Source organism: Streptomyces sp. NPDC051913 (assembly GCF_044593635.1).
Taxonomy (GTDB): Bacteria; Actinomycetota; Actinomycetes; order Streptomycetales; family Streptomycetaceae; genus Streptomyces.
On sequence record NZ_JBIUCI010000004.1, the window covers coordinates 228,598 to 424,877 of the forward strand.

169 protein-coding genes, 1 pseudogene and 1 riboswitch (1 of these 171 running past the window's edge) are annotated in these 196,280 nt (G+C 71.3%); of the genes and pseudogenes, 87 read left to right on the forward strand and 83 right to left on the reverse strand.

What is annotated here, in order from left to right:
- Positions 1–836, forward strand: partial view of a ketose-bisphosphate aldolase gene (locus tag ACIHIX_RS13650; protein ID WP_399954321.1) — the 3' portion only. The gene continues 43 nt to the left of window position 1, outside the view; only the last 836 of its 879 coding nucleotides appear in the window; the start codon falls outside the window, past its left edge; its stop codon occupies positions 834–836.
- Here the strand turns inward: ACIHIX_RS13650 and ACIHIX_RS13655 are convergent.
- Entirely contained in the window at positions 826–1,965 is a 1,140-nt protein-coding gene (locus ACIHIX_RS13655; protein WP_399954324.1) for a methyltransferase, read from the reverse strand. The genes ACIHIX_RS13650 and ACIHIX_RS13655 overlap by 11 nt on opposite strands.
- 55 nt (positions 1,966–2,020) lie before the next feature.
- On the opposite strand from ACIHIX_RS13655, the gene ACIHIX_RS13660 reads away from it, so the two are divergent.
- On the forward strand, positions 2,021–2,662 hold the full coding sequence (locus ACIHIX_RS13660; protein ID WP_399954327.1) for an alpha-ketoglutarate-dependent dioxygenase AlkB family protein: 642 nt from the start codon (positions 2,021–2,023) through the stop codon (positions 2,660–2,662).
- Positions 2,663–2,737: 75 nt separating this feature from the next.
- On the forward strand, positions 2,738–3,982 hold the full coding sequence (locus ACIHIX_RS13665; protein ID WP_399954330.1) for an ROK family protein: 1,245 nt from the start codon (positions 2,738–2,740) through the stop codon (positions 3,980–3,982).
- Here the strand turns inward: ACIHIX_RS13665 and ACIHIX_RS13670 are convergent.
- Entirely contained in the window at positions 3,968–4,807 is an 840-nt protein-coding gene (locus ACIHIX_RS13670; protein ID WP_399954333.1) for a helix-turn-helix transcriptional regulator, read from the reverse strand. The genes ACIHIX_RS13665 and ACIHIX_RS13670 overlap by 15 nt on opposite strands.
- A gap of 101 nt (positions 4,808–4,908) precedes the next feature.
- On the opposite strand from ACIHIX_RS13670, the gene ACIHIX_RS13675 reads away from it, so the two are divergent.
- Both ACIHIX_RS13675 and ACIHIX_RS13680 read left to right on the forward strand, forming a co-directional pair.
- Positions 4,909–5,616, forward strand: a complete 708-nt coding sequence (locus tag ACIHIX_RS13675; RefSeq protein WP_399954336.1) for an SDR family NAD(P)-dependent oxidoreductase — start codon at positions 4,909–4,911, stop codon at positions 5,614–5,616.
- A gap of 40 nt (positions 5,617–5,656) precedes the next feature.
- The gene (locus ACIHIX_RS13680; RefSeq protein WP_399954339.1) at positions 5,657–6,106 is read left to right on the forward strand and encodes an RpiB/LacA/LacB family sugar-phosphate isomerase; all 450 of its coding nucleotides are present in this window, start codon (positions 5,657–5,659) and stop codon (positions 6,104–6,106) included.
- 3 nt (positions 6,107–6,109) lie between these two features.
- Here the strand turns inward: ACIHIX_RS13680 and ilvY are convergent, their stop codons facing one another.
- Entirely contained in the window at positions 6,110–6,961 is an 852-nt protein-coding gene (ilvY, locus tag ACIHIX_RS13685) for an HTH-type transcriptional activator IlvY (protein WP_399954341.1), read from the reverse strand.
- A gap of 88 nt (positions 6,962–7,049) precedes the next feature.
- Between ilvY and ACIHIX_RS13690 the strand changes: the two genes are divergently transcribed.
- Positions 7,050–8,531, forward strand: coding sequence for a ketol-acid reductoisomerase (locus tag ACIHIX_RS13690; RefSeq protein ID WP_399954344.1), 1,482 nt, complete (start codon positions 7,050–7,052; stop codon positions 8,529–8,531).
- Here ACIHIX_RS13690 and ACIHIX_RS13695 read toward each other — a convergent pair whose 3' ends face one another.
- From ACIHIX_RS13695 to ACIHIX_RS13710, 4 genes are read right to left on the reverse strand one after another with little or no spacing between them, the layout of a single operon-like run.
- A complete protein-coding gene (locus ACIHIX_RS13695; protein ID WP_399954347.1) occupies positions 8,532–8,720 on the reverse strand; it encodes a DUF1272 domain-containing protein in 189 nt (62 codons plus the stop codon).
- Positions 8,721–8,778: 58 nt separating this feature from the next.
- Complete coding sequence (locus ACIHIX_RS13700; RefSeq protein WP_399954350.1) at positions 8,779–9,690, reverse strand: phosphotriesterase; 912 nt, start codon at positions 9,688–9,690, stop codon at positions 8,779–8,781.
- Positions 9,687–10,271, reverse strand: coding sequence for a DUF4865 family protein (locus ACIHIX_RS13705; RefSeq protein ID WP_399954353.1), 585 nt, complete (start codon positions 10,269–10,271; stop codon positions 9,687–9,689). Before ACIHIX_RS13705 ends, ACIHIX_RS13700 begins: the two co-directional genes overlap by 4 nt.
- Positions 10,272–10,287: 16 nt before the next feature.
- The gene (locus ACIHIX_RS13710; protein ID WP_399954356.1) at positions 10,288–10,860 is read right to left on the reverse strand and encodes a TetR/AcrR family transcriptional regulator; all 573 of its coding nucleotides are present in this window, start codon (positions 10,858–10,860) and stop codon (positions 10,288–10,290) included.
- Between the two features lie 174 nt (positions 10,861–11,034).
- Between ACIHIX_RS13710 and ACIHIX_RS13715 the strand changes: the two genes are divergently transcribed.
- Genes ACIHIX_RS13715 through ACIHIX_RS13725 form a run of 3 tightly spaced genes read left to right on the forward strand, consistent with a single transcriptional unit; the run spans position 11,035 to position 14,647 of the window.
- The gene (locus ACIHIX_RS13715; RefSeq protein WP_387779452.1) at positions 11,035–11,316 is read left to right on the forward strand and encodes an SHOCT domain-containing protein; all 282 of its coding nucleotides are present in this window, start codon (positions 11,035–11,037) and stop codon (positions 11,314–11,316) included.
- Positions 11,313–12,089: an ABC transporter ATP-binding protein gene (locus tag ACIHIX_RS13720; RefSeq protein ID WP_399954360.1), complete on the forward strand. Its 777-nt coding sequence runs from the start codon at positions 11,313–11,315 to the stop codon at positions 12,087–12,089. The genes ACIHIX_RS13715 and ACIHIX_RS13720 overlap by 4 nt, the downstream gene beginning before the upstream one ends.
- The gene (locus ACIHIX_RS13725) at positions 12,086–14,647 is read left to right on the forward strand and encodes an ABC transporter permease (protein ID WP_399954363.1); all 2,562 of its coding nucleotides are present in this window, start codon (positions 12,086–12,088) and stop codon (positions 14,645–14,647) included. The genes ACIHIX_RS13720 and ACIHIX_RS13725 overlap by 4 nt, the downstream gene beginning before the upstream one ends.
- 99 nt (positions 14,648–14,746) lie before the next feature.
- Here ACIHIX_RS13725 and ACIHIX_RS13730 read toward each other — a convergent pair whose 3' ends face one another.
- Together ACIHIX_RS13730 and ACIHIX_RS13735 are read right to left on the reverse strand one after the other, a co-directional pair.
- A complete protein-coding gene (locus ACIHIX_RS13730; protein ID WP_399954366.1) occupies positions 14,747–15,289 on the reverse strand; it encodes an ATP-binding protein in 543 nt (180 codons plus the stop codon).
- 188 nt (positions 15,290–15,477) lie between these two features.
- Positions 15,478–15,801: a hypothetical protein gene (locus tag ACIHIX_RS13735; RefSeq protein ID WP_399954368.1), complete on the reverse strand. Its 324-nt coding sequence runs from the start codon at positions 15,799–15,801 to the stop codon at positions 15,478–15,480.
- 348 nt (positions 15,802–16,149) lie between these two features.
- Here ACIHIX_RS13735 and ACIHIX_RS13740 point away from each other — a divergent pair, with 348 nt between their 5' ends.
- Positions 16,150–17,283: a PLP-dependent cysteine synthase family protein gene (locus ACIHIX_RS13740; protein WP_399954370.1), complete on the forward strand. Its 1,134-nt coding sequence runs from the start codon at positions 16,150–16,152 to the stop codon at positions 17,281–17,283.
- A gap of 13 nt (positions 17,284–17,296) precedes the next feature.
- Here the strand turns inward: ACIHIX_RS13740 and ACIHIX_RS13745 are convergent, their stop codons facing one another.
- Positions 17,297–17,767 (reverse strand): SRPBCC family protein, encoded by a 471-nt coding sequence (locus tag ACIHIX_RS13745; protein WP_399954372.1) that lies wholly within the window; start codon positions 17,765–17,767, stop codon positions 17,297–17,299.
- Between the two features lie 84 nt (positions 17,768–17,851).
- Positions 17,852–18,664 carry a DeoR/GlpR family DNA-binding transcription regulator gene (locus ACIHIX_RS13750; protein ID WP_399954374.1) on the reverse strand — a complete coding sequence of 271 codons (813 nt, stop codon included), beginning with the start codon at positions 18,662–18,664 and terminating at the stop codon, positions 17,852–17,854.
- Between the two features lie 268 nt (positions 18,665–18,932).
- On the opposite strand from ACIHIX_RS13750, the gene ACIHIX_RS13755 reads away from it, so the two are divergent.
- The gene (locus tag ACIHIX_RS13755; protein WP_399954377.1) at positions 18,933–21,218 is read left to right on the forward strand and encodes a hypothetical protein; all 2,286 of its coding nucleotides are present in this window, start codon (positions 18,933–18,935) and stop codon (positions 21,216–21,218) included.
- A 7-nt stretch (positions 21,219–21,225) separates the two neighbouring features.
- On the opposite strand, the gene ACIHIX_RS13760 is transcribed toward ACIHIX_RS13755, so the two are convergent.
- The 4 genes from ACIHIX_RS13760 to ACIHIX_RS13775 all read right to left on the reverse strand — a co-directional run bounded on the left by ACIHIX_RS13760 (position 21,226) and on the right by ACIHIX_RS13775 (position 25,854).
- Entirely contained in the window at positions 21,226–23,664 is a 2,439-nt protein-coding gene (locus ACIHIX_RS13760; RefSeq protein WP_399954380.1) for a right-handed parallel beta-helix repeat-containing protein, read from the reverse strand.
- A gap of 108 nt (positions 23,665–23,772) precedes the next feature.
- The gene (locus ACIHIX_RS13765; protein WP_399954383.1) at positions 23,773–24,378 is read right to left on the reverse strand and encodes a hypothetical protein; all 606 of its coding nucleotides are present in this window, start codon (positions 24,376–24,378) and stop codon (positions 23,773–23,775) included.
- Positions 24,379–24,552: 174 nt separating this feature from the next.
- Positions 24,553–25,380: an MOSC domain-containing protein gene (locus tag ACIHIX_RS13770; RefSeq protein ID WP_399954386.1), complete on the reverse strand. Its 828-nt coding sequence runs from the start codon at positions 25,378–25,380 to the stop codon at positions 24,553–24,555.
- A gap of 42 nt (positions 25,381–25,422) precedes the next feature.
- Complete coding sequence (locus tag ACIHIX_RS13775; protein WP_329332307.1) at positions 25,423–25,854, reverse strand: DUF6643 family protein; 432 nt, start codon at positions 25,852–25,854, stop codon at positions 25,423–25,425.
- A 296-nt stretch (positions 25,855–26,150) separates the two neighbouring features.
- Here ACIHIX_RS13775 and ACIHIX_RS13780 point away from each other — a divergent pair, with 296 nt between their 5' ends.
- Positions 26,151–27,449 carry a TerD family protein gene (locus tag ACIHIX_RS13780; protein ID WP_399954389.1) on the forward strand — a complete coding sequence of 433 codons (1,299 nt, stop codon included), beginning with the start codon at positions 26,151–26,153 and terminating at the stop codon, positions 27,447–27,449.
- A gap of 12 nt (positions 27,450–27,461) precedes the next feature.
- Here ACIHIX_RS13780 and ACIHIX_RS13785 read toward each other — a convergent pair whose 3' ends face one another.
- A complete protein-coding gene (locus ACIHIX_RS13785; protein ID WP_399954392.1) occupies positions 27,462–28,637 on the reverse strand; it encodes a glycosyltransferase in 1,176 nt (391 codons plus the stop codon).
- A gap of 57 nt (positions 28,638–28,694) precedes the next feature.
- Between ACIHIX_RS13785 and ACIHIX_RS13790 the strand changes: the two genes are divergently transcribed.
- Both ACIHIX_RS13790 and ACIHIX_RS13795 read left to right on the forward strand, forming a co-directional pair.
- Entirely contained in the window at positions 28,695–29,480 is a 786-nt protein-coding gene (locus ACIHIX_RS13790; RefSeq protein WP_399954395.1) for a glutamate racemase, read from the forward strand.
- Between the two features lie 402 nt (positions 29,481–29,882).
- On the forward strand, positions 29,883–30,425 hold the full coding sequence (locus ACIHIX_RS13795; RefSeq protein WP_399954398.1) for a hypothetical protein: 543 nt from the start codon (positions 29,883–29,885) through the stop codon (positions 30,423–30,425).
- Positions 30,426–30,432: 7 nt separating this feature from the next.
- On the opposite strand, the gene ACIHIX_RS13800 is transcribed toward ACIHIX_RS13795, so the two are convergent.
- Entirely contained in the window at positions 30,433–31,503 is a 1,071-nt protein-coding gene (locus ACIHIX_RS13800) for an O-antigen ligase family protein (protein ID WP_399954400.1), read from the reverse strand.
- Positions 31,504–31,754: 251 nt separating this feature from the next.
- On the opposite strand from ACIHIX_RS13800, the gene lnt reads away from it, so the two are divergent.
- The 4 genes from lnt (at position 31,755) to ACIHIX_RS13820 (ending at position 36,704) form a co-directional block, all read left to right on the forward strand.
- The gene (gene lnt, locus ACIHIX_RS13805; protein ID WP_399954403.1) at positions 31,755–33,365 is read left to right on the forward strand and encodes an apolipoprotein N-acyltransferase; all 1,611 of its coding nucleotides are present in this window, start codon (positions 31,755–31,757) and stop codon (positions 33,363–33,365) included.
- Between the two features lie 10 nt (positions 33,366–33,375).
- Complete coding sequence (locus ACIHIX_RS13810; protein WP_399954406.1) at positions 33,376–33,855, forward strand: NUDIX hydrolase; 480 nt, start codon at positions 33,376–33,378, stop codon at positions 33,853–33,855.
- Positions 33,856–33,909: 54 nt separating this feature from the next.
- Entirely contained in the window at positions 33,910–34,710 is an 801-nt protein-coding gene (locus ACIHIX_RS13815; RefSeq protein ID WP_399954409.1) for a 3-hydroxybutyrate dehydrogenase, read from the forward strand.
- Positions 34,711–34,778: 68 nt separating this feature from the next.
- Entirely contained in the window at positions 34,779–36,704 is a 1,926-nt protein-coding gene (locus ACIHIX_RS13820; protein WP_399954412.1) for a helix-turn-helix domain-containing protein, read from the forward strand.
- A gap of 45 nt (positions 36,705–36,749) precedes the next feature.
- On the opposite strand, the gene ACIHIX_RS13825 is transcribed toward ACIHIX_RS13820, so the two are convergent.
- From ACIHIX_RS13825 to ACIHIX_RS13840, 4 genes are all read right to left on the reverse strand, one after another.
- A complete protein-coding gene (locus ACIHIX_RS13825) occupies positions 36,750–38,144 on the reverse strand; it encodes an MFS transporter (RefSeq protein WP_399954414.1) in 1,395 nt (464 codons plus the stop codon).
- Between the two features lie 146 nt (positions 38,145–38,290).
- Entirely contained in the window at positions 38,291–39,313 is a 1,023-nt protein-coding gene (locus ACIHIX_RS13830) for a TolB-like translocation protein (RefSeq protein WP_399954416.1), read from the reverse strand.
- A gap of 53 nt (positions 39,314–39,366) precedes the next feature.
- Positions 39,367–40,632, reverse strand: a complete 1,266-nt coding sequence (locus ACIHIX_RS13835) for an MFS transporter (protein ID WP_399954419.1) — start codon at positions 40,630–40,632, stop codon at positions 39,367–39,369.
- A 34-nt stretch (positions 40,633–40,666) separates the two neighbouring features.
- The gene (locus tag ACIHIX_RS13840) at positions 40,667–41,515 is read right to left on the reverse strand and encodes a glycosyltransferase (RefSeq protein ID WP_399954422.1); all 849 of its coding nucleotides are present in this window, start codon (positions 41,513–41,515) and stop codon (positions 40,667–40,669) included.
- 366 nt (positions 41,516–41,881) lie between these two features.
- Between ACIHIX_RS13840 and ACIHIX_RS13845 the strand changes: the two genes are divergently transcribed.
- The 8 genes from ACIHIX_RS13845 (at position 41,882) to ACIHIX_RS13880 (ending at position 53,172) form a co-directional block, all read left to right on the forward strand.
- Complete coding sequence (locus tag ACIHIX_RS13845; RefSeq protein WP_399954425.1) at positions 41,882–43,321, forward strand: sugar transferase; 1,440 nt, start codon at positions 41,882–41,884, stop codon at positions 43,319–43,321.
- 77 nt (positions 43,322–43,398) lie between these two features.
- A complete protein-coding gene (locus ACIHIX_RS13850; RefSeq protein WP_399954427.1) occupies positions 43,399–44,448 on the forward strand; it encodes a Gfo/Idh/MocA family protein in 1,050 nt (349 codons plus the stop codon).
- 32 nt (positions 44,449–44,480) lie between these two features.
- Positions 44,481–45,455, forward strand: coding sequence for an SDR family NAD(P)-dependent oxidoreductase (locus tag ACIHIX_RS13855; RefSeq protein WP_399954430.1), 975 nt, complete (start codon positions 44,481–44,483; stop codon positions 45,453–45,455).
- Positions 45,452–46,591 (forward strand): DegT/DnrJ/EryC1/StrS family aminotransferase, encoded by a 1,140-nt coding sequence (locus ACIHIX_RS13860; RefSeq protein ID WP_399954432.1) that lies wholly within the window; start codon positions 45,452–45,454, stop codon positions 46,589–46,591. Before ACIHIX_RS13855 ends, ACIHIX_RS13860 begins: the two co-directional genes overlap by 4 nt.
- Positions 46,588–47,271 carry an acetyltransferase gene (locus ACIHIX_RS13865; RefSeq protein ID WP_399954435.1) on the forward strand — a complete coding sequence of 228 codons (684 nt, stop codon included), beginning with the start codon at positions 46,588–46,590 and terminating at the stop codon, positions 47,269–47,271. The genes ACIHIX_RS13860 and ACIHIX_RS13865 overlap by 4 nt, the downstream gene beginning before the upstream one ends.
- Complete coding sequence (locus ACIHIX_RS13870) at positions 47,268–48,389, forward strand: DegT/DnrJ/EryC1/StrS family aminotransferase (protein ID WP_399954438.1); 1,122 nt, start codon at positions 47,268–47,270, stop codon at positions 48,387–48,389. The genes ACIHIX_RS13865 and ACIHIX_RS13870 overlap by 4 nt, the downstream gene beginning before the upstream one ends.
- Before the next feature lie 128 nt (positions 48,390–48,517).
- Positions 48,518–52,051, forward strand: a complete 3,534-nt coding sequence (locus ACIHIX_RS13875) for a DUF4082 domain-containing protein (protein WP_399954441.1) — start codon at positions 48,518–48,520, stop codon at positions 52,049–52,051.
- 74 nt (positions 52,052–52,125) lie between these two features.
- On the forward strand, positions 52,126–53,172 hold the full coding sequence (locus tag ACIHIX_RS13880; RefSeq protein WP_399954444.1) for a glycosyltransferase family 2 protein: 1,047 nt from the start codon (positions 52,126–52,128) through the stop codon (positions 53,170–53,172).
- A 17-nt stretch (positions 53,173–53,189) separates the two neighbouring features.
- Here the strand turns inward: ACIHIX_RS13880 and ACIHIX_RS13885 are convergent, their stop codons facing one another.
- Complete coding sequence (locus ACIHIX_RS13885; RefSeq protein ID WP_399954447.1) at positions 53,190–53,846, reverse strand: hypothetical protein; 657 nt, start codon at positions 53,844–53,846, stop codon at positions 53,190–53,192.
- Positions 53,847–53,947: 101 nt separating this feature from the next.
- Between ACIHIX_RS13885 and ACIHIX_RS13890 the strand changes: the two genes are divergently transcribed.
- Both ACIHIX_RS13890 and ACIHIX_RS13895 read left to right on the forward strand, forming a co-directional pair.
- Positions 53,948–55,978, forward strand: coding sequence for an O-antigen ligase family protein (locus tag ACIHIX_RS13890; protein ID WP_399954450.1), 2,031 nt, complete (start codon positions 53,948–53,950; stop codon positions 55,976–55,978).
- Entirely contained in the window at positions 55,975–56,874 is a 900-nt protein-coding gene (locus ACIHIX_RS13895) for a glycosyltransferase family 2 protein (protein WP_399954453.1), read from the forward strand. The genes ACIHIX_RS13890 and ACIHIX_RS13895 overlap by 4 nt, the downstream gene beginning before the upstream one ends.
- Positions 56,875–56,929: 55 nt before the next feature.
- Here ACIHIX_RS13895 and ACIHIX_RS13900 read toward each other — a convergent pair whose 3' ends face one another.
- The 14 genes from ACIHIX_RS13900 to ACIHIX_RS13965 form a co-directional block, all read right to left on the reverse strand.
- The gene (locus ACIHIX_RS13900) at positions 56,930–57,907 is read right to left on the reverse strand and encodes a class I SAM-dependent methyltransferase (RefSeq protein ID WP_399954456.1); all 978 of its coding nucleotides are present in this window, start codon (positions 57,905–57,907) and stop codon (positions 56,930–56,932) included.
- Positions 57,901–58,578: a class I SAM-dependent methyltransferase gene (locus ACIHIX_RS13905; RefSeq protein WP_399954459.1), complete on the reverse strand. Its 678-nt coding sequence runs from the start codon at positions 58,576–58,578 to the stop codon at positions 57,901–57,903. The genes ACIHIX_RS13900 and ACIHIX_RS13905 overlap by 7 nt, the downstream gene beginning before the upstream one ends.
- Positions 58,579–58,633: 55 nt before the next feature.
- Complete coding sequence (locus ACIHIX_RS13910) at positions 58,634–59,419, reverse strand: glycosyltransferase family 2 protein (RefSeq protein WP_399954462.1); 786 nt, start codon at positions 59,417–59,419, stop codon at positions 58,634–58,636.
- Positions 59,416–60,537 carry a hypothetical protein gene (locus tag ACIHIX_RS13915; RefSeq protein WP_399954465.1) on the reverse strand — a complete coding sequence of 374 codons (1,122 nt, stop codon included), beginning with the start codon at positions 60,535–60,537 and terminating at the stop codon, positions 59,416–59,418. Before ACIHIX_RS13915 ends, ACIHIX_RS13910 begins: the two co-directional genes overlap by 4 nt.
- A gap of 5 nt (positions 60,538–60,542) precedes the next feature.
- Positions 60,543–62,267, reverse strand: coding sequence for a lipopolysaccharide biosynthesis protein (locus ACIHIX_RS13920; RefSeq protein WP_399954467.1), 1,725 nt, complete (start codon positions 62,265–62,267; stop codon positions 60,543–60,545).
- A complete protein-coding gene (locus ACIHIX_RS13925; protein WP_399954470.1) occupies positions 62,230–63,099 on the reverse strand; it encodes a chain length determinant protein in 870 nt (289 codons plus the stop codon). The genes ACIHIX_RS13920 and ACIHIX_RS13925 overlap by 38 nt, the downstream gene beginning before the upstream one ends.
- 48 nt (positions 63,100–63,147) lie before the next feature.
- Positions 63,148–64,281, reverse strand: a complete 1,134-nt coding sequence (gene wecB / locus ACIHIX_RS13930) for a non-hydrolyzing UDP-N-acetylglucosamine 2-epimerase (protein WP_399954472.1) — start codon at positions 64,279–64,281, stop codon at positions 63,148–63,150.
- Positions 64,282–64,284: 3 nt separating this feature from the next.
- Entirely contained in the window at positions 64,285–65,544 is a 1,260-nt protein-coding gene (locus ACIHIX_RS13935) for a nucleotide sugar dehydrogenase (protein ID WP_399954474.1), read from the reverse strand.
- Positions 65,544–66,314, reverse strand: a complete 771-nt coding sequence (locus ACIHIX_RS13940) for a WecB/TagA/CpsF family glycosyltransferase (protein ID WP_399954477.1) — start codon at positions 66,312–66,314, stop codon at positions 65,544–65,546. The genes ACIHIX_RS13935 and ACIHIX_RS13940 overlap by 1 nt, the downstream gene beginning before the upstream one ends.
- Positions 66,311–67,477 carry a hypothetical protein gene (locus tag ACIHIX_RS13945; RefSeq protein WP_399954480.1) on the reverse strand — a complete coding sequence of 389 codons (1,167 nt, stop codon included), beginning with the start codon at positions 67,475–67,477 and terminating at the stop codon, positions 66,311–66,313. Before ACIHIX_RS13945 ends, ACIHIX_RS13940 begins: the two co-directional genes overlap by 4 nt.
- Before the next feature lie 281 nt (positions 67,478–67,758).
- Entirely contained in the window at positions 67,759–68,352 is a 594-nt protein-coding gene (locus ACIHIX_RS13950; RefSeq protein WP_399954483.1) for an acyltransferase, read from the reverse strand.
- 127 nt (positions 68,353–68,479) lie between these two features.
- Positions 68,480–69,970: a family 43 glycosylhydrolase gene (locus ACIHIX_RS13955; RefSeq protein ID WP_399954486.1), complete on the reverse strand. Its 1,491-nt coding sequence runs from the start codon at positions 69,968–69,970 to the stop codon at positions 68,480–68,482.
- Positions 69,967–73,245, reverse strand: a complete 3,279-nt coding sequence (locus ACIHIX_RS13960; RefSeq protein WP_399954488.1) for a discoidin domain-containing protein — start codon at positions 73,243–73,245, stop codon at positions 69,967–69,969. Before ACIHIX_RS13960 ends, ACIHIX_RS13955 begins: the two co-directional genes overlap by 4 nt.
- A gap of 120 nt (positions 73,246–73,365) precedes the next feature.
- Entirely contained in the window at positions 73,366–74,394 is a 1,029-nt protein-coding gene (locus ACIHIX_RS13965; protein WP_399954491.1) for a LacI family DNA-binding transcriptional regulator, read from the reverse strand.
- Positions 74,395–74,603: 209 nt separating this feature from the next.
- On the opposite strand from ACIHIX_RS13965, the gene ACIHIX_RS13970 reads away from it, so the two are divergent.
- From ACIHIX_RS13970 to ACIHIX_RS13985, 4 genes are read left to right on the forward strand one after another with little or no spacing between them, the layout of a single operon-like run.
- Entirely contained in the window at positions 74,604–75,926 is a 1,323-nt protein-coding gene (locus tag ACIHIX_RS13970; protein WP_399954494.1) for an ABC transporter substrate-binding protein, read from the forward strand.
- Between the two features lie 40 nt (positions 75,927–75,966).
- Entirely contained in the window at positions 75,967–76,935 is a 969-nt protein-coding gene (locus ACIHIX_RS13975) for a carbohydrate ABC transporter permease (protein ID WP_399954497.1), read from the forward strand.
- 38 nt (positions 76,936–76,973) lie between these two features.
- A complete protein-coding gene (locus ACIHIX_RS13980; protein WP_399954500.1) occupies positions 76,974–77,792 on the forward strand; it encodes a carbohydrate ABC transporter permease in 819 nt (272 codons plus the stop codon).
- 4 nt (positions 77,793–77,796) lie between these two features.
- Complete coding sequence (locus ACIHIX_RS13985) at positions 77,797–79,683, forward strand: glycoside hydrolase family 127 protein (RefSeq protein ID WP_399954503.1); 1,887 nt, start codon at positions 77,797–77,799, stop codon at positions 79,681–79,683.
- On the opposite strand, the gene ACIHIX_RS13990 is transcribed toward ACIHIX_RS13985, so the two are convergent.
- The 4 genes from ACIHIX_RS13990 to ACIHIX_RS14005 all read right to left on the reverse strand — a co-directional run bounded on the left by ACIHIX_RS13990 (position 79,680) and on the right by ACIHIX_RS14005 (position 90,041).
- On the reverse strand, positions 79,680–82,877 hold the full coding sequence (locus ACIHIX_RS13990; protein WP_399954506.1) for an RICIN domain-containing protein: 3,198 nt from the start codon (positions 82,875–82,877) through the stop codon (positions 79,680–79,682). The genes ACIHIX_RS13985 and ACIHIX_RS13990 overlap by 4 nt on opposite strands.
- A gap of 116 nt (positions 82,878–82,993) precedes the next feature.
- Positions 82,994–87,196 carry an FxSxx-COOH system tetratricopeptide repeat protein gene (fxsT, locus tag ACIHIX_RS13995; protein ID WP_399954509.1) on the reverse strand — a complete coding sequence of 1,401 codons (4,203 nt, stop codon included), beginning with the start codon at positions 87,194–87,196 and terminating at the stop codon, positions 82,994–82,996.
- Positions 87,193–88,296, reverse strand: a complete 1,104-nt coding sequence (locus tag ACIHIX_RS14000) for an AAA family ATPase (protein WP_399954512.1) — start codon at positions 88,294–88,296, stop codon at positions 87,193–87,195. Before ACIHIX_RS14000 ends, fxsT begins: the two co-directional genes overlap by 4 nt.
- A gap of 26 nt (positions 88,297–88,322) precedes the next feature.
- Positions 88,323–90,041, reverse strand: a complete 1,719-nt coding sequence (locus ACIHIX_RS14005) for a DUF4062 domain-containing protein (protein ID WP_399954515.1) — start codon at positions 90,039–90,041, stop codon at positions 88,323–88,325.
- 213 nt (positions 90,042–90,254) lie between these two features.
- Between ACIHIX_RS14005 and ACIHIX_RS14010 the strand changes: the two genes are divergently transcribed.
- Entirely contained in the window at positions 90,255–92,315 is a 2,061-nt protein-coding gene (locus tag ACIHIX_RS14010; RefSeq protein ID WP_399954518.1) for a discoidin domain-containing protein, read from the forward strand.
- 22 nt (positions 92,316–92,337) lie between these two features.
- Complete coding sequence (locus ACIHIX_RS14015) at positions 92,338–92,931, forward strand: TetR/AcrR family transcriptional regulator (RefSeq protein WP_399954521.1); 594 nt, start codon at positions 92,338–92,340, stop codon at positions 92,929–92,931.
- Here ACIHIX_RS14015 and ACIHIX_RS14020 read toward each other — a convergent pair.
- Positions 92,928–94,298 (reverse strand): Tat pathway signal sequence domain protein, encoded by a 1,371-nt coding sequence (locus ACIHIX_RS14020; protein ID WP_399954524.1) that lies wholly within the window; start codon positions 94,296–94,298, stop codon positions 92,928–92,930. The two genes, ACIHIX_RS14015 and ACIHIX_RS14020, sit on opposite strands and share 4 nt — an antisense overlap.
- 180 nt (positions 94,299–94,478) lie before the next feature.
- Positions 94,479–95,930 carry a glyceraldehyde-3-phosphate dehydrogenase gene (locus ACIHIX_RS14025; protein WP_399955588.1) on the reverse strand — a complete coding sequence of 484 codons (1,452 nt, stop codon included), beginning with the start codon at positions 95,928–95,930 and terminating at the stop codon, positions 94,479–94,481.
- Positions 95,931–96,174: 244 nt separating this feature from the next.
- On the opposite strand from ACIHIX_RS14025, the gene gndA reads away from it, so the two are divergent.
- On the forward strand, positions 96,175–97,617 hold the full coding sequence (gene gndA, locus ACIHIX_RS14030) for an NADP-dependent phosphogluconate dehydrogenase (RefSeq protein ID WP_399954527.1): 1,443 nt from the start codon (positions 96,175–96,177) through the stop codon (positions 97,615–97,617).
- 171 nt (positions 97,618–97,788) lie between these two features.
- On the opposite strand, the gene ACIHIX_RS14035 is transcribed toward gndA, so the two are convergent.
- Positions 97,789–99,444: an acyltransferase gene (locus ACIHIX_RS14035; protein ID WP_399954530.1), complete on the reverse strand. Its 1,656-nt coding sequence runs from the start codon at positions 99,442–99,444 to the stop codon at positions 97,789–97,791.
- A 170-nt stretch (positions 99,445–99,614) separates the two neighbouring features.
- Here ACIHIX_RS14035 and ACIHIX_RS14040 point away from each other — a divergent pair, with 170 nt between their 5' ends.
- The 7 genes from ACIHIX_RS14040 to ACIHIX_RS14070 all read left to right on the forward strand — a co-directional run bounded on the left by ACIHIX_RS14040 (position 99,615) and on the right by ACIHIX_RS14070 (position 108,577).
- Entirely contained in the window at positions 99,615–101,681 is a 2,067-nt protein-coding gene (locus ACIHIX_RS14040; RefSeq protein WP_399955590.1) for a molybdopterin cofactor-binding domain-containing protein, read from the forward strand.
- A gap of 17 nt (positions 101,682–101,698) precedes the next feature.
- Positions 101,699–102,157, forward strand: a complete 459-nt coding sequence (locus ACIHIX_RS14045) for a (2Fe-2S)-binding protein (RefSeq protein ID WP_399954533.1) — start codon at positions 101,699–101,701, stop codon at positions 102,155–102,157.
- 49 nt (positions 102,158–102,206) lie between these two features.
- Positions 102,207–103,691 carry a purine-cytosine permease family protein gene (locus tag ACIHIX_RS14050; protein WP_399954536.1) on the forward strand — a complete coding sequence of 495 codons (1,485 nt, stop codon included), beginning with the start codon at positions 102,207–102,209 and terminating at the stop codon, positions 103,689–103,691.
- Positions 103,688–104,239 (forward strand): cysteine hydrolase family protein, encoded by a 552-nt coding sequence (locus ACIHIX_RS14055; protein ID WP_399954539.1) that lies wholly within the window; start codon positions 103,688–103,690, stop codon positions 104,237–104,239. The genes ACIHIX_RS14050 and ACIHIX_RS14055 overlap by 4 nt, the downstream gene beginning before the upstream one ends.
- Before the next feature lie 10 nt (positions 104,240–104,249).
- Positions 104,250–104,909, forward strand: a complete 660-nt coding sequence (locus tag ACIHIX_RS14060; protein ID WP_399954542.1) for a hypothetical protein — start codon at positions 104,250–104,252, stop codon at positions 104,907–104,909.
- 137 nt (positions 104,910–105,046) lie between these two features.
- Positions 105,047–108,028 (forward strand): carbohydrate binding domain-containing protein, encoded by a 2,982-nt coding sequence (locus tag ACIHIX_RS14065; RefSeq protein ID WP_399954545.1) that lies wholly within the window; start codon positions 105,047–105,049, stop codon positions 108,026–108,028.
- A 141-nt stretch (positions 108,029–108,169) separates the two neighbouring features.
- Positions 108,170–108,577, forward strand: coding sequence for an SseB family protein (locus tag ACIHIX_RS14070; RefSeq protein ID WP_399954548.1), 408 nt, complete (start codon positions 108,170–108,172; stop codon positions 108,575–108,577).
- Between the two features lie 220 nt (positions 108,578–108,797).
- On the opposite strand, the gene ACIHIX_RS14075 is transcribed toward ACIHIX_RS14070, so the two are convergent.
- The 7 genes from ACIHIX_RS14075 to ACIHIX_RS14105 all read right to left on the reverse strand — a co-directional run bounded on the left by ACIHIX_RS14075 (position 108,798) and on the right by ACIHIX_RS14105 (position 115,089).
- Positions 108,798–109,787 carry an AraC family transcriptional regulator gene (locus ACIHIX_RS14075; protein WP_399954551.1) on the reverse strand — a complete coding sequence of 330 codons (990 nt, stop codon included), beginning with the start codon at positions 109,785–109,787 and terminating at the stop codon, positions 108,798–108,800.
- A gap of 168 nt (positions 109,788–109,955) precedes the next feature.
- Positions 109,956–110,345: a MarR family winged helix-turn-helix transcriptional regulator gene (locus tag ACIHIX_RS14080; protein ID WP_399954554.1), complete on the reverse strand. Its 390-nt coding sequence runs from the start codon at positions 110,343–110,345 to the stop codon at positions 109,956–109,958.
- A gap of 43 nt (positions 110,346–110,388) precedes the next feature.
- The gene (locus ACIHIX_RS14085) at positions 110,389–110,733 is read right to left on the reverse strand and encodes a VOC family protein (RefSeq protein ID WP_399954556.1); all 345 of its coding nucleotides are present in this window, start codon (positions 110,731–110,733) and stop codon (positions 110,389–110,391) included.
- Between the two features lie 186 nt (positions 110,734–110,919).
- Positions 110,920–111,951 carry a LacI family DNA-binding transcriptional regulator gene (locus tag ACIHIX_RS14090; protein ID WP_399954559.1) on the reverse strand — a complete coding sequence of 344 codons (1,032 nt, stop codon included), beginning with the start codon at positions 111,949–111,951 and terminating at the stop codon, positions 110,920–110,922.
- Positions 111,948–112,853, reverse strand: coding sequence for a carbohydrate ABC transporter permease (locus ACIHIX_RS14095; RefSeq protein ID WP_399954562.1), 906 nt, complete (start codon positions 112,851–112,853; stop codon positions 111,948–111,950). Before ACIHIX_RS14095 ends, ACIHIX_RS14090 begins: the two co-directional genes overlap by 4 nt.
- Positions 112,850–113,773, reverse strand: a complete 924-nt coding sequence (locus ACIHIX_RS14100) for a carbohydrate ABC transporter permease (protein WP_399954563.1) — start codon at positions 113,771–113,773, stop codon at positions 112,850–112,852. Before ACIHIX_RS14100 ends, ACIHIX_RS14095 begins: the two co-directional genes overlap by 4 nt.
- Positions 113,770–115,089 (reverse strand): ABC transporter substrate-binding protein, encoded by a 1,320-nt coding sequence (locus ACIHIX_RS14105; RefSeq protein WP_399954566.1) that lies wholly within the window; start codon positions 115,087–115,089, stop codon positions 113,770–113,772. The genes ACIHIX_RS14100 and ACIHIX_RS14105 overlap by 4 nt, the downstream gene beginning before the upstream one ends.
- 185 nt (positions 115,090–115,274) lie before the next feature.
- Between ACIHIX_RS14105 and ACIHIX_RS14110 the strand changes: the two genes are divergently transcribed.
- The 15 genes from ACIHIX_RS14110 to ACIHIX_RS14180 all read left to right on the forward strand — a co-directional run bounded on the left by ACIHIX_RS14110 (position 115,275) and on the right by ACIHIX_RS14180 (position 131,421).
- Positions 115,275–117,296, forward strand: a complete 2,022-nt coding sequence (locus ACIHIX_RS14110) for a beta-galactosidase (protein WP_399954569.1) — start codon at positions 115,275–115,277, stop codon at positions 117,294–117,296.
- A gap of 131 nt (positions 117,297–117,427) precedes the next feature.
- Positions 117,428–118,987 carry a glycosyl hydrolase 53 family protein gene (locus tag ACIHIX_RS14115; protein ID WP_399954572.1) on the forward strand — a complete coding sequence of 520 codons (1,560 nt, stop codon included), beginning with the start codon at positions 117,428–117,430 and terminating at the stop codon, positions 118,985–118,987.
- A 190-nt stretch (positions 118,988–119,177) separates the two neighbouring features.
- Positions 119,178–119,465 (forward strand): ArsR family transcriptional regulator, encoded by a 288-nt coding sequence (locus ACIHIX_RS14120; protein WP_399954574.1) that lies wholly within the window; start codon positions 119,178–119,180, stop codon positions 119,463–119,465.
- A gap of 29 nt (positions 119,466–119,494) precedes the next feature.
- Positions 119,495–120,457 (forward strand): SMP-30/gluconolactonase/LRE family protein, encoded by a 963-nt coding sequence (locus ACIHIX_RS14125; protein ID WP_399954575.1) that lies wholly within the window; start codon positions 119,495–119,497, stop codon positions 120,455–120,457.
- Between the two features lie 61 nt (positions 120,458–120,518).
- Positions 120,519–120,977 (forward strand): fluoride efflux transporter CrcB, encoded by a 459-nt coding sequence (gene crcB, locus ACIHIX_RS14130; protein WP_399954577.1) that lies wholly within the window; start codon positions 120,519–120,521, stop codon positions 120,975–120,977.
- On the forward strand, positions 120,974–121,360 hold the full coding sequence (locus tag ACIHIX_RS14135) for a DUF190 domain-containing protein (RefSeq protein ID WP_399954579.1): 387 nt from the start codon (positions 120,974–120,976) through the stop codon (positions 121,358–121,360). The genes crcB (ACIHIX_RS14130) and ACIHIX_RS14135 overlap by 4 nt, the downstream gene beginning before the upstream one ends.
- Positions 121,357–121,710 carry a fluoride efflux transporter CrcB gene (gene crcB / locus ACIHIX_RS14140; RefSeq protein WP_399954581.1) on the forward strand — a complete coding sequence of 118 codons (354 nt, stop codon included), beginning with the start codon at positions 121,357–121,359 and terminating at the stop codon, positions 121,708–121,710. Before ACIHIX_RS14135 ends, crcB (ACIHIX_RS14140) begins: the two co-directional genes overlap by 4 nt.
- A 48-nt stretch (positions 121,711–121,758) precedes the next feature.
- Positions 121,759–122,595, forward strand: coding sequence for an undecaprenyl-diphosphate phosphatase (locus ACIHIX_RS14145; protein ID WP_399954582.1), 837 nt, complete (start codon positions 121,759–121,761; stop codon positions 122,593–122,595).
- A gap of 158 nt (positions 122,596–122,753) precedes the next feature.
- Positions 122,754–123,437 (forward strand): FadR/GntR family transcriptional regulator, encoded by a 684-nt coding sequence (locus ACIHIX_RS14150; RefSeq protein WP_329343924.1) that lies wholly within the window; start codon positions 122,754–122,756, stop codon positions 123,435–123,437.
- Positions 123,434–124,888 (forward strand): amino acid permease, encoded by a 1,455-nt coding sequence (locus ACIHIX_RS14155; RefSeq protein WP_399954584.1) that lies wholly within the window; start codon positions 123,434–123,436, stop codon positions 124,886–124,888. The genes ACIHIX_RS14150 and ACIHIX_RS14155 overlap by 4 nt, the downstream gene beginning before the upstream one ends.
- A gap of 168 nt (positions 124,889–125,056) precedes the next feature.
- A complete protein-coding gene (locus ACIHIX_RS14160; protein WP_399954586.1) occupies positions 125,057–126,073 on the forward strand; it encodes an asparaginase in 1,017 nt (338 codons plus the stop codon).
- Between the two features lie 108 nt (positions 126,074–126,181).
- Positions 126,182–127,594, forward strand: a complete 1,413-nt coding sequence (gene aspA / locus ACIHIX_RS14165; protein WP_399954589.1) for an aspartate ammonia-lyase — start codon at positions 126,182–126,184, stop codon at positions 127,592–127,594.
- 49 nt (positions 127,595–127,643) lie between these two features.
- Positions 127,644–128,576, forward strand: a complete 933-nt coding sequence (locus ACIHIX_RS14170) for a glutaminase (RefSeq protein ID WP_399954591.1) — start codon at positions 127,644–127,646, stop codon at positions 128,574–128,576.
- 71 nt (positions 128,577–128,647) lie between these two features.
- A complete protein-coding gene (gene mptB / locus ACIHIX_RS14175) occupies positions 128,648–130,033 on the forward strand; it encodes a polyprenol phosphomannose-dependent alpha 1,6 mannosyltransferase MptB (RefSeq protein ID WP_399954593.1) in 1,386 nt (461 codons plus the stop codon).
- An 11-nt stretch (positions 130,034–130,044) separates the two neighbouring features.
- Positions 130,045–131,421 (forward strand): glycosyltransferase 87 family protein, encoded by a 1,377-nt coding sequence (locus tag ACIHIX_RS14180; protein WP_399955594.1) that lies wholly within the window; start codon positions 130,045–130,047, stop codon positions 131,419–131,421.
- Positions 131,422–131,432: 11 nt separating this feature from the next.
- On the opposite strand, the pseudogene ACIHIX_RS14185 reads toward ACIHIX_RS14180, so the two are convergent.
- The 3 genes and pseudogenes from ACIHIX_RS14185 to ACIHIX_RS14195 all read right to left on the reverse strand — a co-directional run.
- A pseudogene (locus ACIHIX_RS14185) lies at positions 131,433–132,422 on the reverse strand (D-alanyl-D-alanine carboxypeptidase family protein); the annotation flags it as partial.
- A 32-nt stretch (positions 132,423–132,454) separates the two neighbouring features.
- A complete protein-coding gene (rho, locus tag ACIHIX_RS14190; protein WP_399954596.1) occupies positions 132,455–133,585 on the reverse strand; it encodes a transcription termination factor Rho in 1,131 nt (376 codons plus the stop codon).
- Between the two features lie 238 nt (positions 133,586–133,823).
- Positions 133,824–134,651, reverse strand: a complete 828-nt coding sequence (locus tag ACIHIX_RS14195; RefSeq protein WP_399954598.1) for a class I SAM-dependent methyltransferase — start codon at positions 134,649–134,651, stop codon at positions 133,824–133,826.
- A 117-nt stretch (positions 134,652–134,768) separates the two neighbouring features.
- Here ACIHIX_RS14195 and ACIHIX_RS14200 point away from each other — a divergent pair, with 117 nt between their 5' ends.
- A complete protein-coding gene (locus tag ACIHIX_RS14200) occupies positions 134,769–135,689 on the forward strand; it encodes a zinc-binding dehydrogenase (protein ID WP_399954601.1) in 921 nt (306 codons plus the stop codon).
- Positions 135,690–135,699: 10 nt separating this feature from the next.
- Here the strand turns inward: ACIHIX_RS14200 and ACIHIX_RS14205 are convergent, their stop codons facing one another.
- Positions 135,700–136,152 (reverse strand): MarR family winged helix-turn-helix transcriptional regulator, encoded by a 453-nt coding sequence (locus ACIHIX_RS14205; RefSeq protein WP_399954604.1) that lies wholly within the window; start codon positions 136,150–136,152, stop codon positions 135,700–135,702.
- Between the two features lie 106 nt (positions 136,153–136,258).
- Between ACIHIX_RS14205 and ACIHIX_RS14210 the strand changes: the two genes are divergently transcribed.
- The 4 genes from ACIHIX_RS14210 (at position 136,259) to ACIHIX_RS14225 (ending at position 139,914) form a co-directional block, all read left to right on the forward strand.
- Positions 136,259–137,086 carry an alpha/beta fold hydrolase gene (locus ACIHIX_RS14210; protein ID WP_399954607.1) on the forward strand — a complete coding sequence of 276 codons (828 nt, stop codon included), beginning with the start codon at positions 136,259–136,261 and terminating at the stop codon, positions 137,084–137,086.
- A 125-nt stretch (positions 137,087–137,211) separates the two neighbouring features.
- The gene (locus ACIHIX_RS14215; protein WP_399954609.1) at positions 137,212–137,982 is read left to right on the forward strand and encodes an SDR family NAD(P)-dependent oxidoreductase; all 771 of its coding nucleotides are present in this window, start codon (positions 137,212–137,214) and stop codon (positions 137,980–137,982) included.
- A 1-nt stretch (position 137,983) separates the two neighbouring features.
- Positions 137,984–138,400 carry a VOC family protein gene (locus tag ACIHIX_RS14220; protein ID WP_399954611.1) on the forward strand — a complete coding sequence of 139 codons (417 nt, stop codon included), beginning with the start codon at positions 137,984–137,986 and terminating at the stop codon, positions 138,398–138,400.
- Entirely contained in the window at positions 138,397–139,914 is a 1,518-nt protein-coding gene (locus tag ACIHIX_RS14225) for an MFS transporter (RefSeq protein ID WP_399954613.1), read from the forward strand. Before ACIHIX_RS14220 ends, ACIHIX_RS14225 begins: the two co-directional genes overlap by 4 nt.
- A 52-nt stretch (positions 139,915–139,966) precedes the next feature.
- On the opposite strand, the gene ACIHIX_RS14230 is transcribed toward ACIHIX_RS14225, so the two are convergent.
- From ACIHIX_RS14230 to ACIHIX_RS14265, 8 genes are all read right to left on the reverse strand, one after another.
- On the reverse strand, positions 139,967–140,743 hold the full coding sequence (locus ACIHIX_RS14230) for an SDR family NAD(P)-dependent oxidoreductase (protein ID WP_399954615.1): 777 nt from the start codon (positions 140,741–140,743) through the stop codon (positions 139,967–139,969).
- 39 nt (positions 140,744–140,782) lie between these two features.
- The gene (locus tag ACIHIX_RS14235; RefSeq protein WP_399954617.1) at positions 140,783–141,751 is read right to left on the reverse strand and encodes a LysR family transcriptional regulator; all 969 of its coding nucleotides are present in this window, start codon (positions 141,749–141,751) and stop codon (positions 140,783–140,785) included.
- Positions 141,752–141,882: 131 nt separating this feature from the next.
- Entirely contained in the window at positions 141,883–142,845 is a 963-nt protein-coding gene (locus ACIHIX_RS14240; RefSeq protein ID WP_399954619.1) for a fumarylacetoacetate hydrolase family protein, read from the reverse strand.
- 3 nt (positions 142,846–142,848) lie between these two features.
- Positions 142,849–144,207, reverse strand: a complete 1,359-nt coding sequence (locus ACIHIX_RS14245; protein ID WP_399954621.1) for an FAD-binding oxidoreductase — start codon at positions 144,205–144,207, stop codon at positions 142,849–142,851.
- Between the two features lie 8 nt (positions 144,208–144,215).
- Positions 144,216–145,184 (reverse strand): cyclase family protein, encoded by a 969-nt coding sequence (locus ACIHIX_RS14250; RefSeq protein ID WP_399954623.1) that lies wholly within the window; start codon positions 145,182–145,184, stop codon positions 144,216–144,218.
- Positions 145,181–146,185 carry an amidohydrolase family protein gene (locus tag ACIHIX_RS14255; protein WP_399954625.1) on the reverse strand — a complete coding sequence of 335 codons (1,005 nt, stop codon included), beginning with the start codon at positions 146,183–146,185 and terminating at the stop codon, positions 145,181–145,183. The genes ACIHIX_RS14250 and ACIHIX_RS14255 overlap by 4 nt, the downstream gene beginning before the upstream one ends.
- Complete coding sequence (locus ACIHIX_RS14260; protein ID WP_399954627.1) at positions 146,182–147,306, reverse strand: FAD-dependent monooxygenase; 1,125 nt, start codon at positions 147,304–147,306, stop codon at positions 146,182–146,184. The genes ACIHIX_RS14255 and ACIHIX_RS14260 overlap by 4 nt, the downstream gene beginning before the upstream one ends.
- A gap of 33 nt (positions 147,307–147,339) precedes the next feature.
- Positions 147,340–147,636: an antibiotic biosynthesis monooxygenase family protein gene (locus tag ACIHIX_RS14265; RefSeq protein WP_399954629.1), complete on the reverse strand. Its 297-nt coding sequence runs from the start codon at positions 147,634–147,636 to the stop codon at positions 147,340–147,342.
- 246 nt (positions 147,637–147,882) lie between these two features.
- Here ACIHIX_RS14265 and ACIHIX_RS14270 point away from each other — a divergent pair, with 246 nt between their 5' ends.
- From ACIHIX_RS14270 to ACIHIX_RS14290, 5 genes are all read left to right on the forward strand, one after another.
- Positions 147,883–148,839 carry a fumarylacetoacetate hydrolase family protein gene (locus tag ACIHIX_RS14270; RefSeq protein ID WP_399954631.1) on the forward strand — a complete coding sequence of 319 codons (957 nt, stop codon included), beginning with the start codon at positions 147,883–147,885 and terminating at the stop codon, positions 148,837–148,839.
- Positions 148,836–149,771 (forward strand): VOC family protein, encoded by a 936-nt coding sequence (locus ACIHIX_RS14275; RefSeq protein WP_399954634.1) that lies wholly within the window; start codon positions 148,836–148,838, stop codon positions 149,769–149,771. Before ACIHIX_RS14270 ends, ACIHIX_RS14275 begins: the two co-directional genes overlap by 4 nt.
- A 27-nt stretch (positions 149,772–149,798) precedes the next feature.
- Entirely contained in the window at positions 149,799–151,100 is a 1,302-nt protein-coding gene (gene hisD, locus ACIHIX_RS14280; RefSeq protein ID WP_399954637.1) for a histidinol dehydrogenase, read from the forward strand.
- Complete coding sequence (locus ACIHIX_RS14285; RefSeq protein ID WP_399954640.1) at positions 151,097–151,861, forward strand: SDR family NAD(P)-dependent oxidoreductase; 765 nt, start codon at positions 151,097–151,099, stop codon at positions 151,859–151,861. The genes hisD and ACIHIX_RS14285 overlap by 4 nt, the downstream gene beginning before the upstream one ends.
- A gap of 224 nt (positions 151,862–152,085) precedes the next feature.
- Positions 152,086–153,990 (forward strand): hypothetical protein, encoded by a 1,905-nt coding sequence (locus ACIHIX_RS14290; RefSeq protein WP_399954644.1) that lies wholly within the window; start codon positions 152,086–152,088, stop codon positions 153,988–153,990.
- 22 nt (positions 153,991–154,012) lie between these two features.
- Here the strand turns inward: ACIHIX_RS14290 and ACIHIX_RS14295 are convergent, their stop codons facing one another.
- Complete coding sequence (locus tag ACIHIX_RS14295; protein ID WP_399954647.1) at positions 154,013–154,411, reverse strand: nuclear transport factor 2 family protein; 399 nt, start codon at positions 154,409–154,411, stop codon at positions 154,013–154,015.
- Between the two features lie 105 nt (positions 154,412–154,516).
- Here ACIHIX_RS14295 and ACIHIX_RS14300 point away from each other — a divergent pair, with 105 nt between their 5' ends.
- Positions 154,517–155,248 (forward strand): class I SAM-dependent methyltransferase, encoded by a 732-nt coding sequence (locus tag ACIHIX_RS14300; RefSeq protein ID WP_399954650.1) that lies wholly within the window; start codon positions 154,517–154,519, stop codon positions 155,246–155,248.
- A 60-nt stretch (positions 155,249–155,308) separates the two neighbouring features.
- On the opposite strand, the gene ACIHIX_RS14305 is transcribed toward ACIHIX_RS14300, so the two are convergent.
- From ACIHIX_RS14305 to ACIHIX_RS14315, 3 genes are all read right to left on the reverse strand, one after another.
- Positions 155,309–156,067, reverse strand: coding sequence for a GntR family transcriptional regulator (locus ACIHIX_RS14305; RefSeq protein WP_399954653.1), 759 nt, complete (start codon positions 156,065–156,067; stop codon positions 155,309–155,311).
- A gap of 120 nt (positions 156,068–156,187) precedes the next feature.
- Positions 156,188–157,354, reverse strand: a complete 1,167-nt coding sequence (locus ACIHIX_RS14310) for a serine hydrolase domain-containing protein (RefSeq protein WP_399954656.1) — start codon at positions 157,352–157,354, stop codon at positions 156,188–156,190.
- 106 nt (positions 157,355–157,460) lie between these two features.
- Positions 157,461–158,429, reverse strand: coding sequence for an acetylxylan esterase (locus tag ACIHIX_RS14315; protein ID WP_399954659.1), 969 nt, complete (start codon positions 158,427–158,429; stop codon positions 157,461–157,463).
- 154 nt (positions 158,430–158,583) lie between these two features.
- Here ACIHIX_RS14315 and ACIHIX_RS14320 point away from each other — a divergent pair, with 154 nt between their 5' ends.
- Positions 158,584–159,963: an 8-oxoguanine deaminase gene (locus ACIHIX_RS14320; RefSeq protein ID WP_399954661.1), complete on the forward strand. Its 1,380-nt coding sequence runs from the start codon at positions 158,584–158,586 to the stop codon at positions 159,961–159,963.
- A 751-nt stretch (positions 159,964–160,714) separates the two neighbouring features.
- Here ACIHIX_RS14320 and ACIHIX_RS14325 read toward each other — a convergent pair.
- The 3 genes from ACIHIX_RS14325 to ACIHIX_RS14335 all read right to left on the reverse strand — a co-directional run bounded on the left by ACIHIX_RS14325 (position 160,715) and on the right by ACIHIX_RS14335 (position 162,785).
- Positions 160,715–161,302 carry a hypothetical protein gene (locus tag ACIHIX_RS14325; RefSeq protein WP_399954664.1) on the reverse strand — a complete coding sequence of 196 codons (588 nt, stop codon included), beginning with the start codon at positions 161,300–161,302 and terminating at the stop codon, positions 160,715–160,717.
- Positions 161,303–161,410: 108 nt separating this feature from the next.
- Positions 161,411–162,187, reverse strand: a complete 777-nt coding sequence (locus tag ACIHIX_RS14330; RefSeq protein ID WP_399954667.1) for a ferredoxin reductase — start codon at positions 162,185–162,187, stop codon at positions 161,411–161,413.
- Positions 162,180–162,785, reverse strand: a complete 606-nt coding sequence (locus ACIHIX_RS14335; protein ID WP_399954670.1) for a sulfite oxidase-like oxidoreductase — start codon at positions 162,783–162,785, stop codon at positions 162,180–162,182. Before ACIHIX_RS14335 ends, ACIHIX_RS14330 begins: the two co-directional genes overlap by 8 nt.
- A gap of 182 nt (positions 162,786–162,967) precedes the next feature.
- Between ACIHIX_RS14335 and ACIHIX_RS14340 the strand changes: the two genes are divergently transcribed.
- Together ACIHIX_RS14340 and ACIHIX_RS14345 are read left to right on the forward strand one after the other, a co-directional pair.
- Positions 162,968–163,894: an NADP-dependent oxidoreductase gene (locus ACIHIX_RS14340; protein ID WP_399954673.1), complete on the forward strand. Its 927-nt coding sequence runs from the start codon at positions 162,968–162,970 to the stop codon at positions 163,892–163,894.
- Positions 163,891–164,616: a GNAT family N-acetyltransferase gene (locus ACIHIX_RS14345; RefSeq protein ID WP_399954676.1), complete on the forward strand. Its 726-nt coding sequence runs from the start codon at positions 163,891–163,893 to the stop codon at positions 164,614–164,616. Before ACIHIX_RS14340 ends, ACIHIX_RS14345 begins: the two co-directional genes overlap by 4 nt.
- Here ACIHIX_RS14345 and ACIHIX_RS14350 read toward each other — a convergent pair.
- Positions 164,613–164,999 carry a MarR family winged helix-turn-helix transcriptional regulator gene (locus ACIHIX_RS14350; protein ID WP_399955597.1) on the reverse strand — a complete coding sequence of 129 codons (387 nt, stop codon included), beginning with the start codon at positions 164,997–164,999 and terminating at the stop codon, positions 164,613–164,615. The two genes, ACIHIX_RS14345 and ACIHIX_RS14350, sit on opposite strands and share 4 nt — an antisense overlap.
- A 307-nt stretch (positions 165,000–165,306) precedes the next feature.
- On the opposite strand from ACIHIX_RS14350, the gene ACIHIX_RS14355 reads away from it, so the two are divergent.
- The gene (locus ACIHIX_RS14355) at positions 165,307–166,104 is read left to right on the forward strand and encodes a putative protein N(5)-glutamine methyltransferase (protein WP_399954678.1); all 798 of its coding nucleotides are present in this window, start codon (positions 165,307–165,309) and stop codon (positions 166,102–166,104) included.
- Between the two features lie 21 nt (positions 166,105–166,125).
- Here ACIHIX_RS14355 and ACIHIX_RS14360 read toward each other — a convergent pair whose 3' ends face one another.
- Positions 166,126–166,833: a DUF5666 domain-containing protein gene (locus ACIHIX_RS14360; RefSeq protein ID WP_399954681.1), complete on the reverse strand. Its 708-nt coding sequence runs from the start codon at positions 166,831–166,833 to the stop codon at positions 166,126–166,128.
- Positions 166,834–166,942: 109 nt separating this feature from the next.
- On the reverse strand, positions 166,943–169,024 hold the full coding sequence (locus ACIHIX_RS14365; RefSeq protein ID WP_399954684.1) for a SpoIIE family protein phosphatase: 2,082 nt from the start codon (positions 169,022–169,024) through the stop codon (positions 166,943–166,945).
- A gap of 246 nt (positions 169,025–169,270) precedes the next feature.
- Between ACIHIX_RS14365 and ACIHIX_RS14370 the strand changes: the two genes are divergently transcribed.
- The 4 genes from ACIHIX_RS14370 (at position 169,271) to ACIHIX_RS14385 (ending at position 173,305) form a co-directional block, all read left to right on the forward strand.
- Positions 169,271–170,143 (forward strand): hypothetical protein, encoded by an 873-nt coding sequence (locus ACIHIX_RS14370; RefSeq protein ID WP_399954687.1) that lies wholly within the window; start codon positions 169,271–169,273, stop codon positions 170,141–170,143.
- 106 nt (positions 170,144–170,249) lie between these two features.
- Positions 170,250–170,618 (forward strand): hypothetical protein, encoded by a 369-nt coding sequence (locus ACIHIX_RS14375; RefSeq protein WP_399954690.1) that lies wholly within the window; start codon positions 170,250–170,252, stop codon positions 170,616–170,618.
- A 100-nt stretch (positions 170,619–170,718) separates the two neighbouring features.
- Complete coding sequence (locus ACIHIX_RS14380) at positions 170,719–172,734, forward strand: FAD-dependent oxidoreductase (RefSeq protein ID WP_399954692.1); 2,016 nt, start codon at positions 170,719–170,721, stop codon at positions 172,732–172,734.
- A 22-nt stretch (positions 172,735–172,756) separates the two neighbouring features.
- A complete protein-coding gene (locus tag ACIHIX_RS14385) occupies positions 172,757–173,305 on the forward strand; it encodes a PadR family transcriptional regulator (RefSeq protein ID WP_399954695.1) in 549 nt (182 codons plus the stop codon).
- Here ACIHIX_RS14385 and ACIHIX_RS14390 read toward each other — a convergent pair.
- Together ACIHIX_RS14390 and ACIHIX_RS14395 are read right to left on the reverse strand one after the other, a co-directional pair.
- Positions 173,302–173,826 carry a hypothetical protein gene (locus ACIHIX_RS14390; protein WP_399954698.1) on the reverse strand — a complete coding sequence of 175 codons (525 nt, stop codon included), beginning with the start codon at positions 173,824–173,826 and terminating at the stop codon, positions 173,302–173,304. The genes ACIHIX_RS14385 and ACIHIX_RS14390 overlap by 4 nt on opposite strands.
- 167 nt (positions 173,827–173,993) lie before the next feature.
- A complete protein-coding gene (locus ACIHIX_RS14395; protein WP_399954701.1) occupies positions 173,994–174,965 on the reverse strand; it encodes a fibronectin type III domain-containing protein in 972 nt (323 codons plus the stop codon).
- Between the two features lie 390 nt (positions 174,966–175,355).
- Here ACIHIX_RS14395 and ACIHIX_RS14400 point away from each other — a divergent pair, with 390 nt between their 5' ends.
- Positions 175,356–176,051, forward strand: a complete 696-nt coding sequence (locus tag ACIHIX_RS14400; RefSeq protein WP_399954704.1) for a glycoside hydrolase family 75 protein — start codon at positions 175,356–175,358, stop codon at positions 176,049–176,051.
- A gap of 870 nt (positions 176,052–176,921) precedes the next feature.
- On the opposite strand, the gene ACIHIX_RS14405 is transcribed toward ACIHIX_RS14400, so the two are convergent.
- Positions 176,922–177,683, reverse strand: a complete 762-nt coding sequence (locus ACIHIX_RS14405; protein WP_399954707.1) for an SDR family NAD(P)-dependent oxidoreductase — start codon at positions 177,681–177,683, stop codon at positions 176,922–176,924.
- 145 nt (positions 177,684–177,828) lie between these two features.
- Here ACIHIX_RS14405 and ACIHIX_RS14410 point away from each other — a divergent pair, with 145 nt between their 5' ends.
- Positions 177,829–178,467, forward strand: coding sequence for a TetR/AcrR family transcriptional regulator (locus ACIHIX_RS14410; RefSeq protein ID WP_399954710.1), 639 nt, complete (start codon positions 177,829–177,831; stop codon positions 178,465–178,467).
- A gap of 3 nt (positions 178,468–178,470) precedes the next feature.
- Here ACIHIX_RS14410 and ACIHIX_RS14415 read toward each other — a convergent pair whose 3' ends face one another.
- The 5 genes from ACIHIX_RS14415 to ACIHIX_RS14435 all read right to left on the reverse strand — a co-directional run bounded on the left by ACIHIX_RS14415 (position 178,471) and on the right by ACIHIX_RS14435 (position 182,189).
- Positions 178,471–178,881, reverse strand: a complete 411-nt coding sequence (locus ACIHIX_RS14415) for a PTS-dependent dihydroxyacetone kinase phosphotransferase subunit DhaM (protein ID WP_399954713.1) — start codon at positions 178,879–178,881, stop codon at positions 178,471–178,473.
- Complete coding sequence (dhaL, locus tag ACIHIX_RS14420; protein ID WP_399954716.1) at positions 178,874–179,473, reverse strand: dihydroxyacetone kinase subunit DhaL; 600 nt, start codon at positions 179,471–179,473, stop codon at positions 178,874–178,876. Before dhaL ends, ACIHIX_RS14415 begins: the two co-directional genes overlap by 8 nt.
- Positions 179,474–179,511: 38 nt before the next feature.
- Entirely contained in the window at positions 179,512–180,504 is a 993-nt protein-coding gene (dhaK, locus tag ACIHIX_RS14425; protein ID WP_399954717.1) for a dihydroxyacetone kinase subunit DhaK, read from the reverse strand.
- Between the two features lie 69 nt (positions 180,505–180,573).
- Positions 180,574–181,560, reverse strand: a complete 987-nt coding sequence (locus ACIHIX_RS14430) for a sugar kinase (RefSeq protein WP_399954720.1) — start codon at positions 181,558–181,560, stop codon at positions 180,574–180,576.
- On the reverse strand, positions 181,557–182,189 hold the full coding sequence (locus tag ACIHIX_RS14435) for a bifunctional 4-hydroxy-2-oxoglutarate aldolase/2-dehydro-3-deoxy-phosphogluconate aldolase (RefSeq protein ID WP_399954723.1): 633 nt from the start codon (positions 182,187–182,189) through the stop codon (positions 181,557–181,559). Before ACIHIX_RS14435 ends, ACIHIX_RS14430 begins: the two co-directional genes overlap by 4 nt.
- A gap of 196 nt (positions 182,190–182,385) precedes the next feature.
- On the opposite strand from ACIHIX_RS14435, the gene ACIHIX_RS14440 reads away from it, so the two are divergent.
- Positions 182,386–184,572: an RICIN domain-containing protein gene (locus ACIHIX_RS14440; RefSeq protein ID WP_399954726.1), complete on the forward strand. Its 2,187-nt coding sequence runs from the start codon at positions 182,386–182,388 to the stop codon at positions 184,570–184,572.
- A gap of 115 nt (positions 184,573–184,687) precedes the next feature.
- Positions 184,688–186,217, forward strand: a complete 1,530-nt coding sequence (locus ACIHIX_RS14445; protein ID WP_399954729.1) for a carboxylesterase/lipase family protein — start codon at positions 184,688–184,690, stop codon at positions 186,215–186,217.
- Positions 186,218–186,259: 42 nt separating this feature from the next.
- On the opposite strand, the gene ACIHIX_RS14450 is transcribed toward ACIHIX_RS14445, so the two are convergent.
- Positions 186,260–186,625: a DUF6479 family protein gene (locus ACIHIX_RS14450; protein WP_399954731.1), complete on the reverse strand. Its 366-nt coding sequence runs from the start codon at positions 186,623–186,625 to the stop codon at positions 186,260–186,262.
- A 103-nt stretch (positions 186,626–186,728) separates the two neighbouring features.
- Between ACIHIX_RS14450 and ACIHIX_RS14455 the strand changes: the two genes are divergently transcribed.
- The gene (locus tag ACIHIX_RS14455; protein ID WP_399954732.1) at positions 186,729–187,103 is read left to right on the forward strand and encodes a ferredoxin; all 375 of its coding nucleotides are present in this window, start codon (positions 186,729–186,731) and stop codon (positions 187,101–187,103) included.
- A 15-nt stretch (positions 187,104–187,118) separates the two neighbouring features.
- Here ACIHIX_RS14455 and ACIHIX_RS14460 read toward each other — a convergent pair whose 3' ends face one another.
- Positions 187,119–187,682 carry a histidine phosphatase family protein gene (locus ACIHIX_RS14460; RefSeq protein WP_399954734.1) on the reverse strand — a complete coding sequence of 188 codons (564 nt, stop codon included), beginning with the start codon at positions 187,680–187,682 and terminating at the stop codon, positions 187,119–187,121.
- A 94-nt stretch (positions 187,683–187,776) separates the two neighbouring features.
- Positions 187,777–187,929: riboswitch (cobalamin riboswitch) on the forward strand.
- Positions 187,930–187,966: 37 nt separating this feature from the next.
- Here ACIHIX_RS14460 and ACIHIX_RS14465 point away from each other — a divergent pair.
- The 6 genes from ACIHIX_RS14465 to ACIHIX_RS14490 all read left to right on the forward strand — a co-directional run bounded on the left by ACIHIX_RS14465 (position 187,967) and on the right by ACIHIX_RS14490 (position 195,190).
- Entirely contained in the window at positions 187,967–188,188 is a 222-nt protein-coding gene (locus ACIHIX_RS14465) for a CbtB-domain containing protein (RefSeq protein WP_109493873.1), read from the forward strand.
- Between the two features lie 25 nt (positions 188,189–188,213).
- Positions 188,214–188,978, forward strand: a complete 765-nt coding sequence (locus ACIHIX_RS14470) for a CbtA family protein (protein ID WP_399954737.1) — start codon at positions 188,214–188,216, stop codon at positions 188,976–188,978.
- Positions 188,979–189,115: 137 nt separating this feature from the next.
- A complete protein-coding gene (locus ACIHIX_RS14475; RefSeq protein ID WP_399954740.1) occupies positions 189,116–190,294 on the forward strand; it encodes an acyl-CoA dehydrogenase family protein in 1,179 nt (392 codons plus the stop codon).
- 9 nt (positions 190,295–190,303) lie between these two features.
- On the forward strand, positions 190,304–191,146 hold the full coding sequence (locus ACIHIX_RS14480; protein ID WP_399954743.1) for an oxygenase MpaB family protein: 843 nt from the start codon (positions 190,304–190,306) through the stop codon (positions 191,144–191,146).
- A 56-nt stretch (positions 191,147–191,202) separates the two neighbouring features.
- On the forward strand, positions 191,203–193,500 hold the full coding sequence (locus ACIHIX_RS14485) for a tetratricopeptide repeat protein (protein ID WP_399954745.1): 2,298 nt from the start codon (positions 191,203–191,205) through the stop codon (positions 193,498–193,500).
- A 124-nt stretch (positions 193,501–193,624) separates the two neighbouring features.
- Positions 193,625–195,190 carry a phytoene desaturase family protein gene (locus ACIHIX_RS14490; protein WP_399954748.1) on the forward strand — a complete coding sequence of 522 codons (1,566 nt, stop codon included), beginning with the start codon at positions 193,625–193,627 and terminating at the stop codon, positions 195,188–195,190.
- 21 nt (positions 195,191–195,211) lie between these two features.
- On the opposite strand, the gene ACIHIX_RS14495 is transcribed toward ACIHIX_RS14490, so the two are convergent.
- A partial coding sequence (locus ACIHIX_RS14495) for a HEAT repeat domain-containing protein (RefSeq protein WP_399954751.1) occupies positions 195,212–196,280 on the reverse strand: 1,069 nt, incomplete at its 5' end.

Genomic DNA, 196,280 nt, shown 5'->3' on the forward strand with positions numbered 1-196,280 from the left:
CCGCGCGCTCCGCCGTCGCCGCCTTCAACGTCGTCACCCTCGAACACGTCGAGGCGGTGATCGCCGGCGCCGAGTCGGCGGACACCCCCGTCGTCCTCCAAGTCAGCGAGAACGCCGTCAAGTTCCGGCTGGGGCGGCTGCAACCCCTCGCCCGTGCCACCGTGGCCGCCGCCGAACGCGCCGCCGTACCCGTCGCGTTGCACCTCGACCACGTCCATAGCGACGCCCTGCTGCGACAGGCGGCGGACGCCGGGTTCAGCTCCGTGATGTACGACGCCGCCCGGCTGCCCTACGCCGAGAACCTCGCCGCCACCCGCGCGGCGGCCGACTGGGCCCATGCCCAAGGCCTGTGGATCGAGGCCGAGTTGGGGCAGGTCGGTGGCAAGAACGGTGAGCCGCCGCTGGACGCCCACGACCCCGGCGCCCGCACCGACCCCGCCGAGGCCCGCGCCTTCGTGGCGGACTCCGGCGTGGACGCCCTGGCCGTCGCCGTCGGCAGCGCGCACGCCATGACCACCCGCACCGCCACCCTCGACCACGACCTCCTCAAACGTCTGGCCGCCGCCCTCGACACACCCCTCGTCCTGCACGGCTCGTCCGGCGTGCCCGACGACGAACTCGCCGCGGCCGTCACCGGCGGCATCGCCAAGGTCAACGTCGGCACCGCCCTCAACGTCGCCCTGACCGGCGCCGTACGGGAGTTCCTCACCGCCCACCCCGAGGCCGTCGACTCACGCAAGTACCTGGCCGTGGGACGGGACGCGATGGCGCGGGAGGTGACCCGGATCATCCGCGTGGTGAGCGGCGGACACCGGCCGCCCGCGCCTACCGCTTGACGGCCTTCAGCACCACGAACTTCGGGTCGCTCGCGACAAGCCGGCTGTTGCCGAACAACCGCCGCAGCGTCACGTGGTACCCCAGATGACGGTTCCCCACCACCCACAGCTCCCCGCCCGGCCGCAACGCGCGCCGGGCGTCGGCGAACATACGCTGCGCGGTCGCGTCGGTCGTCGCCTGATGGGAATGGAACGGCGGGTTGTTGAGGACTAGGTCCACACTGCCCTCCGGCACTCCGGTCAGCCCGTCGCCGACCCGGAACTCGGCGTGCCCCGGCACACCGTTCGCCTTGTACGTCGCCTCGGCCGAGGCCACCGCCTGGAACGACTCGTCGACGAACAGCACCTCGGCCCCGGGGTCGGCCAGCGCCACCGCCGTCCCCACGACCCCGTTGCCGCACCCCAGGTCGACCACGCGCGCCGCCCCCCGCGTGTCCGGCAGATGTGTGAGGAAGAACCGCGTGCCGATGTCGAGGCGGTCGGCGCAGAAGACCCCCGCGTGGTTGACGACGGTCCGCCCCGAGACCGGCCCGATGTCCTCGGGCAGCGCATACCGGTACGGCCAAGGGGTGGCGACGACCTTGCCGGGCGCCTGCGGGGTGCTGAAGATCAGCCGCGCCTTCTTCTCGGCGAGCGAGGTGCGGGTCGGCCCGATGATCCGTTCGAAGAGCCGGAGCGTGGAGGTGTGGATCTCCTTCACCATGCCGGTGCCGACGACGACCGTGCCCTCGTGTACCCCGGGCGCCAGGCGCAGCAGCTGGTCCTCCAGCAGGGCCAGGCTCTTCGGCACCCGGACCAGCAGCACGTCGATCCGTCCCGGCGGCGGGTCCTGCGTGGTCAGCAGCCGCACCGTGCCGGTCCCGACAGCGTTGCGGGCGAGATTGGCCCGGGTCGCCTCCTGGCTCAGATACGAGTCCGTGATCTGCGTCGGCCCGTGCACCGCCAGCGCCGTGACCAGCGCACCCCAGCGGTCGCCCAGCACCACCACGGTGCCGGACAGGTCGACCCCCTGGAGATGCCGCAGCAGATACTCGTCCGAGGCGTCCCAGGCACGCAGCCGGTCACGCGGGTCCTCGGGGAAACGGGCCAGCGCGAGCTCGCCCCAGGGCGTCGTCATACGGTCGTTCATGGTGGGTCCAGGCTAGCGGAGCCGCAGCTCACGGCCGCTTGGCAGGATGGTGTCCATGGAGGCCGAGCTGTTTCCCAGGGATCGCGCAGAGGTGGCGCCGGGCGCGGTGCACATGCCGGACTGGCTGGGCGCCGGGCGGCAGCGCGAGCTGCTGGAGGCCTGCCGGGACTGGGCCCGTCCGCCCGCCGGGCTGCGGACGGTGCGCACACCCGGGGGCGGCACGATGACCGCACGGCAGGTGTGTCTGGGCCGGCACTGGTACCCGTACGGCTATGCCCGCACGGTCGTGGACGGCGACGGTTCCCCGGTGAAGCCGTTCCCGGCGTGGCTGGGGGAGCTGGGCGCGCGTGCGGTGCGGGAGGCACTCGGGGTGTCACCCCCGTCGTACGACATCGCACTGATCAACTTCTACGACGGTGACGCCCGCATGGGCATGCACCGCGACAGCGACGAGAAGTCGGACGCGCCGGTCGTGTCCTTCAGCCTCGGCGACAGCTGTCTGTTCCGCTTCGGCAACCCCGACACCCGGACCCGGCCCTACACGGACGTGGAACTGCGCAGCGGGGACCTTTTCGTGTTCGGGGGGCCCTCGCGGCTCGCGTACCACGGTGTGCCCAAGGTGTACCCGGGCACGGCGCCGCCGGAGTTGGGGCTGACCGGGCGGCTGAACATCACGCTCAGGGTCAGTGGGCTGTAGGGGGCCTGTACGCGTGGGCGTCAGGCACCGCGCCCGTAGGAGACCGGCACTGCGGATCATGGGAGACTCGCCCTCATGAGCGGCAACGCGGACCCCCGGCCGGCGGGGGAAGGGACCACCTCAAGGACGCGGTTGGACCGGGGGCGCGGTGCGCTCGGGCCCGCACTGGAACTCGTGCACACCGGCCGCGCCCCGACCCGGGCCGTGCTCACCGCCGAACTCGGCGTGACGCGCGCCACCGCCGGAGCGGTCGCCGCCGAGCTGGAGGCGCTCGGGCTGATCAGGGTCGACGCCCGGCCCGGCGCCGCCGCGGGCTCCCAGGGCCGGCCCTCGCACCGGCTCGCGGTCGCCGAGGACGGCCCCGTCGTCCTCGCCGCCCAGGTGCACGCCGACGGATTCCGGGCGGCACTGGTCGGTCTCGGCGGCCGGATCGCCGCCACCGCGCCCGCCCGCGAGACCGTCGACGCCGACCCGGCGAAGATCATCGGCTCGGTCGTCGAGGCCGGCGCCGAACTGCTGCGCACCACCGGCCTGCGCTGCGTCGGCGCCGGTCTCGCCGTGCCCTCCGCGGTCGCCGAACCCGACGGCACCGCGCTGAACCCGCTCCACCTGGCCTGGCCCGTCGGCGCCCCCGTCCGGCGGATCTTCGCGGAGTGCGTGCGTGCGGCCGGCATCACCGGACCGGCGTTCGCGGGCAACGACGTCAACCTCGCCGCCCTCGCCGAGCACCGGCACGGCGCGGGCCGCGGCGCCCGCGACCTGCTCTGCGTGGCCACCGGGCACCGGGGCGTCGGTGGCGCGCTCGTCCTCGACGGCCGTCTGCACACGGGCAGTTCTGGCCTGGCGTTGGAGGTCGGCCACCTCACCGTCAACCCCGAGGGCCGCCCCTGCCACTGCGGCAGCCGCGGCTGCCTCGACGTCGAGGCCGACCCGCTGGCCCTCCTCACGGCCGCGGGTCGCGAGCCCGGCCCGGTGGTGTCGCTGCTCCAGCAGGCCAACGAACTGATCCGCGACCACTACGACGACCCGGCCGTCCGCACCGCCGCCGAAACCCTCGTCGACCGCCTCGGCCTGGGCCTCGCGGGACTGGTGAACATCCTCAACCCCGACCGGATCATCCTCGGCGGCCTGCACCGCACGCTGCTCGCCGCCGACCCCGACCGGCTGCGCGCCGTCGTCGCCGACCGCAGCCTGTGGGGCCAGAGCGGCGGCGTCCCGATCCTCGCGTGCACGCTGGACCACAACAGCCTGGTCGGAGCGGCCGAGTTGGCATGGCAGCCGGTACTGGACGACCCGCTGCGGGCCCTACCCCACGAGTGACTGCGTACCGAGGACAGCGAGCAGCGCCAGCTTCTCGGCCTCCTCGGTACCGGGCTCCGCCGAATACACCAGGATGTGCAGGTCGTTGCCCTCCACCCGGAGCAGATCGCAGTCCAGTGTCAGCAGCCCCACGTGGGGGTGCTCGATCGTCTTGCGTGAACTCTCCAGCCGGCCCACGACCCCTGCGTCCCACAGCTCGGCGAACCGCTCGCTGCCCACCCGCAACTCCGCGACCAGCCGCCGCAGTTGCCGGTCGGCGGGATAGCGGCCGACCGTGGCCCGCAGCTCCGCCACCATGCCCGCCTCGAACGCGCTCCGCTCCTCGGGAGTGTGCCGCACCCGGGTCGGCGCACCGAGGAAGTTGCGCCACACCCCGTTGCGCTCGAAGCCCCGCAGGCCCGACGCATCACCCATCAGCGCCGCGTACATCGGATTGGCGACCAGCAGTGTCATCGCCGCGTCGGACACCCCGACCGGCGTGTCCACCAGCCGGTCCAGCAGCCGCTGCACGCTCGGCGTGAGATACCCGGGCACCGTCTCCGGCCCCGGCGGCACCAGCCCCGCCAGCCGGAAGAGATACGCCCGCTCGTCCCCCGACAGCCTGAGCGCCCGCGCCAACGCCTCCACGACCTGCCCCGACGGATTGGCCGCCCGGCCCTGTTCGAGCCGGGTCACGTAGTCGACCGAGATCCCGGCCAGCAGCGCCAGCTCCTCGCGCCGCAGCCCCGCCGCACGCCGCTGCCCCCCTACGGGCAGCCCCGCGGTCTGCGGCGCGACCCGGTCCCGCCAGCGGCGCAGCGCCTGACCCAGATCCGTCGTCGTCATGCCTCCAGTCAACCGCGTCGGCCGGGCGGGTGCCTGGTACTGCCAGTCCCAGGAAGAAGAGTCGTCTGGCTGTCCGCCCGGCTCGGCGGGAGGTTGGAGCCATGACCACCACACTGATCACCGGAGCGAACAAGGGACTGGGCTTCGAGACCGCCCGCCGGCTCGTCGCAGCAGGTCACACCGTCTACGTCGGCGCCCGCGACGAGGAGCGCGGACGCCGTGCCGCCGAGCGGCTGGGCGCCCGGTTCGTCCGCGTCGACGTCACCGACGAAGCGTCCGTCGACGCGGCCGCCAGGACCGTCGAGGCCGAGGGCGGTCTCGACGTCCTGATCAACAACGCGGGCATCGAGGTGCGGGGCGCGGACAACAGCATCCCCGGCGCCGCCGACACCACCGCCGACGCGATGCGGACGGTGTTCGAGACGAACGTGTTCGGTGTCGTCCGCGTCCTGCACGCCTTCCTGCCCCTGCTCCAGAAGTCCGCCGCGCCCGTCGTCGTGAACGTCAGCAGCGGCCTCGCCTCCCTGACCCGGCTGTCCGACCCGGACTCCCCGGCGCACTTCTACCCGGCCGTCGCCTACCCGTCGTCCAAGACCACGGTCAACATGATCACCGTGCAGTACGCGAAGGCGTTCCCGGCGATGCGCGTCAACGCCGTCGAGCCCGGCTTCACCCGGACCGACCTCAACGGCCGCACCGGCACCCAGACGGTCGGGGAGGGCGCCGAGATCATCGTCCGCATGGCGCAGACGCCCCCGGACGGGCCGACCGGCGGCTACTTCGACGTCAACGGCCCGATTCCCTGGTAGGCGGCACCCCGGCCGACGGCCGGCGCGTAGGCTCGCGGGCATGCGGATCTCCGTCTCCTCCGACATGGACGAACCCGTCGCCCGCGCCCTCGTCGCCGAGCTGCGCACCCGCGGTCACCAGGTGACCGCCCACGGGGCCCTCGAACCCGGCGCGGACCCCCAGTGGGCCGTCTGCTCGGAGGCGGCGGCCCGGGACGTCGCCACCGGGTCGGCCGAGCAGGCGGTCGTGTGCTGCTGGACCGGTACGGGCGCCTCCATCGCCGCGAACAAGGTCCCCGGCGTCCGGGCCGCCCTGTGCACCGACGCCTACACCGCGGACGGCGCCCGCCGCTGGAACGACGCCAACGTCCTCGCCCTCAGCCTGCGCCTGACCTCCGAGCCCCTGATGAAGGAGATCCTCGACGCCTGGTTCGCCGCCGAGGCCGGCGAGGACGCGGAGGACCGGCAGAACGTGGAGCGCGTCGGGCGGCTGGACACCGAGGGCCGGTGACCTTCAGGGAGCCGTGAGACTCCACAGCGCGGCCACCAACGGCCTGCGCAGGTCGGCCCGGCGGACGCACAACCCGATCGGGAACGGCTCCGGCGGCGGATCCGCCGGGACCACCGCCAAGCGGTCGCGCACCGCACTGTGCTCCAGCACCAGCCGTGGCACCACCCCCGTACCGCAGCCGAGGGCGACCAGCGTCAACAGCCCTTCGTGGCCGTCCGGTTCACAGACCACCTCGGGCGTGGCGCCGCGGGCGCGGAACCAGCGGTCGGCGGCGTCCCGCACGAGACCACGGTGGGGGAGGACGAAAGGGCCTTCCAGGCCGGGGTCGGGGCGGTCCCGGGCCGTGACCGGGACCAGCTCGGTCACCGCGACGGTCCGCCCCACCAACGCCTCCGGCAGCCGCGCCGGGATGCCCGCCACCGCCACGTCGACCTCGCCCTCGTCCAGCCGGGCCAGCGCCGCCGCCGCGTCGCCGGTCCGCAGATCGAGGCGGACCTGGGGGTGGGCGGCGCGGAACGGGGCCAACAGGTCGGGCAGCAGCGCCTGGCAGGCGGTCACCGTGGCGAACAGGGCGAGCCGACCGGTGAGTTCGGCCGGATCGGGATGCTCCTCGCGGTAGGAACGCCACAACTCCCATGCCTGGACGGCGTATTCACGGAACCGATGTCCCTCGGCCGTCAGCGACACCCCGCGCGGCCCCCGGTCGAACAGCCGGTGCCCCAGGTCCGCCTCCAGCCGCTGCACGGTCCGCGTCAGCGTCGCCGGACTGACATGGCAGTCGAGGCTGGTCCGCCCGAAGTTCAACGACTGCGCCAGGTGCAGAAAAAGACGCAGCTCCCGATGATCGTCCCGCACCCGCCCACCTGCTCTTTTCATTTTCCGCAACAGTGCGCTGCGCAAGTTGCGCTTGCCGCAACGCTCGCGGCGAGCCTACAACTCACCCATGACCTCGACCACGTACACCTCCACCCCTGCCTCCCGTGTCTTCGCCCTGGAGACGATGGACGTGCCCGGCGGCACGGAGACCATCCTGCGCGGCGGCCGGCACCTCTTCCCGCTGCTGCCGCGGGCGTTCGCCGGGGTGCGCCGCATCGGCGTCCTCGGCTGGGGTCCGCAGGGCCGCGCCCAGGCCCTCAACCTGCGCGACTCCCTCGCCGGCGCCGACATCACGGTGGCCGTCGGACTGCGTCCCGGATCGGCCTCGGCCGCCGACGCCCGCGCCCACGGCTTCACCGAGGAGGACGGCACCCTCGGCGACTGGCTCGCCGTCGCCGCCGACAGCGACCTGGTGATCCTGCTGATCGCGGACGCGGCCCTGGCCGCCCACCACACCGAGATCTTCGCCGCCCTGAAGCAGGGCGCCGCCATCGGCCTCTCGCACGGCTTCCTGCTCGGCCACCTCCGCGAGAACGGCGGCGACTTCCCGCCCGGGCACCCGGTGATCGCCGTCTGCCCCAAGGGCATGGGTGACTCCGTGCGCCGGCTGTACCAGCAGGGCGCGGAGATCAACGGCGCCGGGATCAACAGCAGTTACGCCGTCCACGCCGACCCGGACGGCCGGGCCACCGACCTCGCGCTCGGCTGGTCGGTCGCGCTCGGCTCGCCGTACACCTTCCGCACCACCCTCGACAGCGAGTACCGCTCGGACATCGTCGGCGAGCGCGCCATCCTCCTCGGTGCCGTCCACGGCATCGTCGAGAGCCTGTGCACGCGCTACCGCCTGGCCGGGGACGACGAGGTCACGGCGTACGAACGCTCCTGCGAGAACGTGACCGGCCCGATCGCCCGCACCATCTCCCGGGCCGGCCTGAGGGCGGTCCGCGAGGGCCTCGACGGGCCCGCCCGGGACGTCTTCGACCGCGCCTACACGGCGACGTACGGCCCCGCCCGCGAGATCGTCGCGGAGATCTACGACGAGGTCGCCGACGGCACCGAACTGCGCAGCGTCATCCTCGCCGAACGACGCCTCGGCACCCGCCCGATGAGCGAGATCGGCGGCTCACCGATGTGGCGGTCCGCCGACGCGGCGCACGCCCGGCGCGGTGCTCGCGACCTCCCCGTGGACCCGTTCACGGCCGGGGTGTTCGTCGCCACGATGACGGCCCAGATCGACGAGTTCGTCGACCGCGGTCACCCCTGGTCCGAGATCGTCAACGAGTCCGTCATCGAGGCGGTCGACTCGCTGTTGCCCTACATGCACGCCCGCGACGTGGCCCACATGGTCGACAACTGCTCCCGCACGGCACGCCTCGGCGCCCGCCGCTGGGGCCCCCGCTTCCACGCCGCGTACGAGCAGATCGCCTACCCGGCCGCCGAACACCCCGCGGACACCACCCTGTTGAGGGCCTTCGACACCCACCCCGCCCACGAGGCCCTGGCCGCGGCGGCGAAACTGAGGCCCTCGGTGGACATCGCCGTCGCCTAGCTAGGCCTCCGCTCGGGCGCGGCGGGGCCTCGGGACGAGTTCGCCGCCGCAGTTCGGGCAGATGCCGTGCATGGCCTCACTGCACGCCACGCAGAAGGTGCACTCGTAGGTGCAGATGCGCGCGGCGGCATCGGTCGGCAGCTCGGCCGTCTCGCAGCGCTCGCAGCGGTCGCGCATCTCCAGCGCCATGGTCGTCTCCTCGCGGATCGTCGACGGTCGTGATCATTTCCTCGACCGTCATGATCGCTCACCGCCAGTCGACGGCGAAGGCGCGGGCCGGATTCACCGTGAGCATGCGCTGCACCACCTCCGCACCCACCGCGGCCGCCAGCCGGGGCCCCACCCGCCGCAGCAGATACGGCATCCCCGGGCCGCCGTTCACCGAGCGTGCCGCGGCCGTCGTGGTGTCGCCGCCCAGCAGGAGCCGGTCGGCGTGACCCGCCTCCGCCAGGGCCCGTACCGCGTCCGGCATCCGCCAGTCCGTGGCGTGATGGGCGCGGGACGGCCCGTCGAAGGCGAGGTGACAACCCGAGGCCGCCGCCTGGAGATGGGCCACGGAGTCGGGGGAGCGGTTGAGATGCCCGAGGATCACACGGTGCGGCGGCACGCCCAACTCGCCGCACAGCAGCTCCAGTACGTCCAGCGCGCCGGTACCCAGCTCCAGGTGCACCGCGATCGGCGCGCCCGTCGCGTGGTGCGCCTCGGCCGCCGCCGTCATCGTCCAGCGCGCGTGCGCGTCGAGGGCGTGGAAACCACCCGCGACCTTGATCAGCCCGGCCCGCACCCCCGACGTGCCGATGCCGTCGGTCAGTTCGGCGACGAAGACCTGCGCGAGGCGGGCACCGCGCAACTCCGCGAGGACGCGGTCGTCGTAGTGGACGGCCTGATGGAGCCCGGTCGCGGCGACGACGACCACCCCCGTCTCCCGCGCCAGCGGCGGCAGGTCGGCGGCCCGCCGCCCCAGACCGTACGGCGTCCACTGCACCACGGCGCCACCCCCCTGGGCGCGGAAGGCGACCAGCTCCGCGCGGGCCGCGGCCACGTCCCGCAGTTCCTGGCCCGGGAGTCGAGGACTGCCGAAGAACAGGTGGTCGTGCGCGTCGCACACCCCGAGCGCCCCGGGGTCCACATCACCGAGCACCGTACGGACCGTGCTCACCACTGCCGCCCCCGGGGCAGCAGACCCAGACCCGGCGCCGACAGATGCAGCACCTGGAAGACCTCGCCTTCGGCCTTAGGGGTGTCGTGCGCCCACAGCGAGAAGTGGACGAGCTCCCAACGGGACGTGTCGACGACGGCCGCCGCGAGCAGCGCCCCGTCCCCGTCCGCCAGCCGCTTCGCCTCGTCCACCGCGGCCACGGCGACCTCCGCCGACGCGACGCCGTCCGGCACGGGTCGACGCCGCCGCACGGCGACCCGCGCGGGCGAGCCGACGGCGCCGCCCTCCTCGTACGCCAGACCGGTCCACTGCCGCACCGACGGCCGCCCGAAGTCATCGCTCACCCCCTGGAAACCGCCGCCCCAGAGGAAGGAGTTCATGCCTTCGACGGTGTTCCAGAGGTAGAACGGCGCGTACTGGTTCACCGGGGACGCGTCCACGCCGCGCTCCCGCATCAGATAGGCCTTCAGGCCGAGACCGTCCCAGTGGTCGAGCAGATGTCCCTTGGCGGCGACCCGAGCCCGGACGACGTCCATGTCGTAGGCGGCGGGCAGGGTGAGTTCGTACTGCATGGCGTGCATGCGGAATGCCTCCCGGCTATCGAGGTGCGAGGAGCGAGAGCAGCCCTCTGACGCCCGCGTTGAACGCGGCCGGCGATCCGGACGCGCGAGCCAGCACGTAACCGCCCTGGACGGTGGCGACGACCGTCGCCGCGATGGCCTCGCCGTCCAGGGAGGGCCCGAACTGCCCCTGTTCCCTGCCCTCTTCGACGATCCCGGCGATCCGTTCCCGTAGCCAGTCGAGGGTCTCGTCGACCGGCGCGCGCAGCTCGTCGCTCGCGATGACGTCCGGATCCATGGTCAGCCCGCCGATCGGGCAGCCGCGCAGCACATCGCGCTCGCGCAGCAGATACGCCTCGATGCGCTCGTACGGCGTCCCCGGCCCGCCCAGTGCTTCCTCCGCGGTGGCCCGCATCTCCTCGGCGGTCCGCCGGATCGCGGCCAGCGCGAGATCGGGCTTGCCCTTGAAGTGGTGGTACATGCTGCCCTGTCCGGCGCCCGAGCGCTCCAGGATGGCCTTGGGGCTCGTCCCGACGTAACCGCGCTCCCACAGCAGCTCGCGGGTGGACTCGATCAGTCGCTCCGGGGTGCTCATGAGAGCACTGTACATACTAGTAGTTACAGAAGGCCAGAGGCGTCCGGGAGCGGGGGGAAGCAGTCCCGCGCGCCTCGCGTACTCCCGGGGAGGTACCCGCACTGCCGCTGGCTGTACGACGACTCGGACCCCCGGCCGAAGCCACTCTCGAGACATCACCGGAACACCTCACTAGGGAGATGACCCGAGATGCAGACCCTGGCGCACTGGGACGGCGGGCCCGGCCCGTGGATCCTTCTCTTCCCGCTGATCTGGGCCGCCGTCGTCGTCGGCGCGGTCACCGTCCTGCGCCGCACGGTGTGGCGCGGCCGTGGCGGTCCCCGCCGGTTCGCCGTCGACGACCATTCGCCCCTCACCGTGCTCGGCCACCGCTTCGCCTCCGGCGAGATCGACGAGGACGAGTACTGGCGCCGGCTCTCCGTCCTGGACGAGCAGTTCGGCCGCCGGACGGGAAAGGGCGGTGCGGCATGACCGTCTCGACCGAGGTGCGCACCGCCGCACGCGTCGTCGACGCGGTCAAGGTGTACGGCGGTGGCGACACCGCCGTACGCGCCCTCGACGGCGTCAGCCTCGCCTTCCCGGCCGGCCGCTTCACCGCGATCATGGGACCGTCCGGCTCCGGCAAGTCCACCCTCATGCACTGCGCGGCCGGTCTCGACACGCTCAGCGCGGGCGCCGCGTACATCGGCGACACCGCAGTGGGCTCCCTGGACGACCGCCGGCTCACCCTGCTGCGCCGCGACCGGGTCGGCTTCGTCTTCCAGGCGTTCAACCTGGTGCCGACGCTGACCGTCCGGGAGAACATCACGCTTCCCCTCGACCTGGCCGGCGGCACCGGCGACCAGGAGTGGATCGAGGCCCTGATCGACGTCGTCGGTCTCCGCGACCGGCTCCACCACCGCCCCTCCGAGCTCTCCGGCGGCCAGCAGCAACGTGTCGCCGTGGCAAGGGCGTTCGCCGGGCGGCCGGACGTCGTGTTCGCCGACGAGCCCACCGGCAACCTCGACTCGCGCTCCGGCGGCGAGGTCCTCGGCCTTCTCGGCCGCACGGTGCGCCACACGGCCCGCACGGTCGTCATGGTGACCCACGACCCCATGGCCGCCGCCCACGCGGACGAGGTCGTGTTCCTCGCGGACGGGCGCCTGGTGGACCGGATGACCGCACCGACCGCGGAACGGGTCCTGGACCGCATGAAGGCCTTCGACACGGGAACCGGATCCCCGGTCTCGGAGGTGCCGTCATGAACGCCGCCGTACGCCTGAGCGTGTCGTCCCTGCGTGCCCACAAGCGGCGCTTCGCCGGAACCTTCCTGGCCGTCTTCCTCGGCGTCGCCTTCCTGGCGGGCACCCTGGTCATGGGGGACACCCTGCGCGCCGGCTTCGACACGATGTTCGGGCGCGCCGCGAGCGGAACGGACGCCGTGATCCGCAGCGCCGACGCCATCACCACCCCCGGTGAGAGCCAGGGCGTCCGGCAGCCGGTCCCCGTGGACCTGCTGAACGCCGTCGAGCAGGTCCCCGGCGTGGCCGCGGTGGCCCCCAACATCCAGGGCGCCGGACAGCTCGTCGGCGCCGACGGCGACCCCATCGGTGGCAAGGGCCCGCCCACCCTCGCCGGCAACTGGATCCCCGACCCCGAACTCAACGCCTACCAACTCGCCGAGGGCCGCGCCCCGGCCCGGTCCGGCGAGGTCGTCATCGACCGGGGCACGGCCAAGCGCGGCGGCCTGCGCATCGGCGACACGACCGTCCTGCGCACGCCCGACCCCGTGAAGGTGACCGTCGTCGGCCTCGCGACCTTCGGCGGCGAGGACGGCATGGCCCAGGTGACCTTCACCGGCATGACCCAGGCGGACGCCGAGAAGTACCTGACGGCCCGCCCGGGCGAGGCGTCGACCCTCCAGGTCCGGGCCGCGCCCGGCGTCGGTCAGGAGCAGCTCGTCGAACGGCTGACCTCCGTACTCCCCAAGGGAGTCGAGGCCATCACCGGACAGGAGTCGGCCGAGGAGAACACCGAGATGATCTCCAGCCAGTTCCTGACCGTCTTCACCCTCTTCCTCCTCGTCTTCTCCGGCGTGGCCCTCCTGGTCGCCACGTTCTCCATCCACAACACCTTCGCCATCGTCGTCGCCCAACGCACCCGCGAGAACGCCCTGTTGCGTGCCCTGGGCGCGTCCCGCCGCCAGCTCACCGCGTCGACCCTGGTGGAGGCCACGGCCGTCGCGGTCACCGCGTCCTTGGCGGGCCTGGTCGGCGGGGTGGGCGTCGCCGCGGGCCTTCAGACGCTGTTCCCGGCGATCGGATTCCCCTTCCCCGAGGGCGACTTGGTGGTGAGCGGGCTGTCGATGCTGCTGCCGCTCGCCGTGGGTGTCGTGGTCTGCCTCGGCTCCGCGCTCATGCCCGCCGTACGGGCGGGCCGCACCGCCCCGATGGCGGCCCTGCGCGAAACGGCCGTCGACACCTCCGGCGCCTCCCGCACCCGGGCGGTCACCGGCCTGGGCCTGGCCGCCCTGGCCCTGGGAACGACGGTCAGCGGCGTCCTGCTCACCCCCTCGCTCTGGCTCGCGGGCACCGGTGCCGTGCTCGCCCTCGCCGCGTTCGTGGTCCTCGGCCCGACCGCCGCCACGACAGCTGTCCGTGTCCTGGGGAGCCCCCTCGACCGGCTGCGCGGAGTCACGGGCGGCCTGGCGCGCCGCAACGCCCTGCGCAGCCCCAGGCGCACGGCGGCCACGGCCGGTGCGCTGATGATCGGCGTGGCCGTCGTCTCCCTCTTCACCGTCTTCGCGGCCTCCCTCAAGGCGACGATGGACCAGACCGTCTCCCGTTCCTTCGCCGGTGACGTGGCCATCAGCACCCCCGGTTTCGGCGCGGGCGGCAGCGGCCTCAGCCCCCGCCTCGCGGGCGCCGTGGCCCGGCTGCCCGAGGTGGACACCGCGGTCGGCCTCGGCCGCGGTGTCGCCGAGGTCGACGGCAGGGGAAGGGCCTTGACCGTCACCGACCCCCTCGCCCTGCAACGCACCTTCGACCTGGGCAGGATCAACGGCACCCTGAGCGACCTGGGCACCGACGGCCTCGCCGTCACCGCGGGGGAGGCCGCGAAGCAGGGCCTCACGACCGGCGACACGACACGTCTCACCTTCACGGACGGCACGTCGAAGACCTTCACGGTCCGCGCCGTCTACGGCCGGTCCGAACTGGCGGGCGACTACGTCATCACCCGGGCCGCCTGGCAACCGCATCGCACCCAGGACGCCGACACGCTGGTGGCGGTCGCCTTCAAGGACGGCGTGAGCACCTCCGACGGCAAGGCGGCGGTGGCGAAGGTGGCCGCGCGGTACGGCGACCCGAGCGTCCAGACCCGCGACGAGTACGCCCAGTCATCGGCGGGAGGCATCGACATGATGCTCACCCTCGTCTACGCCCTGCTGGCCCTGGCGGTGCTGATCGCACTCCTCGGCATCGCCAACACCCTCACCCTCGCGATCCACGAGCGCACCCGCGAACTGGGCCTGCTGAGGGCGGTGGGCCAGACCCGCGCCCAACTCCGGGCGATGGTCCGCTGGGAGTCGGTCCTGGTGGCGGCCTTCGGCACGGTGGGCGGCCTGGCCCTGGGCGCCTTCCTGGGCTGGGTCCTGGTCAAGGCGTCCGACGGCGCGAGCGACACCGCGTTCGCCTTCGCCGTCCCCCCGGTCCAACTGACCGTGGTCGCCCTGGTGGGCCTCGCCGCGGGCGCCCTGGCCGGCTGGCGGCCGGCGAGGCGGGCGGCCCGCCTGAACGTCCTGCGGGCCATCGCCACCGACTGAGGGCGCGGCCCCGGCGTATCACCACGCATCGCAAGAGAGGCGACCCGCAAGAGAGGCACCCACAAGAAAGGCACCCACAAGAAAGGCGTCACCGCCCGGTCAGCCGACAACGGCCGACCGGGCGGGAGCATGTGCGGCCCTGCGGCCATCGACCGAGTGTTCAAGTTCAGCGAACACCCGCTCGGTCTTCTCCCCACCGGTCCGCCGAAGCGGCTGCGACGTACCGGCGCCCACGGCGCCGGGCGCGGACAGCGCGAACCAGACGACCTTGCCCTCGTCCCCCTCCGCCCGCACCCCCCAGCTCTCACTGACGGCGGCCACCATCGCCAGCCCACGTCCACACGTGGCGAGCGAGTCGTCGTCCGTGATGGTGTCCACGGCCGGCAGACGCGGGTCGTGGTCGTGCACCGAGACCGTGAGCCGGTCGAGCAGCAGCTCGATCTCCACGGTGCACATCTTGTCGGGCTGCGCATGGCGGTGGACGTTGGTCAAAAGCTCTGTCACACCGAGCGCCGCCCGGTCTATGAGCGGGTCCAGATGCCAGTAGCGCAACTGCGCCGATACGATTCTGCGGACCTGGCCGATCCGCGACGGCAGGGCCTGAAGCTCTACCGTGCAATGCCTGTTTGGGTTACTGATCACGGCTGCGACTCCCCGACTGAGAGGTCCGGAAGAACACGGAGTTCGGATCGATCCAACAGGGGCCCTGCATGAAAACGGCCGCCTGCCGTCGTGCCCGGCGGGCTGGTTCGCAGCGTTATCGCCGGTAAACCCAGAGTGACGTGTGAACAGCGTGACTCAGGGGGTGAGGTACCGCAACTCGCGGTGACTCACCTCGTGCGTCCGGCAGCCTTCCGTACCGCCTCGATGAACCGGCGTGCCGCCGGCGGTCCCGGCTCGCCCGGAGCGGGGTCGTGGTCGCCGAGGGTCAGCAGGTACCGCTTGCCGTTGAGGTCCGCGAGGGCCCTGTCGGCGGCGGCGAACCAGGGCTTGGAGGCACGCACCGCCTGCACCGGCGCGCTGTCGATCTCGCTGCCGTAGCTGGTGAGCAGTTCCAGTCTGCCGCCGCTGATCCGCACCTGACCGGCCCGGGTGAGGGAGCGCAGCCGCTTCCCGATCCGCACGCCCGTGGCCGTGAACTCCGGTTCCGCCATGCCTCCCCGCCCCCTAGTGCGCCTTCGTCGGGCCGGCTCGCGATCCTGCGTGGGTCCTGAACCGGCTGCCTGTCTGATCCAGTGTGCGCCCCCGTCGGGACCCGCGTCCCGTCCGGTGAAGTCTGCCCGCACCCGGCGTCGAGCACCAGTACGCATGACGGGCTCGGTCCGAACGTCCGGAGCACTCGTCCGAATGCGCCCCCATGCCCCCGGGAAGCACGTCCCCAAGGGGGGTCTTTGGGGTGCTCAAAGGTGTGTTTATGCAGGTGAGAAGCGTGCGGAAGGTGCATATGATCGATGCGTCGGCAGCGCGACCCGCCGTCGGCGCCACCTCTTAGGAGACCCGCTGTGAGCACTCCCCAGCAGACCCGGACGGGCGAGACCCTCGACACCCTCGACGTCGACCGCAGCGACGCCGCGTACCGCGGCTGGCTGAAAGAGGCCGTTCGCAAGGTCCAGGCCGACGCCAACCGCTCGGCCGACACGCATCTCCTGCGCTTCCCGCTGCCGGAGCGGTGGGGCATCGACCTGTACCTGAAGGACGAGTCGACCCACCCCACCGGCAGCCTCAAGCACCGACTGGCCCGCTCCCTCTTCCTCTACGGCCTGTGCAATGGCTGGATCCGGCCGGACCGCCCGGTGATCGAGGCGTCCAGTGGCTCGACGGCGGTCTCCGAGGCCTACTTCGCCGGGCTGATCGGCGTCCCCTTCATCGCCGTCATGCCGCGCACGACGAGCGCCGAGAAGATCCGACTGATCGAGTTCCACGGCGGGCAGTGCCACTTCGTGGACGACCCACGCAAGATGTACGAGGAGTCGGCCCGCCTCGCGGTCGACACCGGCGGCCACTACATGGACCAGTTCACCTACGCGGAACGGGCCACGGACTGGCGCGGCAACAACAACATCGCCGAATCCGTCTTCCGCCAGCTGGAGTTGGAGCGGTTCCCGGAGCCCGCGTGGATCGTCGCCACGGCCGGCACCGGCGGCACCTCGGCGACCATCGCCCGCTACGTCCACTACACCCAGCGGGACACCCGCATCTGTGTCGCCGACCCGGAGAACTCCTGTTTCTTCGAGGGCTGGACCACCGGCGATCCGGACGTCACCTGCGACTGCGGCTCGCGCATCGAGGGCATCGGCCGGCCGCGCATGGAACCGAGCTTCGTGCCCGGTGCCGTCGACCGGATGATGAAGGTCCCGGACGCGGCCAGCGTCGCCGCCGTCCGTGCCCTGGAACGGGCCATCGGCCGCAAGGCGGGCGGTTCGACCGGGACCGGGCTGTGGAGCGCACTGAAGATCGTCGCCGAGATGGTGGCGGAAGGACGGCAGGGGAGCGTCGTGACGCTGCTGTGCGACCCGGGCGACCGCTATCTCGACAAGTACTACTCGGACACGTGGCTGGCCGAACAGGGCCTGGACATCACGCCGTACAGCACGGCGATCAACTCACTGCTGGAGACGGGCGTCTGGCCCTGCTGAGAACCACCGGTCCCTATGGGGCGAGCCGCCGGTCCAGTGCGGCGGCCGCGTCCCGGAACGCGCGACCCAGGCCGGGGGCCGCGAGCCTCGCGGCCAGGCGGTAGGCGGCCGTGCCGTCCGTGGCGAACGTCCAGCGCACATGGGTGCCCGGGCCCGAGGGGGCGAGCCGCCACTCCTCGACGAGGGACCGCACCCCAGCCACATTGGCGACGTCGACGCGATAGGCGTACACCTCCGGCTCCTTGGCCGCGATGATCGTCTCCTGGAAACGCCCACCGCCCTTGAGGCGTATCTCCCGGGTGGTGCCGTCACCGGTCGGCCGGGCCAGCGTCACCGCGGCGAACCACTCGGTCCACCCCGGCACATCATCGGCGAGCGCCCGGAAGACCTGCTCCGGCGAGGCGGACATCTCCCGTGCGAAGACCAGCCGTACGGGTGCCGACTCGACGAAGTCGAGCCCCACCTCGCGCAGTTGGTGCGCCATGGACCACACCCTCCTCGTGTCGGACAGCGTGACGACCGGAGGCTGTTCACCGTAGCTGACGCACCATCAACTGTCTGTAGGGCCTCAGTCCTCGCCCGCGACCACCAGCCGCCGCAGCTGCTCGGCGACCTCCTCGCGCGCCGCGGCCGGCAGCCCCGCGTCCGTCACCAGCGTGTCGACCTGATCCAGCGCCGCGAACGAACTCAGTCCCACCGTGCCCCACTTGGTGTGGTCGGCGACCACCACGACCCGGCGCGCCGACTGCACCAGCCGGCGATTGGTCTCGGCCTCCGCGAGGTTCGGCGTGGACAGGCCGGCCTCGACCGATATGCCGTGGACACCGAGGAAGAGCACGTCGAAGTGGAGCGCCGCGATGGCCTGGTCGGCGACCGGGCCCACCAACGAGTCGGACGGCGTACGCACACCGCCGGTCAGCACGACCGTCGCCGCTCCCTGGCGCGGACCCGAGGTGCGCTGCGCCGCGTGGAACACGTCGGCCACCCGCACCGAGTTGGTGACGACCGTGAGATCCGCGACGTCCAGCAGATGATGGGCCAGCGCGTACGTCGTCGTACCGCCCGACAGGGCGATCGCGCTGCCCGGCGCGACCAGTTCGGCCGCCGCGCGCGCGATGTCCTCCTTGGCCGTCAGCTCCAGGCCCGACTTCGCCTCGAAACCCGGCTCGTGCGTGCTCGCCTCGACCACCGGCACCGCGCCGCCGTGCACCTTCTCCAGGACACCCTGGCGGGCCAGCGCGTCGAGGTCGCGGCGCACCGTCATGTCCGACACGCCGAGCTTGCGCGTCAGCTCGTTGACCCGGACGCCGCCGCGCCGCCGCACCTCGTCCAGGATGAGGGCGCGCCGCTGCTCCGCGAGGAGGTTCTGATTCTCACTCACGTACGCTCCGGTCCTTTCGCCGCAATCCGTTCGACACGCCCGGCGACCTGCTCCCACCAGCCCGCGGACGTTCCATCCTCGCACGTCACGGTACGGGTCGCGGCACCGACTGTCACGACGCGCGCATGTCACCTTCACCCCATCGTTCCCCCGCCCGTCACACGGATCGGGGAGATTCCGTGACGAGGGGTGTACGAGGCCGCCCCAGCGGAGATCCTTGAGCCCGCACGACACATGCCGACGGCGCGTCACGGGGGAAGTGCGAACAGTGGAACGTGCGCAGGAACGTGCCTCGACGACCGGCTCCGCCCTGGAGCTGCTGGTCCACGGGGTGGGCGGTACGACGCCCGAGAAGATGCTCGACGACCCGCGGACCGTGCGGATCACCGGCGACGACACCGCGGCCGTGTTCCGGCGCGCCGAGGACGTCGACGCCGACACCGGACGACCGAAGGACCCACACCAGGAGCCGGTGCCCGAGGCCTACGTCTGGTGCAATCTGACCTCCGGCAACTCCTCCCGCGCGCTGTGGCTGTTGCTGCTGCCCTTCATGGTCGTCAACCTCGCCCACTGGATGCGCCCCGCCGCCCGCGGGCGCACCCGCACGGTCCGCCTGTACGGGCTGCTGGTGCGGCTCGCCGCCCTCACCCTGACCGTGCTCCTGGTCGCGGCCGTCTGCGAGGTCGCGCTCGACCTCACCGCCTGGCAGTGCGCGGGCACGCGCGCGTGCGCCGACCGGCACTCCTGGCTCGGCTTTCTCTCACCGACGGTCTCCGACGGCGGCTGGTGGAGCGGCCCCGGCCGTCGCCTCGCACTCGCCGCCCTGCTGCCCGCCGCGCTGACCACCCTGCTCTGGTACCTGTCCCACCGCACCTGGAACGCGTACGAGTCCCAGCAGCCCCTCACCCGTCCCGCCGAGCACGACGAGGACACCGCCCGCACCGCGCTCGGCCGCCCCGGCTTCTGGTACGGCCGTCGGCTGGTCGCCCGGCTGCGCGCCGCCCACACCGCCGCGGCCCTGCTCACGATCGCCGCGGCGGTCGCCTCCGCGGCGGCCCGCTTCGACCGGCGCGCGGGCGGACCCGCCCCGCTCGACACCCTCGGCCTGCTCCTGCTCGGGGCGATCGCCGCCGGCGCGGCCGTCGTGGTGGGGGTGGTCTGCCGCCGCGGCCGCAGTGAGAACCGTCTCGACCGCGAGCTCGACGAACGTCTCGTACGACGTCTGCCGCTCGCCGCGCTCGTGCTGCTCCTGCTCAGCCTGGTGTACGCCGGCTGGGACCGGCCGGGATGGGAGTCGCGGGGGCGGCTGCCGGGGGACGCGACCTTCGGCGGCATCGCCCTCGCCCAGGGCCTGATCGTGATCGTGATGGCCGTCGTCGCCCAGGTCCTGCACCGCACGCATCCCGACCCGCGCGCCGCGATGCGCGGCCTCGGCGGTCCCGCGGTCGCCATGCTGGCCTGTGCGCTCGGCGGGGTGATGTCCGGCGGCGTCTCCCAGCGGGTCGCCGACTGGCTGGACGGCACCGGTGCCTCGATCCCGGGCCCGCCGGTCCTGCTGACCTGGCAGGCGTCCGTGATCCCGCCGCTGCTCGTGGTGCTGCTGGTGCTGGGCGGCCGGCTGGGCCGGCGCGCCTGGCTGCTGCGCCGGGCCGAGCTGGCCGCCATCGACGTCGACTACCCGGACGAACCCAAGGACCGGGCCCGCACCCGGAGCATCGCCAACGCCCGCGCCCTGGCCACGCTCACCGACCGGGCCCCGCGCATCCTCGCCGTCACCTCCGCCACCACGCTGCTGCTGGGTGCCGGCGCCCTGGTCGGCGCCATGACGACGGAGGAGGTACCGGCCGAGGCGGCGGGAGACTCGTACGCCGTCCTCCAGGGCGCCGCCGACACCGCGCAGGCGCTCGGCTCCTGGCTGATCGGGTTCGGCTTCATACTCTTCGTCACCTGGGGCAGACGCGCCTACAAGGACCCCTCCGCGCGCCGCACCATCGGCATCCTCTGGGACGTCGGCACCTTCTGGCCGCGCGCCGCCCACCCTTTCGCTCCGCCCTGTTACGCCGAGCGCGCGGTGCCCGACCTCACCTGGCGGATGGCCACCTGGACGCGGGCCACCGGTGGCCGCCTGGTGATCTCCGGACACTCCCAGGGCAGTGTCCTCGCCGCCGCGGCGGCCTGGCAGCTGACCCCCGCCGACCGCAGACGAGTCGCCCTGCTCACCTACGGCTCACCGCTGGAGCGCCTGTACGGCCGCTGGTTCCCGGCCCACTTCGGACCGGCGGCCCTGAGCGCCCTGCACCACGACGTCGCCTGCTGGCGCAATCTGTACCGGCCCACCGACCCGATCGGCGGCCCCATGCGCCTGTCCGGCGCGTGCGGCCCCGAGGTCGACCACGAACCCCTCCGGGACCCGCTGGCCTACGGCCGCACCGAGCGGCATCCGCTGCCCGCACCGATCCTGGGCCACTCCGACTACCAGGCGGACCCGGCGTTCGCGCAGGAACGGGCGAAGCTCCTGGCGAGGCTGCGACCGGACGTACCGGCGCAGCGGTAGCTCCGGGTCAGGGGAGCTCCGGCAGGTCCTCCGGGAACAGCAGGGTCAGGTCGTCCGTGCTGGGCTCCTCGACCTGGGCGACCCGGCTGGCGTGCCGCTCCACCATGGCCTCGAAGGTCTGGCGGGCGGTGCGGCCGTTGCCGAAGGCGGGGCCCTTGGGGATCGCCGTGAAGTACTTGAGCAGGGCCTCCGGCGCGCCCTTCGCCAGCCGGTACTCGTGCTCGTCGGCCTGCTGCTCGACGATCCTCAGCAGCTCGTCGGGCGCGTAGTCGCCGAAGGTGATGGTCCGTGAGAAGCGGGACGCCACACCGGGGTTGACCGACAGGAAGCGCTCCATCTCGGCCGTGTAGCCCGCGACGATCACCACGACCGCGTCCCGGTGGTCCTCCATCAGCTTCACCAGCGTGTCGATGGCCTCCTTGCCGAAGTCACGGCCCGAGTCCTCCGGCGACAGCGCGTACGCCTCGTCGATGAACAGCACCCCGCCCCGCGCCCGGTCGAAGGCCTCCTGGGTGCGGATGGCCGTCGAGCCGATGTGCTCGCCGACCAGGTCGACGCGGGACACCTCGACGAGATGGCCCTTCTCCAGCACGCCGAGGGAGGCGAGGATCTCGCCGTAGAGGCGGGCCACCGTCGTCTTGCCGGTGCCAGGGGAGCCGGTGAAGACCAGGTGACGCTTGACGGACGCCGCCTTCAGGCCGGCCTCCCGGCGGCGGCGGCCGACCTCGATCATGTCGGTGAGGGCGCGCACCTCGCGCTTGACGCTGTCGAGGCCGACCAGGGCGTCGAGTTCACCGAGCACGGCCTTGGAGGTCCGCGAGGGCTGCTCCGGCTCGGCGGGGGTGACCAGTGGTTCCTGTTCGGTGGTGCGCTGACCGGGGATGGCGCCGAGCAGCCCGGGGGACTGGCTCGCCGTCTGCACGGCGGTCGCCGGCGCGGCGGGCGGGGTCAGGCCCGCGCTCTCGTCGCTCGTGCAGTCCTCGACGACCGGGCCGGTGCCGGAGCCGCCGTCGGGGCCGGCGTCGGCGAACTCGTACCCGCCGCGCGCACACCGCTCCGTGCGGCACTTGCGCAGCGTCGTACGGCAGCCGTCTATGACATGGAAGCCGTACCCGGAACTGCCGGTGACCCGGCAGTTGAGGAAGCTGCCGCGGCCGCCGGCGGAGACGTAGAAACCGGCCTCCGCGGGGGAGTCGACCGTGCAGCGCTCGATGGTGGGATCGGCGCCCTTGGTGACGATCACACCGGTCTGGGTGCCGTCCACGGTGCAGTTGTTGAGCGTGCCGCCGCTGCCGTGGTCGCGGAACCAGGCGCCGGTCGCCGCGTCGCGGATGCGGCAGTCGTCGAGCTGGGCGGTGGCGCCGTCGCTCACCGACACAGCGGTGTTGCGCACCTGGGAGAGATCGCTGTCGACGACGTCCGCGCGGGAGCCGCGGTCGAGGACGAACAGCGCGTCCGGCACGTCGTGCACCCGGCAGGAGTCCAGCACCGCCGTCGCGCCGTCGCTGACCCACACCGCGGGATAGTCGCCGGTGCTGTCGAAGATCTCGCACTGGTTGGCGTCCACGCGCGTGCCCGGGTCCCACACCGACAGTCCGTTGCGCCCGAACTGACGCACCGTCGTGCGGGTCAGCGTCAGGACGGAGCGGGAACGCAGGTCCACCGCGTTCTCGGGGATGTCGTGGATCCGGCAGTCGGCCAGCGTCAGCACGGCGTCCGTGTCGAGCGTGACCCCGTCGGCGGTGGTGCGGTGCACATCGCAGTCGGTGAGGTGCGCGCTGGCCCGGCCGGTGATCTGGACGCCGCTGCCGCGGACCTCGTAGATCTCGCAACCGACCGCTTCCAGCGCGGAGTTCTCCCCGGTCGCCGTCAGGCCCGTGCCCGAGGTGTGGTGCACCCGGCAGCGCTCCAGGCGGGGGTGGGCGCCGCCGCGGACCGCGACACCGGCCTGCCCGGCCGCCACGACCTCGCACTCCTCGAACACACCGCCCCCGCCGTCGACCACGGCGATGCCGATGCCGGCCGGATTGTCGACCGTGCACCGCCGCACGGTCGGGCGGGCGCCGCCGCGCACCTCGATGCCGGCCGCGGACCGGGTGACGATCCGGATGTCCGACAGTTCCGGGGTGCCCTCCTCGACCAGCAGCGCTGGGGCCGCCGCGTCCTGGCCCTCCACATGCAGGTCCTGCACCACCGCCGAGGCCCGCACCGTGAGCGGTACCCCGTCCACGGGCGCGATGCGCACCGAACCGGGCGAGCCCTCGGGGCCGCGCAGGGTCACCGCCCGCTGGACGACGAGGTTCTCGCGGTAGGTGCCGGGGGCGACGGTGAGGACGTCGCCGTCGGCCGCGGCCTCCAGGGCGGCGGCGAGCGACGCGTACTCACCCGTGCGGCGCCGCCACCTCGAAGTGCCGGTGTGCGTCACCTGGACCGTGCCCTGTGCCATGGCGCTGCTGTGCCCCCACCTCGTGGTACGCGGGTTGGATGCCGAATGCCTCGGCCGGTCCACCGTAGCGTGCGCGCACGCGGTGGGTTGACCAGAGTGGGAAGGCCGTCAGCTGCCGGTCCCGGTCCTGCCCCAGTCCGGGCCCGCCTTGTCCCAGGCCTGGTCCCAACGGGCGTACCGGCGGCGGACCATGCGCCAGACGATCAACCGCCGGCCGCCCTCGACGAGACCGATGCCGAGCAGGGCCGCGCCGACCCCGGCGAGGACGGCGTGGGTGGTCGCGGTCGCGGAGTCCAGTGGGCGGGCCACTATGCGGCCGTGGGCGTCCGTCCACAGCGTGAAGTGGTCGCCGCTGTGCGGGTGTTTGAGGTTCGCCATGGCCGGGCCGTGCTGCGCGGTGCCGTCCGGCGCGGTCCAGTCGGCGACGACGCGGCTGCGCAGGTCCCGGCCGGTGGTCGTCTCGGGGTCGGCGTCCAGTGGCGAGCGGTCCAGGGCGCGGGCCACGGTGGCGGTGACCAGGTGACGGGACTTCTGCTGCTGGCGTACGGACTCCTGGAGCGCGTCCTGGGCGACACCGCCGACGACCGCGCCGGCCAGGGGTGTGACGACCAGGAGGAGCATCAGGGCCGCGAGGGCGACCCAGGCCTCGGCGAGGTCGGTCGCACGGCGCAGCGGATTGTGCCGCCAGCGCCAGAGTCCGCTGATCGCTCGCACCGTCCGCACCCCCTTCCCGCTCCGTGATAACCCTCGCTACGGCGTTTCACCCGCGGGACCGGTCAAAGAGAGAGCGAAATCACCTGCGCCGGGTCGTCCCACGAACGTCTCCAACATGCCAACGCCAGGCCCCTGGGAGCGAGTTCCCGCGAGCCGTCCTCGAACGGATCTCGGCTAGCCCAGGACCGTGACAGGATCGCCGACCCGGATCACACCGGGGGAGAGGGGCACGAGGTTCTGGCCGAAGACCAGCTTGCCCTCCAGTCTGCGGTGGCGCCCCAACGTGTGCAGCGGCTCCCGGCCGCGCACGGCACTGTCCTGGTCCGTGGTGGTCACCACGCACCGGCCGCAGCTCTTGGCGACGCGGAACCCGACCTCGCCGATCGTGATCCTCGACCAGTCGTCCTCGGCCCAGGGGCCGGTCCCGGACACGACCACGTTGGGCCGGAACCGGTTCATGGGCAGCGGGCCCTCCGCCGGGTGATCACCCTGAGCGACGAGGGAGTTGAGGGCGTCGAGCGAGGCGGTCGTGGTGACCAGCAGGGGATAGCCGTCGGCGAAGGAGACCGTCTCGCCCTCGCGCGCGTACTCGGGATCCACCGGGCGGCGCGTGGCGGGCTCGTCCATGTGCACGAGACGGACGTCGGCGCCCAGATACGCGCTGCACCAGGCGTGCACGGCCGGGTCCTCCGCCGGAACCGCCTCCACCTTGTCGCGGAAGATCTGCATCGGCACGGTCCCGACCGGCCGCGGCACGGGCACCGTCAGCGGCTGCGCACCGGGCGCGGACAGGCGAACGCCGCCGCCGGGCAGAAGCTCGGCGGCGGCGAGCGCGATGCGCGGTTGCTGCCGTTGCGTGACGACCTTTCCCCCGTCGTCGATCAGCGCCCAGCGCCGATCACCGGCCAGCCCCCAGGGCTCCACGACAGCCTCCAGGGGCGCCTGGCCCCGGAACGCCTTGACCGGATGTACGTGAATCGACTGCAGTTGCGCGTTGCCCATGGATCCATCGTGCCAGCAGGCACGGACGGTCCGCGGGTCGGCTCAGTAGCCGCGGTACTGCTGGTTGTTGTACGGGTCCTGATACGGCGCCGGAGCGGGGCGGGGAGCCGCGGGGCGCATCGCCTCGTAGCCCATGCCCTGGTTCATCGGACGGGGCTGCTGCTGCGGCCCGGGATAACCGCGCGGCGCGGAGGCCTGCTGCGGGATGTACGCGGCGGGCGCCTGTTGCAGCGGCGAGGGCTGCTGCGCCTGCGGATAGCCGTAGGAGGGCTGGGACGGTCCCGCCGGGAGGGCGGGCAGCGCGGACGGCAGCGCGGGCAGGTTGCTGCTGCTCGGCATGGCGTACTCCGCCGGGACCCGGATCGGGGCGATCTGCGGGGTGCCCCGCTCGGCCACGAGCGAGTCGTAGATCGGAGTGTCCGGGAAAGAGGCGGAGTAGTAGCCGCCGCCATAAGTGGAGCGGGGGGAGGTCATGGCACATAAGTTAAGCCCACGATGTGCTGGTTGGGGAGACCGATAAGAGGGTTGTTTTCCGTGTCGGCAGTGACCTGGGATCCCCAATGCGAGCGAACTCGGCAAAAAGGGACCTCGACCTGCGTTCGGATCCTGTAAAGCCCGAGTTCCGAGCGGGTTACCGGGGGTTGGACAGTGATCTTCCCGCGCACCCCGTGGGAGTTCGCTGTCGCGGGGAATAGGTTGACCCTGTAGAGAAGCAATGGGCTGCCGGGACATGCCTGGCGCGGTGCCACGTGATGGGGGCGGACATGTCAATGTCGAAAGGATCCAATACTCCGGTGCCGGCCACGGCGCTGAGGGTCGAATTGGGTTGGAACACCGGACCGGGGGTGCCCGACGCCGACGCGTCGGCGCTGCTCCTGGTCGGCGGGAAGGTCCGTTCCGACGCCGACTTCGTCTTCTACAACCAGCCGGCGCACTCCTCCGGCGCGGTCCGGCACGAGGGCAAGCGCAACCTCGGTGGCCAGGTGGTCGACAGTCTGCTCGTCGACCTCGCGCGCGTGGAGCCCACGATCGAGACGATCGTCCTGGCCGCCTCCGCCGACGGCGGCGCGTTCGGACAGGTGCCGGGCCTCCACATCGAGGTCAAGGACGCCACTCAGGGGACCTCGGTCGCCCGTTTCGACAGCACCGGCGCCACCGTCGAAACGGCTTTCGTGCTCGGTGAGTTCTACCGCCGCCAGGGTTCCTGGAAGTTCCGTGCCGTCGGCCAGGGCTACAGCAGCGGACTCGAAGGCCTGGCCACCGACTTCGGCATCACGGTCGACGAACCCCAGCAGGCCGCCGCCCCGGCGCCGACCGCGCCGCGCGCTCCCGTGGCGCCCCCCGTGACCGCACCCGCGCCCATGCCCCCGGTGACCATGCCACCGCCTCCCGCCGCACCGCCGACGGCACCTCCGCCACCCGCCCAGCCGGTCCGCCTCACCAAGGTCACGCTCACCAAGGCGTCCCCCTCGGTGTCGCTCACCAAGCAGGGCGGCACCTCCGGCGCCATGCGGGTCAACCTCAACTGGGAGGTGCGCAAGCAGTTCTCGGGGTGGGCCAGCAAGCTGGGCCGCCCGGTCGCCATGCACAACGACCTCGACCTCGACCTGTGCGCCCTGTACGAACTCACCGACGGCAGCAAGGGCGTCGTCCAGGCCCTCGGCAACGCCTTCGGCTCCCTGCACCAGCCGCCCTTCATCCACCTCGACGGCGACGACCGCACCGGCGCCGTCGCGAGCGGCGAGAACCTCACGATCAACCTCGACCACAAGCAGTTCTTCCGCCGCGTCCTGGTCTTCGTCACGATCTACGAGGGCGCGCGCTCCTTCGCCGACCTGCACGCCACCGTGACGCTCCAGCCGCAGTTCGGCGCCCCGATCGACTTCTCCCTCGACGAGTGCACCGTCCCCTCGACGGTGTGCGCGCTCGCCCTCATCACCAACACCGGCTCCGACCTCGTCGTCCAGCGCGAGGCCCGCTACCTGGTGCCCGAGCGCGGCGTGAGCCCGCAGCGGACCGTCGACTACGCCTACGGATGGGGCATGAACTGGACCCCCGGCCGCAAGTAGGGGGCCACTCGCTCACCCCTCCTCGGACACCGTGCCCGGACGGGCGTAGGTGCGGCCCTTCCAGGCCGCACCGCGCCCCCGGTAGTGCTGCACCGCGGAGTCGACCGTCATCAGCAGATAGAGGAACGCCGTGACCGGCAGCAGCGCAGCGAGCCCCAGCGGCTGCCGGTAGTAGCGCAGCATCGGGACGTACGTCCCCGTCATCACCAGCCACGCCGCGCCACCGAGGACCGATGCCGTGGCGTCTCCCGCCACGAGCCCCACGAGCAGCGCCACGGGCGGCACCAGATAGACCAGCGCGAGCCCCGCCACCGTGCCGGTCAGCAGCAGGAGACTGTGCCGCAGCTGCGCGTACGCGCTGCGCGAGACCATGCGCCACAGGTCGTGCAGCCGCGGATAGGGACGCACACTGTCCACCCGCTCCGCCAGCCCCAGCCAGATGTGCCCGCCGCCGCCCTTGACCGCCCGCGCGAGGGCGACGTCGTCAATGACGGCGTGCCGGATCGCGTCCGGGATCCGCGCCCGCGTGGCTGCATCGGTGCGCAGCAGCACACAGCCGCCCGCCGCGGCCGCCGTACGCGACCCCCTCTTCCCGATCCGGCGGAACGGATACAACTGCGCGAAGAAGTAGACGAAGGCCGGTACCACCAGGCGTTCCCACCGGCTCTCCACCCGCAGCCGGGCCATCTGGGAGACGACGTCGAAGCCGCCGGTGCGCGCCGCCGCGACCAGCTCGCGCAGGCTGTCGGGTGCGTGGGCGATGTCGGCGTCCGTCAGGAGCAGGTACTCGGGGTCACGCGCGCGTGCCAGGCCGATGCCGTGGCGCACCGCCCAGAGCTTGCCGGTCCAGCCCGCGGGCGGCTCACCCGGCGAGTCGACGGTGAGCGGCAGGCCGCCGTGGCGCCGGGCCAGGTCCCGGGCCAGCTCTCCCGTGCCGTCCGTGCTGGCGTCGTCGACGAGGAAGACCTCGGCCCGTCCCGGATAGTCCTGGGCGAGCAGCGAGGGCAGGCTCGCGGGCAGCACCTCGGCCTCGTCGCGCGCGGGGACGACGACACCGACCGACGGCCAGTCGTCCGGCTCGCGCCGCTCGGGGAGTCTGACGTCCGTGCGCCAGAAGAAGCCCTGGCACAGCAACAGCCACAGCCAGGCGGTGAGGGATACGGCGGCGGTCCACGCGATGGCGCTCACGGGCGCAGTCTGCCCCACGGGACCGGCCGGAAAGGGCTCATCGTCTATCGTGGCCGGGTGAAGATCGCGCTCATGGACTCCGGACTCGGCCTCCTCCCCGCCGCCGCCGCGGTACGCCGGTTGCGGCCCGACGCGGATCTCGTCCTGTCCTGGGACCCCGACGGCATGCCGTGGGGACCGCGCACCCCCGAGGACATCACCGAGCGGGCCCTGGCCGTCGCCGGTGCCGCCGCGGAGCACGACCCCGATGTCCTGATCGTCGCCTGCAACACCGCGTCCGTGCACTCCCTGCCCGCGCTGCGCGCCCGCTTCGAACCGGGGCTGCCGATCATCGGCACCGTCCCGGCGATCAAGCCGGCCGCGGCCGGCGGCGGACCCGTCGCCATCTGGGCCACCCCCGCCACGACCGGCAGCGCCTACCAGCGCGGTCTCATCGAACAGTTCGCGGTCGGCGTGGACGTCACCGAGGTGCCCTGTCCGGGGTTGGCCGACGCCGTGCACCACGCGGACGAGGCGGCCGTAGCGGTCGCCGTCGCCGCGGCCGCCGCGCTCACGCCCGAGGACGTGACCACGGTGGTCCTGGGCTGCACCAACTACGAACTGGTCGCCGAGCCCATCCGGTCGGCCGTCCAGCGGCCCGGCCGGCCGCCGCTCATCCTGCACGGCACCGCCGGAGCCGTGGCGGCCCAGGCCCTGCGCCGCATCGGCGCGGCCCCCGCACCGGACGCCACCGCGGACGGCACGCTCACGGTGCTGCTCAGCGGACGGCGGGAAGCGCTGCCGGAGACCGCCCTGACGTACGAGGAAGGAAGGTTCCTCCAGGCGGTCACCCACGCCCGCTGAGCACAGGCGAGCGAGGTTCCCCCCCGCGGTCACCCATGCCGCTGAGCGCAGGCGAGCGAGGTTCCGCCGGGCCGTGACCCGTGCCGCCGAGCGCAGGCGAGCGAGGTTCCTCCAGGCGGTCACCCACGCCCGCTGAGCACAGGCGAGCGAGGTTCCCCCCCGCGGTCACCCATGCCGCTGAGCGCAGGCGAGCGAGGTTCCGCCGGGCCGTGACCCGTGCCGCCGAGCGCAGGCGAGCGAGGTTCCTCCAGGCGGTCACCCACGCCCGCTGAGCGCAGGCGGGCAAGGTTCCTTCAGGCCGTCCCCGCGCCCGCTGACCGACGCCCGCGCGAGGCACCCGTCCGGCCCGTCACTCTCCGCCACGCGCTACCCGCGGGGCGAAACCTGAGTAATCTCGTACGCATGAGGGACCACCCCCAGGGCGAGAGCGTGCCGCATTCCGATGTCTGGACCGGACGGGCCACCAACCGGTACCAGTGGCTGCTGGCGCTCGTGGGCGCCGCGTGCCTGGCGCTCGGTATCGAGCTCGCCGTCGACTCGGCATGGACCTCCGGTATCGCCCCGCTCGCCATGGCCGTCGTCGGCTGTATCGCGGCCGGGCTGCTGGTCCTGTTCGGCACGCTGGCGTTCGTGCACGTCGCGCTGAAGGTCGACGAGGAGCACCTGGAGGTGCGCTGCGGCCACATGGGCCTGCCGCGCCGCCGCATCCCTCTCTCCCTGGTGGCCGGCGCCGAGGTCGCGCACGTCACGCCGCGGCACTGGGGCGGCTGGGGCTACCGCTGGCGGCCCGAGAAGGGCACCGCCGTCGTCGTACGCCGTGGTGAGGGCGTACGGCTGAGCCTGTGGGACGGGCACACGTTCACGATCACCGTGGACGACGCCGAGGCCGCCGTACAGATCATCCGGGACCGGTTGCGGCCGCGTACGCCCGGTGCGGCGCACTGAGCGCTCCTCACGGAGCCAGTCGGTCGCGTGCGGGGCGTACCTCCGTCTGAGGGCGTGCCGACTCGTCCGCCAGGGGGCGGGCCGCGGCCAGCCCCGCGAGCAGTCCGGCGCCCACCGACACCGTCGTGAAACTGAGGGCGTTGCCCACCGAGGCGATCGCCGCCAGCACGGTCAGCGCCGCTCCCGCGGTGAGGGCCACCGGCGTGGGGCGCGGGGAGCGCCACAGGGTGGAGAGCATCCAGCAGAAGACCGCGCCGAGCAGCAGCACGCCGACGACTCCCTGTTCGGCGGCCTGCTGCAACGGTGCCGAGTGAGGTTTGCCGTCGGACAGCAGGCTCTGCGCCGCGGTCGTGCTGAGCTCGCCGAACCGCCCGGGGCCCACGCCCAGGCCCGCGTCCCGGTGTGCCATGTGCAGCGCGTCGTGCCACAGGTCGATCCGGTGCCGGGTCAGCCGGCCCTCCAGCGACGCCGTGAGTCCCTCCGGCAGCGCCTGGCCTGCGACCGCCCACGGCAGTGCGGTGGTCAGGGCCGCGGTGAGGGCCAGTCCGGCGAAGCCCGCGCCGCGGTGGCCGCGCATCTGGCCGGCGGCGAGCGAGGCCAGCAGCACCGCGCCGCTCGCGACACAGCCAGCGGCCGAACCGAGGACCGCGGCCGTCACCACGATCCCGGCGGCCAGGAGCCGCAGCACGAGCCGCGGTACCGGGGCGTGTGCGGCCCAGGCGGCACAGCACGCGGCGCCCGTGGACAGCGTCAGCACCGCCGCGGCGCCGCCCGCGTGTCCGAGCGGCGCGACGATCTCCGGCCCGGGGGACAGACGTGGGGCCGCCGCCACCAGACCGACCCCGGTCAGCGCCGCCGCGCACAGGGGCGCGACCGGCAGCAGCGCTCCGCAGATCCGCCCCGCCGCGTAACCGGCGGCCACCGCGAGAACCGCGAGCAGCACGCCCTCGGGGCGGCCCGCGTGCGCGGCCGCCGTGATCAGCGCCCAGACGGCACAGGCCCCGAGCACCACGACACCCGCCGCGTCAGAAACGTTTCGTCTGTCGCCGTCCTCCCCAGGACCGGACGCAGACGTCATCCCCGTGGATCCCACCGACCCCCCGAACCGGTCTCCCCCCGACCTGTGCCGGGCCCGCTCGCACGTCCGCCTGACCGGCCGCACGACAAAGGCTCCGGCACACCGTAACGGCTGATGGACGGTTTGTGGACGAGTTGCGCAGGACGGATGCGGTACAGGGGGTCCTGGGCGGTCGGTACTGCTTTCGTGCGCGAGCGCTGCCGTCCGGACCGCGCTGTCGGTGCCCAGGTCACCCGCCGTACACTCCCGGAGTGACCGTCACCGCAACATCCGTGGACGAGTCGGACCGGGCTCAGCCGCTCGCCGCCGCCTCGCGCGGGGCCCGCCTCGTGCGCTTCGTCCCGGCCCTCGCCGCCGCGCTCTCCGGAGTGCTGCTCTACGTCAGCTTCCCGCCCCGCACCCTGTGGTGGCTCGCGCTTCCGGCCTTCGCCGTGTTCGGCTTGGTGCTGCGCGGCCGCAGCTGGAAGGCGGGCCTGGGCCTCGGCTACCTCTTCGGCCTCGGCTTCCTGCTGCCGCTGCTGGTGTGGACCGGCGTGGAGGTCGGCCCCGGGCCGTGGATCGCGCTGGTGGCGATCGAGGCGATCTTCGTCGCGCTGGTGGGCGCGGGCATCGCCACGGTGTCGAAGCTGCCCGGCGCGCCCCTGTGGTCGGCCGCCCTGTGGATCGCCGGCGAGGCGGCACGCGCGCGTGCGCCCTTCAACGGCTTCCCCTGGGGCAAGATCGCCTTCGGCCAGGCCGACGGCGTCTTCCTGCCGCTGGCCGCCGTGGGCGGCACACCGGTCCTCGGCTTCGCGGTCGTCCTGTGCGGTTTCGGGCTGTACGACGCCGTCCGCGTCCTCGTCGCCAAGCGCCGCGGCCAGGATGTTCGCCGGTCGGCCGCCGCGGTCGCCCTGCTGAGCCTCGTCGTCCCGGTCGTCGGGGCGCTCGCCGCCCGCCCGCTGGTCAGCGACAAGGCCGAGAACGGCACCGTGACCGTCGCCGTCATCCAGGGCAACGTGCCGCGCGCGGGCCTCGACTTCAACGCCCAGCGGCGTGCCGTCCTCGACTACCACGCGCGCGAGACCGAGCGCCTTGCCGAGAAGGTCAGGGCCGGCAAGGTCGCCAAGCCCGACTTCGTGCTGTGGCCCGAGAACTCCTCGGACGTCGACCCGTTCGCCAACTCCGACGCGCGCGCCGTCATCGACGGTGCCGCCAAGGCGATCGGCGTGCCGATCTCGGTCGGCGGCGTCGTCGAGCGGGACGGCAAGCTCTACAACGAGCAGATCCTGTGGGACCCGGTGAAGGGCCCGACCGACACCTACGACAAGCGGCAGATCCAGCCCTTCGGCGAGTACCTCCCGCTGCGCTCGCTCATCGGGGCGATCAACAGCGACTGGACCTCGATGGTCCGCCAGGACTTCAGCCGCGGCACCGAACCGGGCGTGTTCACCATGGCCGGCGCCGAGGTCGGCCTGGTCACCTGCTACGAGGCGGCCTTCGACTGGGCCGTGCGCTCCGAGGTCACCGACGGCGCCCAGCTGATCTCCGTACCCAGCAACAACGCCACCTTCGACCGCAGCGAGATGACCTACCAGCAGCTCGCCATGTCCCGCGTCCGCGCCGTCGAGCACAGCCGGACCGTGACGGTCCCGGTCACCAGCGGCGTCAGCGCGATCATCATGCCGGACGGGCGGATCACCCAGAAGACCGGCATGTTCGTCGCCGACTCCCTCGTCCAGAAGGTGCCGCTGCGGTCCTCCGAGACGCCGGCCACGAAGCTCGGCATCCTGCCCGAGATGCTGCTGGTCCTGGTCGCCGCGGGCGGACTGGGCTGGGCGATCTCCACGCGCGTGCGCGACAGGCGGGCCGGAGCAGCCGGTTAGGGTCGGGGGCATGGCTACTCCCGACTTCATCCGTGATCTCCGTGCCTCCGTCGGTCATCAGCTGCTGTGGCTCCCCGGAGTCGCCGCCGTCGTCTTCGACGACGAGGGCAGGGTGCTGCTGAACCGGCGCTCCGACACCCTTCGGTGGTCGCTGATCGGCGGTATCCCGGAGCCGGGAGAGCAGCCCGCCGCCTGCGCCGTGCGTGAGGTGTTCGAGGAGACGGCCGTGCATTGCGTCGCCGAGCGTGTCGTTCTCGTCCAGGCGCTGGAGCCGATCACCTACCCCAACGGTGACGTCTGCCAGTACATGGACATCACCGTGCGCTGCCGGGCCGTCGACGGCGAGGCCAAGGTCAACGACGACGAGTCGCTCGAGGTGGGCTGGTTCGCCGTGGACTCCCTGCCGGACCTGAACGAGTTCGGGAAGTTCCGGATCAAGCAGGCCCTCGCGGACGCCCCCACATGGTTCGACCCCACTGGATCCAGCTGAAGTATGGGTTACGGCCACATGGGGTGAGGTGCGACGGCTGCCTAGGGTCGTTTCATGACAGCTGCTCGCGCCCTCCCGGCCCCCCACGCCCCCACGCTCGACCTCGGCGGCCGCACCGCCCTCGTCACCGGCGCCGCCGGCGGCATCGGGCGCGCCTGCGTGCTCCGGCTCGCCGCGGCCGGGGCCAAGGTCAGAGCCGTGGACCGGGACGCCGCAGGGCTGGAGGAGCTCGTCGACGCGGCCCGGGACCTCGCGGGCGCCGTCGAGCCACACGTCCTCGACCTCACCGACCTGGACGCCGCCGAGCTCAGCGCCGCCGGGACCGACGTCCTGGTCAACAACGCCGGACTGCAACTGGTGCGCCCCATCGAGGAGTTCCCGCCCGACGTCTTCCACACGGTCCTCACCGTCATGCTGGAGGCCCCGTTCCGCCTGGTGCGGGGGGCCCTGCCACACATGTACGGGCAGGGGTGGGGCCGTATCGTCAACGTCTCCTCGGTGCACGGGCTGCGCGCCTCCGCCTTCAAGTCGGCGTACGTGGCCGCCAAGCACGGCCTGGAGGGCCTGTCCAAGACGGCCGCCCTGGAGGGCGCCCCGCACGGCGTCACCTCGAACTGCGTGAACCCCGCCTATGTCCGCACCCCTCTCGTCGAGAAGCAACTCGTCGACCAGGCGCGGGCGCACGGCATCCCCGAGGAGCGCGTCCTGACCGAGGTGCTCCTCCAGGACAGCGCGGTCAAGCGGCTCATCGAACCGGAGGAGGTCGCCGAGGCCGTCGCCTATCTGTGCAGCCCGCAGGCCTCCTTCGTGACCGGCACCTCCCTGGTGCTCGACGGCGGCTGGACGGCGCACTGACCGGTGGCGCCCGCCGGGGTTTTCCACAGGGCTGACGAGGTGAGTGCGTGATGAGGAATCCTGTGAACATGTCCCGCGATCACGTGCAGTCCGCCGAACGCCCCACCGGCAGCACCGAGGCTCCGTTCCTCGAACTGCTGGCCCGGGGCGCGTCCGCCGACGCCTACGAGCAGCCGGTGCTGCTCGCCCGGGCCGAGGGACGGCCCGCCGAGCGCGTCGCCGCGCTGGAGGAGGCCAAGCTGATCGCGCTGCGGGTGCGCTCGGAGCTGGAGGGCCGGCGCCGCCGCGAGGCCGAGCTGTCCGCGCTCTTCGAGACCGCGCACGACCTGGCGGGCCTGCGCGACCTGGACGCCGTCCTGCGGGCCATCGTCCAGCGCGCCCGGTCGCTGCTGGGCACGGACGTCGCCTATCTCAGCCTCAACGACCCCGCCCGGGGCGACACCTACATGCGGGTCACCGAGGGTTCCGTCGCCGCCCGCTTCCAGCAGCTGCGGCTCGGCATGGGAGAGGGGCTCGGCGGCCTCGTCGCCCAGACCGCCCGCCCCTATGTCACCGACGACTACTTCAAGGACGGCCGCTTCCAGCACACCCGCAGCATCGACAACGGCGTACGGGACGAGGGACTGGTCGCCATCCTCGGTGTGCCGCTGACGCTCGGGCACCATGTCATCGGGGTGCTGTTCGCCGCCGACCGGCGCGCCCGGGTCTTCGAGCGGGAGCAGATCGCCCTGCTCGGCTCCTTCGCCGCGCTGGCCGCGGCCGCCATCGACACCGCGAACCTCCTCACCGAGACCCGCTCGGCCCTCGCCGACCTGGAGCGGGCCAACGAGATCATCCGCGACCGCAGCGGTGTCATCGAGCGTGCCTCCGACGTCCACGACCGCCTCGCCGAGCTCGTCCTGCGCGGCGGCGGGGTGCACGACGTGGCGGCCGCCGTGGCCGAAGTGCTCGACGGCACGGTCGAGTTCCTGGAGGCCGTCGCCGCACCGGCCGAGGCCCTGGAGGCCTCCCGCGCCGAAGGACACGCGGTCAGACACCGCGACGACTGGGTCGCGGCCGTGGCCGCCGGCGGTGAGCTGCTCGGCGCGCTCGTCCTGCGTGGCCACCCCGGCCTGGACCCCGTCGACCAGCTCACCCTGGAGCGCGCGGCGATGGTCACCTCCCTGCTGCTGCTCGCCCGACGCTCCGCCGCCGAGGCCGAACAGCGCGTCCGCGGCGAGCTCCTCGACGACCTCCTCGACGCCCGCGACCGCGACCCCCGCCTTCTGCGCGAGCGCGCCGCCCGTCTGCACGCCGACCTCGACGCCACCCATGTGGTCCTCGCCGCCCGCCTCGACGGCACCACCGCCGACGCCGAGCAGGAGGCCGACGCCCGCAGACGCCTGTGGTCCGCCGCCTCCCACCTCGCCGCCACCCGGCACGGCCTGGCCGCCGCCCGTGACGGCGGCACCGTCCTGCTGCTGCCCCTGAAACCCGGCGACACCGCGACCGCCCTGGCCCGCCGCACCGCCCGCCACCTGGGCACGGCCGTCCACGAAGCGGTCACCGTCGGCGCCTCGGCCCCCGTGGCGGACCTGGCCACCCGAGCGGACAGCGTGACCGCCGCCTACGAGGAGGGCCGGCGCTGCCTCGACGCGCTGCGGCTCCTCGGCCGCACCGGCGACGGGGCGGCGGCCGAGGACTTCGGCTTCCTGGGCCTGCTCCTGGCCGGCGACCGGGACATCACCGGCTTCGTCGACCGCACGATCGGCCAGGTCGTCTCCTACGACGAGCGACGCGGCACCGACCTGCTGCGCACCCTCGACGCCTACTTCGCCTGCGGCATGAGCCCGGCCCGCACCAAGGACGAACTGCACGTCCATGTGAACACGGTCGCCCAGCGCCTGGAACGCGTCGGCCGCCTCCTCGGCGACGACTGGCAGAGCCCCGCCCGCGCCCTGGAGATCCAGCTCGCCCTGCGCCTGCACATACTGTCCGCTCCCGCACCGCACTGACCCCCGTGCGCGGGGCGCGTACGGGGGTCAGTGCGGTGCGGGAGATCAGACGGTGCGGGCGTCCGCGGTCTTTGTCGTCACGGGGGCGGCGTCGGCCGCGGAGTCCACGTCCGCCAGGTCCCGGTTGCGGGTCTCCTTGGCGACGCCCACCGCGATCAGCGTCAGCACCGCCGCGGCGATGACGTACAGGGCGATCGGCGTGGAGCTGTCGTAGTCGTCCAGCAGCGCGGTGGCGATGAGCGGCGCCGGTGCGCCCGCCGCGACCGAGGCGAACTGGGCGCCGATCGAGGCGCCGGAGTAGCGCATCCGGGTCGCGAACATCTCGGAGAAGAAGGCGGCCTGGGGCGCGTACATCGCACCGTGCAGCACCAGACCCACGGTGATGGCGAGGATCAGGTTGCCGAAGCTGCCCGTGTCGATGAGGGAGAAGAACGGGAACATCCACAGGCCGATGCCGGCCGCGCCCAGCAGATACACGGGACGCCGGCCGACCCGGTCCGACAGCGCGCCCCACAGCGGGATCACCGCGAAGTGCACGGCCGAGGCGATGAGGACCGCGTTGAGCGCGGTCTGCTTGGAGACGTCGGCGGCGGTGGTGGCGTAGACGAGGATGAAGGCGGTGATGACGTAGTAGCTGATGTTCTCGGCCATCCGGGCGCCCATCGCGATGAGCACGTCCCGCCAGTGGTGGCGCAGCACGGAGACGATCGGCAGCTTCTCCGCGTCGCCGCCCCGCTCGGCCCTGCGGGCCTCCGCCTGCGCCAACGCCTGCTTGAAGACCGGCGATTCGTCGACAGACAGACGAATCCACAAACCGACCATCACCAGGACCCCGGAGAGCAGGAACGGTATCCGCCAGCCCCAGCTGGTGAAGGCGCTGTCCGAGAGGACCGCGGTGAGCAGTGACAGCACACCGGTGGCCAGCAGTTGTCCCGCGGGCGCGCCGGTCTGCGGCCAGGAGGCCCAGAACCCGCGCCGCCTGGCGTCGCCGTGCTCGGACACCAGCAGCACGGCCCCGCCCCACTCACCGCCGAGCGCGAAGCCCTGCACCAGACGCAGCGCGGTCAGCAGCACGGGGGCGGCGGAGCCGACCGTCGCGTGCGTGGGCAGCAGCCCGATCGCGAAGGTCGCCCCGCCCATCAGCAGCAGGCTCAGCACCAGCAGCTTCTTGCGGCCGAGGCGGTCGCCGTAGTGCCCGAAGACGAGCGCCCCGAGCGGACGGGCCGCGAATCCGACGGCGTACGTCAGGAAGGACAGCAGGGTGCCGACGAGCGGATCGGAGTCGGGGAAGAACAGCTTGTTGAAGACAAGGGCGGCGGCGGAGCCGTAGAGGAAGAAGTCGTACCACTCGATGGTCGTGCCGATGAGGCTGGCGGCGACGATGCGCTTCAGGTTGCCCGGTGTGGTGGGCGTGGGTGGAGCGGATGCTGCGGAGGCCATGAGCGCCACTTCCTCGTGTGCTGTGGGGACGGGTACGTGTCGCACACCGTAGAAACACGCAGGTCAGGAGCACATGTGGTGGGACAACATAGTTCGGGGCGCTGTGGTGTCCCCTCGACCACCTGGAACCCATTGCCGAGGAGGTGCTACAGGGGTGCCGGGGACGACGCGCCCGCGATCAACAGGCTCGGTGTGCCCTTGCCGTTGGCGGGCACGCTCCACAGGTCGGTGGTGCCGACCTTGCCCTCGGCGGGGAGGGCGTAGGCGACGGTGTCGTCGTCCAGCCAGGTGGCCTGGTCATCGACGCTGTGCCGTTCGGCGAGCGGGGTCTCGCGCAGGGTGCGCAGATCGAGGACGTATTCGCGCCAAAGGTCGGTGCGGGAGAGCACCCGCTTCTTGAAGGCGACGCGGGTCCCGTCGGGGGACAGGGAGGGGCACTCCACGTTCTCCACGAGCGTGGTCACCGACTGCTGGGAGAGCGAACCGCGCACCAGGTAGGTCTTGTTGGCGGTGTTCAGCGTCGCGTAGAAGGTGTCGTCGTCGGTGGCGAAGGTGACGCCCCAGAAGTTGACGTCCGCCGCTTTGTACGACTTCCCGTCCAGCTTGATCGAGAACGTCTCCAGGCTCGGGATCAGCTTCATCGTGCGGGTGTCGAGGATCGAGGTGCGGGTGGAGAAGAAGGCTGAAGCGTAGGACTCGCCGGACACGAAGACCGTCCAGGCGACGAAACGGCCACTGGGCGAGACCCGGGCCCGGCTGGGGATGCCCGCGAGCGGGAAGGTGCGCACGGTGCGCAGGTCGGCGTCCAGGAGCAGGGCGCGGTTGCTCTGCTTGAGGACGCCGGTGTCGGACTGGAGGCAGACGCCCGTTCCCGCCGCCGCGTAGAAGCGGGCGCACTTCAGGTCCGACGCGGTCCGTCCGGCGCCGGGGTCGGCGGACGGCACGGCGGCGACGGCGGTGCGGTGCGGGCCCGCGGCCGCGTTGACGAAGGTCAGCAGGTTCTTGCGGTCGAGCGTCAACTTGCCCGAGCTGACGGCGGGTCCGCCGGCCTGCGGCTGGTTCGCCTGGTCCGCGCGGTCGGCGGCGTGCAGGACCATGCCGGTGGCCAGGCCGGCGAGCAGCACGACCGCCGCGACGAGTATGAGCAGGCGGCGGCGGAGCGAGGTCATGGGGTTCCTTGGGGCGGTTGTCGGTTCCGTGGTGATGCCGGGGGGTGCGGCGGTCATCGTGACCCGCCGGACGGCCGCAGCACCACACCCGCGACCATCGCGCAGCACAGCAGGCCCACGGCCGAGCCGGCCAGGGCCGGGCCGTCGCCCCACAGGGTCCAGGCGGCGCCGAAGGCCAGCGAGCAGCAGAAGCGGGCCAGTGCCTGGCTGGTGCCGACGATGGCAAGGCCGCTGGCGCGCAGATGCTCGGGCACGACCGCGGCCAGCGCGGCCGGCAGCACCCCGTCGGTGGCCGCGTAGAACGCGCCGTGCAGGGCGAGCACGGCTGGCACGAGCAGCGGGGTGTCCGGGGCCCACAGCAGCAGGGCGTACGCGGTGAGCAGGCCGACGTGGCCGGCGAGGAACACCGTGCGCCGCCCGATCCGGTCGGCCAGCGCGCCGAGCGGCACGGCCAGCAGCAGGAACACCACGGCGGTGCCCAGCGGCAGCAGCGTGAACCACTCCTCGCCGACCCCTGCCCGGCGTTGCAGCAGCAGATAGACGAACGCGTCGCTGACGGTGGTCAGACCGAGCAGCGCGGCGCACCCGGCGAGCGCCCGCAGCCGCGGCACCCGCAGCAGCGCCAGCGCCTCCCCGACCCGGACGGGCGGCCTCGGTTCGGCCCCCGCCTCGTCCGGTGTGTCGCGTCGTCTGCCGGGCACGAACAGCAGGAGTACGACCACGCCGAGCACGGCGACGCACGCGCTCACGCCGAACACGGCGTCGTAGCCGTCGGCCGCGGCGCGCAGGATGAAGAAGGCGGCCAGCGGGCCGAGCATCGCGCCGGTGGTGTCCATCGCCCGGTGCACACCGAAGGCGCGGCCCTGCCGCTCGACCGGCGTCGACAGGGAGATCATCGCGTCGCGTGGGGCGGTGCGCAGGCCCTTTCCGGTCCGGTCCAGGGCGAGGACCGTGCCGAGGGCGCCGATGCTGCCGGCCAGCAGGAGCAGCGGCTTGCACAGCGCGGACAGGCCGTAGCCGAGCCCGGCGAGCAGCTTGTGGTTGCGGATCCGGTCGGCGAGATGGCCGCCGGTGAGCTGCACCAGTGCGCTGACGCCGTTGTAGACCCCGTCGAGGGCGCCGAAGCCGAGGGGGCTGAAGCCGAGGGTGGTGACGAGATAGAGGGGGAGGACGGCGGTGACCATCTCCGAGGAGACGTCGGTGATCAGACTGACCGTGCCCAGGACGAGCACGACCGGGGCGACCTTGGGCCCCGGGCCGCGTCTTCGGCCCGGGGAGGTGTCCGCCTCCGGCGTGGCGGAGCGGTCGGTGAGATACATGTGCGGTACTCCAGGTGCGGTGCGCGACGTGCGTTCAGTTCTGCCGACTGCTGTCGTCCCGCAGCCAGGTGTCGAAGTCCCGGTCCCGGATGGCCTTCTGGGCCCGGCGCCGGGAGACGACCGCCGCGCCGACGAACACGACGACCGCCGCGAGGAGCCTCGGCTCCCCGCGGAGCAGGCTCTTGAGGTCGGCCACACTCGTGCGCGCGGTGGCCTCCGCCGGGTCCCGGTGCTGTTCGACCTGCGCGGTGGAGACCATGGCCCGGATCCGTCGTTTGATCAAGTCCCGCCAGGTGCGCGGCGGATGGACCACGACCCGGGCCGCGTCGACCACGCGTCGTTCCTCGGTGGTGAACGCCAGGGACGCGGCCAGGTCGTCGGCCATCAGCGGAGGCAGCGCGGCGATACGGGCGTGGCCCTTCTCGGACACCGCGATCACACCCCGGCCGAACAGGCCTTCCCGCACCGCCGGAAGGCGTTGCCACACCCGGTAATACGCCCGGACCCGCCAGGCGCAGCCGGCCAGCGGAAGGTGCCGTTCCGGAGCGGTGGCGAGGATGCCCGAGGCGTCGTCCGCGAGGGGCTCGGCCAGGGTCCGCGCATCGGCCGCCGAGAGGACGACGTCGGCGTCCACATAGATCCGGGGGAAGCCGAGCGCGTGATCGTCGCCCGCCCGCAGCGCGGCGTGTTTGGAGGGGACGGGGATCTCCACCACCCGTACCCGGGGGCCGCGTTCGGCCGCGATCCGGGCGGTGTCGTCGGTGCAGCCATTGCACACAACCACGATGTCCGTCCGGTCGTCCGCGGGGTCCTCCAGCAGCGAATCGAGGAGCCGGCCGATGACGCGCTCCTCGTTGTGCGCCGGGATCACGATGCTCGTCACCTGGGCAGTATGACGTCGGTGTCGCGATTGCGATGTGTGTTTCGTCCAACTGTTCCCGTGACTGCGTTCAATGCTCTAGATTGAGGTCCGCCGGGCCGGTGAGGGAGGGGAACTTGCCTCAGCGGGCACGTCAAGGCACTGCCTTGGTAACCGGATGGGAAACTCTCATTGACCAACTTGCAAAGGTCATGGGGCGGTTGGGGAACCGTCGCGGATCTTTTTGATTGCTTTCTGGCTCTGCTTTCTTGATTCCGGTGTCGCTGTGTGGAGGAGACACATCGGCACTGATCCAGCCCTGCCGCGGACGTGCGACGGTATGTCCTGATCTCTTGCGGCCAGGGGTAGCTGCGCCTGTGGTGGGGGGCCATGACCATTGAGGTCACGCATGAGCAATTGGATGTGGAACTTAGACGTCCGGCAGCTCGCCGAAGACCCTGGGACCGGAAGTACCGGACCGTTCTGCTGGTCGCGGACGGCCTCGCGGCCGTCGTCGCGGCGTTGTTGATCCACGGCGCCTACGGCCGTTGGGCGGTGGCCCTGGTGCTGCCGCCGACCTGGATCCTGGCGATGCTCGCCCATCGCACATACGACCGCGGTGCCCTGGGGCAGGGGACCGAGGAGTACCGAAGGGTGCTGCGCGGAGCCGTCGCACTGCCCGCCTCTGCGGCGGTCGCGTACTGGCTGTTCGCGCACGACTCGGGCCTCTTCCATGACATGACCATGGCCGCGGTACCGGCTGTCGCGATCGCCCTGCCCGTACGGCATCTGCTGCGACGCAGACTGCTCAGGCGCTGGGCGCGCGGCCGGGACCGTAGCTCGACCCTGCTGGTCGGGCCGGCGCAGGGCATCCTGGAACTGGTCGCCGTGCTGCGCCGCGGCGGGGCACAGGAGTTGCAGCTCGCCGGGGTGTGTCTGACCGACCCGGAGAACGCCACGGAGATCCGCAAGTTGGGGATCCCGGTGCTCGGTGGCGTCGACGACATGCACGACGTCGTGCGGGTCATGGGCGTCAGCACCATGGTGGTCCTCCCGGCGCCCGAGCTCGACGCCTCCGTCCTGCGCCGGATGTCCTGGACGGCCGCCGCCCAGGGCGTCGACTTCCTGCTGGCCCCGATGCTGGCCGACGTGTCCGCGCCGCGGCTCGCGGTGCGGCCCACCAACGGGGTGCCGCTGGTGCGGATCCAGGCGCCGAACCTCTCCCGGTTCGCCCGGCTGCCCAAACAACTGCTGGATCGTTCCCTCGCGGCTGTACTGCTGCTTTTCCTCGCGCTGCCGATGCTCGTCGTCGCTCTCGTCGTCCGCCTCGACAGCTCGGGACCGGCACTCTTCCGCCAACAGCGGGTGGGCCGGTACGGCGACCACTTCACCATGCTCAAGTTCCGTACGATGCGGCCGGACTCCGAGGCCCTCAAGGCGGAGCTGAAGCACCTCAACGAGAACAGCGACGGACTGCTGTTCAAGATGAGGCAGGACCCCCGCGTCACCCGCGTCGGCGCGTTCCTGCGCCGCAGCTCGCTCGACGAACTGCCGCAGCTGCTCAACGTGGTGCGGGGCGACATGTCGCTCGTGGGACCGCGTCCGCCACTGCCCGAAGAGGTCGAGGAGTACACCTCCGACATCAAGCGCCGGCTGCTCGTCAAGCCGGGACTCACCGGACTGTGGCAGGTCAGCGGCCGTTCCGACCTGCCCTGGGACGAGGCGGTCCGGCTCGATCTCGGCTATGTGGACAACTGGTCGATGGGCCTCGACCTGACCATCCTGCTGCGCACCGGGTCCGCGGTGGTGCGTGGAACGGGGGCCTACTGATGAGCCGGGACCTACCCAAGAGCCAGGACCTACCGAAGAACCGGGACCTACCGAAGAACCGAGGAAAGAGGGGCGCTGTGACGCAGGAGCCGTTGGGGGTCGCGGTCGTCGGGGCCGGTTACTGGGGCCCCAACCTCGTACGCAACTTCCAGGCCAGCGACCGCTTCCGGCTGCGCTGGCTGTGCGACCTCGACGTCGACCGGGCCCAGCGGGTCCTCGGCGGCTACTCCACCGTCCAGGCCACCGCCGACTACGCGGCCGTCCTCGCCGACCCCGACGTGGCCGCCGTCGCCGTGGCCACCCCCGCCGGCACCCACCTCGACATCGCCCTGGCCGCCCTGCGCGCCGGAAAGCACGTCCTCGTCGAGAAGCCGCTCGCGGCGACCTACGCCGACGGGATGCGCCTGGTGACCGAGGCGGAGGAACGCGGCCTCACCCTGATGTGCGACCACACCTACTGCTACACACCCGCCGTGGGCCGGATCAGGGACATGGTCCACTCCGGGGAACTCGGCGAGATCCACTTCGTCGACTCCGTGCGCATCAACCTCGGGCTCGTCCAGAAGGACATCGACGTCATGTGGGACCTCGCCCCGCACGACCTGTCGATCCTGGACTTCATCCTCCCCGCGGGCGTCGAACCGGTCGCCGTCGCCGCCCACGGGGCCGACCCGATCGGGGCCGGACAGGCCTGCGTGGCCTATCTGACGCTCACGCTCAACACCGGCGCCATCGCCCACGTGCACGTCAACTGGCTCTCCCCGACCAAGGTACGGACCACGATGGTCGGCGGCGCCAAGCGCACCCTGGTCTGGGACGACCTCAACCCCCTTCAGCGGGTGGCGGTCTACGACCGGGGCGTGGACCTGGCCTCGCCGCAGGAGATCGGTGCGGACGAACGCCGGGACATGCTCGTCTCGTACCGCTCCGGCGACATGGTCGCGCCCGCCATCGGTGAGAAGGAGGCGCTGCGCAGCATGGTCGACGAGTTCGGCGACGCCGTCCGCGAGCGCCGGGCGCCGCTGACCGACGGCCGGGCGGGCCTGCGCGTGCTGGACATCCTCGAAGCGGCGTCTCGCAGTCTCGAGTTCAAGGGCGCGGTCGTCGGCCTGCGCGCCGGGCGTTGAACCAAGTCAACACACGTGAGAGGGCACAGCAGTTGAGCAGCGTTCGTGGCAAGAAGATCCTGGTCACCGGGGGCGCCGGCACCATCGGCTCCAACCTCGTCGACCTCCTCGCCGAAGGCGGCGCCCGCGAGATCGTCGTACTCGACAACTTCGTGCGCGGGCGGCGCGCCAACCTCGCCCAGGCACTGCCGAGCGGTGTGGTGGAGGTCGTCGAGGGCGATGTCCGCGACATCGACACCGTGAAGAAGGTGACCGAGGGCGCCGACCTGGTGTTCCACCTCGCCGCGATCCGCATCACCCAGTGCGCGGAGGAGCCCCGGCTCGCCAACGAGGTGCTGGTGGACGGGACGTTCAACGTGCTGGAGGCGGCGGCAGCGGCCGGCGTCGCCAAGGTCATCGCCTCGTCCTCGGCGTCCGTCTACGGCATGGCCGAGGACTTCCCGACGACCGAGCGCCACCACCCGTACAACAACGACACCTTCTACGGAGCCGCGAAGGCCTTCAACGAAGGCATGCTGCGCAGTTTCCACGCCATGTACGACCTGGACTACGTGGCGCTGCGCTACTTCAACGTCTACGGCCCCCGCATGGACATCCACGGTCTCTACACCGAGGTCCTCATCCGCTGGATGGAGCGCATCGAGGCGGGCGAGCCGCCGCTGATCCTCGGCGACGGCACGCAGACCATGGACTTCGTCGACGTCCGCGACATCGCCAGAGCCAATGTGCTGGCCGCCGAGTCGGACATCACCGACGAGGTGTTCAACGTCGCGAGCGGCACGGAGACTTCGCTGCGCGAACTCGCCGACGGCCTGCTGGAGGCGATGGGCGCGACCGGGCTTGAGCCGGTGCACGGGCCCGCCCGCGCGGTGAACGGCGTGAGCCGCCGCCTCGCCGACACCTCGCAGGCGGCCGAACGGCTCGGGTTCACCGCGCAGATCGACCTGCGGACCGGCCTCAAGGACCTGGTCGAGTGGTGGCGTGCGGAGCGGGAGGCGGCCAAGTGACCACCGACCGCATCCCGGTGATGATCCCGTGGCTCGGCGAGGAGGAGGCCAAGGCCGCCTCCGACGCCGTGCTCTCGGGCTGGGTCGCCCAGGGCCCCCGCGTCGCCGCCTTCGAGAAGGCCTTCGCCGAACGGGTCGGCGCCGAGCACGGCATCGCCGTCAGCTCCTGCACCACCGCCCTGCATCTGTCCCTGGTCGCGCTCGGTCTGGGGCCGGGCGACGAGGTCGTGGTGCCCTCGCTGTCGTTCATCGCGACCGCCAACGCCGTACGGTACGTCGGCGCCGAGCCGGTGTTCGCCGATGTGGACCTCGCCACCGGCAACCTGACCCCGGCCACGGTGGACGCGGTCCGCACGTCGAGGACCAAGGCGGTGCTGGCCGTTCACCAGGGCGGCGTCCCGGCCGACGTGACCGCCCTGCGCTCCGCCTGCGCCGACTGGGACCTGCCCCTGGTCGAGGACGCGGCCTGTGCCATCGGCTCCACCGCCGGCGGCAAGCCGGTCGGGCACGGGGCGCTTCTGGCCGCCTGGTCCTTCCACCCGCGCAAGCTCGTCACCACCGGCGAGGGCGGGATGCTCACCACCGACGACGCCGAGTGGGCCGCGAGGCTGCGCCGGCTGCGCGAGCACGGCATGAACGCCTCGGCGGCCGAGCGCCACGCCAGCAACAAGCCCGTGCTGGAGCAGTACCTGGAAGTCGGCTTCAACTACCGGATGACCGACGTCCAGGCCGCGATCGGCATGGTCCAGCTCGGCAAGCTCGACGCCATGATCGCCCGGCGCCGTGAACTGGCCGCCCGCTACGACGCGTTGCTGCACGACGTTCCCGGTCTGACCGTCGTACGCGATCCCGCGCACGGCCAGTCCAACTTCCAGTCGTACTGGGTGCTGCTGGACGCGGCCTTCCCCGTCGGCCGGGACGAGCTGCTCGGCGCGCTCGCCGACGCCGGGGTCTCCGCCCGGCGCGGCATCATGGCCGCCCACCTCGAACCGGCCTACGTGGACCACCCGCACGCCCCGCTGCCCGTCACCGAGCGGATCACCCGCGACTCGCTGATCCTGCCGCTGTTCCACACGATGACCGAGGCCCAGCAGGACCGCGTCGTGGCCGCCTTGCGTGAACAGGCGGGTAGATGACGGCACTTGTGATCGTCGGCGCCGGTGGCTTCGCCCGGGAGACCGCACAGGCCGTGCGGGACGCGGGCGAGTTCGAGCTGCTCGGACACCTCGACGACAACCCCGCCCTGCACGGCACCGAGGTGGACGGTGTCCCCGTGCTGGGCGGCGGCGACCTGGTGCACCAACTGCCCGACGTCCGGGTCGTGGTGTGCGTCGGCAACCCGCGGGACTACGCCGCCCGGGCCCGGCTGGTCCGCCGGTTCGCTCTGCCCGAGGAGCGGTACGCCACCGTCGTCCACCCGACGGCCGTGGTGTCCGACACCTCGGTGATCGGACCCGGTTCGGTCCTGCTCGCGCACTGCGTCCTCACCGCCGCCGTGCGGGTCGGGGCGCATGTCTCGGTGATGCCGCACGTCGTCCTCACCCACGACGACGTGATCGAGGACTTCGCCACGCTCACCGCGGGCGTCCGGCTGGGTGGGGGAGTACGGCTGGAGCGCGGGGCCTACGTCGGCTCCGGCGCCCTGGTCAGGGAAGGCACCACGATCGGCGCCTGGTCGCAGATCGGCATGGGCAGTGGTGTGCTCGGCGACGTACCGCCGGGCGAGGTCTGGGTGGGGAGCCCGGCCCGGCGACTGCGCGAGGCGGGCGCCGCGGCGCTCGAAGAACTTGTGACTATGGGGGGACCGGCCACGTGAACAACCAGATACCGCTCGTGGACCTGAAGGCGGCTCACGAGGAGGTCGCCGAGGAGGTGCGGGCCGGCTTCGAACGGATCCTCGCCCACACCGCATTCGTCGGCGGCGACGAGGTGCGCCAGTTCGAGCGGGAGTACGCCGACTTCGGCGAGGTCGCCCATGTCGTGGGCGTCGCCAACGGCACCGACGCCGTCGAACTCGCCCTGCGCGCGAGCGGCGTGGGACCCGGCGACGAGGTCGTCGTACCCGCCAACACCTTCATCGCCACCGCCGGCGCGGTGGCCCGGATCGGCGCCCGCCCCGTCCTCGCGGACTGTCTGCCGGACAGCCATCTCCTCGACCCCGGGGCCGCGTTGGCCGCGGTGGGCCCGAAGACCCGGGCCGTGGTGCCGGTGCATCTGTACGGCCAGCTGGCCGAGGTGGACGAACTCGCCACGCAACTGCCCGACCGCGTAAGGGTCGTCGAGGACGCCGCCCAGTGCCAGGGCGCGACCCGCGACGGCCGCACGCCCGGCACCGCCGGCATCGCGGCGACCAGCTTCTACCCCGGCAAGAACCTGGGCGCCTACGGCGACGCCGGCGCCGTGCTGACCGACGACGAGTCGGCGGCCGACCTGGTGCGTGCCATCGCCAACCACGGTGGCGTCGCCAAGTACCGGCACGACGTGCCCGGGTTCAACAGCCGCCTCGACGGACTCCAGGCGGTCGTCCTGCGGGCCAAGCTGAAACGGCTGGCGGACGGCAACGCGGCCCGGCGGGCGGCGGCCGCCCGCTACGACGACCTGCTCGCCTCCCTCGTGGACACCGGCCGGATCGTGCTGCCGGTGACGGCCGCCGGCAACGTCCACGTATGGCACCTGTACGTCGTCCAGGTCGCCGACGCCGACCGGGACGGCATCGTCGGCAAGCTCAACGCCGAGGGCATCGGCGCCGGGGTGCACTATCCGGCCCCGGTCCATCTCACTCCGGCGTACGCCCACCTCGGCCATGAGCGCGGCGACTTCCCGAACGCGGAGCGGGCGGCGGACCGGATCCTGTCGCTGCCGCTCTTCCCGCAGATCACCCCCGACCAGCAGCAGCGTGTGGTGGAAACGCTCACCGACGCACTCGCCGGCTGACTGGTCCCCGCTTCACCCCACCCGCACGGGTCGGTCCAGCACAGCACCGCTGAGAGGTACACATGAACAGATGGAGCAGACGGTTCAGGGGCGTGCGCCTTGCCGTCGCAGCAGCATTGGTTTGGGCGGTGCTCCCACAGGCCGGATCCGCCCAGGCCGCAGTCGACCCGTGCGGATCGGGCTCGAATCCGATCGTCTGCGAGAACTCCAAGGCCGGCAGCCCGTCGACCGACTGGTACTCGCCCAACTCCTACGGCGACATCCAGGGGTTCACCACCAAGGAGAGCGTCCAGGCCGGGGACAGCCTCCAGTTCAAGGTCCAGTCGAAGACGTCGTACCGCATCGAGATCTACCGGCTGGGCTGGTACGGCGGTGACGGCGCACGTCTGATCTCGACCGCGGCACAGGCGGCGACCGTCTATCCCGCGAACTACACGTCCAGCCCCGCCAGTTGCACCAAGAAGGCCGCCACCGGTCTGGTCGACTGCGGCAACTGGCCGGTGACCCAGACCTGGACCGTGCCCAGCGACGCCGTGTCCGGCCTCTACATCGCGAACCTGACGCAGACCGACGGCGACGGTCTGATGCCCTACCCGTTCGTGGTCCGCAAGGACTCCAGCACCTCCGCCGTCGTCGTACAGACCAGTGACCAGACCTGGCAGGCCTACAACGACTACGGCGGCCAGGACCTCTACGGCGGTGCCGGGCCCGCGCCCGACGGCCGTGCCTACGAGGTCAGTTACAACCGGCCGCTGGACATCGGCGGCGACAACGGCATCTACGGTTCCGAGTACATGATGCTGTCGTGGCTGGAGCGCAACGGCTACGACGTCAGCTATCTGTCCGGCGTGGACGTCTCCACCCGCGGCGAGACCCTGCTGAAGAACCACAAGGTGTACCTGTCCTCCGGGCATGACGAGTACTGGACGCAGGACCAGTACTCCAAGGTCCTCGCCGCCCGGAAGGCCGGTGTGCAGGAGGCCTTCTTCAGCGGCAACGAGGTGTTCTGGAAGACCCGGCTCACCCCGAGCATCGACGGCACCAGCACCAGCAACCGCACCCTGGTCTGCTACAAGATGACCAAGATGGCCCAGAACAACGGCATCGCCGACCCGAGCGGCGAGTGGACCGGCACCTGGATGGACCCGACCAGCACCCAGTACGGGCAGTCCTACCAGCCGCCGAACATCCTCACCGGCTCCATGTTCACGGTGAACGGCTACCGCGCCGACGCCATCACGGTCCCCGGCTCGTACGGCAAGAACCGGCTGTGGCGCAACACCTCCATCGCCAACCTCACCTCCAGCCAGACGGCCACCTTCCCGGAGGGCACCCTCGGCTACGAGTGGGACAGCGACATCGACAACGCCACCAGACCCGCGGGGGCCATCGACCTGTCCTCCACGACCGTCGACATCAACGACGGCAAGCTGCGCATGGACTGGGGCAACACCTACGGCAACGGCACCGCGAAGCACAGCCTCGTGGCCTTCCGCGACCAGGACTCCGGAGCCCTGGTGTTCGGATCGGGGACCGTGCAGTGGTCGTGGGGCCTGACCAACCTCCCCACGTACAACCCGGAGGACCAGGTCGTCACCGAGGACGCCCGGATGCAGCAGGCGACGGTGAACCTCCTCGCCGACATGGGCGTCCAGCCGCTGACGCTGCAGAGCGGTCTCGTCGCCGCCACCAAGTCCACCGACACCACCGGCCCGGCCATCACCGTCACCAGCCCCGCCTCCGGGGTCACCGTGCCGGCCCTGAAGCCGGTCACCGTCAAGGGCACCGCCACCGACTCCGGCGGCGGAGTGGTCGCCCGCGTGGAGGTGTCCACCGACGGCGGCACGACCTGGCAGGCCGCGACCGGGCTCAGCTCCTGGACCTACAGCTGGACCCCGACGACCCCGGGCTCGGCCTCCATCAAGGTCCGCGCCGTCGACGACAGCGTCAACATCGGCGCCGTCACCACGATCCCGCTCACGGTCGGCCCCCAGGCCTGCCCGTGCACCGTCTGGCCGGCCACGGCCGTGCCCGGCACCGTCAACGCGGGTGACGGCGGCTCGGTCGAGCTCGGCGTCAAGTTCCGCACCACGGTGGCCGGTTCGATCACCGCCGTCCGCTTCTACAAGTCGCCCTACAACACCGGCACCCACACCGGGAACCTGTGGACCAAGGACGGCAAGCTGCTCGCCACGGGCACCTTCACGGGCGAGTCGGCCTCCGGCTGGCAGCAGCTCAACTTCGCCACCCCGGTCACCGTGAAGGCCAACACCACCTATGTCGCGTCGTACTTCGCACCCAACGGCGGCTACTCCTACGACACGACCTTCGCCGGCAGCGACGCCGGTCTCGCGCCGCTGACGGCACTGAAGACCGGCACCGACGGCGGCAACGGCCTCTACCGCTACACCTCGACGAGCGCCTTCCCGACCTCGGCGGCCTCCGGCAGCAACTACTGGGTCGACGTGGTCCTGGACACCTCGACGGCCAGCACCACCCCGCCCACCGTCACCTCCACCTCCCCGACCTCCGGGGCGACCGACACCGCGATCACCGCGTCGGTGTCGGCCGTGCTCAGCGCGTCCGTCGACTCCGACAACCTGACGTTCACGCTGAAGGACCCGAACGGCAACACCGTGCCGGGTTCGGTGACACTGCCCGCCGCCAACAAGGTGACGTTCACCCCGTCGACCGAGCTGTCGCTGCACACCAAGTACACGGCGTCGGTGCAGGCCTCCGACGTGTGGGGCAACGCCATGGCCGACCCGGTGACCTGGTCCTTCACCACCAGCGCCACCCCGCCCGCGGTCACCTGCCCCTGTGGTCTGTGGAGTTCCTCGGTGGTGCCGTCCACCACGGACATGACCGCCGACCCCAACTCCCTCGAACTGGGCACCCGGTTCACGTCCTCGGCGGCCGGCTGGATCACCGGCGTCACCTTCTACAAGGGCGCGGGCAACACCGGCACCCACACCGGAAGCCTGTGGACCGACAGCGGGACGCTGCTGGCCAGCGGCACCTTCACCAACGAGACGGCGACCGGCTGGCAGACGCTGACCTTCGCCACCCCGGTGGCGGTCACCGCCGACACGGCGTACGTCGTCTCCTACCACGCGCCCAACGGCCACTACGCGGTCGACGGCGGCTACTTCGCCTCGGCCCACCAGTCCTATCCGCTGACGGCCACCGCCGACACCACGGCCCACCACAACGGGCTCTACAGGTACGGGGCGGACTCGGCCTTCCCGACCGGCTCCTACGGCTCGGCGAACTACTGGGTCGGCCCGGTCTTCACCGCCGACAACCCCAGCGCCTCCCTGGCGGCGGAGACGGCGGCCTCGGAGGAGACCGCGTCCACGGTGACCTACACCGCCGACGCCAAGAAGGCCCTCGTCATGGCCGTGCCGGCCAAGGCCACGGTGACGTCCGTCGACGCGGACCTGACCATCCTCACAGGTGCCAAGGCCGCCAAGAAGCTGCACGTCACGACGGTCGTCTCCTACAACAGGGCCACCCACACGGTGTCCGTCCACCTGTCCGGTCCGCTGCCGGACGGCACGAGGTTCAAGGTCAGGGTCACGGCCCAGGACAAGCACCACGAGAAGGTGAAGTCCCAGACCTGGACCCTGACCAGCAAGACCGTCCGCAAGAAGAAGAACTGACCGACCGGAACCCACCGGTGGTGGTCTCCCCGCGCAACGGGCAGACCACCACCGGGGATTGGCTACCCCCACCGATGAGCAGCGTCAGTGTTGTCATCCCGTGCTACAAGTACGGCCACTTCCTCGCCGACTGTGTGAGCAGCGTCCTGGACGAGAACCCCGGGGTCGACCTCCAGGTGCTCATCATCGACGACGCCTCGCCCGACGACTCGGCGCAGACGGCACGCAAGCTCGCCGCCGCCGACCCGCGGATCGAGGTCCACGTCCACGAGACCAACAAGGGCCACATCGCCACCTACAACGAAGGCCTGCTGGAGTGGGCCGACGGGGACTACGTGGCCCTGCTCTCCGCCGACGACCGGCTCGTCCCGGGCGCCCTCACCCGCGCCGCCGCACTGCTGGACGCCCACCCCGAGGCGGGCTTCGCCTACGGGCGACCGCTGCGTTTCCAGCACGGCGGCCCGCTGCCCAAGGCCCGCACCCGGAGCACCGGTTCGGCCGTCTACCCCGGACAGTGGTGGCTGGAGCGGCGGTTCCGGGAGGGCACCGGCTGCATCACCTCACCGGAGGTCGTCGTCCGCACCGGCCTCCAGCGCAAGGTCGGCGGCTACGACCCGGACCTTCCGCACGCCGGCGACATCGAGATGTGGATGCGGCTCGCCGCCCACGCCGACGTCGGCTACATCCGCGGCGCGGACCAGGCCTTCTACCGCGTCCACGGCAACAACATGTCGACGACCGACTTCGGCGGACAGCTCGACGACCTGCGCCAGCGGCTGATCGCGTACGACTCCGTGCTCGCCAAGTGCGGCGACCGGCTCCCGCACGCCGACCGCCTCGCCGACCAGGTCCACACCCGCCTCGCCCGCTACGCGCTGCGCCGCGCCTACCGCGCCTACGACCGGGGCCGCACCGGCGTCGTACCGGTCGACGAGTGCGTGGCGTTCGCCGAGGAGTGCCTGCCGGGATACCGGGCCCTGCCCGAGTACCGGGCGCTGCGGCTGCGCAGACGGATCGGTCCGAATGCGATGCCGTACCTCCAGCCCCTGGTGTGGTCGGCCGTGGCCGAACGCGGCCGGGAGTGGCTGTGGTGGGAGTCCTGGAAGCGCCGCGGTATCTGATGCCCGTGAACCACCACTCAGCCCGCGACGGCGAGCTCCTCCGCAGGACGACGTGGCTCGGGACTCCTGCGGCGCGATGCGAACCGGTCGCACCACAGCGTCGCCAGCACGCCGCCGATGCCACCGAGCAGCGCCGTGCCCGCCAGGGCACGGGTCCGGGTGCCCTGCACCAGGGCGGCGCTCGGCGCCACCAGGACGGACGCGCTGATCCGCGACCCGGCCGGGATTCCCTCGGCCTCCTGCAACGCGGTCACATGCCGGGTGTAGACGTCGATGACCCGGCTGACCGCCGTGTCCGCCTCCGTGGCGCTCGCCCCCTTCACCTGCACCTGGAGCGAGGGGATGAGGTAGCGGGGAGTGGCACTGGTGCCGCTGTTGCGCGGGATCAGCTGGTACGACCCATGGACACCGGCGGCCGCCAGCTCCTTGCGCCCGGCGGGCGACTCGAGCTGCTGGACGACGCCGTACGAGAGGGTGGCGAGCGGCGGTTGGAGGTTCGTCAGCTGGTTCGGCTGGTTGCCCGTGACCGGCGGCTTGAGGACGACCACCGCCGAACTCAGGAACCGCGGGGCGGGATGCAGCACTTGGTACGCTCCGGCGGCCGTCAGCACGAGCGCGAACACCAGCACGTACCAGCGGCGCAGCAGCGCTTCGGCGACCTCACGAGGCGACACAGCGGGGATTCCTTCCGTCGGCCCCGATACTCGCATCAACCGGGGCAAGTCGCCACCGGATCACGCGGGTTGCGTGGGGAGTCGGATCGAGGGGAGGGCTCATGAGCCTCGGCGACCTCCTGGCGATCATGCGCAGGCGCTGGTACTGCATGGTGCCGCTCATGCTGCTCAGCGTCCTCGCGGGCGGCTATCTGTTCCGGACCGTCCCGGTCTCCTACGAGTCCCAGAGCTCCGTCACCCTGCTCGACTCCTCGGCGATCGCCGACCTGGCGCCGACCTTCGGCAACCCGCTGTCGAACGCGGGCGGTTCGCTGGTCGTCACCGCGGACGTCCTGATCAGGACGTTGCAGTCGAGCGACTCGGCCAAGGAGCTGCGCTCGCGTGGCGTCACGGACCGGTACACGGTCGGCTTCGCGCCGGACGCCGACAGCCCGCTGCTCACCCTGAGCGTGACCGGCACCGACCGGGCGAAGGTGCTCCGGGAGACCACCACGCTCACCAAGTTCACCGGCGAGCAGCTGAAGGCACTCCAGGCCGCCTCGAAGGTGCCCGCGGTCTACGCGGTGCAGACGGCGCCCGTCGTCCTGCCGCAGACACCGGTCTCGCAGCCCAAGAGCCGGTACCAGAACATCGCGGCGGTCGTCATCGTCGGGATGGTCGGCGCGTTCCTGCTGTCGATCCTGGCCGAAGGCGTCGCGGTGGTACGGCGTCGAGGGCGCGCCCAGCCCGGCTACGTCCCCCGGCGCCACCGGGCCAGTCCCCCCGAGCGGCCCAAGGGGCTGCTGGCCAGGCGCCTGGACGCGACCACGATCCTCACCGGCTATCTGGCACTGGCCTTCTTCGTCCCCTCGAACCTCACCCTGCCCGCTCTGGGCGGGGTCGGCACCCCGGCGAACGTCTTCGCCCTCCTCGGCCTTCTCTGGTACCTCGCGACCTGGCTCGGCGGCCGTATCCTGCCCGCCCGGGGCACCCGGCTCGTCCGCGTGGTGATGTGCCTGCTCGCCGCGGCCGTACTCCTGTCCTACCTGGCGGACGCGACCCGGGAGAGCTCGCACGAGGAGGTCCTCGGCGCCGACCGGGGCCTGATCGGGCTCGGTGTCTGGGTGGCGCTGGTGGTGCTGGCCTCGGCCGGCATCCAGGAGCGCAGCCGGCTGGAGACCCTGATGCGGCGGCTCGTGGTCATGGGCACGGTGGTCGCCCTGATCGGCTACTACGACTTCTTCGCCGCCACCAACATCGCCGACTCCATCCACATCCCCGGCCTCCAGTCCAGCACCGCCGGGATCAGCGCCATGGACCGCGGCTCGTTCACCCGGCCCCGCTCCACGACGGCCCATCCGCTGGAGTTCGGCGGCATGCTGGCCATCCTGGTCCCTTTCGCCGTCCACCAGGCCTTCGACCCGGTACGGCGACACGTGCGCGCGTGGCGCCGCTGGGCCCCCGTGGCGATCATGGCGGGCGCCCTGCCGCTGACCGTGTCCAGGACGTCGATCATCGGCGCCTTGATCGTGATCCTGGTGATGATCCCGCGCTGGAAGCCGCAACGCCGCTGGGCCGCCATCGGCCTCGTCCTCGGATCGGTGGCCGTGTTCAAGGTGATCATCCCCGGTCTGATCGGCACGATCACCAACCTGTTCGCCAGTTTCCTGTCCAACTCCGACAGCAGCACCCAGGCCCGCACGGTCAAGTACAGCGCGATCGTGCCGTACTTCAACGAACACCCGTGGTTCGGCCGGGGCTTCGGCACCTTCACCCCGGACCTCTACTTCTTCACGGACAACCAGTACATGCTCACCCTGGCCGAGATGGGCATCCTGGGCCTGGTCGCACTCTTCGCCCTCTTCATCACGGGGATGCACACCGGCGGCGCCATCCGGCGCCTCGCCCGCACCGACTCGGACCGCGAACTCGGTCAGGCCTTCCTCGCCTCGGCCCTGGTCGCCCTGGTCATCAGCGCCACCTTCGACGCGCTCAGCTTCCCCATGTACGCGGGGATGTTCTTCCTGGTCCTGGGCGCGGGCGGCAGCTACCTCGGCTTCGTCCGCCGCGAGGCGGAAGCCGCCCGCGAAGTGCCCGCACTCCGCATGCCCTCCGAAGAAACCAAGCTCCCCCAACTAGTGGAGTCCCGATGAGCACCGTCGCCGTCATCGTCGTCACCTGGAACAGCGCCGCGGTGCTTCCCGGATTCCTCGCCGCGCTTCCCGACGGCATGGCCGGCCTCGACTGGCGGCTCGTCGTCGCCGACAACGACTCGGCCGACGACACGGTGGAGGTCCTGCGCACGCTGGCCCCGGACACCACGATCGTCCAGACCGGCCGCAACGCCGGGTACGCGGCCGGGATCAACGCGGCGCTGGGCGCGGCCGGCGACCACGAGGTGGCGCTGATCTGCAACCCCGACGTCAGAATGCGGCAGGGCTGCGCCAAACGCCTGGTGGACAGCCTCGGGGGCGGTGTCGGGATCGCCGTACCCCTGCTGTACGAGGAGGGCCAGGACACACCCCACCGCTCCCTGCGCCGTGAGTCGACCGTGCTGCGGGCGCTCGGCGAGGCGGTCATCGGCAACACCCGGGCGGGACGCTTCCCGGCCCTGAGCGAGCTGGTCACCGACCCGGCCGCGTACCAGCGACCCACGCGCGCGGACTGGGCGACGGGCGCGCTGATGGCCGTCTCGGGGGAGTGCGCGACCGCGTGCGGACCGTGGGACGAGTCCTTCTTCCTCTACTCGGAGGAGACGGAGTTCTGCCTGCGGGCAAGGGACTTGGGGTACGTGACGCAGTTGGAGCCGTCCGCAGAGGCGGTGCACCTGGGAGGCGACTCCCAGGTGTCACCCCGACTCTGGACGCTGCTCACCCTCAACCGGGTCCGTCTGTACGGCCGTAGGCATGGTCGCCTGTCCACGACGGCCTTCCGCGCGGCAGTCCTCCTGAGGGAGACCTCCCGTGCGGCGCTGGGCCGCAAGGCGAGCCGAGCGGCAGCGGCGGCCTTGGCAAGACCGGGCGCTTTGAATGTAACGCCGGGTCCCTGACGTCTTTTAGGGGCGCGGGGAACTGCGCGACCAGCCCCCGCGCGCCCGCAGTCGACTACGGCCGACGCCGGCAAACCATCGCAACGAAGTCATGCCCCACATCCGCCAGCGCCGCATCCTCCGCGGCAAAACACCGCTCCAGCAACTCCAGCGTCTCCGGCGCCCCATCCCGGAAGTTATGGGCGATCCCGGAGAACGCGATGTGCAACACCGTGCCCCCGTACGGCCGTTCCTCCACGACCTCGAACTCCCGCCGCAAGCCCGGCAGCAGCGCCGCCGCGTCCACCGCCTCCGACGGATCGTCCAGCACCATCGACATCCGGCTGGGCCGCACGACCCGCCGCTTGATCCGCCCGTCGGCCAACCGCCGCCGCTCCTCGGGCAACCCGGACAACAGGGCGTTGGCCGCGTCGAGTTGCCCGTCCGTCCACTGGAACCGCGTCGGCCCGACGAACTCGTCGATCACGAACAGCCCGTCCGGCTCGATGAGCTGGGCAAGACGGGGCAGCGTCTCGTCGAGATGGTCGAAGTGGTGCAGTGACTGCAAACCCAGCAGTACGTCGAAGCGTTCCCCGTCCGCGGTCATCCGGTTGACGTCGGTGACCCGGAAGCGCAGGACGTCGGACAGGCCCTCCTCGCCGGCGGTACGCGTGGCGAAGTCGATGCGTTCCGGCGCCACGTCCACACCCTCCAGCCGGGAGAACGCACCGGTCCTGGCCCACAGCAGCTCGTTGCCGCCGGTCCCGCACCCCAACGACAGGCCCCGCAGATCGGTACGCGGCGCGAAGTGCTTGGCGGCCACGTACTCGGGGAAGGACACCTCCGCGTCACCGGTCATCAGCAGGTTCCACCGCTTGATCACCGAAGGAATCGCCCACCACTCGGTCAGCGACGGGTCGACCCGCGACCAGTGCTGCACCACCCGGGCGCCGCCCCGCACCCGCAACTTGGCCAGCACGGAGTCGAGTTCGAGTCTGCGCGCCTTGCGCAGGAGCCGGTCCGCGTCATGTCTGTTGACCAGGTTGTTCAGCATGCGGTCTCCGTTCTCACGGCGATGAGCGACTTGGGGGCACCGAGCACCCGCTCGCTGAGGAGCACCGAGCGCGGAAAGAGGTACCGCATCTCGGTACGGGTCAGCAGCTCGATGTTGATCACGGCGTTCATGGCCGACTCCGGACTGTCGGGGCGGCTGTGGACCAGCGGCCAGCGCCGGACGAGGCGGGCCCGGGCGGCGAGCGGCAGGAACTGGAAGCCGGGCGCCACGAAGTGCGGCTCGACGGGGAAGTAGCGGTACGGCGTCTGGATCCAGTGCAGCGGCGCCAGCTGCTCGACCGCGGCGACGAACTTCTGCCGCTGGCTGTGGCCGCCGACATGCTCGATGGTCGAGTTGGAGAACACCAGGTCGTAGCCGCCCTGGGCGCTCAGTTCGGCGGCGATCTCCGGGTCGGTGACGTCGGCGTTCTCCGCGGTGATCCAGTCGGGCAGGTCGGCGGGGTGCGCCTCCAGGTTGATCAGGTGGACGTGCTTGGCGCGCACCGGAGCCCGCAGCCACATCTCGGCCGTGCCGCCGAGGTCGACGACTCGCATGCCCTCGATGCCGGGGAAGCAGCGCCGGAACCGCTCCCAGCGGGCGACGCGCATCCGTTCGCCCAGCGAGCCGGGGGCGTCGACGAACTTGTTTCTGAGGGCGCGGGACGGGGCCATCGGATCAACCACCTGACATCGGAGCGGGAGAGAAGGGGAGGAGGGGCACGGTCTGTCACCAGTCCGTGTAAAAGCTGGCCGGGTTCACCAGGTACCGGACGGTCGGATGCGGCACATGACGCACCCGGTGCCCGCGCCCGTAACGGTGGATGAGCTCCCAGTCCTCCCGGGGCAGCACCTCCGGTGTCCGGCGCAGCCGGCTGAAGTGCAGGGAGCGGGTGCGCCGGGCGACGAAGGCGTTGGTGTCCAGGAAGGACTCGCGGGCGGAGCGGTGCCGGTCGTAGGGGACGGACAGGATGTCCTTCTCGCTGCCGTCCGGCAGTACGCGGCGCAGTGCCGTGTAGACGGCGTCCGGCCCGTCGGGGACGTCCAGGACCGCCAACGCCCGTTCCAGATGGTCGGGTTCCCACAGGTTGTCGTCGTCCAGGAACGCGACGTACCGCGACCGCGTGAGGCGGATGCCGACGTTGCGCACGACGCCCGCCACGCCCGTGTTGCGGGACAGGGAGACGGCGAACAGCCGCGGGTCGGCCGGGAGTTCGGGCAGCCCGGCGCCGTCGTCGACCACGATCACGACCTGGTCGCGCACGGTTTGGGCGAGGGCCGAGCGCACCGCGGCGAGCAGTGCCTCCGGGCGCCGGTGGGTGGCGATGACCGTCGCCACCCGCGCCGACGGCGGCGACGGGAAGGCGGCGGCCAGCCGCCGGACCTCGGCGTTCTCGATCCGGCGCAGCCGCACCGCGGAAGGCGCGAGCAGGACCTTGTTCCTGGCCTCGAAGAGCACCAGCCAGCCGAACACCGCCTTGAGCAGCGTCCACGGCATCCGGACGACGCGGCTCACGAGGCAGGCTCCGGGGTGACGAGACGGCCGTCGGAGAGCCGGTTGTTGCGCCACACGTTCCCGGCGCCCTTCTCGTTCCAGTGCGCGACCACGCCGTAGCCGCCCGACGCGGGATGGAACTCGGTCGAGAAGATGTTGTCGGTGACCCTGATCCCGGTGGCGCCAGTGGAACCGCCGTAGAGCGCGTAGGCGCCGCCGGCGATCCAGTTGTCGTCGACGGTGACGTTGCGGACCACGCCGACGTCCGCGAACAGGCCGATGCTGCCGGAGGCGCCCTGCTTGAGGCTGGTCTCGTTGAGCAGGGTGTTGTGGCGGATGAGGAGGTGGCCGGTGTTGCCGCCGCCGCTGATCACCGCGTTGGTGTGCTGCCACTCGCCGCCGAGGTTCACGAACGGCTCGATGTCGTGGACGTAGTTGTCGTGGATGTTGCCCTGCCCCATGGACAGGGCGTCGCCGAACACCGAGATGTCGCACCAGCCGACCTCGACGGAGCTGCCGCCCATGTTCGACACGGCGTAGTCCACGCCCCCGTTGTCCGGGCCGGTGCCGGGGACGGCGGTGATGGTGGAGTGCAGCACCCGCAGTCCGCTGAAGCCGGGGCGCAGGTTGACTCCCCACCAGCTGTCCGAGGTGATCCTGGTGTCGATGATGGTGACGTTGTTGGCGTAGATGTCGAGCGCGCCGGTGATGTCCTGGCCCCGGATGACCGTGCCGTCGGTGCGGATGGTCTTGTAGCCGGTCTTCTTGGGGGTGAGGCGGGTGCGGGGTCCGGTGGTGCGGGCGTCGGGGAAGCCGCAGGCTCCGGGGGAGGAGCAGCCGGTCCGGGCCGCGGGCGTGCCGGTCCCGGACTGCTTCGCCGAGGGCTTCGCGGAGGCGGCGGCGGACGCGGAGGACGGCGGGGGCGACGCGGTGGCGGGGGTTCCGGTCGGGTCGCCGATCTCGGCCGACGGCGTGGCGCTCGACGCCGTCGAGGACGCGCTCGTACGGCAGGACGGTGTGTCTTTCGGGCAGTCCGCCGACGCGGACCTGTCCGATCCCGAGCAGGCCGCGGTCGCGACCGTCAGTAAGGCCGCGAGCAGCAGCCCCTGGAGTGAGCGTCGGCTGGTGGGCCGTGACATCCGGGTCACCTCAAGTCCTGTTGGGGAGACCGGACCGGTGCGGTCGCCCGGTGCCGGCCGCGGTGGGGCCGGTCGCCGGGGTCGACGCCGCGCAGGAAGCCGCGGCTGGGCAGGACGCACACCGTGTAGCCGGCCAGGGCGATCGTGCCGATGGCGAGCAGGGCGAGCCGACTGTCTCCGAACCGGGGCTCCAGGCCGAGGACGACCGCGGCCATCACGGCCCCGCCGAGGAAGGGCCAGGCGCAGGCCCGGGCGATCAGGCCGACGCCGATGCCGCCCCGGCGGAGGGCGATCAGGAACACCGGCACCACCAGGCCGCCGGCGACCAGGACATGGCCCTGGGCGACCCCGGCGGTGCCGTTGAGACGGGCGGCGACGAGCAGTACGGGGATCAGGGCGACCAGCCACAGGCCCTGGACCAGGAAGAGCGAGCGGCGCTGGCCGACCGCGACGAGACAGTCGTAGGCGAGTTCACTGCCGATCCGGATGAGCCCGAGGGCCATCAGCCACGGCAGCGCACTGGCCGCGGGTGCCCATTGGTCGCCGTAGATCAGCCGGATGACGGGTTCCGCGAGGCCGGCCAGCAGGACGCACAGGGGGACGGTGCCGGTCATCAGGACGCCCAGGGCGCGGCTGAAGCCCTGGGCGAGGGCCTGCGGTGTGTCGGCCAGGCGGGAGAAGCCGGCGAAGGAGACCCGGCGGGCGGCCTCGGAGATGATCCGCACGGGCCAGCCGGAGATGTTGAAGGCGAGGACGTAGAACCCGAGGGAGATGTTGCCCAGCGTCGCGCCGACCACCATGGTGTCGACGTTGACCACCGCGAGGGCCAGCATGCTCGCCCCGGCCAGCGGCAGCCCGAACCGCAGCAGCGCCCGGGCCTGTTCGGGGTTCCAGCCGTACTTCAGGGTGCCCGGCGCGGCCAGCGCGCAGCCGATCAGCGTCACCACGTTCCCGGCGACGGCCCCCACGGCGAAGCTCATCGCGCCCCAGTCCGCGAAGGCCAGCACCAGGGTCACGCCGGTGGCGACGACGAAGTTGAGGCCGTCGATGGCCATCCGCTTGCCCTGCGCGAACTCGCGGGTGAGGAAGCCGCCGGGGACCTGGGCCACCCCGTCGATCAGCACACACAGGCACATCACCCGCAGTACGCCCGCGGCGTCCGGCGAGTCGAGCAGACCGGCCACCGTCGGCGCGGACGCGAACAGTGCCACGTACAGCAGACCGCTGGAGAGGGTGCTCAGGGTCAGCACGGTCGGCGCGAACCGGCGCGCGTCCCCCTCCCAGCGCACGATGGCCAGGCCCACGCCCAGTTCGTTCGCGGACAGCAGCACCAGCAGCACGGTCTGGGCGATGCCGTAGACGCCCCACTCCGCGGGGCCCAGGGCGAAGCGGGCCAGCACGATGCCGGTGGCGAAGTTGCCCAGGCGCAGGACGACGGTGTTGATCAGACTCCAGCGGGCCGCCGAACGGACCTTCCGGCCGAGGGACGGTGCGGCGGGTTCTGGGGCCGGGGGCGAAGCGGGAGAAGCGAACGCGTCGCTCGTCCCGCCGGTCGCGACATCAGTCCCACCGGGCGGGGCAGCCGTCTCACTGGTCGCGACACCAGCCCCACCGGTCGCGACAGCCGTCCCACTGGTCGCGACACCAGCCCCACCGGTCGCGACAGCCGTCCCACCGGGGGCGTCGCTCGTCTCACCGGTCTCGCTGTCCGGTGCGCGGGCGATGTCCATGGGTCGACTCCTCGTCGCGCGGCTCTGCGGCGGATGCTCCGGCCATGACGGGCCGTGGTTCTCTGGGCTGGGCGGCGGCCTGTCCGTCCTTGCCGGCCCGCTCCTGCTCGGCGGCCTGCGACCAGCTGGGCGGGCGCCGGATGGCGAGCGTCTCCTCCACCACCGGCACGGCGGTCGACTCCTCCTCGTCCGGCAGGTCCGGCAGGCCGGGCGAGGCCGGCGCGCCCGGACGCCGCGGCCTCCTGCGCGCCTCCACATAGAAGACGGCCACCAGGGTGAGCACCAGCCCTCCGCCGCCCGCCATGATCATGTACTCGAGCCGGGTCTTGGTCTGCGCGACCGGGGTCTGCGGGGCCACGATCGTCGTCATACGGATCATGGCCTTCGAGGCGACCGACTGGTCCTGCTGGAACTGCTCCAGCCGCTCCTTGGCGTAGGCGGTCAGGATCTTGTCCGAGGACAGGACGGAGGCCTGGTCGGTGCCGGTGACGGTCAGCCACAGCAGCGGCCCCTGCGCGTTGTCGGCGAGCTTCGCCTCGAACGTGCCCTTCGCGCCACGGGACTTGAGCTCCCTCAGCGAGTCGTCGGAGTTGAGGTTGCGCGCCAGGCTGTCGGCCATGCCGGTGAGCGAGGTCTGCGTGCTCAGGAAGGGGTTGCCGTCGTAAGCGACTGTCGCCTTCTGGGAGTTGAGCAGCACCACCGTGCTCTGTGACTGGTAGGTGACGTGCACCACGAGGGTCACCCCGAAGACGAGGCCCGCGGTCAGCAGCAGCCCTGGCAGCAGGACGTACCAGCGCCTGCGCATGACGCGGAAGATCTCCGCGAGATCCATGGTCCCCCCTAGTGACCAGATGTTCGACGAGCATATGTTGCAAGCGGATCATATGGGGAGCGTTCGGTCCGTGGGTCCCGGTTGATCGGTGGGTCTCGGTCGGGTGCTCGAAGTGCCTCCCTTCAGCAGCACCTCGGCGATGCGTTCACTGGCTCTGCCGTCCCAGAGTTCGGGTCGGCGCGGTGCGGGCGGGGCGTCCAGTATCCGGTGCACGGTGGCCACGATCCGGTCGGGGTCGCGCCCGGCCAGTACGTTGGTGCCCTGCTCGACGGTGATGGGCCGCTCGGTGTTGTCCCGCAGCGTCACGCACGGCACGCCGAGCGCGGTCGTCTCCTCCTGCACCCCGCCCGAGTCCGTGAGCACGACACGGGCGGCGTCCTGGAGTGCGATGAAGTCCAGGTACCCGGCGGGCGGGACGAGTCGGATGCCACCGGGGACGCCCAGCTCGGCCAGCTTGTCTGCCGCGCGCGGATGCACGGGCAGCACGAGCGGGCAGCGGCCGGCGATCTCACCGAGGGCCTTGAGGAGCCCGGCGAGGATCTCGGGGTCGTCCACGTTGGCGGGCCGGTGCAGGGTCACCAGGCCGAACTCGCCCCGGGTCAGCCCGTATCGGTCCAGGACGTCGGAGGCGCGGGCCCGGTCCAGGTTGACCAGCAGCGTGTCGATCATGACGTTGCCGACCAGATGGATCTGGTCCTCCCGGTACCCCTCGGCGCGCAGGTTCTCGACCGCGTCGGGGGAGGGGGCCAGCAGATAGTCGCTGACCCGGTCGGTGGCGACCCGGTTGACCTCCTCCGGCATGCTCCAGTCGCGGCTGCGCAGCCCGGACTCGACATGCGCGAGCAGCGGACCCGCCTTGGCGGTGACCAGCGCGCAGGCGAGGGTGGAGTTGATGTCGCCGACCACGACGACGATGTCCGGCGCGACCTCTTCCAGCAGGGGCTCGAACGCGGTCATCACCCGCCCGGTCTGCTCGGCGTGGCTGCCGGAGCCCACGCCGAGGAAGCGGTCGGGCGGCCGGATGCCGAGGTCGGCGAAGAACACGTCGTTCATGGCCGGGTCGTAGTGCTGCCCGGTGTGGACGAGGAGCACCTCGGCGCCGCGGCGCTCCAGGGCGTCCATCACCGGTTTGATCTTCATGTAGTTGGGGCGGGCCCCGGCTACGCAGACGATGCGCGGCATGGTTCAGAGCACCTCGATCGTGGGTCCGGGGGTCAGGCGACGACGGCAGTCGAGGACGAACGGGGCCTGTTCGGCGATGAGTTCGTAGTCGAAGCCGTCGTGGTCGGTGAGCAGGACCACCACATCGGCGGCGGCCAGCTCCTCCGCGTCCGGTTCGACCCGGACCAGCCGGGCGTCCACCGGCAACCCCTCGACGACATGCGGGTCGGCGGCCCTGACCTGGGCACCCATGTCAAGGAGCAGTTGGGAGATGCGCAGGGCCGGCGACTCGCGGGCGTCACCGGTGTTCTTCTTGTACGCCAGACCGAGCAGCAGGACGCGCGAGCCGTTGACGGATCTGCGTCTGGCGTTGAACAGGTCGGTGACGCGCCGGGTCACGTACTCCGGCATGTGGTTGTTGATGTCGTTGGCCAGCTCCACGAACCGGAAGCTCTGGCCGAGTTCGCGCTGCACCCGCCAGGACAGGTACGACGGGTCGATCGGCAGGCAGTGACCGCCGACGCCGGGCCCCGGCGTGAACTTCATGAAGCCGAAGGGCTTGCTGGACGCGGCGTCGATGGCCTGCCACACGTCGATGTCCAGGTGGTGGGCGAACATCGCGATCTCGTTGACCAGCGCGATGTTCACATGCCGGAAGGTGTTCTCGAGGAGCTTGGCGAGTTCGGCCTCCTTCGGCGAGCTCACCGGCACGGTGGTGTCGACGAGTTGGGCGTAGAAGTCCTGTACGGCCTTCAGGGACGCCTCGTTGACTCCCGAGACGACCTTCGGCGTCTCCTTGAAGCCCCAGACCGTGTTGCCGGGGTCGATCCGCTCCGGGCTGTACCCGAGATGGAAGTCGGCGCCCGCGGCGAGACCCGAGCCCTCCTCCAGCAGCGGCGCGAACAGCTCCTGGGTGGTGCCGGGGTAGGTGGTCGACTCCAGGACCACCGTGGCGCCGGGGCGCAGATAGCGGCCGAGGGTGACCGCCGACTCCTTGATGTACCGCAGATCGGGAGTGCCCTCGTGCAGCGGGGTCGGCACCGTCACGACGGCGACGTCGAAACCGCCGCAGTCGCGGGCCGACTCGCTCGCCCGGTAGGTGCCGTTGTCCAGCGCCGCGCGGATGCGCTCCGAGGAGACGTCCTCCACGAAGGACTCACCGGCGGCGAGGCTCTTGATCCGGCGCGCGTCGACGTCGTACCCGATCACCTCGTGTCCGACCTCGGCGGCCCGGATGGCCAGCGGCAGTCCGACGTATCCCTGTCCCACCACGACGACACGCATCAGTGACTCCTGTTCGCGGGAGCGGTCGACGGGGTGAGCCGGAAACGCTCGCGCGCCGTCATGAGAAGGAAGGCAGCATTGGTGGTGAGGTAGCGCCGGCCCAGGCGGCGCGGTTCCTGGAGCACGCGGTAGAGCCACTCCAGGCCCAGGCGCTGCCAGGCGGCCGGGGCCCGCTTGGTGATCCCGGCCAGGATGTCGAAGGAGCCGCCGACGCCGTGCACCACACGGGCGCCGGTGCGTTCGCCGTACGCGGCGGTGAAGATCTCCTTCTTCGGCGAGGTCATGCCAAGGAAGAGCATCTGGGCGCCGCTGTCGGCGATCGAATCGGCGATCGCCGCCTGCTCGGAGTCGTCGAAGTAGCCGTTGCGGTGGCCCGCCACCTTCAGGCCGGGGAAACGCGCGGCGACCCGCCGCACCATCTCCGCCAGCACCTCCTCCTTGGCGCCGAGGAAGTAGACCGACATGCCCGCCGTCTCCGCCTCGGCCAGCAGCCGCAGGAACAGATCGATCCCGGCCACCCGCTCCGGCAGCGGGGCCTTCAGCACCCGTCCGGCCCAGACCACGGCCTGTCCGTCGGCGAGGACCAGATCGCAGCCGGACACCGCCTTGGCGAGGCGCTCGTCGCGCCGCATGTTCACCAGCTTCGCGGCGTTGACGACACCGATCTCCAACTGCCTGTCGTCCCGCACCGCTTCGAGGCAGCGCTCGACGGTCTGGTCCATGGTCAGCGGGTCCAGCTCGACGCCGAACAGCGTCCGTCTCCCACTCATATTCGGCCCCCCTGCCAGGCGTGGAGCATCCAGCCGAACTCGTACGGTCGGCATTCACGGTCCACGGACAACGGGCGGTAGACCCGGTCCAGGGCCCCCAGTCGCAGGCCCGGAACGGCCCGGGTTGTCAGTCCCCGGGCGGCGCGCACGGCCTTCTTCGGGTCGCCCCGGTAGACCTTGCGCCAGGTCACGCCGAGGTCGTCCAGGATCAACGGCTCGCGGACATCCGGGCGTTCGGACAGCTCCGGTACGTCCGTCATCCAGCGCAGGCCCTTGCGGATCGCCGCGCCGAAGTCGCTGCCGCCGGCGTCCGTGAGGTCGAACAGGGCGGTCGGTGCCATCGCGTGCTGGTGGACGCTGTAGACCGGGTAGCCCTCGATGACCCCGCCGGTGCGCGCGTCGTAGTGCCACCACCACTGCCCGCCGTCGCCCTGGAGCTGACAGATCCGCTGGGCGCAGGCCTCGGCCGCGGCGAGCGCCTCCGGGTCCCCGTCGCCGCTCGCGTGCGCGAGGGCCAGGGCCTGGAGCGGATAGGTCTGGTCGGCGAAGCAGCTCACATGGGCCCGGTACCAGGGCAGCAGTCCGGGCGCGGTCGCGTGCGGGAACAGCGGACCGGCGCCGACGCGGGCCCGCAGCAGCCGGTCGCGGGCCGAGGTGAAACGTCTCTCCACGTCGACCGTGTCACGGGCCGCCGCATAGGCGGACAGCACCCAGGCGGCCTCGACGGTGTACTGCGGCTTGTCGTACGCGTCCAGCGCCTCGACCCGGGCGAGGGCGTCGGACAGCTTGGGGTGGACGGTCTCGGCGGCGGCCCAGGCGATGAGCGCCGCGTCGCCGAGGTTGGTCACCCCGGGCAGGGACTCCACCAGCAGGCCCGTGAACTCCTGCGCGGTGCGCCCGCCGAGCGCCGCCCGCTGGCGGTCCTCGGGGAGGAAGCGCACGCCGAGCGCGGTGATGGCCGCATACCGGGTGCTGGTCCCGCGCCGGTCCAGGGTCCAGGAACCGTCGGGCGCCCGCCGCCCGGCCATGGTGAAGGCGAAGGCCTCCTTGCCGGGCAGCAGCATCGCCGGGAGACCCAACTCCGCCACCGTGAGGAGACGTTGGGCGAGCGCGAGCAGCGACGGTTCCTCACGACCGAGCGCGGCCAGACGTGACATGGTCATTTTTGGGACACACCAACCCCCCTGTGGGCCCTGTGTTGGACAGACTGGTGAAACGTCGGGCCACAATCGGCCAACGACGGAAGGCAGACGTCAGGCGCCGGAGCGGCTGTCACTCCTGGACGCGGACACAGGTGTCCCCACCACCCCGTAACCCCCCCTGGGCACTACTGGCTTGTGCGGTCATTGTGCATGGTCTGCACACTTCGCACACATGTTATGCCTGTAGATGTTCGATGATTTGGCCTTTGAGGGAAACAGTTGGGAACGGCTGGAAACAGGAGTCATGCGCGCTCGACGAGTTCGCCGTCCTTCTCGTCGTACAGCCCGCCCGTCTCCGGGCACTCCCACGTGCCCGGATCGCGTTCCACCAGGCGTACGCCGGCCCGCCCGACCCAGCCGATCCGCCGCGCCGGCACACCCGCCACGAGTGCGAAGTCCGGGACGTCCTTGGTCACCACGGCCCCCGCCGCGACCAACGCCCAGCGACCGATGTGGACCGGGGCCACACAGACCGAACGCGCCCCGACGGAGGCCCCTTCGGCCACGGTGACGGCGACGGCCTCCCAGTCACCGCCGCGCTTCAGCTTCCCCTCGGTGTCCACGGAACGCGGGAAGTAGTCGTTGGTGAACACGGCCGCCGGGCCGACGAACACCCCGTCCCCGAGCACGGCGGGCTCGTACACCAGGGCGTAGTTCTGCAGCTTCACGTTGTCGCCGATCCGCACCCCGGGACCCACGTAGGCCCCCCGGCCCACGATGCATCCGCCGCCCAGCCGGGCGTCCTCGCGGATCTGGGCCAGGTCCCAGACCGTCGTCCCGTCGCCGAGGGTGGCCGTCTCGTCGACCTGGGCGGTGGGCTGAATTCTGACGTTCATCGGGCGGAACCCTTCTTCAAGTCGCACGGAGCGCTCATCATCGATCACCGATCGCTCGCTGGCTACGGGTCGAAGGGTTCCGCCGTGTCATGGCCGTGGATCCGGCCACTCGGGGTGAACGCAGCGCCTACTCCCCGGAAGGCGCCGGCAACGCAACCCCCAGGGCCACCGGTGTCCCGAAGTTCGGCGTGCCGTCCGCGTTCCAGGTGAACTTCTGTGCCCGGGTCGTCCGGTTCATGTCGCAACCGCCGCTCGTGGAGTTGTTGGCGTGGTAGACGATCCAGTCCTCGGTCCCGTCCGGCGACTTGAAGAAGCCGTTGTGTCCGGGCCCGTAGACGCCGGCTGCGTTGGACCGCTGGAACACCGGGTTCGGCGACTTCACCCAGGACGCGGAGTTGAGCGGATCACCGCCGTTGTAGGTGAGCATGCCCAGCTTGTAGTCGGGTGTGGAGCAGTGGCTGGCGGAGTAGACGATGAACGTCTTCCCGTTGCGCTGGAGCACCTCCGCACCCTCGTTGACCGCGCCGCCCACCGTCTCCCAGCTGTAGGTCGGCGTGGACAGGACGCGGCGGGTGCCGCTCGCGGTCCACGGGTTGGACAGCGGGCGGATGAACATCGGCTGCGAGCCGTTGTAGAAGGTGCCCAGCAGATAGAGCTGCCCGTTGAGCTGGAGGATGCTCGGGTCCAGCTCCCAGGTGTTGTCCTGCGCCGGGTCGAGCAGGTCGGCCTTGAAGGTGTAGGGGCCCATCGGGTCGAGGCCCGCGCTCTCCAGCACGTGGATGCGCTGGGTGCCGAGGTCGTACGGCTCCCGCCCGGCGGTGTAGTAGAAGTACCAATGCTTGCCGTTGGGGCCGTCCAGCAGATGGAACTCCGGCGCCCACATGGTGCCCGCTCCGTTGGGCCGGGTCAGGTTGAAGATCACCTGGTCCGTCGCCGTGGCGAGCCCGGCGAGGGTGCTCGACCTGCGCATGGTGATCGTCGCGTTCCAGGTGGTCGTGGCCAGGTAGTAGAAGCCGTCGTAGTACGTCAGCCAGGGGTCGGGGCCGTGCTGGGACAGCGGGTTGGTGTACGTCTTCGCCGCGCCCTCGGTGAACGCGGGCAGCCGCCACACCCTGCCGTTCGCCGAACTGCACGGCAGCTGCACCAGGTTGGTGTCGGACGCCGACGAACCCCCGCTCGGCGTCACGCACTTGCCGGAGCTGACGGCGACCAGGTTGAGCGTCTTGTCGGTACCGCTCACCGACACCGGCACCAGTCGCCACTGCTGGTTGGTGCCACCGTGGCAGGGCCACTGGATGATCGCCGCGTTGTCGGCGGTCGAGGCCCCGTACACGTCGACGCACTGACCGGACTGCGTGGTGATCGTGTAGACGTCGGTCGTCCCGGAGACCGGGGTGAAGCCGAGGCTCTGGTTGGCGCCGGAACTACAGGCGAAGGCGCGGAGCTGCGCCCCGGCGGCTGTCGAACTGCCGGGCAGGTCGACGCAGTTGCCGCCGTTCTGGTTCACCCCGGTCGATGTGAAGGAGACGGCGGCGGCAGCGGTCGGCGGCGCCACCAGGAAGGCGACCGCGAGCGTGAGCAGGGCGATGAGCGCTGAGAGACATCGGGAACGGGTCACGGGCCGTACACCTTTGCTTCCAGGAGGCCGACGGAGTTCGTGCCGTTGCTGGTGAGCAGTACCCGTAGGCGGGTGGTGCTCGTCGCGGTGAACGTGACGCTGTTGTACTGGTTCTTGGTCAGCGAGTACGTGCTCGCGCCCGGGACGTCGACATAGGAGCCGCCGTTCCAGTACTGGAGTCTCCAGGCGGAGGGCATGTCGATGCCCTGGTCGTCGTCGAAGAAGTAGACGTCCGCCTTGTTGAGGGTCCTGGCGGTCGGCCAGGTCAGCTCCGCCCACTGCTGGCCCGTTTCCGGCCAGGTGCCCCAGCGCGGGTTGACGGTGTCGTTGGACGACGGCGGATCGACGCCGTCGTTGATCGCGGTGACGGCCTCCCAGGGTGAGGTGTACGACGCGGTCGGCGTCGCCGACGTCGCCTGGTTGGCCGGTGGCTGCACCCCGCCCCGGTTGTAGATCTTCACCTCGGTCAGGCCGGTCCTGGCGCCGGAGGCGTTGGTGGCGAGGACACGGACGCGCTGGGCGCTGATCGCCGGGAACCGCACCAGGTTGTAGTTGGCGCGGGGTGCGGCCGGACTCTTGGTCTGGCTCGGCACGTTCACCCACGCACTGCCGTTGTAGTACTGGACGGCGTACGAGGAAGGGGCCCGGTAGGTGGTGCTCGCGGGGCGGCTGTCCTTGAAGTACAGGCGCACCTCGTTGAGCGTGCGCGCGGTGCCGAGGTCGAGTTCGTACCAGTCCTGGCTGTTGGCTGAGCCGCCCGCGCCCCAGAAGGGCTCGTTGGTGGGGTAGCCGTCCACCGCGCCGGCCGTGCTGCTGCCGGAGCCGGTGTAGGAGGCGGACACGGTAGCCCCGGCCGCGAGGTTGGTCAGGTCGGCGCTGAGATCGACGCCGGCCTTGGCGAGCATGTCGACCATGCGGGGGCTGTCCTGCACGACCTGGTCGGGGGCCTTGAGACCGGGCACCGCGATGTGCTGCGTGACCGTGCCGCCGGTGGTGACGTCACCCGTGGCCGGGTCCCAGGTGAAGGGGACCAGCGAGTTGACCGTGGCGACACGGTTGCCGTTGACGTAGATCGAGTAGCCCTCCGGGATGCCCGGGTAGCGCACCACGCCGTCGGCCGGGTCGTCCCACACGATGGACAGGTCGGCGCCCCGGTAGCGCAGGTTGTTGACGGTGAAGTGGTCCCAGCCGATGTCGATGGGGGAGAGCTCCACCTTGGCGTCGTTGCGCGGCCTGAGCCCCGCCACGTCCTCGATGACCGTCCAGTTGCTGCTGCCCAGGATGTTGTGGTGGATCCAGGAGCGGTAGTCGATCGAGCTGCCGTTCCAGTCCGCCCAGAACTCGTTGGCGTCCGGCCACTGCGTGTTGCCGCCGACGTACTGCGCCCAGGTGTTCCAGTACAGGAGCTTCTTGTAGTCGTTCGCGCTCATCCAGGAGTTGGGATAGTTGCGCAGCACCGACGAGTACAGCCGGAACTGGACCGTGGAGTTGATGGTCGAGAAGTTGTTGGAGCCGGGGTTCCCGGCGTCGGCCGCAGCCTGCTTGTCGACCTGGTTGGCGGTGTAGAACGGGAACACCGGGTACTGCGCCGGGTCGTCGTACAACCGCAGCGCCTGCTTGTAGGTGTCGGTGTCGGGGATCGCGCCGACCGAGAACGGGTAGTAGTTGTTGATCTCCTTCCAAGGCACCCATTCGTTGGTCGACTTGAGCCGGTGCTCGAACAGCTGCCGGTTCGGATTCCACAGGACATTGACGATGGCGTTCTTGATCTGCGTCGCCAGTGTGCGCATCTCGGTGGCCTTGGCCGTGTTGCCGGTCGCCTCGTAGGCCTGCGCGGCGGCGAGCGCGCCGCTGTACGGGTAGGCGGACTCGGCGCGGTCCATGGTGCCGGACTTCCAGTGGAAGGAGACGGCGTCGGCGTCGTTGCCGGTCAGCGCGCCCCAGTCGTACTCGATGAGCTTGTTGTTGTCGTGGTCGTAGTAGGCGAGCTGGCCCTTCACATCGCCCTCGGCGTAGTGCGCGAGCTGGGCGGCGATGGCGGGCTGGCCGCCGTGGATCTGGTAGCTCTTCCAGGCCGCCTCGGCGATGTACTGGGTGTAGCTGTTGGACCAGTTCTCCGGATCGCCGGGGTTGTCGAGGAACCGGGCGCCCTTGGACGTCTGGCCGACGCTCAGCCAGTCCCCGTACGAATAGGCCGGATCGCGCAGGTACTTGAGGTCGTCGATGTGCATCGGCTGGGTCAGCGCGATCGCGTTGTTGTAGCCGAGGGCCCCCTCGACGGAGGTCGGGAACTGGAAGGTCTGCCCGGGGATGTCCGCGTCGAGGTTGTTGAAGCGCATCAGCCACCAGCGGTAATAAATGTTCTTCTTGATCGCCGGCTCGGGCACGTCGATGTAGGGCACGTTCTGCGCCCACCACAGGTTGTACGCCCGGACGTGGGTGGCGAAGGCGGTCGCGGGGGAGTAGCCGGCGTAGGCGTTGTACTCGGTGAGCGACTCGGGGATCTCGTCGGTGACGAAGCCCATCACCACCTTGGTGGTCACGGTCGCTCCGGCCGCGACGGTCACGGACCGGTTCAGGCCGCCGCTCGACACCGTGAAGCCGTCGCCGGTGAGGCGGGGGCGCAGGGTGGTGAGGTTGTTGTACGCGTTGACCTGGCCGGTCAGCTCACTGCCACTGCCGGTCGTGGCGTAGGGCGAGGTCGCCCGCAGTTGCAGGGTGGTCGCGCTGCTGCCATTGTTCCTGATCGCCAGGTTGGTGACCGCGACGTTGTTGTCGGTGATGAACTTGGTCTGCTCGACCGAGACGTTCCCGCTGGTGTGGACGCTCTTCCAGTGGCTGGGCGTCTGCCGCCGCTGGGCGACCTGCTCGGTGAAGGTGCCCGGGGTGATCGCCACCGTGTAGGCGTTGTTGTCGTTGACGCTCTCCCAGTAGGCGACATGGCCGCCGAAGCCCAGCACCGCCGGATCGTGCGTCTTCATGAACAGCGCCCGCCCACGGCTCATCAGCCAGGTCCCGGCAGGGTCGTTGCCGGTGCGGGCGAGCAGACGGTCCATCCAGAAGTCGGTGCCCGAGCTCTCGGCGTCGTAGATGGCGCGCATCATGTCGCCCGGCGTCTGGGCGACCGGCGGCGCGGGGATCGCGGGACCGTTGAAGGTGGGGAAGCCGATGGTCTGCGCGGCCCGGGCCGCGGGCGTCGCGGTGAGGACGGAACCGATCAGGAGTGCCAGGACGACTGGCAGGCGCTGTAAGCCGGACTCTGTTCGTCTTCGCATCGGGCTCCCCTTTGCTGAAACGACGGCTCTGAAACGAACCTAAAAGGTTTTCGCAACGTAGGAGTGAGCTGAGGGAGTGTCAAGGGAGGCGGAGGGGAGGGGAGTTGGCGGGCCGGAGATTCAGGACAGGTGGGCCGTGGACCCACGGATCGCCACGCGGCAGGGCAGCGCCTCGACCCCCGGGCGCGGTGCGCCGGCGATCGCGCCGAACAGAGCCTGGGCCGCGGCCCGCCCCACCTGCTCCAGGTTCATGTCCACGCTGGTCAGCAGCGGACGGCAACCGGACGTCATCACCTGCCAGTTGTCGAAGCCCATCACCGCCACGTCCTCCGGCACCCGGTGCCCCCGCTCACGCAGCACGTCCACCACGCCCCGGGCGATCTGGTCGTTGCCGCACAGCACGGCGTCGACGTCCGGGTGCTGGTCGAGGAGCAGCGCGACCGCGGCCCGCCCCCACCCCTCCGACCAGGACCCGAAACGAGGTTCGCCGACCAGCGAGAACCCCGTGTCGGCGAGTGCCGCCCGCGCCCCCGCGACCCGGTCGTGCGCCGCCGCGTACCCCGGGTCGCCGGTGATGTGCGCGATCCGTGTCCGGCCGCAGGCCAGCAGATGCTGCACCGCGATCCGCCCGGCGTCCACGTTGTCCGGCACGATCGACAGATCCTCCGGATCGTCCGAGGGCGCGTAGGCGTACACCACCGGTACGGGCAGGCCGCGGCCCAGGGACGGACGCGGGTCGGTCCGGCTGCCCACCACGATCAGACCGTCGACCCGGCGCCCCAACAGGGCCCGTACATGGTGCTGTTCACGGATCGCGTCCCCCCGGGCGTCGCACAGGAACACCGCCACCTCGCCCGCTCCGAACGCGTCCTCGGCGCCCATCAGTATCGGGATGCTGAACCGGCCCTCCAGGTCGCTGGTGAGCAGCCCGACCGTGCCGGTGCGCCCCGCGAGCAGACCCCGGGCCAGCTGGTTGGGCCGGAACGACAGCCGCTCGGCCGCCTCGATCACCCGCTGCCTGGTCTCGGCGCGCACCTGGCTGCGGCCGTTGAGGGCCTTGGACGCGGTGGCGACGGACACGCCTGCCAGCCGGGCGACGTCGGAGAGCGTGGCGGTGTGCGAACGGGCCGGGCCGGGCGCAGGTGTCATGAGGAGGTCTCCTGTCTCACGTCGCGTCCCTAAACCGTACGCGAGATGTTTCGGTCCACACCCGAAACTCTTCTCCTGTACAGGTTATTGAGGGGACCCGAAACTCTTCTCGTGCACGGGGGATTGACGGGTATTCACCTCGGCTCTAGCTTGACGAAAGCCTTTTCGGCTCGTTTCTTCCCGGTGCGCGTTCACGGAGGGAGATCGTCATGGGGAGCCCGACTGGATCGCGCGGCCCTGTCCGCCGCCTCGTCACCACGGCCGCCGCCTTGCTGACCGTGGCCGGCCTGGTCACCGCCTGCGGATCAGGGGACGACGGCAAGGACGACGGCGGTGGGGGCGGCGGCTCCGCCACACAGGTGAACGGCGTCGACGACGGCGCCACCCTCACGATGTGGACCCGCGCGGCGACCCGTCCGCAGAGCGAGGCGCTGGTCAAGGCGTACAACGACAGCCACAAGAACACGATCGAACTCACCGTCGTCCCCACCGACGACTACCAGGCCAAGGTGGGTGCCGCGGCCGGCTCCCGCGACCTGCCCGACCTTTTCGCCTCGGACGTCGTGTTCGTGCCGAACTACACCTCCAGCGGCCTCTTCGCCGACCTCACGGACCGCATCGACAAGCTGCCCTTCGCCGACAGCCTCGCCCAGTCGCACATCAAGGCCGGGACGTACGAGGGCAAGAAGTACGTCGTCCCGCACACCCTCGATCTGTCGGTGCTGTTCTACAACAAGGACCTGTACCGCAAGGCGAAGCTCGACCCCGAGAAGCCGCCCACCACCCTCGCCGAATGGGACGAGCAGGCACGGGCCGTGGACGCGCTGGGCGGCGGAGTCGACGGTACCTTCTTCGGCGGCAACTGCGGCGGCTGCGGTGTCTTCACCTGGTGGCCGTCCATCTGGGCCGCCGGACAGGACGTCCTCGACAAGGACGGCACCGCCGCGACCCTCGACTCGCCCACCGCGCAGAAGGTGTACGACACCTATCGCGGCTGGGTCGAGGACGACATCGTCGCCCCCGGCGCCCGCGACGAGACCGGCGCGACCTGGACCGGCGTCTTCCCCAAGGGCAAGGTCGGCGTGATGCCCATGCCGTCCACCACCCTCGGCCTGATGCCCAAGGACCTGGACCTCGGCGTGGCGCCGATCCCCGGACCCGACGGCGGCAAGGCCACCTTCGTCGGCGGGGACTCCATCGGCGTCGCCGCCACCAGCAAGAAGGCCGACCAGGCCTGGAACTTCCTCGCCTGGTCCGTCGGCGACAAGGCACAGGTCGACGTGGTCGCCGCACACAAGGACGTGGTGGCGCGCACCGACCTCGCCTCCAACGAGTACTCCGCCGCCGACCCCCGCCTGGTCACCATCAACCAGCTCGTCGCCGACGGGCACACGCCGTACGCCCTGAAGTTCGGCCAGACCTTCAACGACCCCAACGGGCCCTGGCTGACGCTGATGCGCGACGCCGTCTTCGGCGACGGGGCGAACGTGAAGAAGGACAACGAGGCGGTCAGCGCCTCACTGGCCGACTGAGCGGGCACCTTTGACGGGCTTGCCGACCGACAGGAGAGCCATGCAGGTGAAGGCGCCCGACCGTACGGCCGCCGACCACCGGGCCGGGCCCGAAGAGCGCCCGGCCCGCCGATCCCGTACGACCCGACCCCTGTGGCGCTCCCGCCGCACGCTCCAGGGGATCGGATACGCGGCCCCGACCGCCGTCTACGTCGCCGTCTTCTTCGTCCTGCCCCTGCTCCTGGTCGGCCAGATGTCCCTGCACGACTGGCCGTTGATAGCCGGCGACCGGGGCCGCAACGCCCCCGAGAACTTCACGGACGTCACCGACAGCACCCTGTTCTGGCCGGCCGTCCGCTTCACGCTCCTCTACACCGCGATCGTCACCGTCGTCCTCCTCGGACTCGCCCTCCTGCTCGCCCTGCTGGTTCAGGAGTCCCGCCCCGGCGCCGGATTCCTCCGCACCATCTACTTCCTGCCCGGCGCCCTCGGCCTGGCCTCCGCCTCCCTCCTCTTCTGGGGCCTCTACAGCCCCACCACCGGCCCCCTCAGCCGCGCCCTGGAGAAACTCGGCCTGGTCGACGACCCGGTGTCCTTCCTCGGCACCCCGACCTCCGCGCTGCTGTCCACGGTGTTCCTGGTCGTCTGGAAGTTCGCCGGCTTCTACATGCTGATCCTGCTGGTCGGCCTGCAACGCATCCCGCACGAGCTGTACGAGGCCGCGCGCATGGACGGAGCGAGCCGCGGCCAGATCTTCCGCCGCATCACGCTGCCGCTCCTCCGCCCCTCCCTCGCGCTGTCGTTGCTGCTGTGCGTGACCGGATCGCTGCTGGCCTTCGACCAGTTCTTCGTCCTCACCAAGGGCGGACCCGACAACAGCACTGTCACCATCGTGCAGTTGATCTACCGCGAGGCGTTCCAGCGGCTGAACCTCGGTACCGCCGCGGCCCTGTCGATCCTCGTCCTCGCCGCACTGCTGCTGCTCAACGCCGCCCAGTTCCGCGGTCTGCACCGCGCCGACGAGTCATGAGGACGGACACGAGGACGGACATGAGGAGGGACTCCACCATGCGCACCACGCTCGGCCGCACCCCCTATTACGTAGTCGCCGGAGGCCTGGCCGTCATCTTCCTGTTCCCCCTGCTGTGGAACACCTGGGCCTCGGTCAGCGAACAGCCCGGCACCGCACAGGACTCCGGCTACGGTCTCGGCAACTACCGCACCCTGCTGGACTACGACGCCGGACTCGGGCAGTACCTTCTCAACAGCACCGTCGTCTCGGGCCTCACCGTCGCCCTGACCCTCGGCGTCTCCCTGCTCGGCGGTTACGCCTTCGCCCGCTTCCGATTCCCGGGCAGGAACACGCTGTTCCTGCTGACGCTGGCCATCCTCATGGTTCCCTACGCCACCCTCCTCATCCCGCTCTACGTACTCCTCGGCCGGCTCCACCTCCAGAACTCACTGATCGGGCTGAGCCTGGTCCTCGCCATGTTCCAACTCCCCTTCGCCACCTTCATGATGCGGATCTCCTTCGAGGCGGTCCCCCGTGAACTGGAGGAATCGGCGCTGGTGGACGGCTGCGGCACGATGGGCGCGCTGCGCCGGGTGCTGCTCCCGGCGGTACGTCCCGGGCTGATCACCGTCGGCCTGTTCGCGTTCCTCGCCGCGTGGAACGACTTCATCGCGCCCCTGATCCTCATCTCCGACAGTGAGAAGGCGCCCCTGCCGCTCGCCGTCGCGAACCTGCGCCAGCAGAGCATGGGCGCGGTCGACTACGGGGCCACCGAGGCGGGCGTGGTGGTCCTCGCCGTGCCCTGCCTCCTCGTGTTCCTGCTCTTGCAACGGCACTACGTACGAGGCTTCATGTCCGGTGCGCTGAAGGGATGATGGGGTGAAGGAGAACACCACGGGGTCATCGGTACTGCCGGTGGCACCGACCCGGGGACGGCTGCGGCCCCTCGGCCTCGACGAGGTCAGGATCACCGGCGGCTTCTGGGCCCGGCGCCGACACGTGAACGCCACCGCCACCCTCGACCACTGCCGTGACTGGGAGGAACGCGTCGGCTGGACCGGCAACTTCAAGGCCGCCGTCGAGGGCCGCATCCCACACGACCGCCGGGGACGGGAGTTCGCCGACTCCGACGTCTACAAGCTCCTCGAAGCCATCGCCTGGGAACGGGCACACCCCGCAGACCCGGCCCTCGAAGAGGCCATCGCCGCCGCCCAGGAACCCGACGGCTATCTCAACACCGCCTACGGCCGCCCCGGCCAGCAGCCGCGCTACAGCGACCTCGAATGGGGCCACGAGCTGTACTGCTACGGCCACTTGATCCAGGCGGGCGTGGCCCAGGCACGGGCCCGCGGCGAGGCCGAACTGGCGAAGACCGCCCGCCGGGCCGCCGACCACGTGTGCGCGATGTTCGGTGAGGGCGGCATCGAGAGCGTCTGCGGCCACCCGGTGATCGAGACGGCCCTGGTCGAACTCGCCCGCCTCACGGGGGAGCAGCGCTACCTCGGCCAGGCGGCCCTTTTCATCGCCCGCCGCGGCCAAGGCGCCCTCGCCGACGGCGAGTTCGGCCGCGCCTACTACCAGGACGACATCCCCGTACGGGACGCCACGGTCCTGCGCGGCCACGTCGTACGCGCCCTCTACCTCGCCTCCGGAGCGGTCGACGTGGCGGTGGAGACCGGCGACGCGGAGCTGCTCGCGGCGGTCGTACGCCAATGGGAGACCACCGTCGCCCGCCGCACCTACCTCACCGGCGGCATGGGCTCCCACCACCGCGACGAGTCCTTCGGCGACGACTTCGTCCTCCCACCCGACCGCGCCTACTCGGAGACCTGCGCCGGCGTGGCCTCCGTGATGCTCAGCTGGCGCCTGCTCCTCGCCACCGGCGAGCCCCGCTTCGCCGACCTCGCCGAACGCACCCTCTTCAACGTCATCGCCGCCTCCCCGTCCGAGGACGGCCGGTCCTTCTTCTACGCCAACACCCTCCACCGACGCCGCCGCGGCACCGTCCCCGCCCCGGACACGGACAGCCCGCGCGCCGAATCGAGCCTGCGCGCACCCTGGTTCGCGGTGTCCTGCTGCCCGACCAACGTGGCCCGGACCCTGGCGGTGCTGCCCGCCTACCTGGCGACGACGGACGACTCGGGCCTTCAACTGCACCAGTACGCCGACGCGGAGATCACCACGGGCGGCGTCGCGCTGCGGATCGACACCGACTACCCGTACGACGGCCGGGTGACGATCCGGATCGACCGCACCCCGGCCCACCCGTGGACGCTGTCCCTGCGCGTCCCCGCGTGGGCGGAGGGCACCCAGACCTGGCTGACCGCCCCGGACGCCACCCGCGAAACCGTGGGGCCGGGCACGGCGGAGATCACCCGTGTCTTCCGCCCTGGCGACGAGATCGTTCTCGAACTCCCGGTCCGAGCGCACTGGTTGGCGCCCGACCCACGCGTCGACGCGATCCGCGGCACGGCCGCCGTCCAGCGCGGACCGCTGGTGTACTGCGCCGAGTCCGTGGACCTGCCCGGCGACCATGAGGTCGACGCGATACGGGTGGACCGGTCCGCCGCCCCGGAGGAAGGCGAGGACGGGTCCGTGACGGTAGGGGGCGAGCTGACCACACCCCCCGACACACCCTGGCCGTACCGCCCGCAAGGCAGCACCCGGCCGGCCGGTGACCCCACCCGCATCGTGCTGGTCCCGTACCACTCCTGGGCGAACCGGGGCCCCTCGACGATGCGGGTGTGGCTGCCGACGCGCGATTAACGTCGTACGAGCTCGATCCGGTACGTCGTCGTACGCGACCCGTCCTCACTGGTCACGGTGGCGAGGGCGAGGTACCGGCGGTTCTCGTGACTCCGCTCGACCGTGACACGCGCGTACGGATCGCGAGCCGTCACGGTCACCGCGGCCTGCGCGGGATCGTCCGTCACCACCCGGTAGCCGGTCGTACCCGGATCGAAGGAGGCGACCGGCACCCCGCCGACCTCGATCGACGAGGCGGCGGCGTCCGAGGAGACGCCCGGGGCCTCGGCGTACACCTCGACCTCGCTCATGGTGATGTAGCCGCCGGAGCGAGCGGTCATCACCAGCCGCACGCCGGTGACCGGCCCGTCGGCGCGGAGCGGCACCTCGACCACCGGGGTGCCCTCGGTCCCCACGGAGATCTCGTCGCTCGCGTCGGTCCATGTGCCGTCAGCTGCGCCGCGCACCTGAGCCTTCAGGCTCGCGGGGAAGGAGATGTTGCCGCCGTCCTTGTAGAAGTGGGCCACGACGCGGTCGAGATCGCGTGGGTCCGGCAGGGCGAAGGTGATCGTGTCGGACGGGTTCTTGGTGCCCGACCTCCAGTTGGACCAGGCCTTGTCGGTCGTGTCGCCGTTGCGCAGCCGTTCGGCGGAGTACCCGCTCTCGGTGTACGTGGCCGCCACGGCAACCCCGTCGTCCGCCGCGATGTCGGTGGCCACGGGCTCGGTCACCTGGACGCGGACGGTCGCCTCGGTGCTGCCGCCGCCGACGATCCGCGCGGTGCCGTGGAGGGTGACGACGCCGGTGGAGTCGTACGCCCCTTCGGGTGCCGCCTCCCAGGAGACCGGGAGGTCGGTCCGGCCGCCGTGGGCGCCGACGCCGACGACGGTGTCCGGGAGTTGCGGGCTGCCGCCGACGTAGGTCTTCGCGCGGCCGGGCAGGGTGGAGGCGATGGTGTCGACGGTGACGACGGCCTTCGCCGGGATCTGCCCCCCGAGGGGATCGGTGGCGGTACCGGTGACCCGCACGGTGCCGGGCTTGCGCCAGGCCCGCTCGGCGGGAACGTCCCACACCACCGGGAGCGATCCACGGCTGCCGTCCCGGTAGACGGGCGTCACCGTCCCCGGAAGTTCGGGAGCCAGCCCGGGCACGGTGAACACCTGCGCCTTCTCGGTGCGCAGCACGGTCTCGTCGCTGACGGACCACCGCTGGTTCGCCGCCGAAGTGGGCGTGTACGTCGAGACCTTGGCACCGTCGGCCGTCGACTGCCCGGTGACGTCGAGGAGTCGGCCGGTGGCGGCGTTGACGAAGGTCCAGGTGCCGTCGCCGGTGGTGGACATGATCCATTGGGTGGCGGTGTCACTGTCGTCCTCGGAGGGCTCTTCGAGAACAGCTTGGTCGTCCCGCACGGCGAGTTGCCTGCCGGTCGTCGCGCTGGTGAGGGCGTAGCGGGTGCGGTTGCCGGCGCCGGGTGTCAACTTCGCGGCCCGCCAGAGCTGTTCGGCACTGCCCGCATCGGTAGTACGGAGCACGACGCCGCTCCCGTCGTCGGACGGGCTGAGCGACTTGCCGCTCTGGGTGCCCTGGAGCCGGTAGACGTGGTCGGGCTGGACGAGCGCGGCGTCCTCGGCGACCCCGCTGACGCCGTCGACCAGGAAGGAGGTGACGGACTTGGCGGGGACGGTGAGAGTGGCGGAGCGGCCGGTGACGCGGACGGGGTCGCCTTGGACGAGGGCGCCGTCGGTGCTGGTGACGACGGGTGTGACGGTGGCTCCCGGCTTGACCTTGCCGAAGCGGGACAGATCGAGGGTCACGGTACGGGCGGTCGTACCGCTGTTGATGTGCACGACGGTCGCGGACCGTCCGGACTTGGCGACGGCGGCGACGCTGGAGGTGTCGTCGACCTTGACGAAGTGGTCGCCGGGCCGGATGTAGTGGGTGAAGTTGCGGATCGTGTGGAACTTGGAGTTGGCCTGGATGGGGCAGGTCCGGAGCGTGTCGTCGGCGGTGCAGTTGAACGGGACGTGGATGCTGCCCCAGTTCTTCCCGGCGGCGGCCTGCGGTATCGCGTCTTCGATCGGCTGCCAGAACACCCAGGCGGAGGGCTCCAGTTCACGCATGTCGTCCACCATGCGGGTCGCGATGCCGAGACCTGGCTCCATGCTGGTGAAGTCGGTGCCGGTGCCCCAGGTGCCCTCGACCTCGCTCATCCAGAGTGGCTTGTCCGACCCCTTGGCGATGTCACGGGCGCTGGTGCGCTGACCGGTCCCGTAGGTGTGGACGTTGAGCTGATCGACGGCGGCGCGGGCGGCGGTGTCGTACGCGTTCCAGTTGGTGGTGAAGATGCCGGGGTTGGTCTCGTCCATGGCCGACACACGGGCGTCGGTGTCCGCCCCTTCGAGAGCCTTGTCGAGGGCGAGGACGACCTTCTGCTGGAGGGCGGGCCCGGCGTGTGCGCCTTCCTGCCGACCGCCGGTGGGCTGGTCGTCCGTCCCCAACTGGGTTCCCCAGTAGGAGGTGTTGGGCTCATTGAGGGGGTCGATGGTGTCGAATTTGATGCCGTGTTCCTGCTCGATGCGATCGGCGACGCGGACGAGGTAGGTGGCGAAGTCGTCGACGGTGTCGGTGCGGATCTGGTCGGTGCCGGCGTTGAATCCACCGGAGACGTATCCGCTCACCGTCTGGAACCACGGAGGGGAGTTGCTGAACGCCTCCCATGTGGTGACCTTGTCCTTGATCTGGTCGACCCACCAGCGCTGATTCGCGTCGGCGTCCCAGTCCCACTGCTCGGGATCATCCGGGTTCCACCAGTCCATGTCCTTCTGCGTGGTGCCCTCGGGCGCCTTCCAGAAGCCTTCCATCGTGGCGCCGGTCTTCATGTAGTCCTTGCGGACGTCCGGGGCGTTGCCGCCGCCGATGTTGTAGCGCGCGATGTTGAGGTTCAGCCCGTCCTCCCCGAACAGCATGTCGACGAGCTGTCTTCGGATGGGCTCCGGGTAGCCGCCGGTGGCGTTGGCGAACCAGACGAGGCTGGTGCCCCAGCCTTCGAAGGGCTGTTGTTGGTAGGAGGGGTCGATGTGGACGGTGACCGAGGGGAGGGGCTGGGCCTCGGCCTCGGCTGAGGCGGGGGTGGGGGTGGTGAGGAGGGCGGTGGCGAGTGCGAGAGGGATTGCGGGGGCCAGCGCTCGGACGGTGCGGCGTCGACGAGGGGGCATGGAACTCCCTTCCGGGGCACGGGGCACGGGGAGACACAGAATCGACCAGAAGCGATCAGTCTCCAAGCATGCTTCGCGACGGAAGTGAACACGTCAAGGCAGTGGCCGGGCTTGGATCAACGGCGGGGCTTGCGGGAGGAGTTGCGTTTGTCCCGGGAGTCGAGGAGCCTCTGGGCTTTGTGGGGCATGCCCATCGCCTGGTACGTGGTGGCAAGGTCGCGGAGGATGACCCCGGTGAGCGGATGGTCGGCGCCGAGTAAGCGGCGGCTGCGACGAAGGGCGTCCTCGAGGAGCCTGACAGCTTCGTGATGACGATTGCCGAGGCGGTTCAGGATGACAGCCAGGGCGTGTGCCGCTTCGAGCGTCGCCGGGTGGTCGTGGCCCAGGGCGAGGCGGAGTCTGTCCAAGTTGTGCGCGGCCAGCTGTCGTGCCTCTGTCTGTTCGCCGAGTTCGCTCACCGCAATGGCGAGAGCGGTGGTGACGGCGAGGGTGCTCGGGTGGTCGTCACCCAGGATGCGACGCCGACGTTCAAGTACGTCCTGGGCCAGCAGGCGGGCCTGATGGGGTTCTCGAAGGGAGCTGAAGGTGACGGCCAGGCTGTATGCCGAGCTGAGCGTGTCGGGGTGGTCTTCGCCCAGGACACGACGCTGCCGCGCAAGGACGTCTTCGAGTAGACGGCGTGCGTCCTCGGGCTCGTTGAGAGCGACGAGCGTGACGGCCAGGCTGTTCAAGGCCGCGAGGGTGACGGGGTCGTCCTCGCCGAGAACCCGCCGGCTTCGCTGGAGAACGTCCTCGTACAGGCGGCGTGCCTCCTCGTAGTCACCGAGGTGGTCAAGGGCTTCAGCCAGGTTGTTCATGCTGGCGATGGTGTCGGGATGGTCATCGCCGAGGACGCGGCGCCGACGTTCGACGACGTCCCGGGCCAGTTGATGCGCGTCGGCGTACACACCCATGTCCGCCTCCGCCTCGGCGCGGGAGGCGGCCCATTCCAGAGTGTGGGGGTGATCCGCCCCGTAGCGGTCGATCCACAGTTCGTGGAACTGCGCGCTCATACGGTAGGCCTCCTGGAGCCGACCGCTGCGTAGCAGATAGCGGACCGAACCGAGCAGCGTCTGGCCCAGGTTGAGCTGGTCGGAGACGCCGTCGGGGCGCGGCCGCCCAAGTAGGTGTGCAGTCAGCTCTGACCACTGTGGCCAGAACTCGGGGAGGTCGGGGTCCCCGGGCGTAGCTGCCCCCAAGGTGGAAGTGACGTCCTCGTGCAGTGCGGCTGCCCGTGCCGGTTCCACGCGGTCCCGTAGGACGGCTTGCGTCAGACGATGGATCTGGATGCGCTCCTGGTCGACGCGGGCCAGGCCATAGCGCACGAGAGGCGTCAGGGCAGCGCTCGGCCAGGTGACGTCGGCGCGGAAGGGCCCGCGCGTGACCTCCAACCAGGCCAACGGAATCGGATCGGGGCCGAAAAACGCACCCAGCGTGAGCAGGTCGACGGAGTCGGGATGGTCGAGGGCCAGGCGTTCGGTGGCGCTGTCCACCGAAGCCGCGAAGGTAGCGGGATAGCCGGGAGTCTCACCGAGCCGCAGCAGCTCAGCAGCGTTGTGCAAGAGGCGGGCGCGGTAGGTGTCGACGGTCATGCCGCTGGCCACCACGCCGACAGCCTGGGTGAGCGCCAGTGGCAGGTCACCCAGATCGTCGGCCAAGGCGTTCGCCTCCGTGTTGCGGACACCAGGCAGCTGGCTCTTCAGATAGCGCATGGAGTCGGTGCGGGAGAAGGTGTCCAGAGCGACGCTGCGAGCAACACGACGCCAGGAGGGGCTGCGGGACGTGATGAGGATGTGGCCGGGTCCTTCGGGCAGCCAGGTCGGCAAGGCCGAGGGGTCGTCGGCGTTGTCCAGCACGATGAGCCACCGGTCGTGCGTGCGCAGGTGATCCAATGCGCGTCTGGCGTTCGCCTCGGTCCCCGCGTACGGACGGGTGATACCCAGGCGCTCTGCCAACTCCGCGTATCCTGCGGGCACTCGATCGGCCTGTTCGGCGTCGATCCACCAGACGATGTCGTACTGGCCGGCGAAACGATGGGCGTACTCCACAGCGATCTGGGTCTTGCCCACCCCGCCCAAGCCGTGCAGGACCTGAATGGCGGCCCGGTGGTCGGCCAGCAGAGCCTCACGTACATGCCTGAGTACGTCGTCGCGGCCGACGAAGTCGGGATTGCGTTGTCGCACGTTCCAGACCTGGGGCGCCTCTGTGTCGCTCGGGAGCCTGGGGGCCGTCGGGCGACCTGGCCCCGGTGCGCCGGGGAACCGAGGCGGATCCGTCGGCCTCGGCGGGCCCGTGATGGCCTCCAACAGGACTTCGCGGGCCTCCGACTCCTCCAGACCATGGAGTTCTCTGCGCAGGCGGGTGGCCAGCGATGTCGGGATGTCGTCGGCCAGCAGCGGTTCGATCGCCAGCGGAACGAGGCGGTCGTGCCCGGCGAGCGCCATCTCTTTCTGCGTCCAGCGCCCAGGTTGGAAGTAGGCCCTTGAGAACAGCGCCACGACCTTGCTCGCACGCTCGAGTCCGTCCTGCATCCGGCGCACGAAGTCGTCCCCGACCCGCCAGTTCCAGACGTCGAGTTCGATCGCGAACCCCGCCGCTTCCAGTTGCCATGCCACCCATTCGGCCCAGGGGCGGTCCGGTCCGGCGTAGCTGATGTAGACGAGTTCCCGGGTGTCAGTCTCGGCGACCGGCTCTTCCTCCGTTTCCGGAGCAGCGGCGACCGTCGTACCCATGCGCGCAAGATCCGTCCGAGAGGCCCTCGCATACGCCTCCCCCTCCGCCACCACCGTCACGCCCGGCCCCGCCGGACCGGCCACCGCACCCCGCACGCTGCGCGGGCTCCCGAAACGAGGCCGCAGGTAAGCGGTGACCTGAGTCCGGACGAGCTCCCGAACCGCCTCGACCTCATCCCGGTACTGTGCGCCGAGCAGCGCCTCGCGAACACCCGCCTGGAACTCGAACCGCAGCTCCCCAACCACGGAAGACTCCGGCATACGGCGCAGAAGTCCCCCGAGGAACACCTCGGCCAGATCCCCACGCGACGCATCCTCCAGCATCGCCCGCTGCACCAGCCGAGCCAACGGAACGGTCACCGGCGAGTGCGCGGACAGCAGTCCCGCCAGCTTCCAGGCCCGCGGAGACGCGGTGACGCGGAACCGCCGGATCGTCTCCGCCGCCCCCGCCGGTACCACGGAACGCCGAGGCGCACCCCGACCCACCCCCGGCACGAACAGCGCGGCCGACTTCGTCCACCGGCCACTGCCGGAAGTCATCTCCGCCCAGGCGCGCAAGGACCGTGGTTCGAGGTCCACCACCGGCACGGGGATGCCCGTCGAGCCGGGGTTGTTCGGCACCAGAAATTCTGTCCGCCAGCGGCTGTTGGGCAGCCCCGGCTGCGGAATGTGGATGCGGGCAGGTGCGGGTGCCAACCCGACGCGGCTCCACAACTCCGCCGGGAGCAGATGAGCGAGGGCCACCTGGGAGTGCCGGGCCCAGTCGGCCAGCAGCCGGTGCGCCGCGCCGGTGCGCCACATCGCCCCGGCCGTGTCGCTGAGGACGACGATGAGCTGGGCGCCCGCCGGATCGACGACCTCCCTAGGATGCCGGGCGGGACGGCTGGCGGCGGGATGCGGGCGCAGCTCTACGGTGGTGCCGTCGGTTGAGGGCACCAAGTTCCAGCGCCGCAGGTTACGGAAGGCCCCCAGGCGCGCCACTTCGTGCTGGAGCTCGTGGATCTCGTCCTGCCACAGGCTCATGGAGGGACCGGAGTCGACCACGAGCGCCAGGCTGAGCCACCGCGCTGGTTCGGGGCGCAGAACAGGGAGCAGGATGTCCTCGTCCACCAGCCGCGCCACGGTGGCCTCTTCGTCGAGCTCGAAGGCTGTCCGGGACGGGACCTTGCGGGCGAGCGGCTTCAACGCCCTGGTCAGCGCCAGGGTGTGGGGGAGTGAGCCCGCGGCCGGGACCTGCACCGGCGTGCCACCGGGCACGGCGGAGTCCTCGTCGTGGTCGCCGCCCGGGACGTGGATGTCCACGAACTCCTCGTCCGCGGGCACGACTTCATAGTCCGGCCCGGACTCCGCATCCGCTGGCGTGTGCTCGGCGGCTCCCTCGGGCGAGGAGCCGGCCGCGGTCCCCCCGTCCGTGCCGTCGCCCGCGCCCGCGGGCACCCGACCCTGCGGCAGCACCCGCTGCGCAAGCCACAGGATGTCCGCCAGTTCCTCGGGCGTCGGGTCCTCCACCCCGCCCTGAGCCAGCAGTGACAACAGGTCGGAGATCACTGCGCGTCGGGTCCGCTCAGCCGGTGCATGGTCGCCTCGGCCAGCCGGTCGAGGTCCTCGGGCGCGGTCCAGGCCCCGGCGAGGCGGAGCTGGACGGCGTTCAGGAGCTGATCGGTGGCCAATTCACCGGTGTTGCGCCGCTTGAGGAAGGTGTCGATGACACCGCCCTCGGCCCGTGCCGCGTCGGCGGCGTCGTGACCGATCCGGCGTACGAGGATGCGGTGGAGCTTGTCCTCGTTGGGCAACGGCAGGTTGAGCCGGATGCAGCGGCGCAGGAACGCGGGCGGGAACTCACGCTCGCCGTTGCTGGTGAGGACCACGATCGGGAACGCGTGGCAGCGCACCCTGCCGTTCGTGATCCGGGCCGGGCCCGACTGGTCGTCGGTGCCGACGGACACCTGCGGCGAGGCATCCGACATGCGCACGAGCTCCGGGATGTCGAAGCTTCCCTCGTCCAGTACGGTCAGCAGGTCGCCCGGCAGATCGATGTCGCCCTTGTCGATCTCGTCGATGAGCAGGACACGCGGGCGCGCCGTGGGTACGAACGCCGTTCCCAGCGGCCCGAGTTGGAGATACCGGCCGATGCCCGAGGCGCCCTCCTCACCCGGTTCCCGCTCGATCCTGCGGAGCCGCGCGCCCTCCAGCCGCCGTAGCCGTGAGCCGTCCAGCCGCCGACGTCCAGGGCCCGACAACCGTCGCAGGTTCGCGTCCTCCAGGCGGCGCAGCGCGTCGTACCGGTACAGCCCGTCCCGCAGCGTGGTTCGACTGGTGACGGTCCAGCGGAGCACCGGACCGAGCCCCAGATCCTCGGCGATGCTGTGCGCGAGCGTCGACTTGCCGACCCCGGGCACGCCGGTGACCAGCAGCGGGCGGCGCAGCAGGAGCGCGGTGTTGACGAGGTCGATCTCCGGGGCGTCGGCGATGTAACCGGCGCCTCGCTCCTCGTCGGCCCCGCTCAGTGCGGGAACCGTGTAGTCCTCGTCGATCTCGCCGTCGAACACACGCCAGTCCGGCCGGTGCCGGGCGAGCCGGTCCAGCCGCTCCGTGGCCGGGCCGTCGCCCTTGTAGATCCACCAGTCGTTCACGGAACCTCCGGTCATGGGCGTTTCACGTGCGGGGCGGGCCATCAGACGAAGCTCGCGTCGGAGTAGGGCATGTTCTTCAGGGGGTGGTTCGGATCGTCCCAGAGGAGGACGAGTCCGGGATCGCCGTCACTTCGGCGCAAGGTCCGTATCGATTGCGGCAGTTGTCTGACGTGCTCGGTGCTCTCGAGGGTCAGCAGCTCCGGCAGAGTCCTCGCTCCGAAGTGGCCGGTCCGCCGCCACACGATGACGGGCATGCCGAGGTGGAGCGCGGCGCGCCGGGCTGGTCCGGCCTCCTCCGCCGCGATCGCCACGCAGGCGGGATGGTGCTCCCACTGCTCCCAGTTGTCGCGATGCGTGCTCAGCCGGCCGAGTTCCTCGGCGTCGAGCCAGTGGGCGGCCGGCTTGTCCTCCCGCGCATCCGGATCGTTGAGCCACTCCCAACGGGCCCACCACAGATCGTGGAAGTGCGCGATGTTGTTCCGGGCCTCGGGGCAGCTGACCACCACGTCGAACCGCGCGCCCAGCTTCCACGGCTCGTCCACGCCGAGCTTGCACAGCCACTGGTCGAAATCGGTCTCCAACAACGTCTCGCTGACCGCGAATTCGATGCCCTTGAGCTCCAGAGGTCGGCGGTAACCGGTCTCCTCGCCGCGCAGAGCCTGGGCGTGGCGCTGAAGGTCGCCCAGGCACTGCTCCATGAGGTCGGGCATGCTGTCCAGCGGGACGCGGAGGCATCCGGAGGTGCCCTCGTGAGGGTGCACCCGCTTCCATTGCGAGGGGTCGGACGGTGAGTAGAGCGAGATGTCGACGAACACCTGGTCCGGATCCTGAGGATCCCGATCGAGCTGTACGAACAGCGCGACTTCGAAGGCGGTGAGGTTCGGCACCCGCGGCAGTTCGCCGAGTCCGAAACGTTCCCGGACCTCACGCACCCAAGCACGCAACGCCCCCGCACGTCTGGCGCCTTGGAGCACCCCGCCGGTCCTGAACCCTGCCGCGAGAGCGTGCGCGAATGCCACGACCTTCGGCATCGCGGCGCCGGCCTGCTCGCGCGCGTCCAGGTCGCGCGCCCAGTCGTAGAGATCCTCGGCGGGCGGCGGGAACGGCGCGGCCGCCCCAGCCGCGTCTCCTTGTACGCCGAAGGACCATCGGTATGCCTTCTCGGCCCAGACAGGCGGAATCGTCCCGCGCAGCTGGTCTTCGAGCCCTCGCCAGGCCTGTGCGTCCAAGGTCGCGGGTGTCCGTGGGGTGTCGTCCGCCACAGGCTCCGGAGCAAGGGCCAAGAGCGCGTGCAGCAGCTTCTCTCTGAGGTCTTGCGGGCTGCTGATCTCCTTCAGCATGAGTCCGTTGTCGCGAAGCAGTTCCTTTCTGAACTCTTCCTGTCGGTTCCCGTGTTCGCACCTGAACGCGCTCCACGGCAGCCTCAGCTCCTGGCTCTCTTCCGAGAGCAGGAACACAAGGCGCGGTATCCCGAGCTTCGTGGCCTCGCGGAACTCCAGCTGGGTGTAGGAGAGATGCTCCTCGTCGCGCACCGTCGACCCGTAGCGAAAGCCGATGATGCCGACATAGACGTCGGACTCGCCCACCTTCTCGCGGCAGGCCTGGGCGGGCTTCTCGTCGCGAGCGGGGAAGTACGCCATGTCCATACAGGCGTCCTGAGCCGAGCTGACGGCCTTCTCCGCCGCCGCGACATACGACAGATCGCCCGGATGCAACCGCAACTCCGAGGTATGACTGAGAAACACCAGCCGCCTGGTCACGCACCCACCCCGTAGTCAACGCCCCACCTGAACAGCCCCGTTCACCAGGGTAACCACTGATCGAGACCTATGTGTACGAGATGTGCCCGCCCGCGCATCAGGTCAACTGTCCCGGACCCTTGACTCATAACTCGCCAGTAGCGATCCTCGTCCCACAGATTGCGCCGGTCATGACAAAGATGCGTGGCCGCCGCCGACCGAGGGACGTGGGTCATGACCAAGCCTCGACGCCCGTACGGCAGACGCAAACACGTCACCGTCGTGTCGCTCCTCCTCCTCGCACTCGCCGTGATCCTCGGCCCCACCCCGAGTTCGGCGGCGGCGAGCGACTGGTGGAACCCCACCGCACGCCCCGCGCCCGACTCGCAGATCAACATCACCGGCGAGCCCTTCACCGGGACCAACTCCGCCGGTGAGGTACGCGGGTTCGTCGACGCCCACAACCACCTCTTCTCCAACGAGGCCTTCGGCGGGCGGCTCATCTGCGGCAAGGTCTTCTCCACGCAGGGCGTCGCCGACGCGCTCAAGGACTGTCCCGAGCACTACCCCGACGGCACCCTCGCGATCTTCGACTACATCACCCACGGCGGGGACGGCCGGCACGACCCGGTCGGCTGGCCGACGTTCAAGGACTGGCCGGCGTACGACTCGATGACGCACCAGGCCAACTACTACGCCTGGATCGAGCGCGCCTGGCGCGGCGGACAGCGGGTGCTCGTCAACGACCTCGTCACCAACGGCGTGATCTGCTCGGTCTACCCCTTCAAGGACCGCAGTTGCGACGAGATGACCTCGATCCGGCTTCAGGCGAAGCTGACGTACCAGCTCCAGGACTACATCGACGCGATGTACGGCGGCACCGGAAAGGGCTGGTTCCGGATCGTCACCGACACCGCGCAGGCCCGCCAGGTGATCAAGGAGGGCAAGCTCGCCGTCATCCTCGGCGTCGAGACCTCCGAGCCCTTCGGTTGCAAGCAGATCCTCGACATCCCGCAGTGCAGCAAGGCGGACATCGACAAGGGCCTCGACGAGCTCCACGACCTCGGTGTGCGCAGCATGTTCCTGTGCCACAAGTTCGACAACGCGCTGTGCGGCGTCCGGTTCGACGAGGGCGGGCTCGGAACCGCCATCAACGTCGGGCAGTTCCTGTCCACCGGCACCTTCTGGAAGACCGAGAAGTGCACCGGCCCCCAGCACGACAACCCCATCGGCACCGCCGCCTCCGCCGCGGAGGCCGATCTGCCCGCGGGCACCGAGGTGCCGACGTACGACGACGACGCGCAGTGCAACGTCCGCGGCCTCACCGACCTCGGTGAGTACGCCGTGAAGGGCATGATGCAGCGCAAGATGATGCTCGAGATCGACCATATGAGCGTCAAGGCCACCGGCCAGGCCCTCGACCTGTTCGAGGCCGCCGACTACCCCGGCGTGCTCTCCTCGCACAGCTGGATGGACCTCAACTGGACCGAACGCGTCTACTCCCTCGGCGGGTTCGTCGCCCAGTACATGCACGGCTCCGAGGGCTTCGTCGCCGAGGCCGCGCGCACCGACGCGCTGCGCGAGAAGTACGGCGTCGGCTACGGCTTCGGCACCGACTTCAACGGCGTCGGCGACCATCCCGGGCCGCGCGGCGCGAACACCTCCAACCCGGTGAAGTACCCGTTCAAGAGCGTCGACGGCGGCTCCGTCATCGACAAGCAGACGACCGGCCAACGCACCTTCGACTACAACACCGACGGTGGTGCCCATGTCGGCATGATCCCCGACTGGATCGAGGACATCCGGCAGGTCGGGGGACAGGACGTCGTCAATGACCTCTTCCGGGGCGCCGAGTCCTACCTCGACACCTGGGGTGCCACCGAGCAGCACCAGGCCGGCGTGAACCTGGCCAAGGGGCGGACCGCCACGGCCAGTTCCTCGGAGTCGAACCCGTTCACCAGCTACCAGCCGGGACGGGCCGTCGACGGGGACGACGGCACCCGCTGGGCCAGCGACTGGAGCGACGACCAGTCGTGGCAGGTGGACCTGGGCGCCACCCACCTGGTCTCCCGCGTCACGCTCGACTGGGAGCGGGCGTACGGCAAGTCGTACCGGATCGAACTGTCCACCGACGGCACGAACTGGCAGACCGCCTGGTCCACCACCTCGGGAGACGGCGGCCTGGACACGGCGAAGTTCACCGGAACCCCGGCCCGTTACGTCCGCGTCCACGGACTCGACCGCGGCACCGACTGGGGTTACTCGCTCTACGAGGTCGGCGTCCACAGCGCCTGATACGACGACGGGGGACGCGCACATGGCACGCATGCCGTCGGCACAACGGCGTCGGCAGCTCACCGAGGCGGCGATCCGGGCGATGGCCCGGGACGGCGTGGCCCGGACCACGACCCGGTCCATCGCCGCCGAGGCGGGCGTCTCCCTCAGCGTCTTCCACTACTGCTTCGACTCCAAGCAGGAACTGGTCGAGTCGGTCATCACGACCATCACCGACCACTACGTGGGCATAGTGAAGGAGGCCCTGAAACCCAGGGCCTCCCTGGAGGAGACGGTCCGGGCCGGCTTCCAGGCGTACTGGGACCATGTGCGCGCCCACCCCGACGAGCACATGCTCACCTACGAACTCACCCAGTACGCCCTACGACAGCCCGGGTTCGAGCATCTGGCGCGACGCCAGTACGCGCTCTACGGCGAGCTCTACACCGACATCATCGAGCAGCTGTCCACCACCATGGGCTTCCGACTCCGCATCCCGGTCCCGGCGTTGGCCCGCTATCTCGCCGCCATGACCGACGGCCTCACCCTCAACTACCTGGTCCTCGGTGACGAGGACGCCTGGACCGACATCCTCGACACCGTCACCGCCCATATCGCCGGGCTGGTCTCCGCCTAGGCGCGCAGCGGGTTCGTCCCGGTCGCCGCCAGCAGGTACCAGGCGGTCGCGCCCGTGTGCCGGTACGGGTAGTAGCCGAACCCGAAACCGGTGTCGAGCGGACTGCTCGCCGAGACGACACCGGACCCGGCGGCGACCGGAGCGCCGCCCAACGTCTGCCCCACGCCCAGTAGTTCCTGCGCCCGCTCGATCGCGGCAATCAGGCTCCGGGCGCGCTTCTCGTCCCCGGCCGCACCGCGGTCGCGCAAGGCGAGGGCCAGGTGGGCCGTGCCCTCGAACCACACCCCGTTGCGGTCCGGTTTGGGCTGACCGGAGGCGATCGGGGCGTCCTCGTTCGCCAGCAGACTGGCGGAGCTGAACGTCACTCCCTCGTACGACTGGCCTGCGGGCACCGTGCTGTTGGGGCGGTCGGCCGAGTCCAGGACGGCGAGTTCGCGCGCGGCCCAGTCCAACGACCGCGAATACCGAGGTGTGTTGAGGGCCAGGTGCGTCCAGGTCTGGGTGTCCTCGGGGATCGGCGACCTGTTGACCGTCACACCGTCGTTGGTGCCGGTGTAGAAGAAGCCGCCGTCCGGCTCCCACATCCGGGCCACGAACTCCCGGGCCACCGCTCGCCGTTCCCGCCACACCCGGTCCCCGGTAAGCCGCGCCAACTGCCCGAAGAGGCCGACCAGATCGGTGTTGTGCTCGGTGGAGGTGAACGGCAGCTTCGCGTTCGCCCCGTCGACCCCGAACTTGAAGCCGCCGAGCGGTTCGTCGGTCCGGCCGGTCCGGTCGATCCACTCGCCGATCCTGACCGCGCCCGTCAGGAACCGACGTCGACCCGTGCGGCGGGCGAGCGCGGCCAGCGCGATCCCGGCCCAGGCCATGTCACCCACGGCCGTGCCGGTGAAGCCGAACTGCCACCCCATGTTGGCCTTGCCGTCCGCCCGGACGAACCCGTCCGGCTGCCGGGTGCCGTCGTAGAAGGTGTACGGCCCCACGTTGTACGCCTGCCGGAGCCGGCCGTCGTCGTGCTCGGGGTCGTTGGCCTGTGCGTACAGGAGCGCGTCGCCGAGCACCGTGGCCCGCGCCGTGCCCCCGTTCGTCCGGCCCGCGAGGAGCGCCAGGACCGTCAGTGCGTTGTCGTAGGTGAACGCCGTGCTGAACAGGCCGGCTTGATCGGTGTAGCTCTGCGCCAGCCGGATCGTGCCCTGCTCCGGATAGGCGTCCATGGCGGCGGCGAGAAAGGCCTGCGCCTGGTGCCGGGCGGCGCCGGGGCTCCGCGCCGCCGCTCCCGCCGTACCGCCCCCGCCCACGGTGAGGGCAACCGCACCCACACCGAGTCCGGTCCCGATGAGTGCGCGACGGCTGAGCGTGCCGGTCATGGGTCTCCTCGCATTTTTGAGAGCGCTCTCAGGTGATGCGCGCTCATTCTGCTGTCACCTCCCGTTCCGGTCAACGTATGTGCCCAGCAGGGAAGTTGATCCACACGAAAGCGGCCCCAGAAATCCTGGAGCCGCTTCGTGAGCAACGCGAAGAACGCGGCGAACGCGAGGGAACGTGGATCAGACCGCCGTCGACGGGAACGTCGGGTATTCCACCCCGGAGACGTGCTGGACGACCCGGATCACCTGGCAGGAGTAGCCGAACTCGTTGTCGTACCAGAGGTAGAGGATCGCGTTGTCGCCGTCGACCTTCGTCGCGCCGGCGTCGACGATCGACGCGTGGCGCGAGCCGACGAAGTCCATGGAGACGGCGTCGGGGGCGGTGGTGAAGTCGATCTGGCGCTTCAGCGGCGAGTTCAGCGAGACGTCGCGCAGGTAGCCGAGGACCTCCTCGCGGGTGGTCTCGCGGCCCAGCCGCAGGCTGAGGATGGCGATCGAGACGTCCGGCACCGGGACCCGGATCGAGCTGCCGGTGATCGGGGCCTTGAGGTCGGGCAGCGCCTTGGCGACGGCCGACGCGGCGCCCGTCTCCGTGATCACCATGTTGAGCGGCGCGGAACGGCCACGGCGGTCGGCCTTGTGGTAGTTGTCCAGCAGGTTCTGGTCGTTGGTGAACGAGTGGACCGTCTCGACGTGGCCCCGCAGCACGCCGTACTCGTCGTCCATCGCCTTCAGCGGCGGCACGATCGCGTTGGTCGTGCAGGACGCGCAGGACAGGATCTGCTCGTCCGGCTTGACGGTGTCGTGGTTGACGCCGTGCACGATGTTCGGGACGTCACCCTTGCCGGGCGCCGTGAGGACGACCTTGTCGATGCCGGGACGCAGGTGCTGCGAGAGGCCCTCGCGGTCGCGCCACTTGCCCGTGTTGTCGATGAGGATCGCGTTCTTGATGCCGTACGCCGTGTAGTCGACCTCGGACGGGTCGTTCGCGTAGATCACCTTGATCGCGTTGCCGTTGGCGGTGATCGTGTCGGTCGCCTCGTCGACGGTGATCGTGCCCTGGAACTGGCCGTGGATCGAGTCGCGGCGCAGCAGCGAGGCGCGCTTCACGAGATCCTCGGAGGCCCGGCCGCCGCCGCGGACGACGATGGCGCGCAGCCGCAGACCGTTGCCCGAGCCCGACTTCTCGATCAGCAGCCGGGCGACGAGCCGGCCGATGCGGCCGAAGCCGTACAGGACGACGTCGCGGCCCTCGCCGCGCTCGATCTTGTTGGCGCCGGTGGCACCGGCGACGGCCTCGGCGGTGAAGGCCTCGACCGTCAGGCCGCGGTCGTCGGCCCGGTGGGTCGCGGCGAGCATGCCGATGTCGATCTGGGACGGGCCGAGGTCCAGGGTGGTGAGCGCCTGGAGGAACGGCAGCGTCTCGGTGACCGACAGCTCCTCGCCGGCGATCTGCCGGGCGAAGCGGTGGGTCTTGAGGATGCTGACCACCGACTTGTTCACCAGGGAGCGGCTGTGCAGCAGGACGGTGACGTCCCGCTCGCGGTGCAGCTTCCCGATGATCGGGATCATCGACTCCGCGATCTCCTCACGGGTCTTCCAGTTGGTGAACGAGTCCTCGTTGACAGTCACAAGATCCATCTTTCGAGCTAGGCAGCGCTCATATGTTAACCACATCCATGTTTGACCCTTCGAACGGGGTGGGGTCGAAGGCCGCGCCCCGGCCGCCGGGACCCACCTGCGCAGATCGAGGGGGCCGCGAGCGGCCGACGGTTTCCTGGGACGGCATCGAGAAGAACCGGCCTTCCGCCCGTACCTGCCGTCACAGGGCCGCGCGCCCCGCCAGAGAACGCCACCGATCCAAGGGACGGACCTCATGAACGCAAGCGCATCCATCGGCGTCACCGGACTGGGCGTGATGGGCCGCAACCTGGCGCGGAACTTCGCCCGCCATGGGGCCGCGGTCGCCGTCCACAACCGTTCGGCCGGGCGGACGCGCACGCTGGTCGAGGAGTTCGGGCACGAGGGCACGTTCGTGGCGGCCGGGTCGGCCGAGGAGTTCGTCGCCGCCCTCGAACGCCCCCGGAAGCTGATCATCATGGTGCAGGCGGGCCCGGCCACCGACGCGGTCATCGAGGAGTTCGTGCCGCTCCTCGAACCCGGCGACATCGTCGTCGACGGCGGCAACGCCCACTTCGCCGACACCCGCCGCCGCGAGGCCGCGCTGCGCGAGCGCGGCCTGCACTTCGTCGGCACCGGCATCTCCGGCGGCGAGGAGGGCGCGCTCAACGGCCCCTCCGTGATGGTCGGCGGGTCCACGGAGTCGTACGCCGTACTCGGCCCCCTCTTCGAGAACATCAGCGCGCACGTCGACGGCGAGCCCTGCGCCGCGCATATCGGGACGGACGGCGCCGGGCACTTCGTGAAGATGGTCCACAACGGCATCGAGTACGCCGACATGCAGCTCATCGCCGAGGCCTACGACCTGCTGCGCCAGGTCGCGGGATACACCCCGGCCGAGATCGCGGAGATCTTCCGCCGCTGGAACGAGGGCCGGCTCGGCTCCTACCTGATCGAGATCACTGCCGACGTCCTCGCCCACACCGACCAGGCGACCGGCGCGCCCTTCATCGACGTCGTGGCGGACGCCGCGGGCCAGAAGGGCACGGGCCGTTGGACGGTACAGACCGCCCTCGACCTCGCCTCCCCGGTCACCGCGGTGGCCCAGGCCACCTTCGCCCGAGCCGCCTCCGGACAGAGCGACCTGCGCGCCGCGTACCGGGGCCTCCCCGGCGGCACCACCCCGCCGCTCAGCCGCACCGAGGCCGAGCGCTTCACCTCCCAGGTGGAACACGCGCTGTACGCCTCCAAGGTCATCGCCTACGACCAGGGCTGGACGATGATCCAGGACGCGGCCGCCGAGTACGGCTGGAAGATCGACCTCGGCACCGTCGCCCGCATCTGGCGAGGCGGCTGCATCATCCGGGCCGCCTTCCTCGACCGCATCCGCGCCGCGTACGCCACGGACCGGGACCTGGTCAGCCTGCTCGGCGAGATGGAGTTCGCCATGGAGATCACCGACGCGCAGGTCCCCTGGCGCGAGACGGTCGCCTCCGCCGCCCGCCGGGGCATCCCCGTCCCGGCCATCTCCGCCGCCCTCGCCCACTACGACACCCTGCGCGCCGAACGCCTCCCCGCGGCCCTCCTCCAGGGCCAGCGCGACTACTTCGGCGCCCACACCTACGCCCGCGTGGACCGCCCCGGCACGTTCCACACCCACTGGTCCACCCCGGGCCGCCCGGAGACGCCGACGTCCTGAGACAACGGTTCCTGTCGAGGCCGGGCGGGGGTGGTGTGCGGCTGGGCCTGTGGGGGCGTCCATGCAGGGGGTGGGGTGGCTGGACCCGCCTGGCCTGTGCCGGCCGCGTGCGCTTCACTGCGGGCCGCTGCGGGGCCACGCTTCGCCCACCGGCGCAGCGCCGAGCACCGCTCACCTCGCCCGCGCCGCCTCCGGCCGGTGCACTCCGAGTGGGCGGTAGCCCAGTTCCGGCGAGCGGCCCGCCAGGTCGGCGAGGTACCAGATGATCGCCAGCCACATCTCGGTGCCCTGGAGGCCCGGGGACGTGCCGGGGCCGAAGGCGAAGCCCTCGCCGGACCGCCAGCGGGGGAGCGTGGCCGACAGCTGTCGCTCCGCCCAGGCGCGGATCTCGCCCGCACGGTATCCGTCGCCACCGGCACCCGCCCCCGACTGACGACCGCACAACCACAGTGGATGGGCGACGTCCAGCACGTTGCAGGCGTTCTCCTGCCCGGCGCCGAAGTACCGGACGTCCCGGGCGTGGTCCAGTACGGCGTCCACCACCCGTTCCGGATGCGGCACCGGCACCCCGTACTGGGCGAACGAGCCGCGGGTCAGCCGGTAGTAGCCGTTGACGACCTGCAACCGCCCTTCCCGCGCGGACGGTTCGCCCCACATGCCGGACCACGGATCCGCCCGCGTCAGCAACCAGCCGAACAGCGCCTCGACGGAGCCCGGCTCCGGAGCGCCGTTCCAGTGGGCGGCCGTCGCCCATGCGTCGATCCAGGCGCCGGCCTCCCACGCCCCCGACCGCCACGGCAACGCCTCAAGCCGCGCCACGAGTTGACGTGCCGTCATGTCCCGTACCCCACGCACCGGATGAGGGAAGGAGGAGCCCAGCAGATCGAGCGCGTAGCCGACGGACAGGACGTGATAGAGCGCCGGGCCCTCTCCTGTGAACCCGTCCGTCTCCGCCACCGGGGCCGGATCGCCCCACTCCGGCACCAGACCGCTCACCGCGTCCTGCGCCGAGGCGAGTCGCTCGATGTGCGCGTCGGCGGTCAACTGCCCCGGCACGGCCCCCAGCAGCAGGTCGGCGATCTCCACGGCGTCGCAGTGCGCCCGCACGGTCGCCTGCGCACCGGGCCGGTCCACATACCGTTCTCCGTCCCAGCACCGGGCGAGGATCTCGGCGGCCTGGGTCCGAGCCATATCGGCGAAACCCCGGAGAGGGAGCGGGTCCTTGTCGGCGCGCCCCCGCCCCGCCGCTCCCCGCCCGCCGTCCCGCCGATCCCGCAGCGCCCGCGCCGGATTCCCGGCCGCCACCGTCCACGGCGGCAGATCCCGGGTGACCACCGACCCCGCGCCGATGACACAGTGGTCCCCGATGGTGACGCCGTCCACCACGACCACGTGCGAGCCGATCCACACGTCGTCCCCGACCGTGATCCCCCGGCTGGAGAGCGGCTGGCGGAAGACCGGCCGGTCGGGGGCCATCAGGTGGTTGAAGCCGAGCAGCGAGGTGTGCGCGCCGACGCGTACCCCAGCCCCGAGGGCGACTGTTCCCCGCACGGTGGTGAACGGGTTCAGCGTGCAGTCGGCGCCGGTCGTCAACTCCCCGGTCACGTAGGCGTGCGCGGCGATGTACGAGTCGTCGCCGAGCCGCAGCCGGTCAGGGAACACCGCGGCGGACCCGGCGACGAAACACCGCTCGCCGATCTCGCTGTCCCCGTCGATCTCCGCCTGCCGCTCGCGCTGCGCCGCACGCTGTTCCTCGGACGCCTCCTCGGCGAACAGCCACGGGCAGTGGTCGAAATGCCGGTCGGACGGCTGGTGTGAGTGAGCCATGACCAGAACAGTAAGCGCTTACATCAGGCGTGGGGAGGGAGCTGGGGAGCGAGATCGCACGGCGACGCAACCGCAGCCCCCGCGGAACCCTCCTATCTGCTGAACCAACCGCAGACACAGGACGTTCACAGGGGGAGTGCGCCGTGCCAGAGCTGTCCCGCCGCCGGTTCATGGTCTACACGCTGGCGGCGTCCACACTGACCGTAGCGGCGCCGCTCGGCTGCGACGCCCCGGAGGCCGAGGGCGCGACCGCCGCCCGCTCCGACGTCGTGGTCACCGGCACGGACGACGAGATGCTGGTCCTGGAGGTCACCCGGGAGAACAAGGTCGTCGTCCGCCTGCCGCGCGTGGAGGTCGGCCAGGGCGTCACCACCGCCGTAGCCATGATGATCGCCGAGGAACTCGACGCCCGCCTCACCGACGTGAGCATCCCGCTGGCCGAGGCCCGTACCAGGGGCAACCAGTTCACCGGCGGCTCGAACTCGGTCAGTTCGCTGTACGGCCCCGCCCGCAACCTCGCCGCCACCGCCCGCGCCCGCCTGATCACCGCGGCCGCGCAGCGCTGGCACCTGCCCGCGCGCCTCCTGCGCACCCGGGACAGCATGGTCGTCGCCCCGGACGGACGCACCGCCACCTTCGGCTCCCTCACCGAGAGCGCCGCCCGGGTCCGCAGACCCCGTGTGTCGAGCAAACCCAAGCCGGCGTCCCGCCACCGCGTGATCGGGCGGCCGACGACCCGCATCGACGCACGGGACATCGTCACCGGCCGTGTGCGCTACACCGGGGACCTGTCGGCGGCCGACGCGAAACCGACCGTGGTGGCCCGCCCGCCCACGCTCGGTGGCAAGGTCGCCTCGGTCGACGACCGTGCGGCCCGCTCCCTGCCCGGTGTGCTCGAAGTGGTCAGGGTTCCGGGCGGAGTTGCCGTCGTCGCCGAGACCTTCCATCACGCCTTCAAGGCACGGGACGCCCTGAAGATCACCTGGACTCCCGGGCCGCTGGCGGAGCTGTCCGACACGGCCATCCGCTCGCGGCTGCGGGCCGCCGTCCCGGCGCTCGGCCGACCGCCGCGCGGATCGGCGCAGGTGGAGGGCCGGTTCGAGTTCGCGTTCGTCAGCCACGCCCCGATGGAGGTGCTGACCGCCGTCGCGGACGTACGGGCCCGCCGTGCCGAGATCTGGTTCTCCTCCCAGTCGCCCATGGACGCGCGGGAGGCCATCGCCTCGGTGGTCGGACTGCCCGCGTCCGCCGTACGCGTCCATGTGGTGCGCGGCGGCGGCTCGTTCGGACGCCGGCTGAACCACGACGCGGCGATCGAGGCGGCGCTCATCTCGAAGAAGGCGCACCGCCCGGTGAAGCTCATGTGGAGCCGCGCCGACGACATCAGGCACGGCCGGATGCGCCCGGCCTTCCAGCACCACATACGGGCCAGCCACGCCGACGGCCGGGTCGTCGCCTTCGCCCACGCGACGGCGTCGGTGAGCGAGGCGTGGGACGGGGTCGCCGCCCAGGGCGGGATCGCCACGTCGGCCGTGGCTTCCCCGGTGCCCAGCGACAGCGGCCTCTACAACTTCGGGAAGCTGTCCGGTGATGGGGGCTCCGTCGAGCTCGCGATGCCGCTCGGCGCGTGGCGGTCCGTGGACTCCGGGACCGTGCGGACGGCCGAGGAGATCATGGTCGACGAGACGGCCCGGGCGCTGGGACGGGATCCGGTGGCGTTCCGTCGTACGACACTGCGCGGCAAGTCCGTCAGGGCCGTGCTCGACAAAGTCGCCACCGCCGGACACTGGGGCCGCACGCTGCCCGCGGGGCAGGCCCAGGGCGTCGCCGTGCACGAGGAGTACGGCTCCAGCGTGGCCTGTCTGGTCGAGATCGACGCCACCGACCCCGAGAACCCCCGGGTGACCAAGGTGGTGATGGCCGCCGACGTCGGTACGGCCGTCAACCCGCGCGGGCTGGAGGCCCAGCTGATGGGCGCGGCGACGGACGGCATCTCCACGATCCTCCGGGCCGGCCTGCACATCGACCGGGGCGCCGTCCGCGAGAGCAGCTACGCCGACTTCCACTACGCCCGCCAACGCCACGCCCCCCTCCACTTCGAGGCCCACATCCTGCCCACGGGAGGGGAGCCGGGCGGGGCCGGCGAACTCGGCGTCCCGGCGGCGGCCGGAGCCGTCGCCAAGGCCTACGCCCGCGCCACCGGCACCAAGCCCCGCCGTTTCCCGATCAACTTCTAGTGTCCGAGAGGCCTCTGATGCCCCGTCACTCCTTCGTCCTCAACGGGAAACCGGTCACCGTCGAGGCCCCCGCCGACATGCCCCTGCTGTGGGTGCTGCGCGACCTGCTGGACGTCACCGGCCCCAAGTACGGCTGCGGTGTCGGTGTCTGCCGTGCCTGTACGAGCCATCTCGACGGCGCCGAGATACAGCCCTGCGTCGTCCCCGTCGCCGACTGCGCGGACCGCGAGGTCACCACCATCGAGGGCCTGGCCGACGGCGACACCCTGCATCCGGTGCAGCAGGCCTGGATCGACTGCGACGTGTCGCAGTGCGGCTTCTGCCAGCCGGGTCAGATCATGGCCGCCGCGGCCCTGCTGAAGAAGACCGCCGAGCCGACGGACGCCGACATCGACAGGATCGAGAACGTCTGCCGCTGCGGGACGTACGCCCGGATCCGTGAGGCGATCAAGAAGGCGGCGACCACCGGAACCTGACGCGTCTGGGTAAGGTCCACTCAGCCTCACGTGGACAGGTAGGTCGCTGATGACGGATGCCCGGGATTCCCTCGACAACAGACCCAGACAGCTCCAGGTGGAGACACACGGCCTCGACGTGATCGCTGACGCCGAGCGCAAAGGCACCCCACGGACCCTGTTCTGGCCGTGGTTCGGCGCCAACGTCTCGATCCTCGGCCTGAGTTACGGCGCCTTCGCCCTCGGCTTCGGCATCTCCTTCTGGCAGGCGCTGGCCGCCGGGGCCGTCGGCATCGTCTTCTCCTTCCTGCTGTGCGGCTTCGTCGCCGTCGCGGGCAAGCGCGGCTCGGCCCCGACGATGGTCCTCAGCCGCGCCGCGTACGGCGTGCGCGGCAACCGGCTGCCGTCAGCGATCTCCTGGGTGCTCACCGTCGGCTGGGAGACCGTGCTCTGCGCCCTCGCCACCATGGCCACCGCGACCGTCTTCGGCCGCCTCGGCTGGGGCGGCGGCACCGGAACCCAGGTGATCGCGCTCGTCGTCGTCGCCGGACTCACCGTCGTCGGCGGTGTCATGGGCTTCGATCTGATCATGCGGCTGCAGACCGTGATCACCGTGGTCACGGGCGTGCTCACCCTCGTCTACGTCGGCCTGGTCGCCGACCACATCCACTGGAGCACCGTCAGCGACATCCCGGCGGGCTCCGCGCAGGAGTTCATCGGCGCGCTGGTCTTCATGATGACCGGGTTCGGCCTCGGCTGGGTGAACGCCGCCGCGGACTACTCGCGCTATCTGCCGCGCACCTCCTCCAGCGGTGGCGTGATCGGCTGGACGACCTTCGGGGCGTCGGTCGCACCGCTGCTGCTCCTGGTCTTCGGCCTGCTGCTGGCCGGTTCCTCGACCACGCTCAACGCGGCCGTCGCCGCCGACCCCATCGGTGCCCTCACGACCATCCTGCCGACCTGGTTCCTGGTCCCGTTCGCGGTGGTCGCCGTGCTCGGCCTGGTGGGCGGCGCGGTCCTGGACATCTACTCCTCCGGCCTGGCCCTCCTCTCGGCCGGCATCAGGATCCCCCGCTATCTGGCGGCGCTGGTCGACGGCGTGCTGATGATCGCGGGCGCCGTCTACATCGTCTTCTTCGCCGACGACTTCCTCGGCCAGTTCATGGGCTTCCTCACCACGCTCGGCGTCCCGATCGCCGCCTGGTGCGGCATCATGCTCGCCGACCTGCTCCTGCGCCGCCGCGACTACGACGAGCACGACCTCTACCGTCCCGGCGGCCGCTACGGCGACGTCCCCCTGACCCCGCTGTTCCTGACCCTCGCCGCCACCGCCCTCGGCTGGGGCCTGGTCACCAACGCGGCCGCGAGCTGGCTGGAGTGGCAGGGCTATCTGCTCGGCCCGCTGGGCCTCGGCGGCAAGTCCGGTGCGTGGGCGTACGCCAACCTGGGCGTGCTCGCCGCACTGGCGGTCGGCTTCCTCGCCACCCTGGCGCTCGGCCGCGGCCGGGTCCGCACGCAGGAGGAGCAGCCGGCGGACACGAGGGCGGCCGTATGACCACCGGCCACCTCGCCGTCATCGACATGCAGCGGGTCTTCGCCGAGCCCGACAGCCCCTGGGCCACCCCGCGTTTCGCGTCGGCCGCGGAGGGCGTACGACGCCTGCTGCCGGCGTTCGGCGACCGGGTCACGTTCACCCGCTTCGTGGCCCCGGAGCGGCCGACCGGCGCCTGGCGCGCGTATTACGAGCGCTGGCCGTTCGCCCTCCGACCGCCGGAAGCGCCCCTCTGGCACCTCACGGACGACTTCGCCGGCGGCCGGCACCACACGCTGGACGCCCCGACGTTCGGCAAGTGGACACCCGAACTCGCCGATCGCGTGGCACCCGAGGGGCGCCTGTTCCTCGCCGGCGTCAGCACCGACTGCTGCGTCCTGTCCACGGCGCTCCCGGCGGCGGACGCGGGAGTCGAGGTGGTCGTGGTCGCCGACGCGTGCGCGGGCGCGGACGACGACTCGCACGCCAAGGCGCTTGAGCTGCTGGACCTGTACCGGCCGTTGATCCGGGTGAGCACGGTCGCGGAGGTGCTGGGAGACGGTCTCCTGTGAGACTGGCCGGGTGACCGAACCCAGAGCTGTTGTGTCCGCCGACGAGATGCATGCCTATCTCGTCGACCAGTTGAACCACGCCCTGAGCCGCCCCGGGATGTTCGGCGGTGAGCCCGCGATCCTGATGTTGATCGAACACCTTCTGTTCATGGAGGGACAGCCCGGGGCCCGGTGGGACGTGGTGATCCAACCGCTCCGGGAACGGGGCGCGTTCAGCGCCATCGGGGTCAAGGGCGTGTTCCGTGAGCTGATCCGGGGCAGCCACGACAACGACATCGGATCGGTGCACGCCGAGTTCGCCCATCGGCGTGGCTGGCTCAGGGCGGACCGGCTCCTGGAACCCCATGTCCACCAGGAGCTGATGGCCCGCGCTCCCGACTGGGCGGCCGAGGACCGGTATTGGCCCGACGTCGTCGCCGAGTTCGGCGCACCCTCGATCCTTTTCGGCGGCACCAACCCCAAGTACGGCAAGACCCTCGCCTACGTCAGTGCGGACCCCGAGCACCCGATGGTCTTCTTCCACCTCTGGAACGGAGACCTGGACGAGGCGTCCCCCACGTGGAACCCGTCGTACGAGCAACCGGTGCTGTGGGCCGTGCGGTTGGGCGACCGGCCCTTCCAGGAGTCCTTCACCTTCACCCCGACCGGGCGGCGACTCCGCCCTCAGTGATCTTCCTGTGCAAACCCTTTACGTGACTGTCATGTCCCTGTAGCTTCCCGGGCGTCGCAAGAACTTTCAGGAACTTGCCGGTGCTTCTTGCGGGGCGGAGGCGAACCGGCGGGTCCCCGACCCGTATGGGAGTCGCCATGAGATCTGCACCCCCACGCCTGCCACGACGCCCCCTGGTGGCGTTCGTGGCGGCGTCCGGGCTGCTCGGACTGCTGTCCGCCGTACCGGACCCGGGCACGTCGATCCCCTTGCAAACCGTTGCAGACAGCACCAGCACGGCGACCGTCTTCTACTACACGAAGACAAAGAACTGGTCGTCGACCTATCTGCACTACGCCCCGGACGGCGGCTCCTGGACCACCGTTCCCGGCACGCAGATGGAGAGCGCCTGCACGGACTGGGTGAAGAAGACCGTCGACCTCGGCTCCGCCGCGGGCCTCCAGGCCACGTTCAACAACGGCAGCGGCACCTGGGACAACAACGGCGGCAACAACTACGCGCTGGGCACCGGCACCATCACCGTCAAGGACGGAGTGATAGCCCACAGCGACCCCTGCGCCGACACCGGCACGGGCAGCGGCAACCAGGCCACCGTCTACTACTCCACCGCCACCTCGGGCTGGACCACCGCCAACATCCACTACGCGCCGAGCGGCGGATCGTGGACGGCCGTCCCCGGCCTCGGCATGGAGTCCGCCTGCACCGGCTGGTGGAAGAAGACCGTCGACATCGGCACCGCCACCTCCCTGAAGGCGGCGTTCAACAACGGCAACGGTGTCTGGGACAACAACAACAGCTCCGACTACACGATCCCGACCGGCACCACGACCGTGAAGGACAGGACGGTCACCACCGGCGCCGCGAACCCGTGCGCCACCGAGGCCCCCGACACCGAGGCCCCCACCGCGCCCACCAAGGTCACCGCGAGCGCCACCGACACCTCGATCGTGGTGAGCTGGGAAGCCGCCACCGACAACAAGGCCGTCACCAAGTACCAGGTCACCCGCACCGGCGGCAGCAAGGGCACGGTCGTCACGGACGTCGGCTCAACCGTCTACTCCGACACGGGACTTGAGGAGAAGACCGCCTACACCTACACCGTGAAGGCGGTCGACGCGGCCGGCAACACCTCGCCCGCCTCCACCGGGGCGACGGCGACCACCGGCACCGCGGCCCCCGCCCCGGCCGCCGGCACCCCGCTGGGCACCGACCCCCGCAAGGACCCGATCTACTTCGTCCTCACCGCCCGCTTCTACGACGGCGACAGCTCCAACAACCGCGGCGGCAGCCAGCACACCAAGTCCGGGAACGCGGCCAACAACGACCCCATGTTCCGGGGCGACTTCAAGGGCCTGGTCAACAAACTCGACTACATCAAGGCCCTCGGCTTCTCCGCGGTCTGGATCACCCCGGTCGTCCTCAACCGCTCGGACTACGACTACCACGGGTACCACGGCTACGACTTCTACAAGGTCGACCCGCGCCTGGAGTCGGCCGGCGCCACCTACCAGGACCTGATCAACGCCGCCCACGCCAAGGGCATGAAGATCTACCAGGACGTCGTCTACAACCACAGCTCCCGCTGGGGCGCCAAGGGCCTGTACACGCCCACCGTGTACGGAGTCAGGGACGCGCAGTGGAGCTGGTACTACGACGAGAAGAACGAGGGCTTCGAGTACGACGGCCTGACCGTCGAGACCAAGTCCGGGAAGTCGTACTACAACGGCGACCTGTGGTCGACCGCCGAACCCTCCGGCAACACCTGCGTCAACTGGGGCAAACCCACCGGCGGTAAGAGCGCCGAGGGCTACACCCTGTACAACTGCCAGTGGCCGAGCCCCACGTCGGGCATGTTCCCGAAGGCGTACTACCACCAGTGCTGGATCGGCAACTGGGAGGGCGAGGACTCCCGTTCCTGCTGGCTGCACGAGGACCTGGCCGACTTCAACACCGAGTCGACGCCCGTGCAGAACTATCTGATCGGCGCCTACGACAAGTACATCGACATGGGCGTGGACGGCTTCCGCATCGACACCGCCGTCCACATCCCGCGCGTCACCTGGAACCGCCGCTTCCTGCCCGCGATCTACGACCGCGTCACCCAGAAGTTCGGCACGACCGCCGCCCAGAACTTCTATGTCTTCGGTGAGGTCGGCGCCTTCGTCAACGACAAGTGGAACCGCGGCTCGGTGAACCACTCCGCGCAGTTCTTCACCTGGAAGGAACGCAAGGAGTACAGCGCCGACGACGAGACGGCCGCGATCGAGCAGTTCAACTACGAGAACAACCTCGGCACCGGCAACCAGCCGACCTCGACCAACGCCTTCCTGAACGGCAACACCTACCACACCCCGGATCGCAGCCAGTTCAGCGGCATGAACATCATCGACATGCGCATGCACATGAACTTCAGTGACGCGCAGAACGCCTACAGCAACGGCAAGGACTCCGACGACAGCGTCAACGACGCCACGTACAACGTGGTCTACGTCGACAGCCACGACTACGGCCCCAACAAGTCGAGCACCCGCTACAGCGGCGGCACCGACGCCTGGGCCGAGAACATGTCCCTGATGTGGACCTTCCGCGGTATCCCGACCCTGTACTACGGCTCGGAGATCGAGTTCCAGAAGGGCAAGCAGATCGACTGCGGGCCCACCTGCCCGCTGGCCTCGACGGGCCGGGCGTACTACGGCGACAACCTCGAAGGCACCGTCACCGCCTCGGAGTTCGGCAAGGCGGACTCCGCGAGCGGCCAGGTCGCCACCACCCTGTCCCAGCCGCTCGTCAAGCACCTCCAGCGGCTGAACCAGATCCGCCGGGCGGTGCCGGCCCTCCAGATGGGCCAGTACTCCACCGACGGCATCAGCGGTTCGATGGCCTTCAAGCGCCGCTACACCAGTGGGAGCACGGACAGCTTCGCACTCGTCACCGTCACCGGCGACGCGACCTACACCGGCATCCCGAACGGCACGTACAAGGACGCCGTCACCGGCGACACCAAGACCGTCACCAACGGCACCCTCTCCGTGTCGGCGCCGGGCAAGGGCAACCTGCGGGTGTACGTGCTCAACGGTCCCGGCAAGATCGGAACGGACGGTCCGTATCTGAAGCAGTGATCTGAAGCAGTGATCTGAAGCAGGGCTGATTCCCCGAGGTGCGGGGGAATGCCGTCGTCCGCATCGGGTACGCGAGCAGGACGCGCCCGGGGCCGAGCGCCCCGGGCGTGCCGTACGACCACCGCTACCAGGGGATTCACCATGGACACACCCGCGCACGACAACACCACCACACCGGCCCGGCGGGCGCTGGACGCACTGGCCGAGAACACCGCGGACACGGTGGCGCTGGACACGCTCGCGAGCAGTGAGGTCCTCGTTCCCGTCCCGGACGACGCCAGTGCGGAGGACGCCGCCGACCCCTCCGCCGTGGCGCTTCCGGTGATAGAGCAGCCGGACGGCGATCCGGTGGTGCCCGTGTTCACCTCGGAGGACGAGATGGCGGGGCTGCTGCCCTTCGTCTCCCGCTACCGGCTGGTGCCGCTGGGCGCCCTCGCCGCGGAGTGGCCCACGGACGAGCTGGCGCTCTCCATCGACGCCGCGTCCGCGCACCCGCTGACACTGACCTCCGAGGGCGTACGCACCCTGCTGGGCGGCGCGCACGGATGACCCGGAGGGGCGGCTGAGGGAGGAGCGGCGCCGACCCCGCTCCTCCCCGGACGCCCACGATCGACGTGACCCGACGATATGACCGCGGCCGTGGTGCCGTCGCTCCGCGATGCGCGACCACTGTCCGCAATACGCGGTGGATTCGGGCGGTCGCACCGAGAGCCCGCGGCCTGTCCCGGCGCCGACGGCGCTGACCCGAGCCGGGCCGTGGCACGGGCTGCTACGCGTCGCGCAGAGTCCGCGACGGCGTCTCGCCGAACCGCTCCCGATAGCGCGACGCGAACCGCCCCAGATGCACGAACCCCCACCGGTGCGCCACGTCCGACACGGTCGTCCCGCCCGGCCCCGCGGCCCGCAGCTCGTCCCGCACCCGCTGAAGGCGTACGTCGTACACGTACGCCATCGGCGACATCCCGACGTGCCTGCGGAACGCGTCCTGGAGCGTGCGCACACTGACCTGGGCGAGCTGCGCCAGTCGCCCGGCGTCGTAGGCCTCGGCCGGCCGTTCCTGTACGGCGTCCATCACCCGCTTGACGGAGGCGGGCCGCATCGGCGGCGCGGGAGCCTCAAGCTCCTCGCGGTGCGTGTGCTCGGCGGCCAGCAACACCCCTTCGAGCAGCGTTCGTTCGATCCGCGTCCGGATCAGCGGCCGGTGCAGCAGTCCGAGTGACACGTCGCGCTCCAGCAGCGCCCAGGTCGCCAACCGTGCCCAGCTGCGGCCCGGTCCGTTCCGCACGTCGACGGACGGCCCGAAGAGCGGCGCGCGGGACAGCGGCCGGTCCAGCAGCGACTCCAGGGCCTGGTGCAGGGACTGCTTGTCGATCTTCACGGTGAGCGCCTGGCAGTCGGGCGACCAGGCGTCGACGCGGATGTGGCGGGCGGGATCGAAGAAGACGGCGCTCCCGGTCGTCGCGAACACGACGTCGTCGTGCCCTTGCTGGACGCTGAAGCAGCCGCTCACCGGCACGGCCACGTGATAGGCGCCCGGCGCGGCGAAGCCGGTGCGGATCTGCGTGCCGAAGCGGATGTCGCCGACGGTGAGCGAGCCGAGGCCGAGCACGTCGAATCTGGTCGACAAGTCCTCGCTGGGGCCGACGACTTGCAGATCCATGTCGTAGTAGTGGGCCGCGATCGCGGCGCGCGTCTCCTCCAGGGAGTCGGTCGCGTAGCTGCTGAAATCGGCGGCGGCCCGGTCGGGAGCCACGGTCACTGCGGGGTGTCTCCGATCTGTGCGCGCAGTTCTCCGTTCAGCATGGCCTCGGGTGTGGTCGGATATGCCCCGCCAGGTTCCGAATTTCACAGAGTCCGCCCCGGGTTGAGGATTCCGTGAGCGCGCCCTTCACCGCCGTACCAGTACGACGGGCCGCCGACGGCGGCGTCAGCCGCGCAGTGTGCGCTCCAGCGCGTCCCGCTGCAGCGGAAGCACCTCGGCGTGCAGCTCACGCCCCCTCCCGGTGAGCGTCACCCACACGCCACGCCGGTCCTCCATGCACACGGACCGCTCCACCAGGCCGTCCTTCTCCAGCCGGCCGATCAGCCGGGAGAGCGCGCTCTGGCTGAGGTGGACCCGTCCGACCAGGTTCTGCACCCGGCACAGGTCCCCCTCGTCGGGGGCCTCGGTGGCGAGGATGTCGAGCACCTCGAAGTCGCTCGCGCCCAGCCCGTGCGGGTGCAGCACCCGGTCGATCTCGCACATCGTGCGGGCGTGGACCGCAAGGATGTCCCGCCACTGTTCCTCGAGCCGGGTGCCGGCCGCGTTCACTGCCATGGACCCCATGTTAATGCGCGTGCATCGATACCGGGGCGGGGCCTCAGCTGTCCTGGGTGATCCCGATGAGGTTGCCGTCCGCGTCCTTCACCGAGGCGATCAGCTTGCCGCCGCCGACGTCCGTGACGTCCTGGAGCAGCTCGGCGCCCGCCTCCAGCAGCGCGGCGAGCCGGGCCCTGATGTCCTCGACGTGCCAGTAGGGGACCGGGCCGGTCATACCGCGGGACTGGCCGTTGGGGTCGAGACCGACGTCCTGACCGGCGTCCTTGAAGCCTACGTAGTAGGCCTCGTCGGCGTACGGCTCGGTCTGCAGCAGGGCGCTGAACACAGCCTTCGCCCGGGCGACGTCCTTGACGGGGTAGATGATGGTCTTCAGGCCGGCGGTCATGGTGTTCTCCTCCGTGGGGTTCTGCTTCGGTGGTTTCACCGTAGGCCGGGGGGCGGGAAGCCGCTTCTCCGATCCTGACCGCTTGGACCACGCCCGCCCGCGGGGACGGCCAAGGGCGCGCAGCCGGCCGAGCAGCCGGGCAGCGCGCCCTTCGTCGAGATCGTCCGCTCGGCGGGGCAGACCCCGTCAGGTCGACTCGCGTCGCACCAGCTCCGTCGGCAGGATCACCGCGGCCGGGTCCTCGCCGCCTATCTGGGCCAGCAGTACGCGGACCATCTCCGCGCTGATCCGGTCCCAGGGCTGCCGGATGGTGGTGAGCTCGGGCCGGGCGGCCAGCGCGGCGGGCGAGTCGTCGAAGCCGCCGACCGCGACGTCCTGCGGCACCCGGCGGCCCGCCCGCTCCAGCGCGCCGAGCACACCCTGCGCCATCAGGTCGGACGCGACGAACACCGCGTCCAGGTCGGGCACCTGCGCGAGCAGCCGCTCGGCGCCCGCCTCACCGCTGGCGCGGCTGTAGTCACCGGAGACGACCAGCCGCTCGTCGTACTCGATGCCCGCCTCGAAGAGCACCTCCCGGTACCCCGCGAGCCGCTCGACACCACCGGGGGTGTCCAGCGGACCCGTCACCACGCCGACCCGGCGGCGGCCCAGCGACAGCAGATGGCGCACCATGTCGCGGGCGCCGTCGCGGTCGTCGGCCGCCACGTAACTCACCTTGGAACCCAGGCCGATCGGCTTGCCGCACGCGACCAGCGGTACGCCGGCCTCGCGCAGTTCCTCCGCGACCGGGTCCCCGGAGTGGCTGGAGACCAGGAGCACCCCGTCGACGTGCCCCGCCGTGATGTACCGCGTTATGCGCCGCCGTTCGTCCTGGGTGCCCGCCAGCATCAGCAGCAGCGGGATGTCGTGCGCGGCGAGCGCCTGGGTGCAGCCCCGCAGCAGGACGTTGAAGTTGGGGTCCTCGAAGAACCTCTCCTGGGGTTCCGTCAGCAGGAAGCCGATGGAGTCCGACCGCCCGGTGATCAGTGAACGGGCGTGCCGGTTGACGACGTAACCCGTCTTCTTGATCGCGGCGTTGACCGCTTCCTGCGCCGTCGGGCTGACGTAGTGCCCGCCGTTGAGCACCCGCGAGACGGTGCCTCGTGAGACCCCCGCCTCGCGCGCCACGTCGTGGATCGTCGGCGGTTTGCGCCGACCCCCCGCATTGTTCATGGTCATGACTTTACGGCCCCGGACAGCAGATCAAGGCTCCAGAACCGCTGGATGACCAGGAACAGAGCGATCAGCGGGAGCACCGCGAGGAACGCGCCGGTGATCACCAGGGTGTACAGGGCCGGGGTGTTGGCGCCCTGCTCCAGGAGCGTGTACAGACCGAGCGTGATCGGGAACTTCTCGTCGTCGCTCAGCATGATGTACGGCAGGAGGAAGTTGTTCCAGATGGCCACGAACTGGAACAGGAACACCGTCACCATGCCGGGCACCATCATCGGCAGCGCGACCCGGGTGAAGATCCGCCACTCGCTCGCCCCGTCCATCCGTCCGGCCTCGACCACGTCGGCGGGCACGGCCGCGGCGGCGTAGATACGGGCGAGATAGACGCCGTACGGCGAGAGGATCTGCGGCAGCAGCACCGACAGATAGGAGTCCGTGAGGTTCGCCTGGGCCATCAGCAGGTACTGCGGAACGGCCAGGATGATCGGCGGCATCAGTACACCGGCCAGCAGGACGTTGAACATCGTCTCGCGGCCCCGGAAGCGGTACGTCGCCAGCGCGTAGCCGCTGAACGCCGACACGATCGTCGACAGCAGGGCGCCGAACCCGGCGTAGAAGGCCGAGTTGCCCATCCACTCCCAGTAGACGCCGTCGCGGTAGGCGTTGAGGTCCTTGAGGTTGTCGACGAACCCGGTGCCCGGCAGGAAGGTGAAGGTCGAGAACAGCTCCTTGCCCGACTTGGTGGACGCGATGACCACCCAGGCCACCGGCAGCAGCGTGTAGAGCGCGCCGATCAGCAGGGTGACGGTCGGGACGAGCGAGATCCGGCGGCGCAGGGGCGGCCCCTGGGCGGCGCCCGGCGTGGTGCCGGCCGCCGGCTCGCTCTTGCGGACGGCAAGAGAACTCATCGTGCTGCCTCCTGCTTCTGACGACGGTTCGCGGCCCGCAGGAACCCGAAGGACAGCAGCAGTGTGGCGAGCGCGATGATCACGGCCTGGGCGGCCGCCGCGTAGATGTCGTTGGTGCCGAACGCGTCCCGGTACACCTTCATCAACGGGCTCCACGTCGTGGACACCGAGTTGGTGAGGGGCTTGAGGGTGGTCGGCTCGTTGAACACCTGGAGCGTGGCGATGATCGAGAAGAAGAAGGTCAGCACCAGCGAGGGCGCCACCATCGGGATCTTGATCCGCAGTGCGATCTGGAGCGGGGTGGCCCCGTCCAGCTTCGCCGCCTCGTACACCTCGGCCGGGATGGCCTGGAGCGCGGTGTAGATGACGATCATGTTGAAGCCGGTGCCGCCCCACACGGCGATGTTGGAGAGGGCGACATACAGCGGACCGCCGTCGAGGAGGTCCGGCTGCGGCAGGCCGAGCTTCTCCAGCACGTAGTAGAACGGGCTCACGTCCGGCAGGTACAGGAAGCCCCACAGCATGGCCGCCACGACGCCGGGGATGGCGTACGGCAGGAAGATCGCGAGGCGGGTGAAGGGGGTGAACCGGACCTTGTCGCTGTCGAGCATCAGCGCGAAGAGCAGGGCGAGGCCCAGCATCACGGGGACGACGATGCAGCCGTAGCCGAGGACGCGCAGGGCGCCGTGCAGCAGCTCGCTGTCCTGGAAGGCGTCCGTGTAGTTCTCCAGCCCGGCCCAGACCTCGTCCCGGGCGCCCTTCCCGAGGCCGAGGCCCGAGACGTGCACCTTGCGGAAGCTGAGCCAGACCGCGTACCCGATCGGCAGCGCGAAGAACAGCGCGAAGAGGATCGTCGCGGGGATGAGGAAAGCGTACGGGGCCCCCTTGACCCCGTACGACTTCCGGCGTGCGCTCGTCACTCGGAGACCCCGAAGCCCTGCTTCTTGAGGTCGGCGACGGTGTCGTCCTGCATCTTGTCCAGGGCGGCGCCGAAGTCCGACTTGTTCTTGGCGGCGGCGCCGAACGCGTCCTTGAAGGACGTGTAGGCGACGTTCACGTTCGGGCCCCAGGCGGAGGGAGCCGTGGTCTTCGCGATCTCGGCGGCCTTCGTGTAGAAGTCGGCCTGGTTCGAGAAGTACTCGGGCGCCTCGGCGAAGGCACCGGAGGTCTGGGCGTTGGTGGCGGCCGGGTAGATGCCGCTCTCCTTGGCGAGCGCCGTCAGGGCCGCGTCGTCCGTGTTCAGCCACGCGGCGAACTTGGCGGCGGCCTCCTGGTGCTTGGAGTCCGTGGTGACGGCGGTGGAGGAGCCGCCCCAGCTGCCGGTGGCGTTCTCGCCGGCGGACCACTGGGGGAGCGGGGCCATGGCCCACTTGCCCTTGGTGTCCGGCGCGGCCGTGGTCAGGGTGCCCGGCGCCCACACCGCGGAGACCCAGGCGATCTGCTTGCCGGTGTTCAGCGCCTTGTTCCAGGCGGGGGTGTACATCGGCTGGTTGTCGATGGCGCCCTCCTTGACGAGGCCGCCCCAGAAGTCGGCGACCTTCTGGCTGGCGGCGTCGTTGATGCCGACCTTCCACTTGTCGCCCTCGGTGGTCCACCACTTGGCGCCGGCCTGCTGGGCCAGGCCCGCGAAGAGACCGGAGTCGTTGGCGGAGAACGTGGTGAGGTCCGTGTCGGGGGACTTCTTCTTCAGCGCGCGGGCCGTCTCGGCGAACTCGTCCCAGGTGGTCGGGACGGTCAGGCCGTACTTCTTGAAGAGGTCCTGGCGGTAGTAGAACATCATCGGGCCGATGTCCTGCGGGACCGCGTAGACCGCGTCGGTGCCGAGCGTGGTCTGCTGCCAGACGCCGTCGGCGAAGTCCTTCTTGGCGTCGCCGACGTTCTTCGCTATGTCGGCGAGGGCGTCGTTGCTGACCAGGGTCGGCAGCGCCTGGTACTCGGCCTGGACCAGGTCGGGGGCCTTGCCGGCCTTGTGCGCGGTGAGGATCTTGGTGACCAGCGTGTCGCCGGACGCCTGCTTCTTCACCGTGACGGTGATCTGGTCCTTCTTGCCCTGGCCCTTGTTCCAGAGGTCGACGACCTTGTCCATACCGGGGGTCCAGGTCCAGTACGTCAGCGAGACCGGTCCCGAGTCGGTCTTGGTGTCGCCGTCGTCCGAACCGCAGGCGGCGAGTGCGGTGGCGCCGAGGACAACGGCGATGGTGGAAGCCACGAGGCGGCTGCGCTTCGTGATGGGCATGGATCTCTCCCCTGACCTGGGCCCCCGCCTGCTGCGGAAGGCCTGCCATGCGTCTGTGAGCGTTCACAGTAGAGAAACATCCCGGACACTTGTCAATGGTTGTTGCCATGCGGTTATCTAGGCACCGCACCGCTGATCAGCTGTGTGCACGTTCCCAACTGATCGATCAAAACGGGAGAAGATCCATGCCGGAAGCCACCCCCACGGGCCTCACCAGGCTCGCCTTCGGCGGGGACTACAACCCCGAGCAGTGGCCGGAAAGCGTCTGGCAGGAAGACGTCCGGCTGATGCGCGAGGCGGGCGTCACCATGGTGAGCGTCGGGATCTTCTCCTGGGCGCTCCTGGAGCGTTCATCCGGAGTCTATGATTTCGCTTGGCTCGACCGTTTGTTCGACCTTTTGCGGGAGAACGGCATCCGCGTCGACCTCGGCACCCCCACCGTGGTGCCGCCGGTCTGGTTCTACCGGGCCCACCCCGACGCCCTGCCCGTGTCGCAGGAGGGCGTGCGCTACGAGTTCGGCTCACGCGGCGCCATCTGTCACAGCAACGCCGACTACCGCGCCGCCGCCGCGAACATCACCACCAGGCTCGCCGAGCGCTACGCCGATCACCCGGCGCTCGCGATGTGGCACGTGCACAACGAGTACGGCGTCCCCGTCTCGGCCTGCTACTGCGACTCCTGCGCCGCCCACTTCCGCCGCTGGCTGGAGACGACGTACGGCACGGTCGAGGCCGTCAACGAGGCCTGGGGCACCGCGTTCTGGGGCCAGCGGTACGCGGACTTCGAGGACATCAACCCGCCGCGCCTGACGCCCACCGTCGGCAATCCGGCCCAGGCGCTGGACTACAAGCGCTTCGCCGACGCCACCATGCGCGAGAACTTCGTCATGGAGCGGGACATCCTGCACCGCCTCGCGCCCGGGATCCCGGTGACGACCAACTTCATGACCGCCCTCAGCCAGTGCGACTCCGTCGACTACTGGGCCTGGGGCCGCGAGGTCGACATCGTCACCAACGACCACTATCTGATCACCGACGGCCGCCGCACCCACGTCAACCTCGCGATGGCCGCCGACCTCACCCGCTCGGTGGCCGGGGGAGCCCCCTGGATCCTTCTGGAGCACTCCACCTCGGGCGTCAACTGGCAGCCCCGCAACCCCGCCAAGGCGCCGGGGCAGATGGCCCGCAACTCCCTCGCCCATGTGGCGCGCGGCTCCGAGGGCGCCATGTTCTTCCAGTGGCGCCAGTCCCGGCGCGGCGCCGAGAAGTTCCACTCCTCGATGCTCCCGCACGGCGGCACCGACACCCGCGTGTGGCGCGAGGTCGTCGAACTCGGCGCCTGCCTCGACTCGTTGAGCACGATCCGCGGCACCCGCACCGAGGCCGACGTCGCCGTCCTGTGGGACTGGCACTCCTGGTGGGCGCAGAACCTGGACTGGCGCCCCAGCGAGGACCACGACGCCCGCGAGCGTGCCGACGCCTTCTACGAGACGCTGTACGACCGCCACCTCACGGTCGACTTCGCCCACCCCGAAGCCGACCTGTCGAGCTATCCCCTGGTCGTCGTACCGGCCCTCTACCTGATGACCGAGGCGGCCGGCGCCAATCTCAAGGAGTACGTCGAGAACGGCGGCACCCTCGTCGTCTCGTACTTCTCCGGCATCGTCGACGAGCACGACGCCGTGCACGAGGGCGCCTACCCCGGCCCGCTGCGCGACGTCCTCGGCCTGACGATCGAGGAGTTCTCGCCGCTGCTGAAGAACCAGTCGGTACGCCTCACCGGCCCCGACGGCTCCGAGCTCAGCGGCGACGTGTGGACGGAGTTCGTCGTCCCGCGCGGCGCCGAGACCGTCTGGACCTACGCCGACGGCCTCACCGCCGGCCACCCCGCGGTCACCCGGCACCGCTTCGGCGCCGGCTCCGCCTGGTACGTCTCCACCCGACTCGGCGCCGAGGGCCTCGACGCCCTGATCGGCTGGGCCGCCGAGGACGCCCGCATCGCGCCGCGCGCCGAACTGCCCCGCGACGTCGAGGTGGTGCGCCGGGCCGGCGAGTCGGGCACCTATCTGTTCGCGATCAACCACACCGGGTCGGACACCAAGGTGCCGCTGGAGACCTCCGGCACCGAGCTGCTGACCGGTGAACGCGCCGCGGGCCGCCTGGAGGTGCCCGCCGGCGCCGTACGGGTCGTACGACTCGACGGCTGAACCCGGCGCCTTCCGGCCCCACCGATTCCCCTCCGCCCGTGCGAGCCGCGAGCCGCGGGTGGAGGGGTTCCTTCGTCGTCCCCGGCGAAGGACACCCCCAACCCATGATGTCGAAGGGACGACGGACGAAGATGTTCCATCCCAGACGCACCCTGCGAGCCCTGCTCCTCCCGCTCACCGCGGGGCTCGCCCTCACCGCCCTGCCCGCGCAGACCGCCCAGGCGGCGAGCACGCTGACCAACGGCGGCTTCGAGTCCGACGGCGCGGGCGTGGCGGCCCCCACCGGCTGGTCCGAGTACGGCACGACCGCCGCCTCCTACACCGAGGCCGGCGGCCACGGCGGCAGTTACCGCCTCACCCACTACTCGTCCGCCGCCTACAAGGTCGAGACGTACCAGTACCTCTCCGGGCTGACCAACGGGAACTACAAGCTCACCGCCTGGGTCCGCTCCGGCGGCGGCCAGAACTCCGCCTACATAGCACTGAAGAACTGCGGCGGCACCGACCAGCGCACCGACCTGCCGGTCTCCGCGAGCGGGTGGCTGCACATCGTCGTGCCGGTCAGCGTGACCAACAACCAGTGCACCATCAGCATCAACAGTGACGCGAACGCCGGCAACTGGATCAATGTCGACGACCTGACCTTCGCGTCCGGTACGTCCAGTACGTCGATCAAGGGTTCCGACGTCTCCTCCCTCGCCAAGAGCGAGGCCAAGGGCGGCACCTACCGGACCAGCTCCGGCACGACCGGTGACGCGCTCGCCATCCTCAAGTCCGCAGGACAGAACTACGCGCGCGTGAAGGTCTGGGTCAACGCGGCCGACGGCTACAACGGCAAGACCCAGGTCCTGGCGATGGCCAAGCGCATCAAGGCGCAGGGCATGAAGCTGCTGGTCGACTTCCACTACTCGGACACCTGGGCCGACCCGGGCGCCCAGACCGTGCCGTCCGCGTGGGCCGGCCACAGCTACAGCCAGCTCAAGACGGACGTCTACAACCACACCTACGACGTCCTCAACGCGCTGAAGGCGCAGGGCACCACGGCCGACATGGTCCAGGTGGGCAACGAGATCAACGGCGGCATGCTGTGGTCGGCGGGCTCCACCGACAACTGGTCACAGCTCGCCGGGCTGCTCAACTCGGGCTACAGCGCGGTCAAGGCGGTCAGCTCCTCCACCCAGGTGGCGCTGCACCTCGCCAAGGGCGGCGACCTGACCGGCACTCGCTGGTGGTTCGACAACGCGGTGGCGGGCGGCGTGAACTTCGACGTCATCGGCCTGTCCTATTACGGCTACTGGCACGGCGCGCTCTCCGACTTCCAGACGACCCTGGACGACGCGGCCTCGCGCTACGGCAAGCCGGTATTCGTCGCCGAGACGGCCTACCCCTTCCGTCTCGACAGCGACGACTCCTTCGAGAACATCATCGACCTCTCCAGCGAGCTGGTCTCCGGCTACCCCGCCACCACGGCCGGCCAGACCCGCTGGATGAACGACGTCGCCAGCATCGTGGAGGCCGTCCCGAACGGCCGTGGCCTCGGCGTCTTCTACTGGGAGTCGACCTGGACCGCGGTCACCGGCAACGGCTGGGACCCGACCGACTCGTCCTCCGGCAACGGCTGGGAGAACCAGGCCCTGTTCGACTACGACAACAAGGCGCAGCCCGCGATGGCGTGGTTCAGCCACCGCTAGTCCCGTCCGACGAGAGGCCCGGCCGCCCGTACGCGGCCGGGCCCTTGTGTTGTCCTGTGTGAGTACCGAACTGCCTTTCCTCGCAAGTGCGTTCGGTACCGGACAAGGTGTGAGAAGTCCATCCATGACGGCGTCGACTGCGGGACAGTGGGAACACGCGGTACGAGGAGGTCGAACGGAGGGGCACGACATGCTGAGGACGCCTGTCAGCCAGCGGCGGCTGGACATCCTGGAGTGGCTGAAGGACCCGGTGGTGCACTTCCCGGCCCAGCGCCACGGCTGCCCGGCCGAGGACGGCGTCACCGCGGACGCGGTCGCCGCCAAGCTCGGCGTACGCCGCCAAGTCGCCGACACCCACCTGGAGTTGCTCGCCGACATCGGCCTGCTGCGCACCAGGCGGATCCGCCGCCGGATCTACTACCGGCGGGACGAGGTCCGGATAGCCGAGGTCGCGCGCATGTTTGAGAAAGGCTGGTAGACAGGGCGGGACGAGAGAGGCGGTAGTCCGTGGAGCGTGCACAGAAACTGGTCCCGCGCAGGTACGTCGCCATCGGGGGCGACGGCCCCGAGGACGTGGTCGCCGACAGCCGGGGCCGGGTGCTCACCGGTGTGGCGGACGGCCGCATCCTGCGCCTGGACGGCCTCGCCGATCCGGCCACGACCCGCGTCGAGGTCCTCGCCGAGACCGGCGGCAGGCCGCTGGGCCTCGAACTCCTCGCGGACGACCAGCTGTTGGTGTGCGACGCCGAACGGGGACTGCTGCGCGTCGACCTGACCGACGGCGTCGTCCGCATCCTCGCCGACTCGGTGGCGGGGGAGCCGCTGCGGTTCTGCAGCAACACCGTCGCCCTGTCCGACGGCAGCGTCTGCTTCACGGTCTCCAGCCGCCGCTACCCCCTGGACCAGTGGATCGGCGACCTCGTCGAGCACACCGGAACCGGCCGGATCCTGCGCCTGGCCCCCGGCAGCGAGATGCCCGAAGTCCTCGCGGAGGGACTCCAGTTCGCCAACGGACTGGCCCTGAGCGCCGACGAATCGTTTCTCGTCGTCGCCGAGACCGGGGCCCGCCGCCTCACCCGCCACTGGCTCGGCGGACCCCACGCGGGACGCACCGAACCCTTTGCCGAGAACCTCCCCGGCATGCCCGACAACCTCTGGCGGGCCGGCCCCGACGGGCCGATCTGGGTCTCGCTGGCGGGCCCCCGCGTCCCCCCGCTCGACCTGCTGCACCGCGCCGCCCCCGCCGTCCGACGCGGCGCCGCCCGCGTGGCGGTCCGCGCCCCCTTCCACCCCACCGGCACGATCGGCGTCCTCGCCGTCGACGACTCCGGCGAGACCGTCCACCACCTCGCCCGCCGCCACTCCGGCTTCCGCATGGTCACCAGCGTCTGCGAGGCGTCCGGCCACCTGGTCCTGGGCAGCCTGTGGGAGCGGGGCGTGGCCCTGTGCGAGCCGCCCACCGGTAAGTGACCCCGGCGTTACCCTGTTGACCGGCCATGATCAGGCCGTCCAGGCAGGGAGACGTACGACCATGACAGCCCCGGAGACCGAGAGCCTCCGCGTCCCCACCCCGCGGCGACCGCCCGTACTGCGCGGCCAGGCGCCCGTCGTCGCCGTCGTCGCACTCGGCGGCGCCCTAGGGGCGACAGCCCGTTACGCGCTCTCCCTGTGGTGGCCCCTCCAACCGGGCGGATTCCCCTGGGCGACCTTCTGGACCAACGTCGTCGGCTGTGCGGTCATAGGCGTGTTCATGGTGGTCATCACCGACCTATGGGCGGCCCACCGCCTGGTCCGCCCGTTCTTCGGCACCGGAGTCCTCGGCGGCTTCACCACCTTCTCCACGTACGCCGTCGACATCCGGAACCTGGTCGACTCCGGTCACCCCGGCACGGGGCTGGCCTACCTCGCCGCGACCCTCCTCGCGGCGCTCACCGCGGTGTGGCTCGCCGCGACCACGACCCGCCGCGTCCTGAAGCGGAGGCAGCCATGACGAGGCTGACCGGCAGTGCCCTGCGTGTGACCGTGTTCGTCGGCGAGAACGACACCTGGCACCGCAAACCCCTCTACAGCGAGATCGTGCACCGCGCGCACACGGCGGGTCTCGCCGGCGCCAGCGTCTTCCGCGGCATCGAGGGCTTCGGCGCCTCCTCCCTGATCCACACCTCCCGGCTGCTGTCCCTGAGCGAGGACCTGCCCGTCGCGGTCGTCATCGTGGACACCGAGGAGCGGGTCCGGGCCTTCCTGCCCCAGCTCGACGAACTCGTCTCGGAGGGGCTGGTGATCCTCGACGACTGCGAGGTCATCCGGTACGTCGGCCGGGACGCCGGGGACGACCCCGACAAAACGGGCGCGAAGGGTAAGAGGTCGTTGTGAACTGGCTGCTGGTCGTCGCGGGTGCCATGGTCGGCGCGCCGCTGCGCTATCTCACCGACCGTGCCGTGCAGTCCCGCCACGACTCGGTCTTCCCCTGGGGCACCTTCGCGGTCAACGTCACCGGCTGTCTGGTGCTGGGCCTGGTCGTCGGAGCGGCGGGACCGGACCTGCGGCTCCTGCTCGGCACGGGCCTGTGCGGGGCCCTGACGACGTACTCGACGTTCTCCTACGAGACCCTGCGGCTGGCCGAGACGGGGGCGGGGCTCTACGCCCTCGTCAATGTCGGCGCGAGTCTGGCCGCCGGTCTGGGGGCGGCGTTCGTGGGCGTGGAGCTTGCCCAGGCGGTGTAAAACTGTGCCCGCCTTGTCTCGTCCTCCCCGCCGGAAGAACTGGATCCCATGAGCGTCATCAGCGTCGGTCAGGCCGTCGTCCTCGGAGCCGTCGAGGGGGTGACCGAGTTCCTGCCCGTCTCCTCCACCGGTCATCTGAAGATCACCGAGGGGCTCATGAACATCCCCGTCGACGACGACGCCGTCGTCGGGTTCTCGGCCGTCATCCAGGTCGGCGCCATCGCCGCCGTGCTCGTCTACTTCCGCAAGGACATCGTCCGGATCGTCTCCGCCTGGTTCCGCGGGCTGCGCGACAAGGAGGAGCGACACCGGCACGACTACAAGTTCGCCTGGTGGGTCATCTACGCGACCGTCCCGATCGTCGTCGTGGGCCTCGCCGCCAAGCCGCTCATCGAGGGACCGCTCGCCTCCCTCTGGGTCGTGGCCGGCTCGCTGATCGCCGGCAGCGGTGTGATGTGGGCGGCCGACCAGATGGGACGCCACAAGCGCGGGGAGGACGACACCTCGTTCAAGGACGCGATGCTGGTCGGCAGCTCCCAGATCCTCGCCCTGCTCTTCCCCGGCTTCTCCCGCTCCGGCGCCACCATGTCCACCGCGCTCATGCTCGACCTCGACCGCGTCGCCGCCACCCGGCTCTCGTTCTTCCTCGGCATCCCCGCCCTGACCGGCGCCGGCATCTACGAGCTGAAGGACGCGCTCGGCACCGGCGCGGGCGCCGCCCCGCTGGCGGTCGGCACGGCCGTCTCCTTCGTCGTCGCCTACGCCTCCATCGCGTGGCTGCTGAAGTTCGTCGCCAAGCACTCCTTCAACGCCTTCGTGATCTACCGGATCGTCGTCGGCGTCCTGCTCTTCGGTCTGCTGACCACCGGCGTCCTCGACAGCTGACCGGCCCGGACGGGGCGTGAGAGGGCATTCAGCTCACACGCCCCGTGAAAATCTCCTTTCAGGCGCCTTGACAGCACCCTCCCGCCAACCGGAGTATCTCTCCCGTGAACCTGTCAGACAGCCGGACAGCCGGACAGCCCCCGCGGCGCATCAGCGCCATGGAAGCGGTGCTGGCGCATCTGCGCGCCGCCATCGAGCGCGGTGACTACGCCATCGGCGACAAGCTCCCCTCGGAGGCCGAGCTCTGCCGCACCCTGGAGATCAGCCGCCCCGTGCTGCGCGAAGCCCTGCGGGCGCTGCAGACCATGGGGCTGACCGTCTCCAAGACCGGCAAGGGCACCTTCGTGGTCGCGAGCGCCGTGGAGGACCCGACCTTCGGCGACTACGCGGCCAGCGACCTGCTGGAGGTGCGCCGGCACGTCGAGATCCCCGTCGCCGGGTACGCGGCCCTGCGCCGCACCCCGGAGAACCTCGACCACCTGGCCCATCTGCTCGACCGCATGGAGCGGGAGACGGACACCACGGCGTGGGTCGCGATGGACACGCTGTTCCATCTGGCCGTCGCCGAGGCCGCCCAGAACCCGGTGTTCCGCCGGGTCATCGAGGAGATCCGCGACGCACTGGCGCGTCAGTCGGCCTTCCTCAACGAGCTGGGCGGACGCCGCGAGCAGTCCAACCGCGAGCACCGGGCGATCGTCGAGGCGCTGCTGGACGGTTCCGAACACGACGCGGTGGAGGCGATGTCCCATCACCTCGACCGCGTCGAGACCACCCTCACCGACATCGTGCGTCCCCCTGGCAAGGGCACGGACACCCCCACGGAAGGCGAACCCCAGGCGTGAGCGAGCAGAGCCTGCACGACGGTGTGCAGAAACGTTCCGGCCATGTCGACGCGGGAGACGAGGGATACAGCAAGTCCCTCAAGCACCGGCACGTCAACATGATCGCCATCGGCGGCGCCATCGGCACCGGCCTCTTCCTCGGCGCCGGCGGCCGCCTGGCCGACGCCGGCCCCTCGTTGTTCATCGCCTACGCGGTCTGCGGAGTCTTCGCCTTCCTGGTCGTCCGCGCCCTCGGCGAACTCGTCCTGTACCGCCCGTCCTCCGGCGCCTTCGTGTCGTACGCCCGGGAGTTCCTCGGCGAGAAGGGCGCCTATGTGGCCGGCTGGATGTACTTCCTCAACTGGGCCACCACCGGCATCGCCGACATCACCGCGGTGGCCGTCTACACCCACTACTGGGGCATGTTCTCCGACATCCCGCAGTGGGTGATCGCGCTCGTCGCACTGGCCGTCGTCCTCACCGTCAACCTCATCTCGGTGAAGATGTTCGGCGAGATGGAGTTCTGGTTCGCCATCGTCAAGGTGGGCGCGCTCGTGGCGTTCATGCTGATCGGCATCTTCCTGCTGGTCACCCAGCACGAGGTCGGCGACACCACCCCGGGACCGGCCCTGATCACCGACAACGGCGGCGTCTTCCCCAACGGCCTGATGCCCATGCTGCTGATCCTCCAGGGCGTCGTCTTCGCCTACGCCTCCGTCGAGTTGGTCGGCGTCGCGGCCGGTGAGACCGAGAACCCCGAGAAGATCATGCCGAAGGCGATCAACTCGATCATGTGGCGCGTGGGCCTGTTCTACGTCGGCTCGGTCGTCCTGCTCTCGATGCTGCTGCCCTGGAACAAGTACACCGGCGGCCAGAGCCCGTTCGTGACCGTGCTCTCCAACATCGGCGTCCCGGCGGCCGGCGGCGTGATGAACCTCGTCGTCCTCACCGCGGCCATGTCCTCGCTCAACTCCGGCCTGTACTCCACCGGCCGCATCCTGCGCTCCATGGCCAAGTCCGGTTCGGCGCCGAAGTTCACCGGTGTCATGAGCCGCAGCCAGGTCCCCTACGGCGGCATCCTGCTCACCAGCGGCATCTGCGTCCTCGGCGTCGGCCTCAACTTCGTGGTCCCCGCCGACGCGTTCGAGATCGTGCTCAACTTCGCCGCGATCGGGATCCTGTCCACCTGGGGCATGATCATGGTCTGTCACCTGCTCTTCTGGCAGAAGACCGAGAAGGGCGAACTGACCCGCCCCGGCTACCGACTGCCGGGATCCCCCTGGACCGAACTCGTGACGCTGGCGTTCCTCGCCTCCGTCCTGGTCCTCATGTACGCCGACGGCGGCGTCGGACGCACCACCGTGCTGTGTCTGCCGCTGATCGTCGGGGCGCTGGTCGCCGGCTGGTACGCCGTCCGCGGCCGGGTCGCCCGCACGGCGACCGAGACCCGATCCGCCGACGCGGACACGTGACCACTCACGTGAGCGCCGGGATCCATCCCACCGGTGCGGACGCGTGATCACTCACGTCCGCGCCCGGATCCACCCACCGTGCGGTCACGAGATCACTCACCTGACCGCCGAGACCCCCTCCACCGGCGACCGCGCGTGACCCGCGTGGCGCCTCCCGAGAAGGCAGCTATGTTCAGCAGTTCCGTCGCGGACGCACCCCTGATCCGCGAACCCCTCCACGCTCCCGTCGCCCACCTGATACGCGGCGGGGTCGTGGAGGGCATCCACTACGGTTCCGTCGTCGTCCTCGGTGCCGACGGCCGCGTCGGGTTCCAGCTCGGCGACATCGAGGCCGCGTTCTACCCGCGCTCGGCGCTCAAGCCGGTGCAGGCGGTCGCCATGGTGCGGGCGGGCCTGCCGCTCGACGGCGAGCTGCTCTCGCTGGCCGCCGCGAGCCACTCCGGTGAGGAGCGGCATCTCGCCGGGACGCGGCGGATCCTTGAGCTGGCCGGGGTCTCCGAGGACGCCCTGCGCAATGTTCCCGACCTGCCGTTCGGACCGAGCGTCCGGGACGCGTGGGTGCGGGAGGGGCGGGCGGCCTCACGGCTCGCGCAGAACTGTTCCGGCAAGCATGCGGCGATGCTGTACACGTGCGTGCTCAACGGGTGGCCTCTTGAGGGGTATCTGGATCCCACGCATCCGTTGCAGGTCGCGATCGCCGAGGTCGTCGAGGAGCTGACCGGGCAGCGGATCGCGCGGGTGACGGTGGACGGGTGCGGGGCACCCTTGTTCTCCGTGTCCCTCAACGGGCTGGCCCGTGCCGTCTCGCGGATCGTCTCCGCCGGGGCTGGTACTGCTGAGGCTCGTGTCGCTGATGCGATGCGGTCGCATGCGGAGATGGCGTCCGGGGCCGGGCGGGATGTGGCGGCGTTGATGCGGGCCGTGCCGGGGCTGCTCGCCAAGGACGGGTTCGAGGGTGTTCAGGTTGCCGCGCTGCCTGATGGGCGGGCTGTTGCCGTGAAGATCGCGGACGGGGCGAATCGGGCGCGGATTCCTGTGGCGGCGGCGGCGCTTGCGTGGGCCGGCGTCTCTACGGAGTTGCTCACCGAGTTTCAGGGCGAGGCGCTCCTTGGGGGTGGGGAGCCGGTGGGGTGCGTGCGGCCGGTTCGGTCGCTGGAGCCGGTGGTGGTTTCGGCCTGCGCCTAAGGATGTGCCGGATCTGTTGAAGGGCGGCTGCGGGCCGGTTGTGGCTGGTCGCGCAGTTCCCCGCGCCCCTAGGACACTCACCCCTCTCAGAAAGAAGTACCGAAGCTCATGACCTCTGTCGTCGCCCGTACCGAACACGATCTGCTCGGGTACCGGGACGTTCCCGCAGGTGCCTACTGGGGCGTGCACACGCTGCGGGCCACCGAGAACTTCCCCATCACCGGCACCCCCATCTCCGCCTACCCCCACCTCATCGACGCCCTCGCCGCCGTCAAGGAGGCCGCCGCTCTCGCCAACGAGGAGCTGGGGCTGCTGGAGCCCCGCAAGGCCGCCGCGATCGTCGAGGCGTGCCGGGAGATCCGGGACGGGAAGCTGCACGACCAGTTCGTGGTCGACGTGATCCAGGGCGGCGCCGGTACCTCGACCAACATGAACGCCAACGAGGTCGTCGCCAACCGGGCGTTGGAGCTGCTGGGGCACGCCAAGGGCGAGTACCAGCACCTGCATCCCAACGAGGACGTCAACCTGGGCCAGTCCACCAACGACGTCTACCCGACCGCCGTCAAGGTCGCGACGGTCTTCGCGGTGCGTGGACTGCTCAAGTCGATGGCTGTACTGCAGGACTCCTTCGCCCGTAAGGCGGTCGAGTTCCGTGATGTGCTCAAGATGGGCCGTACACAGTTGCAGGACGCGGTGCCGATGACGCTCGGTCAAGAGTTCTCCGCTTACGCCGTCATGATTGACGAGGACCGCAACCGTCTTGACGAGGCCGTCCAGTTGATCCATGAGATCAATCTGGGGGCCACTGCCATCGGCACCGGGCTCAATGCTCCCGCCGGGTACGCGGAGGCCGCGCGGCGCCACCTTTCCGCCCTCACCGGGCTGCCGCTCGTCACCGCCGCCAACCTGGTCGAAGCCACCCAGGACTGCGGGGCGTTCGTCCAGATGTCCGGCGTGCTCAAGCGGATCGCCGTCAAGCTCAGCAAGAGCTGCAACGACCTGCGGCTGCTGTCGTCGGGTCCGCGCGCGGGGCTCGGGGAGATCAACCTGCCGCCCGTGCAGGCCGGTTCGTCGATCATGCCCGGCAAGGTCAACCCGGTGATCCCCGAGGTCGTCAACCAGGTCGCCTTCGAGGTCATCGGCAACGACGTCGCCATCACCATGGCCGCCGAGGCCGGACAGCTCCAGCTGAACGCCTTCGAGCCGATCATCCTGCACTCCCTGTCGGAGAGCATCACGCACCTCGGCGCCGCCTGCCGCACCCTCGCCGAGCGCTGCGTCGACGGCATCACCGCCAACACCGAGAAGCTGCGCGCGAGCGTCGAGAACTCCATCGGCCTGGTGACCGCACTCAACCCGCACATCGGGTACGAGGCCGCCACCGACATCGCCAAGGAGGCGCTCGTCACCGGTCGCGGGGTCGCCGAACTGGTCTTGGAGAAGGGGCTGTTGCCCGCCGAGACGCTGGCAGCTCTGCTGCGGCCCGAGGTCGTCGCGGGCAGCGGGCAGGCCCTCGCCTGATCAGTCCCCGCACCTGGCGGATGCGCGGTTCGACCGGCCCGGAGGCACAATGGTGATCATGAGTTCGTCCATGACCTTCGAGCCGGTCCTGGAGCGTATCGCCGAGGAGATCGAGCGAACGCCGGGCCGGGGCCGCCCCGCCGACTACATCCCGGCGCTCGCGGCCTGCGACCCGCGGCGCTTCGGCATGGCCGTCGCGGAGCTCGACGGCACGGTCTACGGCGTGGGGGACTGGCGGCAGCCGTTCTCCACACAGTCCATCACCAAGGTCTTCACCCTCGCCCTCGACCTGGCCCGCGAGGGCGACGAACTCTGGGAGCACGTAGGTCGGGAGCCCTCCGGCAACCCCTTCAACTCCCTGGTCCAGCTGGAGTACGAGAACGGCATCCCGCGCAACCCGTTCATCAACGCGGGCGCCCTCGTCGTCACCGACCGCCTGCTCACCCGTACCGGGGACGCGGCCCGCGAACTGCTCGCCTTCCTCCGCGCGGAGAGCGGCAACCCGGCCCTTGAGTTCGACGAGGAGGTCGCCGCCTCCGAGTCCGCCCACGGTGACCGCAACGCCGCCCTCGCGCATTTCATGGCGTCGTACGGCAACATCGACAACCCCGTGCCCGGCCTGCTCGACCAGTACTTCCGGCAGTGCTCCCTCCTCGCCTCCTGTGCCGACCTGGCCCTCGCGACGGGCTTCCTGGCCCGCCACGGCATCCGTGCCGACGGCACCCGCCTCCTCAGCCGCAGCCAGGCCAAGCAGGTCAACGCCGTGATGCTGACCTGCGGGACGTACGACGCGGCGGGCGACTTCGCCTACCGGGTCGGCCTGCCGGGCAAGAGCGGGGTGGGCGGCGGCATCATCGCGGTGGTACCGGGGCGGTGCACGCTGTGCGTATGGAGCCCGGGCCTGGATGAACGGGGCAACTCGGTGGCGGGGGTGGCGGCACTGGACAGATTCACGACGCTGACGGGCCTGTCGGTGTTCTAGAAAGCCTTCTCGACACAGGTGTGCCATGTCGCCGTCAATTTCCGGCCACCTCACAGCGAAACGCTCCCCCCGTGGTCGACCTACGCCGCTGCCAGATACTCGGCCTGGCCGGAACCACCGTCCTGGCAGCAGGCGGTGAGACGGCCGGCGCCCTCCCCGTGAGGGACCTCCTCGACCCCGCCTCCGTGCACGCGGCCGTCGGCCTCATCGGCGTCTACTTCGGCGTCGTCCTGCTCATAGCGGCCTGGGCGCTGCTGGGCCGTCTGATCAGGACTCCCGAACCGCCCGCCGCACGCGACCTGCTCCTCGTCCTCGCCCTGTGGGCGACCCCCCTCCTCCTCGCCCCACCCCTCTTCAGCCGCGACGTCTACAGCTATCTCGCCCAGGGCGCCATGGTCGACGCCCACATGGACGTGTACGCGCACGGCCCCGACCAGCTGGGCGGCCCGCTCGCCGACGAGGTCGCCCCCGTCTGGCAGCACACCGCCGCACCGTACGGCCCGGTCTTCCTCGCCGTAGCCTCCGCCCTGGCGGGTCTCACCCGTGGCGAACTCCCCGCAGGCCTCTTCGGCATGCGGCTCGTGGCGCTGTGCGGCGTGGCGCTGATGGCCGCCGCGCTGCCCCGGCTCGCCCGGCACAGCGGCGCCGACCCGGCCGCCGCGCTCTGGCTCGGCGCGCTGAACCCGCTGGTGCTGCTGCACCTGGTCGCGGGCGCCCACAACGACGCGATCATGCTCGGGCTGCTCGGTGCGGGCCTGGTCGCGGCGCTCGGCCGCCGGCCGGTCGTCGGCGCCGTCCTGGTCACCCTCGCCGCGCTGGTCAAGGCACCCGCCGTCCTCGGGCTCGCCGCGGTCGTCGTTCTCCAGCTGCGTACCGGCCGCCGCCCGGCGAAGGCCGTCCTGATCACCGCCCTCGCCGCGGCGGCCACCACGGTCGCCGCGACCGCCGTCGCCGGGACGGGATACGGCTGGATACGCGCCCTCGACACACCCGTCTCCCCGCAGAACTGGGCTCTCACCAGCCTCCTCGGCCGCGCCACCGGCGCCCTGCTGGAACGCCTCGGCAGCGACCTGGCACCCCTCGCCGTACCGGCCTGGCACACACTCGGACTCGCGCTCACCTCCGTCCTCGTGGCGGGAATCTGGTGGCGGCTGCGACCGCGCCCGGTGTACGCGCTGGGCCTGAGCCTCGCCGCGGTAGCGGCCTTCGGCCCGGCGATCCGCCCCTGGTACGCCGTGTGGGGCCTGTTCCTCATCGCCGCCGCCGCGCCCACGACCTCCGTACGGCACCGGGTGGCCGCCGTGACCGGTGTCCTCGCGCTCGCCACCCTGCCCAACGGCGGTCCCGCCGACACGGCACAGCTGGTGCTGGCCGTCTCCGGGGGCGTGCTCGCCGTGGTCGTCCTGTGGCAGGCCCACCAGGCGGACCGGGCTCCCGCGTGGGGCCGTACGGCATGAACCGGTACCGCTTGAACCCGCCCCGCACCGACCGCGGCCGACTGCTGCTGCTCCTCGCGCTCGCCACCGCCGTCACCGCGTTCACCGCGACCGTGCCCCTGCTGCGCGACTGGTTCGACCTGCGGGTCTACTACGGCACCGTCGACAGCTGGGTCCACCACGGCGGACGGATCTACGACTACCGGGTCCCCGGCACCACCTACGGCTTCACCTACCCGCCCTTCGCCGCCGTCGCGATGCTGCCGATGGCGCTGCTCCCGCTGTCCGCCGCGATCGCGGGGTCCGTGCTGCTCAACGTGGTGGCGCTGGTGTGGATCGGGCGGGTCCTCGCCGGACGGCGGCTCCGGTGGTTCGGCTGGTACGGCGCCGGCCTCGCCGTCTGCGGACTCGCGCTGTTCGAGCCGCTGCGGGACACGTTCAGCTTCGGGCAGGTCAACCTTCTGCTGCTCGCGCTTGTGCTGACGGACGCCTGGCTGCTGGCGACCGGCCGGGGGAGCCGGGCGGGGTGGGGCATCGGTCTGGCGGCGGCCGTCAAGCTGACCCCGGCCCTCTTCATCGGCCTCCTGCTGCTCGCCGGGCGCCGAAGGACCGCTGCCGTGGCGACGGCCGTCGCCGCCGGGGCCACCGCGCTGGCGGTCCGGGTGGCCCCGGACGCCTCGCGCTTCTACTGGACGGAGGCGATGTGGGACACGACGAGGGTGGGCCGCCTGGACTATGTCTCCAACCAGTCACTGCAAGGGATTCTGGCCCGCCTCGGGGAGCCGGACCGGGCGGCCTGGGCGGTGGCGGTCCTGCTGGTGCTGGTGGTGTGGGCGGTCCGCGCGCGACGGGCGGCCGGCGCGGGCGACTGGCCGGCGGCCTTCGCCCTCACCGGCCTGACCGCCTGTCTGGTCAGCCCCATCACCTGGGTGCACCACCTGGTGTGGCTGCTGCCGGCCCTCGCCGTGCTGGTCCGCGCGGGGCACCCGCGCGTGGCGGGCGCCCTGTACGCGGTGCTGTGCACCAGCGTGGTCTGGCTGTGGTTCGACGACGCGTCGGGCGTCGGCGGGTTCCTCGGCGGCAACACCTACACCTGGATCACGCTCGGGCTGCTGCTGTGGCTGCCGACCGGTCAACCGCGTGCGGCCCGCTTCCTCCTGCCGCGCAGGGCGAAGGCGACGACGGCCGCGCCGAGCGCGGACGACCCCACCACCACCCCGGCCCGCGTCCAGCCGGGCCCGCTGTCCGGCACGGGTGCGACGGCCGCGGGCAACGGTGCCGGTCCGGGGCGCGGTCTGGCGCGCAGGGCGTCCAGCGAGCCCACCGCGGCGACGTGCCCGGCCGCGCCGAACCCCCAGTCGAGCAGCTCCCGCGCCTCCTCGTACACGGCGAAGCCGCCGCCCGCCTGAGGGTTCATGACGGTGACGACGAGGGTGCGCCCGCCCCGCTTCGCGGCGGTGACCAGGGTGTTCCCGGCATGGCTCGTGTAGCCGTTCTTGATCCCGATCAGCCCGTCGTACGGTTCGACGCCGTCGGCGCCGGTGAGCAGGCGGTTGGTGTTCTGGATGGCGTACGACCAGCCGCCGCCCCCGGGGAACTGGGCAATGGCTGTGCGGCAGTACCGCGCGAAGTCGGGGTTGTGCAGCCCCGCCCGCCCGAACACGGCGAGATCGTAGGCGGACGAGACCTGGCCCGGCGTGTCGTACCCGTCGGGGGAGCGCACATGCGTGTCGAGGGCGCCCAGCGCCCGGGCCTTGGCCTGCATCCGGGTGGCCGTGGAGCGCCAGCCGCCGCTGAGTCCGGCCAGGACGTGCACGGCGTCGTTGCCGGAGTTGAGGAAGACCCCGCGCCACAGGTCGGCGACCTGGTACGTCTGGCCCTCGCGCACCCCGACCAGACTGCTGCCCTCGCCGACGTCCGCCAGCTCGTCGTCGCCGACCCGGTGCCGGATCCCCCCGGGCAGCAGCGGCAGCACCGTCAGCGCGAACAGCGTCTTGAGCGTGCTGGCCGGCGGCAGCCTGCGATGCGCGTCGTGCGCCGCGAGCACCTCCCCGCTGTCGGCGTCGGCCACGACCCAGGAGAGCGCGGAGACGTCCGGGACGCGCGGTGCCTCAGGGAGCGGCCGCACCTGGATGCCGGGCCGGTACAGCAGCCGCGGCTGCGGGGCGGAGGCCTGGGGCCCGCCGGGCGCGTCGGGGTCGGAGCCGGTGGACGCGACGGCCGAGGCGGGGGCCAGCACGAGCAGACTCGCCGTGCACAGCGCACAGGCCGACGCGACAGCCCGGGAAGGAAATCCGATGGTCATACCGCAAACGTAGAAACGGACCGGCGGTCCACGGCGCTGCCCGGGCCGGGACGGGGCACGCGAGCACCCGGACGGGGGATGGGCCACCGGCGGCTGTGAGGCCATGGCCGGCGTCGGCCGGACGCGTCGACGGCGCGTCAGGTCGTGGGCAGCGTCGGCTGGATGCGGTGCAGGAACGTGGCGTTGTCCGGGGTCTCGCGCATCCGGGACAGGAGGGTCTCCAGGCCGTCCTTGTCCCGCAGGGCCCGGCGCAGGCCACGTGCTGCGGTCAACTCGGCCGGGGGCAGGAGGAGTTCCTCGCGGCGGGTGCCGGAGGGATTGACGGCCACGGCCGGGAAGACACGGCGGGCGGCGAGTTCGCGATCGAGGCGGAGCTCCATGTTGCCGGTGCTCTTCAGCTCCTCGAAGAAGAAGTCGTCGGCACGGGAACCGGTCTCCACCAGGGCGGTGGCCAGGATGGTGAGCGAGCCGCCCTCCTCGGCCAGCCGGGCGGCGCCGAAGAAGCGCTTCGGGCCGATCAGCGCGGTCGCGTCCACGCCACCGCTGAGCGTGCGGCCACCGGCGGCGGCCGCGTTGTTGTGGGCCCGGCACAGCCGGGTCAGGGAGTCGAGCAGGATGACGACGTCCTCGCCCGCCTCGACGAGCCGCTTGGCCCGCTCGATGACGAGCTCGGCGAGGGCGATGTGCTGCCTGGGCGTCCGGTCGAAGGTGGAGGCGTACACCTCACCGCGTACGGAGCGCCGCATGTCGGTGACCTCCTCGGGGCGTTCGTCGAGGAGCACCACCATGAGACGGCACTCGGGGTGGTTGCCGGCGACGGCCGCCGCGATCTGCTGGAGCAGCACCGTCTTGCCGGTCTTCGGCGGTGCCACGATCAGCCCGCGCTGCCCCTTGCCGACGGGGGCGAGCAGGTCGGTGACGCGGCCGGTCAGGCCGGACGCGGGGTGTTCGAGGCGGATGCGCTCACGGGGGTGCAGCGGGGTCAGGTCGCCGAAGCGGCGACGGTTCTTGTCGGGGGTGCGGCCGTTGACCCGGGCGACCTCGGTGAGGGCGCGCTGGGTGCCGCGGACGCCGTCGACGAGGTCGCCCTTGCGCAGGCCGTGGCGGCGGATCAGCGCGGGGGAGACCTGGAGGTCGGCGGGCTGGGACAGCAGGTCGGCGGAGCGCAGATGGCCCTTGCCGCTCGCGTCGATGTCGAGGACGCCGGTGACGGCGCGGACCGGGGGTTCCTGCTGCTGGAGCGGGGGGTGTTCGAGAGTGGTGGTCATGGTGGTGGGTCCTTTCACGGACGTACGGCATGAGACATGCGGAAGGGAGAGAGGCCGCGAACGACAGGGAAGGCGGACACAGCGCCTTCGAGCGGCGGGAAACCGAACGGCGGATCTGACGATCACGACGATGCGGTGAGGAGAGGCCGGTACGACGACCGGCGAACTGTGGAGAGAACTGGCACCGGCGCCCACGACTGGGCGTACACAAGTGCTAGCAGGACCGTACCACGCCGGTTCAGCGGGTGGCGAGGAGTCCGTAGAGAAGCGGGATGCGCGGCTCGGGCAGACGCCACCAGCCGGACCCCGTGCGCTCCATGTGCGGCCAGCGCGGCCACGGCAGCTCGTCGCTCTCGGTGAGGCGCCGGACGGTCAGTCCTGCTCCCACCAACGCGTTGAGCACCTCGCTTATTCCGTGCATCCACTCGTAACTGTCCGTCGCCCCCTCGACGGCCGGGCCGTCGGTGTACGTGTGGGTCGCGTCCCGGTGCACGGCTCCGCCGCCGCCCAGGTAGTCGTGGCGCAGCAGCAGTTCGGGGCCTTCGCCCGGGCCGGGCTTGGGGCCCAGGGAGTTGAGGAGGGGATGGAACTCGACGAGGTACAACCGCCCGCCCGGCCGCAGGAGTTGACGAACCACATCCGCCCACCGCGCCAGGTCGGGCAGATAGCACAGTGCGCCCTTGCCGGTGTAGACGACGTCGAACCGCCGCCCGTCCAGGGCCTCCACGGCGTCGTACACGTCGGCCTGGACGTAGTCGACGTCGGCGCCGGCCTTCGCCGCGATGTCCCGTGCCGCCGCCACCGACGCCGCGGAGAAGTCGAGGCCGGTCGCGCGGGCGCCGCGCCGGGCGAAGGCGATCGTCTCCGTGCCCAGATGGCACTGGAGGTGGAGCACGTCGCGGCCGGAGAGGTCACCGAGGTCGGCCCACTCGAAGCCGGCGAACCAGCGGGCGGGGTCCAGATCCTCGTCGAGCCCGTAGAAGCGGCTGGCGAGATGGACGGGCGTGCGGGCGTCCCAGTTCGCCTGGTTGGCCCGCATGAACCGCGCGTGCTCGTCGGTGGTCATGACGCCATCCAACCCCGAACGGGCGGGGAACGGTGGGAAGAAGTCCGGATCGGCCGGGGTTGGCGTGGGCGTACGGCCCATGTCGACGAGAACCGACGTTGCCGAGAGGGGCACGCGATGCGCGCACTGATCGTGGACCATGAGGTACCCGGACGGCTGCGGCCTGGTGAGGTGCCCGACCCGGAACCCGGGCCGGACCAGCTGCTCGTGGAGGTGCGGCACACCTCCCTGAACGCCGCCGAGCTGTACTTCGCCGAGCATGGCGAGCCCGGCCAGGTGATCGGCTTCGACTCGGCCGGCGTCGTGGTGCGGGCCGCGGCGAACGGCGACGGGCCTCAGGTGGGAAGCCGGGTCGTGGGGTTCGGGGAGGGCGGCGGTTTCGCCGTGCTGCGCGCCCTGGACGTCGCCGACCTGGCCGTGGTCCCGGACGGGGTCGACCTCGGCGAGGCCGCCGCCCTGCCGGTCGCCGCGGGCACCGCCCTGCGCGCGCTGGAACAGGCGGGACCGCTGCTCGGCCGCCGGGTCCTGGTCACCGGCGCGTCCGGCGGGGTGGGCGGCTTCGCGGTGCAGCTCGCGGTGCTCGGCGGGGCGTACGTCATCGGTGTGGCCGGGGCCGAGGACGGACGCCGGTGGGTGCACGAGCTCGGGGCCGACGAGGCGGTGTCCGGCCCGGAGCGGGTGACAGGGCCGGTCGACATCGTCATCGACAACGTGGGTGGCGCCCAACTGGTCACCGCCTACGGTCTGTTGGCGTCAGGCGGCACCCTTCAGAGCGTGGGCTGGGCATCCGGCGGGGAGGCCGCGCTGCCGGTCGGCTCCACCCTGGGCAGCCCCGCGCCCCGGTCGATCGTCTCGGTCTACAACGGCGGCGGACTCACCGACCGCCGCGCGCAGTTGGACCGTCTGCTCGCCCTGGTCGCCGCCGGGAAGCTGCGGGTGCCGGTCGGCTGGCGGGGCCCGTGGGACAAGGTCGCCGACGCCGTGGCCGCGTTGAGCGAGCGCCGACTGCGGGGGAAGGCGGTGCTGGACGTGGGCTGAGCCGGCCCGGTCAGGGGCGCAGTCGGCCCAGCGACTGCGGGGAGAGGCGTCGGGCGAGCTGCTCCAGCAGGTGGACCGTGTCGGCGACGGCGACGGGGTCGTCGGTGCCGAGAGCGGCGCCGACCGCCTCGTCCACGGGCGCCGCGGCGACCTCCGCGCGGCGCCCGGTGACCTCGGGGTTCTGGCGCAGCAGCGAGCGTCGGCGGTCCGTCGGGTCGGTCGTGGTGAGCACCGAGCCGACCTCCTTCAGCCGGGCCACGCACCCGGAGACCGCGCTCTGCGGCAGACCGGTGCGGGTGGCGACCTCGCCGACCGTGGTGTCGGGGTGGGCGTAGACGTCGAGCATCACGATCAGCATGGAACGCGTGCTGGTGGCCTGCTTGCCGATGCCGTCGGTGGGGATGGCCTCCTCGCCGATCTTCATCAGGGTCCGGCCGAGGAGGAAGAGTTCCGCTCCGTTCATGGAGAGAGGTTACATCCGATCTGATGCATCAGTATTGATGCATCAGAAATGATGGATTAGCTTTGGTGGCGTCACCGCGTCCGACCACCTCTCGAAGGAGCCCGCCATGTCCGCACTCCTGCACGTCCCCGGAGCCGTACTCCACTACGAAGTCCGTGGCGCCGGGCCGCTGTTGCTCGTCGGGCAGAGCGGCGAAGGCGACGCCGACCGCAGTGTCGCGATGGTCGACCACCTCGTCGACACCTGCACCGTGGTGACGTACGACCGTCGCGGTCTGAGCCGCAGCGTCCTCGACGACCCGGCGGCCGGTGCCACGCTCGACCAGCACGTGGACGACGTCCATCGACTGCTCGCCCATCTCACCGACGAGCCCGCCCTGATGGCCGGTTGCAGCATGGGTGCGGTCATCGGACTGCGGCTCGCGCGGCGCCACCCCGGGCAGCTGGCCACGCTCGTGGCCCACGAGCCCGCCATCCCCGGCCTGCTGCCCGAAGCCGAACGGCAGCACGCCCAGGCCGAGTTGGACGAGATGTGCCACGCCTACCGCGAGCACGGCTGGCTCGCCGGAGTGAAGAAGATCGGCGAGATACTCGGTATCGACCCGGCACGGCAGCAGAGCGAACCCGGCGCCCGGCTCGCCCCGTTGGACGCGTCGCGTGAGCCGAACTTCACCTTCTTCTTCGAGTACGACGCCCCGACCATGCGCAACGCCGAACTGGACGCCGACGACCTCGCCGCACTCAAGGCAGGCCCCGTCCGCATCGTGCCCGCGGCCGGGCTCGCCACCCCCAAGGACGTCTTCGACCACCGCTGCGCCGAGGAACTGGCCGCCGGACTCGGCGCGCCCCTCGCGCAACTCCCCGGCGGTCACAACGGCAACATCACCCACCCGAGGGGCTTTGCCGAGGCCCTGCGGCCGCTGCTGGCCGGCTGAGCCGCATACCAGCCATACGAACCCCCGATGGCGATTCGCCGACGCATTTCTTGTTCTGGCCAAACCCCCTCCCTACGCTGCCACCACCGCACTTCGGCGGGACGGAACAAGGGGCTTGGACAATCATGGGTCGACTGGCGGGAAAAATCGCCTTCATCAGCGGAACGGGAGCCGGAATCGGCCGCGCGGCCGCTCAGGTATTCGCGGCTGAGGGCGCGCTGGTATTCGGCTGTGACATTGACGAGGACGGCGCGGCCGAAACCGTGGAAACGGTCGAGAAGGCCGGGGGAGTCATGCGCTCCCTCGCCCCCGTCGACCTGTCCATCGAAGCCGGGGCGCGCGAGTGGATCGACGCCGGGATCGAGGCTTTCGGCGGGATCGACATCCTTTACAACAACGCCTCCGCGCTGCGGAACGGCCCGTTCGAGACGATGCCGGCCGATGACTGGTACTTCACCATCAAGAACGAGCTCGACATCCCGTACTTCTGCACACAGGCCGCCTGGCCGCACCTGATCGCCCGCGGCGGGGGAGCCGTCCTCAACGTGGCGTCGGTGGCCGCCGTACGCGGCGCCCCGTTCATGCCGATGGTGCCGCACGGCGCCGCCAAGGGCGGGGTGCTGGCGATGAGCAAGCACCTGTGCGCGGCCGGCGCCCCCCATCACATCCGCGTCAACACCATCGCCCCCGGCATGACCCGGACCTCCGCCACCGCGCCCTTCCTCGACGACCCGGACGGCCCGAGGGGCCGGCTGGAGGCGCGGATCCCGGTCGGCCGGGTCGGTGAGCCGGAGGACATCGCGCGGGCCGCCGCCTTCCTCTGCTCCGACGAGGCGGCCTTCGTCAACGGCGCGAACCTCATGGTCGACGGCGGCGACAGCGCGATGGCGGGCTGACGTGGACGTGCGCTTCGACCACGTGGGCGTCAACGTACGGGACCTCGACGCCCAAACCGCCTGGTACAAGAGTGCGTTCGGGCTGAAGCCGGTCTTCGAGTTCCACCTCGAAGGCCCCGGCCTCAGCGGCGTCGTCCTGGAGCATCCGCACGGCTGGCGCCTCGAACTGCTGGCCCGCCCGGACTCCCGACCGGGCCTCAAGGCCCCCGACCCGATCACCGCCGTCCTCACCGAGGGATACGGCCACTTCGCGGTCACCACCCCTGAACTCGACCCCGTCCACGCGGCCCTGGTGGCCCATGGAGCGGGCGAGGCCGTCGCACCGGGACCGTCCCCCGAGCCCGGAGTGCGCATGGCCTGGGTCACCGACCCCGAGGGAAATCTCATCGAACTCATAGAGCGACGGAGTACGGAATGACAAGCGTGCTGAAAAGACTCGACAGGGGAACCCTCATAGCCTGCTGTCTGGCCGTGGCCGCCGCACAGCTGTGCATTACCGTGCCCTCGCCCATCAACGGCGAAATACAGGCCGCATTCGGCGCCTCCGGTTCTCAGGTGGCATGGGTGACGTCCGCCTTCATTCTGCCCACCGCGATTCTCGAGCTGAATTTCGGTGTGGTGGGAGACCTGTTCGGCCGTAAAAGGCTTCTGGTGCTCGGTGGATTCGTCCTCGCACTCGGTGAGCTGCTGAACGCGACCTCCCAGAACATCGAGATGCTGTGGATCGGCCAGGCCCTGGCCGGTATCGGTGCCGCCGCGCTCTTCCCCAGTTCCCTCGCGGTGATCGCGGCCGCCACCCCGGACGAGAAGGACCGGGCGAAGGCCGTCTCCACCTGGGCGCTGAGCATTTCCCTCGCCTCGGCCGTCGGCCCGCTGTCCTCCGGTGTGCTCGCCACCGTCGCCGACTTCCGCTGGGCGTTCGTACCGCCGGTCGTCCTCGGACTGATCGTCGGCGTCTCCAGCTGGTTCCTGGTCACCGACTCCAAGGCCCCCGAGGGCCGCGCCCTGGACTGGCCCGGCCAGATCACCGTAGCCGTCGGTCTGACCGCTCTGCTCTGGGGCATCATCGAGGGCGGCGAGCGCGGCTGGAGCAGCCCGGCGATCGTCGGCACCCTGTCCCTCGCCGCGGTGGCCCTGGCCGCCTTCGTCGTCGTGGAGAAGCGCGCCGACTCGCCCATGTTCAACTTCGACCTGCTGAAGATCCCGTCGTTCGCGGCGGCGGCCGTGGTGGCGCTGGCCGGCATGTTCGGCTTCATCGGCACCGCCTACTGCGTGTCCATCCGGCTCGGCGCGGTCATGCACCTCAGCGCGCTCAAGGCCGGAATGCCGTTCGTGATCCTTCAGCTGATCCCGCTGCTCCTCGCGCCCGTCCTGAGCCGGATGCTCACCCGGGTGGAGCCGCGCCTGCTGCTGGTCGGCGGACTGCTGCCGATGGCCGCCGGTCAGTTCTGGATCGCCGCCCTGCCCATCACCACCACCTCCCTGGCCGCCTTCATCGGCCCGGTGCTGCTGCTCGGCATCGGCTTCATCTGCGTGGTGTCCTCGCTCACCTCGGCCGCCGTCAACGCCGTACCGCTCAACATGACCGGCATGGCCTCCGGCGCGACCAGCCTGGTCCGCGAGTTCGGCCAGGGTCTCGGCCCCGCCGTGATCAGCACGGTCGCGATGAGCCTCGCGTCCTCGGCTCTGGTGGGCAAGCTGTCCGGAGCGGACGCGGGCATGGAGGCGGCGGCAGGACCGCTGGCCGTCGTCAACGCCGGCAGCGACAGCGCCCGCGCCGCCGCCCAGGACGCCCTCGCCCACGGCATGGCCGTCGGCGTGGTCATCTGCGGCTGCGCCTCCCTGCTCGGCGCGGTGGTCACCCTGCTGCTGGTCCGCAAGAACAGCGCCCGCTCGACGGTCGACGCGGCGGTGCAGCCCGCGGCCGTCTGACCGACAGACAGCGAGAAGGGGCCGGGGCGACAAGCCCCGGCCCCTTCGCGTGTCACGCGCCCGGTGCGTCCAGCGCGTTCGTGATCGCCTTCACCCCGCCGTGCGCCGCGTACCCGCCGTCGACCGTGATCTCCGCGCCGTTCACGTACGACGACTCGTCCGACAGCAGATAGACCACCAGCGGCGCCACCTCGTCGACCCTGCCCGGACGTCCCTGCGGGGTCATCGCCAGATGGGCCTCGACGAACACCGGGTTCGCGGTGGCCATCAGGGGCGTCTCGATGTAGCCGGGGTGGATGACATTGGTACGGATGCCGCGGGGCGCCAGCTCCAGCGCCGCCACCTTGGACAGTCCGCGCAGGGCCCACTTGCTGGCCGTGTAGGCGACCGCGTGGTGCGCGGTGAGCCCGGCCACCGAGCCGACGTTGACGATGGCGGAGCCCGGCGGCATCAGCGGGGTCAGGGCCTGGATGCCGAGGAGGGCGCCCGTGGTGTTGACCGCGAACGCCCTCTCCCAGTCGGCGAGGTCCACCTCGCCGAGGCGGGCCCGCATCGGGATGCCCGCGTTGTTCACCAGCCCGTGCACGACGTCGAGGCCGCCCCTGAGGGCGGCCCAGTCGTCCGGCGAGGACACGTCCAGATGGTGGTAGCGGACGTCGAGGCCGTCGGCGCGCAGGGCCGCGGCGAGCTTCTCGCCCGGCTCGTCCAGGACGTCGGTCGCGACGACCGTGGCGCCCGCCCGGGCGGCCGCCGTCACCTCCGCGGCTCCCTGGCCCTGTGCGGCTCCGGTGACGACGACGGTACGGCCCTGAAGACGCGTTCGGCTCACGGCTCCTCCTGCGGTGGTTCGGGATGTCTCCCGTCCACGCTAGGAAGCGACGGTCAGCTCCGGAAACGCGTGTTCACCATGGCTGTCATCCACGGCGGCGATCTCCTCGCAGAGCGAGGCGCCGATCCGCCGGACCGTCTCCCGGAGCCAGCGATGCGCCGGGTCGGAGTGCCGGTTGTGGTGCCAGTACATGGCCTCCACCAGCGGTACGTCCGGGAACGGCGTCGGTACGACGGCACACCGCGCGAAGGACTCGTAGCGCCGGGCCAGCCGCTCGGGCACCAGGGTGACCAGATCGGTCCCGCCGACCAGGAACGGCAGCACGTTGAAGCCGGGGGTGCTGACCTGCACCTTCGGCGTGATGCCGAGGGTCTCCAGCTGGCGGTCGGCGGGCGTCAGCTTGCCGATGGCGCACGCCGCGTGCGGCATCTCCGCCAGGTCGCGCAGGGTGAGCCGGCCGTCGACCAGACGGGGGTTGTCGGGGTCGACCAGACACACGAACCGGTCGTGCATCACCGTCTCGCTGACCCCCGGCAACTGGTAGCCGAGCGGCACGATCATCAGATCGTGGCAGCGCAGATGCGTCTCGGTCTCCAGCTGCCCGACGACGATCGGGTGGAAGTCGATACGGACCCCCGGCGCCTCCTCGGCGATGACCCGCAGCAGGGGCTCCACGAGCACCGTCATCACATAGTCGGACATCACCACCGAGAACCGCTGCCGACTGCGGGTCGGGTCGAAGTGCCTGGTCAGCGACAGGGCCTCCGCCGCCTTGTGCAGGGAGGACTGGACGACGGGCAGCAGCCGCTCGGCCAGCGGGGTCAGCTCGTACTCCCGGCCCACCCGCACCAGCAGCTCGTCGTTGAAGTGCCGGCGCAGCCGGGCCAGCGAGCCGCTCATCGCGGACTGGCTGGTGGACAGGCGCACACCGGCGTGCGTGACGTTCTTCTCCTCCAGGAGTGCTTCCAGTGCCACCAGAAGATTGAGATCGATCGCTCCGAGTCCCACGGATGCCCCTTCCGGCCGCGTCTTTGAAGCCTGGTTCCGGAGCGTAGACAACGCTCCGCCCCCGAGGAAGAGCTCGGGGGCGAACTCACAGGGATGCGATAAGAACCATGTGAGCGGTGAATACGTGCAGGTCAGCCGTGGGCTAGGGGGCGCGGCGTCCGGCCGCGCCTGCGGGCCCGGGGCAGATACACGTCACAGCGCCCCGGCACGATCCGGTTGCTGAGCGTGCCCAGCCGCTCCACGCTCAGCGTCACCTCGTCGCCCGGCTTCAGGGGTGGCGGCGTCCGTTCCCCGAGGCGCCCCCAGAACTCGGCGAGCGCGCCCCAGCCGCACGTGCCGGACCCGAGGACGTCCCCCGGGCGGACCCAGGCGTCCCGGGAGGCGTAGGCGACCATCTCCTCGAACGTCCAGGACATGTGGGCGAGGCTGTCCCGGCCGATGAGCTCCCCGTTGAGGGTGACCGTCATCGCCAGGTCGAGGAACCCGTCGGCGTCCCGCCGGTCCGCCACCTCGTCGGCGGTGACCAGGTACGGGCCGAGCGTGTTGGCGAAGTCCTTGCCCTTGGAGAAGCCGAGCCCCAGCTGCTTCTCCGGCTTCTGGAGGTCCCGCGCCGACCAGTCGTTGAAGACCAGGTAGCCCACGATGTGCTCCCGGGCCTGCTCCGGCGTGAGATCACGCCCGGCGCGTCCGATCACCGCGCCGACCTCCAGCTCGAAGTCGAGCACCGAGCATCCGGCGGGGATCGGCACGTCGTCGTCCGGGCCGTACCCCGCGTGGGGGTTGGTGAAGTAGAACGCGGGCGCCCGGTACCACTCCTCCGGTACGTGCTCAAGCCCGTCCAGCGACTTCGACACGCCCTCGATGTGCGCCTCGAAGCCGACGAAGTCCCGGATGGACGGCGGCTTGAGGGGAGGCAGCAGCCGTACCTGATCGACCGTCAACGCGCTGGCCCGGCGCAGAGCTTCATCGCCCACACTGTGCAGTGCCTCGCCCTCGATCAGCTCCAGCACACTCGCCGGCAGCGGATGGACCACCCCGTCCCGCACCACACCGGCGTGCTCCACGCCCTCGTACTCGTATGTCGCGAAACGCATCGCTCACTGCTCCCAGTGGTTGGAGTTGGTGACGGTCCCGGCGCTCAGATGGCCGGCGAAGAGGTCCTTCGGGTCCCGTGCGGCCCGGATCTCCTGGAGCCGCCGCCACTGGGCGTCGCCCATGAACCTCAACTGCCGCACGGTGAAGTCGGAGTCGCCCAGGTACTGGCCCGCGGTCACCGGCCGCATGGCCGCCATCGCCCCGTCCAGCCAGGTGCGCAGCTCCGCGTCGCGCTCGGGCTCGTCGTGGACGACGTAGGTGGCGCAGTAGATCTCCGACTGCAAGGAGAAGGCCATGTCGGGGAGTGGGCGGAGCGGTGCCATGGAGAACCAGATGGTGAAGGTCTGTCGGGTGGGGTGCTCGGTGAACGCCCTGCGGATCGCCGGGACGACGTCCTCCGCCGGGCCGGTCAGCCAGGCGTTGTCGACGAGATAGCGGTGGCCCTCGGGGTTGGCGGTGCGCTGGCCGTCCAACTGCTCGGCGAGTGTCGTGGGTTGAGCCTCGACGCGGAACAGGGCGCGGTCCGCGTACGGGTTGGCGTGCAGCGGAGCCAGGGCCTCGGCGGCCTCTTCCGGGGTGTCCGTCATCGACACGCCCGTCACCAGCAGCACCGGCCCGTCCAGGTCGGGCGGGGTCTGGGTGAGGGCGACGATCTCGACCAGGTCCGAGACCGTGTGGTGCATGCCGTGCAGCCAGGTCATGACCTCGTCGAAGAGGTCCAGCGGGTAGGCGTGCACGGTGTGGGCCAGATGTCGCGGCAGGGGGCGGGTGCGCAGATGGAAGCGGGTGACCACGCCGAAGAAGCCGGGCCCGGCGCCGCGGGCCGCCCAGTAGAGGTCGCTGTTCCGCGTCTCGTCGGCGCGCACCAGCTCGCCCTCGGCGGTGACGACGTCGATCGCGACGATGTTCTCCGCCGCCCAGCCCCAGCCCCGCGCGTTCCAGCCCTGCCCGCCCTGGAGCAGGAAGCCGCCGATGCCGACGGAGGGGCAGTGCCCGCCGTTGAAGAAGCGGCCGAACTCGCCGAGGTACGGGTTGAGTTCGTCGCCGCCCTTGACGCTGGGCGTCGCCGTCACGATCCCAGTGTGCGGGTCGTACACCATCTCGCGGAAGTGACCGAGGTCGATGAGCAGCGCGTTGCGGCGCACCGACCAGGCGGCCCAGCTGTGGCCGCCGGAGCGGACGGCGACCTGCCAGCCGCGTTCCAGCGCGAGCCGTACGCCCTCCACGACGTCCTGCTCGGTGTGCGCTTCGAGGACGGCGGCGGGCAGTCGGTCGGCGGGGCGGCGGGCGTTGAAGACGCGGCCGAGGCAGACCTCCTCGAAGTCGGGGTCGTCGGGGAGGTGGAGCGTCCCGGTGAACATGTTCGTCCTCACTTCACGGCGATCGGGTTGACGGGCGCGCCCACCGCGCCGGTCACCGGCAGCGGGGCGGCGACCAGCAGGAACTCGTGGACACCGTCGGCCGCGCAGTCCTCGGCGAGCGCCTCCAGGTCCCACATCTCGCCCAGCGGCAACCCCATGTTGGGGATCGCGATCTGATGCAGCGGGGACATCGCCGGCTCGGGGAACTCGTACGGGCGGACCTCCAGGCCCCAGGTGTCGGAGGCGATCGCGGCGATCTCGGTGCGGTGCAGCCAGCCGAGGGTGGTGAAGGACAGGCCGGGCGCGTCACCGGCCGCGTAGGTGCCCCACCCGCCGAGGCGTCGCACCCGGCCGAGCTGGCCGGTACGGACGAGGACCAGGTCGCCGCGGCGGACCGTGGACGTGGCGCCCTGCGCCTCGATGGTGGCGCGCAGATGCTCCTCCAGGATGGGGAAGCCGTCCGGGAGTTCGCCGTTCGCGTCGCCGACCGCGCGGCCCACGTCGAGCAGGACACCGCGCCCGGTGAAGGCGTCCCGCATGTGCTCGATGCCGGTGACGGAGTCCCCGTCGCCGTTGACGATGGTGCACGGGCGGCCGTTCCAGGCCCGCTTGTTGTCGTAGATGTGGCCCAACCCGTCCCACTGGGTGGAGGCCTGGAGGGGCATCACGACGTGGTCGTCGGCGCCGCCGAAGCCGTGCGGGAAGCCCTGCGTCCCGGCCGCCGCGTCGGAGCCGGTGTCCTTCATGTAGTGGACCGGGTTGATCCGGCCGCGGAAGCCGCGCTGCGGACCGTCCTCGTTGAACTCCAGCGCCAGGGAGAAGGGCCGTCCGCGTCGGACCAGACCGGCCGCGTGGGCGCGGATCGCGTCGTCGATGAAGTTGAGCGTGCCGAGCACGTCGTCCTCACCCCAGCGCCCCCAGTTCCGGTAAGCGGCACGGGCTTTGGCCAGCTCCTCCTCGATCGGTCCCAGAGTCATCGCGTACGTCCTTTCAGCAGCAGGTCGAGGGCGTTGCCCCCGGCGACGGCGGCCCGGTCGGCCGGGGAGAGGCCGGCGGCGTCAAGGCGGGCCACCGGATCGTCGACGCCCATGTCGAAGGGGTGGTCGGTGCCGAGGACGACCCGGTCGGCGCCCACCTCCTCGACCAGGTGGCGCAGGGCGCGCGGGGTGTAGACGAGCGCGTCGAACCACATGCGGCGCAGATAGGCGCTGGGCGGCTCGGCACAGCCGCGCGCGTCCCGCCGTACCCGCCACGCGTGGTCGGAGCGTGCGATGTACGTCGGCAGATAGCCGCCGCCGTGCGCGGCGACCAGCTTCAGCCTGGGGAAGCGGTCGAGGACGCCGGTGAAGATCAGATGGGAGAGGGCGACCGCGGTCTCGACCGGCTGGCCGACCGTGTTGCCCAGGTAGTGGGTGGCGAGCCGGGCGCCGAGGGAGCAGCCCCACGGGTGGACGAACACGACCGCGCCCAGCTCCTCGGCCTTGTGCCACACGGGGTCGTGGACGGGGTCGGCGAGTTCGCGGCCGTCGACGGTGGTGGACACGCTGACCCCGTACAGACCGTGCTCGGTGACGGCCCGGTCGAGGAGGGCGACCGCCAGGTCGGGGTGCTGGAGGGGGATCGTGCCGAGCCCGTACAGCCGGTCCGGGGCCTCGGCGCAGTGCGCGGCGACGGCCTCGTTGGTGGTGCGGGCGAGGTCGAGGGCCAGGTCCGGGCCGGCCCAGTAGTGGTGCATCGGCATCGGGCCGACCACCTGGACGTCGACTCCCATCGCGTCGAGGTCGGCGAGGCGCGCCCCGATGTCCGTCAACCGCCGGGAAAGACCCTGGAGTTGGGCCTGGTTCACCGCCAGCGACTCGGGGGAGTGGGCGCGCTGCTCCGCCGCCAGCTCGGCGGCCAGCCCCGGTGTGCCGGCGACCAGGGCGTCGGCGGCCGGGACCGCGAGATGGCCGTGGAAGTCGACGACCGGCGTGCTCATGCCGCCGCCGTCAGCGACTGAAGGGTCTCCGACATGATGCGGGCCGGGTCGGCGCCCGGTGTGCCCGGGTGGATCTCCCACTCGGCGAGGCGCAGCGAGTTCTCCAGGACCATCCGCACCCGGGGCAGCCGCCGGGTCATGAACTCGCCCAGGGCCCGCTCCACCGGCTGCTCCCCGGTGACCAGCTCCGCGAGCAGCACCGCGTCCTCCATGCACATCGCGGCGCCCTGCGCGATCAGCGGCGGGCAGGCGTGCGCGGCGTCGCCGACCACCATCACCCGGCCCCGGTGCCACGGCTCGTCGACGAGGACCGCCTCGATCCAGCGGTAGTCCACCGCGGTGTCGTCGGGCAGCGAGGCGACGACCTCGCCCCACAGACCGCCGTAGCCGGCGCCGCGCTCGCGCAGCAGTGCCAGCGGGGCGCGCGGGCCGACGAGGGAGGCGTCCAGGTTCTCGTCGAGGAGGTAGGCGTAGCACTGGTCGGGGGAGATGGGGCTGTAGCCGGCCTTGAAGCGGGGGCCGCCGTAGTACACCTCGGCGCAGTCCATCTGCGGCGGGCGGTGTCCGACGACGCGGAAGATGGACATCCCGACGGGGTGGGGCTTCGTCCCGATGCCGATGAGGCCGCGCATCGCCGAGTTGATGCCGTCGGCGCCCACCACCAGGTCGTAGCGCCCCGTCGAGCCGTCCGTGAAGGTGACGTCCACGTGGTCGGCGGACTGGTCGAGCCGCTCGACGCTCAGGCCCAGCCGGACGGTGACGCCATGGTCGTACACGGCGTCGCACAGCGCGTTCTGGAGGTCGGAGCGCAGGGCACCGGCCGTCGACGGCAGGTCGGGGCCGCCTGTGTGCGGGGTGTCCAGCTGGACGATCAGCCCGCCGTCGGCGCGGCGCAGCCGCATGATGTCGAAGGGCACCGCCCGCCTGAGCACCCGGTCCAGCACCCCCACCGAGCGCAGCGCCTTGAGCGCGTTGCCCTGCACGGTGATGCCGTGTCCCACCCCGAACCACTGGGGCGAGATCTCGACGAGCTCGACGTCGGCGCCGCGCTGGGCGAGCGCCAGGGACAGCACGCTTCCGGTGATGCCGCCGCCGACGACGAGCACCTTGTGTACGGGCATGGGGGATCCTTGCGAACGTGGGAAGGGACGGGGTCAGCGCGGGCTGACTTGGTGGTAGTGCGCGACGGCCGGCGGCTCGGCGAAGAACGGTCCGACCAGCGCGCGCCACCGCTGGAACCGCTCGGACTCCCGGAAGCCCGTCATATGGGCCTCGACGGACTCCCAGCCGACCAGCAGCAGGAACACCCGCGGTCGTTCCTCGCAGCGCAGCAGCTCGGCCCACCGGAATCCGTCGGCCTCGGCCAGCACCAGCCGCGCCTTGCCGAAGACCTCCTGGAACTCCTCCTCCCGGCCGGCCTCGACGGTCAGCCGGGCATGCTCGACGACCATGGCGATCTCCTTGCTTCAGGGGTGCTCCGAGCCTGGTCGGCGGGGTGTGCGCGGTCAACGGATCGAGGCATCGGCAAGGGGGACGTCATGCATCCCGTACGGCGATGGAGGCGCAGCTCAGCGCGGACGCGGGCCGGTGATGGCAGGCATCGTGAACGGCCATTTCCGCCGCGCCCGCGACATGCCTAGCGTCGAAGCCGAGCCGTCACCGTTCCCACGACTCCCGTCCCGACCTGGAGAGCGCCCGTGCCCGATCCCCTGCCCACCCACGCCGGACCGTTCGCCCTCGGCACGTTCCGCTTCGCCGCCGAGCCCTTCCCCGGCCTGGTCACCGGCGCCCGAGTGCGCGACCTCTCCGACCTGGTGCCGTCCACCAGGGCTCTCGTCGAGCACTGGGACCACTGGCTGCCCCGGCTCGGCGACCTGGCCGACGGCACCTGGTACGACCTCGCCGACCTGGAGGTCCTCGCTCCGATCGAGCCGGGCCAGATCCTGCAGAGCGGCGCCAACTACCGCAAGCACGTGGTCGATCTGGTCGCCGCCGAGAAGGAGAGCGTGCACGGCGCCACCCCCGAGGAGGCGCGCGCCGACGCCGAGCAGATGATGGACGAGCGGATACGTCAGGGCGTGCCGTACGTCTTCCTGGGCTCGCCGCGCGCGATGTGCGGCCCCTACGACGACATCGTCCTGCCCGCACTCGGCGAGCAGCACGACTGGGAGCTCGAACTCGCCCTCGTCATAGGGAAGTCGGGCCGGAACATCCCCGCCGCCGAGGCCATGGCGTACGTCGCCGCGTACACGATCTGCAACGACCTCACCACCCGCGACCGCCTCTACCGGCCCGACCTCAAGGCCATCGGCACCGACTGGTTCACCGCCAAGAACGCCGACACCTTCCTGCCGACCGGCCCCTTCCTGATCCCGGCGGCCTTCGTCGGCGACCCCGCCGACCTGCGGATCACCCTGCGCCACAACGGAGTCGTCCGGCAGGACGAGTCGACCAAGGACATGATCTTCGACATCCCCCGGCTGATCGCCTACGTCTCCACGACGACCACCCTGCGCCCCGGCGACCTGCTGCTCACCGGCTCACCGGCCGGAAACGGCGCCCACTGGGGCGTCTTCCTCACCCCTGGTGACGTCGTCGAGGCGGAGATCACGGGCCTCGGCCACCAGCGCAACACCGTCAGGAGCCACGCATGAGCTTCCAGCCCATCACCCATCTGCGCCATGTCGACCTGGCCGTACCGGACTTCGCGAAACAGCGCGCCTTCTACGGCGGCACCTGGGGGCTGACGGAGGTCGCGGGCGACAGCGGGATCGCCTTCTTCGCCGCGGAGGGCAGCCCCGAGCAGTACGTCGTCCGCATCCGCGAGGACCAGCGCAAGCGGATGGACCTGGTCGCCTTCGGAGCCGTGTCACCGGCCGCCGTGGACGAACTCCATGTCCGGCTCGGCCGTGCCGGGGTCCGACTCATCGATGAGCCGGGGGTGTTGGACACGCCGGGCGGCGGCTACGGCTTCCGGTTCTTCGACCCGGACGGCCGGGTCGTGGAGGTGTCCGCCGACGTCGCCACCCGTACCCACCGCAAGATCGAGGAGCGCGAGGCGATCCCCGTACGGCTCTCGCACTGCGTGGTCAACTCCCAGGACCCGGCAGGCCTCAGGGACTTCTACGTCGAGCACCTGGGCTTCCGGCTCACCGACACCCTGTACTCCACGCACATGGGCGACCTCATGTACTTCCTGCGGTGCAGTCCCCTGCACCACTCCTTCGCCATCGCCCGCGGCCCCCATGTCTCCCTGCACCACGCCTCGTTCGAGATGCGCGGCGTCGAGGAGTACATGCGCGGCACCGGACGCGCGCTGCGCGCCGGGACCCGGCTCACCTGGGGGCCGGGGCGGCATCTCGCGGGCGACAACACCTTCTCCTACTTCCACGACCCGCACGGCAACACGGTGGAGTACACCACCGAACTGGCCGTCCTCGAAGAGGACCTGTGGCACCCCGGCCGCCATGACGTGGACGACCCGATCACCCAGGACCAGTGGGGCACCGCCGACCCGATGAGCGAGTCGGTCGCCGAGGAGCAGTTCAACGACCCCGACGTGCTCTTCGTGGCCCCGCCCGTCTGAACAACCATCAGCAGAAAGGCCGCAGTTGTGGCAGAGATCCTGAAGCACGCCGTCCCCAAGGCAGAGGTGGCCGCCTCCCTCGACCAGGTGCGCGAGACCGTCGAGGGCGTCATCGCGGACATCCGCGAGCGCGGCGACGAGGCCGTGCGGGAGTACTCCGAGAAGTTCGACGACTGGAGCCCCGGTTCCTTCCGGCTCTCCGCCGAGGAGGTGGAGAAGATCGTCGCGTCGGTGCCGGAACAGGTCATCGCCGACATCCGGTTCGTGCAGGACCAGGTCCGCGCCTTCGCCCGCCGGCAGTTGGACTCCATGGGGGAGTTCGAGGTGGAGACCCTGCCGGGCGTGCGGCTCGGCCAGAAGCACATCCCCGTGCAGGCGGCCGGCGCCTACATCCCGGGCGGCCGTTACCCGCTCACCGCGTCCGCCCACATGACCATCGTCACCGCCAAGGTCGCGGGCGTGCCCCGGGTCGTCGCGTGCACGCCGCCGATCCGCGGGGAGATACCGGCCGCCACGGTCGCCGCGATGCACCTCGCCGGCGCCGACGAGATCTGGCTCCTCGGCGGGGTCCAGGCCGTCGCCGCGATGGCCGTCGGCACCGACTCCATGCAGCCGGTGAACCTCATCGCCGGGCCCGGCAACGCCTATGTCGCCGAGGCCAAGCGGCAGTTGTTCGGGGAGATCGGCATCGACCTGTTCGCCGGGCCGACCGAGATCCTCGTGCTCGCCGACGACGACGCCGACCCGTTCGTCTGCGCGGTCGACCTCCTCTCGCAGGCCGAGCACGGCCCCGACTCCCCGGCCGTCCTCATCACCACCTCCCGCGAGGTCGCCGAGAAGACGATCGCCGAGGTCGAGCGGCTCCTGCCCGGCATGCCGACCCGTGACTACGCGGAACCCGCCTGGCGCGACCACGGCCAGGTGCACGTCGTCGACACGATCGAGGAACTGTACGCACTGGCCGACGAGTTCGCCTTCGAGCACGTCGAGGTGCTGACCGCCGAGCCGCGTCTGGCGCTGGAACGCATGACCCAGTACGGCGCCCTGTTCCTCGGCGAGGGCACCTGTGTCTCCTTCGGTGACAAGGTCATCGGCACCAACCACGTCCTGCCGACCCGGGGCGCGGCCCGCTACACCGGTGGGCTGTGGGTGGGGAAGTACCTCAAGACGGTGACGTACCAGGAGGTCACCGACACCGGGTCCAGGGCGCTGCTCGGCCGGCTGTGCGGGCGCGCCTCCCGGGTGGAGCTGTTCGAGGGGCACGCCCGCTCCGGCGACGTACGGGCCGCGAAGGCCGCCGGTGACGCGCTGCCCTGGAACACCGAGTGAGCCTGCACGGGCGTACCGCCCTGGTCACCGGCGGGGGAGGGCCGTTGGGACGGGCGTTCGCGCGCGCCCTCGCGGACGCCGGGGCCGCTCGGATCGTCCTCGTCGGGCGCAGTGAGCGGGCACTGAAGGAGGCGGCCGAGCTCATGGGCGAGGTCGCGCGGACGGCCGTGTGCGATGTCTCCGACCCGGACTCCGTACGCGCCCTGGCCGACGAAGTCGCTGACGAGTACGTGTCGTTGCTCGTCAACAACGCCGGTGTCGCAGGACCCGTGAAGCCGCTTGTCGACATCGCGCCGGACGAGTGGGACGACGTGTTCGCCGCCAACGTCCGCGGCGTGTACCTCATGTGCCGCGCCTTCCTGCCGCCGATGATCGAGGCAGGCCGGGGTGACATCGTCAACGTCGCCTCGGTCAGCGGGAAGCGGCCGCTGCTGAACCGCACCCCGTACGCCGCCTCCAAGATGGCGCTGCTCGGCCTGACCCGCACCCTGGCCGGGGAGGTGGGGCCGCGGGGCGTCGCGGTCAACTCCCTCTCCCCGGGGCCGGTTCGCGGGCCGCGCATGGATCGCAACTTCCGCCTCACGGCCCAACTCACCGGCTGCACGGTCGAGGAGGCCGAACGCGACTTCACCTCCCGGTCCGCGCTCGGCCGGCTGGTGGAGGAGCACGAGGTCGCTCAGGCCCTGGTGGCGATGCTGGCCATGCCAGGGCTCTGCGGGGCCGACATCGACCTGTCGGCGGGGATGGTCGCGCCCGCGTGAGGGGCAGCTGTCGCCACCCTGTGTGATCGCCATGAAGTGGGCCGTGCGATCTGAGGCATCGGGTTCCAGGATGTCTCCGCACGGCCCCTATTGCCTGTTGAGGCAGGCTGCTTCACTCCTTCCAGCGCACCGCAAGGTGCCCTCGCCCAGGCCGTCGTGACCATCTGCCGACGGTGGGCCATCACGCTGCGCGACGGCGCACTCGAACCCTCGGAAGGCAAGCAATGACGCTGATCACCCGACGCTCGGTCCTGATCGCCGGTACGGCCACGGCCGGCGCCGTCCTGCTCCCGACGGCCACCGCCACGGCCGGTACGTCGACGAGGACCGGCCAGAAGATCACGGTCGCCTCCGGAGAGACCTACGAACTCTCCACCACGACCCGCGTGACCGAGTTGTCCATCGCCGAGGGCGGCATCATCGCCGCCCCCGACGGGCACAGCCTCTCCCTGACCGTCGACGGCGTCGAGACCGGCCAGGCCCTGACCGAGACGGGCGGCACCGCGACCCTCATCAAGTCCGGCACCTACCGTGGTGACGTCGTCCTCACGGTCACCGAGGCCAACGACATCACCTACGAGACCCTGACCTTCCCCTTCCGGCAGGCCGTGTACGTGGACGCCGACGGAGTCGACCGCGACAAGTCCGTCCTGACGGCCGTGCAGGGCGGCAAGCTCACCGACACCCTCGCGAAGAGTGTGTCGATCACGTCCACGGGTGAGTGCTTCGACGGCGTGTTCGTCCAGGACGCCGCCTACACGCTGCGGAACCCGACCATCTCCCTGACCGGCAACGGCCGTTGCGACTTCGCCGGCTACGGCGCCGCGGTCGTCGGCGACGGCTCCGGCACCAAACTGGTGGTGGACGGCGCCCGGATCGACACCAAGGGCGTGGTCCGTACGACCGTCATCGCCAACGACGGCGCCAACGTGGTCGTGAAGAACTCCCGCCTGCGCGCCCGCAACGGCGTCCTGCCGGCCGACTACCAGGCCACCGTCGAGACCCCGTACATGCAGTCCGTGCCGTGGATGCTGGGCCTCGACGGCAACGTCCGCGCCACCAACCTCATCGGGGCGGGCACCAAGGCGACGTACATCAACTCCACCGTCTTCTCGGAGACCTGGGGTGCCCTGTCGGTCGAGGGCGGCAAGGCGCTGAAGCTGACCGTGCTGGGCAGTCACATCGGCAACACCGGCGACTACGGCTACGGCACCTACGCCATCGGCGACGCGACCGTACGGGTCCTGGGCTCCCGGTTCGACGTCGGCTCCTACGCGACGATCATCGCGGGCCCGGCCGCCGTGGTGCACTACGGCGACAGCACCCGGACGGCCGTGGCCGCGCTCAACGACGAACTCGAACTGGGGCTGTCCAGCGCCGAGTTGAAGAGTGTTCCGGTCACCAACACCGTCGTGAACTCGGGCCGCTTCGGCTACATGTTCTTCGGCGCCGGCACTCTGACCCTCGACGGCGGCACGGTCATCAACTCCGAGCGCGCCACCTTCCTCAACAAGGGCCAGCAGACCGCGATCACCGTCGACGGTTCCGAGGGGGCGAGGCTCAACCCGGCGGACGGGATCATCCTCCAGATGATCGAGCTGGACGACCCGGGCCCGGTCATGACCGACGGCAAGATGCTCAACACCGGCGTCTACACCGAACCCACGACCGACCCGACGACGGACACCACCTTCGACGTCACGACCGCCCACTCCACCGACGGCGCCGCCACCTTCACCTCCATCAAGCTGAAGGGCGACTTCTACAACGGCATGCGCAAGGGCAAGAACATGGTCCTCACCTTCGAGGACGCCACCGTCGAGGGCGTCATCTCCGCTACCCGGACCAAGCACCGCGTCCCGACGATCGACGCCTCGACCTACTACGAGCTGGGCATCGTGACCAACACCGTCCAGCCGGCCGTCAACAACGGCGTCGTGGTGTCGCTGGGCAGCGGCTCCACCTGGACGGTCACCGGAACGTCGTACGTCACCGCCCTCACCGTCGCCGCCGACGCCGCGGTCAAGGCGCCGCGCGGCAAGTCCCTCACCGTGACGGTCGACGGCACGGCCACGACCGTCACACCGGGCCGGACGTACACCGGCGCCGTCACGCTCACCGTCGCCTAGGAAGGCGGAGCGGGCGCGGCCGTCACGTCAGCCGCGCCCGGGCCTCCTTCTCGATCTGTTCGAACTGGGCGCCCATGGCCTCCGCCAAGGCCTGGGCGCCCGAGAGCGGGCGGACCATGACCATGAACTCGTCGATCAGACCGTCCTCGTTCACATGCAGGAAGTCGCAGCCGGTGAGCTCGCGGTCGCCGACCCGCGCGGTGAAGACGAGCGCGTGGTTCTCGCCGTCCGTCCCCTCGATCTCACGCACGTAGCGGAAGTCCTCGAAGACCCGCGACACCCCGCGCAGGATCGCGGCCGTGATCGCCTTGCCCGGGTACGGCTTGAAGACCACCGGGCTGGTGAACACCACGTCCTCCGCCAGCAGCGCCTCGACGGCATCGAAGTCCCATGCCTCGACGGCCTCACGGAAAGCGCGCATCCGACCTCATCTCATAGTCAATTTGTTGAGTAGGTGTGGATGAGGCTAGACCCCGATCGACCGCATGTCCATGGGGGCAGGCCGGTGCTCGCCTAAGCTGACGCGATGTTCAGCCCCGAAGGCCCGAGCCTGCGCGAACTCGCCGTCCAGGCCCTGTCGTCCGTGGAACACGGCTACGACCTGTTCGCCCCGAAGTTCGACCACACGCCCTTCCGCACCCCCGACTCCGTGCTGGACTCCGTCGCGAAGGCGCTGGCCCGCGGCGGCCGCTTCGACGCCGGCCTCGATCTGTGCTGCGGCACGGGTGCCGGCGTGGAGGTGCTCGCGCGGGTCTGCCGGCAGAGCGTCACCGGCGTCGACTTCAGTGCGGGGATGCTGGCCGTGGCACGCGACCGCGTACGGCCCCGCGACGCCGGCCCGCGGGTCGACTGGGTGCGCGGGGACGCCAGGGCCCTGCCGTTCGGCCCCGCCTTCGACCTCGTCGTCAGCTTCGGGGCCTTCGGGCACTTCCTGCCGCGCGAGCTTCCGGGGCTCTTCGGTCAGGTCCGCTCCGTGCTGCGGCCGGGAGGTCGCTTCGTCTTCCCGGTGGTCGCGCCGCCCCGCCCCCTGTCGCTCGGCTACTGGATGCTGCTGGGCTTCGACCTGGTCATGCGGGTGCGCAACGCGGTGTGGCGACCTCCGTTCGTCATGTACTACCGGGCCTTCCGGCTGGGGGAGGTGCGCCGGGAACTGGAGGCCACCGGGTTCCGTGTCGACCTGGCGGCCCTGCCGGAGTTCGGGCGGCGCGGCGACGGGAGCCCGCGCGTGCGCATGGTGGTGGCGAGCCTGCCGCGCTGAGGGGCGGGGGCCGGTTGCGGGGAGGGTCGGCCCCCCGCCCCAGGTTCCCCGCCGATACGGTCACCGAGCGGCTGGATTCGGCGGGGTCGGCGGCCCAGTGGTGCTTCCGTCGGCCGGCAGGGTGAACTCATAGACCAGCGCGTCCTGTTGGGGCTCCAGTACCAGGTCGGTGATCTCCAGCGGGCGGGCGTACTGGTCGTGCACCCGCCGGGTCACTCGGACCGACGGCGTGTCCGCGAGCGGGGTGATGGAGTCGCGGTGGTGCAGGGTCAGCCCCGCCCGTCGCATCCAGTCGTACGCCCGCCCCAGCTGGGCCGCGGTGGTGCCGTCGGCCCGGTCCCGGTAGCGGCCCAGCTCCTCGACCTCGGCCAGCGCCACCGCGGAGAAGGACGTCACGGCCGTGCGGTGGCCGCCGGTGCCGGCCGACTCGTAGCGGTGCACGAGGGTCGGCCGGTGCGGGGCGAGCCCCAGCGCCTCGGCGTGCCCGGGTGGCGGGGTCTCCCAGGCGACGGTGGCTCGGTCGGCGGCGCGGGTGTGCGCGGCGCCGACCGGGAACGCGAGCGCGGACGGCGTCCGGACCGGTTCGTTCGGCAGCGCGGCATGGCTGCCGCGCCGGTCGGTGGCGACCAGACCGCTGCGCCGCAGCACCTCGAGGGCCTGCCGTACGGTCTCTCTGCTGACGCCGAAGTGCTCCGCCAACCGCCGCTCGCCCGGCAGCCGTTCACCGGGCGGGACGGTTCCGTCGCGCAGTTCCCCGAGCAACTGCGTGGCGATCCTCCAGTAGAGCGGTTGGTCCTCGTGCGGGGTGGTGCGGGCCATGCCGCGCCTCCTGTTGGTGACGTGCGGTAGCCGTGCGGGCTCATTGCGCCACCAGATCTAGCATTGGTCTAAACCACCAGGGAAGAGCGGCCGGGCGGTTCGGCCGAAACGGACCGCCGCTCACAACGCCCGGTACAGGGCGTCGACGAGCGCCGTCTTCCTCGGGTCATCGGCGATGTGAGGCCCCATCCGGTTCATGACGTACCCGACCGACACCCCCGCCTCCGGGTCGGCAAGACCGCACGAGCCGCCGAAGCCGTCATGTCCGAAAGCGCGCGGGTTCGGCCCGTACGATCCGCTCTCCCCGCTCAGCCACAGCCCGAGCCCCACCTCGGTGTCCCGGCCGAGCCCGGCGCCCAACACCAGGTCCCGGCAGACGCCTTGTCCCTCGCGCACCCGCTCGGCCGCCTCGGGGGACAGGATCCGACGGCCGTCCAGGCTGCCCCGGCCCGCGAAGACGCCGTACAGCCGGGCCACCGCACGCGCGGTGCCGTGCCCGTTGGCGGCAGGGATCTCGGCGGCCCGCCACCCCGACGCGTTGGCGTCCGCCGCGCCCATCACGGGGTTGGCCAGCGCGGCGAGCGCCAACGGCGGCAACTGGACGGCCGCGGCCCCCTGTTCGCCGCCCGACGCCGGCGCCATGTGTACCAGCTCGGCCGCCCGGCCGTACTCCTGCTCCGGCAGCCCGATGCCGAAGTCGATCCCGAGCGGCCCGGTCACCTCCCGTCGAAGGAAGGCCCCCGGCAGCAGCCCCGAGACCCGCCGCACCACTTCCCCGACCAGGAAGCCGTACGTCAGGGCGTGATACCCCGACCGTGTCCCCGGCTCCCACCAGGGCTCCGTCGCCGCCAGTCGGCGCACCGTGAACTCCCAGTCGTACAGCTCCTGGAGCGAGTGCGGCGCGCGGGGGCCGGACAGCCCCGCCCGGTGCGACAGCAGATGCCGTACGAGCACCTTCTCCTTGCCCGCCGCGGCGAACTCGGGCCAGTACGCGGCCACCGGCGCGTCGAGGTCGAGCAGCCCCCGGTCGGCGAGGATGTGCGCGCACAGGGCCGTCGGCCCCTTCGACGTCGACCAGACGTTGACCAGGGTGTCCCGCTCCCACCTCCTGGTGTGCGCCGCGTCCGCCCAGCCGCCCCACAGATCGACCACGACCCGCCCGTCGACCGTCACGGCGACGGCGGCACCCAGCTCGCCCCGGTCCCGGAAGTTCTCCTCGAACGCCTCGCGCACCGCCGCGAACCGTCCGTCGCAGTGGCCGTGGACCAAGGGTTCGTGATCGGACATGCGCCGCCTCCGTGTCGTCCATCGGAAAGCCGGGCCGCGACAGCGCGGCCCGGACCCAGTGAACGTACCGACTGGTCGGACGGGAAGGAAGGGTGTCCGATGTTCCTCAGAGACGCGAGCGCAGCCAGCGGAGCTTGGCCGCCTCCTGGTAAGGGCCGCCGCCCTCATGGTCGTTGAAGTCGTAGACCTCGATCTCCTTGTCGTCGTGCGCCCAGTTGTTGAACGCCGCGAACACGGTCGAGGGCGGGCAGGTCAGGTCCTCCAGGGCCGTCGAGAAGAGGGCCGGAGCGCTGCCGCGCGCGGCGAAGTGGACACCGTCGAAGTAGGAGAGGGTGCGCAGGGTGTCCTCGGTGCGACCGCGGTGCGTCCTGAGGAACAGGCCGATCTCGCGGTACGGGTGACGGTCCGTCACGGTCGCCGCGCGCGGGAAGTGGCACAGGAACGGCACGTCCGGCGCGACCGCCACCAGGTCCGGCACCAGCCCGCCCACCGCGAGCGTGATGCCGCCGCCCTGGCTGATGCCGGTGACCGCGGTGCGCGCGGGGTCGACGAGCGGATGCGTACGGGCCGCCTCGACGGCACGTACGGCGTCGGTGAACAGACGGCGGTAGTAGTACGTCTCGGGCGACTCGATGCCCCGGGTCATGTAACCGGGGTAGGAGGGACCCGCCCCGACCGGATCGGCCGTGGCGCCACCGCCGCCGTTGCCGCTGCCCTGGCCGCGCGTGTCCATCACGAAGTGCGCGCGGCCCGTCGACGCCCACAGCAGATGCTCGTGCGCCAGCCCGCGGCCGAGTCCGTAGCCCACGAACTCCACGACGACCGGGAGGGGTTCCGTGGCCGCGGCGGGCACGGTGAGCCAGCCCTTCACCGGGTGACCGCCGAACCCCGCGAACGTCACGTCGTACACCCGCACCGTGGCGAGCCCCGTGTCGACGGGCTCGAACCGGGCGTCCAGGTCGTGCTCCCTGGCCTCCTGGAGGGTCTTGGACCAGAACGCGTCGAAGCCCTCGGGCTCCGGCGACGTGCTGCGATACGTGCGGAGCTCATCGAGGGGAAGGTCGAACAGGGCCATGTAGGACCGCCTTTGGGATGAGGAGTGTGGATGAGGCGCGTGGATGAGGCGAGTGGGTGAGGCGCGCGGACGACGGGTGCGGATGATCACACCGTACGTGGGTGGTCCGATGAATCGCCAGGCCTGCGCCGGGTGACGGGCCTACGATGGCGCCATGTCAGCTGCCTCCGAAGTGCCTGTTCGGAATGTCGAACTGCTGGTCAGGGATGCCGACCTGCTCGTCGTGGACGGAGAGCGGGAGATTCCGGGCGGCTGGGTCGCCATAACAGGTGGTCGGGTCACCGGCGTCGGAACGGCGGGAAGCGAACCCCAGGCCGCCACCACCGTCTCTGCGGCAGGGCGGCTGGTCACACCGGGCCTGGTCAACACCCACCATCACATCTACCAGAACCTCACCCGTTCCTACGCCCCCGCCGTCAACGGCACCCTCTTCGACTGGCTGACCACGCTGTACCCGTTGTGGGCCGGCCTCGACGAGGAGGCTGCGTACGTGTCGGCGTACGTCGGCATGGCCGAACTCCTCATGGGCGGCTGCACCACCTCCTCCGACCACCTCTACGTCCACCCGCGTCCGCGCCTCGTCGACGCCGAGATCCGCGCGGCCCGCGACATCGGCTTCCGCTTCCACGCGACCCGTGGCTCGATGACCCGGTCCGTGGAGGAGGGGGGACTGCCGCCGAGGAGCGTCACGCAGTCCATGGACGAGGTCCTGGCCGACAGCGAGCGCCTGATCAAGGCCCACCACGATCCCGAGCCGGGCGCCCTGATCCGCGTCGCGCTCGCGCCCTGCTCACCGTTCTCGGTGACCAAGGAGGTCATGACGGCCACCGCGGAACTCGCCGAGCGCTACGACGTCCGCCTCCACACGCACCTCGCCGAGGACCACGACGAGGACACCTACTGCCTGGAGACGTACGGCTGCCGGCCCGTCGAGTACTTCGAGGACTGCGGCTGGATGAGCGACCGCACCTGGGTGGCCCACTGCATCTACCCGAACGACGCCGAGCTGCGCCGCCTCGCGGACGCGGGCGTCGGTGTGGCCCACTGCCCCAGCTCCAACATGCTGATCGGCGGCGGCACGGCCCGCGTCGGCGAGATGCGCGCACTCGGTCTGCCCGTCGGCATCGGCTGCGACGGCTCCGCCTCCACCGACCACGCCTCCCTCTGGATGGAGACCCGGAACGCCCTGCTGCTGGGCCGCTACCGCGGTGGCCCCGGCGCCATGACCGCCCGCGACGCCCTCGACATGGCCACCCGAGGCTCTGCCCGCTGCCTGGGCCGTGCCGACGAGATCGGCCACCTCCGCCCCGGCGCCTGCGCCGACCTCGTCGTCTGGGACCTCCACGAGATCGCCCTCGCGGGCGCGTTGACCGACCCGGTCGAGTCCTGGCTGCGCTGCGGCCCGGCACGCGCCTGGACGACGGTGGTCGCCGGCCGGGTACTGGTCGACCACGGCGAACCGACCCTCCCGGGCCTGCGGGACGCGCTGCGGGACCACGGGCGGGTGGCGCGTCGGATGCAGCGGGTGGATTAGGGCGGTGGCGGGGCGTGGCGGTCCGCCCAGAACCCCGGCCGCGCCGATGCGAAGCGCACTCACGTACACGACAAGGCCGACGGCATGGGGCCAGGGCGCCGACGGGGACGCGGACGGGCACCCTGTGGGCGTCACGCCCGCCGCACGGCCAGTTGGGCGGGGACGCCTGCCGCACGGCTAGTTGGGCGGGGGACACCCGCCGCACGGCCAGTTGGGCGGGGACGCCTGCCGCACGGCTAGTTGGGCGGGGGACGCCCGCCGCACGGCCAGTTGGGCGGGGACGCCTGCCGCACGGCTGTTTGGGCGGGGGACGCCTGCCAGGGTTCTGCTGGTCGGGGGCGCCTGTCGGGCGGCTCGGTGGTCGCGGACGTCCGTTCCGTCGTCGTCGGGTCGGGGACGCCCACCCCGTCGCCGTCGGGTTAGGACGTCCGTTCCGTCGTCGTCGGGTCGGGGACGCCTGCCCCGTCGCCGTCGGGTTAGGACGTCCGCTCCGTCGTCGTCGGGTCAGGACGCCGTCCCGCCTCCTTCGGGTCAGGACGCCGTCCCGCCTCCTTCGGGTCAGGACGCCCACCCCGTCGCCGTCGGGTCAGGGCGTCCGTCCCGTCGCCGTCGGGTCGGGACGCCGTCCTGCCTTCGTCGGGTCAGAACGCCGTCCCGCCTCCTTCGGGTCAGGACGCCTCCCCCGTCGTGCCGTCGGGCGGGCGGTGTCAGGGAAGTGCGGAGGTCTGTCCTGTCGGGCCCGGGTGCCCGCTCACGCCGGGCGGCGGCGGGTCCACTCCGGTTCGGTGCGGGCCCACTCCGCCTCCCACTCGGCGAGGCGGTGACGGGTGGACACATGGCGTACGGCGAGGCGGCCGAGGAGGATCACGCCGACCGTGCCCGCCGCCGCGCAGACGCCCATGGTGACGGTGTGCTGCCAGATCGCGACGGCGTTCGGCGGCGCGGGGACGTCGCGGCCCCGGGCGTCGAACCAGACCGTGACGACGTCACCGTCGTGCGAGCCGGCCGGGACGCGGGCCGTGGCCGTCCGCCGCCCCTCACCGGGCTCGGTCCAGGAGACCGTCGTACGGAAGGAGTGCGCCCGGCTGCCCTGCACCGTGGGCAGTTCGTCCGGGATCCGGCCGACGACCTCGGCCCGCACGCTGTGCCGGTCGGCGCGCTGCGCCACCGCGGCGGCCTGTGCCTCGCGGTGCGCCCAGCGAGCCGTCAGCGCCCCGGCGAGAGGCGCGGCCACGAGCAGCAGCAGGACGACGACCAGCGTCGTCCACGCCTCGACGACGTCCGACCGGCGCCGCAGCGGATTGTGCCGCCAGCGCCAGCCGCGGACCCGGGTTCGCATGTCGACCTCCTCGCATCGGTGCGAGTGCCCACATCGTTGTCCGATACCCCGTATGGAGGACATTGTCCACCCCGGCACCATGACCTCGCACGGCCACCGGGGGAGGGGTCAGCCGAAGCGCTCGATACGGATCCGGTCCACCGGCTGCCCGGCCTCGACCAGCAGCCGCGAGGCGTGCTCGGCGAAGGCGTTGGACCCGCACACATAGGCCTCCCACCCACCCTCGGGCGCCTCGGCCAGGAGCGGCGCCACATGTGCCGCCGCCATACGTCCCACCGCCACGCCCTCCGGCGCGCTCCGCGTGAACACGGGCGTCGTCTCGCCGCCCAACTCGCCCGCGTAGATGAGTTCCTCGGGGCTGCGCGCGGACACCAGCAGGCGCAGCGGGACGGTCAGCCCACGCGCCCGATGGTGCCGCACCATCGACATCAGCGGTACGACCCCGGAGCCGGCGCCGATCAGCAGCGCGGGCCGGTCGCCCGGCCAGGCGAAGAAGCCGCTCAGCGGCCCGCGCACCTCGACCTGGTCGCCGGGCCTGGCGACCGTGTGGAACCAGCCCGACACCTCGCCGCCCTCGACATGGTCCAGGGTCAGTTCGATGTGCCCCGCGTCGTCGGGCGCGGACGCGATCGAGTAGTGGCGCTGGGCCACATAGCCGTCCTCGGCGGTCAGCCGCAGCATCAGGTGCTGGCCCGGCAGATGACCGGCCCAGGCGGGCACCGCGAACCGGTAGGTCGCCGCGTGCGGGGTCTCACGGCGGATCTCGGTGAGCGTCGCGGTCTGCCACAGCGCGGCGGCCCGGTTGCTCACGGCGATGCGTCCGGGCACGGCGAACCGTGTGACAGGCGTGAAGATGTCCCTGGGGGAGACGGAGGTCTCAGTCACCGGAGTACCTCTGCTCCTCCCACGGGTTGCCCCGCGCGTGATAGCCGTTCTGCTCCCAGAACCCGGGCTCGTCGTGGTCGAGGATCCTGAGCCCCGCGATCCACTTGGCGCTCTTCCAGAAGTACAGATGCGGCACCAGCAGCCGCGCCGGCCCACCGTGCTCGGCGGCCAGCGGCTTGCCGTCGAACTCCCAGGCGAGCCACGCCTTGCCTCCCGTGACGTCCGCCAGCGGCAGGTTCGTGGTGTATCCCGTGTGCGAGTAGGCGACGACATGGGTGGCGGATGCCCGGGGGCGCACCAGGTCCAGGAAGGCGTCCAGGGACACGCCTGCGAACCGCACGCCGAACTTCGACCAGCTCGTCACACAGTGGATTTCACCCTCGTACACCGAACCGGGCAGCGTGTGCGCCTCGTCCCAGTCCCAGGTGCGGGGTTCCTCGACCAGCCCGTCGACGCGGAAGGTCCAGTCGGCCGGCGACAGCTCCGGCGTGACCTCCGCGGACAGCACGGGCCAGTCGTCGCCCGCGTCGTACTGACCGGGCGGCAGCCCGGTGTTGTGGACGCGGGGGCGTCCGGCGAAGCCTCGGGTGACGTTCATGGTTCAACCGTACGCTGTCGCCGCGTGTGCTCCGTCCCTGGTCAGGGGCCCCGATCATGGCGGCTGTGTGAACACGGCGGCATTCGTTAAGCGCGTATGAACACTCCGCCGACCCGGGAATAGCCGTCCGCGGATCTTCCTTGCCGCCTGATGCCCGGCGCGAGCGAAGGAGAGTGGGAGTCATGCCCAAGGCGTACGTCTTCACGCGGTACGGAGGACCGGAGACGGAGGCCCTCGTCGAGGCCGACCGGCCCGTCCCCGGACCCGGTCAGATCCTGGTCGCGGTGCGGGTCGCGGGCGTGAACCCCGTCGACTGGAAGCTGCGCACCGGATACCGCCGCCCCACGGACTCCGACGAGCGCACCTTCCCGGCCGTCTTCGGCAGCGAGGTCTCGGGCGTCGTCGAGGAGATCGGCGCGGACGTCGAAGGCTTCGGTGCGGGCGACGAGGTGTTCGGCAACACCGCGGCCGGCGGGTACGCCGAGTACGCCCTGCTCCCCGCCGCGCTCACCGCGCACAAGCCCGCCGGGCTCTCCTTCGCCGACGCCGCGACCCTGCCCGTCGCCGCCGCGACCGCGTACGACGGGGTGCGCCAGCTCGATCTGCCGAGCGGGGCGACCCTGCTGGTCACCGGTGCGGGCGGCGGGGTCGGCGCGGCGGCCGTGCAGATCGCCCGGGCGGGCGGGGTGCGGGTGCTGGGCCTCGCGAGCGAGGGCAAGAAGGACTTCGTCGAGTCGCTCGGAGCCGTCCACGTCCCCTCCGGACCGGGCTGGACCGAACGCGCCGCAGCGGCGGCACCGGACGGTGTCGACGGGGTCTACGACCTCGTCGGCGGCGAGGTGCTGACCGAGGCCGCCCTCCTGCTCACCGACCGTACGAAACTGATCACCGCCGGGGCACCGCCCGAGGTGGTCGCGGAACTGGGCGGCGCACGCGTTTCCCGGGCCCGCACGGCCACCGTCCTGGACGCCGTCGCCCACCTCGTGGTCAACGGCGACCTCGACCCGCACGTCATCCGGCGCTTCCCCCTCGACGAGGCCGGCGAAGCCCTGCGCACCGTCGAGGAAGGCCACGCCCGCGGCAAGGTCGTGATCGAGGTGGCCCGATGACCGATCTCGGCATCGCGCGGGTGGCCCCGGCCCACGTCCTCGACAACCCCGCCCTCGCCTCCCTCACCGGTCCCCACGCCCACTTCGCCGAACGGCGCGGTCGCGTCCTGCGCTACCCCGTCGACGTCTCCCCGTGGCTGGCGCTGCCCGAGGACCCGAGCCCCGACGACTGGGCGGACCTCGCGGCGCTCGCGGGACCCGGGGCCGAGGTGCCGCTGCCGGGCTTCCGCGGCGAGGTGCCGACGGGCTGGGAGATCACGTTCCGGATGGAGGGCGTGCAGTTCGTGGACGACGGACTCGCCGCCGCCCCCGAACCGGAGGCCGTCCCCCTCGGCCCCGCCGACGTGCCCGAGATCCTCGACCTGATCGAGCGCACCCGGCCCGGCCCCTTCCTGCCCCGCACCATCGAGCTGGGCACCTACCTGGGCATACGACGGGAGGGCGCCCTCGTCGCCATGGCGGGGGAGCGGCTGCATCCGCCGGGGTGGACCGAGATCAGCGCGGTCTGCACCGACCCCGCGTTCCGCGGCGAGGGCCTGGCGACCCGGCTGATCCTCGCCGTCGCGCACGGCATCAGAGAGCGCGGCGAGACCCCGTTCCTGCACACCAGCGCCCAGAACACCAACGCCATCCGGCTGTACGAGGCCCTCGGCTTCCGGCTGCGTCGCACCACCGCGTTCGCGGCGGCCCGGGCTCCGGAACGGCTGGTGGCGGTGTCCTAGGTCGTGCCGGGGGCGTTGTACCGCACGAGATAACCGGCGAACCGTACGAGATCCTCCTCCGGCCAGTCGGCGAGCCGCTCCTTGAACGCGGCCCTGCGGCTCACGGTGACCTGGGCGAGGATCTCCCGGCCGGTCTCGGTCAGATGCAGCACCTGCACCCGGTGGTCGTCCGGATCGACGCGCCGCTCGACGAGCGCGGCGCGCTCCAGGGCGGCCACCTGGCGGCTGACGGTGGACTTGTCGAGGGCGTAGTGCGCGGCCAGGTCGGTCGCCCGGCAGCCGTCGCGCTCCTCCAGATGCCCGAGCAGGGTGTACGAGACCAGCGACAGTTCGGGGTGCAGACGCCCCGCCGAGGCCCGGGCGCGACGGGCGAAGACCGTCATCTCGCGCTGGATGCTCTCGACGGCCTCGGTCGCGTCCACGAAAACCCTCCTCCGGACCTTCGTCCCCTTCTGGTTGCACAGTACAACTTGAAGTGAGGGTTGTATAAGTCGACCACTGAGACGGTCGGGGGGTGATCCTTCGGGTAAGGTGACCGTCCGGTCGAGGGCGGTCCCGACCGGTGAACCGAGGAGGTGGGACCCATTACCGCTGTGTCAGGTCGGGTGCTCTCTCCCCGAGTCGGCGCGGACCACCGGTAACAGGTGACCGCGAGAGCGCCCTTCGGCTACCGAAAGGCCCTCGGCATCCATGCCTCCCACTTCTCCTTCCTCAACTCCCGCCTCCCGTGAGTCCGTCGTGGCCGCGCTGCGCTCCGCCGGCTGTGTCTTCGCCGAGGACGAGGCGGAGTTGATCCTCGCCACCGCCCGCACCCCGGACGAACTGACGGCCATGGTGGACCGCCGCGCGACCGGCGTCCCCCTCGAACTCGTCGTCGGCTGGGCCGAGTTCCGCGGCCTGCGCATCACCGTCGACCCCGGGGTCTTCGTCCCCCGGCGCCGCACCGAGTTCCTGGTCGAGCAGGCCCTCGCCCATGCCCCCGACGCCGCCGTGCTCGTGGACCTGTGCTGCGGTTCGGGCGCGGTCGGCGCGGCCCTGGCCGACGCGCTCGGCGGCGCCGAACTCCACGCCGCCGACATAGACCCGGCGGCCGTGCGCTGCGCCCGCCGCAATGTCGCCGCCTTCGCCGGTCACGTCCACGCGGGCGACCTCTTCGAGGCGCTGCCGGTGCGGCTGCGCGGGCGCGTGGACATCCTCGCGGCGAACGTGCCGTACGTCCCCTCCGAGGAGGTCGGACTGCTCCCCGCGGAGGCCCGCGACCATGAACCCCTGGTCGCCCTGGACGGCGGCTCGGACGGGCTGGACGTGCTGCGGCGGGTGGCCGCCGAGGCGCCCCGATGGCTCGCCCCCGGCGGCTGCCTGCTCGTCGAGACGAGCGAGCGTCAGGCCCCGGCAGCCGTCGACGCCTTCACCCGCAGCGGCCTGACGGCGCGTCTGTTCGGCTCGGAGGAGCTGTACGCCAACGTGGTGGTCGGCGTCAGGGCCTGACCCGTCAGCGAGGGAGCGGTGTCAGGTGGTGGCGCCGCTCTCCGACGGCGACGGTGTCGGCAGGCCGCCACGGCCGGGGCCGCCGTGCCCGGGGAACCCGTCACGCCAGTTCTCCGGGCCCGGCACCTTGTCCCGCCACGTGCCCGCGTCCGACTTCTCCCAGGTGCCCGCGAGGACGTGGTCGGCGGTCCGGGTGCCGTCGCCGGAGCGCGTACCGGACACATGCACCGTCTCGCCCTTCTGCACGTCCCCGGCGCCCGCACCCTTGTCGCCGTCCCGCAGCACCGTCGCGTCGGACGGCACGGTCCACGTCCACGCGGCGCCGTCCTCGCTCTTCACGGTGACCTGGTCGCCGTCCACCTTCTCGACGGTGCCGCGCTGCCACACCCGGACGACCCACTCGCCGGTGTCGCGGTCCTTGACGGTCGTCTCCCCGTGCACTCCTTCGCCACCGGCGAACCCCCAGCCGTGCCGGGGCCCGTCGGGCGAGGGCGACGCCGAACCCGAGGCGGAGGGCGTGGCCCCGCCGTCCGGGCCCGAGGAGGTCGCGGCGTACGCGAGGGCCGTGCCGCCGAGGGTGAGGACGGCGGCAGCCGCGGCTGCCGTCACCGCCCGGACACGGACCGGCTGCCGCTGCCAGCGGTCCCGCAGCGGAGTGCGTTCGGCGCCTGCGCCATGCCCGACGAGCACCTCGGGCGGTGTCGCTTCCTGATCCGGATCGTCCGTCATGGCTCGCTCCCACCGGCGTCCTCGTGCCGTGCCTTGCTGAGATTGTCGTGGGCGGCCGGTAAGAAGCGGGTAATGCCTGCCTGTGAATCCGCGTGCGCGTCCGTGATCGTCAACTCGGTGTCTGCACACGGGCGATGAGCAGCGCGACGTCGTCGGAGTTGTCGGGCTGGTGCAGGGTGCGGACGAGGAGGTCGCAGACCTCCTCCAGGGCGCGGTCGGGGCCGTCGAGGAGGTCCAGGAGCGCGTCGAGGCGCTCGTCGAGCGGATGCTGGCGGGTCTCGACGAGGCCGTCCGTGTAGAGGACCAGCCGGTCACCGGGGTCGAGGTCGACGGTCGTGGTGGAGAAGGCGACCCCGCCCACGCCCAGCGGCGCCCCGGTGGGCAGTTCGAGGAGTTCGGGCTTGCGCCCGGCACGCAGCCGTACCGGTGGCAGATGCCCGGCGTTGGCGATCCGGCACTGCCGCAGACGCGGGTCGTGGACGGCGTAGACACAGGTCGCGATGGAGTGGTCCAGATCCTGGGTGATCCGGTCCAGGTGCTCCAGCAGCCGGGCCGGTTCGAGGTCGAGGGAGGCCAGTGTGTTGGTCGCGGTGCGCAGCCGGCCCATGGTGGCGGCGGCGTTGATACCGCTGCCCATCACATCGCCGACGACGAGCGCGGTCTTGCAGCCGTCGAGGGGGATCACGTCGAACCAGTCGCCGCCGACCTCGGCCGTCGCCCCGGCGGGCTGGTAGCGGGAGGCGACCTCCAGGCCGCCCGTCACCGGCGGATGGCTGGGCAGCAGGCTGCGCTGGAGGGTCAGCGCGGTGTCGCGGGCGTTCTGGTACCAGCGGGCGTTGTCGATCTGCACGGCCGCCCGCGCCGCCAGCTCCCGGGCCAGCAGTACGTCGTCCTCGCTGAACGGCAGCGGATTGCGGGTGCGTTTGAGGTCGAGGGCGCCGAGCACCTCACCGCGCGCGATCAACGGCACGGCCAGATACGAGTGCACGCCCGCGCGGGCCAGCAACCCGGCCGCTTCCGGGGAACGGGCGATGCGCGGCAGATCGGCCTCCTGGACCTCGGCCACCAGCACCGGATCGCCGCTGCGCACACACTCGGTGACCAGGCGGTCCGGGCCGTACCGGGCGACCTGCCCCGGCGGGTCCGCCGCGCCCAGGGCGGCCGAGTCGTCGTCCTCCGCCTTGACGGCGAGGGCACGGATCACGGCCGGCTCGCTCGGGCCGAGACTGCTGCGTCTACCGTCGACCACCGCCTCCAGCAGATCCACGGCGGCTATGTCCGCGAGCTCCGGTACGGCGACGTCGGCCAGCTCGCGGGCGGTGCGGTCCAGCTCCAGGGTGGTGCCGATCCGGGCGGAGGCGTCCGCGATGACGGTCAGGCGCCGCCGCGCCGCCTCCGCCTCGACGGTCGCCCGGTGCTGCTCGGTGATGTCCACGACCGAGGCGGCCACACCCAGCACGGTGCCGAGCGCGTCCTCCAGGCGGTACAGCGAGATCGACCAGGTGTGCTCCTCCTCCGGGTCGGCCGGCGTACGGCCGACGGTCTCCCGGTCGACGATCGGGCGGCCGGTCCTGAGGACCTCGCGCGCCGCCGCGTCGAGGGCGTCGGCGTCGATGTGCGGGAGGACCTCGCGGACGGTCCGGCCGAGGTGGTCGTCGGCCGGGATGCCGTTGAGCCGTTCGAGTGCCGGGTTGACGGAGACGTACCGCAGATCGGTGTCCAGGACGGCGAGTCCGATGGGGGAGTGCGCCACCACCCGGGTCGACAGCGCCACGTCCCGCTCCAGGCCGCGCACGGTGGACTGGTCGGCCGCGAGGCCGAGCGCGAACACGTCCCCGTGGTCGTCGAGGAGCCGCATGTTGCGGAACTCCACCAGACGGGTGGTGCCGTCCTTGCGCCGGATCGGGAAGGCACCGGCCCAGCTCTGCCCGGTGGCCATGACGTCGGCGAAGAGCTTCACGACGAGGTCGAGGTACTGCTCGTGGACCATGATCCGGGCGGCGTACTCGCCGAGCGCCTCGCGCGCCGAGTAGCCGAACAGCTCCTCGGCCTGGGGGCTCCACAGCACGATGCGGCCCTGGGCGTCCAGCACGACCGAAGCCACGCCCAGTACATCGAGCAGCCCGCTGGGCCGTACCGCCCCGCGCACCGGTCCGTCGCCCTCGGCGACGGGAGACCGGGCTGCACTCATCGCACGCACCGTCCTTCGACCGTCCACACGGCACGTCGTCCCCCGTGCCGACTCCCCTGTTCTACCGCGTTCAACCGCCTCTGGGGCGCCATCGGCGTCCACCTCCACCATCCCTCAACACGGCGCGGCGCGTCCGGTGAGATCAGAAGTTCGATTCCCCGTTGCCGTATTGGTCTGTACATGACTACACGGGGCCGCCACACTGTCCGCCGAACCCCTCCACCCCCCTCCGAGGAGCCGCCCGCCATGCCCCTGCGCATCCGGCACCGTGGTCACGCCGTCCTGACCGGACTCGTCGCCCTCGCCACCGCCGCCGTCCTGTCGTCCGCCACGCCCGCGACGGCCGCCGACACCTGGACGGAGGTCGGCTCCGACCGCGCCGACCCGCTGACCGAGAGCCAGGGCCTGACCTCGGTCGAGGTCCCCGCGAACAGCGCCAACCGCTACACGGGCATCGGCACCATCTCGCTGAGCGTGTCCAGCCGCGGCTGGAACCACGTCGGCGACCCCGACGCCTCCTACGGCGGCTACTACGTCGAGCCGTACCAGGCGGACTCCGGCTCGGCGAAGATGTACCGGGTGCAGGCCCCGGGCGGCGCCTGGTCGGAGTACGTCCACACGCTGAGCAGCGGCGAGGCGCTCAACAACTCGTGGGTCGCCATCACCCCGTCGGGCCAGTGGATGCTGTCCGGCGAGTACGGCACCATGACCCGCTTCCTCGTCTTCCCGACCCCCGGCGTCAACGCGAGCACCTCGCCCTCGGCGAACCTCCCGCAGGCGTCCACCGTCACCCTCGACCACGCCGTACGCGACGTACAGGGCTGCGACTTCGTCACCGCGACACGGTTGCTGTGCTCCTCGGACGACCCCGCGGGCACCCTCTTCGGCATCACCAAGCCGCTCCTCCAGGTCGACCTGTCCGCCGAGCCGGGCGCCACGAACGTCACCGGCCATGTCACCGCGCTCCGCCAGCTCCCGCTGCGCAGCTCCTGCTCGGGCACGTTCGAGGCCGAGGGCATCGACTACGACCGGCGCACCGGCACCCTGCGGGTGATCGTCGTCTCGCCCGGGTTCTGCGTGCTGACCGACAGCAAGACGTACCGCTTCACCACGAGCTGAGGCCGGCCGCTGGTCCCGGTCCTGCAGTGGTGCTTTTCTGAAGGTGTGGCGCGGTTCACGGGGGAACTCGTGTGACCGCGCCGTCGCCATGAGAGGAGCGATCACGATGGATCGTGTGCGCATGCACGAGGAACCCGTCTCCCTGGAGATCAGCGGGTGCAGCAAGGAGGACGCCCGGATCGTGTTCGACGCGCTCTGCGAGTGCTTCGAGTCCGACCGGTCCGCCGAGGACGTGCCCCAGCAGCTCCACGAGAGCCGCCCGATGGTGTGGCTCGGCACCTTCGAGGTCACCGACGCCCACGAGTGCGCGACCCCGCCCCGGCTCTCGTCCTCCGTCGAGGCCGACGCGCAGGGCGGCTACTGGGCCATCGAACGGCTGCGTTCCACCCTCGACTCCCTGTTCGCGGTGCGCGACCTCTCCTCGGCCTCCGGGGACCAGGAGCGGGAGCTGCACGTGCTGCTCGAAAGCAGGTGAGCTGCGGCACATCATCCCCGGCCTGGTTCTGCAACTAGTTGCATAAACCGTGCGCGGTCCTCTACAACAGGAGGGACGACACCGCGCACGGAGGCCTGCCATGAGCCGTTACCCCCATCTGCTGAGCCCGCTGGACCTGGGCTTCACCACGCTGCCCAACCGGGTCCTGATGGGCTCCATGCACGTCGGTTTGGAGGAGGCCGAGCGCGGGTTCGAACGCATGGCGGCCTTCTACGCCGAACGCGCGCGGGGCGGCGTCGGCCTCATCGTCACCGGCGGCATCGCGCCCAACGACGCGGGGCGGCCCTACGAGGGCGGCGCGAAGCTCACCACCGAGGCGGAGGCCGACGAGCACCGGGTCATCACCGAGGCCGTGCACCGCGAGGGCGGCCGGATCGCGATGCAGATCCTGCACTTCGGCCGGTACGCCTACCACCAGGACCTCGTCGCCCCGAGCCCCCTCCAGGCGCCGATCAGCCCCTTCCCGCCCCGTGAGCTCACCGACGCCGAGGTCGAGCAGACCATCGACGACTACGCCCGCGCCGCCCGCCTCGCCCAGCGGGCCGGCTACGACGGCGTGGAGATCATGGGCTCCGAGGGCTATCTGATCAACGAGTTCATCGCCCGGCAGACCAACCGGCGCACCGACCGCTGGGGCGGGTCGTACGAGAACCGCATGCGCTTCCCCGTCGAGATCGTGCGGCGGGTGCGCGAGGCCGTCGGCGAGGACTTCATCATCGTCTACCGGCTCTCCATGCTGGACCTGGTCCCCGGCGGCTCCACCCACGACGAGGTCGTCACCCTCGCCAAGGCCGTCGAGGCGGCCGGCGCGACGATCATCAACACCGGCATCGGCTGGCACGAGGCCCGCATCCCCACGATCGCCACCTCGGTGCCGCGCGGCGCGTACACCTGGGTCACCAAGAAGCTCATGGGCGCGGTCGGCATCCCCCTCGTCACCACCAACCGCATCAACACCCCTGAAGTCGCCGAGGAGTTGCTGGCCGAGGGCTACGCGGACATGGTGTCCATGGCCCGCCCGATGCTCGCCGACCCCGATTTCGTGAACAAGGCCGCGGCCGGCACCCCCGAGGCCATCAACACCTGCATCGGCTGCAACCAGGCCTGCCTCGACCACACCTTCAGCGGCAAGATCACCTCCTGCCTGGTCAACCCGCGCGCCTGCCACGAGACCGAGCTGGTGCTCTCGCCGACCCGGCGCAAGAAGCGCGTCGCGGTCGTCGGCGCGGGCCCGGCGGGCCTCGCCTGTGCGACGACGGCGGCCGAACGCGGCCACGCGGTGACGCTGTACGACGCCGCGAGCGAGATCGGCGGCCAGCTCAACGTCGCCCGTCAGGTCCCCGGCAAGCAGGAGTTCGACGAGACCCTGCGCTACTTCCGCCACCAGCTCGCCGCCCACGGCGTGGACGTACGCCTGGACACGCCCGTGACCTCGGCCGACCTGGGCGGCTACGACGAGGTCGTCGTCGCCACCGGCGTCACCCCGCGCACCCCCGACATCCCCGGCGTCGACCACCCGAGTGTCGTCGGCTATCTCGACGTCCTGCGTGACAAGGCCCCCGTGGGCGACCGCGTCGCGATCCTCGGCGCCGGCGGCATCGGCTTCGACGTGGCGGAGTTCCTGACGGACGCGGGCGACAAGGCCAACGAGGACCCGGCGACGTACTTCCGCCACTGGGGCGTCGACATGGACCACACCGGCCCCGGCGGCCTCACCGCCCCCGAGCGCCCCGCCCCGCCGCGTACCGTCCATCTGCTCCAGCGCAAGACCAGCAAGGTCGGCGCGGGGCTCGGCAAGACCACCGGCTGGATCCACCGCACCGAGCTCAAGCACCGCGGCGTCACCATGGTCCCGGGCGTGCGCTACGACCGGATCGACGACGCCGGACTGCATGTCACGATCGGCGAGGAGAGCACGGTCCTGGAGGTGGACACCGTCGTCCTGTGCACCGGCCAGGACCCGCGCCGCGACCTGTACGAGGAGCTGGTCGCCGCCGGTGTGAAGGCGCACCTCGTCGGCGGTGCCGACGTGGCCGCCGAACTGGACGCCAAGCGGGCCGTCAAGCAGGGCACCGAGGTCGCGGCGGCTCTGTGAATGCCGTCCCTAGGATGACCCCATGTCACTCCCGCACGCGATCCTGACCGCCCTGCTGGAAAAGCCGTCCTCGGGCCTCGACCTGACGCGGCGTTTCGACAGGTCGATCGGCTACTTCTGGTCGGCGACGCATCAGCAGATCTATCGCGAGCTGGGAAAACTGGAGGCCGAGGGGCACATCCGGGCGCTGCCGTCGGAGCAGCCGGCCCGCGGGCAGAAGAAGTCGTACGAGGTCCTGCCCGCGGGCCGCGCCGAGCTGGCCCGCTGGACGGCCGCGTCCCAGGACCCCAAGCCGTACCGCGAGACGCTGTTCCTGCGGCTGCGGGCGGCGGCCGTGGTCGGCAACGAGGGCATCCAGGGCATCGAGGCCGATCTGCGCCGCCATCTGGAGCTGCACCGGCGGCAGCTGGCGGAGTACGAGGAGATCGAGCAGCGCGACTTCCCGCCGGGCAAGGACAGCCCGCAGGACCGGTTGCAGCACCTGATCCTGCGGGCGGGGATCGATCTGGAGACCTTCTGGACCCGGTGGCTCACCCACGCGCTGGAGGAGTTCGAAGAACTGGAGTCCTAGAGGCGGTAGGGCTTGGCGCGGCGGCGCAGGAACCAGGCCGTCGCGATGCCGCCGATCCCGACGAGGGCGGCACCGGCGCCCAGGGTGAGCGGGCCGTAGTCCTTGATGCCGCCGCCGAGGCCGCCCATGACGCCGCGCGACGGGGAGGCGGTCGCGGAGATGGTCGGCGTGGAGGCCGTCGAGACGATGACCGACTGGGCGCCGGCCGTGGAGTTGTCGGCGCACATGACGACGACCGTGTACGTCCCGGGGCTCACGCCGGACCAGGCTGCCGACTGAAGGGAACTCGTGCCCGACAGGGACACCTGGCGGCCCTGGGCGAAGTTCGCCTGGCTGCTGGTGAGCAGCGAGGCGGTGCCCCAGCTGCCGTTGACCTGGGTGCAGGCGCTGGTGGTCACCGAGACCGTGGAGCCGGTCGTGCTCACGGAGATCCCGGAGGCCGCGACCGCCGGGGTGGCGGCCAGCGCGGCGACGGCAGCCGCGATCGGCCCGGAGCGGAGGAGAAGCTGACTTGTACGCATGGACTGCCCTCCGGCGGCACGGTTGGCGGTACGTCCCATGCGCCGCCGAGGATCGGGAAAGGGCCCGTGCGCCTCAGGGGCAGCCAACGTGCCCCCGGCCCGGCGCGCACCCGGACCGCCCCCGGGCAGGTGACGGATTCCTTCGTCCGGCCCATGCCGGCGGTGCTTCAGGGCGCCGCGCCGGTCGTGACCGTCCGCTCCGGCGACCATCCGCCCCAGGTCCCGTCCGGCAGCTTCGCCCGGATCCGCAGCCGGTGGGTGACGCCCTTGTCCCGCCCCGCGTAGAAGCTGTACGTCGCCGGCCCGGCGGGCGCGGTGCCGCCGTACACCAGTGAGGTGGCCGGCTGCCCGTCCAGCCGTATCCGGTACTCCGCGACCACGCCGTCCACGCGTGGCGGCACCCAGGAGAGGTCGAAGTAGTACGCCCCGTCGTCGGCCAGGCGGGTCGTCGCGCGGAATTCGGCGGGGGCCGTGCCGCGGCCGTCGTCGGAACCGGGCGCGGTGGTGAGGCGGACGGTGGCGCTCGCGGGGGAGGCGTTGTCGGCGGCGTCGCGGGCCCGCACGGTGAAGGAGTAGCGGACACCGGGGCGCAGCCCCGTCACCACGGTCGCCGTCTGGTTCCCGCCGACGCTGTGGATCTTCGTGCCACCCTGCTGGATGTCGTACGACACCACGCGCACGTCGTCCGAGGACGCGGACCACGACAGCTGGACCGACCTGCTGCCGACCGCCCGGCCCGTCACCTGCCCCGGGCGGGTCGGCGCCGAGGTGTCCGCCCGGGTGGCCGCCGGTGTGGTCGCTCGGACCGCACGGCTGGGCGGGCCGAGACGCCCCTCGGTGTCCCGGGCCCGCACGGTGAACACATAGCTGGTGGACGGCCTGAGCCTGGAGACGTCCACCATGTGCTCGGAACCCGGCACCTCCTTCACCTTCGTGGTGCCGCGATACACCTCGTAGCCACGGACACCGCCCTCGGCCGTCACCGCGCTCCACATCACATGCACGCTGGTCGCGCTGCCGGCCGCCGCGGTGACGCCCGCGGGGGCGCCGGGAAGCCGGCCTTCGTCGTCGTCGGCGTCACTCCAGCCGCAGCCCGCCAGCAGCAGGAGCGCCCCGCACAGAGCGGCAACGCGTCGCACCAGTCCGCCTCCCCGAGGCAATGGTCCGGACCAATAGACGTCCCTCACTATGCAGTCGCTGACGTGGTCCCATCAAGAGGGGCGGCGTTGGTGAACGCGCCGGACCGTTACGTATGCTGAAGCTCCTCATGGTGAACTCCCTTCGAGGGCTCGGGAGTTCACGCTGTTGGCGCGGGCCGCTGTCGTCGCTGTCCCCGCGCCGGACGCGGGCGGCCGGGCAGCCGGAGCCGACGCAGGCTCAGGCGCCCGGCCCCTGTCGGACGTTCGGGGAAGCGCTCCCGCCCGCGAGGGCCGTGCACCGTCCGGCCCCCTCAGGGTGGCCGGGTGGCCGACGCGGCATCAGATTGGGCTGGGTGTGCGTCAATGTCCCCCAGGAGAGGGTCCCTTATCGTGCGTGTCCAGTCGCTGACGCTGGCCGCGGCAGGCGCCGCCCTGCTCGCCCCGACGATGTCGCCCGCCGTCGAGCCCGTCGCCTTCCAGGAGCCGGTGGTGCGCCAGGAAGGCGATGTCCGAGCCGCCGACCTGCTGGCCAAAGTGCGTGACTGCGTCCCCGTGTCCCGCGGCCGGTACGCCACCGACGACGGTCTGCCCGCCACCGTCCCGGTCTGCGGCACCGAGGAGGCCGTGTTCTGGAAGGCCGACATGGACATCGACTGCGACGGGCGGCCCGGCCTGCGCTGCAACCGGACCACCGACCCGCTGTTCTCCGACGCCACCGCCTTCCAGCAGGCCGACGGCCGCTACCTGAGCGCCGAACGCCTGCCCTACATCGTGGTGCCCACCCCGAGCCGCGTCTGGGACTACCGCGTCGGCGGGGTGCGGGGCGGCTCGGTCGCGGCGGTGATCTACAAGGACCGCGTGCAGTACGCGGTCGTCGGCGACGTCGGCCCCCACGACATCATCGGCGAGGCCTCCTACGCCGCCGCCAAGGCCCTGGGCATCCGCCCCGACCCGCGCGGCGGCGGCACGCCCTCCGGGGTCACCTACATCGTCTTCAAGGACGCCCAGGTCAAACCCATCGAGGACCATGCCGCCGCCGTGGCGACGGGGGAGCGGCTGGCGCGGCAGTTCGTGCGGGGGCGGTAGACGGCACGACTCTTCGCGAGGGGCCGGATGCGACTACCGGTGCGCGAACGGCCGACGGCCGACGACCGGCTCAGGCGCTCGTCCTCCCATGTGCCTGCCATGACCGGGCTCGAGGAGACGACCGGGTCGGCGCCGCCGCTCCCCGTACACGCCGACTGACCGGCTCGCCTGCCTCGTCAGTCCGGCGAGGGGCTCGACTGTTCACACGGGCCGGACGGCCGCCCCGGAGCATGGCAGCACGGTGTGGGCCGGGCGTGCGCCCCGGGTGGGTCGGGCCGGGGTGGCTCGGTGGGCCGCTCCGGGTGGGTCGGACTGGCGTGGGTTGGTCGGCCGCTTCGGGGCGGGTCAGACGCGCGTGGCCGGCGTGGCAACAGGGCGTGGGCCGGGCGCGCGCCCCGGGGCGGGTCGGACCGGCGTGCGTCGGACGGTCGCCGCGAGATGTGTCGGACCGGGGTGGGTTGGTCGGCCGCTTCGGGGCGGGTCGGACCCGCGTGGCCGGCGTGGCAGCAGGGCGTGGGCCGGGCGCCCGCCCGGGGGCGGGTCGGACTGGCGTGGGTTGGTCGGCCGCTTCGGGCCGGGTCGGACCCGCATGGCAGCAGGGCGTGGGCCGGGCGCGCGCCCCTGGGGCGGGTCGGACTGGCGTGGGCCGGACGGCCGCTCCAGGTGGGTCGGACCGGGGTGGGTCGGACGGTCGCCCCGAGACGTGTCGGACCGGGGTGGGTTGGTCGGCCGCTTCGGGCCGGGTCGGACCCGCATGGCAGCAGGGCGTGGGCCGGGCGCGCGCCCGAGACGTCTCGGACCGGCGTGGGTCGGTCGGCTGTTCCGGGGTGGGGTGGACCCGCGTGGCCCGGGTCGCCGCCCCGGCGGGTGTCAGACCGCCGACCAGCCGTTGTCCACGGCCAGTACCACTCCGTTGATGTTGCTCGCCGCGTCCGACGCGAGGAAGACGATCGCGGCGGCCTGCTCCTCCGGCTCGGAGACGCGGCCGACGTTGCCGAAGTAGGGGGCGAGCGCCTGCGGGCCGTGTGCCTCGCGGTCGATGTCGGGGACCATGCCGGTCGCGGTGCCGCCCGGGGCTATGGCGTTGGCCCGGATGCCCTGGTTGCGGTACATCACGGCCAGGTTCTTGGTGAGACCCACGATGCCGTGCTTCGAGGCCGTGTAGGCGGCGCCCGCGGCGCTGCCCCGCAGCCCGGCCTCGGAGGCGGTGCTCACGATCGCGCCCCTGCCCGCCGCCAGCATGTGCGGCAGGACGGCCCGGGTCAGCAGGAAGGGCGCGGTCAGGTTGACCCGCAGCACCCGCTCCCACTCCGCGTCGCTCACATCGGCCGGCGCCGACATCCGGTCCATGATCCCGGCGTTGTTCACCAGCACGTCCACACCGCCGAACCGCTCCACCGCGGTCTCGGCCACGCGGTCGACGACGGCCTGCTCGCTCAGATCGCCGGTGACGGCGACCGCCGTGCCACCCGCCTCCCCGATCTCGTTGACGACCTTCGCCGCCCCGTCCGCGTTCAGATCCGCCACCACCACCTTCGCGCCCTCGGCGGCGAAGGCCAGGGCGGCGGCGCGCCCGATCCCCGAGCCCGCTCCGGTGACGATGACGCTGCGTCCGTCGAGTCCAGTGGTCATGGCGGTTCCTTGTCCGTGCGGTGCGAGGGCGGCGTACGAGAGCGACGTGCCCGATGTGGCCCCACCCTACGACTTAATGTCTGTGAGTGACATAAATGCGTGGTGGAGAATTCCGGGAGACGATCACCGCCAGCCGGAGGAACACATGACCGCAGCCCGCGGACGCACGGGACGACCACCGCTGACCGAGGAGCGCAAGGCCGAGATCCGGCTGGAGATCGCCCGGGCCGCGGTCGACCTGTTCGTCACCCAGGGCGTCGCGGCCACCACCGGGGAACAGATCGGCCAGGCGGTCGGCGTCTCCGCCCGCACCCTCTGGCGCTACTTCCCGAGCAAGGAGAGCTGCGTACGGCCACTGTTCTCGGCCGGCATCGACGTGATCGCCGAGTGTCTGCGCGAGTGGCGTCCCGGCCAGCCCCTGGAGCAGCTCTTCGACCGCCGCCTCGCGGCCGACCCCGCCTTCGTCGCAGGGCCGGAGCGGGCGACGGTCGGTGCTCTGGTACGCCTGACCCGCACCGAACCGGGGCTGCGCGCGATCTGGTTGCAGACGTACGACGAGGCCGAGCCCGCGTTCGCCCGCGCCCTCGGCGAGCGGGCCGGCCTGCCCGCGGACGACCTGCGGCCCACGATCCAGGCGGCCATGTTCAACGCGGCCCTGCGCGCGGCCGTGGAGCACTACGCCTGGCGCGTGGAGACCGAGCGGACGGACGCCGCGAGGGGGGAGGCCGAGCTGGCGGACACCATGTGCTCGGCCCTCGCCGTCGCGGCGCGGGGTGTCTCGTAGGTCTCAGACCTTGCGGTACGTGTACGCCTCCGCTGCCGCCGCCTCCACCGCCGCGAGGTCCGCGCCGGTGGAGGCCGTGACGACCGCCGCGACCGCGCCCTCGACGAACGGGGCGTCCACCAGGCGGGTGTCGGCGGGGAGTTCGTCGCCCTCCGCCAGCAGTGCCTTGACCGTCAGCACGGCACTGCCGAGGTCGGTGAGGACGGCGACCCCGGCGCCCCGGTCCACCGAGGCGGCGGCAGCGGCGATGAGCGCGGAGCTGGTCCCGAGCTCCCCGCCCTCGGTGCCGCCGGCCGCCGCGACCGGCACCTCGACGCCACCACCCGCGAGCCCCCGCGCCAACTCGGCGACGGCCGCGGCGACCTGGGCACTGTGCGAGACCAGCACGATCCCCACGAGCTCGCCGTCACTCACCGTTCGCCTCCGCGAGTGCCGCCACCAGCAGCGCGGACGAGGTGGCGCCCGGGTCCTGGTGCCCGATGCTGCGCTCGCCCAGATAGCTCGCCCGGCCCTTGCGGGCCTGCAACGGCGTCGTCGCGAGGGCGCCCTCCTCCGCGGCGGCCCGAGCGGCGGCGAACCCGTCGCCGAGCGCGGCCACGGCCGGGACCAGCGTGTCGATCATGGTCTTGTCGCCGGGCGCGGCCCCGCCCAGGGCCATGACCGCGTCCACCCCTGCCCGGAACGCCTCGGCGAACTGCCCCTCGTCCACCTCGGCGGCGTCGCCGAGCGCCTTCCCGGTGCGCCGCAGCAGCGTGCCGTACAGCGGCCCTGACGCCCCGCCGACCGTGGAGATCAGCTGCCGTCCGGCAAGGGTGAGCACCGCCCCGGGTGTCTCCGGGGCCTCCTTCTCCAGGACGGCGGTCACGGCGCGGAAGCCGCGCTGGAGGTTGCTGCCGTGGTCGGCGTCCCCGATGGGGGAGTCGAGGGCGGTCAGCCGTTCCGCCTCACGGTCCACGGACGCGGCGGTCGCCGTCATCCAACGGCGGAAGAAGTCGGCGTCGAGCACTGGATCTCCTTGCGTGGTAGGGGAGTTGACGGCCCGGCTCACATGCCCCAGCGCAGCCCCGCGGTCTTCACCGGCGCGTCCCACAGCCGCAGCGTCTCCTCGTCGATCTGGCACAGCGTGACCGACGCGCCCGCCATGTCGAGGGAGGTGACGTAGTTGCCGACGAGGGTGCGGGCGACGGCCACCCCGCGCTCGGTCAGCACCCGCTGCACCTCGGCGTTGAACCCGTACAGCTCCAGGAGCGGGGTCGCGCCCATGCCGTTGACCAGCAGCAGCACCGGGTTGCGCGGACTCATGTCGTCCAGGATCGCGTGGACGGCGAAGTCGGCGATCTCGCGCGAGGTCATCATCGCCCGCCGCTCCCGGCCCGGCTCGCCGTGGATGCCGATGCCCAGCTCCAGTTCCCCGTCGGGAAGGTCGAAGGTGGGGCTGCCCTTGGCGTACGTGGTGCAGGCGCTGAGCGCGACGCCGAAGCTGCGGGAGTTCTCGTTGACCTGACGGGCGATCGACTCGACGCGCTCCAGCGGCTGTCCCTCGTCCGCGGCGGCCCCGGCGATCTTCTCGACGAACAGAGTGGCGCCCGTGCCGCGCCGGCCCGCCGTGTAGAGGCTGTCGGTGACGGCCACGTCGTCGTTGACGAGGACCTTCGCCACCTGGATGCCCTCGTCCTCGGCGAGTTCGGCGGCCATGTCGAAGTTGAGGACGTCGCCGGTGTAGTTCTTCACGATGAACAGCACGCCCGCGCCGCTGTCCACGGCCGCCGCCGCCCGGACCATCTGGTCGGGCACGGGGGAGGTGAACACCTCGCCGGGGCAGGCCGCCGACAGCATGCCGGGTCCCACGAACCCGCCGTGCAGCGGTTCATGCCCGGAACCGCCACCGGAGACCAGGGCCACCTTTCCGGCCACGGGAGCGTCCCGCCGTACGATCACCCGGTTCTCCACGTCGACGGTGAGTTCGGGGTGGGCGGCCGCCAGTCCGCGCAGCGCGTCCGCGACGACGGTGTCCGGGACGTTGATGAGCATCCGCATGGGTACCTCCTGGCCGAGTGGTGAACGGGATACCTGATGCATGCAGTATCGAACGTGCGGCAGCGAAGGTCACGACGGGGGACCGGTGCGGGCCGGTCGTGTCCACGCGTGCGCGATCAGGTGCTCGATGCGGGCGCGGTCCGGCAGCGGGCCGTGGTCGCCCGTCACCGCGAGGGCGGACGCGGCCGTGATGTGCCCGAGCCGCAGGGCGCGCTCCACGTCCCCGTCCCGCGAGAGCCCGGCCAGGAACCCGGCCGCGAAGGCGTCCCCGGCGCCGACCGGCTCCACCACGTCCACGGGCAGGGCGGGCACGGTCCAGGTCCGCTCCTCACCGAAGACGGTGACCGCCCGTCCGCCGTCCTTGACGACCAGCAGCCGCGGACCCGGCAACAGCCGCCGCACGTCGGCCGGTTCGAGGTCCGCGCCCCACAGGCCCTGGGCTTCGTCCAGACCGACGAAGGCGAGGTCCGCGCGGTCGGCCAGTTCGCGCAGCACGGTGGCGGCCGCGCCGTCCGGCCAGAGCGCGGGGCGGTGGTTGACGTCGAAGCTGATCGCGTACGGGCGTTCGTTCGGCGGGGTGGCCAGGGCGCGTTCCACGAGGGCGCGGCACGACGGCGAGAGCGCCGGGGTCACACCGGTGAGGTGGACGAGCGAGGCGGCGGCCACTCTCGGGTCGTCCAGGACGTCGGGGCCCATGGCCGAGGCGGCCGAACCGGCGCGGTAGTAGTGGACGCGGGTGCCGTCGGGGCCCGGTTCCTTCACGAGCAGCCCGGTCCGCCGCTGCGGATCGTGCCGTACGGCGCCGACGTCCACGCCTGCCGCGGCGAGGACGGCACGCACGCGCCGGCCGAACGGGTCGGCGCCGAGCGAGGAGATCCACGAGACGGGGACGCCGAGGTCGGCGAGGTACATCGCCACGTTCGACTCCGCCCCCGCGACCGACAGGCGCAGGTTCTCGACGGTCTCCAGCGGCTGCGGCGCGGCGGGGGTGAGGGCCGCCATGGTCTCGCCGACACAGACGACCGGGCCCTCGGCGGGCAGCCACACGCTCCTCATGCCGTGGCCTCGCCGACGGCGGTGAGGAAGGCGCGGGCGCGCTCGCGCAGGGCGCTGCGGCTGCCACCGTCGGCGGCGTCGCCGATCAGCGGGGAGCCGACGCCGACGGCGGTGGCCCCGGCCGCCAGGTAGGCGCGGGCGGCGGCCTCGTCGACCCCGCCGACCGGGACGAGGAGTTCGTGCGGGAACGGTCCGCGCAGCGCCCTGAGATAGGCGGGGCCGCCGGCCTGCGCGGCGGGGAAGACCTTGAGTCCGGTGGCGCCCTGGCCTCGGGCCGTCACGATCTCGGTGGGGGTCATGACACCCGCCAGCACCGGCAGGCCCAGGGTGTGGGCCGCGCTGACGCCTTCGCCCAGCGCCGGGGTGACCGCGAAGTCCGCCCCGGCGTCATGGGCGGCCCGTGCGTCGGCCGCGGTCAGGACGGTTCCGGCGCCGAGCGGCCGGTCCGGGCCGAGGGCCTCACGGGCGCGCTCGATGACGGACAGGGCCTCCCTCCCGGTCAACGACACCTCGATGAGCCCGACGCCCTCGTCGGCCAGGGTCAGCACAGTGCGCAGGGCGGCCTCGGGGTCGTCGCCGCGCACGATCGCGACGAGGCGGTGGGCGGTCAGCGCCGCTCGCAGGTCCATGGACGGGGCTCCTTGTCACGCGGTCCGGTTCAGGGGCGTACGTGATCATTGTGAGCCACCCCTCACCTCAACTGGTCCATACCAACCCCTTGACATGTCCATCTCTCACTTCTTAAATCACGCAGTGAACTAAGCCGCGGTGAAACCGGCTTACCCACCCCCCACCTCGCGCCGCCGTGCCGGCACAGGAGATGACGTGCTCCGACTCCCCAGACCCCGCACCGTCGCGGCCGCGCTGGCCGCCGCCACCGCCGCCTCGGTCCTCACCGGCCTCCAGCCCGCCCGGGCCGCGGTCACCGCCCTGCCCACCGGCTGGTCCACGGTCGTCAACGCCGGCAGCGGCAAGTGCCTGGACGCCCGCTCGGCGGCCACCGTCAACGGCACCGCCGTACAGCAGTACACCTGCAACAACAGCACCGCCCAGCAGTGGAGCCTCACCGCCACGAGCGACGGCTACGTCCGGATCAACAACCGCAACGACGCCCAGCAGGTCGCCGACGTCAGCGACGTGTCCACCGCCGACAACGCGGCCGTGCACCTGTGGACCTACGGCGGCGGCGCCAACCAGCAGTGGCTGCCCGTCGACGAGGGCGGCGGCGCCTACCACTTCGTCAACCGCAACAGCGGAAAGTGCCTCGACGTGCCCGCGGCCTCGACCGCCGACAGCGTCCAACTGGTGCAGTACACCTGCAACGGCACCGCCGCCCAGCGCTTCCAGGTCGCCCCCGTGAGCACCGCGCCCGGCGACGTCGACCTCGGCCCGAACGTGGTCGTCTTCGACCCGTCCATGCCCTCGGCCACCATCCAGAGCCGGCTGAACCAGATCTTCCAGCAGCAGGAGACCAACCAGTTCGGCGCCCAGCGCTATGCCGTGATGTTCAAGCCCGGCACCTACAGCAACGACGTCAACGTCGGCTTCTACACCCAGGTGTTGGGGCTCGGACAGTCGCCGGACTCGGTCACGATCAACGGCGCGGTGCATGTCGAGGCCGACTGGTTCCCGCCGCAGAACGCCACCCAGAACTTCTGGCGCGGCGCCGAGAACCTGTCCGTCAACCCGACGGGCGGCACGGACCGTTGGGCGGTCTCGCAGGCCTCCGGCTACCGGCGTATGCATGTGCGCGGCAACCTCGAACTCAGCGACGGCGGTTGGTCCAGCGGCGGGTTCATGGCCGACACCAAGATCGACGGCCAGGTCCGCTCCGGCACCCAGCAGCAGTGGCTCACCCGCAACTCCCAGCTCGGCAGCTGGACCGGCTCCAACTGGAACATGGTGTTCGTCGGCAGCCAGGGCGTCCCGGGCAACAGCTTCCCCAACCCGCCCTACACCACGGTGAACCAGACGCCGACCGTGCGTGAGAAGCCCTTCCTGTACGTCGACGGCGCGGGCGCCTACAAGGTGTTCGTGCCCGGCGTGCGGACCAACTCCTCGGCGACCAGCTGGGCGAGCGGCAACGCTCCGGGGACCTCGCTGGGCATCGACCAGTTCTACGTCGTCAAGCCCGGCGCGACCGCCGCGCAGATCAACTCGGCGCTGGCCGAGGGCAAGAACCTCCTGGTCACGCCCGGCGTCTACCACCTCGACCAGACGCTGCGCGTGACCCGCCCGGACACCGTCGTGCTCGGCCTCGGACTCGCCACCTTCGTCCCCGACAACGGCGTCACCGCCATGACGGTCGCCGACGTCGACGGAGTGAAGCTCGCGGGCCTCCTCTTCGACGCCGGCACGACCAACTCCCGGACCCTGGTGGAGATCGGCCCGTCCGGCGCCGCCGCCGACCACTCGGCCGACCCCACCTCGCTGCACGACGTCTACTTCCGCGTCGGCGGCGCCGCCGTGGGCAAGGCCACCACCAGCCTCGTCGTCAACAGCGACGACGTCATCGGCGACCACATGTGGATCTGGCGCGCCGACCACGGCACCGGCGTCGGCTGGACCACCAACACCGCCGACACCGGACTGATCGTCAACGGCGACGACGTGACGATGTACGGGCTGTTCGTCGAGCACTACCAGAAGCACCAGACGATCTGGAACGGCAACGGCGGCCGGACGTACTTCTACCAGAACGAGATGCCCTACGACCCGCCCAACCAGGCCGCCTGGATGAACGGCTCCACCCAGGGCTACGCCGCCTACAAGGTGGCGAACACCGTCACCAGCCACCAGGCCTACGGGCTCGGCAGCTACTGCTACTTCAACGTCAACCCGAGCGTCGCCGCGGAGCACGCCTTCGAGGTGCCGAGCACCCCGAACGTACGCTTCCAGAACATGGTGACCGTCTCACTGGGCGGCACCGGCACGATCCGGCACGTCATCAACGACCGGGGCGGCCCGTCCAACTCCGCGACGAACGTGGCGAACCTGGTGAGCTATCCGTGACGCCGCGGGGAAGGGCCTGCTTGTTCGCTCAGTGAACATCAATTCACCGGGGGCTGGTCAAGTACGGCCCCCGGTGTGAGACTCGGCGCACCACAGATCCTTCAAGGAGTCGCCGATGAGCAGGAGCGAGTCTCCCGAGGCCGGCACGACGGCCGGCGCGGTCCGCGGTCGCCGTGAGGGCGGCCTGGACGTCTTCCGCGGCATCCCCTACGCGCGGCCCCCGCTGGGAGAGGCGCGGTTCGCGGCGCCCCGACCGGCGGAGCGCTGGGCCGGAGTGCGGGAAGCGGCCGCGTTCGGACCGCCGGTCCCGCAGGAAGCGCTCGGCCCTGACCCCGCCGCGGTGCCGCCCTGGAGCCTGCCGACCGGCGACGACTGGCTGACCGTCAACGTCTGGACCCCCGAGGCCGACGCGGCGGCCGGCCGCCCGGTCATGGTGTGGATCTACGGCGGCGCCTACAAGCTGGGCTCCAGCGACGACCCCACCTACGACGGCGCCCGGCTCGCCCGCGACGGCGGCCTGGTCGTGGTCACCCTGAACTACCGGGTCGGCATCGAGGGGTTCCTCCACATCGAGGGGGCTCCCGCGAACCGCGGACTGCTCGACCAGGTCGCCGCCCTGGAGTGGGTGCGCGACAACATCACGGCCTTCGGCGGCGACCCCGGCCAGGTGACCGTCTTCGGCGAGTCGGCCGGCGCCGGGTCCGTCGCCGCGCTCCTGGCGATGCCGCGGGCGCGCGGCCTGTTCCGGCGTGCGATCGCGCAGAGCGTGCCGGGCACGTACTTCTCGGACGCGCTGGCCAGGGACATCGGCGAGGCCGTCGCCGGTGAGCTCGGGCTGCGCGCCACCGTGGCGGACCTGGCGGGCGTGGACCCGCGCAAGCTGCCGGAGGCGGGGGCCGCCCTGAGCGGCCGGATGAGGGAGTTCCTGCCCCGGTGGGGCTCGGCCGCCCTGACCGCCACCCCGTACTCCCCGGTCGTCGACGGAGACGTCCTGCCGGTCATGCCGTGGCGGGCCCTGACGGACGGCGCCGCCCGGGACGTGGAGCTGATCGTCGGGCACAACCGTGACGAGTACCGCCTCTTCCTGATGATGGGCGGCCTGCTCGGCAAGGTGGACGAGCGGATGGCCTCGGGTGCGCTGGCCGCGTTCGGTCCGGGACCCGACGCCGAGCGGGCCTACCGCACCGCGTTCCCGGACGCCTCGGCGGAGCACCTCTTCGAACTCGTCCAGTCCGACTGGCTGTTCCGCATGCCCTCGCTGCATCTGGCGGACGCGCAGACCGCCGGTGGCGGGCGGGCGTACCTGTACGAACTCACCTGGTCCGCCCCGCTGCACGGCGGCGCGCTCGGCGCCTGCCACGGCCTTGACGTACCCCTGGTCTTCGGGCCGCAAGGGGGTGGGCTCGGCAGCATGCTCATCGGCCCCGAGCCCACCCCCGACATCGAGCGGCTCTCCGCGCACGTCCGCTCCGCCTGGACGGCGTTCGCCGCCACCGGCGACCCCGGCTGGCCCGCGTACGACTCAGAGGCCCGGCTCGTCCGACTCCTCGACACCGAGCCGACGGTGACCACCTACCCGGAGGAGGCCTCACGGCGGCTGTGGGAGCGGCACGTCTTCGAGGCGCTGCCCCTGCTCGCCGGCTGACAGGTCCCTGGGTGCGCTCGAAGGAGAGCGGCGGGGCTCGGGTCAGCGACCGCCCGGCCCCCCGCTGCCGAACGATCCGCTGCTGCCGTCGCTCCAGCGGCGCCGGTCCTTCTCGGGACCGGTCCGGGTGCTGCTGTTGCCGAAGGCGGGCATCTCGTGCGGCGTCAGGCGCTGGTCGCTGCGGGGCACCTCGTCGGGCTCCCTGTTCTCCATGACCTCGCGGACGGGCCCGCCCTCGGGCAGCCTCGGCTGCTCCTCGGGGCTCGGGGGCGGCGGTTCCTGGCGACGGATGCGTGCGCCCAGCCAGAACGCGCCGAGCAACAGGGCGACCACGACCAGACCCGCCACGATCAGCCCGACGCCCAGGGCGCCGCGACCCGCGGCCATCTCCATCCATGCGATGTTCATGGCCCCGCGAGTACCCCCGCCGGCGTGCGTGAACCCGCCCCCGCGACCGGCGCGACCTCCGGCGAGGGGGTTTGACGCGAGCCGCGGCGGCTACCCGCGCGGTGTGACAGCGACGACATCCCAACAGGAGCTCATCCGGTTCCTGGAGGACCGTTTCGCGTGTGCGCAGGCGTGCACCGATTGCGCCCGGGCATGTGCGGTGCGTGCCAGCCTCGTGGATCCGGACGGGACCGAGCAGCAGGAACTCGTACGACGCAAGGGCATCATGTGCGCGGAGGTGTGCGACGCGACGTGCCGGGTGCTGTCCGAGCAGAACCGGCTGGACGAGAGCGGTATCCGCGTCCAGCTCGAGTGGTGCCGGACGGTCTGCCTGGAGAGCGCCCACGCCTTCGACACCCAGCCGGGCGCGGAGGAGGCCGCCAAGGCCTGCCGGACCTGCGCCCAGGCCTGCACGGACTTCATGGACACGCTGCACTGAGGTGCGGCGCACCTCTCACAGAGGTCGTCCCATCCGTACGTTCCAGCGGCCCGCCCTGCCGCTGAGCTCGACGGCGGTGAGCGGTGCGACGTCCGTGCGCCAGAACGACGACCTCGGCGCTCCCAGCGCGTGGACGAGCGCGGCGCGGACGATCTCGGGTTCGGCCACCGCGATCGTCCGGCCCGGTTCCGCGGCGAGCGGGTCCAGCCACGCCCCGACCCGTTCGCACAGCGCGTGCACCGACTCCCCGCCGTGCGGCGCCGCTTCCACGTCGGCCAGCCAGCGGGCCAGCGCCTCCGGCTCGGCGGCGCCCACCTCGGCCAGCGTCGCGCCGCGCCAGCGTCCGGTGTCGAGTGCGGCCAACTCCGGTGTGTCCAGGGCGTCGAGGCCGAGTGCGCCGGCCGTCTCCCGGCAGCGCACGGTGGGGGAGACGCAGACCTGACGGGCCGTGGGGAGCGTGCCCGCGGCGGCCTTCGCGAGCCGCAGTCCGGAGTCGTCCAGCGGGCCGCCGTCGTCGAAGCGGGCCTCCCGCAGAGCCGCGCTGATCGCGGGTGAGATCAACATCACTCGGCTGGTCATCGGTCCATTCCCCCGCCCAACATCCCTTCCGTACCGCGTAATTGACATGGCCACAGCGCTTCAGGGGCGCTCGTGGCCGAACCGTGCGCTCTTGGCCGCACCTCTCGCACGCGGTACCTTCTCGTCGATATCGACGACGGTTCGGTGGAAGCCGGTGGGATTCCGGCACGGTCGCGCCACTGTATGCCGGGCACACCCCCAGGGGTGGGCCGGGGGAGTCAGACCCGCCCCGTCGTCCTGTGCACCACCGAGACGGGACGCGAGTTCCCCCAGGAGGTCCTGCCATGGCGCAGACCGTCGCTCAGCCGACAACCAGCTCCACCGCCGTACCCGCAAAGCTGCCGATCGGCGCCATCGTCCCCTGGGCGGTCTTCTTCGGCGTCCTGATGCTGGTCCTGCTCTACTTCGTCGGCGCCGAACAGGGCGCCACCTCCCTGCTGTCCGGCGAGGGAGTCCACGAGTGGGTGCACGACGCCCGCCATCTGCTCGGCTTCCCGTGCCACTGACGGCGGCGAGGAAGCGTATCCGCGCATGAACTCCGCAACTGTCAGAAATCTCCTGGTCCGCGGCATGCTCGCGGGCCTCGTCGCGGGCCTGGCCGCGCTCGTCGTCGCGTACTTCCTCGGGGAGCCGCGCGTCGATCAGGCCATCGCCTTCGAGGAGAGCCACGCCCACGAGCACGGCGGCGAGGAACTCTTCAGCCGTACGCTCCAGTCCACCGCGGGCCTGTCCACCGGTGTCCTCGTCTACGGGGTCGCCTTCGGCGGCATCGCGGCGCTCGCGTACTGCTTCGCGCTCGGCCGGATCGGCCGCTTCGGGCCGCGCGCCAGCGCGCTGCTCCTGGCGGTCGCCGGACTGGTCGCGGTGTACGTCGTGCCGTTCCTCAAGTACCCGGCCAACCCGCCGGCCGTCGGTGACCCCGACACGCTCAACCAGCGGACCGCGCTGTTCTTCCTGATGATCGTCCTCAGCGTGCTGCTGACGGTGGGGACCGTCATCCTGGGCAAGCGTCTCGCACCCCGCCTCGGCAACTGGAACGCCACCCTCGCCGCGGGCGCGTTCTTCGTCCTCGTCGTCGGTCTGGCCTACGCGTTCCTGCCGTCGTTCAACGAGGTGCCGGAGCATTTCCCGGCCGCCCTGTTGTGGCAGTACCGGCTCGCGGCACTCGCCGTGCAGGTGACCCTGTGGACCGCCTTCGGGCTGGTCTTCGGGCTGCTGGCGGAGCGGCAGCTCGCGCCGAAGCCGGCCGAGCGGTCGGCGGGTGCCGGCAGTCAGCCGACTCCCGTCGCCCACTGAGCAGTTCAGCACCGAACGGGCCCCCGCCACGCGGGGGCCTTTTCGTATGCCTCGGTACCGTCTCGCCATTCCCTATTTCTGGAACACGTTCTACCGTGTGCGCCGACAGGACCGGTTCCGGGGAGCCTGGAGGCGCCGTGCATCTCGCATACACACCCGAGCAGCAGCGGCTGCGCACCGAACTGCGCGCTTACTTCGCCGAGTTGGTGCCGACCGACGCCAACGCCCGGCACGGCGACCGGCGGGAGCAGAAGCGCTTCTACCGCGAGACCGTCCGCCGCCTCGGCGCCGACCGCTGGCTGGGCGTGGGCTGGCCGAAGGAGTACGGCGGCCGTGGCCTGACCGCGATGGAGCAGTTCATCTTCTTCGACGAGGCCGCCCAGGCCGGCGTACCGCTGCCGCTGATGGCGCTGAACACCGTAGGGCCGACGATCATGCAGTACGGCACCGACGAGCAGAAGGCCTACTTCCTCCCCGGAATCCTCTCCGGCGAGCTCGACTTCGCGATCGGCTACAGCGAGCCCGACGCCGGCACCGACCTCGCCTCCCTGAAGACGCGCGCGGTACGCGAAGGGGACGAGTACGTCGTCAACGGGCAGAAGATCTGGACCACCAACGGCGACACCGCCGACTGGGTCTGGCTCGCCACCCGCACCGACCCCGACGCCCCGCCGCACAAGGGCATCACCATGCTCCTCGTGCCGACCACCGACCCCGGCTACTCCTGCACCGTCATCAACACCCTCGCCGGCCACGACACCACCGCCAGCTACTACGAGGACATCCGTGTCCCCGTCGCCCGCCGCGTCGGCGCCGAGGACCAGGGCTGGCGGCTGATCACCAACCAGCTCAACCACGAGCGCGTCACCCTCGCCGCCCACGGCACCATGGCCATCCGCGCCCTGCACGACGTCCAGCGCTGGGCCATGGAGACCAAGCTCGCCGACGGCCGCCGCGTCGTCGACCTGCCCTGGGTGCGCCGCCGACTCGCCCAGACCCATGTGAGGCTCGACGCGATGAAGCTGCTCAACTGGCAGATGGTCCACGCCGTGCAGAACGGCACGCTCACCCCCCAGGACGCCTCCGCGGTCAAGGTCTACGGCTCCGAGGCCCGCCGGGACGCCTACGCCTGGCTCATGGAGGTGGTCGCGGCCGCCGGCGCCCTGAAGGAGGGCTCCGCGGGCTCCGTGCTCCACGGCGAGCTGGAGCGCGGCTACCGCTCCGCGGTCATCTTCACCTTCGGCGGCGGCAACAACGAGATCCAGCGGGAGATCATCTCGTGGATCGGTCTGGGGATGCCGAGGGTTCGGCGTTAGCCTGCGGGTATGGGAGATCCCGGGCTGTTCACCCCGAACTCGGTGACCTGGCAGTTGCACGGTGACCCGATGATGTGGGTCGCGGGCGTCCGCGCGCTCTACCTCCAGGCCCTGCATCCCCGTGCCGTGCGCGGAGTCATGCAGAACTCCGACTTCCGGCAGGACGCCTGGGGCCGGCTGCTGCGCACCGCGAACTTCGTCGGCACCACGACGTACGGCACCACGGCGGCGGCCGAACGGGCGGGCGCCCGCGTCCGGAAGATCCACAGCATGCTGTCCGCGACCGACCCCGACACCGGCGAGACCTACGGGGTCGGCGAACCCGAGCTGCTGCTGTGGGTGCACTGCGCCGAGATCGACTCCTATCTCCAGGTCGGGCGCCGCTCCGGCTTCCACCTCACCGACGAACAGGCCGACCGCTACATCGCCGAACACCGCGTCAGCGCACGGCTGGTGGGCCTCGACCCCGACGCCGTACCCGCGAACCAGGCCGAGATGGCCGCCTATTTCGAGAAGGTCGGACCCGAACTCGCCGCCGGGCCCGAGGCACGCGCGGTCGACGAGTTCCTGCTCCGCCCGCCGACGCACCCCCTGCTCGTCCCGGCGCGCGAGGTGCTGTGGCGGCGCGTGGCACACCTGGCGTACGCCGCTCTGCCGCCGTACGCCCACGATCTGTACGGCAGGCCCGCCCCGGAACCCGCCGCCGTCACCCGCCAGTTGCGTCGCACGGGCACCCTGTTGCGCGCTGTTCCCGCACGTCTGCGCTGGCAACTGCCGCCCAAACACATCCTGCGCGCCATGTCACGGCTCGGCCCCGGCTCCCGCCCGGCACCGTACAAAGTCGGGAGATAGCTCGCCATACTGGACGGGCCAGGGGCGGGCGACTTCGACGGGGGCGATCGCAGCAGATGGGGGACAGCAAGCTGATCCAGGGCCGCTACCGATTGCTCGACCTGATCGGACGCGGCGGCATGGGCGAGGTGTGGCGGGCCCGCGACGAGTCGCTGGGCCGCCAGGTCGCCGTGAAGTGCCTCAAACCGCTCGGCCCCTCCCACGACCAGTCCTTCACCCGCGTCCTGCGCGAGCGGTTCCGGCGGGAGGCCCGCGTCGCCGCCGCCCTCCAGCATCGAGGGGTCACCGTCGTCCATGACTTCGGCGAGTCCGACGGCATCCTCTTCCTCGTCATGGAGCTGCTGGAGGGCCGCAACCTCAGCCAGCTCCTGGAGGACAACCGACATCATCCGCTGCCCGTCCCGGACGTCGTCGAGATCGCCGACCAGGTCGCCGCCGCGCTCGCCTACACCCACGAGCAGGGCATCGTGCACCGCGATCTGAAGCCCGCCAACATCATGCGGCTGGCCGACGGCACCGTGAAGATCTGCGACTTCGGCATCGCCCGGCTCGGCCACGACATCGGCTTCACCTCCCGGCTCACCGGTACCGGCATCGCGATGGGCACCCCGCACTACATGTCGCCGGAGCAGATCGGCGGCTCCGAGGTCGACCAGCGCAGCGACCTGTACTCGCTGGGGTGCGTGCTGTACGAGATCACCACCGGGGCACCGCCGTTCGACCTCGACGACGCCTGGGCGATCCTCGTCGGCCACCGCGACACACCACCCCGTCCACCGCGCAGCCACCGTGCCGAGGTGCCGCCGTACTTCGAGAAGATCATCCTGGACCTACTGGCCAAGCTGCCCGACCAACGCCCGTACGACGCCCGTGAGGTGGGGCGCCGCATCGGCGTGGGCCGTGCGGGCGAGGTGGACCGTGCGTCAGTCAAGCATCCTCGGCTCGGGCAGACGTACGTGCCCACCCTGGTGACCCCTCAGCCGACGCTCCGCCCGGCCCTCGAACCACCGGACCGTCGTACCCGCCTGCCGTCCTGGACCCGCGGCATGACCACCGGCCACAAGGCCGTCGGTCCCGGCGCCGCCACCCCGCGGCCCGTGGACGGTGCCGCCCTGACCGGCGAGTGGATCCCGAGGCCGGCGTCCTCCCGGGGCACCGGCGCGCCCATCCTCCCTCGGCCCCTCGACCCCGCACCGGACGAACCGCCCCGGGAAACGGTCACCGCTCTGACCGGCCGCCACAACGCCGGGCTCACCCTGGGCCGCCTCGGCCGCTGGGCGGAGGCCGGCGAGGTGCACCGCGCGGTCGCCGCCGAACGCGAGCAACTCCTCGGCCCCGAGCACCCCGACACCCTCGCCAGCCGCTACGAGGTCGCCTTCACCCTCTCCCGCACCGGCCGCGCCGCCGACGCCCTGCGCGAGTACAAACACGTCGCCCGCGCCCGCAGCCTCGCCCTCGGCCCCGACCATGCCGACACCCTCGCCGCCCGCCAGGAAATGGCGTACGTACTGGGCCAGTTGGGCCGCCACTTCGACGCCCACCAGGTCTACACGTCCGTCCTCGCCGCCCGCGAGCGGACGATGGGCGCCGACCATCCCGACACCCTGCGCTGCCGCCACAACCTGGCCTTCAACCTCAGCCGCCTCGGCCGCCTGGAGGATTCCTACCGCATGGCCGAAGACGTGGCCGTCGCCCGCGCCCGCGTTCTGGGCGCCGGGCATCCCGACACCCTCGTCACCCGCTACGAAGTCGCCTACGCACTGGGCCAGTTGGGACGCTGGCCGGAGGCCCTCCAGACCTACCACGAGGTCGCCGAGGCCCGCGCCCAGGCTCTCGGCCCCGACCACCCCGACACCCTCGCCGCCCGCTACGAGGTCGGCATCAGCCTCGGCCGCCTGGGCCGCAGCGCCGAGGCCCTTCAGCTCTACCGCGACCTCATCGAGGACCGCACCCGGGTGAACGGCCCGGCCCACCCCGAGACCCTGCGCGCCCGCCACGGCCTCGGCGTCAACCTGGGCCGCCTCGGCCGCTGGGAGGAGGCGCTCGCCGAGTCCCGCGACGTCTGCGCCATCCGTGAGCGCGTCCTCGGCTCCGAGCACCCCGACACCCTCGTCAGCCGCCGCGAGGTCGCCGTCGGCCTCGGCTGGCTGGGCCGCTGGGCCGACGCCCTGACCGAGTACCGCAGGGTCGCCACCGCCCGCGAACGCGTCCTCGGTGCCGGCCACCCCGACACCCTCGCCAGCCGCAACGACGAGGCGCACTGCCTGGAGCAACTCGGCCGCGGCGCGGAGGCGGTCGAGCTGTACCGCAGGGTGGCGGTGCTGCGGCAGCAGCACGCGGCGGGCGGCGGCTGAACGGAGGAGGCAGCCTCAGCGCGGGCATGTGCCGCCGAGAGTGCTCCACGCGGCGAGTCCGCACCCCGCCGCGCGATACGTCGCCCTTCTGGCCGTCCTAGATCATCTCGTGTTACGAAGGGGCATGCCTGCACTCGTTGGACACACGTACGACGTCGTGATCGTCGGCGGCGGACACAACGGCCTCGTCGCCGCCGCCTACCTCGCGCGGGCCGGACGGTCCGTCCTGGTCCTGGAGCGGCTGGACCACACCGGCGGCGCCGCGATCTCCACCCGGCCGTTCGCCGGCGTCGACGCCCGGCTGTCGCGCTACTCCTACCTGGTCAGCCTGCTCCCCAAGAAGATCGTCCGGGATCTGGGCCTGGACTTCCGCATCCGTACGCGCACGATCTCCTCGTACACCCCCGTCGAACGCGACGGCCGGCCGACCGGACTCCTGGTCGGCGGCGGCGAGCGGCGCACCCGCGAGGCCTTCGCACGCCTCACCGGCGGCGAACACGAGTACCAGGCCTGGCAGCACTTCTACGGCATGACCGGCCGCGTCGCCGAACGGATCTTCCCCACCCTCACCGAACCGCTGCCCACCCGCAAGGAACTGCGCCGCCGGGTGGACGACGAGGAGGCCTGGCGGACCCTGTTCGAGGAGCCGATCGGCGTCGCCGTGGAGGACCGCTTCGCGGACGACCTGGTCCGGGGCGTCGTCCTCACCGACGCCCTGATCGGCACCTTCGCCGACGCCCACGACCCCTCCCTCGCGCAGAACCGCTGCTTCCTCTACCACGTGATCGGCGGCGGCACCGGCGCCTGGGACGTGCCGGTCGGCGGCATGGGAGCCCTGACGGACGCCCTGGCCGCGGCGGCACGGAACGCCGGCGCGGTCCTCGCCACCGGGCACGAGGCGGTGCGGATCGCCACGGACGGGCGTACGGCGGAGGTGACGTACCGAACGGCGGAGAAGGAAGGGGTGGTGACCGCCCGGCACGTCCTGGTGAACGCCTCCCCGCAGGCCCTGGCCGAACTGACCGGCGACGCGCCCCCGGCCCCCGCCGAGGGCGCCCAGCTCAAGGTGAACATGCTGCTCAAGCGGCTGCCCAGGCTGCGCGACAGCACGGTCGATCCGCGCGAGGCGTTCGCGGGCACCTTCCACATCGCCGAGGGATACGAGCAGCTGGCCACCGCCCACGCGGAGGCCTCGGCGGGCCGCCTGCCCTCCGCGCCGCCCTCGGAGATCTACTGCCACTCGCTGACGGACCCCTCGATCCTGGGCCCCGAGCTGGTGGAGCAGGGCTACCAGACCCTGACACTCTTCGGGCTGCACACGCCCGCGCGGCTCTTCGACGCCGACAACTCCGGTGCCCGCGAGGAGCTGTTGAAGGCGACCGTCGCCCAACTCGACGCCCACCTGGAGGAACCGATCACCGACTGCCTGGCCGTGGACGCCGAGGGCCGCCCCTGCATCGAGGCCAAGACCCCACTCGACCTGGAACGCGACCTGCGCCTCCCCGGCGGCAACATCTTCCACCGCGAACTGTCCTGGCCCTACGCCCAGGACGACACCGGCCGCTGGGGCGTGGAGACCACTCACACCAACGTGCTGTTGTGCGGGGCGGGCGCGGTGCGTGGAGGTGGGGTGAGCGGGGTGCCGGGGCACAATGCGGCGATGGCGGTGCTGGAGGCCGTGGACGGTTGACCCTCGGTGACAACCGGACCGTCAGTCCGCCGACGGCCGCCAGGAGAGCCTGAGAGGGTAGCGCTTCGCCAACTCCTCGTATCGGGACCGGACTTGTCGGAGGGGCAGCCGCGCGGCGGTGGCGTACACCGGCAGGACCGACTCCTCGATCTCTTTCTGGGGGTCGATGCCGGGGGCGACGCCGTCACGGTCCCTGGAGAGCAGCACCCGGTCGACCTGGTCGCTGTCCAGGGCTGCAAGGGCCCAGAGTGCGTCGCGCCGGGTCATCGCAGTGCTGTGAGTCATGGCTTCTTCCAGCGCCGCGCGGGCGCTGGTGTCTCCCAGCTCCATCCGTGCCGTGAGCACTCGGAAACGGAGTCGGGGGAACGGGTCCGCTTGCAGTTCCGACAGCGGCTGGAGCGCCCGTGGATCGCCGATGCCGGCGAGTGCCTCGACCAGGTGCATCAGCAGGTCGTCGTCCGGAGGTGATGTGTCGGCAGCGACCCTGAGCGCGCTCAGCAGAGGTTCGACGGTCCTGCGGTCGCCCAGATGACCCAGTGCTTCCACGACCGCCTTGGACAGTGCGCCACTGACATCGGGCAGGGCGTCGAGCAGGGGCTGCACCGCCCGGGAGTCACCGAGAAGCCCGAGCGCTTGCACGACGACGGGATCCACGCCGCCCCGGGCCGGGGTCAGTATGCCGAGCAGGGGCTCCAGCGCCCTGGGATCGCGGAGGTTCCCGAGTGCCGTCACCACGGCGGTGCGCGCCGCTCTGCTGGTGTGGGGGAGGGCGTCGAGCAGGGGCTGGACCGCTCGTGGGTCGTCGAGCTCTCCAAGGGCCGTGGCGACGGCGTGGTTGGTGGTGCCGTTGGGCGCCGTGAGGATACCGAGCAGGGGCTCCACCGCCCGGGGGTCCCCGAGCGTGCCGAGCGCCTGGACGACAGCCGTACGCACTTCTCCTCTCGTGTGGGGGAGGGCGTCGAGCAGGGGCTGGACCGCTCGTGGGTCGCCCAGCTCTCCAAGGGCCGTGGCGACGGCGTGGTTGGTGGTGCCGTTGGGCGCCGTGAGGATACCGAGCAGGGGCTCCACCGCCCGGGGGTCCCCGAGCGTG

Excerpts from the sequence above, each read along its gene's own strand:
- ACIHIX_RS13655 (WP_399954324.1), bottom strand. The coding sequence starts at position 1,965 with ATGAACGACCGTATGACGACGCCCTGGGGCGAGCTCGCGCTGGCCCGT.
- ACIHIX_RS13660 (WP_399954327.1), top strand. The coding sequence starts at position 2,021 with ATGGAGGCCGAGCTGTTTCCCAGGGATCGCGCAGAGGTGGCGCCGGGC.
- ACIHIX_RS13665 (WP_399954330.1), top strand. The coding sequence starts at position 2,738 with ATGAGCGGCAACGCGGACCCCCGGCCGGCGGGGGAAGGGACCACCTCA.
- ACIHIX_RS13670 (WP_399954333.1), bottom strand. The coding sequence starts at position 4,807 with ATGACGACGACGGATCTGGGTCAGGCGCTGCGCCGCTGGCGGGACCGG.
- ACIHIX_RS13675 (WP_399954336.1), top strand. The coding sequence starts at position 4,909 with ATGACCACCACACTGATCACCGGAGCGAACAAGGGACTGGGCTTCGAG.
- ACIHIX_RS13680 (WP_399954339.1), top strand. The coding sequence starts at position 5,657 with ATGCGGATCTCCGTCTCCTCCGACATGGACGAACCCGTCGCCCGCGCC.
- ACIHIX_RS13690 (WP_399954344.1), top strand. The coding sequence starts at position 7,050 with ATGACCTCGACCACGTACACCTCCACCCCTGCCTCCCGTGTCTTCGCC.
- ACIHIX_RS13695 (WP_399954347.1), bottom strand. The coding sequence starts at position 8,720 with ATGGCGCTGGAGATGCGCGACCGCTGCGAGCGCTGCGAGACGGCCGAG.
- ACIHIX_RS13705 (WP_399954353.1), bottom strand. The coding sequence starts at position 10,271 with ATGCACGCCATGCAGTACGAACTCACCCTGCCCGCCGCCTACGACATG.
- ACIHIX_RS13710 (WP_399954356.1), bottom strand. The coding sequence starts at position 10,860 with ATGTACAGTGCTCTCATGAGCACCCCGGAGCGACTGATCGAGTCCACC.
- ACIHIX_RS13715 (WP_387779452.1), top strand. The coding sequence starts at position 11,035 with ATGCAGACCCTGGCGCACTGGGACGGCGGGCCCGGCCCGTGGATCCTT.
- ACIHIX_RS13720 (WP_399954360.1), top strand. The coding sequence starts at position 11,313 with ATGACCGTCTCGACCGAGGTGCGCACCGCCGCACGCGTCGTCGACGCG.
- ACIHIX_RS13725 (WP_399954363.1), top strand. The coding sequence starts at position 12,086 with ATGAACGCCGCCGTACGCCTGAGCGTGTCGTCCCTGCGTGCCCACAAG.
- ACIHIX_RS13735 (WP_399954368.1), bottom strand. The coding sequence starts at position 15,801 with ATGGCGGAACCGGAGTTCACGGCCACGGGCGTGCGGATCGGGAAGCGG.
- ACIHIX_RS13745 (WP_399954372.1), bottom strand. The coding sequence starts at position 17,767 with ATGGCGCACCAACTGCGCGAGGTGGGGCTCGACTTCGTCGAGTCGGCA.
- ACIHIX_RS13760 (WP_399954380.1), bottom strand. The coding sequence starts at position 23,664 with ATGGCACAGGGCACGGTCCAGGTGACGCACACCGGCACTTCGAGGTGG.
- ACIHIX_RS13770 (WP_399954386.1), bottom strand. The coding sequence starts at position 25,380 with ATGGGCAACGCGCAACTGCAGTCGATTCACGTACATCCGGTCAAGGCG.
- ACIHIX_RS13775 (WP_329332307.1), bottom strand. The coding sequence starts at position 25,854 with ATGACCTCCCCCCGCTCCACTTATGGCGGCGGCTACTACTCCGCCTCT.
- ACIHIX_RS13780 (WP_399954389.1), top strand. The coding sequence starts at position 26,151 with ATGTCGAAAGGATCCAATACTCCGGTGCCGGCCACGGCGCTGAGGGTC.
- ACIHIX_RS13795 (WP_399954398.1), top strand. The coding sequence starts at position 29,883 with ATGAGGGACCACCCCCAGGGCGAGAGCGTGCCGCATTCCGATGTCTGG.
- ACIHIX_RS13800 (WP_399954400.1), bottom strand. The coding sequence starts at position 31,503 with ATGACGTCTGCGTCCGGTCCTGGGGAGGACGGCGACAGACGAAACGTT.
- ACIHIX_RS13810 (WP_399954406.1), top strand. The coding sequence starts at position 33,376 with ATGGCTACTCCCGACTTCATCCGTGATCTCCGTGCCTCCGTCGGTCAT.
- ACIHIX_RS13815 (WP_399954409.1), top strand. The coding sequence starts at position 33,910 with ATGACAGCTGCTCGCGCCCTCCCGGCCCCCCACGCCCCCACGCTCGAC.
- ACIHIX_RS13820 (WP_399954412.1), top strand. The coding sequence starts at position 34,779 with ATGTCCCGCGATCACGTGCAGTCCGCCGAACGCCCCACCGGCAGCACC.
- ACIHIX_RS13825 (WP_399954414.1), bottom strand. The coding sequence starts at position 38,144 with ATGGCCTCCGCAGCATCCGCTCCACCCACGCCCACCACACCGGGCAAC.
- ACIHIX_RS13830 (WP_399954416.1), bottom strand. The coding sequence starts at position 39,313 with ATGACCTCGCTCCGCCGCCGCCTGCTCATACTCGTCGCGGCGGTCGTG.
- ACIHIX_RS13835 (WP_399954419.1), bottom strand. The coding sequence starts at position 40,632 with ATGTATCTCACCGACCGCTCCGCCACGCCGGAGGCGGACACCTCCCCG.
- ACIHIX_RS13845 (WP_399954425.1), top strand. The coding sequence starts at position 41,882 with ATGACCATTGAGGTCACGCATGAGCAATTGGATGTGGAACTTAGACGT.
- ACIHIX_RS13865 (WP_399954435.1), top strand. The coding sequence starts at position 46,588 with ATGACGGCACTTGTGATCGTCGGCGCCGGTGGCTTCGCCCGGGAGACC.
- ACIHIX_RS13880 (WP_399954444.1), top strand. The coding sequence starts at position 52,126 with ATGAGCAGCGTCAGTGTTGTCATCCCGTGCTACAAGTACGGCCACTTC.
- ACIHIX_RS13890 (WP_399954450.1), top strand. The coding sequence starts at position 53,948 with ATGAGCCTCGGCGACCTCCTGGCGATCATGCGCAGGCGCTGGTACTGC.
- ACIHIX_RS13895 (WP_399954453.1), top strand. The coding sequence starts at position 55,975 with ATGAGCACCGTCGCCGTCATCGTCGTCACCTGGAACAGCGCCGCGGTG.
- ACIHIX_RS13900 (WP_399954456.1), bottom strand. The coding sequence starts at position 57,907 with ATGCTGAACAACCTGGTCAACAGACATGACGCGGACCGGCTCCTGCGC.
- ACIHIX_RS13905 (WP_399954459.1), bottom strand. The coding sequence starts at position 58,578 with ATGGCCCCGTCCCGCGCCCTCAGAAACAAGTTCGTCGACGCCCCCGGC.
- ACIHIX_RS13915 (WP_399954465.1), bottom strand. The coding sequence starts at position 60,537 with ATGTCACGGCCCACCAGCCGACGCTCACTCCAGGGGCTGCTGCTCGCG.
- ACIHIX_RS13920 (WP_399954467.1), bottom strand. The coding sequence starts at position 62,267 with ATGGACATCGCCCGCGCACCGGACAGCGAGACCGGTGAGACGAGCGAC.
- ACIHIX_RS13925 (WP_399954470.1), bottom strand. The coding sequence starts at position 63,099 with ATGGATCTCGCGGAGATCTTCCGCGTCATGCGCAGGCGCTGGTACGTC.
- wecB (WP_399954472.1), bottom strand. The coding sequence starts at position 64,281 with ATGCCGCGCATCGTCTGCGTAGCCGGGGCCCGCCCCAACTACATGAAG.
- ACIHIX_RS13935 (WP_399954474.1), bottom strand. The coding sequence starts at position 65,544 with ATGCGTGTCGTCGTGGTGGGACAGGGATACGTCGGACTGCCGCTGGCC.
- ACIHIX_RS13940 (WP_399954477.1), bottom strand. The coding sequence starts at position 66,314 with ATGAGTGGGAGACGGACGCTGTTCGGCGTCGAGCTGGACCCGCTGACC.
- ACIHIX_RS13945 (WP_399954480.1), bottom strand. The coding sequence starts at position 67,477 with ATGACCATGTCACGTCTGGCCGCGCTCGGTCGTGAGGAACCGTCGCTG.
- ACIHIX_RS13950 (WP_399954483.1), bottom strand. The coding sequence starts at position 68,352 with ATGAACGTCAGAATTCAGCCCACCGCCCAGGTCGACGAGACGGCCACC.
- ACIHIX_RS13960 (WP_399954488.1), bottom strand. The coding sequence starts at position 73,245 with ATGCGAAGACGAACAGAGTCCGGCTTACAGCGCCTGCCAGTCGTCCTG.
- ACIHIX_RS13965 (WP_399954491.1), bottom strand. The coding sequence starts at position 74,394 with ATGACACCTGCGCCCGGCCCGGCCCGTTCGCACACCGCCACGCTCTCC.
- ACIHIX_RS13970 (WP_399954494.1), top strand. The coding sequence starts at position 74,604 with ATGGGGAGCCCGACTGGATCGCGCGGCCCTGTCCGCCGCCTCGTCACC.
- ACIHIX_RS13975 (WP_399954497.1), top strand. The coding sequence starts at position 75,967 with ATGCAGGTGAAGGCGCCCGACCGTACGGCCGCCGACCACCGGGCCGGG.
- ACIHIX_RS13980 (WP_399954500.1), top strand. The coding sequence starts at position 76,974 with ATGCGCACCACGCTCGGCCGCACCCCCTATTACGTAGTCGCCGGAGGC.
- ACIHIX_RS13990 (WP_399954506.1), bottom strand. The coding sequence starts at position 82,877 with ATGCCCCCTCGTCGACGCCGCACCGTCCGAGCGCTGGCCCCCGCAATC.
- ACIHIX_RS14000 (WP_399954512.1), bottom strand. The coding sequence starts at position 88,296 with ATGACCGGAGGTTCCGTGAACGACTGGTGGATCTACAAGGGCGACGGC.
- ACIHIX_RS14010 (WP_399954518.1), top strand. The coding sequence starts at position 90,255 with ATGACCAAGCCTCGACGCCCGTACGGCAGACGCAAACACGTCACCGTC.
- ACIHIX_RS14015 (WP_399954521.1), top strand. The coding sequence starts at position 92,338 with ATGGCACGCATGCCGTCGGCACAACGGCGTCGGCAGCTCACCGAGGCG.
- ACIHIX_RS14020 (WP_399954524.1), bottom strand. The coding sequence starts at position 94,298 with ATGACCGGCACGCTCAGCCGTCGCGCACTCATCGGGACCGGACTCGGT.
- gndA (WP_399954527.1), top strand. The coding sequence starts at position 96,175 with ATGAACGCAAGCGCATCCATCGGCGTCACCGGACTGGGCGTGATGGGC.
- ACIHIX_RS14035 (WP_399954530.1), bottom strand. The coding sequence starts at position 99,444 with ATGGCTCACTCACACCAGCCGTCCGACCGGCATTTCGACCACTGCCCG.
- ACIHIX_RS14040 (WP_399955590.1), top strand. The coding sequence starts at position 99,615 with ATGGTCTACACGCTGGCGGCGTCCACACTGACCGTAGCGGCGCCGCTC.
- ACIHIX_RS14045 (WP_399954533.1), top strand. The coding sequence starts at position 101,699 with ATGCCCCGTCACTCCTTCGTCCTCAACGGGAAACCGGTCACCGTCGAG.
- ACIHIX_RS14050 (WP_399954536.1), top strand. The coding sequence starts at position 102,207 with ATGACGGATGCCCGGGATTCCCTCGACAACAGACCCAGACAGCTCCAG.
- ACIHIX_RS14055 (WP_399954539.1), top strand. The coding sequence starts at position 103,688 with ATGACCACCGGCCACCTCGCCGTCATCGACATGCAGCGGGTCTTCGCC.
- ACIHIX_RS14065 (WP_399954545.1), top strand. The coding sequence starts at position 105,047 with ATGAGATCTGCACCCCCACGCCTGCCACGACGCCCCCTGGTGGCGTTC.
- ACIHIX_RS14070 (WP_399954548.1), top strand. The coding sequence starts at position 108,170 with ATGGACACACCCGCGCACGACAACACCACCACACCGGCCCGGCGGGCG.
- ACIHIX_RS14080 (WP_399954554.1), bottom strand. The coding sequence starts at position 110,345 with ATGGCAGTGAACGCGGCCGGCACCCGGCTCGAGGAACAGTGGCGGGAC.
- ACIHIX_RS14085 (WP_399954556.1), bottom strand. The coding sequence starts at position 110,733 with ATGACCGCCGGCCTGAAGACCATCATCTACCCCGTCAAGGACGTCGCC.
- ACIHIX_RS14090 (WP_399954559.1), bottom strand. The coding sequence starts at position 111,951 with ATGACCATGAACAATGCGGGGGGTCGGCGCAAACCGCCGACGATCCAC.
- ACIHIX_RS14095 (WP_399954562.1), bottom strand. The coding sequence starts at position 112,853 with ATGAGTTCTCTTGCCGTCCGCAAGAGCGAGCCGGCGGCCGGCACCACG.
- ACIHIX_RS14105 (WP_399954566.1), bottom strand. The coding sequence starts at position 115,089 with ATGCCCATCACGAAGCGCAGCCGCCTCGTGGCTTCCACCATCGCCGTT.
- ACIHIX_RS14110 (WP_399954569.1), top strand. The coding sequence starts at position 115,275 with ATGCCGGAAGCCACCCCCACGGGCCTCACCAGGCTCGCCTTCGGCGGG.
- ACIHIX_RS14115 (WP_399954572.1), top strand. The coding sequence starts at position 117,428 with ATGTTCCATCCCAGACGCACCCTGCGAGCCCTGCTCCTCCCGCTCACC.
- ACIHIX_RS14120 (WP_399954574.1), top strand. The coding sequence starts at position 119,178 with ATGCTGAGGACGCCTGTCAGCCAGCGGCGGCTGGACATCCTGGAGTGG.
- crcB (WP_399954577.1), top strand. The coding sequence starts at position 120,519 with ATGACAGCCCCGGAGACCGAGAGCCTCCGCGTCCCCACCCCGCGGCGA.
- ACIHIX_RS14135 (WP_399954579.1), top strand. The coding sequence starts at position 120,974 with ATGACGAGGCTGACCGGCAGTGCCCTGCGTGTGACCGTGTTCGTCGGC.
- ACIHIX_RS14145 (WP_399954582.1), top strand. The coding sequence starts at position 121,759 with ATGAGCGTCATCAGCGTCGGTCAGGCCGTCGTCCTCGGAGCCGTCGAG.
- ACIHIX_RS14150 (WP_329343924.1), top strand. The coding sequence starts at position 122,754 with ATGGAAGCGGTGCTGGCGCATCTGCGCGCCGCCATCGAGCGCGGTGAC.
- ACIHIX_RS14160 (WP_399954586.1), top strand. The coding sequence starts at position 125,057 with ATGTTCAGCAGTTCCGTCGCGGACGCACCCCTGATCCGCGAACCCCTC.
- aspA (WP_399954589.1), top strand. The coding sequence starts at position 126,182 with ATGACCTCTGTCGTCGCCCGTACCGAACACGATCTGCTCGGGTACCGG.
- ACIHIX_RS14170 (WP_399954591.1), top strand. The coding sequence starts at position 127,644 with ATGGTGATCATGAGTTCGTCCATGACCTTCGAGCCGGTCCTGGAGCGT.
- rho (WP_399954596.1), bottom strand. The coding sequence starts at position 133,585 with ATGACCACCACTCTCGAACACCCCCCGCTCCAGCAGCAGGAACCCCCG.
- ACIHIX_RS14195 (WP_399954598.1), bottom strand. The coding sequence starts at position 134,651 with ATGACCACCGACGAGCACGCGCGGTTCATGCGGGCCAACCAGGCGAAC.
- ACIHIX_RS14200 (WP_399954601.1), top strand. The coding sequence starts at position 134,769 with ATGCGCGCACTGATCGTGGACCATGAGGTACCCGGACGGCTGCGGCCT.
- ACIHIX_RS14205 (WP_399954604.1), bottom strand. The coding sequence starts at position 136,152 with ATGAACGGAGCGGAACTCTTCCTCCTCGGCCGGACCCTGATGAAGATC.
- ACIHIX_RS14210 (WP_399954607.1), top strand. The coding sequence starts at position 136,259 with ATGTCCGCACTCCTGCACGTCCCCGGAGCCGTACTCCACTACGAAGTC.
- ACIHIX_RS14215 (WP_399954609.1), top strand. The coding sequence starts at position 137,212 with ATGGGTCGACTGGCGGGAAAAATCGCCTTCATCAGCGGAACGGGAGCC.
- ACIHIX_RS14225 (WP_399954613.1), top strand. The coding sequence starts at position 138,397 with ATGACAAGCGTGCTGAAAAGACTCGACAGGGGAACCCTCATAGCCTGC.
- ACIHIX_RS14240 (WP_399954619.1), bottom strand. The coding sequence starts at position 142,845 with ATGCGTTTCGCGACATACGAGTACGAGGGCGTGGAGCACGCCGGTGTG.
- ACIHIX_RS14245 (WP_399954621.1), bottom strand. The coding sequence starts at position 144,207 with ATGTTCACCGGGACGCTCCACCTCCCCGACGACCCCGACTTCGAGGAG.
- ACIHIX_RS14250 (WP_399954623.1), bottom strand. The coding sequence starts at position 145,184 with ATGACTCTGGGACCGATCGAGGAGGAGCTGGCCAAAGCCCGTGCCGCT.
- ACIHIX_RS14255 (WP_399954625.1), bottom strand. The coding sequence starts at position 146,185 with ATGAGCACGCCGGTCGTCGACTTCCACGGCCATCTCGCGGTCCCGGCC.
- ACIHIX_RS14260 (WP_399954627.1), bottom strand. The coding sequence starts at position 147,306 with ATGCCCGTACACAAGGTGCTCGTCGTCGGCGGCGGCATCACCGGAAGC.
- ACIHIX_RS14265 (WP_399954629.1), bottom strand. The coding sequence starts at position 147,636 with ATGGTCGTCGAGCATGCCCGGCTGACCGTCGAGGCCGGCCGGGAGGAG.
- ACIHIX_RS14275 (WP_399954634.1), top strand. The coding sequence starts at position 148,836 with ATGAGCTTCCAGCCCATCACCCATCTGCGCCATGTCGACCTGGCCGTA.
- ACIHIX_RS14290 (WP_399954644.1), top strand. The coding sequence starts at position 152,086 with ATGACGCTGATCACCCGACGCTCGGTCCTGATCGCCGGTACGGCCACG.
- ACIHIX_RS14295 (WP_399954647.1), bottom strand. The coding sequence starts at position 154,411 with ATGCGCGCTTTCCGTGAGGCCGTCGAGGCATGGGACTTCGATGCCGTC.
- ACIHIX_RS14300 (WP_399954650.1), top strand. The coding sequence starts at position 154,517 with ATGTTCAGCCCCGAAGGCCCGAGCCTGCGCGAACTCGCCGTCCAGGCC.
- ACIHIX_RS14305 (WP_399954653.1), bottom strand. The coding sequence starts at position 156,067 with ATGGCCCGCACCACCCCGCACGAGGACCAACCGCTCTACTGGAGGATC.
- ACIHIX_RS14310 (WP_399954656.1), bottom strand. The coding sequence starts at position 157,354 with ATGTCCGATCACGAACCCTTGGTCCACGGCCACTGCGACGGACGGTTC.
- ACIHIX_RS14315 (WP_399954659.1), bottom strand. The coding sequence starts at position 158,429 with ATGGCCCTGTTCGACCTTCCCCTCGATGAGCTCCGCACGTATCGCAGC.
- ACIHIX_RS14320 (WP_399954661.1), top strand. The coding sequence starts at position 158,584 with ATGTCAGCTGCCTCCGAAGTGCCTGTTCGGAATGTCGAACTGCTGGTC.
- ACIHIX_RS14325 (WP_399954664.1), bottom strand. The coding sequence starts at position 161,302 with ATGCGAACCCGGGTCCGCGGCTGGCGCTGGCGGCACAATCCGCTGCGG.
- ACIHIX_RS14335 (WP_399954670.1), bottom strand. The coding sequence starts at position 162,785 with ATGAACGTCACCCGAGGCTTCGCCGGACGCCCCCGCGTCCACAACACC.
- ACIHIX_RS14340 (WP_399954673.1), top strand. The coding sequence starts at position 162,968 with ATGCCCAAGGCGTACGTCTTCACGCGGTACGGAGGACCGGAGACGGAG.
- ACIHIX_RS14345 (WP_399954676.1), top strand. The coding sequence starts at position 163,891 with ATGACCGATCTCGGCATCGCGCGGGTGGCCCCGGCCCACGTCCTCGAC.
- ACIHIX_RS14350 (WP_399955597.1), bottom strand. The coding sequence starts at position 164,999 with ATGACGGTCTTCGCCCGTCGCGCCCGGGCCTCGGCGGGGCGTCTGCAC.
- ACIHIX_RS14355 (WP_399954678.1), top strand. The coding sequence starts at position 165,307 with ATGCCTCCCACTTCTCCTTCCTCAACTCCCGCCTCCCGTGAGTCCGTC.
- ACIHIX_RS14360 (WP_399954681.1), bottom strand. The coding sequence starts at position 166,833 with ATGACGGACGATCCGGATCAGGAAGCGACACCGCCCGAGGTGCTCGTC.
- ACIHIX_RS14365 (WP_399954684.1), bottom strand. The coding sequence starts at position 169,024 with ATGAGTGCAGCCCGGTCTCCCGTCGCCGAGGGCGACGGACCGGTGCGC.
- ACIHIX_RS14370 (WP_399954687.1), top strand. The coding sequence starts at position 169,271 with ATGCCCCTGCGCATCCGGCACCGTGGTCACGCCGTCCTGACCGGACTC.
- ACIHIX_RS14375 (WP_399954690.1), top strand. The coding sequence starts at position 170,250 with ATGGATCGTGTGCGCATGCACGAGGAACCCGTCTCCCTGGAGATCAGC.
- ACIHIX_RS14380 (WP_399954692.1), top strand. The coding sequence starts at position 170,719 with ATGAGCCGTTACCCCCATCTGCTGAGCCCGCTGGACCTGGGCTTCACC.
- ACIHIX_RS14385 (WP_399954695.1), top strand. The coding sequence starts at position 172,757 with ATGTCACTCCCGCACGCGATCCTGACCGCCCTGCTGGAAAAGCCGTCC.
- ACIHIX_RS14390 (WP_399954698.1), bottom strand. The coding sequence starts at position 173,826 with ATGCGTACAAGTCAGCTTCTCCTCCGCTCCGGGCCGATCGCGGCTGCC.
- ACIHIX_RS14405 (WP_399954707.1), bottom strand. The coding sequence starts at position 177,683 with ATGACCACTGGACTCGACGGACGCAGCGTCATCGTCACCGGAGCGGGC.
- ACIHIX_RS14410 (WP_399954710.1), top strand. The coding sequence starts at position 177,829 with ATGACCGCAGCCCGCGGACGCACGGGACGACCACCGCTGACCGAGGAG.
- dhaK (WP_399954717.1), bottom strand. The coding sequence starts at position 180,504 with ATGCGGATGCTCATCAACGTCCCGGACACCGTCGTCGCGGACGCGCTG.
- ACIHIX_RS14430 (WP_399954720.1), bottom strand. The coding sequence starts at position 181,560 with ATGAGGAGCGTGTGGCTGCCCGCCGAGGGCCCGGTCGTCTGTGTCGGC.
- ACIHIX_RS14435 (WP_399954723.1), bottom strand. The coding sequence starts at position 182,189 with ATGGACCTGCGAGCGGCGCTGACCGCCCACCGCCTCGTCGCGATCGTG.
- ACIHIX_RS14445 (WP_399954729.1), top strand. The coding sequence starts at position 184,688 with ATGAGCAGGAGCGAGTCTCCCGAGGCCGGCACGACGGCCGGCGCGGTC.
- ACIHIX_RS14450 (WP_399954731.1), bottom strand. The coding sequence starts at position 186,625 with ATGAACATCGCATGGATGGAGATGGCCGCGGGTCGCGGCGCCCTGGGC.
- ACIHIX_RS14460 (WP_399954734.1), bottom strand. The coding sequence starts at position 187,682 with ATGACCAGCCGAGTGATGTTGATCTCACCCGCGATCAGCGCGGCTCTG.
- ACIHIX_RS14465 (WP_109493873.1), top strand. The coding sequence starts at position 187,967 with ATGGCGCAGACCGTCGCTCAGCCGACAACCAGCTCCACCGCCGTACCC.
- ACIHIX_RS14470 (WP_399954737.1), top strand. The coding sequence starts at position 188,214 with ATGAACTCCGCAACTGTCAGAAATCTCCTGGTCCGCGGCATGCTCGCG.
- ACIHIX_RS14480 (WP_399954743.1), top strand. The coding sequence starts at position 190,304 with ATGGGAGATCCCGGGCTGTTCACCCCGAACTCGGTGACCTGGCAGTTG.
- ACIHIX_RS14485 (WP_399954745.1), top strand. The coding sequence starts at position 191,203 with ATGGGGGACAGCAAGCTGATCCAGGGCCGCTACCGATTGCTCGACCTG.
- ACIHIX_RS14490 (WP_399954748.1), top strand. The coding sequence starts at position 193,625 with ATGCCTGCACTCGTTGGACACACGTACGACGTCGTGATCGTCGGCGGC.